At 45.7% G+C, this 230,686-nt stretch carries 220 protein-coding genes, 4 pseudogenes and 1 other annotated feature (1 of these 225 only partly in view); of the genes and pseudogenes, 200 read left to right on the forward strand and 24 right to left on the reverse strand.

What is annotated here, in order from left to right; genetic code table 11:
• Positions 1-53 precede the first annotated feature (53 nt).
• From FKV70_RS11745 to FKV70_RS11775, 7 genes are all read left to right on the forward strand, one after another.
• On the forward strand, positions 54-740 hold the full coding sequence (locus FKV70_RS11745) for a ribonuclease HII (RefSeq protein WP_081276881.1): 687 nt from the start codon (positions 54-56) through the stop codon (positions 738-740).
• Between the two features lie 92 nt (positions 741-832).
• Entirely contained in the window at positions 833-2,950 is a 2,118-nt protein-coding gene (locus FKV70_RS11750) for a DNA ligase (RefSeq protein WP_142612952.1), read from the forward strand.
• Positions 2,947-3,246, forward strand: coding sequence for an EscU/YscU/HrcU family type III secretion system export apparatus switch protein (locus tag FKV70_RS11755; RefSeq protein ID WP_017427916.1), 300 nt, complete (start codon positions 2,947-2,949; stop codon positions 3,244-3,246). Before FKV70_RS11750 ends, FKV70_RS11755 begins: the two co-directional genes overlap by 4 nt.
• Positions 3,246-3,629, forward strand: a complete 384-nt coding sequence (locus FKV70_RS11760; protein WP_064798115.1) for a YraN family protein — start codon at positions 3,246-3,248, stop codon at positions 3,627-3,629. The genes FKV70_RS11755 and FKV70_RS11760 overlap by 1 nt, the downstream gene beginning before the upstream one ends.
• Positions 3,630-3,785: 156 nt before the next feature.
• Complete coding sequence (locus FKV70_RS11765; RefSeq protein ID WP_063208983.1) at positions 3,786-4,337, forward strand: nitroreductase family protein; 552 nt, start codon at positions 3,786-3,788, stop codon at positions 4,335-4,337.
• A 161-nt stretch (positions 4,338-4,498) separates the two neighbouring features.
• Positions 4,499-6,118, forward strand: coding sequence for a YifB family Mg chelatase-like AAA ATPase (locus FKV70_RS11770; protein WP_142612953.1), 1,620 nt, complete (start codon positions 4,499-4,501; stop codon positions 6,116-6,118).
• 80 nt (positions 6,119-6,198) lie between these two features.
• On the forward strand, positions 6,199-6,582 hold the full coding sequence (locus tag FKV70_RS11775) for a nuclear transport factor 2 family protein (RefSeq protein WP_142612954.1): 384 nt from the start codon (positions 6,199-6,201) through the stop codon (positions 6,580-6,582).
• A gap of 370 nt (positions 6,583-6,952) precedes the next feature.
• Here the strand turns inward: FKV70_RS11775 and FKV70_RS11780 are convergent, their stop codons facing one another.
• Positions 6,953-7,381 (reverse strand): organic hydroperoxide resistance protein, encoded by a 429-nt coding sequence (locus tag FKV70_RS11780; protein WP_013309874.1) that lies wholly within the window; start codon positions 7,379-7,381, stop codon positions 6,953-6,955.
• 147 nt (positions 7,382-7,528) lie between these two features.
• Here FKV70_RS11780 and FKV70_RS11785 point away from each other — a divergent pair, with 147 nt between their 5' ends.
• The 104 genes and pseudogenes from FKV70_RS11785 (at position 7,529) to FKV70_RS12295 (ending at position 116,188) form a co-directional block, all read left to right on the forward strand.
• Positions 7,529-7,999, forward strand: coding sequence for a MarR family winged helix-turn-helix transcriptional regulator (locus FKV70_RS11785; protein WP_142612955.1), 471 nt, complete (start codon positions 7,529-7,531; stop codon positions 7,997-7,999).
• A 338-nt stretch (positions 8,000-8,337) separates the two neighbouring features.
• On the forward strand, positions 8,338-9,498 hold the full coding sequence (gene sucC / locus FKV70_RS11790; protein WP_063208976.1) for an ADP-forming succinate--CoA ligase subunit beta: 1,161 nt from the start codon (positions 8,338-8,340) through the stop codon (positions 9,496-9,498).
• 49 nt (positions 9,499-9,547) lie between these two features.
• Positions 9,548-10,477 (forward strand): succinate--CoA ligase subunit alpha, encoded by a 930-nt coding sequence (sucD, locus tag FKV70_RS11795; RefSeq protein ID WP_063208974.1) that lies wholly within the window; start codon positions 9,548-9,550, stop codon positions 10,475-10,477.
• Positions 10,478-10,704: 227 nt separating this feature from the next.
• Positions 10,705-11,823, forward strand: coding sequence for a DNA-processing protein DprA (gene dprA, locus FKV70_RS11800; protein ID WP_167669724.1), 1,119 nt, complete (start codon positions 10,705-10,707; stop codon positions 11,821-11,823).
• A gap of 215 nt (positions 11,824-12,038) precedes the next feature.
• Positions 12,039-14,141 (forward strand): type I DNA topoisomerase, encoded by a 2,103-nt coding sequence (gene topA / locus FKV70_RS11805; protein WP_142612956.1) that lies wholly within the window; start codon positions 12,039-12,041, stop codon positions 14,139-14,141.
• A gap of 28 nt (positions 14,142-14,169) precedes the next feature.
• A complete protein-coding gene (gene trmFO, locus FKV70_RS11810) occupies positions 14,170-15,510 on the forward strand; it encodes an FADH(2)-oxidizing methylenetetrahydrofolate--tRNA-(uracil(54)-C(5))-methyltransferase TrmFO (RefSeq protein WP_142612957.1) in 1,341 nt (446 codons plus the stop codon).
• A 26-nt stretch (positions 15,511-15,536) separates the two neighbouring features.
• Entirely contained in the window at positions 15,537-16,079 is a 543-nt protein-coding gene (hslV, locus tag FKV70_RS11815; RefSeq protein ID WP_063208966.1) for an ATP-dependent protease subunit HslV, read from the forward strand.
• A 36-nt stretch (positions 16,080-16,115) separates the two neighbouring features.
• Positions 16,116-17,516 (forward strand): ATP-dependent protease ATPase subunit HslU, encoded by a 1,401-nt coding sequence (hslU, locus tag FKV70_RS11820; RefSeq protein ID WP_064798109.1) that lies wholly within the window; start codon positions 16,116-16,118, stop codon positions 17,514-17,516.
• A gap of 407 nt (positions 17,517-17,923) precedes the next feature.
• A complete protein-coding gene (gene flgB, locus FKV70_RS11825) occupies positions 17,924-18,331 on the forward strand; it encodes a flagellar basal body rod protein FlgB (protein WP_063208962.1) in 408 nt (135 codons plus the stop codon).
• A gap of 6 nt (positions 18,332-18,337) precedes the next feature.
• Positions 18,338-18,790 carry a flagellar basal body rod protein FlgC gene (flgC, locus tag FKV70_RS11830; protein WP_063208960.1) on the forward strand — a complete coding sequence of 151 codons (453 nt, stop codon included), beginning with the start codon at positions 18,338-18,340 and terminating at the stop codon, positions 18,788-18,790.
• A gap of 39 nt (positions 18,791-18,829) precedes the next feature.
• Positions 18,830-19,144: a flagellar hook-basal body complex protein FliE gene (fliE, locus tag FKV70_RS11835; protein WP_007430020.1), complete on the forward strand. Its 315-nt coding sequence runs from the start codon at positions 18,830-18,832 to the stop codon at positions 19,142-19,144.
• Between the two features lie 37 nt (positions 19,145-19,181).
• Complete coding sequence (gene fliF / locus FKV70_RS11840; protein WP_063208958.1) at positions 19,182-20,765, forward strand: flagellar basal-body MS-ring/collar protein FliF; 1,584 nt, start codon at positions 19,182-19,184, stop codon at positions 20,763-20,765.
• An 11-nt stretch (positions 20,766-20,776) separates the two neighbouring features.
• Positions 20,777-21,793 (forward strand): flagellar motor switch protein FliG, encoded by a 1,017-nt coding sequence (gene fliG, locus FKV70_RS11845; protein ID WP_013370674.1) that lies wholly within the window; start codon positions 20,777-20,779, stop codon positions 21,791-21,793.
• The gene (locus FKV70_RS11850) at positions 21,786-22,622 is read left to right on the forward strand and encodes a FliH/SctL family protein (protein ID WP_063208948.1); all 837 of its coding nucleotides are present in this window, start codon (positions 21,786-21,788) and stop codon (positions 22,620-22,622) included. Before fliG ends, FKV70_RS11850 begins: the two co-directional genes overlap by 8 nt.
• Positions 22,609-23,928, forward strand: coding sequence for a flagellar protein export ATPase FliI (gene fliI / locus FKV70_RS11855; protein ID WP_142612958.1), 1,320 nt, complete (start codon positions 22,609-22,611; stop codon positions 23,926-23,928). Before FKV70_RS11850 ends, fliI begins: the two co-directional genes overlap by 14 nt.
• Before the next feature lie 10 nt (positions 23,929-23,938).
• Positions 23,939-24,382 (forward strand): flagellar export protein FliJ, encoded by a 444-nt coding sequence (gene fliJ, locus FKV70_RS11860; protein WP_063208944.1) that lies wholly within the window; start codon positions 23,939-23,941, stop codon positions 24,380-24,382.
• Between the two features lie 47 nt (positions 24,383-24,429).
• Positions 24,430-25,431, forward strand: a complete 1,002-nt coding sequence (locus tag FKV70_RS11865; protein ID WP_142612959.1) for a magnesium transporter MgtE N-terminal domain-containing protein — start codon at positions 24,430-24,432, stop codon at positions 25,429-25,431.
• Positions 25,432-25,458: 27 nt separating this feature from the next.
• Complete coding sequence (locus FKV70_RS11870; RefSeq protein WP_142612960.1) at positions 25,459-26,913, forward strand: flagellar hook-length control protein FliK; 1,455 nt, start codon at positions 25,459-25,461, stop codon at positions 26,911-26,913.
• A 19-nt stretch (positions 26,914-26,932) separates the two neighbouring features.
• Entirely contained in the window at positions 26,933-27,475 is a 543-nt protein-coding gene (locus tag FKV70_RS11875; protein ID WP_064798105.1) for a flagellar hook capping FlgD N-terminal domain-containing protein, read from the forward strand.
• A complete protein-coding gene (locus tag FKV70_RS11880) occupies positions 27,472-27,852 on the forward strand; it encodes a TIGR02530 family flagellar biosynthesis protein (protein WP_064798104.1) in 381 nt (126 codons plus the stop codon). The genes FKV70_RS11875 and FKV70_RS11880 overlap by 4 nt, the downstream gene beginning before the upstream one ends.
• 104 nt (positions 27,853-27,956) lie before the next feature.
• The gene (gene flgG, locus FKV70_RS11885) at positions 27,957-28,766 is read left to right on the forward strand and encodes a flagellar basal body rod protein FlgG (protein WP_142612961.1); all 810 of its coding nucleotides are present in this window, start codon (positions 27,957-27,959) and stop codon (positions 28,764-28,766) included.
• Positions 28,767-28,826: 60 nt separating this feature from the next.
• Positions 28,827-29,051, forward strand: a complete 225-nt coding sequence (locus tag FKV70_RS11890) for a flagellar FlbD family protein (protein ID WP_007430031.1) — start codon at positions 28,827-28,829, stop codon at positions 29,049-29,051.
• Positions 29,048-29,521, forward strand: a complete 474-nt coding sequence (locus tag FKV70_RS11895; protein ID WP_013370684.1) for a flagellar basal body-associated FliL family protein — start codon at positions 29,048-29,050, stop codon at positions 29,519-29,521. Before FKV70_RS11890 ends, FKV70_RS11895 begins: the two co-directional genes overlap by 4 nt.
• Positions 29,522-29,564: 43 nt before the next feature.
• Positions 29,565-30,563, forward strand: coding sequence for a flagellar motor switch protein FliM (gene fliM, locus FKV70_RS11900; protein ID WP_013370685.1), 999 nt, complete (start codon positions 29,565-29,567; stop codon positions 30,561-30,563).
• The gene (gene fliY, locus FKV70_RS11905; RefSeq protein ID WP_142612962.1) at positions 30,553-31,866 is read left to right on the forward strand and encodes a flagellar motor switch phosphatase FliY; all 1,314 of its coding nucleotides are present in this window, start codon (positions 30,553-30,555) and stop codon (positions 31,864-31,866) included. The genes fliM and fliY overlap by 11 nt, the downstream gene beginning before the upstream one ends.
• 29 nt (positions 31,867-31,895) lie before the next feature.
• On the forward strand, positions 31,896-32,261 hold the full coding sequence (locus FKV70_RS11910; protein WP_013370687.1) for a response regulator: 366 nt from the start codon (positions 31,896-31,898) through the stop codon (positions 32,259-32,261).
• A 12-nt stretch (positions 32,262-32,273) separates the two neighbouring features.
• Positions 32,274-32,810 (forward strand): flagellar biosynthetic protein FliO, encoded by a 537-nt coding sequence (locus FKV70_RS11915; protein WP_013370688.1) that lies wholly within the window; start codon positions 32,274-32,276, stop codon positions 32,808-32,810.
• Positions 32,807-33,562: a flagellar type III secretion system pore protein FliP gene (gene fliP, locus FKV70_RS11920; protein ID WP_063208929.1), complete on the forward strand. Its 756-nt coding sequence runs from the start codon at positions 32,807-32,809 to the stop codon at positions 33,560-33,562. The genes FKV70_RS11915 and fliP overlap by 4 nt, the downstream gene beginning before the upstream one ends.
• Before the next feature lie 37 nt (positions 33,563-33,599).
• Positions 33,600-33,869, forward strand: a complete 270-nt coding sequence (fliQ, locus tag FKV70_RS11925; RefSeq protein WP_142612963.1) for a flagellar biosynthesis protein FliQ — start codon at positions 33,600-33,602, stop codon at positions 33,867-33,869.
• A 10-nt stretch (positions 33,870-33,879) separates the two neighbouring features.
• Positions 33,880-34,665: a flagellar biosynthetic protein FliR gene (fliR, locus tag FKV70_RS11930; protein ID WP_063208927.1), complete on the forward strand. Its 786-nt coding sequence runs from the start codon at positions 33,880-33,882 to the stop codon at positions 34,663-34,665.
• Complete coding sequence (gene flhB, locus FKV70_RS11935; protein WP_064798101.1) at positions 34,665-35,777, forward strand: flagellar biosynthesis protein FlhB; 1,113 nt, start codon at positions 34,665-34,667, stop codon at positions 35,775-35,777. Before fliR ends, flhB begins: the two co-directional genes overlap by 1 nt.
• A gap of 23 nt (positions 35,778-35,800) precedes the next feature.
• Complete coding sequence (flhA, locus tag FKV70_RS11940) at positions 35,801-37,834, forward strand: flagellar biosynthesis protein FlhA (RefSeq protein ID WP_063208923.1); 2,034 nt, start codon at positions 35,801-35,803, stop codon at positions 37,832-37,834.
• The gene (flhF, locus tag FKV70_RS11945) at positions 37,831-39,276 is read left to right on the forward strand and encodes a flagellar biosynthesis GTPase FlhF (protein WP_142612964.1); all 1,446 of its coding nucleotides are present in this window, start codon (positions 37,831-37,833) and stop codon (positions 39,274-39,276) included. The genes flhA and flhF overlap by 4 nt, the downstream gene beginning before the upstream one ends.
• The gene (locus FKV70_RS11950; RefSeq protein WP_064798099.1) at positions 39,273-40,160 is read left to right on the forward strand and encodes a MinD/ParA family protein; all 888 of its coding nucleotides are present in this window, start codon (positions 39,273-39,275) and stop codon (positions 40,158-40,160) included. The genes flhF and FKV70_RS11950 overlap by 4 nt, the downstream gene beginning before the upstream one ends.
• 31 nt (positions 40,161-40,191) lie before the next feature.
• On the forward strand, positions 40,192-41,736 hold the full coding sequence (locus FKV70_RS11955) for a chemotaxis protein CheB (RefSeq protein WP_142612965.1): 1,545 nt from the start codon (positions 40,192-40,194) through the stop codon (positions 41,734-41,736).
• A gap of 33 nt (positions 41,737-41,769) precedes the next feature.
• Positions 41,770-43,866 (forward strand): chemotaxis protein CheA, encoded by a 2,097-nt coding sequence (locus FKV70_RS11960; RefSeq protein ID WP_063208915.1) that lies wholly within the window; start codon positions 41,770-41,772, stop codon positions 43,864-43,866.
• Between the two features lie 62 nt (positions 43,867-43,928).
• Entirely contained in the window at positions 43,929-44,390 is a 462-nt protein-coding gene (locus tag FKV70_RS11965; protein ID WP_142612966.1) for a chemotaxis protein CheW, read from the forward strand.
• 3 nt (positions 44,391-44,393) lie between these two features.
• Positions 44,394-45,020, forward strand: coding sequence for a chemotaxis protein CheC (locus FKV70_RS11970; RefSeq protein ID WP_040101562.1), 627 nt, complete (start codon positions 44,394-44,396; stop codon positions 45,018-45,020).
• On the forward strand, positions 45,013-45,510 hold the full coding sequence (locus FKV70_RS11975) for a chemotaxis protein CheD (RefSeq protein ID WP_040101561.1): 498 nt from the start codon (positions 45,013-45,015) through the stop codon (positions 45,508-45,510). The genes FKV70_RS11970 and FKV70_RS11975 overlap by 8 nt, the downstream gene beginning before the upstream one ends.
• Positions 45,511-45,512: 2 nt before the next feature.
• Positions 45,513-45,926 carry a hypothetical protein gene (locus tag FKV70_RS11980; protein WP_142612967.1) on the forward strand — a complete coding sequence of 138 codons (414 nt, stop codon included), beginning with the start codon at positions 45,513-45,515 and terminating at the stop codon, positions 45,924-45,926.
• 14 nt (positions 45,927-45,940) lie between these two features.
• Positions 45,941-46,729: a FliA/WhiG family RNA polymerase sigma factor gene (locus FKV70_RS11985; protein WP_016820968.1), complete on the forward strand. Its 789-nt coding sequence runs from the start codon at positions 45,941-45,943 to the stop codon at positions 46,727-46,729.
• A gap of 44 nt (positions 46,730-46,773) precedes the next feature.
• Positions 46,774-48,183 (forward strand): DUF342 domain-containing protein, encoded by a 1,410-nt coding sequence (locus FKV70_RS11990; RefSeq protein ID WP_142612968.1) that lies wholly within the window; start codon positions 46,774-46,776, stop codon positions 48,181-48,183.
• Positions 48,184-48,263: 80 nt separating this feature from the next.
• On the forward strand, positions 48,264-48,584 hold the full coding sequence (locus FKV70_RS11995) for a hypothetical protein (protein WP_142612969.1): 321 nt from the start codon (positions 48,264-48,266) through the stop codon (positions 48,582-48,584).
• A 41-nt stretch (positions 48,585-48,625) separates the two neighbouring features.
• On the forward strand, positions 48,626-49,153 hold the full coding sequence (locus tag FKV70_RS12000; protein ID WP_064798095.1) for a DUF6115 domain-containing protein: 528 nt from the start codon (positions 48,626-48,628) through the stop codon (positions 49,151-49,153).
• Positions 49,150-49,797 (forward strand): endolytic transglycosylase MltG, encoded by a 648-nt coding sequence (locus FKV70_RS12005; RefSeq protein WP_142612970.1) that lies wholly within the window; start codon positions 49,150-49,152, stop codon positions 49,795-49,797. The genes FKV70_RS12000 and FKV70_RS12005 overlap by 4 nt, the downstream gene beginning before the upstream one ends.
• 281 nt (positions 49,798-50,078) lie before the next feature.
• Positions 50,079-52,492 (forward strand): annotated as a pseudogene (helD, locus tag FKV70_RS12010) (RNA polymerase recycling motor HelD).
• 351 nt (positions 52,493-52,843) lie between these two features.
• Entirely contained in the window at positions 52,844-53,542 is a 699-nt protein-coding gene (gene rpsB / locus FKV70_RS12015; RefSeq protein WP_013309916.1) for a 30S ribosomal protein S2, read from the forward strand.
• A 132-nt stretch (positions 53,543-53,674) separates the two neighbouring features.
• Entirely contained in the window at positions 53,675-54,325 is a 651-nt protein-coding gene (gene tsf / locus FKV70_RS12020) for a translation elongation factor Ts (RefSeq protein WP_013370709.1), read from the forward strand.
• 120 nt (positions 54,326-54,445) lie between these two features.
• Positions 54,446-55,174: a UMP kinase gene (gene pyrH, locus FKV70_RS12025; RefSeq protein ID WP_063208903.1), complete on the forward strand. Its 729-nt coding sequence runs from the start codon at positions 54,446-54,448 to the stop codon at positions 55,172-55,174.
• Positions 55,174-55,728, forward strand: coding sequence for a ribosome recycling factor (gene frr, locus FKV70_RS12030; RefSeq protein WP_014599669.1), 555 nt, complete (start codon positions 55,174-55,176; stop codon positions 55,726-55,728). The genes pyrH and frr overlap by 1 nt, the downstream gene beginning before the upstream one ends.
• Before the next feature lie 85 nt (positions 55,729-55,813).
• Positions 55,814-56,581, forward strand: a complete 768-nt coding sequence (locus FKV70_RS12035; protein ID WP_063208901.1) for an isoprenyl transferase — start codon at positions 55,814-55,816, stop codon at positions 56,579-56,581.
• Positions 56,582-56,598: 17 nt separating this feature from the next.
• Positions 56,599-57,390, forward strand: a complete 792-nt coding sequence (locus tag FKV70_RS12040) for a phosphatidate cytidylyltransferase (protein ID WP_142612971.1) — start codon at positions 56,599-56,601, stop codon at positions 57,388-57,390.
• A 145-nt stretch (positions 57,391-57,535) separates the two neighbouring features.
• Positions 57,536-58,675 (forward strand): 1-deoxy-D-xylulose-5-phosphate reductoisomerase, encoded by a 1,140-nt coding sequence (locus FKV70_RS12045; RefSeq protein WP_063208893.1) that lies wholly within the window; start codon positions 57,536-57,538, stop codon positions 58,673-58,675.
• 107 nt (positions 58,676-58,782) lie between these two features.
• Complete coding sequence (gene rseP / locus FKV70_RS12050) at positions 58,783-60,054, forward strand: RIP metalloprotease RseP (RefSeq protein ID WP_063208891.1); 1,272 nt, start codon at positions 58,783-58,785, stop codon at positions 60,052-60,054.
• 50 nt (positions 60,055-60,104) lie between these two features.
• Complete coding sequence (proS, locus tag FKV70_RS12055) at positions 60,105-61,553, forward strand: proline--tRNA ligase (RefSeq protein ID WP_142612972.1); 1,449 nt, start codon at positions 60,105-60,107, stop codon at positions 61,551-61,553.
• 196 nt (positions 61,554-61,749) lie between these two features.
• On the forward strand, positions 61,750-66,066 hold the full coding sequence (locus tag FKV70_RS12060) for a PolC-type DNA polymerase III (protein WP_142612973.1): 4,317 nt from the start codon (positions 61,750-61,752) through the stop codon (positions 66,064-66,066).
• A 310-nt stretch (positions 66,067-66,376) separates the two neighbouring features.
• Complete coding sequence (rimP, locus tag FKV70_RS12065; RefSeq protein WP_013370719.1) at positions 66,377-66,838, forward strand: ribosome maturation factor RimP; 462 nt, start codon at positions 66,377-66,379, stop codon at positions 66,836-66,838.
• 102 nt (positions 66,839-66,940) lie between these two features.
• Positions 66,941-68,038 carry a transcription termination factor NusA gene (gene nusA / locus FKV70_RS12070; protein WP_063208885.1) on the forward strand — a complete coding sequence of 366 codons (1,098 nt, stop codon included), beginning with the start codon at positions 66,941-66,943 and terminating at the stop codon, positions 68,036-68,038.
• A gap of 23 nt (positions 68,039-68,061) precedes the next feature.
• Positions 68,062-68,370, forward strand: coding sequence for an RNase P modulator RnpM (gene rnpM / locus FKV70_RS12075; protein WP_007430067.1), 309 nt, complete (start codon positions 68,062-68,064; stop codon positions 68,368-68,370).
• A complete protein-coding gene (locus tag FKV70_RS12080; RefSeq protein WP_007430068.1) occupies positions 68,363-68,686 on the forward strand; it encodes a L7Ae/L30e/S12e/Gadd45 family ribosomal protein in 324 nt (107 codons plus the stop codon). Before rnpM ends, FKV70_RS12080 begins: the two co-directional genes overlap by 8 nt.
• Positions 68,679-71,207 (forward strand): translation initiation factor IF-2, encoded by a 2,529-nt coding sequence (infB, locus tag FKV70_RS12085; protein ID WP_142612974.1) that lies wholly within the window; start codon positions 68,679-68,681, stop codon positions 71,205-71,207. Before FKV70_RS12080 ends, infB begins: the two co-directional genes overlap by 8 nt.
• 20 nt (positions 71,208-71,227) lie before the next feature.
• Positions 71,228-71,578, forward strand: coding sequence for a 30S ribosome-binding factor RbfA (rbfA, locus tag FKV70_RS12090; RefSeq protein WP_013370723.1), 351 nt, complete (start codon positions 71,228-71,230; stop codon positions 71,576-71,578).
• A 55-nt stretch (positions 71,579-71,633) separates the two neighbouring features.
• Complete coding sequence (locus FKV70_RS12095) at positions 71,634-72,611, forward strand: DHH family phosphoesterase (RefSeq protein ID WP_142613106.1); 978 nt, start codon at positions 71,634-71,636, stop codon at positions 72,609-72,611.
• A complete protein-coding gene (gene truB / locus FKV70_RS12100) occupies positions 72,608-73,546 on the forward strand; it encodes a tRNA pseudouridine(55) synthase TruB (protein ID WP_142612975.1) in 939 nt (312 codons plus the stop codon). The genes FKV70_RS12095 and truB overlap by 4 nt, the downstream gene beginning before the upstream one ends.
• A gap of 167 nt (positions 73,547-73,713) precedes the next feature.
• Positions 73,714-74,652, forward strand: coding sequence for a bifunctional riboflavin kinase/FAD synthetase (locus tag FKV70_RS12105; protein WP_142612976.1), 939 nt, complete (start codon positions 73,714-73,716; stop codon positions 74,650-74,652).
• 132 nt (positions 74,653-74,784) lie between these two features.
• Positions 74,785-75,054, forward strand: coding sequence for a 30S ribosomal protein S15 (gene rpsO, locus FKV70_RS12110; RefSeq protein WP_007430074.1), 270 nt, complete (start codon positions 74,785-74,787; stop codon positions 75,052-75,054).
• Positions 75,055-75,268: 214 nt separating this feature from the next.
• On the forward strand, positions 75,269-77,371 hold the full coding sequence (gene pnp, locus FKV70_RS12115) for a polyribonucleotide nucleotidyltransferase (protein ID WP_063208875.1): 2,103 nt from the start codon (positions 75,269-75,271) through the stop codon (positions 77,369-77,371).
• 222 nt (positions 77,372-77,593) lie between these two features.
• Positions 77,594-78,601, forward strand: a complete 1,008-nt coding sequence (locus FKV70_RS12120) for a polysaccharide deacetylase family protein (RefSeq protein WP_142612977.1) — start codon at positions 77,594-77,596, stop codon at positions 78,599-78,601.
• A 66-nt stretch (positions 78,602-78,667) separates the two neighbouring features.
• Positions 78,668-79,927 (forward strand): M16 family metallopeptidase, encoded by a 1,260-nt coding sequence (locus FKV70_RS12125; protein ID WP_063208871.1) that lies wholly within the window; start codon positions 78,668-78,670, stop codon positions 79,925-79,927.
• Positions 79,911-80,357 carry a dUTP diphosphatase gene (gene dut / locus FKV70_RS12130; protein WP_142612978.1) on the forward strand — a complete coding sequence of 149 codons (447 nt, stop codon included), beginning with the start codon at positions 79,911-79,913 and terminating at the stop codon, positions 80,355-80,357. The genes FKV70_RS12125 and dut overlap by 17 nt, the downstream gene beginning before the upstream one ends.
• A 207-nt stretch (positions 80,358-80,564) precedes the next feature.
• Positions 80,565-81,464 carry a dipicolinate synthase subunit DpsA gene (gene dpsA, locus FKV70_RS12135; protein WP_142612979.1) on the forward strand — a complete coding sequence of 300 codons (900 nt, stop codon included), beginning with the start codon at positions 80,565-80,567 and terminating at the stop codon, positions 81,462-81,464.
• The gene (locus tag FKV70_RS12140) at positions 81,461-82,054 is read left to right on the forward strand and encodes a dipicolinate synthase subunit B (RefSeq protein WP_063208865.1); all 594 of its coding nucleotides are present in this window, start codon (positions 81,461-81,463) and stop codon (positions 82,052-82,054) included. The genes dpsA and FKV70_RS12140 overlap by 4 nt, the downstream gene beginning before the upstream one ends.
• 134 nt (positions 82,055-82,188) lie before the next feature.
• Entirely contained in the window at positions 82,189-83,226 is a 1,038-nt protein-coding gene (locus FKV70_RS12145) for an aspartate-semialdehyde dehydrogenase (RefSeq protein WP_063208863.1), read from the forward strand.
• 36 nt (positions 83,227-83,262) lie between these two features.
• A complete protein-coding gene (gene dapG, locus FKV70_RS12150; RefSeq protein ID WP_064798084.1) occupies positions 83,263-84,480 on the forward strand; it encodes an aspartate kinase in 1,218 nt (405 codons plus the stop codon).
• A gap of 41 nt (positions 84,481-84,521) precedes the next feature.
• Entirely contained in the window at positions 84,522-85,403 is an 882-nt protein-coding gene (dapA, locus tag FKV70_RS12155) for a 4-hydroxy-tetrahydrodipicolinate synthase (protein ID WP_142612980.1), read from the forward strand.
• A 345-nt stretch (positions 85,404-85,748) separates the two neighbouring features.
• Complete coding sequence (locus tag FKV70_RS12160; RefSeq protein WP_013370737.1) at positions 85,749-87,428, forward strand: ribonuclease J; 1,680 nt, start codon at positions 85,749-85,751, stop codon at positions 87,426-87,428.
• A 228-nt stretch (positions 87,429-87,656) separates the two neighbouring features.
• Positions 87,657-88,505, forward strand: a complete 849-nt coding sequence (locus tag FKV70_RS12165) for a ClpP family protease (protein ID WP_063208857.1) — start codon at positions 87,657-87,659, stop codon at positions 88,503-88,505.
• Positions 88,502-88,714 (forward strand): YlzJ-like family protein, encoded by a 213-nt coding sequence (locus FKV70_RS12170; protein ID WP_063208855.1) that lies wholly within the window; start codon positions 88,502-88,504, stop codon positions 88,712-88,714. Before FKV70_RS12165 ends, FKV70_RS12170 begins: the two co-directional genes overlap by 4 nt.
• Before the next feature lie 103 nt (positions 88,715-88,817).
• Positions 88,818-91,496: an FtsK/SpoIIIE family DNA translocase gene (locus tag FKV70_RS12175; RefSeq protein WP_142612981.1), complete on the forward strand. Its 2,679-nt coding sequence runs from the start codon at positions 88,818-88,820 to the stop codon at positions 91,494-91,496.
• 225 nt (positions 91,497-91,721) lie between these two features.
• A complete protein-coding gene (gene sleB / locus FKV70_RS12180) occupies positions 91,722-92,558 on the forward strand; it encodes a spore cortex-lytic enzyme (RefSeq protein WP_142612982.1) in 837 nt (278 codons plus the stop codon).
• 161 nt (positions 92,559-92,719) lie between these two features.
• Positions 92,720-94,000 (forward strand): EF-P 5-aminopentanol modification-associated protein YfmF, encoded by a 1,281-nt coding sequence (yfmF, locus tag FKV70_RS12185; RefSeq protein ID WP_142612983.1) that lies wholly within the window; start codon positions 92,720-92,722, stop codon positions 93,998-94,000.
• Between the two features lie 2 nt (positions 94,001-94,002).
• Positions 94,003-95,283, forward strand: a complete 1,281-nt coding sequence (gene yfmH, locus FKV70_RS12190; protein WP_142612984.1) for an EF-P 5-aminopentanol modification-associated protein YfmH — start codon at positions 94,003-94,005, stop codon at positions 95,281-95,283.
• Positions 95,283-96,071 carry an elongation factor P 5-aminopentanone reductase gene (ymfI, locus tag FKV70_RS12195; RefSeq protein ID WP_142612985.1) on the forward strand — a complete coding sequence of 263 codons (789 nt, stop codon included), beginning with the start codon at positions 95,283-95,285 and terminating at the stop codon, positions 96,069-96,071. Before yfmH ends, ymfI begins: the two co-directional genes overlap by 1 nt.
• A 102-nt stretch (positions 96,072-96,173) precedes the next feature.
• Positions 96,174-96,428: a DUF3243 domain-containing protein gene (locus FKV70_RS12200; protein WP_016821001.1), complete on the forward strand. Its 255-nt coding sequence runs from the start codon at positions 96,174-96,176 to the stop codon at positions 96,426-96,428.
• A 240-nt stretch (positions 96,429-96,668) separates the two neighbouring features.
• A complete protein-coding gene (locus FKV70_RS12205; protein ID WP_142612986.1) occupies positions 96,669-97,430 on the forward strand; it encodes a DUF3388 domain-containing protein in 762 nt (253 codons plus the stop codon).
• Between the two features lie 30 nt (positions 97,431-97,460).
• Entirely contained in the window at positions 97,461-98,564 is a 1,104-nt protein-coding gene (locus FKV70_RS12210) for a RodZ domain-containing protein (protein ID WP_142612987.1), read from the forward strand.
• An 84-nt stretch (positions 98,565-98,648) separates the two neighbouring features.
• The gene (locus FKV70_RS26125) at positions 98,649-98,813 is read left to right on the forward strand and encodes a hypothetical protein (protein WP_013370749.1); all 165 of its coding nucleotides are present in this window, start codon (positions 98,649-98,651) and stop codon (positions 98,811-98,813) included.
• A gap of 144 nt (positions 98,814-98,957) precedes the next feature.
• Complete coding sequence (locus tag FKV70_RS12215) at positions 98,958-99,449, forward strand: YajQ family cyclic di-GMP-binding protein (protein ID WP_063208839.1); 492 nt, start codon at positions 98,958-98,960, stop codon at positions 99,447-99,449.
• 210 nt (positions 99,450-99,659) lie between these two features.
• Complete coding sequence (pgsA, locus tag FKV70_RS12220) at positions 99,660-100,247, forward strand: CDP-diacylglycerol--glycerol-3-phosphate 3-phosphatidyltransferase (RefSeq protein WP_063208837.1); 588 nt, start codon at positions 99,660-99,662, stop codon at positions 100,245-100,247.
• An 86-nt stretch (positions 100,248-100,333) separates the two neighbouring features.
• Positions 100,334-101,602: a competence/damage-inducible protein A gene (locus tag FKV70_RS12225; protein ID WP_064798076.1), complete on the forward strand. Its 1,269-nt coding sequence runs from the start codon at positions 100,334-100,336 to the stop codon at positions 101,600-101,602.
• Between the two features lie 225 nt (positions 101,603-101,827).
• Complete coding sequence (gene recA / locus FKV70_RS12230) at positions 101,828-102,889, forward strand: recombinase RecA (RefSeq protein WP_025679773.1); 1,062 nt, start codon at positions 101,828-101,830, stop codon at positions 102,887-102,889.
• 210 nt (positions 102,890-103,099) lie between these two features.
• A complete protein-coding gene (locus FKV70_RS12235; RefSeq protein WP_063208833.1) occupies positions 103,100-103,849 on the forward strand; it encodes a regulatory protein RecX in 750 nt (249 codons plus the stop codon).
• 355 nt (positions 103,850-104,204) lie between these two features.
• Positions 104,205-105,749 carry a ribonuclease Y gene (gene rny / locus FKV70_RS12240; RefSeq protein WP_013309958.1) on the forward strand — a complete coding sequence of 515 codons (1,545 nt, stop codon included), beginning with the start codon at positions 104,205-104,207 and terminating at the stop codon, positions 105,747-105,749.
• A gap of 76 nt (positions 105,750-105,825) precedes the next feature.
• Positions 105,826-106,620, forward strand: a complete 795-nt coding sequence (locus FKV70_RS12245) for a TIGR00282 family metallophosphoesterase (RefSeq protein WP_064798075.1) — start codon at positions 105,826-105,828, stop codon at positions 106,618-106,620.
• A 129-nt stretch (positions 106,621-106,749) separates the two neighbouring features.
• Positions 106,750-107,010: a stage V sporulation protein S gene (locus FKV70_RS12250; protein WP_007430104.1), complete on the forward strand. Its 261-nt coding sequence runs from the start codon at positions 106,750-106,752 to the stop codon at positions 107,008-107,010.
• Between the two features lie 118 nt (positions 107,011-107,128).
• Positions 107,129-108,196, forward strand: coding sequence for a dipeptidase (locus FKV70_RS12255; protein WP_142612988.1), 1,068 nt, complete (start codon positions 107,129-107,131; stop codon positions 108,194-108,196).
• Positions 108,197-108,382: 186 nt separating this feature from the next.
• Entirely contained in the window at positions 108,383-109,468 is a 1,086-nt protein-coding gene (locus FKV70_RS12260) for a low temperature requirement protein A (RefSeq protein WP_142612989.1), read from the forward strand.
• Positions 109,469-109,610: 142 nt separating this feature from the next.
• Positions 109,611-110,183: a phosphate propanoyltransferase gene (pduL, locus tag FKV70_RS12265; RefSeq protein WP_063208825.1), complete on the forward strand. Its 573-nt coding sequence runs from the start codon at positions 109,611-109,613 to the stop codon at positions 110,181-110,183.
• Positions 110,184-110,479: 296 nt separating this feature from the next.
• Positions 110,480-112,033, forward strand: a complete 1,554-nt coding sequence (gene miaB, locus FKV70_RS12270) for a tRNA (N6-isopentenyl adenosine(37)-C2)-methylthiotransferase MiaB (RefSeq protein WP_063208823.1) — start codon at positions 110,480-110,482, stop codon at positions 112,031-112,033.
• 88 nt (positions 112,034-112,121) lie between these two features.
• Positions 112,122-112,574 (forward strand): YlbF/YmcA family competence regulator, encoded by a 453-nt coding sequence (locus FKV70_RS12275; protein WP_063208821.1) that lies wholly within the window; start codon positions 112,122-112,124, stop codon positions 112,572-112,574.
• A gap of 139 nt (positions 112,575-112,713) precedes the next feature.
• Positions 112,714-113,118, forward strand: coding sequence for a PaaI family thioesterase (locus tag FKV70_RS12280; protein WP_142613107.1), 405 nt, complete (start codon positions 112,714-112,716; stop codon positions 113,116-113,118).
• A 65-nt stretch (positions 113,119-113,183) separates the two neighbouring features.
• Positions 113,184-113,972, forward strand: a complete 789-nt coding sequence (locus FKV70_RS12285; protein ID WP_013370763.1) for an NUDIX domain-containing protein — start codon at positions 113,184-113,186, stop codon at positions 113,970-113,972.
• A 67-nt stretch (positions 113,973-114,039) separates the two neighbouring features.
• Positions 114,040-114,606, forward strand: a complete 567-nt coding sequence (locus FKV70_RS12290; RefSeq protein WP_142612990.1) for a cysteine hydrolase family protein — start codon at positions 114,040-114,042, stop codon at positions 114,604-114,606.
• Positions 114,607-114,724: 118 nt separating this feature from the next.
• A complete protein-coding gene (locus FKV70_RS12295) occupies positions 114,725-116,188 on the forward strand; it encodes a nicotinate phosphoribosyltransferase (RefSeq protein ID WP_142612991.1) in 1,464 nt (487 codons plus the stop codon).
• A gap of 69 nt (positions 116,189-116,257) precedes the next feature.
• Here the strand turns inward: FKV70_RS12295 and FKV70_RS12300 are convergent, their stop codons facing one another.
• Positions 116,258-116,773, reverse strand: a complete 516-nt coding sequence (locus FKV70_RS12300) for a MogA/MoaB family molybdenum cofactor biosynthesis protein (protein ID WP_142612992.1) — start codon at positions 116,771-116,773, stop codon at positions 116,258-116,260.
• 260 nt (positions 116,774-117,033) lie between these two features.
• Between FKV70_RS12300 and FKV70_RS12305 the strand changes: the two genes are divergently transcribed.
• The 3 genes from FKV70_RS12305 to FKV70_RS12315 all read left to right on the forward strand — a co-directional run bounded on the left by FKV70_RS12305 (position 117,034) and on the right by FKV70_RS12315 (position 120,598).
• Positions 117,034-117,363 carry a four-helix bundle copper-binding protein gene (locus FKV70_RS12305; protein ID WP_063208814.1) on the forward strand — a complete coding sequence of 110 codons (330 nt, stop codon included), beginning with the start codon at positions 117,034-117,036 and terminating at the stop codon, positions 117,361-117,363.
• Between the two features lie 77 nt (positions 117,364-117,440).
• Positions 117,441-117,700 (forward strand) — a binding site (T-box leader).
• 67 nt (positions 117,701-117,767) lie between these two features.
• Complete coding sequence (gene argS, locus FKV70_RS12310; protein ID WP_142612993.1) at positions 117,768-119,492, forward strand: arginine--tRNA ligase; 1,725 nt, start codon at positions 117,768-117,770, stop codon at positions 119,490-119,492.
• 137 nt (positions 119,493-119,629) lie between these two features.
• The gene (locus FKV70_RS12315) at positions 119,630-120,598 is read left to right on the forward strand and encodes an S-layer homology domain-containing protein (RefSeq protein WP_142612994.1); all 969 of its coding nucleotides are present in this window, start codon (positions 119,630-119,632) and stop codon (positions 120,596-120,598) included.
• 119 nt (positions 120,599-120,717) lie between these two features.
• Here FKV70_RS12315 and FKV70_RS12320 read toward each other — a convergent pair whose 3' ends face one another.
• The gene (locus FKV70_RS12320) at positions 120,718-122,808 is read right to left on the reverse strand and encodes an ABC transporter ATP-binding protein (protein ID WP_142612995.1); all 2,091 of its coding nucleotides are present in this window, start codon (positions 122,806-122,808) and stop codon (positions 120,718-120,720) included.
• Positions 122,808-124,565: an ABC transporter ATP-binding protein gene (locus FKV70_RS12325; RefSeq protein ID WP_142612996.1), complete on the reverse strand. Its 1,758-nt coding sequence runs from the start codon at positions 124,563-124,565 to the stop codon at positions 122,808-122,810. Before FKV70_RS12325 ends, FKV70_RS12320 begins: the two co-directional genes overlap by 1 nt.
• Positions 124,566-124,615: 50 nt before the next feature.
• Between FKV70_RS12325 and FKV70_RS12330 the strand changes: the two genes are divergently transcribed.
• Both FKV70_RS12330 and FKV70_RS12335 read left to right on the forward strand, forming a co-directional pair.
• The gene (locus FKV70_RS12330) at positions 124,616-124,816 is read left to right on the forward strand and encodes a hypothetical protein (RefSeq protein WP_244310716.1); all 201 of its coding nucleotides are present in this window, start codon (positions 124,616-124,618) and stop codon (positions 124,814-124,816) included.
• Between the two features lie 334 nt (positions 124,817-125,150).
• On the forward strand, positions 125,151-125,453 hold the full coding sequence (locus FKV70_RS12335; protein ID WP_063208796.1) for a HesB/YadR/YfhF family protein: 303 nt from the start codon (positions 125,151-125,153) through the stop codon (positions 125,451-125,453).
• A 134-nt stretch (positions 125,454-125,587) separates the two neighbouring features.
• Here FKV70_RS12335 and FKV70_RS12340 read toward each other — a convergent pair whose 3' ends face one another.
• The 3 genes from FKV70_RS12340 to FKV70_RS12350 all read right to left on the reverse strand — a co-directional run bounded on the left by FKV70_RS12340 (position 125,588) and on the right by FKV70_RS12350 (position 127,659).
• Complete coding sequence (locus tag FKV70_RS12340; protein ID WP_063208793.1) at positions 125,588-126,100, reverse strand: hypothetical protein; 513 nt, start codon at positions 126,098-126,100, stop codon at positions 125,588-125,590.
• A gap of 121 nt (positions 126,101-126,221) precedes the next feature.
• On the reverse strand, positions 126,222-126,665 hold the full coding sequence (locus FKV70_RS12345) for a DUF441 domain-containing protein (RefSeq protein ID WP_142612998.1): 444 nt from the start codon (positions 126,663-126,665) through the stop codon (positions 126,222-126,224).
• Positions 126,666-126,687: 22 nt separating this feature from the next.
• The gene (locus tag FKV70_RS12350) at positions 126,688-127,659 is read right to left on the reverse strand and encodes a YpdA family putative bacillithiol disulfide reductase (protein ID WP_063208789.1); all 972 of its coding nucleotides are present in this window, start codon (positions 127,657-127,659) and stop codon (positions 126,688-126,690) included.
• 294 nt (positions 127,660-127,953) lie between these two features.
• Here FKV70_RS12350 and FKV70_RS12355 point away from each other — a divergent pair, with 294 nt between their 5' ends.
• The 3 genes from FKV70_RS12355 to FKV70_RS12365 all read left to right on the forward strand — a co-directional run bounded on the left by FKV70_RS12355 (position 127,954) and on the right by FKV70_RS12365 (position 130,544).
• Positions 127,954-128,550: a DUF2087 domain-containing protein gene (locus FKV70_RS12355; protein WP_063208787.1), complete on the forward strand. Its 597-nt coding sequence runs from the start codon at positions 127,954-127,956 to the stop codon at positions 128,548-128,550.
• 475 nt (positions 128,551-129,025) lie between these two features.
• The gene (gene rsgA, locus FKV70_RS12360) at positions 129,026-130,123 is read left to right on the forward strand and encodes a ribosome small subunit-dependent GTPase A (RefSeq protein ID WP_142612999.1); all 1,098 of its coding nucleotides are present in this window, start codon (positions 129,026-129,028) and stop codon (positions 130,121-130,123) included.
• Positions 130,124-130,205: 82 nt separating this feature from the next.
• Positions 130,206-130,544 carry a L,D-transpeptidase gene (locus FKV70_RS12365; RefSeq protein WP_063208783.1) on the forward strand — a complete coding sequence of 113 codons (339 nt, stop codon included), beginning with the start codon at positions 130,206-130,208 and terminating at the stop codon, positions 130,542-130,544.
• A 117-nt stretch (positions 130,545-130,661) separates the two neighbouring features.
• Here the strand turns inward: FKV70_RS12365 and FKV70_RS12370 are convergent, their stop codons facing one another.
• A complete protein-coding gene (locus FKV70_RS12370) occupies positions 130,662-131,681 on the reverse strand; it encodes a flagellar motor protein MotB (protein WP_244310717.1) in 1,020 nt (339 codons plus the stop codon).
• Between the two features lie 212 nt (positions 131,682-131,893).
• On the opposite strand from FKV70_RS12370, the gene FKV70_RS26130 reads away from it, so the two are divergent.
• Complete coding sequence (locus FKV70_RS26130; protein WP_023988262.1) at positions 131,894-132,043, forward strand: hypothetical protein; 150 nt, start codon at positions 131,894-131,896, stop codon at positions 132,041-132,043.
• A gap of 127 nt (positions 132,044-132,170) precedes the next feature.
• On the opposite strand, the gene FKV70_RS12375 is transcribed toward FKV70_RS26130, so the two are convergent.
• Positions 132,171-132,410, reverse strand: coding sequence for a hypothetical protein (locus FKV70_RS12375; protein ID WP_013370782.1), 240 nt, complete (start codon positions 132,408-132,410; stop codon positions 132,171-132,173).
• 390 nt (positions 132,411-132,800) lie between these two features.
• On the opposite strand from FKV70_RS12375, the gene FKV70_RS12380 reads away from it, so the two are divergent.
• The 14 genes and pseudogenes from FKV70_RS12380 (at position 132,801) to FKV70_RS12445 (ending at position 147,830) form a co-directional block, all read left to right on the forward strand.
• A complete protein-coding gene (locus FKV70_RS12380) occupies positions 132,801-133,121 on the forward strand; it encodes a hypothetical protein (RefSeq protein ID WP_142613000.1) in 321 nt (106 codons plus the stop codon).
• 67 nt (positions 133,122-133,188) lie between these two features.
• The gene (essC, locus tag FKV70_RS12385) at positions 133,189-137,184 is read left to right on the forward strand and encodes a type VII secretion protein EssC (RefSeq protein ID WP_142613001.1); all 3,996 of its coding nucleotides are present in this window, start codon (positions 133,189-133,191) and stop codon (positions 137,182-137,184) included.
• 16 nt (positions 137,185-137,200) lie between these two features.
• Positions 137,201-138,043 carry a hypothetical protein gene (locus FKV70_RS12390; protein ID WP_142613002.1) on the forward strand — a complete coding sequence of 281 codons (843 nt, stop codon included), beginning with the start codon at positions 137,201-137,203 and terminating at the stop codon, positions 138,041-138,043.
• Positions 138,044-138,048: 5 nt separating this feature from the next.
• Entirely contained in the window at positions 138,049-138,585 is a 537-nt protein-coding gene (locus tag FKV70_RS12395) for a WXG100 family type VII secretion target (protein WP_064798160.1), read from the forward strand.
• A gap of 258 nt (positions 138,586-138,843) precedes the next feature.
• Positions 138,844-139,119 carry a WXG100 family type VII secretion target gene (locus FKV70_RS12400; protein WP_007430133.1) on the forward strand — a complete coding sequence of 92 codons (276 nt, stop codon included), beginning with the start codon at positions 138,844-138,846 and terminating at the stop codon, positions 139,117-139,119.
• 202 nt (positions 139,120-139,321) lie between these two features.
• Complete coding sequence (locus tag FKV70_RS12405; protein WP_142613003.1) at positions 139,322-141,367, forward strand: serine/threonine-protein kinase; 2,046 nt, start codon at positions 139,322-139,324, stop codon at positions 141,365-141,367.
• An 84-nt stretch (positions 141,368-141,451) separates the two neighbouring features.
• A complete protein-coding gene (locus tag FKV70_RS12410; RefSeq protein WP_013370788.1) occupies positions 141,452-142,204 on the forward strand; it encodes a vWA domain-containing protein in 753 nt (250 codons plus the stop codon).
• Between the two features lie 17 nt (positions 142,205-142,221).
• Positions 142,222-143,058 (forward strand): protein phosphatase 2C domain-containing protein, encoded by an 837-nt coding sequence (locus tag FKV70_RS12415; protein ID WP_142613004.1) that lies wholly within the window; start codon positions 142,222-142,224, stop codon positions 143,056-143,058.
• Between the two features lie 262 nt (positions 143,059-143,320).
• Positions 143,321-144,130, forward strand: a complete 810-nt coding sequence (locus FKV70_RS12420; protein ID WP_142613005.1) for an SDR family oxidoreductase — start codon at positions 143,321-143,323, stop codon at positions 144,128-144,130.
• Positions 144,131-144,625: 495 nt separating this feature from the next.
• The gene (locus FKV70_RS12425; protein WP_142613006.1) at positions 144,626-144,808 is read left to right on the forward strand and encodes a hypothetical protein; all 183 of its coding nucleotides are present in this window, start codon (positions 144,626-144,628) and stop codon (positions 144,806-144,808) included.
• A 319-nt stretch (positions 144,809-145,127) separates the two neighbouring features.
• Positions 145,128-146,521 (forward strand): annotated as a pseudogene (locus FKV70_RS12430) (helix-turn-helix domain-containing protein).
• Positions 146,522-146,877: 356 nt separating this feature from the next.
• A complete protein-coding gene (locus tag FKV70_RS12435; protein ID WP_142613007.1) occupies positions 146,878-147,045 on the forward strand; it encodes an aspartyl-phosphate phosphatase Spo0E family protein in 168 nt (55 codons plus the stop codon).
• Between the two features lie 100 nt (positions 147,046-147,145).
• Entirely contained in the window at positions 147,146-147,340 is a 195-nt protein-coding gene (locus FKV70_RS12440) for a Rha family transcriptional regulator (RefSeq protein WP_040101527.1), read from the forward strand.
• A gap of 115 nt (positions 147,341-147,455) precedes the next feature.
• Positions 147,456-147,830 (forward strand): DnaJ family domain-containing protein, encoded by a 375-nt coding sequence (locus tag FKV70_RS12445; RefSeq protein WP_142613008.1) that lies wholly within the window; start codon positions 147,456-147,458, stop codon positions 147,828-147,830.
• A 64-nt stretch (positions 147,831-147,894) separates the two neighbouring features.
• Here the strand turns inward: FKV70_RS12445 and gluQRS are convergent, their stop codons facing one another.
• Positions 147,895-148,890 carry a tRNA glutamyl-Q(34) synthetase GluQRS gene (gene gluQRS, locus FKV70_RS12450; protein ID WP_142613009.1) on the reverse strand — a complete coding sequence of 332 codons (996 nt, stop codon included), beginning with the start codon at positions 148,888-148,890 and terminating at the stop codon, positions 147,895-147,897.
• A 327-nt stretch (positions 148,891-149,217) separates the two neighbouring features.
• On the opposite strand from gluQRS, the gene hrpB reads away from it, so the two are divergent.
• From hrpB to FKV70_RS12465, 3 genes are all read left to right on the forward strand, one after another.
• Positions 149,218-151,746 (forward strand): ATP-dependent helicase HrpB, encoded by a 2,529-nt coding sequence (gene hrpB, locus FKV70_RS12455; RefSeq protein WP_142613010.1) that lies wholly within the window; start codon positions 149,218-149,220, stop codon positions 151,744-151,746.
• A 118-nt stretch (positions 151,747-151,864) separates the two neighbouring features.
• A complete protein-coding gene (locus FKV70_RS12460) occupies positions 151,865-152,449 on the forward strand; it encodes a general stress protein (RefSeq protein WP_063208742.1) in 585 nt (194 codons plus the stop codon).
• Between the two features lie 241 nt (positions 152,450-152,690).
• On the forward strand, positions 152,691-153,863 hold the full coding sequence (locus FKV70_RS12465; RefSeq protein WP_142613011.1) for an acyltransferase: 1,173 nt from the start codon (positions 152,691-152,693) through the stop codon (positions 153,861-153,863).
• Between the two features lie 275 nt (positions 153,864-154,138).
• On the opposite strand, the gene map is transcribed toward FKV70_RS12465, so the two are convergent.
• Positions 154,139-154,885 (reverse strand): type I methionyl aminopeptidase, encoded by a 747-nt coding sequence (gene map / locus FKV70_RS12470; RefSeq protein ID WP_142613012.1) that lies wholly within the window; start codon positions 154,883-154,885, stop codon positions 154,139-154,141.
• Between the two features lie 26 nt (positions 154,886-154,911).
• Complete coding sequence (locus FKV70_RS12475) at positions 154,912-155,646, reverse strand: TetR/AcrR family transcriptional regulator (protein WP_142613013.1); 735 nt, start codon at positions 155,644-155,646, stop codon at positions 154,912-154,914.
• Positions 155,647-156,027: 381 nt separating this feature from the next.
• Here FKV70_RS12475 and FKV70_RS12480 point away from each other — a divergent pair, with 381 nt between their 5' ends.
• Positions 156,028-156,390 carry a replication termination protein gene (locus FKV70_RS12480; protein ID WP_063208734.1) on the forward strand — a complete coding sequence of 121 codons (363 nt, stop codon included), beginning with the start codon at positions 156,028-156,030 and terminating at the stop codon, positions 156,388-156,390.
• Positions 156,391-156,409: 19 nt separating this feature from the next.
• The gene (locus tag FKV70_RS12485) at positions 156,410-157,414 is read left to right on the forward strand and encodes a Gfo/Idh/MocA family protein (protein ID WP_142613014.1); all 1,005 of its coding nucleotides are present in this window, start codon (positions 156,410-156,412) and stop codon (positions 157,412-157,414) included.
• A gap of 114 nt (positions 157,415-157,528) precedes the next feature.
• Here the strand turns inward: FKV70_RS12485 and FKV70_RS12490 are convergent, their stop codons facing one another.
• Positions 157,529-158,098 carry a TraR/DksA C4-type zinc finger protein gene (locus tag FKV70_RS12490; RefSeq protein WP_142613015.1) on the reverse strand — a complete coding sequence of 190 codons (570 nt, stop codon included), beginning with the start codon at positions 158,096-158,098 and terminating at the stop codon, positions 157,529-157,531.
• 143 nt (positions 158,099-158,241) lie between these two features.
• Between FKV70_RS12490 and FKV70_RS12495 the strand changes: the two genes are divergently transcribed.
• The 7 genes from FKV70_RS12495 to FKV70_RS12525 all read left to right on the forward strand — a co-directional run bounded on the left by FKV70_RS12495 (position 158,242) and on the right by FKV70_RS12525 (position 162,314).
• On the forward strand, positions 158,242-158,619 hold the full coding sequence (locus FKV70_RS12495; RefSeq protein WP_064797970.1) for a DivIVA domain-containing protein: 378 nt from the start codon (positions 158,242-158,244) through the stop codon (positions 158,617-158,619).
• 97 nt (positions 158,620-158,716) lie between these two features.
• Positions 158,717-159,151, forward strand: a complete 435-nt coding sequence (locus tag FKV70_RS12500; RefSeq protein WP_058710495.1) for an Rrf2 family transcriptional regulator — start codon at positions 158,717-158,719, stop codon at positions 159,149-159,151.
• 24 nt (positions 159,152-159,175) lie between these two features.
• Positions 159,176-159,676 carry a metallophosphoesterase family protein gene (locus FKV70_RS12505; RefSeq protein ID WP_142613016.1) on the forward strand — a complete coding sequence of 167 codons (501 nt, stop codon included), beginning with the start codon at positions 159,176-159,178 and terminating at the stop codon, positions 159,674-159,676.
• A gap of 36 nt (positions 159,677-159,712) precedes the next feature.
• Positions 159,713-160,039, forward strand: coding sequence for a (2Fe-2S) ferredoxin domain-containing protein (locus FKV70_RS12510; protein WP_063208724.1), 327 nt, complete (start codon positions 159,713-159,715; stop codon positions 160,037-160,039).
• Positions 160,040-160,168: 129 nt separating this feature from the next.
• Positions 160,169-160,447, forward strand: a complete 279-nt coding sequence (locus tag FKV70_RS12515) for a hypothetical protein (protein WP_063208722.1) — start codon at positions 160,169-160,171, stop codon at positions 160,445-160,447.
• Between the two features lie 106 nt (positions 160,448-160,553).
• Positions 160,554-161,156 carry a nitroreductase family protein gene (locus tag FKV70_RS12520; RefSeq protein ID WP_040101518.1) on the forward strand — a complete coding sequence of 201 codons (603 nt, stop codon included), beginning with the start codon at positions 160,554-160,556 and terminating at the stop codon, positions 161,154-161,156.
• A 234-nt stretch (positions 161,157-161,390) separates the two neighbouring features.
• A complete protein-coding gene (locus tag FKV70_RS12525) occupies positions 161,391-162,314 on the forward strand; it encodes an NAD(P)/FAD-dependent oxidoreductase (protein ID WP_142613017.1) in 924 nt (307 codons plus the stop codon).
• A 10-nt stretch (positions 162,315-162,324) separates the two neighbouring features.
• Here the strand turns inward: FKV70_RS12525 and FKV70_RS12530 are convergent, their stop codons facing one another.
• Together FKV70_RS12530 and FKV70_RS12535 are read right to left on the reverse strand one after the other, a co-directional pair.
• A complete protein-coding gene (locus FKV70_RS12530) occupies positions 162,325-162,654 on the reverse strand; it encodes a hypothetical protein (RefSeq protein ID WP_142613018.1) in 330 nt (109 codons plus the stop codon).
• Between the two features lie 143 nt (positions 162,655-162,797).
• On the reverse strand, positions 162,798-163,118 hold the full coding sequence (locus tag FKV70_RS12535) for a winged helix-turn-helix transcriptional regulator (RefSeq protein ID WP_014599691.1): 321 nt from the start codon (positions 163,116-163,118) through the stop codon (positions 162,798-162,800).
• A gap of 291 nt (positions 163,119-163,409) precedes the next feature.
• Between FKV70_RS12535 and zwf the strand changes: the two genes are divergently transcribed.
• The 8 genes from zwf (at position 163,410) to FKV70_RS12570 (ending at position 171,106) form a co-directional block, all read left to right on the forward strand.
• Complete coding sequence (gene zwf, locus FKV70_RS12540) at positions 163,410-164,912, forward strand: glucose-6-phosphate dehydrogenase (RefSeq protein WP_142613019.1); 1,503 nt, start codon at positions 163,410-163,412, stop codon at positions 164,910-164,912.
• 55 nt (positions 164,913-164,967) lie between these two features.
• A complete protein-coding gene (gene gnd, locus FKV70_RS12545; protein WP_142613020.1) occupies positions 164,968-165,861 on the forward strand; it encodes a phosphogluconate dehydrogenase (NAD(+)-dependent, decarboxylating) in 894 nt (297 codons plus the stop codon).
• Positions 165,862-166,021: 160 nt separating this feature from the next.
• A complete protein-coding gene (locus FKV70_RS12550; RefSeq protein ID WP_142613021.1) occupies positions 166,022-166,696 on the forward strand; it encodes an SOS response-associated peptidase in 675 nt (224 codons plus the stop codon).
• A 378-nt stretch (positions 166,697-167,074) separates the two neighbouring features.
• Positions 167,075-168,283, forward strand: a complete 1,209-nt coding sequence (locus FKV70_RS12555; RefSeq protein WP_142613022.1) for an MFS transporter — start codon at positions 167,075-167,077, stop codon at positions 168,281-168,283.
• Between the two features lie 55 nt (positions 168,284-168,338).
• A complete protein-coding gene (locus FKV70_RS12560) occupies positions 168,339-168,785 on the forward strand; it encodes an OsmC family protein (protein WP_142613023.1) in 447 nt (148 codons plus the stop codon).
• A gap of 72 nt (positions 168,786-168,857) precedes the next feature.
• On the forward strand, positions 168,858-169,943 hold the full coding sequence (locus FKV70_RS12565; protein WP_142613024.1) for a lactonase family protein: 1,086 nt from the start codon (positions 168,858-168,860) through the stop codon (positions 169,941-169,943).
• A 323-nt stretch (positions 169,944-170,266) separates the two neighbouring features.
• Positions 170,267-170,422 (forward strand): hypothetical protein, encoded by a 156-nt coding sequence (locus FKV70_RS26135; protein WP_167669725.1) that lies wholly within the window; start codon positions 170,267-170,269, stop codon positions 170,420-170,422.
• A gap of 174 nt (positions 170,423-170,596) precedes the next feature.
• Complete coding sequence (locus FKV70_RS12570; protein ID WP_063208703.1) at positions 170,597-171,106, forward strand: hypothetical protein; 510 nt, start codon at positions 170,597-170,599, stop codon at positions 171,104-171,106.
• Between the two features lie 143 nt (positions 171,107-171,249).
• Here the strand turns inward: FKV70_RS12570 and FKV70_RS12575 are convergent, their stop codons facing one another.
• Positions 171,250-171,876, reverse strand: coding sequence for an FMN-dependent NADH-azoreductase (locus FKV70_RS12575; RefSeq protein ID WP_142613025.1), 627 nt, complete (start codon positions 171,874-171,876; stop codon positions 171,250-171,252).
• A gap of 239 nt (positions 171,877-172,115) precedes the next feature.
• Between FKV70_RS12575 and murI the strand changes: the two genes are divergently transcribed.
• The 7 genes and pseudogenes from murI to FKV70_RS12605 all read left to right on the forward strand — a co-directional run bounded on the left by murI (position 172,116) and on the right by FKV70_RS12605 (position 177,437).
• Positions 172,116-172,970, forward strand: coding sequence for a glutamate racemase (murI, locus tag FKV70_RS12580; RefSeq protein WP_142613026.1), 855 nt, complete (start codon positions 172,116-172,118; stop codon positions 172,968-172,970).
• Positions 172,971-173,061: 91 nt separating this feature from the next.
• Positions 173,062-173,568 carry a hypothetical protein gene (locus tag FKV70_RS12585; protein WP_244310718.1) on the forward strand — a complete coding sequence of 169 codons (507 nt, stop codon included), beginning with the start codon at positions 173,062-173,064 and terminating at the stop codon, positions 173,566-173,568.
• Positions 173,544-173,834 (forward strand): hypothetical protein, encoded by a 291-nt coding sequence (locus FKV70_RS26565; protein ID WP_244310719.1) that lies wholly within the window; start codon positions 173,544-173,546, stop codon positions 173,832-173,834. Before FKV70_RS12585 ends, FKV70_RS26565 begins: the two co-directional genes overlap by 25 nt.
• A gap of 15 nt (positions 173,835-173,849) precedes the next feature.
• Positions 173,850-174,160, forward strand: a pseudogene (locus FKV70_RS12590) (VOC family protein).
• Between the two features lie 69 nt (positions 174,161-174,229).
• The gene (locus tag FKV70_RS12595; RefSeq protein WP_142613027.1) at positions 174,230-175,624 is read left to right on the forward strand and encodes an MATE family efflux transporter; all 1,395 of its coding nucleotides are present in this window, start codon (positions 174,230-174,232) and stop codon (positions 175,622-175,624) included.
• A 195-nt stretch (positions 175,625-175,819) separates the two neighbouring features.
• Positions 175,820-176,800, forward strand: coding sequence for a S8 family peptidase (locus FKV70_RS12600; RefSeq protein ID WP_142613028.1), 981 nt, complete (start codon positions 175,820-175,822; stop codon positions 176,798-176,800).
• Positions 176,801-176,951: 151 nt separating this feature from the next.
• Positions 176,952-177,437, forward strand: a complete 486-nt coding sequence (locus tag FKV70_RS12605; protein ID WP_142613029.1) for a tetratricopeptide repeat protein — start codon at positions 176,952-176,954, stop codon at positions 177,435-177,437.
• Between the two features lie 153 nt (positions 177,438-177,590).
• Here FKV70_RS12605 and budA read toward each other — a convergent pair whose 3' ends face one another.
• Together budA and alsS are read right to left on the reverse strand one after the other, a co-directional pair.
• Positions 177,591-178,337 carry an acetolactate decarboxylase gene (gene budA / locus FKV70_RS12610; protein ID WP_142613030.1) on the reverse strand — a complete coding sequence of 249 codons (747 nt, stop codon included), beginning with the start codon at positions 178,335-178,337 and terminating at the stop codon, positions 177,591-177,593.
• A gap of 163 nt (positions 178,338-178,500) precedes the next feature.
• Entirely contained in the window at positions 178,501-180,204 is a 1,704-nt protein-coding gene (gene alsS / locus FKV70_RS12615) for an acetolactate synthase AlsS (RefSeq protein ID WP_208738402.1), read from the reverse strand.
• A 517-nt stretch (positions 180,205-180,721) separates the two neighbouring features.
• On the opposite strand from alsS, the gene uxaC reads away from it, so the two are divergent.
• The 3 genes from uxaC (at position 180,722) to FKV70_RS12630 (ending at position 184,791) form a co-directional block, all read left to right on the forward strand.
• Positions 180,722-182,146: a glucuronate isomerase gene (uxaC, locus tag FKV70_RS12620; RefSeq protein WP_142613032.1), complete on the forward strand. Its 1,425-nt coding sequence runs from the start codon at positions 180,722-180,724 to the stop codon at positions 182,144-182,146.
• 152 nt (positions 182,147-182,298) lie between these two features.
• Positions 182,299-183,699, forward strand: coding sequence for an MFS transporter (locus FKV70_RS12625; RefSeq protein ID WP_142613033.1), 1,401 nt, complete (start codon positions 182,299-182,301; stop codon positions 183,697-183,699).
• 87 nt (positions 183,700-183,786) lie between these two features.
• Positions 183,787-184,791, forward strand: a complete 1,005-nt coding sequence (locus FKV70_RS12630) for a LacI family DNA-binding transcriptional regulator (protein ID WP_142613034.1) — start codon at positions 183,787-183,789, stop codon at positions 184,789-184,791.
• A 104-nt stretch (positions 184,792-184,895) separates the two neighbouring features.
• Here FKV70_RS12630 and poxB read toward each other — a convergent pair whose 3' ends face one another.
• The gene (poxB, locus tag FKV70_RS12635; protein WP_064797955.1) at positions 184,896-186,620 is read right to left on the reverse strand and encodes a ubiquinone-dependent pyruvate dehydrogenase; all 1,725 of its coding nucleotides are present in this window, start codon (positions 186,618-186,620) and stop codon (positions 184,896-184,898) included.
• Between the two features lie 313 nt (positions 186,621-186,933).
• On the opposite strand from poxB, the gene FKV70_RS12640 reads away from it, so the two are divergent.
• From FKV70_RS12640 to FKV70_RS12655, 4 genes are all read left to right on the forward strand, one after another.
• Positions 186,934-188,427 (forward strand): tagaturonate reductase, encoded by a 1,494-nt coding sequence (locus FKV70_RS12640; RefSeq protein WP_142613035.1) that lies wholly within the window; start codon positions 186,934-186,936, stop codon positions 188,425-188,427.
• Positions 188,428-188,444: 17 nt separating this feature from the next.
• Positions 188,445-189,944 (forward strand): UxaA family hydrolase, encoded by a 1,500-nt coding sequence (locus FKV70_RS12645; RefSeq protein WP_142613036.1) that lies wholly within the window; start codon positions 188,445-188,447, stop codon positions 189,942-189,944.
• Between the two features lie 123 nt (positions 189,945-190,067).
• Positions 190,068-190,514, forward strand: a complete 447-nt coding sequence (locus FKV70_RS12650) for an acetyltransferase (protein WP_064797952.1) — start codon at positions 190,068-190,070, stop codon at positions 190,512-190,514.
• A gap of 179 nt (positions 190,515-190,693) precedes the next feature.
• Entirely contained in the window at positions 190,694-191,551 is an 858-nt protein-coding gene (locus tag FKV70_RS12655; RefSeq protein WP_142613037.1) for a DNA-binding protein, read from the forward strand.
• Positions 191,552-191,718: 167 nt separating this feature from the next.
• Here FKV70_RS12655 and FKV70_RS12660 read toward each other — a convergent pair whose 3' ends face one another.
• Positions 191,719-192,609 (reverse strand): hypothetical protein, encoded by an 891-nt coding sequence (locus tag FKV70_RS12660; protein ID WP_142613038.1) that lies wholly within the window; start codon positions 192,607-192,609, stop codon positions 191,719-191,721.
• 252 nt (positions 192,610-192,861) lie between these two features.
• Here FKV70_RS12660 and FKV70_RS12665 point away from each other — a divergent pair, with 252 nt between their 5' ends.
• The 6 genes from FKV70_RS12665 (at position 192,862) to FKV70_RS12690 (ending at position 200,126) form a co-directional block, all read left to right on the forward strand.
• Positions 192,862-193,824: an ABC transporter permease gene (locus tag FKV70_RS12665; protein ID WP_142613039.1), complete on the forward strand. Its 963-nt coding sequence runs from the start codon at positions 192,862-192,864 to the stop codon at positions 193,822-193,824.
• A 15-nt stretch (positions 193,825-193,839) separates the two neighbouring features.
• On the forward strand, positions 193,840-194,727 hold the full coding sequence (locus tag FKV70_RS12670; RefSeq protein WP_063208658.1) for a carbohydrate ABC transporter permease: 888 nt from the start codon (positions 193,840-193,842) through the stop codon (positions 194,725-194,727).
• Between the two features lie 26 nt (positions 194,728-194,753).
• Positions 194,754-196,400, forward strand: coding sequence for a type 2 periplasmic-binding domain-containing protein (locus FKV70_RS12675; protein ID WP_142613040.1), 1,647 nt, complete (start codon positions 194,754-194,756; stop codon positions 196,398-196,400).
• 44 nt (positions 196,401-196,444) lie between these two features.
• Positions 196,445-198,406 carry a sensor histidine kinase gene (locus tag FKV70_RS12680; protein ID WP_142613041.1) on the forward strand — a complete coding sequence of 654 codons (1,962 nt, stop codon included), beginning with the start codon at positions 196,445-196,447 and terminating at the stop codon, positions 198,404-198,406.
• Positions 198,378-199,178, forward strand: a complete 801-nt coding sequence (locus FKV70_RS12685) for a response regulator transcription factor (RefSeq protein ID WP_142613042.1) — start codon at positions 198,378-198,380, stop codon at positions 199,176-199,178. The genes FKV70_RS12680 and FKV70_RS12685 overlap by 29 nt, the downstream gene beginning before the upstream one ends.
• A 135-nt stretch (positions 199,179-199,313) precedes the next feature.
• A complete protein-coding gene (locus FKV70_RS12690) occupies positions 199,314-200,126 on the forward strand; it encodes a DUF3891 family protein (RefSeq protein ID WP_142613043.1) in 813 nt (270 codons plus the stop codon).
• A 127-nt stretch (positions 200,127-200,253) separates the two neighbouring features.
• On the opposite strand, the gene FKV70_RS26140 is transcribed toward FKV70_RS12690, so the two are convergent.
• Positions 200,254-200,391: a hypothetical protein gene (locus tag FKV70_RS26140; RefSeq protein WP_167669726.1), complete on the reverse strand. Its 138-nt coding sequence runs from the start codon at positions 200,389-200,391 to the stop codon at positions 200,254-200,256.
• Positions 200,392-200,645: 254 nt separating this feature from the next.
• On the opposite strand from FKV70_RS26140, the gene FKV70_RS12695 reads away from it, so the two are divergent.
• The 15 genes from FKV70_RS12695 to FKV70_RS12770 all read left to right on the forward strand — a co-directional run bounded on the left by FKV70_RS12695 (position 200,646) and on the right by FKV70_RS12770 (position 218,833).
• Positions 200,646-201,791 carry a glucose-1-phosphate adenylyltransferase gene (locus tag FKV70_RS12695; RefSeq protein ID WP_142613044.1) on the forward strand — a complete coding sequence of 382 codons (1,146 nt, stop codon included), beginning with the start codon at positions 200,646-200,648 and terminating at the stop codon, positions 201,789-201,791.
• 23 nt (positions 201,792-201,814) lie between these two features.
• Positions 201,815-202,918: a glucose-1-phosphate adenylyltransferase subunit GlgD gene (gene glgD / locus FKV70_RS12700; RefSeq protein ID WP_064797942.1), complete on the forward strand. Its 1,104-nt coding sequence runs from the start codon at positions 201,815-201,817 to the stop codon at positions 202,916-202,918.
• A 46-nt stretch (positions 202,919-202,964) separates the two neighbouring features.
• The gene (locus FKV70_RS12705; RefSeq protein ID WP_142613045.1) at positions 202,965-205,418 is read left to right on the forward strand and encodes a glycogen/starch/alpha-glucan phosphorylase; all 2,454 of its coding nucleotides are present in this window, start codon (positions 202,965-202,967) and stop codon (positions 205,416-205,418) included.
• A gap of 133 nt (positions 205,419-205,551) precedes the next feature.
• Positions 205,552-206,160, forward strand: a complete 609-nt coding sequence (locus FKV70_RS12710; protein ID WP_063208643.1) for a DUF2062 domain-containing protein — start codon at positions 205,552-205,554, stop codon at positions 206,158-206,160.
• Positions 206,161-206,311: 151 nt separating this feature from the next.
• Entirely contained in the window at positions 206,312-207,328 is a 1,017-nt protein-coding gene (locus FKV70_RS12715; protein WP_142613046.1) for a hypothetical protein, read from the forward strand.
• A 100-nt stretch (positions 207,329-207,428) separates the two neighbouring features.
• Positions 207,429-210,104, forward strand: coding sequence for a YhgE/Pip domain-containing protein (locus FKV70_RS12720; protein ID WP_142613047.1), 2,676 nt, complete (start codon positions 207,429-207,431; stop codon positions 210,102-210,104).
• A gap of 401 nt (positions 210,105-210,505) precedes the next feature.
• Positions 210,506-211,480, forward strand: coding sequence for an aldo/keto reductase (locus FKV70_RS12730; protein WP_142613048.1), 975 nt, complete (start codon positions 210,506-210,508; stop codon positions 211,478-211,480).
• 536 nt (positions 211,481-212,016) lie between these two features.
• Positions 212,017-212,658, forward strand: a complete 642-nt coding sequence (locus FKV70_RS12735) for a universal stress protein (protein ID WP_142613049.1) — start codon at positions 212,017-212,019, stop codon at positions 212,656-212,658.
• Between the two features lie 45 nt (positions 212,659-212,703).
• A complete protein-coding gene (locus FKV70_RS12740) occupies positions 212,704-215,562 on the forward strand; it encodes a Na+/H+ antiporter subunit A (protein WP_142613050.1) in 2,859 nt (952 codons plus the stop codon).
• 1 nt (position 215,563) lies between these two features.
• Positions 215,564-215,899 (forward strand): Na(+)/H(+) antiporter subunit C, encoded by a 336-nt coding sequence (locus tag FKV70_RS12745; RefSeq protein ID WP_040101484.1) that lies wholly within the window; start codon positions 215,564-215,566, stop codon positions 215,897-215,899.
• Complete coding sequence (locus FKV70_RS12750; protein ID WP_063208631.1) at positions 215,896-217,371, forward strand: Na+/H+ antiporter subunit D; 1,476 nt, start codon at positions 215,896-215,898, stop codon at positions 217,369-217,371. The genes FKV70_RS12745 and FKV70_RS12750 overlap by 4 nt, the downstream gene beginning before the upstream one ends.
• Positions 217,372-217,377: 6 nt before the next feature.
• Positions 217,378-217,854 carry a Na+/H+ antiporter subunit E gene (locus FKV70_RS12755; RefSeq protein ID WP_142613051.1) on the forward strand — a complete coding sequence of 159 codons (477 nt, stop codon included), beginning with the start codon at positions 217,378-217,380 and terminating at the stop codon, positions 217,852-217,854.
• Positions 217,854-218,147, forward strand: a complete 294-nt coding sequence (locus FKV70_RS12760; RefSeq protein WP_040103739.1) for a Na(+)/H(+) antiporter subunit F1 — start codon at positions 217,854-217,856, stop codon at positions 218,145-218,147. Before FKV70_RS12755 ends, FKV70_RS12760 begins: the two co-directional genes overlap by 1 nt.
• On the forward strand, positions 218,131-218,493 hold the full coding sequence (gene mnhG, locus FKV70_RS12765; RefSeq protein ID WP_063208627.1) for a monovalent cation/H(+) antiporter subunit G: 363 nt from the start codon (positions 218,131-218,133) through the stop codon (positions 218,491-218,493). The genes FKV70_RS12760 and mnhG overlap by 17 nt, the downstream gene beginning before the upstream one ends.
• Positions 218,494-218,545: 52 nt before the next feature.
• Positions 218,546-218,833 carry a hypothetical protein gene (locus tag FKV70_RS12770; RefSeq protein WP_244310720.1) on the forward strand — a complete coding sequence of 96 codons (288 nt, stop codon included), beginning with the start codon at positions 218,546-218,548 and terminating at the stop codon, positions 218,831-218,833.
• Positions 218,834-219,047: 214 nt separating this feature from the next.
• Here FKV70_RS12770 and FKV70_RS12775 read toward each other — a convergent pair whose 3' ends face one another.
• On the reverse strand, positions 219,048-219,623 hold the full coding sequence (locus FKV70_RS12775) for a multidrug resistance efflux transporter family protein (RefSeq protein WP_142613053.1): 576 nt from the start codon (positions 219,621-219,623) through the stop codon (positions 219,048-219,050).
• A 249-nt stretch (positions 219,624-219,872) separates the two neighbouring features.
• On the opposite strand from FKV70_RS12775, the gene FKV70_RS12780 reads away from it, so the two are divergent.
• The gene (locus FKV70_RS12780; protein ID WP_142613054.1) at positions 219,873-221,069 is read left to right on the forward strand and encodes a GTP-binding protein; all 1,197 of its coding nucleotides are present in this window, start codon (positions 219,873-219,875) and stop codon (positions 221,067-221,069) included.
• Here FKV70_RS12780 and FKV70_RS12785 read toward each other — a convergent pair.
• The gene (locus FKV70_RS12785; RefSeq protein ID WP_063213188.1) at positions 221,066-221,932 is read right to left on the reverse strand and encodes a LysR family transcriptional regulator; all 867 of its coding nucleotides are present in this window, start codon (positions 221,930-221,932) and stop codon (positions 221,066-221,068) included. The two genes, FKV70_RS12780 and FKV70_RS12785, sit on opposite strands and share 4 nt — an antisense overlap.
• A 131-nt stretch (positions 221,933-222,063) precedes the next feature.
• On the opposite strand from FKV70_RS12785, the gene FKV70_RS12790 reads away from it, so the two are divergent.
• The 5 genes from FKV70_RS12790 (at position 222,064) to FKV70_RS12810 (ending at position 226,181) form a co-directional block, all read left to right on the forward strand.
• Positions 222,064-222,393 (forward strand): antibiotic biosynthesis monooxygenase family protein, encoded by a 330-nt coding sequence (locus FKV70_RS12790; protein WP_142613055.1) that lies wholly within the window; start codon positions 222,064-222,066, stop codon positions 222,391-222,393.
• Between the two features lie 80 nt (positions 222,394-222,473).
• The gene (locus FKV70_RS12795; RefSeq protein WP_142613056.1) at positions 222,474-223,493 is read left to right on the forward strand and encodes an ATP-binding cassette domain-containing protein; all 1,020 of its coding nucleotides are present in this window, start codon (positions 222,474-222,476) and stop codon (positions 223,491-223,493) included.
• On the forward strand, positions 223,490-224,305 hold the full coding sequence (locus FKV70_RS12800) for an ABC transporter permease (RefSeq protein ID WP_142613057.1): 816 nt from the start codon (positions 223,490-223,492) through the stop codon (positions 224,303-224,305). Before FKV70_RS12795 ends, FKV70_RS12800 begins: the two co-directional genes overlap by 4 nt.
• A gap of 59 nt (positions 224,306-224,364) precedes the next feature.
• Positions 224,365-225,039, forward strand: a complete 675-nt coding sequence (locus FKV70_RS12805; protein ID WP_142613058.1) for a response regulator transcription factor — start codon at positions 224,365-224,367, stop codon at positions 225,037-225,039.
• Complete coding sequence (locus tag FKV70_RS12810; RefSeq protein WP_142613059.1) at positions 225,036-226,181, forward strand: sensor histidine kinase; 1,146 nt, start codon at positions 225,036-225,038, stop codon at positions 226,179-226,181. The genes FKV70_RS12805 and FKV70_RS12810 overlap by 4 nt, the downstream gene beginning before the upstream one ends.
• 62 nt (positions 226,182-226,243) lie before the next feature.
• Here FKV70_RS12810 and FKV70_RS12815 read toward each other — a convergent pair whose 3' ends face one another.
• Entirely contained in the window at positions 226,244-227,113 is an 870-nt protein-coding gene (locus FKV70_RS12815; protein WP_063212391.1) for a DUF421 domain-containing protein, read from the reverse strand.
• Between the two features lie 272 nt (positions 227,114-227,385).
• On the opposite strand from FKV70_RS12815, the gene FKV70_RS12820 reads away from it, so the two are divergent.
• The 5 genes and pseudogenes from FKV70_RS12820 to FKV70_RS12840 form a co-directional block, all read left to right on the forward strand.
• Positions 227,386-227,655 (forward strand): glutaredoxin family protein, encoded by a 270-nt coding sequence (locus tag FKV70_RS12820; protein ID WP_064797930.1) that lies wholly within the window; start codon positions 227,386-227,388, stop codon positions 227,653-227,655.
• 76 nt (positions 227,656-227,731) lie between these two features.
• Positions 227,732-229,072, forward strand: coding sequence for an LLM class flavin-dependent oxidoreductase (locus tag FKV70_RS12825; RefSeq protein WP_142613060.1), 1,341 nt, complete (start codon positions 227,732-227,734; stop codon positions 229,070-229,072).
• A gap of 3 nt (positions 229,073-229,075) precedes the next feature.
• Positions 229,076-229,324: pseudogene (locus tag FKV70_RS12830) on the forward strand (NADPH-dependent FMN reductase family protein); the annotation flags it as partial.
• A 108-nt stretch (positions 229,325-229,432) separates the two neighbouring features.
• Positions 229,433-230,323 carry a LysR family transcriptional regulator gene (locus tag FKV70_RS12835; RefSeq protein ID WP_142613061.1) on the forward strand — a complete coding sequence of 297 codons (891 nt, stop codon included), beginning with the start codon at positions 229,433-229,435 and terminating at the stop codon, positions 230,321-230,323.
• A gap of 85 nt (positions 230,324-230,408) precedes the next feature.
• A protein-coding gene (locus FKV70_RS12840; protein ID WP_064797926.1) for a transporter substrate-binding domain-containing protein crosses the window boundary here: on the forward strand, positions 230,409-230,686 show its 5' portion. It continues 574 nt past the right edge of the window; 278 of the gene's 852 nt are visible here — the first part of the coding sequence; the start codon lies at positions 230,409-230,411; its stop codon lies off the right edge, out of view.

The following is a 230,686-nucleotide window of genomic DNA, read 5'->3' on the forward strand; positions in this document are numbered from 1 at the left end:
GAACGGTAGAGGTCTGTGGTAAGCTGAATTCAATCATTAGAGCTACGGCAAGAATGAAGCTTAAACTACGTAAAGATGGGCAGGTTTTGAATATGGAAGCTAAAGAGAACACAGTAAAGGACATGCTACATTATGAAAAAAAATGCTGGGAACAATCTTGTGAGCGGATTGCAGGTATTGACGAGGTAGGTCGTGGATGTCTGTTTGGAGATGTTGTGGCAGCAGCAGTCATTTTACCAGTAGGTGAGTTATTGGAAGGGGTAGATGATTCCAAAAAATTGACGGACAAGAAAAGAGAAGCCTACTACGAGCTGATTATGGAGAAGGCGATTGCTGTAGGAGTTGGTTATGTAGACGCGCGGACGATTGATGATATCAATATTAAACAAGCGGCTCGTTTAGCTATGAAAAAGGCTGTAGAGGCTTTACATATATCTCCTGATTATTTACTTGTAGATGCAGAAAAGGTAGATGTGCCTATTCCTCAGCTATCCATCATCAAGGGAGATGCGAACAGTCAGTCTATTGCGGCGGCTTCTATCATCGCTAAGGTGACCCGTGATCGGCTATGCAAAGGCGAATGGGATGCGAGATATCCGGAATATGGGATCGGTATACATAAAGGTTACGCTACCAAGTTGCATAGAGAACAAATTTTGGCGCTAGGACCTACAGAAATGCATAGACGCAGCTTTCTAGGTAATTTGTTGACAGAGCAACCGACGTTGTTTGATCTGTAGACTACTTATTATGAATCGGCACAATACCGATATAAAGTATATCTAATATTACAGACCCCTTTGAATCGGGGGAGAGTGAGAGGAGGGGCGATATGAACATCGGATCTGTATTCCGTGGATTACTTGGAGATGTGAAGGCAGGAGAGGCTAAAAAACTTGATATGCAGCCAGGCCAGGTCGTAAGGGGAGTCGTATTAAAGGTATCCGAGGACGGCGATGAGGCTGTGTTGCAAATACAGGGTTCTCAGGTCAGGGCAAAGCTGGAGACCCCTCTTCAACCTGGACAGACTGCAACGTTTCAGGTACAACCGGCTTCTCCCAGCGGAATGACTGTGCTTAAGCCTCTGAACGACGCTGGCAATATGCCACAGCAAACCGTAGCGCTGGCAGACGTATTGGAATCGGTGGGACTGCCGGATACAGCTCAGAACAGAGAGCTTATACAGGCGATGCAAAAGAATAGTGTGCCGTTGACATCGGAAAATGCAGCTTCTTTGCGAGACGCCTTGTCGAAGCAAGGCGGCAATGTGCAATTAGGAACGTTTGTGCAGGCAGCGGCCGTCGCCTTTCAGCGTGGACTTCCATTAACGGCCGAAAGTATAAATGGATTGCGCCAAACGATGTTTGGACCTCCACTAAATGATCTCTTGTCATCGCTGGAGCAAGAACTTGAAACGGTGTTAAAGCAGCAAGGACAGGGAACGCCCACTGACCGTTCATTAGGGGAAGCAACTGCGATAAAAAGCGCTGACCGAACGTTAGCTAGTCCAACGGGCACTTCTGTAGTGATTGCAGATAGACAGGAAGGTCAGGCTCTTACATTGTCCAAAGATGCCTCTGCCGCTACAAAGCAGGCAGAAACGGGACAACAAGCCACCGTCGGCAAGGAATTGTTTAAAGGGACTCAAGCAGCCAATCTTGCAGCTACAGTAAGTGAAGTGAGTGTCTTGACTACAGATTCAGATAGTCCGGCAGGATCTACAGCAGCTGTAGCCAACGGGACTGCTTCAGGAGAACCAAAGGTAGTTAGTGGGCGTGGAGCGACAGTGGTATTAGATGCTGGTGCAAATACGCCTGAATCGAGTGCTGCTGATGCATTAAACGGCTCGCGCGTTAAAGCGGAGCAATCACAGCAAGCTACTGCGGCAGGTATGCAACTTAAGGATGCTGATGGTGTTCCAGCATCGGCCACGGCAGAGCCAACGGGGACAAAGCCTGCCTTAAGCGCAGTCACGGCAGACCGTCCCTCTGCACAGCCAGCGACCGGCTCTACGCCGCCATCTGCGGCGGGCAACGCTGCTGCGCCGGAGGCGCCGCTCCAGCGGCTGCGGCTCCTGCTGCAAGAGCTGCGTGCAGCAGTGCCGCCTGAGCTAAGCACGGCTACGCCAGAGCAGTCAGCCGCAGAGGTAGCGCAGCCAGCGGCTGGCGCTTCGCGCACGGCAGACGCTGCGGCTTCACAGTCTGCGGCGCCAAACACGCAGCTCACCCCCACGGAGGACCCGTGGGTGGGCCGTGTGCTGAAGCTGCTCGGTGCAGAACACGAGCAGCAGGTACATCGCTCAGCTGCGCAGCTCGCGCATGGCGCGGCGGCACGTACGGAGCCGCCCGAGGGAGTACCGCAACCGCTGACGGGGTTAGCGGCTGCGGCTGACGATTCCGTGTCAGCGGCCGCGGACACCGTGAAGGGGGCGCTGCTCCAGCTCATGAGCAACGACGACCTGCCACCCGCTTTGAAAGAAGCGGCTCAGCAGGTTGTACAGCATCTGACAGGTCAGCAGCTGCTGTTAAATACAGACCGAACGGCGCCTTTTGCACAAGTGCACATGTTTATACCATTCATTGGACCGGATGGTCGTGAAACAGCTACAATCCAGATTCAGTCCCGCCGCGGCAAACGGGGAGAACTGGATGCCTCCAACTGTCGTCTTTGGTTTGATTTGGACATGAAGGGGCTTGGTCCGACGTTGGTGGATGTACAGGTAGTAGATCGGGTTGTAAGCCTCAAGCTTCATAATGATCAGGAATGGGCGGCTTCGCTGTTAACCAGTGGACGTGAGTCCATTCGTACCGCGCTGGAGTCGCTAGGCTACCAACTTCTAACACTGCGAACCGAGCCTATGCCCATAAGGACTGAACAGAGCAGCTCCGCCTCTTCAGAGGTACAAAGCTATGTACCTCAGCCATATAAAGGAGTCGATCTTAAAATATGAAAGAGCCCTTGGACCCTCCCTCTCCTTCCATGAAGAAGGCGGTCGCCCTTAAATATACACCCGGTGAGAGCGAAGCGCCGATTGTTGTTGCCAAGGGAAGCGGCCGCATTGCGGACAGTATTTTAGAAAAAGCCAAGGAGCATGGTGTGCCTGTTCAAGAGGATGCCGCGTTGGTTGAAGTACTGTCCAAACTTGATTTGGACGAACAAATCCCGGCTGAGCTCTATCAGTTGGTAGCAGAGGTGTTAACCTATATATACCAAATGGATCGGCTTGCTCCAAGGGACGACTGGTGATGGAGGATGAAATGAAGACTAGAAGCAAGGATCAGCGGAAAGCCAAAGGAGCGATGGGTGAAGAAGCTGCGGCCTTGTTTTTAGAAAACCTGGGTTATCGTATCTTGGAGCGCAATTGGCGATGCCGTAGTGGAGAAATAGATCTGATTGCCAAGCAGGAGCACATACTCGTGTTTATTGAAGTACGTAGCCGGAGCAGTTCCAGATACGGGACACCGGCCGAATCAGTTACTGCACGTAAAATAACCCAGGTTCGCCAAACAGCCGCAGTATACTTGCATATGAACGGAATGGGAGAAGCTCCGATCCGTTTTGATATGATTTCTGTACGATTATCTGCTGAAACGGCTGTTGTTACAGACCATTTTATAAATGCCTTTTAAAAGAGTAAGGACTTTTTTTGGAGGCTGAAGCACAGGACTGAATTCATATGTACAGGTTGACAGAAGGGAAAGCTGCAGGTATATTCTATTGATAATAGTTATCATTTTCATTCTATAATGAATATCTGGTCGTTGTACCTGTGAAGGAGGATTTATGTGACAAAGCATACCTTTAGTGAACATGTCATAGATGTAATTCAGGAACGCCGGACGATTAAAAAATTCAAACCTGACTCTATCCCGGTAGATACGATTAAAGAACTGCTGGACGTCGCTGTATGGGCTCCTAACCATAAAATGCGTGAGCCGTGGCGTTTTCTGTTGTTTGCTGGTGAGGGACGGAAAAAGCTTGCAAAAGCAATTGCAGCCGATATCGGTAAAGACAACAAGTTTGAGAGTGGGATTTTGCACAACCCGATTCAGCTTTTAGTGGTGATGGAAGAAGATCCGCGACAAGCGGTTTGGGATGAGGATTTTGCAGCAGTCAGCGCGCTTGTACAAAACTTTATGCTTGCGGCATGGAGCAAAGGGATCGGAACATTCTGGGTGACAAAACCATTTCTGTATTCGCCTAAGTTCCGTGATTGCTTGGGTATTAAACCAGGTGAGAAGGTAATTGGCATGATCTATGCAGGCTATCCAGATGTTATCCCGGAACCAAGACCACGTACTCCAGCGGCCGACAAGCTAACCTTGATTGACAATTGATCTTTTGTCAGATACCCTTGATAAAGGATTTGAAAACAGGGTTGAGTAGTTAAAATTTAGATCATATATTTGCAGTAAATGAAAATTTGGAAGCACCTTTTTTCATATAGTCAATGATTCCCGGGAGGGACATTTCATATGAGGAGAGGTGCATTTTTGATATGTATGGAAAATTACATGGGGCTTGTCTGTATGGGATAGACGGCGTACTGATCGAAGTTGAGACTGATCTGTCTAATGGTTTGCCTCAAACCGCGATTATCGGATTGCCGGATTCAGCGATTCGAGAGGCAGTAGAGCGTGTGAGAGCAGCAATCAAAAACTGTGGTTTCAAATATCCATCCCAGCGTGTCACGATTAATTTAGCTCCTGCTGATTTGCGTAAAGAAGGCTCATCTTTTGATCTTGCGATCGCTTTAGGCTTGCTGACAACCAGTGAGCAGATTGTATTACCAGTGGAGGAACGAACCCTGTTTATTGGCGAGCTGGCGCTGGATGGCAGCATTCGTCCTGTAAATGGAGTGTTATCTATGGTAGATCTGGCCAAGCGGGAAGGATTCGATTCTGTACTGCTTCCTCAAGAAAACGCAAGCGAAGCCCGTCTAATTACAGATATACGTATTTACGCTATACGTCATCTGACGGATCTTATCCCGGTTAATGATTATGCACAAGGTACCTCAGAGGGTCAAATGACCAATGAGAATTGTGCTGCCAGTAAACAAGTGATGATCCATTCGTATGACCATTTACCTCAAGCAGAGCATATACCGTTGCGCGAGCAAGAAGTGCTAGCTAGTAATATGGAAGATTACAGTGATGTGCTGGGTCAGCTACACGCCAAACGTGCGTTAGTCATCGCTGCAGCGGGGATGCATAATATCCTTCTTATGGGGCCACCGGGCGCTGGAAAAACGATGCTCATCCGCAGGTTGCCGTCTATTTTGCCGCCTTTGACGGAAAAGGAGTCGCTAGAAGTGACTAAGGTCTACAGCGCAGCGGGGAAGTGGAAGGAGTCCTCGCCGCATCTCATGCATATTCGTCCCTTCCGTGCGCCTCATCATACAATCTCTGCTGCTGGTTTGGTGGGTGGAGGAGGTATACCCAATCCAGGAGAAATCAGTCTCGCACACCGAGGAATTTTGTTTCTGGATGAGTTGCCTGAGTTTAGTCGTCATGTGCTAGAAGTGTTGCGGCAGCCTCTGGAAGACCATCAGGTTACAATCAGTCGTTCACGTGCAGTGTTTAAGTATCCAGCGCATTTTTTACTTGCAGCTTCTTTAAATCCGTGTCACTGTGGCTTTTTTGGAACTGACACGGAACATCAGCGCTGTACCTGTTCACCTGCAGCCGTAGCTCGTTACCGTTCACGTATTTCCGGTCCATTGCTAGATCGAATTGATCTTCAGCTTGAAGTATCACAACCAAAGGATTGGCGGGAGGAAAGAGAATCCCTATCGTCTGCTGACATGAGAAAGCAGGTGTTGGCTGCTCGAGCAATACAAATCCACAGATACAGCAAGCTTCCTTTTTCGTGGAATAGTGAGCTATCCGGTCAGATGCTGCGTAAATATGCGGTATTGGAACAAAATGCAGCAGAGCTGCTTGACCAGACGATGGATGCACTTGGTTTAAGCATGCGTGCGTATGATCGAATTCTTAAGCTGTCCCGCACTATTGCAGACTTACATGAGTCAGAGAAAATTAAGACTTCACATGTGGCTGAAGCCATCCAATACCGTCATATGGATAGAGCAAATTCCAATTTTCTCGAAATGTAGAATATGGCAATAATATATTGAGCATAAGTTGTCTAGGTAAACAAGGGTATCATCTTTTATGTAAAGAGAGGAGTATGGCTATGGTTGGTAAAGAAATAAGGGACATAATTAAAAATTATCTTGAAGCATACAATTCATTTGAAATTGAAAGAATGGTTGAACTATTGCATAAGGACATCATATTCAGGAATATTTCCAATGGAGAAACCACAACGGAGACCAGAGGAATACAAGCATTTAGGGAGCTGGCCGAACAGTCGTCAATGATGTTCTCCAGCCGTTTCCAGACAATTACCAATTACAGGATTATAAATGACAAAGTAGAGGTCGGAATCGATTATGAAGGTATTCTTGCCGTGGATTTTCCTAATGGATTAAAGAGTGGAGATAAGCTGCAATTAAAAGGAAAGTCAACATTCGAGATTAAGGAAGGAAAAATCTCATTGATTGAAGATTACAGTTGAGTACACCATGCATATTTTAGCTAACAGAGAACGTTAGTTCATTAAAACAGCGACAGTCTAGGACTTTATTTTCTCGTCCTTGGCTGTCGCTGTTTCAATTTGTAGGTCAGTCTAATACACTATTTTCTGTTGACATTTCTAAGAAAAGTATGCGAGAGAAAATGGAAAAACAGAAAAACGGGCAAAAAAAGCTCCAGGCTAAAAGACCTGGAGAAGAAAAAAAGCTTATGACAATAGTGATTATACTATGAGTATATCACTTTCGTATATACGATTATGCATTATCTACCATGTTACTTGATGGAAATACAAAAAGCCCCTCGACAAATACGGTTGAGGAGCTTGTTATGGAAATCATTCTAACGCTAAGTTACAAAACATTCAGTTTCACTTCAATATTACCGCGGGTAGCGCGGGAGTATGGACATTGCTCATGTGCGCCTTCCACCAGTTTTACTGCCGTTTCATGATCAACGCCTTTAACCAGTACGTCGAGGTTAACTCCAATACCGAAGCCACCGTCTTCGACTTTGCCAAAATGAACAGTAGCTGTGACTTCTGTACCTTCATGTTTGACACGTTGCATGCGAGCAACCATATTTAGAGCACTGTCAAAGCAAGCAGAATAGCCTGCTGCGAACAGTTGCTCTGGGTTTGTACCTGCACCGCCGGCGCCACCCATTTCTTTTGGAGTATCAATATCTAAACGAAGTTCAGGGGAAGAAGACTCGATATATCCGTTACGTCCGCCAACCGCTTTTACTGTTGTTTCATACATTTTTTGTTGAATGGTCATCATAATTAAATCACTGCCTCTCGCTCAATTTATATTTTACACAATTTAATTTAACAAAATAATTATTGTTTGTAAAGTATTTTAGGCAATTAGAATGTACTTTGTTATATAATATGCTAAAATAATGATGAAAGTAGGTGACTAGACAGCATGGAAAACAACTCTGATAAAGATGCAGCGTTGAAACTTGATAATCAGCTATGCTTTGCCATATATGCATGCTCCAGAGAGATTACAAAGTTGTACCAGCCCCATCTGGAAAAGCTGGGCGTAACGTACTCGCAGTATTTGGTGCTTATCGTGCTCTGGGAGCGTGAGGAATGTACAGTGAAGGAATTGGGTGAGGCGTTATATTTGGATTCCGGTACACTAACCCCCCTATTAAAGAGATTGCAGAATGCCGGGCTGATTGATCGAAAGAGATCTACTCAAGATGAGCGTAAGGTGCTGATTTCTTTGACGACAGAGGGGAGAGCGTTGCGAGATAAAGCCCTGCCTGTTCCAGGATGTATAAAGGAAAAAACAAGTATGACTCAAGATCAATTTGGGTCACTTCTGCTTCAGTTCAATGATCTGCTCGATCGTGTTCATCAAGCGAATGTACAAATTGAAAAATCATAGTGTGTACTTTCAACTGCTCTTGCGAATTTTATGGCATGAAGTTGTTGTTCACTGAAAGAAAAAAGTTTGAAGTCTAATAAAATAAAGTGCCTCTCGTTGCGGATTAGGTAATCCCATGTTGCAGAGGTGCTTTTTTTGTGTGAATTTGTATTAAAAATAAATACCCAGTAATATCCAAACATTCGATTTTGGGAATGATAATGATATCAAAATACTGTAATTCATGAGGTTAAATTATAAGGAAAGCGTTTTAAAAACATGTTACAATGATGTAGGTTTAGTATAGATTTCCTTGTGAACCGCCCTTGTTGCAGTCATGTTGATAGGAGGATTCCAGAATGAATATCCATGAATATCAGGGTAAAGAAGTATTAAAGCAGTACGGAGTGGCTGTACCGAACGGTAAGGTTGCCTATACGGTGGAAGAAGCCGTTGCGGCGGCAGAATCGCTTGGAAGCGCTGTTACGGTCGTAAAAGCACAAATTCATGCGGGTGGACGCGGTAAAGCGGGTGGCGTAAAAGTGGCCAAAGGCTTGGATGAGGTGCGGACTTTTGCTTCAGAGATTTTGGGTAAGGTGCTAGTGACGCATCAGACCGGACCTGAAGGTAAAGAGGTCAAACGCCTTTTGATTGAGGAAGGCTGTGATATTCGCAAAGAATATTACGTAGGCGTTGTCGTGGACCGCGCGACTGGACGCATCGTAATGATGGCCTCCGAAGAAGGCGGTACAGAAATCGAAGAAGTGGCTGCAGCTACTCCGGAGAAGATTTTTAAAGCAGTTGTTGATCCAGCAATTGGGCTGCAGGTGTATCAAGCTCGTAAGCTGGCGTATGAGATTAATATTCCCAATGAGCTGGTAAATAAAGCGGTCAAGTTTATGCTGGCGCTTTACGAAGCTTTTGTGGACAAGGACTGTTCAATTGCAGAAATTAATCCCCTAGTCGTTACGGGTGATGGGAATGTACTGGCGCTGGATGCCAAATTGAATTTTGATTCGAATGCGTTGTTCCGTCACAAGGATATTTTGGAACTGCGTGATTTGGATGAAGAGGATGAGAAGGAAATTGAGGCATCTAAATACGATCTAAGCTACATCGCTCTGGACGGCAATATTGGCTGTATGGTCAATGGGGCTGGGTTGGCGATGGCGACGATGGATATTATCAAATATTATGGTGGAGATCCGGCCAATTTCCTGGACGTTGGTGGCGGTGCAACGACGGAAAAGGTAACCGAAGCGTTCAAAATCATTTTGTCCGATCCGAAGGTAGAAGGTATCTTTGTCAACATTTTCGGCGGAATTATGCAGTGTGATATCATTGCGAACGGCGTCGTGGAGGCTGCCAAGCAGTTGGGGCTGACTCGCCCGCTGGTTGTCCGTCTTGAAGGAACGAATGTTGAGCTCGGCAAGCAGATTTTAGCGGAATCCGGTTTGAATATTGTGGCAGCTGATTCCATGGCGGATGGTGCCCAAAAAATCGTTGAACTTGTTCAATAGCTTGTTTGCATTCCGATATGCCGAATAAACGATAGGGGATGTGAAGATCGTGAGTATTTTGGTCGATAAGCATACAAAGGTGATTACACAGGGGATTACGGGAAAAACGGCGTTATTCCATGCCAAAGGTGCACTTGATTACGGTACACAGATGGTAGGCGGCACCTCTCCGGGTAAGGGAGGCACCGAGGTAGAAATTACACTGGAGAACGGACAACAGGTCAAGCTGCCAGTGTTTAACACAGTAAGCGAAGCCAAGGAAGCTACGGGCGCAACTGCTAGCGTCATTTATGTACCGCCAGCTTTCGCAGCGGATTCTATTTTGGAAGCTGTGGACGCGGAACTGGACCTCGTGATTTGTATCACAGAAGGGATTCCGGTTCTTGATATGATCAAGGTCAAACGTTTTATGGAAGGTAAAAAGACCGTTCTGATTGGCCCTAACTGTCCGGGTGTTATTACGCCAGGAGAGTGTAAAATTGGTATCATGCCAGGTTACATTCATCTCCCAGGTCATGTAGGTGTTGTGTCACGTAGTGGTACTTTGACCTATGAGGCAGTACATCAGCTAACCACTCGAGGTATCGGGCAATCTTCCGCGGTGGGTATTGGTGGTGACCCCGTTAAAGGTTCGGAATTCATTGATATTTTACATCGCTTCAATGAGGACCCCAACACTCACGCTGTCATTATGATCGGAGAAATCGGTGGCACAGCCGAGGAAGAGGCGGCAGAGTGGATCAGAGACAATATGACGAAGCCGGTCGTTGGCTTTATCGGGGGTGTGACTGCGCCTCCAGGCAAGCGGATGGGGCATGCAGGCGCCATTATTTCTGGTGGAAAAGGAACGGCAAAAGAAAAGATTGCTACGCTTGAAGCATGCGGAATCAAGGTGGCACCTACTCCTTCCGAAATGGGCTCGACACTGGTAAGTGTGTTGGAGGAACGTGGTATTTTGAATTTATGTACGACACATTAAATCGTGTTTCTTCATTAATATACAGGCTGTAAAACAGCATCGAAATTTGCTGCAGGCTAGTGTATAATGAAGGAAAGGTAAGCAACCTTTTTATCTTCTGTAACAGGGGATGAAAAGGTTGCTTTTTTTGCGTTGTGACAGGCTTATCAGGGAAACGCTTGCAAAATGATTCGTTGTGCCACAAAATAAGGAAGGGTTCACTCTTCCATGAATGGGGGAACCACAGTTTGGAAGAAAGATGGCTTTTATTAGGTCTACATGAGTTAGAGGGAATCGGAAGGAGAACAATTCAGCGTATTTGGTCGAGTGATTATCGATTGCATGAGTTACTGCATTTTAGCGAACGAAAGTGGATTGAGATAGGCTTAAGCCCTGCCCAGGCACGCATTGCGGCACAGTGTTACGATGAAGAATGGGTACATGAACGATATCAGCGAATTCAATCCAGTGAGATTGACGTGGTAACTTATGTGGACGAAGGTTACCCTTCATTAATGAAGGAAACAGTTGACCCACCTTGGGTAATGTATACAAAAGGGGATAAATCACTTTTGCACACATGTTCTGTAGCCATGGTAGGAACTCGCGTTCCTACTGCGTATGGTCGTAGAGCAGCGGAGATACTAACCGAAGAATTGTGTAGTGCAGGGGTAACAGTGGTTAGTGGATTGGCGAAGGGGATTGATAGTATTTGTCACGAAACGGCCCTGCGCCGGGGAGGCAACACGATTGGTGTACTTGGTACAGCGATTGATCAAATTTATCCTCCCCAAAATGCCTCTTTATTTGCTGAGATGGTTAGTAAAGGTCTGATCGTATCGGAGTATCCTCCAGGTACGAAGTCCCATCCAGGGATGTTTCCACAACGTAATCGCATTATTGCCGGTTTGACGAAGGGGACGCTCGTCGTCGAAGCAGATGCTAGAAGTGGTTCCTTGATAACAGCTGATGCTGCGTTGGAGGCAAATCGAGATGTATTTGCGGTTCCTGGACCCATCACGTCACCTAAGAGTAAAGGCACGCTGAACTTGATTAAGCAAGGGGCCAAAACGGTCACCGAAGCTTCGGATATTATTGAGGAGTACGAAGCAGATTTGCGTTCAAGGCAGGTTTCTTCATACAATAGAGGACAGAGTCTTAATCTTAAGAAGGTCTCCAAAACATCAGAAAGCGAAACTTCTGAGGAAAAACATGTGGTGCTACTGCTGGAACAAGGAACCATGACACTGGATGAACTGCTGGATGCTACGGCATGGGATTTTGGACTTTTACACGCAGTTCTGTTATCGTTAATCATAAAAAAAAGGATCGCTCAGCTAGCGGGCACAAAATACAAGCTTATATAGTAGTTGTTTTTGCCAGGTCCTTAGTTAGTCATTGCGCAAAATTCAATTTTAAACATAGGTGGAGGGAAATATGGCGTTTGTCCGCATCGCGGATTCCTACTCCTTCCCCACTTCCTGAAATGTGTTGAATTTATAGCTCGTACTAACGAACTAAGCTCACCACATTTCAGGAAGACTATCATATTCATGTGTGTAATTGAGAGGAGGAAGAGCCTATGGCGGACTCACTCGTCATCGTGGAATCGCCTTCCAAGGCGAAGACGATCGGCAAATACTTAGGCAGCAAATATATCGTCAAGGCTTCCATGGGTCATATCAGGGATTTACCTAAGAGTCAAATTGGCGTAGAGGTCGAAAATGATTTTAATCCCAAATACATTACCATTCGAGGTAAAGGCTCAATTCTAAAAGAGTTAAAGGATGCCCGAAAAAAAGTAAAAAAAGTATATCTGGCGGCTGACCCGGATCGCGAAGGTGAGGCTATTGCCTGGCATCTAGCGCATGCGCTGGAACTGGACGATACGGCGGACTGTCGTGTTGTGTTTAATGAAATTACGAAGCAGGCTGTCAAAGATGCTTTTAAAACACCGCGCAAGATCAATATGGATTTGGTTAATGCCCAGCAGGCACGCCGGATATTGGATCGACTTGTCGGTTACAAAATTAGCCCATTGCTCTGGAAAAAGGTAAAGAAGGGTCTCTCAGCTGGGCGTGTGCAGTCCGTGGCAGTGAAAATTATTCTGGACCGGGAAAACGAAATTAATGAGTTTGTACCGGAAGAATACTGGACGATCACAGCTAAGCTAGCCATTAAAGACAGCACCTTTGAAGCGAAGTTCCATAAGCTGCGCGGCGAAAAGAAAGAGCTTTCCAGCGAAGCGGATGTACAAGAAGTGCTGGAAGCTATCGGAAAATCGTCTTACAAAGTGCGCGATGTGAAAGAGAAGGAGCGTTTACGCAATCCGTCTCCTCCATTCACAACAAGTTCCTTGCAGCAAGAGGCGGCTCGAAAGCTCAACTTCCGGGCATCTAAAACGATGTCGGTAGCGCAGCAACTGTATGAAGGTGTGGATTTAGGTAAAGAAGGGACTGTGGGTCTGATCACGTATATGCGTACGGATTCCACACGGATCGCCACTTCGGCTCAAGAGGAAGCGAAAGAGGTCATCATTCAAAAATATGGCGAAGATTTTGTACCTGAAAGTCCTCGTCAGTATTCAAAAAAAACGGCCAATGCTCAGGATGCGCATGAAGCGATTCGTCCAACCTCCGCCTTGCGTGATCCGGAAACCGTTAAGCCATTTATGAGTAGAGACCAGTTCCGGTTGTACAAACTGATATGGGAACGTTTTATGGCGAGTCAGATGTCTTCCGCTATTATGGATACTATGTCCGTAGATATTGAAGCAGGCGAGACGATATTCCGGGCAGCTGGTTCGAAGGTTCGCTTTCCAGGCTTCATGAAGGTGTATGTGGAGGGGAATGACGACGGTAAAACCGAAGAAGATAAGCTGTTGCCGCCACTTCAACCAGGCGATAAGCTGAAAAAGGAAGCGGTTGAACCCAAGCAGCACTTTACACAACCGCCTCCTCGCTATACGGAAGCACGTCTGGTAAAGACACTGGAGGAATTGGGTATTGGACGTCCGAGTACGTATGCACCGACTCTGGAAACCATTCAAAAGCGTGGATACGTTGCTATTGAGGAGAAGAAATTCTTCCCTACAGAGCTGGGAGAATTGGTCATCGAGCAGATGGAGGAATTTTTTCCAGAGATTCTAAATGTAGAATTTACAGCCAATATGGAAGATGATCTTGACCACGTCGAAGAGGGCGAAGGTGATTGGGTTAAGGTGTTGAGTGACTTTTACGAGTCATTCGAGAAGCGTCTGGAAGTGGCTGAGGAAGAAATGAAAGAAATTGAAATCAAGGATGAAGTATCCGACGTGATCTGTGACAAGTGTGGTAGTCCAATGGTCTATAAGCTGGGCCGTTTTGGTAAATTCCTTGCTTGTTCTGCCTTCCCGGATTGCCGCAACACCAAGCCAATTGTCAAGGATATCGGGATGAATTGTCCTACATGCGGTGAGGGACATGTCGTCGAACGACGAAGTAAAAAAGGACGTGTCTTTTACGGATGTGACCGCTATCCAGAATGTGATTTTGTATCCTGGGATAAACCGTCCATCAAGCCTTGTCCAAGTTGCAGTGGCCTAATGGCCGAAAAACGTACTAAGCAGGGAACGAAGCTCAACTGTACCGTTTGCGATCACAGTGAAATGCTGGAAGAGAGCGATGAGAGTGTGGAGACTTCTTAAGAACAAAGATAGCAGGGGGATTTAAAAAGTGAGTGAACTACAGAAGGTAACGGTCATCGGAGCAGGTTTGGCGGGTAGCGAAGCTGCCTGGCAAATTGCAAGCAGTGGAGTGCCAGTTAAGTTATATGAAATGAGACCGGTTGTAAAAACACCCGCACATCATACAGATAAATTTGCCGAATTAGTATGCAGTAATTCCTTACGAGCGAACGGTCTGACAAATGCAGTAGGCGTACTGAAGGAAGAGATGAGAATGCTAAACTCTTTGGTTCTGAGTGCGGCAGATCGTCATGCTGTTCCGGCGGGTGGAGCATTGGCAGTGGATCGTGATGGATTTTCCGGTCATATTACAGATACGCTTCATCAACATCCTTTGATCGAGGTCGTTAATGAAGAACTGCAGGAACTCCCGCAGGATGGTATCGTGGTCGTTGCAACGGGACCCTTAACTTCTCCTGCTTTGTCAGAACAGATCAAAACGCTGATGGGAGAGGAGTATTTTTATTTCTACGACGCGGCTGCTCCGATTGTAGAAAAGGACTCCATCGATATGAGCAAGGTGTATCTGGCTTCCCGTTATGATAAAGGAGAAGCAGCTTACTTGAATTGTCCGATGAGCGAAGCAGAATTTGATGCTTTTTATGAGGCTTTGATTACTGCTGAGGTGGCACAAGTCAAGGAGTTCGAAAAAGAAATTTACTTCGAAGGATGTATGCCGATCGAAGTGATGATGCAGCGTGGGAAACAAACGGCATTGTTCGGACCGATGAAACCTGTTGGTTTGGTAAATCCACATACAGGAGAACTACCCTATGCAGTTGTTCAGCTTCGACAAGATAATGCTGCAGGTACGCTATATAATCTGGTTGGTTTCCAGACTCACCTCAAATGGGGAGAGCAAAAGCGTGTGTTTTCAATGATTCCGGGTCTCGAAGAGGCAGAGTTTGTACGTTACGGCGTGATGCATCGCAATACCTTTATTAATTCTCCACAACAGCTTCACCCAACCTATCAGTTCAAGGGAAGAAGTAATCTGTTCTTTGCCGGACAAATGACTGGTGTTGAGGGTTATGTAGAGTCGGCGGCTTCGGGACTACTGGCTGGTATAAATGCGGCACGAGCAGCACGTGGTCAGGAAATGTTTGTATTTCCTGCGGAAACGACACTAGGCAGTATGGCACGCTATATTACAACGGCTGATTTCAAACATTTCCAACCGATGAATGCAAACTTTGGTCTGCTTCCGAAGCTGGAGACACGCATCCGTAACAAAAAGGAAAAGAATGAAGCTCTTGCTAATCGTGCGTTGGAAAGTTTGCGTGCTTATATCAACCAAACGGGAGTTATGTCAACAGAAGTACAGGCATAAGGATGAAGGAAAAGGAGGAGCGCGTTATGGATATGTCCTTTCATGCTACCACCATCTGTGCTGTACGCCATAATGGCAAAGGAGCTATTGCGGGTGATGGGCAGGTAACGTTTGGCAACAGTGTTGTGATGAAGCAAACGGCTAAAAAAGTACGTAGATTGTATCGTGGTCAGGTCGTGGCGGGATTTGCGGGTTCGGTGGCCGATGCTATCACATTGTTTGAAAAGTTTGAAAATAAGCTGGAGGAACATCATGGAAATCTTCAACGGGCTGCTGTAGAACTGGCCAAGGACTGGCGGCAGGATCGTGTCTTACGCAAGTTGGAAGCGTTGATGATTGTGATGGATACAACCGGGATGCTGCTCATTTCTGGAGGCGGAGAAATTATTGAACCAGACGATGATGTGCTGGCCATTGGCTCAGGTGGTAACTTTGCATTGGCAGCTGCCCGTGCTTTCAAACGTCATGGCGATGGTATGGAAGCAAAGGACATGGCACGGGAAGCGCTAGAGGTTGCTTCAGAAATATGTGTGTATACGAACAGTCAGATTATCGTAGAAGAATTGTAAGTCGGCTCTGAGTATTCAAGGGTGGAGGAATGCAAAATGAATAATCAATCGTTGACGCCCAGACAAGTGGTATCCGAGCTGGATAAGTATATTGTCGGACAAAAGGAAGCTAAAAAATCTGTGGCTGTTGCCTTGCGCAACCGCTATCGTCGTAGTAAGCTACCGGATGATATTCGGGATGAAATTGTGCCTAAAAATATTTTGATGATCGGACCGACAGGTGTAGGTAAAACTGAAATTGCCCGCAGACTTGCGCGGCTTGTAGGGGCTCCTTTTGTCAAGGTGGAGGCGACCAAATTTACAGAAGTGGGTTACGTCGGTCGTGATGTGGAATCCATGGTGCGTGATCTGATGGAAACCTCTATCCGTATCGTCAAGTCGGAACGAACAGAGAATGTAAAAGACAAAGCGGAGGATATGGCCAATGAACGGATTGTCAACATCCTTGTACCTGCAGAAAAGTCGAATAAATCACAACGCAATCCCTTTGAAATGCTGTTTGGCAATAACACAGGCCCTTCGGTAGAAGAAGAACCAACACAACAGGACGGAACGTTGGCAGAGAAGCGACGCAAGGTTAAATTTGATCTGTTGTCCGGTAAGCTTGAGGATGATGTTATAGAGATTGATGTGGAGGATACCGCACCCAATATGCTCGATATGTTTGCCGGGCAAGGGAATGAACAAATGGGTATGAATATGCAGGAGATGTTCGGAAGTTTTCTGCCCAAGCGGACGAAGAAGCGCAAGCTACCCATCAAGGAGGCTCGCAAGGTACTGATTCAAGATGAAGCAGCCAAGTTGATCGATATGGATGATGTGATTCAGGAGTCTGTAAAGCGTGCTGAGCAATCCGGTATTATCTTTATTGATGAAATAGATAAGATTGCCAGCCAAGGCAAGGGAAGCGGGCCAGATGTGTCGAGAGAAGGAGTCCAGCGAGATATTTTACCTATTGTCGAGGGCTCTACCATTATGACTAAATACGGCCCAGTAAGAACAGACTACATTCTGTTTATTGCTGCAGGGGCTTTTCATGTAGCTAAACCATCAGATCTGATCCCCGAGCTTCAAGGCCGTTTCCCCATCCGGGTGGAACTAAGTAGTTTGACCTTGGATGAGTTTGTGTCGATATTGACGGAACCTAAAAATGCGCTGACCAAGCAATACACCGAATTGCTCCGTACCGAGGAAATAGAAGTCGAATTTTCTGCGGAAGCGATCCGTGAGATTGCCAGTATTGCCGAGTCTGTTAACCGCAACACTGAAAATATTGGTGCCCGGCGTTTGCATACCATCTTAGAGAAGCTGCTGGAGGACCTGTCATTTGAGGCCCCGGAGCTTACATTGGATCGTATGATCATTACACCGGAGTATGTGCGTGAGAAGCTGGGAGATATTGCCCAAAACAGGGACCTTAGTCAGTATATTTTATGAACTGAGTGTCTAAAAATAGGGTGTGAGGTCCAGAATAACACTATCTTGCACCGTCGTTTAGTCCTAGATACAGGTTAAGTTGATGATTTTTCTGTCTATTCCAAAAGTAGGACGTATAATCTATTACAGGTGTAAAGTGCTAAGAAAACATTCATTTTCTTGAAAAAAACCTGAAAAATTTAACAATTTATGCATCTAAAGCCCTCTTTTTTAAAAAAGATAGGGCTTTTTTCTTATTGTAATTAGGTCCCAACTCTACGAAACTTAGAATATATGACAGAAAGTTAAGATTTTCTACTTAAGACCTAAAAGAAATGTATAATTATGAAATTTTATTGTCGAAAAAAAGTGAAAAATCTTGTTTTATTGAATCTTACTTTGTAGTAGACGCTGGAGGGAGGAGCTAAATGAATCTGCTGGGTGATCTAAGCTTTCAAAAGCTTCAAGCAGGTGTACAAGCAGCCAATACTAGACAACGTGTAATGGCTGATAATATTTCCAATGCGGACACTCCGTATTTTAAGCGTTCGGAGGTTTCATTTGAAGAACTGCTTCAGCAGCAAATGGACGGTGATGTCACACCACTGCGTGGAAAGGTAACCAATTCAAGACATTTTCAAATAGGACCTGTGAACTCCATTCCTGATGCCACGGTCATCAAAGATGGGTACTCGGTCATGAATAACAACATGAATAACGTAGATATAGACAGAGAAATGAGTCTTATGGCTGAAAATCAACTAAGATATAATACCTACATCCAAGAAATTAATGATCGAATCAAAATGATGAGAACAGCGGTAGAAGGGAGATAGGACCAGGTGAAGATCAACAACGGTTTTGATATAAGTGCGTCTGCTCTTACGGCCCAACGGTTGCGGATGGACGTTATATCGAGCAACATCGCCAACGCAGAGACAACTCGGGCGAAGGTGGAGAATGGACAAGCAATTCCATATCGAAGAAAAACGGTTGTTCTGGAGCCGAACCAATCTGGCTTTGCCGATGTTTTGAAGGCTCAAATGGAAGGAAGCAGTACAAGCGCCGCTGGCGTTAAGGTTGCTCAAATTCAGGAAGATCAGTCACCTTTGAAGCCAGTGTACAATCCGGGTCACCCGGACGCTGATAAAGATGGCTATGTATATATGCCTAATGTAGACATTATGAAAGAAATGGTCGACATGATTTCCGCAACACGCTCATACGAAGCCAATGTAACAGCCCTGAATGCTTCAAAGGCGATGGTTTCCAAAGCGCTTGAAATCGGTCGCTAAGTTTTAGGACTACTAACTACTTAATAGGGAGAGTAAAACATGATTCAGAACGCCATGTTTAATGTACAGACACCGGTAATACAGCAGATTCAATCGCCTAACAATGAGTTGACGAAAGCGACGCCTTCCGAATCCTTGAAGGATTTTGGTTCCTTCCTAAAGGATGCTCTCAATGAAGTAGGGCAGCAGGAAGCCGCTACACACCAGATGTCCGACCAATTCATGGCAGGCAAAGTTGATGTGGATCAGGTCATGATCACTTCACAACAAGCGCTGCTTTCCCTGCAGCTTACTACACAGGTCCGAAACAAAGCGATCGAAGCCTATCAGGAGATCATGCGTACACAGATGTAAAGTGAGGGTTTAGCAAAGTTTCGGATGGGGTGACGGAGTGAACGAGAGAATCGCCCAATATCGGGATAAGATTTCCGGTTATTGGAATAATTTCAGCAAAAAACAGAAGATATTACTTGTTTCGACATTAGCATTCATCATAATCGCCATTGTAGTGCTAACGATGCAGTTTACCAAAACCGAGTATGAAGTGGCCTTCCGGGATTTAAATGCAAATGATGCTGCCGGAGTCATTAAATATCTCGATTCTGCGGGTATACCGTATCAGCTTAACGCTGGTGGAACACAAATTTCAGTCCCAACTGCAAACGCGGACAAGGCGAAAGTAGATGTTGGGTCTCAAGGCCTGATTCAGAAGGGGTCAATTGGCATGAGTGCCTTTGATCAGTCCTCATCGGCCATTGGCATGACGGAGAACGAGTTCAATGTGAAGTACAACAACGCATTGAACGGCGAAGTACAGCAACTGTTGGAACGGATGGATGGTGTCCAAAGCTCCAAGGTTGTCATTAATATGCCAAAGGAAAACATTTTTGCCGGACTTGAAGAAAAGGACAAAGCCTCTGCTTCGATTCAAATGGAATTCGAACCTGGCTTTACTCCCAATCAGCAGGCAATCGACGGATATTTTAACCTGGTAAAAACGGCTGTGCCGAATTTGCCAGTAGAAAACATTACGATCACCAATAAGGAATATGAGTTGATTCCAACGGCCAAGGGCGGCCAAGGTGGACTCACGAGTGGTGTTCAGGAAAACATGGCTCTACAGAAGAAGTTTGAGAGCGATGTAAGGAACAATGTTCAACAATTTTTGTCGAAAATTGTTGGAGACGACAAGGTAAACGTGCTGGTTATGTCCCAACTGAATTTCGACAAAGTAACATCCAAGGAACAAATGGTCACACCTGTTGACCAAACGAAAATGAAGGGTATTGAAATCAGTGCCCAACAAATTCAGGAAAGTTATACGGGTAGTAGTGGACAAACCGGAGGAGTTGCAGGGACAGGAACGCAGGATGTCCCGGGTTACCCTGGGGGAGCCAATTCCGGCAATACCAGCTCGGATAAGAGCTCAAGTACGATTAACTACGAAGTTAACCGGATTGCAAGGGATATAATCCAAAGTCCGTACACTGTAAAAGATTTAACCATTAATGTAGCAGTTGAACCACCAACAGGTCAGCAAACGTTGGATACTGCAACTCAGACAGCAATTCAAAATATTTTGGTTAATATTGTAAGAGCATCGCTGGCGAATTCCGGTACTACTTTTACAGACGCAGATTTGGCTAAAAAGGTTTCAGTATTCTCGCAAGCTGCTCCGGCGCCTACGAGTACCAATACATTCTTCTCAGCTTCCAACCCGTGGATGTGGGGCATCGGAGCTGCAGTTCTGGCACTGTTGGCGGGTGTAATCTTCTTCATCGTACGCAGTCGTCGTAATCAGGAAGAAGAGTTGGATGAAGAATTGCAACTGATGCCAACGCCGACGGAATTCCCGTCCATTACGATGGAAAGTGTGACAAATGAAAGTCAAGTGCGTAAACAGCTTGAAAGTCTGGCGAAAAAGAAACCCGACGAATTCGTCAATCTGCTTCGTACATGGCTGGCTGACGAATAGAGGTGAGTTCATTGGCAAAGGCAAGCAGTCAAGGTTTAACGGGAAGACAGAAAGCAGCTATTCTTCTGATCACAATGGGGCCAGAAGTATCTGCTCAAATATTCAAGCATTTGCGTGATGAAGAGATCGAGCAACTTACATTGGAAATTGCTAATGTACGGAAGGTCGATGCCATTGAAAAAGACTCCATTATGGCCGAGTTTCATCAAATTTGTCTGGCTCAGGAGTACATTTCCCAAGGCGGTATTAATTACGCCAAAGAAATATTGGAGAAAGCGCTCGGATCGCAAAAAGCAGTTGAGGTCATTAACCGTTTGACGGCGACATTACAGGTGAGACCTTTCGATTTTGCTCGTAAGGCTGATCCGAACCAAATATTGAATTTTATACAGAATGAGAATCCGCAAACTATTGCTCTCGTGCTTTCATACTTGCAGTTTGAGCAAGCAGCGGCAATTCTATCGTCCCTGCCACAGGAAAAGCAGGCGGATGTGGCCCGGCGCGTTGCTGTCATGGACAGTACATCTCCGGAAGTCATCTCTCAAGTGGAACGAGTATTGGAGCAAAAGCTCTCGGCAACTGCGACGCAGGATTACACGAATGCAGGCGGGATCGAGTCTATCGTTCAGATTTTGAACGGTGTAGACCGTGGAACCGAGCGTACAATTCTCGACTCGCTTGAAATTCAAGATCCTGAACTGGCTGAGGAAATCAAGAAAAGAATGTTCGTATTCGAGGATATCGTCAATGTGGACAACCGGTCCATTCAACGCATTATCCGCGACATCGACAATGCAGACTTGCAATTGGCGCTTAAAGTGTCCAGTGAAGAAGTTCGCGATGTAATTTTCCGAAATATGTCGAAACGTATGGCAGAAACCTTCAAAGAGGAAATGGAGTACATGGGACCGGTGCGGCTGCGTGATGTGGAAGAAGCACAAACACGTATCGTATCAACGATCCGCAGATTGGAAGAGGCCGGTGAGATTATAATCGCACGCGGCGGAGGAGATGACATCATTGTCTAACTTGATTAAATCTTTCCAATATGTGCCTGTAGAGGCTTTGAAAACGATTGATGTGGCACATACATATGTGCCAGAAACGACAGATGAAGAAATTTCAACCGAATATACGGAGCCAGAACCCAAGCGAGATTATGAGGCAGAACGGCTCCGAGATGAAATGCTGAATGATGCTAAGGACTTTGCCGAACGTCAGGTACGCGAGGCGGCTGAAGAAGCGGAACGAATGCTTCAGGAAGCACAACAGCAGATTGAAGATTGGTGGCAGGAACGACGCGAGCATGACGATCAGTTGATTCAGTCGATAAAAGCAGATGGATTTCAACAAGGATATGAAGAAGGCCAGAAGTTGGCCGAAGCCGAGCTTCAGACGAAATCGGAGCAGATGATGGAAGAAGCACAAGATATTCTGCGTCAGGCCTATGAGATTAAGGAACAACTGATTCAGGAAGCCGAGCCCTTTCTGGTTGAACTGAGCAGTGCAATTGCCGAGAAGGTTATTGAAAAACAGCTCAGTCTTGAGCCGGAATATACGATTGAGTTAATTCGTAAAAATTTGGCTCGTAAGCGAGAAAAAGGAATCATTACACTGTGTGTATCGCCTCAGCATTTCGCATTTGTGCAAGGTGCACGGGAAGAATTGTCGTTATCTGTCGATTCGCAGGCAGAACTGCAAATTATTCCGGATGGCACCGTAAAAGATCGCGGTTGCGTTATCCGTTCTTCCTTTGGAAGCGTGGATGCGCGAATCGATACGCAATTAGCTGAGATTAAAAAAGAACTGCTGCGTCTAGCACATGAAAATGAGGAGCGAAGACATGAAGGGGCTTAACGCGCAGCGCTACATGGATCATTTGCGACAGCTGGACCCGGTTCGGGTGAATGGCAAGGTTACACAGGTTATCGGCTTGATGGTTGAATCGGAAGGTCCTGACGCCAGTATCGGGGATGTTTGTTATATTTATCCCGGCAAAGTGGCAAAGCCATTGCAGGCAGAGGTTGTTGGCTTCAGAGACAATAAAGTGCTTCTGATGCCACTTGGGGAACTACAATCCATTGGTCCTGGTTGTGATGTTGTAGGAACAGGGAAGCCGCTGAATGTACAGGTTGGATCGGAGCTGTTAGGCAAAGTGCTGGATGGTTTGGGTCAGCCTTTGGACGGTTCACTGATTCCCTCGCGAATGGCGAGATATTCAACTTTCAATATCCCGTCTAATCCACTGAATCGTCCGCGTGTGCAGGAACCCATTAGTATCGGAGTACGTGCAATTGACGGATTGCTTACGATTGGTAAAGGACAACGGGTTGGTATTTTTGCAGGCTCAGGTGTAGGTAAGAGTACTTTAATGGGTATGATTGCCCGTAATACGGAAGCAGATGTGAACGTAATTGCCTTGATCGGAGAACGTGGGCGCGAGGTGCTGGATTTTATTGAACGTGATTTGGGCCCAGAGGGACTAGAACGCTCTGTAGTTATTGTGGCCACTTCCGACCAACCGGCGTTGATCCGCATTAAGGGTGCACTTATTGCAACGACGATAGCGGAATATTTCCGGGATCGCGGGTTGAATGTCATGCTGATGATGGATTCAGTTACCCGGTATGCGATGGCCCAGCGTGAAGTTGGTTTAGCGGTAGGGGAGCCGCCAGCGATGAGAGGATACACACCTTCTGTGTTTGCTAGTCTGCCTAAGCTGCTGGAACGTGCAGGGACAGGTCCTACTGGCTCCATAACCGCATTTTATACAGTGCTGGTTGATGGTGACGACATGAACGAGCCGATCGCGGATGCGGTGCGTGGGATATTGGATGGACACATTGTCTTGAACCGTGGGATTGCAAACAAAGGACATTTTCCCGCAATTGATGTGTTAGCAAGTATTAGTCGGGTCATGAAGGACATTGCACCCAGAGATCAGATAGAAGCGGCCGAAAATATTAAGCGCTTGATGGCCATTTACAAAGATTCAGAGGACCTCATTAATATTGGGGCTTATCAACAGGGCTCGAATGCAGAAATTGACGAATCTATGGAGCGCATACGGGATATATGGGATTTTACAAGACAAAGAACAGATGAAAAGGCCGAGCTGGACGAGGTACGGGAACGTTTGATTTCTGAATTTACGAGGAGATGAAGGTTGAACGATGAGATTTCAGTATTCCTTTCAAAAAGTTGTAGACTTGAAAACGAACGAAAAGTCACAGGCTGAATGGATGCTTTCCAGTGCAGTTGGACAATTGCAGGCTGAGGAGCAGACATTAACACAGCTTATAGGCGAAAGGAATCGGGTCATATCAGCCATTCAAAAGGCTGCCGAAGATTGCGCGCCACTCTCTAGCATTCAGGAATTACAGGCTTATGTCAATCATCTGGATCAATGTATTACACGCAAGCATAGGGATGTTCAATATGCGCAGCAAAATGTGCAAAGCAAACAAACCGTTTTGACCGATAAAATGCTGGATGAACAAGTTTGGCTGAAAGCAAGAGAGAAGGCCAACGTGAAATTCCAACAGGAAATGCTCCTGCGCGAGCAGAATGAGCTGGATGAAATGGCTTCCGTGCGATTTGCCATGAAAGCCCGGTAAGCGGAACGTCATAGGATACGCATATCAGCTGCCTGAGGAGGAAGACGATGGCACAGAAGTTAGCAGATAATGAACTGGATATGGATTTAGAAAAAGAATCAGGCGGTGGATTTGAACGGTTTTTGTTTTTCCTGATTCCGATTGTTTTCACAATTGTTCTGGTCGGGGTCCTGCTTACATTGTTCAATATGGACTTCAGAAGTGAAATGATTTCGTTAGGGAGTAAAATTCCAGTTGTTAAAAATTGGATACCTGAACCAAAGGACAAAGCGAGCCAAACAAAAGAGGCTGATCAGAAGGCACAGTCTGAAAGTTCTGAAGCAACCATTCAGCAGTTAAAAGCAGATTTGGCCAAGCAGACGGAAGAACTCAAAAAGGCTACCACAGCTAAGACGACACAGGATAAGAAGGTTACTGAACTTCAGAATCAGGTCAACACGCTGCAAACGCAACAGGGACAACAGTCGCAGACGGGTCAACAGGGACAGATCAGCCAGCAAGGGCAAGCAGGTACGCAAACTACAGGTGGAACAACAAATGAAGATCCTTATGTAAAACAGACCAGAGAACTTGCCAGCATGTATGAAGGAATGACGGCAAGTAAAGCGGCACCGATCATGGAGAACCTGACTACGGAAGAGACTGTGCAGCTATTGAGCTACATGGACCCTGCTAACAGTGCGAAGATTTTGCAAAAGATGGATGCTAAAAAAGCAGCGGATATTACGATGGCTCTGAAAAACGTAACGCCGTCTACGGATTTATCGGTAGCTGCGTTGCAGTCCCGTCTGAAAAAGGATCAAGGAGCTACCGCCGGAACGAAGAGTAAAAGTCTGCAAAGCACTCAAATCAGCAGTACATTTGCGTCGATGGACAAGAAAAGTGGTGCCGAACTTATTTTACAAACATACAAAATCAGTCCGGATAAGGCATTAAACATATTAAATACAGTAGATGATTCGACACGTGCTTCTTTACTGCAAAACATGTCTGCCAAGGATGCAGGCCAGACCGCGAAAATCTTGAATAAACTGATGGGCAGTAAGTAGTTCGAATTGAAGGGAGGTGAAAAAAATATGACCCTGATTTCTCAAAGTGTATCTCTTAGCTCTAGTCAAACAGCTAGCGGTACGACAGCATCAACAGCGAGTACAACCACGGCTGCTGGAGCAACCACAGGTGCTTTTAATCAAACACTGACACAAATGATGACAGGCGGGCAAACGGGCTCAGCAGGAACAGATTCAAATGGTTCTTCATTAGTTATGGTGCTGCCGCTTATTGCAAACGGAGAATCTACGGAAGCTCCAACCGAGCCGCTGGTTGAAACCTTGGCTCCTCTGCTGCAAAATCTCGAAAAGCTGGATGATCAGGTAGTTGCTGATCCTGCTCTGCTTGCAACTTTGCAATCGTGGATTCAGCAAGTGCAACAGTTTTTGCAAGGCAATGGAACAAATCAACAAGCAGGCGGCGTGGAAACAACTGAGGCTACAGGCTTAACAGCCTTGGCAGCTAATCCTGCAACTCTTCGGTTTGCACTACAGGACGCTTTATCACAACTTGCAAATGTAGCAGAGCAGGCTTCGGGCGACCAAAAGGCTAAGGTGACACAGTTACTACAATCGCTTCAAAGCGCAACGGCTGGGATGGGGGCTATTCCCGATGAACAGTGGAATGGGGTAATGAAAGCTGTGGAACTTGCTGATCGTGGGAATTCTCGAGCGGTTCAGCCTTCTGCACAACGGGCAAATGGTGCTCAGACATTAACTGTAACTTCTACAAATAAACAGGTTGCTCCTCAGCAGCAAGCAAGTCAGGGTGAAACGAGTCAGCAAGGCGCAGAAGGACAACGTTCATCAACGAATCTTCTCGTTCAGTCCGCAGTTAAAACGACTGCAGCGGATGAAGCAGGTACATTTGTAGATGCAGCTGAGCAAGCGGATCCGGCGACAACTGATAATCAGACTCCGGTGATCACAACTGCAGGGCAGCTTTCGGTGCAAACACAAGGAACTACACCTTCGGCTCCAGCTCAACCCGTCGTACATGTACGGCAATTTGCCAAGGAAATGACTGAGTTTGTAGTGCAGAAGCTTGATATTGTAAAGCACACGGGTTTGACAGAAGCGACCATCATGCTTCGTCCAGATCATCTGGGCCAGCTGGAGGTTAAGCTGACGATGCAAAATGGGCATTTGGTTGCACAGTTCATGACTGAACACAGCGGGGCGAAGGATTTGCTGGAACAGCAAATGTCGCAGTTGCGTGCAAGCCTTCAAAACCAAGGCATCCAGGTAGATAAAGTAGAAGTAACGCACAATGAGTCGCTATCCTCTCATATGTATCAGGATGGCCGCGGTTCTGGAGCTAATCAGCAGCAGCAATCTAACCAACGTTCTAAAGCTCGAGGCAGAGAAGAGAGCGAGGATGCTCTGAAGGTAGCTGAAATGACAGAAGAGCTTCGTAACTGGACAGCAGAACAACGTGCAGATGACTTGAATCGGACAGGCTCCTTTACAGCACAAGCGTAATGATGGAGGTGAGAACACAATGACGACTACAGACAACAATGTATCCACCAGTAACGTCTGGCCGAACTACAATGTAAATAATGTTAAAACAGCAAGTGCCAAGGATACGAAAACGATGGGGAAAGATCAATTTCTAAAAATTTTGATCACTCAGTTACAAAATCAGGATCCCATGCAGCCTTTGGAGGATAAAGAATTTGTCGCCCAAATGGCACAGTTTTCCTCGGTGGAACAACTGATGAACATTTCTACGCAGTTGACTGCTTTGGGACAGTCTTTGGGGACAGCTTCCGGTTTGATCGGAAAAGAAGTCAGCTGGATTGAGCCAGGTAAAAAGGATCCCCTTACAGGTGAAGCAGGCGCAGGTACTGTAAAAAGTGGAATCGTAGATTCCATCGTTGTTCGCGACGGTGTGCAGTATGCCAAAATGGGGGCGGCTGAGGTGGCATTAAAAGATGTAACATCGGTAAGCCAGGCCAGCACAACGGCTCCCGCTACAGAGACGTCAGGTACTTCAGATACTCCATCTTCTTCCTCCACTGGAAGCGGTGAGAATTCATGAATGACAGGATAACGGTCGGACGCCTTTTTCCTACCAACGTTCCTCCGGCAGCGGTCACTCAAAACCGAGTAAATTCGGTAACAAAGGATACCAAACCGTTCGGTCAGGTGTTGCAGGAACAGGTGCTCAAGCTCAGCAATCATGCTGCCAAGCGGCTGGAACAGCGGGGAATAGAATTGAAAAGTGACCAAATGGAAAAAATCAACTCTGCTGTGGATAAGGCTGCTGCCAAAGGTGCCAAAGAATCTTTAATTTTAATGCAAGATATGGCCTTGATTGTTAGTGTGCCTAATCGAACAGTTGTTACTGCGATGGACAAGCAGTCCATGGAGGATAACGTATTTACGCAGATAGATAGTGCTGTAATTATTTCATAAAAATAATACGAAATGGCTGGCCCGAATCAGGAAAGCCATCATAAAAGCCGCGGATCGACTGATGCGGTCAACTAAGCAACCAATCAGAGGAGGATTTATACTCAATGTTGAGATCAATGTATTCAGGTGTATCGGGCATGAAGGGCTTTCAAACAAAGCTGGACGTTATCGGTAACAACATTGCAAACGTAAATACTACAGGCTTTAAGTCCAGCCGAGTGATGTTCAAGGATATTTTGAGCCAAACCAGCTCGGGCGCAAGTGCACCTGATGCTACGACAACTGCAGGTCAAAATGCCAAGCAGGTTGGTCTAGGGGTGTCCGTCAGCTCAATTGATACGATGCATCTTCCAGGTAGTGCAATGACTACGAACAATCCAACGGATTTGCGGATTAACGGTGACGGCTTCTTCCTGGTGAAAATGAGCGATGCACAGGATGTTCCTTATCTGACTCGTGCGGGTGATTTTCACGTAGACGCAAACCGGAATCTGGTTACTTCCGATGGATTTTTCGTAACAAGTTTAGGTGGCGATCCAATCACACTTGCTGACAATGTGACATCATTCTCCATTCAACAGAATGGCACAATTGTACAACAATTGGATGACGGAACAGTTGACAACGGCACGCAAATTGCATTAGCAAAAGTCACAAACCCAGAAGGATTGGAAAAAATCGGTGGAAGCTTGTACCGTACTACGGTCAACTCAAATATCGATGCAATTGAGCCTGGAGTAGCGAATGAAAATGGTCTTGGAGCTATTATCTCTGGTCAGCTGGAAATGTCCAACGTTGATCTGACTGGGGAATTTACCGAAATGATCGTAGCTCAGCGTGGATTCCAAGCGAACTCACGTATCATTACGACTTCGGATGAAGTGCTTCAGGAAGTTGTAAACTTGAAACGATAATCTCATTTAAACGCGGAGGAGTAGAGGCTCCTCCGCACCTATCAGGAGGTTGGTGTTACGATGATCCCGTTAACGCGGCTGAACGGCTCGCCTATGTGGCTTAATGCGCTGCTCATTGAGACTGTGGAGGAAACACCGGATACATACGTCACTTTGGTGACGGGGAAACGGTTGATTGTATTGGAAAAAGCGGCAGATGTCGTCTCCTTGATCAAGGATTACAGCCGTGAAATCGGCATCCATGCCGCCACGATAAAAGTGCAACAAATGGAGGAAGACGAATGAAGAAGATGCTGCCATGGCTCATTACAATTTTACTCGCGATTACTTTGATTGCAGGCGCGGCCTTTGTACTTATACCAGCGCTTAGCGGGAAGAAGTCGGAAGTCATACCGAATGCGCAAGCCGCTCAAGCAGAACAACTTCCAAGATTGTCAGCAGATGAATTGGTGGAAGTAAGCTCTGAAATTACCGGTATCAAAACGAATTTGGCAGATGCAGATTACATTGTGCAGATGAATCTTGCTTTTCAATTGAACGATGCCAAAGCAAAAGAAGCGTTTGAAAAAATCAAGGACATTAGTATTAAACCGATCGTTATTCAATTACTCGCAGACACCAAACCTGATGAGCTCAGAACGGCTAAAGGCCGGGATCAGTTCAGTGACAAGCTGACGGATCTCATCAATAAGTCGCTCCCTGAAGGTCACCTGGGGAACGCCAAAATTACAGACTTTTTGCTGGCAGCCATTTGATTCCAGGTGATTTTGTCAGGAACACGTAAGGGGGTGAATAACATTGGTGGATGTACTGTCACAAGGGGAAATTGATGCCCTTTTAGCAGCTCTCTCGTCCGGTGAAATGGATGCGGAAGAACTCAAAAAGGAAGAGACCCAAAAGAAAGTTCGCGCATATGATTTTAAAAGAGCGCTTAGGTTTTCCAAGGACCATATACGAAGTCTGACGCGGATACACGAGAACTTTGCACGGTATCTGACCACTTATTTTTCAGCACAGCTTCGTACTTTTGTCCAGATTAATGTCGTTCAGGTGGAGCAGCTTCCATATGATGAATTCATTCGCTCCATTCCGAAAATGACCATACTAAACATTTTTGAAGCTGAACCACTGGAAGGCCGAATGGTGCTTGAGGTTCACCCGAACGTAGCTTATGCCATGCTGGACAGGCTTCTCGGAGGAACAGGTTCGGCACCAACCAAGGTTACCGCATTGACCGAAATCGAGACGACGATCATGGAGCGAATTTTCAGCCGTACCTTTGATAGCCTGCAAGAGGCTTGGAAAACGGTACTGGATATTGAACCACGCCTAGAGGCTATGGAAACGAATCCGCAGTTCATGCAGATTGTTTCGCCGAATGAGACGATTGCTCTGATTTCGCTTAGCACCAAAATTGGTGATACCACGGGGATGATTAACCTCTGTATTCCGCACGTGGTATTGGAACCTATTATGGCCAGACTGTCCACGCACCAGTGGTTTACATCCGAAAAGAAATCAAGGGCGCCTGAAGAGATTGACGCCTTGAGATTACGGGTCACCAAAGCAGAACTCCCTATTATTGCGGAGTTGGGTGAATCCCGGATAAATGTAGCCGAGTTTTTGGGCCTTTCGGTAGGAGATGTCATTTCATTGAACAAGCCTGTCAAAGAAGGACTATCCATCCGGGTAGGCGAGAAATTGAAGTTTATGGGAAGTCCCGGCATGGTAAGAGATCGTGTTGCCGTACAAATTGATGAAATTGTCAACGAAGGAGTTGAAGAAATTGACGAGTAAAGACTATTTGTCCCAGGAGGAAATTGATGCCTTGCTGAAACAGTCTGAAGCGGGGACGGATTCTACTCCCGCAGGCAAGACCGTTGACGATTTTCTGACTTCTCTGGAGCAGGATGCTCTCGGAGAAATCGGTAATATAACGTTCGGCAGCGCAGCTACGGCTCTTTCCACACTGCTCGGTCAAAAGGTGGATATTACGACACCTAAGGTTTCAATTATTACACGTTCTGAATTTGAAACTGCATTTCCAAAGCCGCACGTAGCCGTGCATGTGAATTACGTCGATGGATTTGAAGGCATTAACTCGCTTGTAATTAAAAAGCGTGATGCGCAGGTTATAGCAGATTTAATGCTTGGTGGTGGAGGAAACCCGGCAGATGAAGAATTGAATGAAATTCACATCAGTGCTGTGCAGGAAGCGATGAACCAAATGATGGGATCATCTGCGACCTCCATGTCTACCATGTTTAATCGTTTTGTTAATATCTCTCCACCGGGAATTGATATATTGGACCCTCTGCACGGTGATGGAGTATCCAGCCTGCCAGATGAAGAAACGCTGATTACCGTATCCTTCCGGTTATTGATTGGAGATCTGATCGATTCTACATTGATGCAACTGTTACCTGTTAATTTCGCCAAAAAAATGGTGAGCATCTTAATGAATGGCGGAGAGGATGACGAGCAACCGCAATCGTCCGCACAGCAGGCAGCTGCAACGTCTGCTCCCGAAGCGCCGAAACAGGCTAGCACTCCGCAGCCGCCGTCTGCACCAGCCTACCAACAGCCGCCTGCAGCCGCGCAGGCGCCGCAAGATGCAGGCTATGGACAACAACCGCCAATGTATCCTCAAGACCCGGGATACGGGCAGCAGGGCGCTCCAGGGTATGGAACGCCGGGTTATGGAATGCCAGCAGGTGTACCGCCGCAAGCGCCTTATGGAACGCCTCATCATTACGGGGCTGTACCGCCGGGACGTAATGTAAATGTGCAGCCTGTACAATTCTCTAACTTGCAGTCCGGTGGATTTCCGCAGGTGGATGAAAACAATTTAAATTTATTGATGGACATTCCCCTTAGAGTCACCGTAGAATTAGGAAGGACCCAAAAGCAAATTAAAGATATTCTGGAGCTCTCACAAGGTTCAATTATTGAATTGGACAAGCTTGCCGGGGAGCCGGTAGACATTATGGTTAACAACAAACTGATTGCCAAGGGCGAGGTTGTCGTAATTGACGAGAACTTTGGCGTGCGTGTAACGGATATTGTAAGCCAATGGGACCGAATTCAAAAAATACAATAAAAGGATAATTTAGGGAGGATTTATTTCAGATGGCAAACCGTATTTTGATCGTGGACGATGCTGCATTTATGAGAATGATGATTCGGGACATCCTGTCCAAAAATGGATTTGAAGTAGTAGGAGAGGCCCAGGATGGATCACAGGCCATTGAAAAATTCAAGGAGCTTCGTCCGGACCTGATTACGATGGATATCACGATGCCTGAAATGGACGGCATTGCCGCTCTGAAGGAAATCAAACAAATTGACCCGAATGCCAAGGTTATCATGTGTTCCGCGATGGGTCAGCAAGCTATGGTTATTGATGCCATTCAAGCTGGAGCAAAAGATTTTATCGTTAAGCCATTCCAATCGGATCGGGTTATCGAAGCCATCAACAAAACACTGGGTGTGTAAGGCGCATTCAGTATGGATACACAACAGGGTGCCTCTGACGCTTTGAGTACATCCAGCAATATAGGAAACATTGCCTGGGTCCTTTTCGTGCTAATCTTTATCATCGTACTGATCGTGTACTTGATACGGTTTTTGAGTAAAAGAAATCAGAGCTGGTTCAGCAACCGCTCCGTTCGCATACTGGGAGGCGTGGGGCTTGGCCCCAATAAATCCCTTCAGCTTGTTGAAGTTGGTAGCAGTGTGTACCTCATTGGTGTGGGAGAAGATATCCGGCTTGTTGACAAAGTGTCCGATCCTGAAGAAGTGGAGCAAATTTTGGCCGCACTGGAGCAGGAAGCTTCCCTGCAGCGCGGCCCGATTGCCCCGCTATTCGCTAAAATTGCGGATAAGCTTCGCCGGAACAACGCGGCACAGCAGCAGCAACCTGAAGAGGAGACGTCTTTTCATGAGATGTTTGAATCCAAGCTTCGGCAGATGCCGAACCGCAAGGACAAACTTGAAAAGCTGCGCAATGAGGAGAATACTACAGATCGGTCGGGAGATTCATGAGAAAAAAGATTATACTAGCATGTTTGCTGCTTGTCTTGTTCAGCTTCATTTCGGTGACGGCGGCCTCTGCGGAACCGATTCCGAACATTGATATTCAAGTCGGCAATTCGGACAAAGGACAGCCCGGTGCCACCTCGCTGTCTATTATTTTACTTATTACTGTCATTAGTGTAGCGCCTGCATTGCTGGTACTGATGACAAGTTTTACGCGTATCGTGATTGTACTTGGCTTTGTGAGAACTTCACTGGGAACTCAGCAGATGCCGCCCAATCAGGTGCTTGTTGGACTGGCCTTGTTTCTCACCTTATTTATTATGGCACCGACCTTCTCAGCTATGAACGAAACTGCGCTTCAGCCGTATCTCAAGGGGGATATAACACAATCTCAGGCACTGGATAAGGCATCGGTACCAATGAAAACTTTTATGTTCTCTCATACACGTGAGAAGGATCTACTGCTTTTTATGAAATACACCAAGATGGAAAAACCAAAGAATTATCAAGATATTCCTTTAACGGTGATGGTTCCGGCTTATGCAATCAGCGAGTTGAAAACGGCATTTCAGATGGGCTTTATGGTTTTCATACCCTTTTTAGTTATAGACATAGTAGTGTCCAGTACACTTATGGCTATGGGGATGATGATGCTACCGCCGGTAATGATTTCGCTTCCTTTCAAAATACTGCTTTTCGTACTTGTAGATGGTTGGTATTTGGTCGTCAAATCATTACTACTAAGTTTTAATACATGAATACTTTCTGCAAGGACAGCAATCAAGGAGGACGGCAATGACTTCGGAGTTTATTATATCCCTGGCTGGGCAAGCGGTGTACATTGTACTCAAGGTGAGTGCTCCGATGCTGATTTTGGGGCTAGTCGTGGGTTTGATCATCAGTATTTTTCAAGCGACAACTCAGATTCAGGAGCAGACACTGGCCTTTGTTCCGAAGATTGTCGCCGTATTGCTGGCATTGCTATTGTTTGGGCCTTGGATATTGGCCACATTAGTAGACTTTACGTATAACATTCTGGACAATTTGTACAAATATATAGGTTAGGCTGAAAGTTATGAACATATTGTTGCAGAGTTTTCCTGTTTTTTTGCTGATTTTTTGTCGGATTACCTCGTTTTTTGTAGTAGCGCCTATTTTTTCAACCCGAGGGGTACCTAATATCTTTAAGGTCGGGATTTCAGGTTTTCTAGCTTTGGTCGTGTACCTTACTTATGGTACGCATCAACAGGTGCCGACGGATGTAGCGTATGTGCTGTTAGTAGGCCGTGAGGTGCTGATTGGGTTGTTGCTGGGGTTTACTGCATATCTGTTCATGACAGCGATTCAAACCGCAGGTTCATTTATAGACCTACAGGTGGGGTTCGGAATGGCCAGTGTATTTGATCCAATGACAGGGGCCTCAACGCCTCTAACGGGTAATTTCAAATTCGCTATAGCTGTTTTGTTCTTTTTGAGCATCAACGGGCACCATCATCTGCTAAATGCTATCTTATACAGTTATGATTGGATACCGCTGACAAATGATTTTTTTATAAAGCTGTATGGTGGCAGTGTAACTGAATTCCTGGTACGTTCCTTTGCGGAATCTTTTATGCTGGCCTTTCAAATTGCTGCTCCCATTGTAGTAGCTACCTTTTTAACGGATGTGGGACTTGGATTTTTAGCTAAAACAGCACCGCAATTTAATATTTTTGTCATTGGTGTGCCGCTTAAAATTATTGTGGGATTATTCATGTTAATGCTTCTCATGCCAGGTTTTGCTTTTATATTCGAAAGATTGTTTTCTGTGATGTTCGAATCCATGCGCAACTTGTTGGATATTATGGGTAATCGTCCTTAATGTCTGGTCTGGAGGAACGTAGTTTGTCATTTAAATATGCTATGAACCTGCAGTTGTTCTCAGGGGAAAAAACGGAAAAAGCTACACCCAAAAAGAAACAGGATGCAAGACAAAAAGGGCAGGTTGCCAAGAGCATGGAGTTGCCCGCTGCTGGTGTCCTGCTGGTTACGTTTTTTTGCCTCATGATTTTCGGCGGGTATTTTAAGGATCATGCGGTCCGCTTGTTTCGGGATATTTTTATGAATCGCCTTTCTATGGAAGTAACACCGAATACAACGCTACTGATGATGGGTGAGTATGGTGTACAAATCTTGATTATGCTGGCTCCCATTTTTGTGGGTGCTATTGTCATCGGGATCGCAGCGAATTACATGCAAATCGGTTTTTTATTAACCGGTGAGGGCATTACACCCAAGTTTAGCAAGATTGACCCGATTAAAGGCTTTAAAAACATTTTTTCCATGAGGTCATTGGTTGAATTCCTAAAATCTGTTTTAAAAATGACCGTAATTGGCTATCTGGTGTACAGCGTACTTTGGAAAACAAAGGCTGACCTCCCCAAACTAGCTGAGATGTCCGGCGACCAGATGTTGAGTTTTACAGCTTCATTAACAATGGAACTAGGACTCAAAATTGGTGTGGTGCTGTTCATTTTAGCGATATTGGATTATATGTATCAACGTTTTGAGCACGAGAAAAATCTGAAAATGTCCAAACAGGACATTAAGGATGAATACAAAAAAATGGAGGGTGACCCGCTGATCAAAGGGAAAATCCGCGAGCGCCAGCGCCGTATGGCTATGCAGCGTATGATGCAGGAGGTTCCTAATGCAGATGTCATCATCACCAACCCTACGCACTTTGCTGTGGCTTTGAAATATGATGGTTCGGAGATGGAAGCGCCGCAGATTATTGCGAAAGGACAAGACTATGTCGCGCTCCGAATTAAGGAAATTGCCAAGCAAAACGGCGTTATTACGATGGAAAACAAGCCGCTAGCGCGGGCGCTGTTTCAAAGAGCCGAAATCGGGGATGCGATACCAGCTGATCTTTTTCAGGCTGTTGCCGAAGTGCTGGCGTATGTATATAAATTAAAAGGTAAAGTGAAATAAAGGGATCGGAGGCCAAGAGACCCGTGAAAATAAAAGAAATAACCGTCCTTGCAGGCGTCATCGGTATCGTTCTTATGATGATTCTCCCGATCCCTTCATGGCTGCTGGATGTTCTACTCGTCATTAATATTTCTATTGCTTTAATGATTTTGCTCGTATCAATGAATACGAAGGAAGCTTTACAATTCTCTATCTTTCCTTCATTGCTGCTCATTACAACGTTATTTCGTTTGGCGCTCAACATATCTACGACCAAACTTATTTTAGGTGAGGGCCATGCCGGCGAAGTAGTTGCCACGTTTGGTAGCTGGATTGCAGGCGGTCAAATTGCCGTCGGCTTTGTTGTCTTTCTCATTCTAGTGGTCGTACAGTTCATTGTGATCACCAAGGGATCTGAGCGGGTAGCTGAGGTGGGCGCCCGGTTTACATTGGATGCGATGCCAGGTAAACAAATGAGTATTGATGCTGATTTGAATGCAGGTCTGATTAATGAGCAGCAAGCCCGTGAACGACGCAGTAAAATCGAACGAGAAGCGGATTTTTACGGAGCTATGGATGGTGCGAGTAAATTCGTTAAAGGTGATGCGATCGCCAGTATTATCATTTTGATCATTAACCTGGTGGGCGGCTTTATTATTGGTATGGCCGTTCAGGGAAAAGGATTTCAAGAAGCACTGTCTACGTATTCTGTTCTCACAATCGGTGATGGATTGGTCAGCCAGATTCCTGCGTTGCTCATATCCACGGCATCAGGTTTGATTGTTACGCGGGCTACATCGGATGGCAACTTGGCAGAGGATTTAACCGGACAGCTCTTTTCTTATCCAAAATTGATATACATTGTAGCTGCCACCATTGCATTATTGGGCCTTTTCACGCCTATTCATATCATTACAACTCTTCCACTGGCGATTCTATTGTTTTTCGCAGCCCGAAGAATGCAGGGCAATATGGAACGCAAGCAAATAGCTGAAGAACAGTTAGAGGAGGAGCAACAAATCGAAGAGGTGCGTAGTCCGGAAAGTGTTATTAATTTGCTTCAAGTAGATCCGATTGAATTTGAGTTTGGGTACGGGTTGATTCCGTTAGCGGATACACAGCAAGGCGGTGATCTACTGGATCGGATCATTATGATTCGCCGTCAATGCGCCTTAGAGCTCGGGTTGGTTGTGCCAGTCATTCGTATTCGGGACAACATTCAGCTCAAGCCTAACGAATATGTAATTAAAATTAAAGGCAATACGGTAGGCGGCGGAGAGCTGTTGTTGAATCATTATCTGGCTATGAGCCCGGGATACGACGACGATTCTATTACAGGGATTGAAACGACAGAACCTGCCTTCGGCTTGCCTGCGCTCTGGATAGACGAGAACACCAAGGATGTTGCCGAACTGTCAGGTTATACGGTAGTTGACCCACCTTCAGTTGTAGCTACTCATCTAACAGAGACGATCAAGAAACATGCTCATGAGTTGCTTGGCAGACAGGAGACACGGTCGCTGGTTGATAATCTCAAGGAGAATTATCCAGTGCTGGTGGACGACCTTATTCCGTCTGTGCTGGCGATTGGGGATGTACAAAAAGTGCTGGCCAAGCTATTGAAAGAAAAAATTTCTATTCGCGATATGGTGACTATATTCGAGACACTGGCTGACTATGGTACTTATACAAAAGATCCAGACGTGCTGACAGAATATGTTCGTCAAGCGTTATCACGTCAGATTACGCAGCAATTTGCACAGCAAGGAGAAACGTTGCGCGTTATTACCGTGGGACCAGGATTGGAGAAGAAAATTGCTGAGAGCGTGCAGCAGTCGGAGCAAGGCAGCTATTTGGCTCTTGATCCGGTGTCAACGCAAACGGTGTATCAAAAAATGATGGAACAAATCAACCGTCTTATTCAATCTGGACAACAGCCTATTGTGTTAACGTCACCGACAATACGTATGTATTTGCGGCAAGTGATGGAGCGGACGATGCAGGATGTCCCGGTGCTGTCGTACAGTGAACTGGAGCCGAACGTTGAAATTCAAAGTGTCGGGGTGGTGAACTTATGAGAGTGAAACGATATGTAGTGGATACCATGCCAGAGGCCATGCTGCAAATCAGGGGTGACTTAGGAACAGATGCCGTCATTTTAAGTACAAAGGAAGTAAAGGTCGGCGGTTTTATGGGGATGTTCAGTAAAAAGAAAATTGAAGTGGTTGCTGCAGTTGAGGAGCAGCAACCACCAAAGCCTCGGCGGGCTGAACGATCGTCACAGCAGCTTGCCCAGGCTGCTTTTCCTCTCATGGACACCCCTGAGCAACCGGAAAAGTCATCAGTCCCTGTAGTCCCAAGACAGGCAGCTCCAGAAGCTTATCGACGGGTTACACAACAGATAAATGGTAACTCCAAAGAAGGACAAGTTGAATTAAAGGTTAATACAGAACAAGCTGCATCAGCGACTGAGCCTTTGCCATCTAAGCCTGCTAATAACCTGGAGACTACATCTCAGGCACTTGATCACGAAGTAGTGCCTTCGAACATGAAATCATCCAGTGAACTTTATAAACGGCCAATCGAAGCAAGTGTTTCAGACAAGAGCGGAGCAGAGGAAAATCAGGCATTGCTTAATGAATTGCGAGAAATGAAGGCGATGATGACTCGATTTTCCAGAAACGCTTCAATGGAAAGTACTTGGCCGGAGGCGCTGCAAGAGATTTGTGAGCATGTGCTGGAACAGGAAGTAGAACGTGATTTATTGGAATATTGGATCGAACAGGTATATGTGCGTCGAAGTGAGCACCCTTTTGCGCCTGAAACTTTTGATTGGGAACAAGCCTTTCGCAAGGAAGTCACCGGTTTTATACAGACAAAACTGGATAAAGGGATCTCCCAAGATACCAAAATTGTATATGTTGCAGGCCCGACCGGGGTAGGAAAAACGACAACCATTGCTAAATTGGCAGCGGAACAATTGTTCAAGCATCATCGCAAAGTTGGATTTATCACTTCAGACACGTACCGGATTTCAGCCGTCGAGCAACTGCGTACATATGCTACGATTTTGAATGTACCGCTTGAAGTTGTGCAATCTCCCGGCGACGTCCAAAGAGCTATCCAACGTTTGGAGCATTGTGACTTGATCCTCATGGATACTGCGGGAAGAAATTATCGTAATGAGTTGCTTGTATCAGAACTGCAAAGCCTGCTTTCACCTATTAATGAAAGTGAGACGTATCTGGTACTCAGCCTGACATCCAAAAGCAGGGATATGCTCAATATAACTGGACATTTTAGTAAGTTTGGTCTTAGTAAGGTTGTATTTACCAAGATGGATGAGACAGGCAGTTGTGGTGGGATGTTTAATCTTTTGCACCAGTTTCCGATGCAGTTGGCCTATATTACCAATGGGCAAAATGTTCCTGACGACCTGCTTCATCCCGATGCAGAAATGGTGACGAGTATGCTGCTTGGAGGCAAAGGAACGCTGGGAGTTAATGGAGATTCCATATGAGTGATCAAGCCCAATCACTTCGACAAATGGCTTCATCCTTGGATAAGTATCGATTGCCTCCACGTAATCGTCACGCAAAAATTATAACGATTACCAGTGGCAAAGGCGGGGTAGGCAAATCTAATTTTACGCTGAACTTTGCTCTGGCCCTGCAATCTCTTGGCCGAAAGGTACTTGTGTTTGATGCAGATATCGGTATGGCCAATATCGATGTGTTGATGGGGGCCCATTCCCAATACAATCTTCTTCACCTATTAAAACGTGAAAAGTCAATTGATGAGATTATTCAAAAGGGTATAGGTGGTTTGCCTTATATTGCCGGAGGATCAGGCTTGAGCGAACTGTTTGCGTTATCGGATGAGAATCTGAATTATTTTGCCGAAGAAGTAGAAAAAATGGCAGCAGACATGGATTATATTCTTTTTGATACAGGTGCAGGTTTATCCAAGGAGAACCTTAAGTTCATCACTTCAGCTGACGAATGTATGGTAGTAACCACCCCAGAACCGACGTCCTTAACAGATGCATATGCACTAATTAAAGTCGTCAACGGGTTGCAAAAGGATACGGTATTCAAAATTATAGTCAATCGTGCCGATAACGATAATGAGGCCCGTCAAGTTGCCGATAAAATCGCACTTGTTGCGAAACGCTTTTTGGAGATCGAAATCCCGCTGCTTGGACATATCAGTGATGATACTCACGTCATGCAGGCAGTCAAAAGACAAGTACCTTTTATGGTTGCTTTTCCGGGATGTGCGGCTTCAAGAGATGTACTGAATCTGGCACACCGTTTTGCAGCAATGCCACAGGTTCCACAATCAGGTGCACTGAGTGGAATTAAAGGATTTATGCAAAAATGGTTGCGGCGTTCTATGCATTGATTTTTGATGAGAGGAAACAGGGGTGTTAAACATGTGTGCTTACCGGGTGCTGGTTGTAGATGATTCAGCCTTTATGCGCAAAATTATTACAGACTTAATTGTAAGGGATGAGTCGTTCAACATCGTAGGTACAGCCGCCAATGGCAGAGAGGCTGTAGAGAAAGTGAAAGAGTTGCAGCCTGATTTGGTCACCATGGATGTCGAAATGCCTGAAATGAATGGTCTTGAAGCGCTGCCACTGATTATGGCAGCCCATCCGCTACCTGTCATTATGTTGTCAGGCATTAATGAACAAGGCATGAAGGAGACCATTATGGCTCTGGAGGCAGGGGCTTTCGATTTTATAAGAAAGCCTTCCATCGCTCATGCACAAGATATTGAGCAGGTGAGCAAGGCGCTGCTTGAACAGATGCATACTGCTATGCAAGCAGTACGAAGCCGCTTGGAGCGTAAAGAAGCTAATGAGCGCAAAGCTGCATTGGAACAAGCGAAAAAAACGACAATGGAAAAGCCGCCTGGACAGGCTATGACTGAGAAACGGGCTGGAAGTCAAGCTTCGGTAGACAAGCCTCCTGTTGTTCCGCTGGCTCCTCCACCAACTGCATCGGTTCAGCCAAAGCGAGATACTGGAAAGTCCGTCGCGCCAGTTGCTAAACAGGAAAGCAAAAAACAGCTGTCTGGCACATCTGCCACGGGTGGCCGCGTTGACCAGCCAGCAGTTCAGCCAAGGAAACCAGTGCAAGCACCGAGTGCGCAGAAGAAGGAAGACTTATCCAAGGAGACGGGAAGAACGCCAGGACAACTGAAGAGTTCTAATCCAACTGCTGGCAAAACGATGCAGAGTAAGGACAAAGCAGGACTGGTTAAGCCGGAGTCACGGAAGACGGTAACTTCATCAGCTTCTTCCACTCCTGCGGCTGCAACGCCTTCAGTAACGGCACCTACAGCGCCAGCGGCACCAAATGGATTTTCACTTAAAAAAGGTGTGCATTCGTCCAGCTTTCGAAAACTGGTGGCGGTCGGATGTTCTACAGGCGGACCGCGCGCGCTCAAGACGCTGTTGGAGCGCATTCCTGGAGATTTCCCAGCTCCCATCGTTATTGTTCAGCATATGCCGCCAAACTTCACTCGTTCGCTAGCACAACGTTTGAATACGTTGAGTCCACTACGAGTAGTGGAGGCTGAGCAGGGAATGACACTGGAGACGGGAACAGCCTACATTGCTCCAGGGGGATATCAGCTCAGAATTGTGTCTGGAGCTGGTGGTAAATACACGGTGTCACTGAAGATGGAGGAGGCACGCAATGGTCACCGACCTTCCGTAGATACGATGTTCGAATCACTGCTCTCGTTAACCTCGCTGGAAAGACATCTAGTATTGCTCACTGGAATGGGGAGCGATGGGGCTAAAATGATGAAAAAGCTTTATGATGCTGGGGTTCAATCCACATTTGCTGAAAATGAGGAGACTTGTGTAGTGTACGGAATGCCCCGCTCAGCAGTTGAATTAAAATGTGTGCGCCACCTTCTGCCTATGCAGGAGATCGCCCCTAAGCTTGTACAAGTTGTGAAATAATCGGAGTGTAACTCATGGAGGAGGTGTCTCACAATGGACATGAACCAATATTTAAACATGTTTATTGATGAGTCGAATGATCATCTGCAATCTCTTAACGAAAATATGCTTCAACTGGAAAGCAACCCAACCGATCTAGGCATCGTTCAGGTGATTTTCCGTTCTGCCCATACCCTCAAGGGGATGGCTGCTACAATGGGGTTTGAAGACCTGGCATCGCTAACTCACCAAATGGAAAACGTTCTTGATCTGGTACGTAACAACAAGCTGGCGATGCACGAATTTATATTCGATACCTTATTTAAGGGATTGGATGCTCTGGAGTCCATGGTGCAGCACATTACAGAGGGAGGCGATGGAAAAGCGGATGTCTCCTCTATTGTATCCTCACTGCAATCCATCGTAAGCGGAGATTTCCTAAAGTCCGGCTCAAACGCCGCCACCCAGGAGTCTCCTGCTCCAAAAGCGGGCACTAACGATAGTGCTGGACTTGTCTTGGACCAGTTCCAATATTCTGTACTGGAGCAGTCGATTTCAGAAGGACATCGTGTTCACTATATACAGGTAACCATCAGTTCAGAGAGCCAGCTGAAGGCTGCGCGTGCCTTTATGGTATTCAACACACTGGAAAACTCCGGTGAAATCGTCAAGGCCTATCCGTCCGTACAGGATATAGAGCAGGAAAAATTCGAACAAAGCTTCTCGTTATATTACATAACGCAGAAAGAAGTTGGGGAGCTGGAAAAGGAAATCGCGGGTATCTCTGAAATCGACACGGTCTCAGTGGTACAACTGGATCAGGAATCGCTTAAACAAATGAGCGAAGTTACTGCTGGGCTCGCTGAGACAGCGGCGGTACAGGAAGCACCTGTTGCCGTGCAGCCACCCGCTCCATCCCAGCCGCAGTCTCCAGCTGCGGCCTCTGTCGCCAAGCCAGCCGCTGGTAAAGCCCCAGCAGCCAAGGCAGCTGCCCCTACACACAATCGTACGATTCGTGTAGATATTGAACGTCTGGACGTACTTATGAATTTATTCAGCGAGTTGCTCATTGACCGTGTGCGGTTAGAACAGTTAGCCAGTGAGGCTTCTAATCCAGCACTGACAGAAACGGTTGAGCATATGAGTCGTGTGAGCAGTGATTTGCAAAACGTTGTTCTTAAATTGCGGATGGTACCTGTAGATACTGTTTTCAATCGTTTCCCGCGTATGGTTCGCGATCTGGCCAAGTCGCTGGATAAAAAACTGGAATTGGTTATTACTGGAGCAGAGACTGAAATGGATCGGACTGTGATCGACGAGATTGGCGATCCTTTGGTGCATTTGCTTCGTAACTCCGTGGATCATGGCATTGAGTCGGTAGCCGACCGGATTGCAGCTGGCAAACCAGAGACTGGAACGGTTCAACTGCGTGCTTTTCATAGCGGTAATAACGTATTTATCGAAATTGAGGATGATGGGAACGGAATTAACCGTGAGAAAGTACTGAACAGTGCTATTTCCAAAGGAATTTTGACAGCAGAACAAGCCGCTTCCATGACTGACGAAGAAGCCTATCAGGTATTGTTTGCTCCGGGCTTTAGTACAGCTGCGGTCATTTCAGACGTATCGGGACGCGGTGTCGGTCTGGATGTTGTTAAATCGAAAATTACCGCTTTGGGTGGTAATGTTACGGTTCACTCCACATTGGGACAGGGCACGAATTTCTCTGTACAATTGCCGCTGACCCTATCCATTATTGCAGCCATGATGATACAGATCGGTTCTGAAAAATATGCGATTCCTTTGTCTTCGATTGTGGAAACTGCGATCGTCAAACGTACGCAAATCCGTTCTGTGCATGGCAATAAAATGATTGCTTTCCGAGATTCTCATATCCCGCTTATCTCCTTGAGTCAGCTGTTTGAGGTACCGGACTTCAACGAAGATGAAGAAGAAGAGACAGAGGTCGTGGTCATCCGTAAGGGAGACCGTCTGGCAGCCCTTTCTGTACAGGACTTTTTGGGACAAAGTGAAATCGTCCTTAAAAATTTGGGCAAGTATCTTCCAAACATCCAAGGGATTTCGGGTGCCACGATTCTGGGTGACGGTCAGGTTGCCTTGATCATTGACCCAAATGTTTTCATTAAATAATGTTTTCATTAAAAATGAAAGAAATGTGAGATTGCTGACATCAATAAGGAGGGTTTTTAGACATGGGAGAAGAAATTAAAGTTATCGTATTTAAGCTAGGTGAAGAGGAATACGGTGTTGAAGTAGAAAAAGTCCAATCTATTGAACGTATGGTGCCGATTACACGAGTTCCAAGAACTTACGATTTTGTTAAAGGCGTATTCAACATGAGAGGCGTAGTTATTCCGGTTATTGATCTTCGTGGTCGTTTTGGATTACCTGAAGCTGAGTATACCGATCAAACCCGTATTATTATCGTTGCTGTGGGCGAGATGCAAGTCGGCTTTATCGTGGATTCAGCGAATGACGTGATTGACCTGAATACTGACAACATTGAGACACCACCGGAAGTAGTTGGCGGCGTTAGGGCTAAATACCTTCGCGGAGTTGCTAAAATTGGTGAAGAACGTCTGCTGATCATGCTCAACTTGTCCGAAGTTTTGAACCGTAGCGAGATGAACCAATTAGAAGGCTTAGAGGATTAATATATGGAAAATCTGGGGAATCTCGAAGACTTCAAGTTGGATGTATTGAAAGAAGTCGGCAACATTGGCTCGGGGAACGCTGCTACAGCGCTCTCCCGGCTTCTCAATAAACCGATCGACATGGGTGTGCCCAAAGTGCAAATGCTGCCTTTTGAGGAAATTGCGGACAAAGTCGGCGGAAATGAACAGCTTGTTGTTGCAATATTTTTTAGGGTCGAAGGGGAAGCACCTGGTAATCTATTCTTCATATTGCAACCTCAGGCGGCAAAAAGCTTACTATCCCGTTTGGCGAATATTCCTTCGGATGACGAAGATAGCTTTAACGAGATGGAGCATTCAGCCCTGTCGGAGATCGGTAATATTTTAGCAGGCTCTTATCTTTCTTCGTTGGCGGATTTCACACGTTTATCCATGTACCCGACAGTACCTGCGCTGGCACTGGATATGGCAGGAGCTATTCTCAGCTATGGACTGCTGCAGTTTGGGCAAATGGGGGATGCTGCTTTATTGATTGACACATCGTTTCTGGAAGGGCAGAATCAGATTGAGGGTCAATTTTTCCTGATTCCTGATCCAGAATCGTTCGGGAAAATCTTTAGGTCGTTAGGAGTCCCGATGAACGATGATTGAGGATAAAAGCATCATTAAAGTCGGCATGGCAGATTTAAATGTTACTAGCAACCCGAACTCGATTCGCACGACAGGACTTGGCTCCTGCGTCGGATTGACCCTCTATGATCCTCATTTGAAGCTGGCAGGCATGGCACATGTGATGTTACCGTCCTCGGATATTGCCCGTGAAGGGCAGCTGAATATTGCCAAATATGCGGATACCGCATTGCCAGAGTTGTTGGAGCGAATGTTGAAACTGGGTGCTGAGCGGCGCAGACTGATTGCCAAAATGGCAGGAGGAGCGCAGATGTTTGCCTTTGCCGGTAGTGGAGACACCATGCGGATTGGCCCGCGCAATGTAGAATCCTGTAAGGAAATGCTTGTAGATCTGGGCATTCCTTTGATTGCGGAAGATACAGGTGGCAATTATGGACGAACGATTGAGTTGGACTCTGAAACTGGCGTTTTGAATATTCGAAGCGTACAAAAAGGTGTAAAGGAATTATAAACATGTTATTTGGTAGCTTACGCATTAATCTTTGGTCTGGAGTAGTCGGATTTATTCTGACTTTTGTGTTGTCCGTTGGCAGCAATCTGCTGACCACGAGCTTAATTCGTGGCTTAATCGCCTTCGTTTTTTGGTTCCTACTTGCATTTGTGCTGCGCTGGACACTGGGTGTAGTGGCGCGGCCAGATCTGGGGAATGCCCAAGACCGGGCAAGCTCTCAGGTAGACGGCGTAGGGGGAAATCTGGACCTGACGACACCAGACGAAAATGAAAACCTGAATGAATTGCTAAAACCGAAACCAGAGCAGACGGACGAGGGGAATAATGGTTTCGCACCTTTAAAACCACCTAAGCTGGTTTCCAACAAGGACCCTGAAGAATTGGCCAAGGCCGTTCGTCACCTGACAGACAAATAAGGAGGGTGAAGCCGATGAACGAGCGAAAAGCCGCTCATTTGAACCATTCCGAGCTGTGGGAGCAATGGAAAGAACACGGTGACAAGGAAGCGAAAAAGCAGTTAATTGAGAAGTATCTCCATATTGTGGAATATGTGTCGGGTCGTCTTGCAGTAGGCCTACCTAAAAATGTATCCAAGGATGATCTGGCGAGCAACGGCGTTATGGGTTTGATTGATGCTTTAGAGAAATTTGATTATGAGCGTGGTTTGCAGTTTGAGACTTATGCTTCTTGGCGTGTTCGTGGAGCAATTTTGGATGGTCTTCGTCAAGGAGATTGGGTTCCTCGTTCAGTCAGGGAAAAAGCGAAAAAAATCGAAGACGCCTACCAGCATTTAGAACAGAGATATTTACGCACAGTAAGCGATGAAGAGATGAGTCATTATTTGGACGTCTCCGAAAAAGAATTTCAAAGTATGATCCAGGAGGTCGCCGTGATGTCGATTGTCTCACTGGAAGACCCGATCCGTGAAGAAGAGTCGGAAACAAGACTTTCCCTGTTGGTGGACGAAAAGGCGAAAAATCCGGATCATAAGGTTAATGAATTCACACTTCGTGACGCCTTGGCACAAGGCATCGATAAATTAACTGAAAAAGAGCGTATCGTTGTTTCTTTATTGTATTACGAGGATTTGTCACTCAGCGAAATTGCTGAGGTCATGTCACTTTCTCCTTCGCGAATTTCTCAGTTGCATTCCAAAGCAATATTACGTCTGAGAGCGACACTGGACAAACAACGGGATTTGCTAATGCGTAAAGATTAACGTACGGGAGGTTACAGTAACAGTTAGACGGAAGGAGCACCCATGTGGAGAAGCAGTATGCTTTGGATCAGTTTTTAAAAGTGGTTGTCTCACCTGACAAACAATCCGCCTACTTGGAGTTTGCCAAACGTGAAGAAGGCTTTGCCTGTTCTGTAGAAGAAATAGAACGTTTTCTAAGCAACCAAAAAATAACCTACGGTCTAATTACCGATGCAATTCGCACATTTGCGGCAAATCCGGAAGGTCATTTCTTCGGAAAATTACTGATTGCTCAGGGAAAGCCGCCGATCCACGGTACAAACGGAAAAATTAATCTGGCCGATATTGTCACCGGTGAAGATGCACATAAGCCACTTGAAACGGTAGATGGACGGGTGGATTATAAGGAATTAACTCGTTTAAGAAATGTGAAACGTGGACAACTGATTGCCGAACGGGTGGACCCTCTGCCAGGTGTACCGGGAATTGCTGTAACCGGAGAGGAAATCCCTTTTCTTCCAGGCAAAGAGGCGCGTTTTAAAGTTGGAAAAAATGTAGTGATCCATCCAGAAGGCGTTGCGATGTACGCAGCTATTGATGGCTTAGTGACTACAACTGAAAAAGGCAAGCTTAATGTGTTCCCGGTGTATGAAGTGAACGGAGACGTTGATTACAGCGTCGGTAACATTGATTTTGTTGGAACCGTCGTCATTCGTGGGAATGTTTTGACAGGTTTTCGTGTTCGAGCGGCTGGCGATATTCGTGTCATTGGCGGTGTAGAAGGCGCTGAAATAGAGGCGGATGGTTCAGTGGAAATTAGCGGTGGTATTATTGGATACCATAAAGGATTCGTAAAAGCTGCACAAAATGTGAAATGCTCGTTTATACAAGATGGTAACGTGATTGCGGGAGGCGATGTACTTGTATCCCAAAGCATCATGCACTCCCAGATCAAAGCGAGTAATAATGTAATCTGCGAAGGGACAAAAGGACTTATCGTAGGTGGCAGTGTACAAGCTGGTAAAAAAGTAGTGGCACGTACCATCGGTAATACGATGTCTACAGCTACTAATATCGAAGTGGGCGTGCTTCCCGAACTGCGTGATGAACTGACAGAACTCCGCGCACGGTTGAAGCAGCAGACAGACAGCCAGGATAAAACGAATAAGGCTCTTACAATATTGGATCAGCTCGCGGCTGCCGGACAACTCGCACCTGACAGAATGGCTATGCGAATCAAGCTGACATCTACGAAAAAATCGAATGAACAGGAACTTTTGGAAACAAAGTCCAGAATGCTTGAAATTGAACGAACATTAGAAGATACGAGCCGCGCCCGGGTAGAAGTAAAAAATGTGATTTACGGTGGCTCTAAAATAGTTATCGGCAGATATACAAAATTTATTAAAGATTCTTTGGAAAGAATGGCGTTTTATTATCATGAGGGAGATATCAGCATGTCCTCCTACATGTAATCAATATACTGATAATAATTCAATTTATTATATTTCTCGGTAGTCTGATACGGATGCCCAATCGGAAAGGGTGTGGTCCAATGAGCTTGAAGGCTGTTGAATTGCAAATTGCTGTACCTCGTACCAGTGAAGTGGGGAAATACCATAGCGAGTCCCAGCAGCGGCCGATGAATGACCAGGCATTACTTGGACAAAAGGCTGCGCTGGAGACGGAGAACATGCGTCAGCGAAGCAGTGCCATAGATCAATCTGCGGAAACATTCGTTGGTGAGAGGCAAACAGGTGAGCAGAGCAGAGATTCTTCCCAGCAGAGCCGCTCCCGCTCAGGTGAAGCCGAGCTGCCTAAGGAGCATCCGGCAGAGCATCCGTATAAGGGACATCATATTGATTTTTCGCTCTGATCCGATGGGCGGAGAAGCGTAATTAAAGGAGACGATGGGCAGTGGATCAACCATGGATTTATATTGTTCTGCTGGGAGCCGCAGCTGTTGTCTACGCCTGGCTTCTGCCAAAGCGCCAGCCAAGCCGGGGAACAGAAGAGGCCGTCGTTCAAAAGGTTGAGGCTACATTGGAGCAATACATGGCCGATATTGAAAACGATAATGACGAGCTGATTGAGCTTGTATCTGGTATGAAGCAGGAGCATGCGGTTAAGCAGGCAGCGTTACAGGAGCAAGTAGCTGAGCTTCGGAGCCGTATTGTGGAGCTGGAGCGTCAGGCAATGCTTGGCGCCGTATCTGTGCCAGTTTTAGATTCAGAAGAAGCTCCTTTTGTGACTATGGAGGAGCAGACGGCATTGCAGGAGCCTCAAACTGAGCAGGAACCAGAGTCCATCCGGGATCGTTATCAAGAGTTGTTCGCAATGCATGAGCAAGGCAAGTCGGTGGATTATATAGCCAAGCAATCAGGCATCCAGCGGGGCGAAGTGCAGCTCATATTACAACTCGCAGAACGGGAGGATGTGACGTGATCAAAAATCGCTCATTTATGTTAGGCATGGGTACGGGTCTTATCATGGGGGCATTGTTGTTGCAGCTGGCGATAATTGGGCAAGGACAGTCGCCCCAGTCTTCAGTAGACCCGAAAGACATGACGCGAGAACAACTAGAAAAGGCAGCAGCAGAGTTAAATCTTCAGATCAGTGACAGTTCTGATCCAAAAATGACAGAAGAGGAATGGCGGAATAAGCTGATCAAAGAAGGCAACAAAACTCCTGTTACACCTCAAAAGGCTAAACCAGCTCAAACACCATCAACACCAAAGGTACCTGCAAACAGTACATCTTCGGCTGCTTCTAAGCCTTCGACCAGCATGTCGGTACCACAAAGTCCAAACAAACCGCAAACTCAAAGGGCTGACACTACAACCACTCCCAATATTCCCAAGCAGCCAGTCACCCCACAAGTGCAATATAGCATTGCATCGGGTAGCAATTTGAGGAGTGTAGCGTCGGGATTGGAACGGGCAGGAGTTGTATCGGATGCCAATGCGTTTGAGGCGGCCGCTAAGGCTCAAAAAATTAATACTAAAATTCGTACAGGCACCTATCAGTTTGCTAAAGGTGAGGACTTCAGTTCTATTATTACTAAAATAACGAAGAAGCCGTCCAACTGACCTAATCGGGCAGAGGACGGCTTTTATTTTGCGTACAGGGCGAATATGTATCTTGTTAAAACTTCCTCAATCCGAATCAGTGTCTTAGTACTACCAAAGGATAATAAAAAATAAATTGAATGCAAAGATCCGCTATGATAAAATCAATAGCGGTATTGACATATTAAATCAATAAATATATCCGACATAATTCCTAATATAATTGTACATCTGGAGATATGATTTGTCAATGCTCTTTTTTACCCCCTAAAAAAACGGAAAAAGGAGTGTGTTCAAAAAGCGTGGAAGCGAAAGATTGGCGACAAGAACAGGAGCGGTTGGAACGAGTCAGGCACAAGCTGCAGGAGAGAATCGCCGAACTGGAGCCGAAGGTTGCCGGACTGTGGGAGCAAGCTACGGACATCCGTAAGCGATTCTGGGAAGAAGTTACGGTTAACACAAGCACATACGAAGATTTCGAAGAAACCTTCTACACGATAAACCAGCAGTCTGCGGTATTGGCCGAACGGGAGCGTGGTCATAAGCTGTTGACACAGCAATGGAAAAGTATGAATCGTCTACTCCCGTCTCCTTATTTTGGGCGTCTCGACTTTCAAGAGGATGGTCTGGGTTTCAGCGAGCAGATCTATATCGGTGTATCTTCCTTCATCGACGAAGATGGATTGAGCTTTCTGATCTATGACTGGCGTACGCCAATCGCGAGCCTGTACTACGATTGCACCCCAGGCCTGGCGTCTTATGTTGCGCCGGTCGGACGAATCGAAGGGACGATGGAGCTCAAACGACAGTTCCAAATTCAAAACGGGCAAATCCGCAACATGTTTGACGCCAGCGAAACGATCGGAGACAAAGTCCTGCAGCAAGTGCTTGGCAAAGGTGCGGACTCGCAAATGAAGAGTATCGTGGCCACGATCCAGAAGGAACAAAACGCCATTATCCGCAATGACAAAAGCCGGATGCTTATCGTGCAGGGGGCGGCTGGCAGCGGTAAGACTTCCGTAGCATTGCAGCGGGTGGCGTATTTGCTATACAAACACCGCCAGACGATCAAGGCCGATCAGGTCGTTCTTTTCTCACCGAATCCGATGTTTTCCAGCTATATCTCCACCGTGCTTCCGGAGCTCGGTGAAGAGAACATGCAGCAGACGACTTTTCAAGAATATCTCGACTATTGGTTAGGTTCCTCTTTACAGTCAGAGGACCCCTTTGATCAGTTTGAATATGTATTAACCGTACAAGGAACACCGGGATATGAGGCCCGCCTTCAGGGGATCAAGTATAAAGCTTCCGCTGCTTTCCTGAAAGCTCTGCAGAACTATGGAATATGGTTGGGACAGGAAGGGATGCAATTCAACGATATTCGGTTTCGGAACCGTGATTTAATTACCGCTGAGCGAATGAGAAGTTTTACGATTATGACCGTTCGTTGCCATTGTACAATCGCGTTGTCCTCTTGCAAGAATGGCTGTTGAATGAACTGACCTCGCTGGAACACATGGAACGTGATGCGCTTTGGGTAGAGGAAGAGTTGAATTATCTCGACGCCGAGCAGTACGCCGAAGTCTTCAGAATGCTGCATAAAGAGAGGGAAGTATTTGACGTTGCGGAACAATACGCTGCAATTCGTGAGAAAATGAACAGCAAGCGTCGGGAAGATGAAGGCGACTTTGACTTCGCCCAGAGGGAGGAAGAATTGCTCCGTCGTAGGATCGTGAAAGAAAGCTTTAAACCACTAAGGAAAATCGTGAAAAAACTTTTGTTTGTAGATATCAAAGGCATATATAGCCAATTGTTTGTTGACGAAGCCACATATTTGGAGAGAACAGATGGGGTCGGCATCCCTTCACTATGGCCTGAAATATGCAGGCAAACCAAGGAAATGCTGCACCGGAACGAGTTATTCTATGAGGATGCGACTCCGTATTTGTACGTAAAAGAACTGATCGAAGGTGTGCGTACGAACACGGAAATACGGTATGTTTTCGTTGATGAGGGACAGGATTATTCGCCGTTTCAATATGAATATCTAAAAAAGCTGTTCCCTCGTGCCCGGATGACGGTGCTCGGCGATTTTGGGCAAGCAATCTTTATGCAGGCCACCAGTCTGGATGCATCCGATTCGCCGCTTGTTCGCCTTTTCGGCGAAGCTGAAACAACCCTTTTCCGCTTGGTACGAAGTTATCGTTCAACGAAGGAAATCGTTGAATTTACGAGATTGATGCTCCCAGGCGGAGAAGAAATTGCACCGTTTGAAAGGGGAGGCCTAAAACCACTTCTCACGAGACTGGGCGGTAGGGAGAAACGTAATGTGCAGATCCTGGCAGACATTGCAGCACTCAAAGCCGAGGGCTTCGATTCCATTGCTGTCATTACGAAGACCGCAGTCGAAAGTCGTGAGGCCTATGAATCGTTACGGATTCATGGAGGTGAAGCTCTGCAGCTCATAACGAAGGAGACGTTAGAATTTGAAAAAGGAGTAATGGTTATTCCGGTGTATCTTGCCAAAGGTGTCGAGTTCGATGCAGTTTTGGTCTACGATGCATCGTCCGAAGCTTACAGCCGGGTCAACGAACGCAAGCTTCTTTATACAGCATGTACGCGAGCCATGCACCGACTTCATCTTTACACGACGGGGAATTGGACGCCGTTCGTGCAGGCGTTGCCTGCGCATTTGTACAAGGAAGCGACATATTGAACGAGTCGGAGGTGATGTGGAGCGCGATAAGCTACAGCTTATGACTCAGCAAGTCTTTGATGCCATCCGGTCTTCCCTCATTAAGACCGATTGTGAGCAACAATTTCGTGTGACTCCCAAATTCCGCATGTCCAGAGTCAGGCAGATGAAAGTGTATGGGGCCTTTTTATACGGTTTCAACTATTGTCGAAAAGCTGGTTGCAACGCTGCAAGTGTTATGGTATATTAATTGACGGTGTTAAAAACGCACGTCGGTTAATTTTATAAAGGGTGCTTTCAATTAGAGAGTCTTTATAAAAAATGATATCGGCGGAGGACACACAAAAAACCAAACTTAGGAGGTGCGTGAAGATGGCAGTAATCTCCATGAAACAGCTTTTGGAAGCTGGGGTTCACTTTGGTCACCAAACACGTCGCTGGAACCCGAAAATGGATCGTTATATCTTCACTGAAAGAAACGGTATTTACATCATTGACTTGCAAAAGACAGTGAAAAAGGTTGAGGAAGCTTACAACTTCGTAAAAAGCATTGCAGCTGAGAATGGTACAATTCTGTTCGTAGGCACGAAGAAACAAGCACAAGATTCCGTTAAAGAAGAAGCAGCACGCGCTGGTCAATTCTACATCAACCAACGTTGGTTGGGTGGTACACTGACTAACTTCCAAACTATTCAAAAACGTATTGATCGTTTAAAACAATTGGAAGCTTGGGAAGAAGATGGTACATTTGCTGTTCTTCCTAAAAAAGAAGTTATCATTCTTCGCAAAGAAAAAGATCGTCTTGAAAAATTCTTGGGCGGTATCAAAAACATGAAGGGCCTTCCAAGTGCTCTGTTCATCATTGATCCACGCAAAGAACGTATCGCGGTTGCTGAAGCTCGCAAATTGGGTATCCCAATCGTGGGTATCGTTGATACAAACTGTGATCCAGACGAAATCGACTATGTTATCCCAGGTAATGATGACGCGATCCGCGCTGTTAAATTGCTGACAGGTAAAATGGCTGATGCAGTTATGGAAGCTAACCAAGGCGAAGAAACTACAGCATAATATTTCCGATTGGAAATACCTATACGAATTAAATGAAAAGGGTGGTTGGTAGGTGGAAAACCTCTCACTACCCTTTTTTTAAGGAATAAATCTCGTATATACCACTGAAAATTAAATTTGGAGGGAAATAATATGGCAGTTAATGCTAGCGCAGTAAAAGAGCTTCGTGAAAAAACAGGCGCAGGAATGCTGGATTGCAAAAAAGCGCTTGAAGAAGCAAATGGTGATTTGACAAAAGCGGTTGAAGTTCTGCGTGAAAAAGGACTTGCAGCTGCAGCCAACAAAGCAGGCCGTATCGCTACTGAAGGCGTTGTTGAATCTTACATCCATGCTGGCGGCCGTATCGGCGTACTGGTAGAAGTAAACTGCGAAACAGACTTCGTGGCAAAAACTGACCAGTTCAAAGATTTTGTTCGTGACATTGCAATGCATATCGCTGCATCGAACCCTCGTTATGTTCGTCGTGAAGAAGTGCCACAGGAAGAGATCGAAAAAGAAAAAGAAATCCTGAAAGCACAAGCTCTGAACGAAGGCAAACCAGAAAAAATCGTTGAAAAAATGGTTGAAGGCCGCATCGGTAAATTCTACGAAGAATTCTGCTTGCTGGAGCAATCTTTCATTAAAGATCCAGACAAAACAATCTCCACACTGATCAACGAGAAAATCAGTACGATTGGTGAAAATATCTCCGTACGTCGCTTTGTTCGTTTCGAACTGGGTGAAGGCCTGGAGAAAAAAGAAGACAACTTCTACGAAGAAGTTATGTCTCAAGTGAAACAATAATTACCAGCTATCGGTAATTGCATATGAAAAAACAGAAATGGAACACATCAGTGTTCCTTTTCTTGCAACAGGACACCTATCCTGTTACATAAAAAATATATGAAATTGGAGGGTGATCATTTGGAAAAACCTGTGTTTAAGCGTGTTGTTCTGAAAGTTAGTGGAGAATCGCTGTCAGGTCCTAACGGTTATGGTATTGATGCGGATACAATTGCGTCGATTGCCCAGCAAGTCAAAGACGTAGTGGAACTGGGAGTAGAAGTTGCTATTGTGTGCGGAGGCGGTAATATCTGGCGTGGTATTGCTGGAAGTGCCAATGGGATCGACCGGGCAACGGCAGACTACATGGGTATGCTTGCGACCGTGATGAACTCACTGGCTTTACAGGATGCTTTGGAACAAATTGAGGTGCCTACGCGTGTACAAACATCCATCGCGATGCAACAGATTGCAGAACCATATATTCGTCGTAGAGCTATCCGTCATCTGGAAAAAGGTCGTGTCGTTATTTTTGCCGCAGGCACGGGTAATCCGTTCTTCTCGACTGATACTACAGCTGCTTTGCGTGCCGCTGAGATCGAAGCTGAAGTCATTCTGATGGCTAAAAATAAAGTGGATGGTGTATACTCCGCCGATCCGTTTAAAGATAGCACAGCTGAAAAATATGAGCAGCTTACGTATTTGGATGTGCTTAACAAAAATCTCGGTGTCATGGATTCTACAGCTTCCTCGCTGTGCATGGATAACAATATTCCGTTGATTGTCTTTGCTATTACAGAGCAAGGTAACATTAAACGTGTCGTACTGGGTGAAAAAATTGGTACGATCGTCAAAGGGAGTGTAAATTAATGCCACAATCTGTGAAAAAGAGCGCTGAAGAGCGCATGCAAAAAGCAATCCAGGCATTGCAACGTGATCTGGCATCTTTGCGTGCAGGACGGGCAACACCAGCATTACTGGACCGTGTACAGGTTGAATATTACGGCGCAATGACTCCAGTTAATCAGCTGGCGAATATCAACACACCTGATAGTCGGACTTTGATGATTCAGCCTTGGGACAAATCTTCTTTGGCTGATATCGAACGCGCTATCCAAAAATCCGATTTAGGTTTGACACCCTCAAATGACGGCAACACCATTCGTCTGAGTATCCCTGCTTTAACGGAAGAGCGTAGAACTGACTTGGTAAAGCTGACGAAAAAAAGCGGTGAAGAAGCAAAAATCGCTATCCGTAACATTCGTCGTGATGCAAATGATGATATCAAAAAAATGGAAAAAAGTGATATTTCCGAGGACGAATCTCGTAAGCATCAGGAAGATATCCAGAAGACGACGGATAAGTTTATCGCTGAAGTGGATAAAGTTTTAGCTGCAAAAGAAAAAGAAATCATGGAAGTTTAAAAAGATTGGCAGCCCCTCCCTTACGGTGGGGTTTGTCTCTTTTCAAGCCTGAGGCACATTTTCAGAGAATGCTGGAGGAACTGGAATGATCAAACGGGTTCGGTCTTGGTGGAACGGGGAACAAAAACAGCAAACACCGGCCATTTCAAAGGACAATATTCCGCAGCATGTTGCTGTCATCATGGATGGGAACGGCAGATGGGCCAAACGGATTGGAATGCCGCGGATTGTAGGGCATCAAAATGGAATGAAAGCAGTGAAGCGCACAGCAATTGCAGCGGATGAACTGGGTATTAAATATTTAACAATGTTTGCTTTTTCAACTGAGAATTGGACGCGTCCCAAGGACGAAGTTGATTTTCTAATGAAACTACCTCAAGAATTTTTGGCAATTGAGTTGGATGAGTTAATCGAAAAAAATGTGCAAGTACGTATGATGGGAAACAAGGAACATTTACCTTCCCATACCGTTGAAGCGTTGACTGAAGCGACTCGACGTACTGAAAATAATACTGGACTTGTACTTAATTTTGCATTAAATTATGGCAGTCGGCTGGAAATCACAGAATGCATGCAAGCATTGGGCCGCCAAATTGAGGCTGGGGAGCTTAAGCCGGAAGATATAACATCTGATCTAATTGGCAACACATTGCTCTCTGCGGGTATGCCGGATCCTGATTTGTTAATTCGAACGAGCGGGGAACTTAGACTCAGTAATTTTATGCTTTGGCAGCTTGCATATAGTGAGTTGTGGTTTACTGATATTTATTGGCCCGAGTTTAAGAAAGAGCACTTATACGAAGCAGTGATTGAATATCAGAAAAGATCACGGCGGTATGGCGGACTGAAGTAAATGGAGGATGAAAGCCGTTGAGACAGAGATTAATTACCGGTATTCTGGCAGGCATATTCTTTTTGGCAATGGTCCTGTGGGGCGGCTTGGCCTACCATTTGCTTATATTGGTGATGGCCCTAATCGGATTTTATGAGTTCGCACGAATGGCGCAGGTATCTCCTTTTGGAGGTACAGCATTGCTTGGCTATGTAAGCATATTAGCATTTGTATTCCCGTATCAACTTCTGGGGTTGCACTCACCATTATCCCTTGCCAGTTTGCTATGGCTGGTAATGATCGTGTTTATGATGATTACGGTAGGAACGAAAAATAAAATCCCGATTCAAACGGTAGCTATTTTATTTCTGGGTACTGTATATATAGGTTTTGGATTTTCGTATATTGCGGAATCACGTCATATGGAACATGGCCTGTTATGGACTTTTTTGCTATTGGCTTGTATTTGGGCAAGTGATGCAGGAGCTTATTTTGTAGGCAAATTGGCAGGGAAAACGAAGCTATGGCCTGCAATTAGTCCAAACAAAACGGTTGAAGGGTCCGTTGGCGGAGTTATTTTAGCGCTGGTTATAGCTCTGGTATTCGCTGGATTATCAGGTGGTCTGCTGCCATGGGGTAAAGCCTTGGGCATCGGCTTGTCATGCGCTGTTGTGGGACAACTGGGTGATTTGGTACAATCTGCATACAAACGAGTGTACGGCATTAAAGATTCTGGTAATCTACTGCCAGGACACGGTGGTATACTAGACCGCTGCGACAGCTGGATTGTCGTTTTTCCATTTGTACATATGCTGATGCTGCTTCCATGAGCCTGGTGATTATAACTTATGCTCAGGATCAACCTCTATGATGTTCACCCTGCGTTATTAGCAGGATGGAACCAGTTGCATAGTTGTCTGGATAACTAACAATGAGCTCCTGATAAGCGTGATTTTCAGGATAGGAAGGTGCATCATGAAAAGAATTACGGTACTTGGTTCAACCGGATCTATTGGAACTCAAACGCTGGATGTGGTGTCTATGCACCCAGATCAGTTCACTGTTGAGGCTTTAGCGGGCGGCTCCAATATCAAGTTACTTGCTGAGCAAGCACATCTCTATCATCCCAAAAAGGTGTCTGTCGGTACTCGGCAGTTAGCGGATGAAATTCGTCCTTTACTGCCTTCTGGAATCGAACTACACTATGGAAATGAAGGGCTCGTTGAGCTGGCTGCAAACACAGAGGCAGATATGGTTGTGACGGCTGTAATGGGCAGTGTCGGATTGCACTCCACGCTGGCCGCGATTGAGGCTGGAAAACAGATCGGTTTGGCCAATAAGGAAACACTGGTTACGGCCGGTCATCTGGTCACAGCGCGGGCTCGGGCGAAAGGAGTGCCGTTGCTGCCGATTGACAGTGAGCATTCAGCTATTTTCCAATGCTTGAATGGTGAGCATATGAAAGATGTGGCACATATTACCCTCACAGCATCAGGCGGTTCTTTTCGAGATTTGACAAGAGAACAGCTGCGTGAAGTCACCGTGGAAGATGCACTTAAGCATCCTAATTGGTCAATGGGGGCCAAAATTACAATTGATTCAGCAACGATGGTGAACAAAGGGCTGGAAGTCATTGAGGCACATTGGCTGTTTGGACTTGGCTATGAGCAGATTCATGTGCTGCTTCATCCGGAAAGCATTATTCACTCCTACGTCGAGTTTCAGGATACAAGTATTGTTGCCCAACTTGGGAACCCGGACATGAGAGTACCCATTCAATATGCTTTAACTTACCCTGAGCGGATGAAGTCTCCGGCGAAACCTCTGTCACTGGCTGAAGTGGGAAAACTCCATTTTAAGGAAATGGATTTTAATCGTTTTCCATGTTTAAGGCTTGCCTTCGAATGTGGTAAAATGGGTGGTACAGCACCAACCGCATTTAATGCTGCTAATGAGATTGCTGTTGCCCGTTTCTTGCGTGGAGAAATTTCTTTTCTGCATATTGAAGCTATTATTGAACAGGTGCTCGAACAACATGTCAATATAACGGATCCTGATTTGTCTACGATTGAAATCTGTGACCGCGAGGCTCGTATCATAGCTGCGAAATTGTAGGCTAATGTTGGGTTAAGAAAGGAATTGTGATTCTCTTGTGCGAGTTCGGAGAATAATGATAATCTAGGAAGACAAACTCGATCTCATTGAAAGGGGAACGGAAACGATTGGAAACGATTCAAATAGTGTTGATGACGGTGCTCATGTTTTTCGTCATAGTGACGGTGCATGAATGGGGGCATTATTATTTCGCCAAACGCGCCGGGATTCTGGTACGGGAGTTTGCGATCGGTTTCGGTCCGAAACTGTTCTCTTATAAAAGAAACGAGACACGATTTACGCTGCGACTGCTGCCGTTTGGTGGTTTTGCCCGCATGGCGGGAGAGGATCCGGAGGTCAACGAAATTGAAACCGGACAAACGATTGCTGTACGCGTAACAGATGGCATCGTTAAGACCATTTATCTGGACCAACTGGATAACCGCAAGAATGTAGTGCGTGGTGAAGTGCTGGATATTGATCTGGAACAAGCGCTAACTATAAAATTGGATGTGGATGGCGAAGATCAGCAATATACTGTACACCCACAAGCCATGATGGTAACCAAAGGACAATCCATCCAAATTGCACCGAAGGATAGACAGTATGGGAGCAAAACAGTAGGACAGCGTGCGATGGCTATATTTGCTGGACCACTAATGAATTTTATTCTTGCCTTTATTTTGTTTGGTCTGCATATTCAGATGGTCGGCATACAGGTGGACAACCCGACGTATGTCCAAATTAGTGAAATTACAGCAGGTATGCCTGCTGCGGAAGCTGATTTGCATAAGGGAGATATTATTGAATCGGTGAACGGAATTGCAATTGGTGCGAATGTTGAAAACATGATCAAACTGATTGCGGATTCTCAAGACAAGCCGATGAAGTGGACAGTTCGCCGTGGTGATAAGACCTTTGATCTTACTATCACTCCGCGTGCAATGGAAGGACAAAAGGGTGGTAAGGTGGGCATTGTGCCTGAGCTTCCAAAACGTCAAGCAGGTGTTGGGGAAACGTTCAAATTTGCCGGACAATCCATGGTGAGAACGACAGACCTTATTTTCCAAGGGTTTAGCCAGCTTATTCAACGTTTTTCTATCAATGACCTAGGAGGCCCTGTACGTACTTTTGAAGTGACGGGACAAATTGCTAAGCAAGGTATTGAACAGTTGACATATTGGACTGCGATCATGAGTCTTTATCTGGGGATATTCAATCTGTTGCCTATTCCGGCGTTGGATGGAAGTAGACTTGTTTTCCTTGGTGTTGAGGCGGTAAGAGGACGTCCTGTTGATCCGAGCAGGGAAGGAATGGTTCATTTCGTTGGTTTTGCTATGCTATTCCTGCTTATGATTGCGGTCACGTATAATGATATTTTACGCTTAATTAATGGTTAATTAGAGACGGACATTATAAAAATGGTCTGTATGGGAGGACATGCATTTCTATGTCGAACGATAAACAGTTTGTCGAGGAAATCACGCCACAAAGCGAAGATTTTTCCCGATGGTATATTGATGTTATTAAAAAAGCAGAACTGATGGATTACTCGCCGGTTCGCGGATGTATTGTATTCCGTCCCGATGGTTTTGAGATTTGGGAACATATTAAGGAAGCTATGGATGTTCGTTTCAGAGAAACAGGTCACCGCAATGCGTATTTTCCGATGTTTATCCCAGAGAGCTTTTTCCAAAAAGAAAAAGAGCATGTGGAGGGATTTAATCCTGAACTGCCATGGGTGACTGAGGCTGGTGGAGAAAAGCTGGAAGAACGCCTTGCAATCCGTCCAACATCAGAAACCATGATCGGTCATATGTACTCGAAATGGATTCAATCCTATCGTGATCTGCCTGTGCTTATTAACCAATGGGCTAACGTGGTACGTTGGGAAAAACGGACGCTGCCTTTCTTGCGTACAAGTGAGTTTTTGTGGCAAGAGGGTCACACAGCCCATGAAACAGAAGAAGAAGCACGGGAAGAAACGATGAAAATGCTGGAAGTTTATCGTGAGGTCATCGAGGAAATTCTAGCTATTCCGGTTATTACTGGACAGAAAACACCTTCTGAAAAGTTCGCAGGTGCGAAGGATACATTTTCACTGGAAGCGATGATGAGAGATGGACGTGCGGTACAAGCTGGAACATCCCACTATATGGGAACTAACTTTGCCGTAGCATTTGACATTAAATATTTGAGTCGTGAAAACAACCTGGAATTCGCGCATACGACATCTTGGGGAACAAGTACACGTTTGATCGGTGCATTGATTATGGTCCATGGAGATGACCGTGGTCTCGCACTGCCTCCTAAAGTGGCACCTACACAGGTGATTATGGTCCCTATTGGACCACCTAAGAAACGCGATGCAGTTATCGCGCGTGCAGATGAATTATTCGCTGAGTTGAAACAAGCAGGTGTCCGTGTTAAAATGGACGACCGCAGCGATGTAAGTCCAGGCTGGAAATTTAATGAATACGAAATGCGCGGTGTTCCGGTTCGTCTGGAAATTGGACCTCGTGATATGGAAAACGGTGTCTGTGTGCTCGTATCCCGTATCAGCGGTGAGAAAAAAATTGTACAACAGGATCAACTGGTTGAAGAAGTACACGCGATGCTCGCACAGGTACAGCAGGAGATGTATAACCGTGCAAAGAATTTCATGGAAGAAAACTTCTATTCCGTCGACACGTTGGATGAAATGAAGACTCTCATGGAAGAAAAACGTGGCTTTACTTTGGCTGGATGGTGCGGATCTGAAGAATGTGAAGACAAAGTTAAAGAAGTGACAGGCGCTACAAGCCGTAACATACCGTTTAAAACAACCGAGCAAAAAACCACATGTTTGTGCTGTGGCAAACCAGCCAAGCATACAGTAGTGTTCGCACGGGCGTACTAATAAAGAAGGGCAATACCCTATACTCACTTCATTCTCTTCGCCAACAGGATAGCTGTTCCGGGATAATGTTCAGGGCTATCTATGTTGTTGTGATGAGATTGAAGAAGGCTACGAAAAGCTTTTGCGGTCGGAGATGTTTTAGACGCAGAAGCTTTTCATGTTTTCAGAATGGTAATTGGAAATTGGGGGGAGAGCCATGGGCGGAGCTGAAGAAAAGAGAAAGCGGCTAGAGCTGCTAATGAAGCAGGTTGTAATGCCGGCGGGAGTGGTTGATCCTTATTTTTTGGACGGTTGGATCGATCAGGTTGAGATAAGCCGTGCTAATAAAGATTGGAAGATCACCATTGCCAAGGAGACGCTGGTCCCCGCTCAGGTGTATCGTACGTTCTGTATTCAAGTACAGGAAAAAATGAGTCATATCGCTAAAATTACATTCCGCTTTCAGTACGGTGAGCAGGTTCAACCTGGTGATATTATCGGTGAATACTGGAAGCTTTTTTTAGAGTGGGTGCATCGTGAAATTCCATCTGTTAACGGTTGGATGAACCGGGCCGTGCATGAATGGGAAGACGGTTTATTACTACTAACCATGAGCGATAGTATGTCATTGGAGCTGGCACGTAAAAAGCAGATAGATCAAGCTATTATTAAATTTTATGATAAATATTTTGGGCTCTCTATGCGTATTAAGGTCCAGGTGGGTGAAAGTAACCAAGAGGCACTACAGGAATTCCAGGAAAAGAAGATGCAGGAAGAACGCGAAGTTATCCAGCAGATGATGGAAAGTATGGAAGCTGAAATGCCGCCTTTGGAAGAAGAAGAAGGAGATGTACGGCTTCAATTTGGCTATGACATCAAAGAACCAGCTATCCCAATGCAAGAGATTCAAGATGAAGAGAAGAAAGTCACCCTACAAGGAACAATCTTCGGTTTGGACAGTAAAGAATTGCGCAATGGCAGTACGTTATTTACGTATTATTTGACAGACTTTAGTGATTCACTGCAAATGAAAATGTTTGCTAAAACGAAAGAAGATCTAAAAATTCTCAGCCTGTTGGCTAACGGTAAATGGGTTAAAGTGCGGGGGCGAGTTGAATACGATCGTTTTATGCAAATTCCCGAGCTGGTAATGATTCCTTCCGATCTAGTTGAAGTACAAGCTCCACCTGGACGCAAGGATAATGCAGAGGAAAAACGGGTTGAGTTCCACCTGCACACAAAGATGAGTGCAATGGATGCAGTGGCCTCGATTGATCAATATGTCAAAACAGCCGCCAAATGGGGACACAAAGCGATTGCGGTCACCGATCATGGTGGGGTGCAATGCTATCCTGATGCTGCTAAAGCTGCAAAGAAAAACGGTATTAAAATGATCTACGGCATTGAGGCCAATGTGGTTAATGATGCAGTTGAGGTTGTAATGCAGGCACAGCCTTTAAATCTGAAAACAGCGACTTATGTCGTTTTTGATATTGAAACCACCGGTTTGTCGGTTACACAGAATAAAATTATTGAGATTGCCGCTGTGAAAATGCATGAGGGCAAGGAAATTGATCGTTATGCAACCTTTGTCAATCCACATGAACGTATACCATACAACATACAGCAACTGACCAACATCAACGATGAAATGGTCAAGGATGCGCCAGATGTCGAACCTGTTATGAAGGAGTTCGTAGCTTTTGCTGGCGATGCTGTATTGGTTGCCCATAATGCGCGGTTTGATGTCGGCTTTATCCAGGCCACTCTTCGAAAGATGGGTTTGCCTGAAATGACCAATCCGGTGCTGGATACGCTGGAACTGGCTCGTTTGCTGTTTCCTACTTTAAAAAATCATCGTCTGAATACACTGACCGCTAAATATAAAGTCGCATTGGAAAGCCATCACCGCGCTATTGATGATACAGTTGCATTGGCAGAAGTGCTGAACGGACTACTCCATGATGCTGAACAAATTAAGGGTTTTAAAATGCTCGACCGTTTAAATGATTATGTTGGAAAAGACTTATCGACGGTTCGTCCTTTCCATTGCTGCATTTATGCTCTTAATCCGGTTGGTAAAAAAAATCTGTATAAACTGGTTTCTATGTCTCATACCGAATATTTCAAGCGTGTACCATGTATTCCTAAATCGAAATTGTCCACGATGAGAGACGGATTGCTTATTATTTCTGGTTGTGAAAAAGGTGAATTCTTTGAGGCTGTATTGAACAAGTCCGAGGAAGAAGCCGAGGAGATTGCACAGTTTTATGATGTGCTAGAAATTCAACCTTTGACGATGTATATGCATTTGGTGGAAAAGCAATTAGTAAGTGGGCCTGATGCGATAAAAACGGCTATACGCAAAGTATGTGAAATAGGAAAGCGACTTGATAAGCCTGTAATTGCTACTGGCAATGTCCACTATTTGGAAACTCGTGATAAGCTATACCGCGATATTACCATTCACGGCATTACTGGATTTAGCCCACTAAAGGATATTCGAAAGCCAGATGCCCATTTGCGGACAACGGATGAAATGCTGGCAGAGTTCGAGTTTTTGGGTGAGGAAAAAGCATATGAAGTCGTTGTGACAAACACCAGCGAGCTGGCGGACCGTTTTGAAGAATTGGAACTGTTTCCGGATAAGCTTTTTACACCATTGCTGGATGGAGCAGACGAGGAAATTCGTAATACATGCTATGAGACGGCTCAATCCATTTATGGCGAACCCTTGCCTGAGGTCGTTGTAGCGCGTCTTGAAAAGGAATTGGAACCAATTATTAAATATGGATTCTCGGCTAACTATCTCATTTCTGAACGTCTGGTTAAAAAGTCTAACCAGGATGGATACTTGGTAGGTTCACGGGGATCTGTTGGTTCTTCTGTAGTAGCTACGTTTCTCGGTATTTCTGAGGTAAATCCGCTGCCTGCTCATTATATTTGCCGTAATCCTGAATGCAGACACAGCGAATGGTTTCTGGACGGTAGTGTGCCGAGTGGTTTTGACTTACCAGATAAAAACTGCCCGAATTGCGGTGGCAAGCTTAAGGGAGAGGGACAGGATATACCTTTTGAAACGTTCCTCGGTTTTAAGGGAGATAAAGTTCCCGATATTGACTTGAACTTCTCTGGTGAATATCAACCTGTTGCCCATAACTATACGAAAGTACTGTTTGGTGAAAAAAGTGTTTTCCGTGCAGGAACTATTGGTACAGTTGCTGAAAAAACGGCGTTTGGTTTTGCCAAAAAATATGAAGAAGCACATCATAAAAAATGGCGCGGAGCTGAGCTGAACAGGCTGGCTTCTGGTTGCACGGGTGTAAAACGCAGCACCGGACAGCATCCGGGCGGGATCGTGGTTGTTCCCGATTATATTGAGGTCGAGGACATTACACCGGTGCAGTACCCGGCTGATGATACGAGCTCGGAATGGAAAACGACGCATTTTGATTATCACGCCTTTGATGCGAACTTACTCAAGCTCGATATTCTGGGCCATGATGATCCGACCATGATGAGAATGCTCCAGGATTTGACCGGGGTCGATCCTACGACCATTCCGATGAATGATCCCAAGGTGATGAGCATGTTCAACTCGACGGAGGCGCTCGGTGTAACACCACAGCAAATCCGCACGCCTGTCGCCACCTATGGTGTACCAGAGATGGGGACAAAATTTGTACGCCAGATGCTGGTAGAATCGCAGCCGAGTTCTTTTGCCGATTTACTGCAAATTTCCGGTTTGTCTCACGGTACGGGGGTATGGCTGGGGAACGCACAAGAGTTGATTAAAAATAATACATGCAACATCAAGACCGTAATTGGTTGTCGGGATGATATCATGCTGTTTTTGATTTATAAGGCAGGGATGGATGCAGGTCTGGCCTTTAAAATTACGGAGAGCGTGCGTAAAGGTAAAGGGCTTAGTGCCGAATGGATTGAAGAAATGAAAAAATGCAAGGTACCGCAGTGGTACATTGATTCTTGTCTGAAAATCCAATACATGTTCCCGAAGGCGCATGCCGCAGCCTATGTTATTTCAGCGGTGCGTACGGCGTACTTTAAGCTATATCATCCGATTGAGTACTATGCAACTTACTTCTCCGTACGTGCAGCCGATTTTGATATTGATCTGTGCTGTCAGGGGTATGATGCGATCGCACGGAAAATTGTCGAAATTGAGCAGCTTGGTTTTCAGGCCCCACCTAAAGAAAAGGGAATGCTTCCGATCCTGGAGATGGCTCTGGAAATGACGGCTCGCGGGTTTAGTTTTAAATCCATTGACTTGTACCGTTCCGAAGCGACTCGTTTCAAAGTGGACGGGGACTCGCTCATTCCTCCATTCGGAGCCCTGCAGGGTATTGGAGAGAATGCGGCACGTAACATCGCAGCTGCCCGTGAGCAGGGTGAATTTTTGTCTGTTGAGGATTTTCAACAGAAATCGAAGGCTAGTAAAACCATTGTCGAAATGCTGTCCCAAATGGGTTGCTTTCGAGGTCTGCCAGAGAGTAATCAGCTGTCTCTCTTTTAAGCAGAACCACAGTAGTCAAGCTCTGGCACTTGTCACATAACTACGGTTATGTTATAATTTTTTTGGTAATCATGGAGATAAAACCGTTGCTAAAAAGAGTGGGGAAACCCACTCTTTACTGTTTGATATACAGTTACAACGTGAATAAAAGGGTATTTTTGGGCAGGAAGCTGGTACGCCGGTTTATTTGCAGTGAGCCCAAAATGAACATTACATCAAATGGAAATGCCGGTGATGGAGAAGCATTGCCCAAGGCAATAGGGTATCTCTTTTTCACCACAGGAAAGTTCACTTTTGGAGGTTATAATCTTTGAGCACACCAAAGATCAAATCAGTAGTAGAAGAAATGGCCCAACCTTACCTCGATGAGCATGGTTTTGAACTGGTCGATGTCGAGTATGTCAAAGAGGGCAGCAATTGGTTTCTTCGCGTTTTTGTAGATAAAGACGGAGGAATTGATCTGGACGACTGTAGTATGATCAGTGAATATTTGGGTCAAAAGCTGGATGAAAATGACCCTGTTTCTACAGCGTATTTTCTGGAGGTGTCTTCACCAGGCGCCGAGAGACCGCTGAAAAAAGCGGAGGATGTTACTAAAGCGGTAGGCAAAAACGTATTCGTTACTACATACGAGCCGATTAACGGTCTGAAGGAATTCGAAGGCCGTTTGCTTTCTTTTGAAGATGGGGAACTCACCGTCCAAAGCGGACAAAAGAAGCATACCATTCCTTATGACAAGGTAGCTGGTGCGAGGCTCGCGATCATATTTTAATTCAGATTTGATTGTTGCTGTTTGATATGTACTACATGTATTTTTGCCTCGTGTGCCGACCAGCACGCAGGTGCCATCATTTGAAAGGGGGAGCAGGAATCCATGAGTATGGATTTTATTGAAGCAATGAACGAGTTGGAAAGAGAAAAGGGGATCAGTAAGGACGTGCTGTTTGAGGCCATTGAAGCAGCCCTGATTTCCAGCTACAAACGGAATTTCAATACTGCACAAAACGTGCGTGTTGATATGAACCGCAACTCGGGAGTCATTAAGGTATATGCCCGCAAGCTGATTGTTGAGGAGGTATTGGATCCTCGCACCGAGATTTCGTTGCCGGCTGCCCGTGAGATTAACCCGCATTTTCAGTTGGAGGATATCGCTGAAATTGAAGTCACACCACGTGATTTTGGACGGATTGCTGCACAAACAGCGAAGCAGGTCGTGACCCAACGTATTCGCGAAGCGGAACGGGGACTGATCTACAACAAGTTTGTGGACAAGGAAGAGGACATTGTAACAGGAACTGTACAGCGTCAAGACCCACGTAATATTTATATTGATCTTGGCAAGGTGGAAGCGGTTCTCCCGTTGAGTGAGCTGATGCCTAATGAGAAGTTTAACCATCTGGATCGGATTAAGGCTTATATTACCAAGGTGGAGAACACAACTAAAGGACCGCAAATTATGCTGTCCCGATCACATCCGGGTCTGCTTAAGCGTTTGTTCGAACTCGAAGTGCCTGAAATTTTTGACGGTGTTGTAGAGATTCGTTCCGTAGCGCGTGAAGCAGGCTTCCGTTCTAAAATCGCAGTTCATTCTCGTAACGCCGAGGTTGATCCGGTAGGTTCTTGTGTGGGACCAAGAGGAACGCGCGTACAGACCATTGTAAACGAGCTGCGTGGCGAAAAAATCGACATTGTACGCTATTCTGATAATGTTGATGAATACGTGGCTAATGCTTTGAGTCCGTCCAAGGTGCTTGAAGTACAGGTATTTGAAGAAGAAAAAATGGCGCGTGTCATAGTGCCTGATTATCAGCTTTCGCTGGCGATTGGTATCAAAGGGCAAAATGCTCGCCTTGCTGCCAAGCTGACTGGGTGGAAAATTGATATTAAGAGTGAAACACAGGCGGAGGAAGAGTTCGGCAGACCGAGAACATCCACCGATGAAATGCATCAGGATTCCGTTTCTGTAGATTAAGCGGAGTGTAGGGGGGTTAATGCATGAAACAGAGAAAGATACCTTTGCGTAAATGTGTCGCCTGTCATGAAATGATGCCAAAGAAGCAGTTAATCCGTGTCGTCAAAACCCCTGAGGACGAAGTGTTGATTGACTTGACTGGCAAAAAGTCGGGACGCGGCGCTTACTTGTGCGGCAAAGCCGCCTGCTTCAAGCTGGCTCAAAAGAGCAAGGCACTGGATCGAGCATTGAAGCACTCGGTCCATCCTGATATTTATGAGCAGCTGAGTCGTGATTTTGCTGCCGTCGAGGAAGAATTCCTGGCGGCACAAGGCAGCGTGCAGGATGAATAAGGCGCTGTCTGGATTGGGGCTTGCCATGAGAGCCGGCAAGCTGCTAACAGGTGATGAGATCGTTTATAAAGCGATCAGGTCTTCAGAAGCCAAGCTGGTCATTCTTGCTAAAGATGCTTCAATGAATACTCAAAAGAAATTCCGCGACAAATGCGGAACGTACAAAATCCCCTTATTGATAGGATTTGACCGGGAAAGCTTGGGAAGCAGCATCGGCAAACCTGAACGGGTCGTGCTGGCTGTGACGGATCAAGGATTCGCGAAATTGATCATGAAACATGCGGGGATAATGTCGGAGGTGGAGTATATTGAGTAAACAAGAAAGCAAAGACAAAGTGCGGGTATACGAATACGCCAAATCGTTAAACATGAGCAGCAAAGAAATTATCACCATTCTTAAACGGCTGGATATTCCCGTAAACAACCATATGAGCGTCATGGAACATGATGCCGTAGGTAAAGTGGAAAATTTTTTTAAAAATATTAAATCCAATGCTGCGGTCAAGCAAGGCGAAGCAGGCACGGCGCAAGTAAGCTCGAATCAGACCGGTTCAAGCCAGAATAGTAATCAGTCAACGGAGCAAACCAAAAATCAACAGGAAAAGCAGGTAAGTATGAATAGGACAAACAACAACCAAAACAGTAACCGAAGTAGCGCTCCAAAAGCGCAAAGCAGTCAGCAGGGCGGTCAAAACCGCAGTCAACAAAGTTCTAGTAGACCAGGCGGCCAGCAAGGCGCTCAGAACCGTAGCAACGGTCAACAGCAGGGAGGACAACAGCGTACTGGTAGCAATAACACAGGTTCACGTCCTCAGGGAAGCAGCCAGGGTGGTTCGGCAGTAAGAACTTCCTCTTCTGCAGGAAGCAACAATTCGAACCGCAGTGGTGGCAACCGTACAGGTGGCAATTCCAACAACAGCGGTAACCGTTCCGGCCAAGGACGTTTTGACGATAATCGTCAAGGCGGAGGACGCGGTGGTAACGGTGGCCGTGGAGGCAACAACCGCGGGGGCAGCAATCGTGGTGGTAAATTCAACAACCGTGGTAAAGGTCAACAACAGGAGCGCCGCGAGAAAATCGACAACACGCCTAAGAAAATTATTGTGCGTGGTGAGATGACTGTAGGTGAAACAGCCAAGCTTCTTCATAAGGATGCTTCCGAAGTCATCAAAAAGCTGATTATGCTCGGAACCATGGCGACCATCAACCAAGAACTAGATATGGACACTATTCTCTTGCTTGCTGGTGATTTCGGCGTTGAGGTAGAAGTGAAAATCCCAGTCGAAGAAGATCGTTTTGAAACTGTGGAAGAAAATGACGATCCAGCAGATCTGAGAACACGTCCACCCGTTGTAACGATTATGGGGCACGTCGATCATGGTAAAACAACTTTGCTGGATGCCATTCGTTCAACAAATGTAACCGGTGGCGAAGCTGGTGGTATTACACAGCATATTGGTGCCTACCAAGTTGAAATTAACGGCAAAAAAATCACTTTCTTGGATACACCGGGTCACGAAGCCTTTACCGCTATGCGTGCACGTGGTGCGCAAGTAACAGATATGACGATTATTGTGGTTGCAGCTGATGACGGTGTTATGCCACAAACCGTTGAAGCTATTAGCCATGCTAAAGCAGCGGGTCTACCAATCATCGTAGCTGTAAACAAGATCGACAAACCGGATGCCAACCCGGACAAAGTAAAGCAAGAACTCACAGAATATGAATTGGTACCTGAAGAGTGGGGCGGCGATACAATTTTCGTCAACGTTTCCGCTAAACAAAGAATGGGTCTGGAAGATCTGCTTGAAATGATTCTGCTCGTAGCTGAAGTGAACGAGTACAAAGCGAATCCAGATAAACGGGCACGTGGTACCATTATTGAGGCTGAGCTGGATAAAGGTCGCGGTTCTGTAGCCCGTATTCTCGTCCAAAACGGTACACTGAAAGTCGGCGATGCTTTCGTAGCAGGTAACTGCTTCGGACGTGTACGTGCTATGGTCAACGATAAAGGCCGTCGTCTTAAGGAAGCAGGTCCTTCCACTCCAGTTGAAATTACTGGTTTGACAGAAGTTCCACTTGCTGGCGATCCGTTCATGGTGTTTGAGGATGAGCGCAAAGCTCGTGCTATCGCTGACAAACGTGCGATTACACAACGTCAATCTGATCTGGGCAGCAATACCCGCGTAACGCTGGATGACCTGTTCCAACACATCAAGGATGGCGAGATGAAGGATCTGAACGTCATTATTAAAGGTGACGTACAAGGTTCTGTCGAAGCGTTGAAAGGCTCCTTGAACAAGATTGAAGTTGAAGGTGTACGCGTTAAAATTCTTCACAGTGGTGCAGGTGCAATCACCGAATCCGATATTATTTTGGCTGCGGCATCCAATGCCATTGTCATTGGCTTTAACGTTCGCCCTGATAATCAGGCGAAATCTACAGCGGAAGCTGAAAAAGTGGACATTCGTCTGCATCGCGTTATTTATAATGTTATTGAAGAGATCGAGCAGGCTATGAAAGGCATGCTGGACCCTGAATATAAGGAAAATGTGATCGGTCACGCTGAAGTTCGTAACGTGTTCAAAGTTACTAAAGTCGGTACGATTGCTGGTTGTATGGTAACGTCTGGTAAAATTACCCGTACAGCAGAAGCACGTCTGATCCGTGACGGTATCGTGATTTTTGAAGGTAAAATTGACTCACTGAAACGCTTCAAGGACGACGCAAAAGAAGTTGCCCAAGGTTACGAATGTGGTATTACCCTTGATGGTTATAATGATGTTAAGGAATCCGACATTATTGAAGCGTTCGTCATGGAAACAGTGGAGCGCTAACGGCAGAGGGGTGAGCATCCATGGCTAAAATACGTACAGGTCGAGTTGGCGAGCAGATTAAGAAGGAGCTAAGCCTACTTATACAGACCGAATTAAAAGACCCACGTATCGGTTTTATTACGGTAACGGGTGTCGATGTGACAAACGATTTGTCCCAAGCGAAAGTATACTTGAGCGTACTTGGAGATGAAGAACAAAAAACTTCCTCCCTGAAGGCACTGGACAAAGCGAACGGTTATCTTCGTTCTGAACTTGGCAAACGGATACGACTTCGTCATATTCCTGAGCTGATTTTCAAAATTGACGAATCTATTGCTTACGGCAGCCGCATTGAAAAGCTGTTGAGTGATATCGACAAGGACGAGAAATGAGAAAGAAATTTCTGTCAGTATGAAGAACCATGAACTGAATGTAAAGGAGACGGCAATGCATACCTATGAACAGGCGCTTCAACAAGCGAAGGAATTTATTCTGGAGCATGATGATTACCTGATCGTATCGCATGTACAGCCGGACGGAGACGCAGTCAGCTCCACCGTAACGGTGGGCTGGCTTCTCTCATGTCTGGGGAAGAAATTTACCATGTTGAATGAGGGACCTATTCCTAAACGCATGGATTTTTTGTGGCATGCCGATAAGATTATGGATATGAGTCAACAACCGCCAGAACGGAAATACAACCGGATCATTTGTGTAGATTGTGCCGATTACCGTCGTGTTGGTTTGACAGAGCAGTTTTTTACGGAAGATGCCATTATTCTGAATATTGATCACCATCCAACGAATGATGCTTATGGTACGGTTAATGTAATTAAGTCGGACGCTGCGGCAACAGCGGAGATACTGTTTGATTTATTGGAAAAGTTTGCAGTAACCTGGGACGTTGATGTGGCAACGGCTGTATATACCGGTTTGCTAACGGATACAGGAGGTTTCCGCTACTCTAACACTTCACCGAAAGTGATGTCTACGGTATCACAGCTTCTTGCTTACGGTGTGGATGGTCCATTTTTGTCCGAGAAATTACTTGAGGAAATGACATTTCCCCAAATGAAAGTGCTGACCAAGGCATTGCAAACGCTCACGATGTCGGAGGATGGGAAAGTTGCTTGGGTCGTTGTAACACCTGATGATATGGTGGAATGTGGTGCTGTAAATGAGGATTTGGAAGGCATTGTGAATTATCCAAGAAATATCCGTGGGGTTGAAGTAGGCATTTTCTTTAAAGTTATTAATGATCAAGCGGCCAAGGCAAGTTTGAGATCGGCAGGGAATGTTGATGTAGCTGCGCTGGCTCAATCCTTTGGGGGCGGTGGACATGTACGTGCGGCCGGCTGTCGGGTAGAGGGGAAGCTGGAAGATATCATCGAGACCGTTGTAGGGCGGGTGAAGTCTGAGCTATGAATCCAATAAATAAGGGGCAGGCAGTATGGGAAGGTGTTCTTCCTGTGTATAAGCCTGCTGGATTTACCTCTCATGATGTAGTGGCCAAGGTTCGCCGTTTGTTGGGAATGAAGCGAATTGGACATACCGGAACGCTAGATCCACAGGTAACCGGTGTACTGCCGTTGTGTCTGGGACGTACTACTCGAGTGGTGGAATATATGCAAGAGCGGCCCAAGGAGTACCAAGCTACACTGCGCTTAGGTATTGCTACGGATACCGAAGACCTGACTGGGACAATTACAGAAGAGAGCGAACGTCCGGTTGAGGTGACCGAAATGGAAGCCAAAGCGGTTTTGGAACGTTTTGTTGGTGCGATTTCCCAAGTCCCGCCAATGTACTCTGCACTCAAAGTAGATGGAAAACGTTTATACGAGCTGGCTCGAGAAGGCAAAACTGTGGAGCGTAAAAGTCGTGAAGTGAGTATTTACGAGCTTGAAATGACAAGTTTTGCGAAGGTGGGACCGCATGTGGATATTTCTTTTCGTGCTTTATGCTCCAAAGGGACTTATATCCGTACACTATGTGTTGATATTGGCCGTGAATTGGGATATCCTTCTACGATGGTTAAGCTGGAGCGAACTATGTCTGCGGGAATTTCTGCGGAACATTGTTTAACATTCGAAGAAATTGAACGCTATGTAGCGGATGGAAGCCTGAGTGAGCGGCTTATTGCTACTGATAAAGCAATTGATTATATGCCAGAGCATACAGTGGCTGAAGCCAAGGTAGCTGCGGCTTTGCAAGGTCAACGCTTGTCGCTTAGTATGATTTCACCACCGGTAACGGACAGCCAACCATTCCGGCTATATAAAGAGGATAAAACCTTTTTAGGCATATATGGACGGGATGAATCAGGCGCAATCGCCCCAATTAAAGTTTTTTTAAGCGTATAGAATTTACAAATTCTCAGCGGAGCTGAACCATTCTATAATCGTCAGAAAACTTCCCCTAGGCACGGTTAGGCTTCCGTGAAATTATGCCTAAAGACGTTTTTCACCATGAATTGTGCTATAATTTTTGACGAAGTTAGTCAAATGATGTGAAATGCAGGTGAATGAATATGATTACCGTATCGTTATCTTATCCATTGAGTGATGAGCTATTGCAGCAATGGGGACGTCCACAAGTCACGGCGATCGGCCAGTTCGACGGCCTTCATCTGGGACATGCAAGCGTGATACGCAAGGCCGTCGCGCTCGCTCGTGAGCAGAAAGTGCCAGTATCTGTCATGACATTTCACCCTCATCCGAAGGAAGTCATGAAAAAAGGTGATTATGAAGGTTATTTAACACCGCTTGCAGACAAGCAGACCATTTTGGCCGATATGGGTGTGGATGTACTTTATATTTTAAGTTTTAACGAACAATTTTCCAAGGTCAGCCCAGAGGATTTTATAACTGATGTGTTGCTTCCATTACAAATTCGAACGGCTGTAGTAGGTTTTGATTTTAGGTTTGGCCACCGGGGAGCCGGGCACGAAAATACGCTTCGGAAGCTGGGAGGAGACCTGATGTCTGTCTACACTGTACCACCATTCGAACTGGATGGGGATAAGGTAAGCAGTTCAGGCATTCGCCGTGCTTTACAGACGGGGGATTTGGCACATGCTTCGCGCTGGTTGGGACGCCCTTATCGTATCCAGGGCACTGTGATGGATGGTGAAAAGCGCGGACGCACAATCGGTTTTCCGACAGCTAATCTTAAGCTGGATGATTCTTATGTTATTCCGGTTAAGGGTGTATACGCTGTACGGGCGCTCGTAGGTGATCATTGGATAAATGGTGTAATGAATGTAGGGGTTAAGCCTACTTTTCATGAGGGTGTGCTGAATCCGTCGTTTGAGGTACATCTTTTTGATTTTAATCAACAAATTTATGGGGAGTCTGTGCTCGTTGAACTTCATCATTACATCCGCCCTGAACGCAAATTCTCTTCGGTGGATGAGTTGATTAATCAAATTGGCAATGACGCACAAACGGCTAAAAAGCTGTTGGGCTAATTTATTTACATAAGACAGGCGCTGTGGTATACTGACTTATGTTGTGTAAACAACGATGAACCTTAGCTTGGTTGTTCGCTTTCACCGGCGGTTACGAGGCTAATGGCGATTATAATGAAGGAGGTGAACAGGATGGCATTGACTCAAGAGCGTAAACAGCAATTGATCGAGGAGTACAAAACTCATGAATCCGATACAGGATCACCTGAGGTACAAATCGCTATCCTTACTGAAAACATCGTCAACTTGCAAAGTCACTTTCGTTCGCACAAGAAAGACCATCACTCCCGCCGCGGGTTGTTGAAAATGGTCGGTCAGCGTCGTAAACTTTTGGCTTACCTGAAGAAGACTGATGTTAAACGTTACAGTGCGTTGATCGAGCGTCTCGGACTGCGTCGTTAATTTTCAGACATGTAATGAGAAAAGAAGCCTGGTTGTTCACCGCTTGTCCCTGCTAAGGCGACGGCGGACAGCAGCCGGGTTCTTTTTTGAAATGAGGAATCTTTTTTTGAATACATTTCCTAATTTGTCTGTTGGGCTTCTTATGAATAAGACCTGCGCAGGAAATACTGGATATGTATAGAACTTTTACAATGAAATGAAATGGAGGGATACCATGGAGCAACGCGTAGAAATGCAACTCGGCGGAAGAAAGCTGGTGCTTGAAACAGGACGTCTTGCAAAACAAGCCAATGCGGCAGTTAAAGTAAGTTACGGAGAAACAGTTGTGCTATGTACTGTGACCGCTTCCCGTGAACCAAAAGATTTGGACTTTTTTCCGCTGACCGTGAACTATGAGGAAAGATTGTATGCTGTAGGGAAAATTCCTGGCGGATTTATTAAGCGTGAAGGACGCCCGAGTCAAAAGGCGATTTTATCCAGTCGCTTGACAGACCGTCCAATTCGCCCATTGTTCCCTGAAGGTTTCCGAAATGATGTACAGGTGTTGAACCTAGTTATGAGTGTTGATCAGGATTGCGAACCTGAAATTGCAGCCATGATTGGAACCTCGGCAGCACTCAGTATTTCGGATGTACCTTTTAATGGACCAATTGGCGGTGTTGCTGTAGGTCGTGTAGACGGACAATTTGTAATTAATCCAGATATTGCACAGCAGAGCGCAAGCGATCTGTACCTCGTTGTAGCCGGAACGAAAGATGCCATTATGATGGTAGAAGCAGAAGGCGATGAAATTCCAGAGGAAGTTATGCTCGAAGCTATTATGTTCGGACATGATGAGATTAAGAACATTGTGGCAGTTATTGAACAATTGGTGCAAGTAGCAGGTAAAGAGAAAATGCAGGTTAAGCTGCATGCTGTTGATGAAAAAGTGAACAGTGAAGTACGTGCTTATGCAGCTGAGCGTTTGGTGAAAGCTGTTAAAATTGCAGAAAAACATGCCCGTCAAGAGGCGATTGATGCAGTTAATGAAGAGACCGTTGCTCATTTTGAAGCACAATACATAGAGACACCTGAGCTGTTAAGCGATGTGAGTGAAGTTCTCTATGATATCGTAAAGGAAGAAGTCCGACGTCTGATTACGCATGATAAAGTGCGTCCTGATGGTCGTAAGCTTGACGAAATTCGTCCGATTGAAAGTGATACTAGCATTTTGCCGCGTACGCACGGTTCAGGCTTATTTACACGTGGACAAACACAGGCGCTTAGCGTTTGTACTCTTGGTGCATTAGGAGACGTACAAATTCTGGACGGTATCGATCTGGAAGAAACTAAACGCTTCATGCATCATTACAATTTCCCTCCATTCAGCGTAGGTGAGGCTCGTCCTTTGCGTGCGCCGGGTCGTCGTGAAATCGGACATGGTGCTCTGGGTGAGCGCGCACTTTCCAAAGTAATTCCTTCTGAAACTGAATTCCCGTACACGATCCGTCTAGTTTCCGAAGTGCTGGAATCGAATGGGTCTACCTCACAAGCTAGTATTTGTGCAAGCACACTGGCTATGATGGATGCAGGTGTACCGATTAAAGCTCCAGTTGCAGGTGTGGCTATGGGATTGATCAAGGACGGAGATCATGTTTCCGTATTGACCGATATCCAGGGCATGGAAGATCATCTGGGCGATATGGACTTTAAAGTTGCCGGTACAGCGGAAGGCGTAACTGCCATTCAAATGGATATTAAAATTGACGGCATTGACCGCAAAATTTTACAGGATGCGCTCAAGCAAGCTAGAGAAGGGCGTTTGTTCATTCTTAGCAAAATGATGGAAGCGATCCAGAAACCCCGTGAGCAGTTGTCTCCGTATGCTCCGAAAATTATGACAATGAACATTAACCCGGACAAAATCCGTGATGTTATTGGAGCTGGTGGTAAAATCATCAACAAGATCATCGAAGAAACCGGCGTGAAGATCGATATTGAACAAGATGGTCGTGTGTTCATCGCCTCTACAAATCAAGAGATGAATGAGAAGGCGCGTTCCATTATTGAAGGTATCGTAAAAGAAGTCGTGGTCGGCGAGATTTACATCGGTACAGTCAAACGGATTGAAAAATTCGGCGCATTTGTTGAAATTTTACCGGGTAAAGATGGTCTGGTTCATATTTCTCAACTGTCTACTGAGCGTGTAGCCAAAGTTGAAGATGTCGTTGCTATTGGCGATACGATTACGGTGAAAGTAACTGAAATCGATCAGCAAGGTCGTGTCAATTTGTCGCGTAAGGCAGTATTGACGGCTGAAGCTCCTGCAAAGTCCTAAGTTATGCTTTGCGAGCCACAGTAACAGCAGTCAATACGTATGTGCAGGATAAGGGATTTGAATAGCATTAATTAAGCTTTTGGAAAGAGGCAGAGCTACGTTTCTGGCTCTTTTTTCATACATATGCATATGCTGCGTCTAAACAAGCTTCTATAGTTTGCTACGTCATAGATCTTGTCCTCCTCGCATACAATGTGGACAAACGAGCGGGAGGATGAAGGAATGATGAGTAGGGTGAAACGTGCAGTGTGGGTGGTAGCCAGTTTAGCCATCACACTGGTAATTGGGCAGTTTAGCGGGGTTCGTGACTATGCTAGTCAATTACGTAATGGAGATGTTACAGGAGTTGAAGAGCCTGAAGCTGTACCCACGATGGCGGTAGCACCTTTACCTGATAATGCGCTTATGCAGCGATTAAAGACAGAAGCAGCGCGTCAGCGGAGGGAGCCAGTTGATGCCAAGGTCGACAGGGTGTGGAAGGCTATCCCAGGTTATAACGGACTAGAGGTCGATGTGGATGCTACCTATCGCAAAGCCATTGCAGCACCAGATCGGCCTATTCAATATGTATATCGCCAACTGGCACCCAAAATACATTTAAATCAATTGGGCAATGTCCCAATTTACAGGGGCAATCCTGAAAAACCAATGGTATCCTTCATGATCAATGTAGCATGGGGGAATGAGTTTATTGAGCCTATACTGAATACATTGGATCAGGAGAAGGTGAAGGCCACGTTTTTTCTTGATGGAAGCTGGCTGAAGAAAAATCCTGAACTCGCCAAGGAAATTCAAAAAAGAGGACATGAGCTTTCTAATCATGCCTACTCTCATCCGGATATGAGTCGCCTGAGCCGGGCTAGAGCCGTACAAGAAATCGAAAAAACGGAAGAGCTTCTGCAACAAACTTTAGGTGTCAAAAATAATTGGTTTGCCCCTCCATCGGGCGATTTTAATCAACAAACGGTGGATATCGCGGCAGAGCATGGGCTCAAAACAGTACTGTGGACTTTAGACACCGTAGACTGGAGACATCCATCGCCGGAATCGGTGATTCATAAAATCAGCAGTAAGGTGGAGTCCGGCTCCCTGATATTGATGCACCCAACAGATTCCTCCGCTGCTGCTCTCAAGGGTATGATTCATGCCATTCGCAGTAAAGGACTTGTGCCTGGAACAGTCAGTCAGACGCTTTCCCCTGATCGGCAGCTACCAGCTCCGGTTGAGTGAACGTCTTTTTTCTGTTAGGATTGAACATTATGGCTAAGTATGCAATTTAGTTTAGGAGGGCCAAGCGTGGAAAGAATTCAACTCAAAAACGGCCTAAGAGTGGTCATTGAAAAAATTCCAACCGTGCGTTCTGTTTCTTTCGGCATCTGGGTTAAAACCGGTTCCCGAAATGAGACACCGGACAATAGCGGTATTTCTCATTTTATTGAACACATGCTTTTCAAAGGAACCGAGCGTTTTAGTGCTAAGGAAATCGCTGAGCAATTTGACGCCATCGGAGGAAATGTTAATGCTTTCACTTCGAAGGAATATACGTGTTATTATGCGAAAGTGCTAGATGAGCATCTACCGATCGCGGTCGATGTACTGTCTGATATGTTCTTTCATTCCAAATTGGATGGGGAAGAGCTGGCAAGAGAGAAAAATGTGATTTTGGAGGAAATCTCCATGTACGAGGACACACCTGATGATATGGTGCATGATCTTGTTTCTCTGGCGGCCTATGGTGAACATCCACTGGCTTATCCGATTCTCGGAACCGAAAATCATCTGCTAGCTCTGGATAGCTCACATCTCAGCCAATATATGAAGGAGCACTATACAATCGACAATACAGTTATCAGTGTGGCTGGTAATGTTGACGATCGGCTTGTAGAATTGCTGGAGCAACATTTTGGGCATTTCGATAATCACGGAATCATTTCGCCACTGACAGTACCCGCATTTAACGGTAATCTGTTGTATCACGAGAAAGCAACAGAGCAGAATCATATTTGTCTGTCCCTGCCTGGATTTGCAATAGGCGACGATCTTCAGTATGCTATGGTTTTGCTGAATAACGCGATCGGCGGGGGCATGAGCTCACGTTTATTCCAAGAAATTCGTGAAAAACGTGGACTGGCTTATTCGGTTTATTCCTATCATAGCTCCCATGCAGATAGTGGAATGTTCACGATTTATGCAGGTACGGCTCCTAAGCAAACAAAGGACGTGCTCGATTTGACGCTGGAGCTGTTGCGAGATGTGGCTGTCAACGGCTTGGACGCTACTGAGCTTCGGAAAGGCAAGGAGCAGCTAAAAGGAAGTCTGATCTTAAGCCTTGAGAGTACAGGTAGTCGAATGAATCGTCTTGGAAAGAATGAGTTAATGTTAGGTCAGCATTATACGCTGGATCAAATGATCGAACACATCGATCAAGTGACGGCTGATGATGTGAACAAAGTGCTGGATCGGATGTTTTCGGAGCCGTTTGCTCTGTCCATGGTCGGAGCGAGTGATTCAGCGGTTAAGGATATGAGGAGGGACTATTTTGTTAACTTACGTTGAAATTAACAGACTCGGGGGCAATGAAGATATAGAGCTACCCCGCAAAATGTCAGAGCTTGCATCCGGGTTTGACTTGTATGCAGCAGTACAGGAGGATTTGGTTCTGGAACCCGGCAAACGTTGTCTCGTTCCAACTGGATTTGCAATAGCTATGCCAGCAGGATTAGAAGCACAAATCCGTCCTCGTAGTGGACTGGCTCTCAAGCATGGTATTACTTGTCTTAACACACCTGGAACGATTGATGCAGATTATCGTGGGGAAATTAAGGTGCTTCTTATCAATTTAGGCGAAGAACCGTTCACCATTACGCGCAATGAACGAATTGCACAAATGGTATTTCAGATTGTGCCTGAGGTCGAGCTGAAGCAAGTAGACCATTTGTCTGAAACCGTGCGTGGGGCTGGAGGCTTTGGTCATACAGGGCGCTGAATTTGCGGCTCACTTGCAAGACTTGCAATGTAACGTAATGCAATGCAATTGTCCATTTTATAAAAGTCTCAATATTACTCGCTTTAGAGTAAGCATACACATAAAAGTCGTTCCGTAGAGGGGCGGCTTTTTTTTGTGTTTTTTCACCCCTTCCCGGGCATCTGCATAGACTAAAAGCATATCGTGTCTCGGAAAGGAGTGATCCGGATGCTAACAGGAATGCGCATCGTTGTTTTGGGTGGGGATGCGAGACAGCTTGAGGTAATCCGCAAATGTGTGGACATGGATGCTACCGTCACTGTGATTGGCTTTGACAAGCTCGAAGTACCACTCAAAGGAGTCACATTAGAGTCAATGTCTGTCAAGCTGCTAGAATCGTCAGACGCACTGATTCTGCCGGTGGTGGGATGCGATGAGGAAGGCAACGTGAGTGCACTCTTCGGAACACAAAAGCTTCAGTTTCTGAATGAGCATGCTGCTGCTCTTCCACCGCATTGCGTTGTATATACAGGGATGGCACGAGCGTACTTAAAAGAAATTTGTACCAGACATGAATTGAAGCTGGTTGAGCTGCTGGACAGAGATGATGTGGCCATATACAATTCTATACCTACGGCTGAAGGCGCACTGATGATGGCAATTCAGCATACTGATTTTACGATTCATGGTGCAGAGTGTATGGTTCTAGGCATGGGACGGACTGGATTTACCATGGCAAGGGCACTACAGGGGTTGGGAGCCAAAGTGAGAGTTGGAGTACGACGGGCAGAGGATGCAGCGAGAGCTGTGGAGATGGGTTGGAAGCCTTTTATGACAAGGGATTTAGCGAATGAGACAAAGGGGGTTGACTTGATTTTTAATACGATACCCTCTATGATTATCACAGCGCAAATCCTGTCTAAATTGCCACTGAGCACCGTGATTATAGATCTTGCTTCCGCCCCAGGCGGTTGTGATTTCCGATATGCGGAAAAGCGTGGAATTACGGCTATGCTTGCCCCCGGTCTTCCTGGTATTGTTGCTCCCAAAACTGCTGGTACTATTATAGCGAATACGCTGGTGCAGTTGTTAATGGAAGATAATCCTGATCGGGGGGATGCACAATGAGTTGGCAAGGGAAAACGGTAGGTTATGCAATTACAGGCTCACATTGCACATTTGAAGAGGTAATGCCTGTTATACAGCGCTTTGTTGATGAGGGTGCGAAGGTCGTTCCGATTATATCCAATACCGTACTAACAACGGATACTCGCTTTGGTACTTCGCAAAGTTGGCAAAAACAGTTGAAAGATATAACAGGGAATGATATCATTTCTACAATTGTGGAGGCAGAACCACTGGGACCCTCCCAAATGCTCGATGTGCTGGTGATTGCACCTTTGACGGGGAATTCGATGAGCAAGTTAGCGAATGCGATGACAGACAGTCCGGTTTTAATGGCTGCCAAGGCGCATTTACGCAATGGTCGTCCACTTCTTTTAGCCATATCTACTAATGATGGACTTGGTCTAAATGCTGCCAATATCGCCAAGTTACTAATAGCCAAGAACATCTTTTTTGTGCCGTTCGGACAGGATAATCCAGTCAAGAAGCCGAACTCGCTTGTAGCCCATATGGAGTTGATTCCAGAGGCTGCCTATGAAGCATTGCAGGGCAGACAGATTCAGCCGATGATTGTGGAACGCAAGACCCTATGAAGTACTATAGTTAACTGCTGAGCATCCCTCGCCTAGAAGACGATTCGATAATCCATCGGGTCTAATTTCTTGTTGGCGGTGGATGCTTTCAGAATAAAAAATGGTTTTTTAGTCGAGAAGGGGAGATACACCAGATGAGCAATAGAAAGTTTAATGTAGCTGTCGTTGGAGCGACAGGCGCTGTAGGAGAACAGATCGTAAATCTGCTGGAAAAACGAGATTTTCCGGTGGACAAAATCAAATTTCTTTCTTCGCCTCGTTCTGCCGGCACGTTAATTAGCTTTAAAGGTCAGCAGATTCCAGTAGAAATTGCTACCCCCGACAGCTTTGAAGGAATCGACATTGCTTTGTTTAGTGCAGGCGGAGATGTAAGTAAGGAACTGGCGCCGCATGCTGTTCGTCATGGAGCGGTTTGCATTGACAATACCAACGCATTTCGAATGGAACCGACTGCTCCTCTTGTAGTACCTGAGGTGAACAGCGACAAGATTGCCGAGCATCAGGGAATTATCGCTAACCCGAACTGCTCTACCATTCAGATGGTAGCTGCTTTGAAACCATTATATGATCAGTATGGCATTTCTCGTATCATAGTATCCACCTACCAAGCCGTATCCGGTGCTGGAAGCCGTGCTATTGATGAATTGAATCGTCAAAGCGCAGCAATTCTTAACGGTGATGACGTTCAGCCAGATCTGCTGCCGGTAGGTTCGTTGCCAGTAAAGCATCAGATTGCTTTCAATGCTATTCCGCAAATCGATAAATTCCAGGATAATGGTTATACACTGGAAGAAATGAAAATGGTACGCGAAACGAAAAAAATACTGGGTGACGATTCTGTAGACGTAACAGCTACATGTGTGCGTATTCCTGTTGTATACGGTCACTCGGAATCTGTCTATGTTGAGCTTAAAAAAGATTATGATCTAGAAGAAGTCCGTAATCTGCTGGCTTCCGCACCTGGAGTAACGCTGGTAGATGATCCTGCTGCCCAGCTTTATCCGCTGGCATCCGAAGCGGCAGGTAAACCTGACGTATTCGTAGGGCGTGTACGTCGTGATTTGGGCAATAGCCGTGGTTTGAATTTGTGGGTCGTATCCGACAATCTGCTCAAGGGAGCGGCATGGAACGCGGTGCAAATCGCGGAAATTATTGCTGCAAATGCGGAGTAACGTTCCTAAAGCAGGGAGTAATATGGGGGAAGAATAATGGGTATTTTGGTGCAAAAATTTGGGGGGACCTCGCTATCCACGCCTGAAGCGCGTCAACTTGTGCTGGCACATGTGAAGCGGGAACTGAAGCAAAATTTTCAATTGGTTGTTGTTGTGTCGGCCATGGGGAGGAAAGGGGAGCCTTATGCCACAGATACGCTGCTGGATTGGGCGGCGTCAAACGGCGACAGTCTTCCAAAGCGCGAACGCGATTTACTGCTGTGCTGTGGTGAAATCATTTCCGCCGCTACATTATGTAGCCTGATGGAGAAGGAAGGTATCCCTGCTACGGTGCTGACTGGAGCACAGGCAGGCTTTATTACGGATGATCAATATGGCAATGCTCGTATTTTAGATATAAAGCCAGACCGCATTGTGGAAGAGCTGAACCAAGGCAGAGTTGTCATTGTGACAGGTTTTCAGGGACAAACTGCGGACGGTGATATGACAACCCTTGGTCGGGGAGGCAGCGATACATCAGCTACTGCTCTTGGTGCTGCCCTGCATGCGGATATGGTTGATATTTATACGGATGTGAACGGTATATTAACCGCAGACCCACGTATTGTGGAAAATGCGAAGCCGCTTGCACATGTTAGCTATACGGAAATTTGTAATATGGCTCATCAGGGAGCAAAAGTGATCCATCCTCGTGCTGTTGAAATCGCCATGCAGGCTAATATTCCGGTCCGGGTTCGCTCTACCTTCTCCGAAGGAGAAGGGACGCTGGTTACCCATCCGGAAGGCTTTAAGGACGTGCAGGCAGATATCGTAGACCGTTTCGTGACCGGTATTGCGTATGTCGGCAATGTTACTCAAATTAATGTTGAATTAAAGTCGGGTTTTGAGCACTTGCAATTACAAGTATTCAAATCTATGGCCGAACATGGAATCAGCGTCGATTTCATTAATGTAACTCCATCAGGCGCGGTTTACACCGTATTTGACAATGATGGAAGCAAAGCAGTTGAAGTACTTAACGGTTTAGGTCTTGAGCCTAAGATACTGGCAGGGTGTGCTAAAGTTTCGGTCATAGGCGGTGGTATCAACGGGGTACCAGGTATTATGGCGACAATTGTGGAGGCGTTGACAGAATCAGACGTACAGATCCTTCAATCGGCAGATTCCAACACCACGATCTGGGTACTTGTTAAAAAAGAAGATATGGTGCAGGCTGTACGTGCATTGCATAATAAATTTGAACTCCATCAATAGGCGCATTGTTCGTGCTCGGACTTGCAAAAAAAGGAGGCAGCATGGTGAACTTCGGCAGATTGATTACCGCAATGGTGACACCTTTTGATCAGCAAGGAGAGATTGACTGGACTGCATTGTCCTCGTTGATTGATTACTTAATAGAAGAACAGCATTCAGAGTCACTTGTTGTATCTGGAACAACAGGGGAGTCTCCTACCCTGAGCGATGATGAAAAAATAAAGTTGTTTGCATTTGTTGTAGAAAAAGCAGCTGGGCGGTGTAAAATTATTGCCGGAACGGGAAGCAATAATACACGTCATTCCATCCATCTCACCCGTGCTGCGGAGCAGGCGGGAGCAGACGGTGTGCTGCTGGTAGTGCCATATTATAATAAACCGAATCAGGAAGGGATGTACCAGCATTTCCAAAGTATTGCAAACTCCACATCCCTTCCAGCTATACTGTATAATGTTCCTAGCCGTACCGGTGCGAGCCTAACAGTGGAAACGACACTGCGACTTGCACAAATTCCGAACATTGTAGGAACCAAAGAATGTGCATCACTTGCACAGGTTACACAGATTGCAGCGGCAGCACCAGAAGGTTTTCTGGTTTACTCCGGGGATGATGCATCCGGACTGCCTGCCATGGCTGTAGGTGCTTATGGCATTATCAGCGTAGCGAGTCACGTGATAGGTGCAGAAATGAAGCGGATGATGGATTCATTTGTGGGGGGACACGCACAGGAGGCAGCAAAACTGCATCAGCAGTTGTTCCCGATTTTTAAGGGCATGTTCAACTGTCCGCATCCTTTACCTAATCCGGTGGCTGTAAAGTATGCACTAGAACTACGGGGGATTAAGGTAGGTTCTGTTCGGTTGCCGCTTATTCCTCCTACTGAGGATGAAGCGGAGTTTATCAAGAATTTATTTACCCGCTAAAATGAAATAGAGGTAACATGTTGATGAATATAAGGAGTAACCTTGTTAAAGACAACTGGTAGGTATAACACCGACTGGCTTATCATCTGACAAGGTCCTCGGTCATGAAGGGCGTTCTTTTAGAACGTCCTTTTTGCTGTGCTGTTAACCAGGTATGTAGATAAAATGACATATACTTATGGTTTGAGAAGTCAATGGGAAACCTAGCGTAACGAACAGGATGACTTGTTTTTTCGTATTTTAATCATGTATAATGGGGTCAAGTGACTGGGTGCGGTATTTTTTTGAAAATTAAATAACAAATCAAGGTACGACGTCCAACTACCATAGGAGGTTTAGATTCATTTGTCTAAAAAAACAAACAACGATAAATTGATGATTTTCGCTTTGGGCGGCGTCGGTGAAATCGGGAAAAATATGTATGTCGTTCAATACGGCAATGACATTGTCGTGGTGGATTCCGGTTTGAAATTTCCGGAAGAGGACATGCTTGGCATTGATATCGTTATTCCTGATATTTCCTACCTTACAGAGAACCGCGACAAAGTAAGAGGCATTGTGCTGACACATGGTCACGAGGACCATATCGGCGGTTTGCCTTACGTGCTGAAACATTTGAATGTACCTGTATATGGTACCAAATTGACGCTGGGATTGGTGGAAAACAAGCTGAAGGAAGCGAATTTGCTTGGTGAAACCAAACGTATTTTGATCAATGCTGATTCTGAAATCAAGCTGGGCTCGACATTGAAAGTAACTTTCTTCAAAACCAACCATAGTATTCCTGATTCCGTAGGTGTTTGCATTGATACTCCTGAAGGCGCTGTTGTTCATACAGGAGACTTCAAATTTGATCATACTCCGGTGAACGGACAATATGCAGATTTGCAGCGTATGGCTGAAATTGGCACACGTGGCGTACTGGCTCTTTTGTCAGACAGTACCAATGCCGAAAAACCGGGCTTTACACCTTCAGAAAAGAGCGTTGGCATTGTGCTGGAAGATATTTTCCGCAAGTCGAGACAGCGTGTGGTCGTAGCCACTTTTGCTTCGAACGTACATCGCATTCAGCAAGTCATTAATGCTGCTGAAGCAACCGGACGTAAAGTAACAGTTATTGGTCGCAGTATGGTTAATGTTGTAGGTATTGCTTCTGATTTGGGCTATTTGGAAATTCCAGATGGAATGCTGATTGAGCCTGAAGAAGTTGGCAAAATGTCAGCGGATCGCGTAGTTATTCTCTGCACAGGTAGTCAAGGTGAACCGATGTCGGCTTTGACAAGAATGGCTCGTTCGACACATCGTAAGGTAGATATTCTTCCAGGGGACTCCGTAATCATCGCAGCTACTCCGGTTCCAGGTAATGAAAAATATGTTGGACGTACTATCGATGAGCTGTTCCGTCTAGGTGCTAATGTCTACTACAGCGCAGCTAATCCTGGTATCCACGTTTCTGGACACGGCAGCCAGGAAGAACTCAAGCTGATGCTGAATCTGATGAAACCAAAATTCTTCTTGCCAATTCACGGTGAGTTCAGAATGCAGCGTCGTCACGCTCTTCTTGCAGAAGGGGTAGGTATCGAGCCTGAAAATATCTTTATCACGGATATCGGTGAAGTTATTGAAATTCAGAATGGCGGAGCACGCAGAGCTGGTAAAGTTACAGCAGGTAACGTACTGATCGATGGACTAGGCGTAGGCGATGTAGGAAATATCGTATTGCGCGACCGCAAATTGTTGTCACAGGACGGTATTTTGGTAGTGGTTGTCACACTGAGCAAGCAAGATGGCACCATTAAGTCGGGTCCAGATATCATTTCCCGTGGTTTCGTGTATGTTCGTGAATCAGAAGGTTTGCTGGATGAAGCAAATCGTATTGTTTCAAGTACACTGCATAAGCTCATGAGTGAAAATGTAAATGAATGGGCTTCCCTCAAGACAAATGTCAAGGATGCACTGGGTCGCTTCTTGTATGAGCAAACCCGTCGCAGACCGATGATTCTGCCAATTATAATGGAAGTGTGATTCAATTGAAATATGTTCGAAAACTGGAATTAAAAACTTAAGTCACAGGCACACAGTCGCCTCTCTCCCCGCAGGAAATATTGGACGGTTTCCGCGGGGAGAGAGGCTTTTTTTGATTTTCGGGTTGAGGAAAGGCACGGGGGGAGTATAAAATATTCCATTTCCATCCCATACTATAGGGTGAATACGGGACACATAGATGCGTAAACCGAAAGGAAGATCACCCACATGGAACATTACAGCAATATATTTTCTAGCAACGAGGAAACGGAAGCGCCAGAACAACCAGAAGTTGGACAAAGACCAGCCTTACCTGCGATGGAGGCTTTACAGCAGCTGGGTCAAACCTCCATGCCCGGAAGCGAGTCCAATATTTTTTGCATGACGATTATCGGTCAGATTGAAGGACATCTCATCTTACCGCCTCAAAACAAAACAACAAAATATGAACACATTATTCCGCAGTTGGTAGCGGCCGAGCAAAACCCACGTATCGAAGGATTAATGATTTTGCTGAATACAGTTGGTGGTGATGTAGAGGCAGGACTGGCTATTGCTGAGATGATCGCATCCATGAGTAAACCAACAGTGACCATTGTCATAGGTGGAGGACATAGCATCGGTGTGCCGATTGCCGTATCATCTACTTATTCTTACATTGCCGAGAGTGCGACGATGACCATTCATCCGATTCGTATGAGCGGCCTGGTCATTGGAGTCCCACAAACTTTTGAATATATGGAAAAAATGCAGGAGCGTGTCGTCCGATTTGTCGTTTCTCATTCCCGTATTACAGAAGAGCGGTTCAAGGAACTGATGTTCAAAACCGGAGAGTTAAATCGTGATATTGGTACAGCAGTTGGGGGGGCTGATGCTGTAAAATACGGTTTGATGGATGCGGTTGGTGGTATAGGAGAGGCGCTAAAACAGTTGAATACCATCATTGAGGCGCGCCGTCAGCAAAACGGGATGACAGGGACTCCGCAGCAGACTCCGTATGCCTCTTTTTCACCCAATCCAACTGGCAACCCTACAGGAACTCCTTCAAGTGAGCACAGCAAGGAGCTTCCCCAATGACATTGTATACTGTAATGCCGATGGAATTGGTATGGGAGGGAATGTGGAAGGAGGCAGAGGAGCTTGTAGAGGTGCGGGTAAACGGTCTGCTCATGCAGGTACAGCCGCTTGAAAGTCGGCGAGGGATTATTGTAAGGCTGTTGGACTGTCCATTGGAAGCCTACCTCAATCCTCGTTATGGACCAGGTCAGGTTATCGAGTGGTCATAGAAGCTGTCGAATCGTACAGGAATAGGTCATTTACTGCTGAAAAAGAACATATGTGCGGATAGCGAGTGACGTGGTATAATATTCTTCTGGGGGGTGACCTTGTATGTCCAGAAGAAGAAAAAGAAAAAAGAAAGCCATATTTGGTGGAGTTTTAAAATATGAAATTTACGGCATTGTGCTGATTACATTGGCGGTCATTGCGTTGTCGGGTGAAGCGGCAGTCGGTCGGTCGCTATCCAAGATGTTTGGGCTTGTATTGGGGAAATTCTATTTTGTGATCCCCCTGATTGGCATTTATTATGGTCTGATGGTGATGATTCACCGCAAGTGGCCGAACCAGTGGAACTCGCGAAAGACGGGTTTGCTGTTGTTGGTATTTGCCTTTACACTTATGAGTTCTATTTCATCCATGGAGCAGCGTTTAGGTCCGATCAACGCGCTTCAGCCGGGCGGAGTGATGAGCCAGATACATATAGATATGCGTGAGCAGTTACTGTCGCCTGATCAGCAAGGACATACCTCTATGCTGAATAAGGATATTAGCGGGGGCTACGTTGGCGCATTGCAACTTACCGTGCTGTTGTGGCTGTTTGGTCTAACAGGAGCTAAGCTGATCATGATTGTCATGTTCGTCATTTGTTTTATGCTAATGACCCAACTGTCCTATGTGGATTTAGTGCGGATTGTAAAGACCAAGCTGCTGACAGCCGGCGGAAGTGTGCGAAAAAAATGGGCTGGAAAAGCAACTCCACTTTCTGCATCTAGCAAAGGCAGTGGAAGTAGAAAACCCAAAGCCGAGCCTATTCCTGCCTATGAGGAAGATATGGATGACGATTTTGATGAGATGCAGCCTCCAGCACGCAAACAGCCAATTTTCTTCCAGTTGTTTGGTCTTAAAAATACAGATAAGGCGGACAAGGAAGAGCAACCTGCCCATGCGGATGAGGATGAACAAGATCTTTTATATCAAGCGGACGATGTGCAGCCCCAGTGGAGAAACGGTAACGAGGATGAAGAGATGCCTGACTTGGTCGAGCACACTGAGCAGGAAGCTTCAATGCCAGTAAAAAGATCACCCATTATTAGGGATTTCTTCGAGCAAGTGAAAAATGAGGAAAGAAGATCAGGGGCTGAACCTGGAGAGTCCCTGACAGCGGGAGAACTGAACGACTCCATTATTGATGAACCACTGGATCGTAATTTTGAGAATGCTGATGCGGATAAGGGTATGAACGATTCGGCAACAGTCCAGGGGATATCAGAAGAAGCCCAGGAACAGGCACAGATGATTGCTAGCGGGGGAACAGAAGGGAAAGGCGAAGGCAACAATGTATCTACTCCGGCTCCACCGCCGCCTAAGCCGTACAAGCTCCCATCGTTCCGTTTGCTTGCCAAACCACAAAATGCAGGCAAAGGTATGGGGCAAAAGGATTACATGCAGACAGCACGCAAGCTGGAAGCGACGCTGGAAAGCTTCGGGGTTCGGGCGAAAGTGCTGGAGGTTGTACGTGGTCCAGCCGTCACACGCTATGAAATACAGCCAGACATTGGTGTGAAGGTCAGCCGCATTGTGAGTCTAACGGATGACATTGCGCTTGCGCTTGCTGCAAAGGATATCCGTATGGAGGCACCTATTCCTGGTAAATCCGCTATAGGGATAGAAGTTCCGAATAATGAAGTTTCTATCGTAACTATGCGTGAGGTCATGGAGACGGCTGTTTTCCAAGAATCGGTTTCCAATTTGTCAATTGCATTCGGGCGTGATATTGCAGGACAAACGATTGTTGGCAATTTAGCCAAGATGCCCCATCTGCTTGTGGCTGGAGCTACGGGTTCAGGTAAATCGGTGTGTATTAATGGCATCATCACGAGTATTTTGTACAAAGCAAAGCCGGATGAGGTAAAATTTCTGATGGTCGATCCCAAAATGGTGGAGTTGAACGTGTATAATGGAATCCCCCATTTATTGGCTCCAGTCGTGACTGATCCAAAGCGTGCCTCACTGGCATTGAAGAAAATTGTAGTGGAAATGGAAAAAAGGTACGAGTTGTTTTCCAAATCAGGCACCCGTAATATTGAGGGCTACAACAATCTGATGAAAGATAACCCGGATGCATTTCTACCTTACATCGTCGTTATTGTGGACGAGCTGGCAGATTTGATGATGGTTGCTGCAGGAGATGTAGAGGATGCGATTGCGCGACTTGCCCAAATGGCGCGTGCAGCAGGCATCCATCTGATTATTGCAACACAAAGACCTTCGGTTGACGTAATTACAGGGGTTATTAAGGCTAATATTCCTTCACGCATTGCCTTCGGCGTTTCCTCGCAGGTGGATTCCCGTACCATACTGGATATGGGCGGAGCTGAGAAGCTGCTAGGACGTGGTGACATGCTGTTCATGCCGATGGGAGCCTCCAAGCCAGTCCGTGTTCAGGGAGCGTTTATGAGTGATCAGGAAGTGGAGAACATCGTTAACTATGTACGTGAACAGGGTGAAGCGCAGTATGATGAAACGCTAGTGCCGGAGGTGGAAGAGGTATCCACTGATGCGGATGAAATGTTGGATGAGTTGTATGATCAAGCTGTCAACATCATTTTAGAGGCTAAACAAGCATCCGTTTCACTCCTCCAGCGCCGTATGCGGATCGGTTATACACGTGCTGCCCGACTGATTGACTCCATGGAAGCTCGCGGGGTCATCGGTCCTTACGAGGGAAGTAAGCCTCGTGAGGTACTTATCTCAATGGAGCAATATCAGCAGAATAAGGTTAGCTCCTGAGCATTATCTTTATCAGCATTTCATTTAAACGCTGTTTGTACGCATGATGGGTTGTTTAAATTTGACAACTCCATGTACGCAAATAGCGTTTTTTTCTGTTGTTTTTTTGAGGTGCGGGCCTGCCTGCTGAAAGAAGATTAAAAGGGTGAATAGCTTCTAGCGGAGCTTGTCATAATAAACGTAGCCATCCTGTTAATCCCACAAAAGAAAGGTAGAGCACAGCATATGAAAAAGACAATGGTCTGGATTTGCACGGGTATCCTCGCAGCTTCGGCTATTACGTACACAGGACTTTTTAAACATGACTCTGTACAGCAACAAGCAGAGTCGCTGAGCACACAGCAAAAAGTACAAGCAGCACAGCCTGTTCAGCCGACATTCAGTTCAGAAGCGGTTGATTTTGGCTCTTATGGACAGGATGTATATGAGCTGCAATCACGATTGAAGTTGCTGGGTTTTTTTGGCGGGACAGTGGACAGCAATTTTGGTAGCAGTACGCTAACGGCTGTCAAGGGTTTTCAAAAGGAATTTGGTATCAAACCCGATGGAGTAGTTGGTGCGAAAACCAAATTAAAGCTGGTGAACGCTACTCCTCACTGGAAGCCAACAGAAACGCCGATGCATCGTAAAAACCAAGGTTCTGATCAGGGTCAGGCAGCCAATAATAATAATGATGAAACGATGGGATCGGCCAATACCATGGGACTATCCGAAAACGATCTTAAAATCATGGCCAATGCGGTCTATGGTGAATCGCGCGGCGAGCCATTTGAAGGACAAGTGGCCGTAGCGGCTGTAATTTTGAACAGGGTCAAGTCGCCCAGTTTTCCAAATACACCGTCTGGAGTGATTTTTCAGCCGGGTGCTTTCACTGCTGTAGCAGACGGCCAAATTTGGCTCACGCCGAATGAGACTGCGCAAAAGGCAGTGCGCCAAGCTCTTAACGGCTGGGACCCAAGTGGAGGATGCCTCTATTATTTTAACCCTAAGACAGCCACCTCCAAATGGATTTGGAGCCGTCCGCAGGTAAAAACCATTGGGGAACATATTTTCTGCATGTAAAAACGCCGAAGCAGCCGGGAGCTTGTCTCCGGTTGCTTCTTGGCTTTTGCATGGTTAGAATAAAGATTGGTACACTTTACCTCTTTACAGGGAAAAGACGTACAGCAGCTAATGCTAATCAAAGGCTAGACGCAAATTGACGTCACAAAGGAGTTTTGGACTTGAACAAAACAGGTTTCGAGCGTGGCACACGCAGACAACTGAGAATTCATGTACTGCCGACCAAGCGCTTTAAGACGTTCGCTATATCGTTGTATGTAGGTACTCCGCTACGTGAGGAAACTGTAACTCGTGTGGGATTGGTACCTTTCGTTCTGCGACGGGGTACAGCATCGTATCCGCAGACTACACAATTCAGAGAACAGCTAGAGCAATTGTATGGTGCGGGTTTTGGATTCGATGTATACAAACGTGGGGATTATCAGATCGTACAATTTCGCATGGATACGATTAATGACAGTTTTGTAAGCAGCTCAGATAGTTTACTGGATCGTTCTTTTGCTTTCCTGGGAGAAGTTCTGACGAAGCCTGCAGTGGAAAACGGCGTATTTCAGTCAGGATATGTACAGCAGGAGCGAGAAAATGTTCGTAAGAAGCTGGAATCTATAGTTAACGATAAAATACGTTATGCTGGGGAGCGTTGTTTGGAGGAGATGTGCAAGGATGAGCCTTATCGTCTGCATCCTCTTGGTCAACGATCTGATCTGGACAGCATAAATGCACAAAATCTGTACGAGGCTTATGGAGAATGGTTGAATAATGCCAGTATGGATTTATACGTTGTGGGAGATACCACGCTGGAAGAAGTTGAAAAGTTTGTTGATCGCTATTTTGAATTAAACCGCGTGGCGGAAACGGGATATGTACCTGAGCAGCCCAAATCAGTAGAACGTGATGTTCAAACCATAGTAGAGCGTCTGGATGTGAACCAAGGCAAGCTCAACATGGGACTACGTACTCCGATTACGTATGGTGATGAACGTTATGCTTCTGCCCTGATGTACAATGGCATTCTGGGTGGGTATCCGCATTCAAAACTGTTTGTCAATGTAAGGGAGAAGGAGAGTTTGGCGTATTATGCTTCGTCGCGGTATGACGGGCATAAAGGCATTGGCACAATACAATCCGGTATCGAAATTCCTAATTATGAAAAGGCGGTAACTATCATCCGCAAGCAACTGGAAGATACGCAAAATGGAACGATTACCGAGCTGGAAATGACCCAAACGCAGGCGATGATACGCAACTTGCTTAAGGAAATGCAGGACTCCGCTTTTGAAATGATTGCCTATGATTTTAACAGACAGCTTTCCGGCAAAGAGCGGACGGTAGAGGAGCTGCTGAGCCAGGTGGAGGCGGTCAAGGTGCACGATGTTCAGGATGCCGCCCGGACGTTCCGACTGGACACTATATATTTCTTGAGAGACCAGAAGGGGGAATAGCGTTGGAGCATATATCGTATGAGCACCTGCAGGAGACGCTGTACTATGAAGTAATGGATAATGGTCTACACGTGTATGTGTTGCCCAAACCGGGATTTCAGAAGACGTATGCCACATTTGCGACTAAATACGGCTCGGTTGATAATCATTTCCGGGTGGAAGGTCAACAGCCCGTTAAAGTGCCGGATGGCATAGCCCATTTCTTGGAGCATAAAATGTTTGAAGAGCCTGAAGGAGATATTTTTGCTACCTTTTCCTCTAATGGAGCATCGGCGAATGCATTTACGAGCTTTGATCAGACCGTATATCTGTTTTCGGCAACCGAACGAATCCAAGAAAATTTGACGACACTAGTCAATTTTGTTCAGCATCCTTACTTTACAGATGAAAATGTGGAGAAGGAAAAAGGCATTATCGGTCAGGAAATCAATATGTATGAAGATAACCCCGACTGGCGGAGTTACTTTGGTCTGATTGAGGCATTGTACAAGGTTCATCCGGTGCATATTGATATCGCAGGTACTGTTCAATCCATCAGTACGATTACGAAGGAAACACTATATAGTTGCTATGAAGCTTTTTACCATCCGAGCAATATGATTCTTTTTGTAGTGGGTGGAGTGGACCCAGCCGAAGTCATCGAATTGGTGCGTAATAATCAGGCGAAAAAGGACTATAAGCCGCAGGGAGAGATCGAGCGGATTTTCGATGAAGAACCCACGACAGTTGCAGAACCGCGTCGTGAGGTAAAGCTGGCTGTTTCTTTGCCAAAGCTACTTTTTGGATTCAAGGAGGCTGAAGTAGGTCTAACAGGAGAAGCGTTGCTCCGTCATGATCTGGAATCCAAGCTGATGCTTGATCTCTTGTTTGGCTCCAGCACACAGCTATATCAGAAGCTCTACGATGAAGATCTGATTTCGGATAGTTTTGGCCACGAGTACAACAGCACGCAACAGTATGCATTTTCTGCGATCGGCGGGGATACCAAAGATCCTGATCGGCTGTTGGCTAGGATACGAGAAGAGGTAGAATCTATTCAGAAACAGGGTTTTACAGCAGAACATTTTGAACGAGCACGCAAAAAGAAGATCGGCGGTTATTTACGAACCCTCAATTCTCCTGAAAATATTGCGCATGAGTTTACAAGACATCGCTTCCGCGGCAGTGACTTTTTCCAGCTGCTTCCGGTTTATGAAAGTATCACGCTTGAGGATGTAAACCGCCGTCTGAGAGATCATATACAGTGGGATCAAATGGCAATATCGCTGGTGGTGAGTCCGTAATGTCTAGGGAGAGGAAACCGTTGACCACCGAGGGCGGAGAATTAAAGGCTATTGGCGATACGACTGTGCTGATTACAGGAGCAAGTGGTGGAATTGGTGCGGCTATTGCCGAGCGTTTTGCAGCAGTAGGGATGAATGTGGTCATTCACTACATGAAGTCCCATGAAAAAGCAAATGAAGTTGCCCGTCGTTGCATGGCTTATTCGGGCAAGGTAATGACTGTGTCTGCCGATCTGCGGAGTAAGGAGCAGATTGAACGCATGCGGGAAAAACTGGAAAATCACGGAATGAAGCCGGATATTCTTGTGAATAATGCTGGAGTGTCCCATTATGGGCTACTTACAGATGTTTCGGAAGAGGAATGGGACGCAGTGATGGCCGTGAATGTTAAGGGAACTTTTTTGTGTACACAGGTCTTTATGCCGCATATGATTTCCCAACGCTATGGTCGTATTGTAAATGTTTCATCCGTATGGGGCATATGTGGAGCTTCGTGCGAGGTATTGTACTCCACGACCAAGGGAGGCATTAACGCTTTCACCAAGGCGCTGGCTCAAGAGGTCGCTCCTTCTGGCGTAACAGTGAATGCTGTGGCTCCAGGGGCGGTAGACACGTCGATGTTAGATCATTTGGATGCAGGCGAAATTAACAGTTTGGAAGAAGACATCCCTGCCGGACGATTGGCACGACCTGATGAAATATCATCTCTGGTTTATTTTCTTGCGCTTCCTGAGTCAGGTTATATTAATGGGCAGGTCATAAGTCCTAATGGAGGATGGGTGACTTAAGAGAGGTAGCGTTTGGAGGAATCCACCAGTATAGTAAGCGTCTGTGAAGAGCATATTACAACTGTTGATTTTAAATCTGAATCATCTAAGGAGGATTTAAGCATGTCAACAGTTGTTCAGAATTTTGATGTTTGGAAAAAGTTTCTTGGTCAGCGTGTAGAGCAAGCAGAGAAGCTGGGAATCAGTCAAGATACCATTGCGGAGCTTGCTTACGAAATCGGTGATTTTCTGGATGAGAAGGTCGATCCAGCCAACCACTCCAACCGCGCACTGAAAGAACTGTGGGGAGTTGCCGATGAGGACGAGCGTCACACCATCGCCCGGCTAATGGTTAAATTGGCCAAGAGCAACGCATAAGCAGGAACCAACATGAAAAGCTCCCTTTTTGGGGGCTTTTCTGTAATGGTTACAGAGCTGTTCTTGTAATTCCATTCTAATTTATATATCATAAACGTGATTGAGGCTTACAACACAATGCAGCCTATCAAATTTCAATATTTGGTTTTGTCGAATGATGCTATCTTATGATACAATAATGCTTTGATTTGGCATTGTTGACGGTTTGAATGTGAATGAGGTGCTAAGGTGACGGAAGAGATGAAACAGTGGTACATGGAATACAAGATACATAAAAATCGACCCGGACTGCTGGGGGACATTGCTTCCATGCTTGGTATTCTGGGGGTTAATATACTGACGATTAACGGTGTTGAAGGCGAGAGACGTGGGATGCTCCTCGAAACAGATGATGACGAGAAAATACGCATTCTTGGCGATACGTTAAAAAAAGCCAGCAACATTACAGTCACGGCCTTACGTGCTCCGAGACTGGTCGATATATTGGCAGTAAGACACGGCCGTTATATCGATCGCGATTCGGATGATCGTAAAACTTTTCGCTTTACACGCGATGAGCTTGGGTTGCTGGTCGATTTTTTGGGTGAAGTATTAAAGAGGGATGGCAATCAAGTCATTGGCCTTCGCGGAATGCCGCGCGTTGGTAAAACGGAATCCATTATTGCCAGTAGCGTATGTGCAATGAAGCGATGGACTTTTGTGTCGTCAACGTTATTACGACAGACGGTACGCAGTCAGCTTTCTGAGGAAGAAATGAATCCTAATAATGTGTTTATTATTGACGGCATTGTGAGTACAATTCGCTCAAATGAGAGACATTATCACCTGCTTCAAGAAATCATGAGCATGCCAAGTACCAAAGTGATTGAGCATCCTGATGTATTTGTGCGTGAATCAGGATACAGCTTTGACGACTTCAATATCATTATTGAACTTCGTAATAATCCGGCTGAGGAAATTATTTATGATACCTTTACAGCCAGTTATACAGAAGATCTTTAAATAAGTGTAATTACACAAGGAGATGATGACATGTCAGAACTGGGTCAGCAATTAAAGGAGGCCCGGCTGCAAAAAGGATTGAGCCTTGACGATGTTCAGGAAATGACGAAGATACGCAAACGTTATTTGGAAGCCATTGAGACGGGCGATTACAAAGTGCTGCCGGGAAGCTTTTATGTCAGAGCTTTTATTAAAACATACGCCGAAACGGTCGGGTTGGATCCCGATGAGATTCTGGAAGGGCATCAAAGCAATGTGCCTGAACCTGAACCGGAAGCAGTCATGGAGCCTGTTACACAGAAACGCTCCAGTCGTCCCGCGACGATTGGTAATCTTAAATGGTTGCCTACAGCGTTAATGTGGCTTTTTCTAGTTCTCATTGTTGGGGTTATTTATGCTTATTGGGTGAGTAACAACCACTCCACTCCAAAAACAGCAGAAAACACAACGCCGATTACAACACCAAGTACAACACCAAGTACAACACCAAGTACAACACCAAATACAACACCAAATACGTCTACTCCAAATACAACTACGGCACAGCCGAATAATGGCCAGACGACGGCTCCAAATGGTGCTGGCGGGCAGACCCCTAGTACGGGGCAACCCGGGGAAACGCAGCCAGGGGGTACGGGAACTACGGATGCAACGACCCCAAATTCTGGTCAGCAGCCGAATACAACCACGCCAGCGCAGGGAGTAACTGTGGCCCAGGACGGTAAGCAAGGCAAAACGACGATCTTTAAAGTCTCCAGCGCAACAGGGGGCACCGTCAAGGTTGATATTAAAGCAACGGGCGAAAGCTGGCTTGAGGTGTATAAGGGACAAAATTCTCGTGGAGAAAAGCTGAGCTACGGTATGACCAAAAGCGGAGATGCCATGTCTTTCGATATTGGCCCGGAAGGTTTATATATCAAATCAGGGCGGTCTTCTGCCACGGATATTTCCGTTGCTGGTCAACCGATAACAGATAATAAATCGACGACTCGCGTGTTGATCCAGCAAGGAGAAGCTTCTTCGACTGGAGCGAGTGCCGGAATGACAGGCTCATCGACGGATTCTACAACAAATAGTAATACGGGTACTACACAAAGTGAGACAAATTCTAGTACAACTACTGTTGGGGAATAAATGCCTTAGTGCGAGGAGATACTAATGACTGTAATTTTTGGAAAGTCAGTCATTTCATTTTCCGCAAAGTGAGGTGTATACGTTATGACCGTCAGCTGGATTGTGACTGGGCTCGGGATAATTGTCAGTTTACTGGGCTATTATCTAACTCCGAATGCTTGGGGCTATGGCATATTGGGCTTTGGTCTTGCTCACATTGTGCTTGGAATTTTAGATATGTTTAGAAATCCAACGCGAAGCCACTATTAGAAATGTTAAACTTCAATTGTATGAAAGGCGTTTTTGTCGGGGAACTGACAAGGACGCCTTTTTAGTGAACGGATTATTGGATTTTTGTAAATGACTAGCCTATAATTAGATATTGAACTTTGTTGCGGAAAGGAAAGTGAAACGATGGCTTCAGAAAATTCATTTGATATCGTCTCCAAAATGGATATGCAGGAGTTAACAAATGCGGTTCATCAGACGGAGCGTGAAATTGAAACGCGATTTGATTTCAAGGGGAGCAAAAGCAGCCTCAAGCTTGAGAAAGATGCCCTTACCATTGCATCTGAAGATGAATACAAGCTGAATGCGGTGATTGATATTTTGCAATCAAAGATGGTCAAACGAGGTCTATCCCTAAAAAATGTGGAATTTGGAAAATTGGAACCAGCTTCTTTAGGTTCAGTGCGTCAGCGTCTTTCGCTTAAGCAAGGGATTGATCAGGATAACGCCAAAAAAATTAATATCCTTATTCGGGATTCCAAGCTAAAAGTAAAAAGTCAGATTCAAGGTGATCAAATTCGAGTGACTGGAAAAAGCAGGGATGATTTACAGGCCATTATTCAATTACTGCGGAAAGCTGACCTGCCGTTGGAGCTTCAATTTACAAACATGAAATAAAGCTGTTTTTCTCTCATAGATTTTGTAGGAATAAACGTTGCTTGATGTGCAGCAGGTTATTTTGACATGCGTTTTGCACCATATTATACTTGTAACGAAAATGCAGACACTTTAGGTGTATAACGCTCGTCGAAAGCGATTTACATAGGATTGAATTCAATCCGAAAGCTGCCATTTGAATCAAGTACGATAATCAGGGGAGAGTGTGTTGTGAATTTACCCAACAGAATTACAATAACGCGGATTTGCCTTATCCCGGTGATGATGCTGGCTTTGCTGGTGGACTTTGATTTTTATCCGCCGCCGATTGAGATTGGCGCTTTCAAGCTGCCTTATAATCAGCTGATTGCGGCTATCATTTTCCTTGTAGCAGCCAGCACAGATGGCCTTGACGGATATTTGGCTCGTAAAAATAATATGGTCACCAATTTGGGCAAGCTGTTGGACCCCCTTGCTGATAAGCTGTTGGTAACTGCTATTTTGGTTTCTCTGGTAGAAATGGGAAAAGTTGATTCCTGGGTTGTCGTTGTGATTGTCAGTCGTGAGTTTGCAGTTACGGGCTTAAGACAGATCGCCTTATTGGATGGCTCTGTGGTTGCTGCAAGCAATTGGGGAAAATTAAAGACGATCATCCAGATTGTTGCTATTGTAGCACTGCTTATCAATAATTTCCCGTTTGTTTTTCTGGGTATTCCGTTTGATTTAATAGCGATATGGGCAGCTGTGTTAATCACCATTTATTCGGGTATTGATTACTTTGTAAAGAATATCCATTTGCTGAGCTCCTCTAAAGTTTAACAGGATAAATCTTATGGAAACAGCAATAGAGGCTTAACTTATTGCTGTTTCTTTGTATCATTCCCACATCATAGGAGGACGAATTGATGAAAGCTGAAATCATTGCAGTAGGAACAGAGTTATTACTTGGACAAATAGTAAATACAAATGCCCAATATTTATCACAAGAGCTGGCTGCCATCGGAATTGATGTATATTTTCAGACTGTAGTTGGCGATAACATGGATCGACTTCAGGAAGCGATACGACTTGCTCAGAAGCGTGCGGATATTATTTTGTTTTCTGGTGGGCTGGGACCAACTCAGGACGATTTGACAAAAGATGCGATAGCGGCTGTACTAGGCCGAAAATTGCAAATAGACCGTCTTGCCATGGACAAGCTGGATCAGTTTTTCCGTAACCGCGGGGTAGAAATGACTGAGAATAACCGTCGGCAGGCGCTTTCTATTGAAGGAGCCACTCCGCTTGAAAATGAGACAGGTTTGGCAATAGGGGATGCCATTGCACAGGACGGTAAATTTTATGTAGTTTTGCCCGGACCGCCTAAGGAACTTAAACCTATGTTTGCAAATCATGCCAAACCATGGTTGCTTCAGCAGGCATTGAGCGGTGAGGAGATGTCGATTTATTCGAAAATGCTAAAATTCGCAGGGATTGGTGAGTCAGCTCTTGAAACGCGCTTGTTAGATCTGATTCAATCCCAGACGGACCCCACGATTGCTCCTTATGCCAAGGAAGGGGAAGTCACGATCCGTATTTCCACCAAGGCGGCCAGTGAAAGTGAAGCTTTAATTAAGCTGACGGCCACGGAAGTACAAATTCAGCAACGTCTTTCCGAATATATGTATGCAAGTGAGGATGTTACGCTAGAGAAGGTTATTGTAGATTTAATGGCCAAACGCGGACTCACTGTGAGTGCGGCAGAAAGCTGCACAGGCGGTATGCTGATGGAACACATCACCTCTATACCTGGCAGTGCTGTTATGTTTCAAGGCGGAATCGTGTGTTATTCCAATGAAATGAAGATGAAGTTGCTTAATGTGCCTTATGATTATTTGGAAGGGGATCATGCGCCAGGCGCAGTGAGCAAGGAAGTAGCTCTTGTGCTTGCAGAGCAGGCAAGAATGATCATGGACAGCGATTTTGGACTTTCAGTTACTGGTGTAGCTGGACCTGGATATTCTGAGCGGAAGCCAGTCGGCCTCGTGTATATTGGTATTGCTGAGCGCGACAAGGAAACAGAGGTATATGAGCTGAATTTGAGTGGTAACCGTGAGACTATCCGTTTGCGATCCGTCAAAGCGATCCTGTATAGATTGTGGCGCCGATTGGTAGAGAACGAGAAACTCTCTTAATTATCGATGAGTTGTTTTAAAGAGATATTCATGATATAATCTTCTTATCGGAAGAACCGTTGCAAAGCCTTTTGCCAGCGGTTCTTTTTTCGTTTTAAGAGACAGTTGCAATTATAGAAGAGAGTTATAGGAAATAAAAAAACGAATGTATGTTCGAAAAAGTGCTTGGCAAGCGTGTCAAAACAAGGTATTATTAAAGTACAAACAATGAAGGATGTGAGTTTATTGTCAGATCGTCGTGCTGCGCTGGATATGGCGCTCCGTCAAATAGAAAAGCAATTTGGTAAAGGTTCCATTATGAAGTTGGGTGAGTCTACTCACATGCAAGTGGAAACTATCCCCAGTGGTTCGATTGCTTTGGATATTGCGTTAGGAACGGGCGGCTTTCCAAGAGGCCGGATTATTGAAGTATATGGACCGGAATCTTCCGGTAAAACGACAGTAGCTCTTCATGCTATCGCAGAGGTGCAAAAAACAGGCGGACAAGCCGCCTTTATCGATGCCGAGCATGCGCTTGATCCGTCGTATGCGAGCAAGCTGGGCGTCAATATTGATGAGTTGTTACTATCGCAACCAGATACAGGTGAGCAGGCGCTGGAGATTGCCGAAGCTCTTGTGCGTAGTGGGGCAGTGGACATTATCGTCGTTGACTCTGTAGCGGCACTTGTACCGAAGGCAGAGATTGAAGGCGAAATGGGAGATTCCCATGTCGGTCTTCAAGCGCGCTTGATGTCACAGGCATTACGTAAGCTGTCTGGAGCTATTAATAAATCGAAAACTATTGCTATCTTTATCAATCAGCTCCGTGAAAAAGTAGGTGTTATGTTCGGTAACCCTGAAACTACACCGGGTGGACGTGCCTTGAAGTTTTACTCTACGGTACGTTTGGATGTTCGGCGTATCGAAAGCTTGAAAATGGGCAACGACATCGTGGGTAACCGTACACGTATTAAAGTCGTGAAGAATAAAGTCGCACCTCCTTTCCGTCAGGCTGAAGTGGATATTATGTACGGTGAGGGTATTTCCAAAGAAGGAAGCTTGATCGATATCGGTACGGAGCACGACATTGTCGACAAGAGCGGAGCTTGGTATTCCTACGAAGGCGAGCGCCTGGGTCAGGGACGTGAGAATGCAAAGCAATTCTTGAAGGAAAATCCGAACATTGCTAGTACGATCGAGCAAAAAATCCGCGTAGCTAGTAATTTGATTACAACCATTGCTCCACCGACAGAGGAAGAGTTGGCGCAGGAGGCCAAGGAAGAACAGGAATTGCTGGAGCTTGAATAAGCTTGCCTGAGACTTCGCTTCTGATCTGTCATGTGAACTGTAGCCTAGGGATTATGGTACAGTCCGTTTAAATAGCATGATTCTGATGCCCTGCACAGTTGTGCAGGGCATTTTTGCATCAAATAAAGTCTGCTTTGTCAGCAGATTCTAACTTTTGCGCAGCAACTGATTGTAGGTTGCTTTCGTGAATTTCAAAGTGAGGGAAGCATATTGCAGTTGGACGATAAGGATGAATACACTTCGGAAGAAAACAAAGAGCAAGGAATTTCTCTTTTTCCGGATCATGAGGAATTGATGATTACTAGAGTGGAGCAGGGACAGGGACGCAAGCGTGGGAGATACGTCATCCATTTTGGTCCATACTCACTGTCTGTGCTGGAAGATGTAATGATTAAGTACAACATGTTCAAGGGCACGTCATTCGTCAAAAAAGAACTAGAAGATATCGTTTTGGCAGATGAAAAGCAACAGGCTTATGTATATGCGCTGCGCTATTTGGGACAAAAGCCCCGTACATGTCAGGAAATTGCCCGGCGTTTAGCACAAAAGGATGTGGCTCAGATTGTTGTTGATGAAATACTGGTCCGCCTGCAAAGGGAGAAGCTTGTTGATGATGATTTATACGCCCGTCAGTGGGCAAGACAGCGGATAACGAGCCAACGTAAGGGTAAGATGTGGATCAGGCAGGAACTTCGTCAGAAAGGCATCTCTAAAGCCTCTATCGGGGAAGCGTTAGGTGAAATCACCGACAATGAGGAGTGGGAGAGTGCATTAACGGTCGGACGTAAGAAATGGAACCAGGTACGTGGTGATATAATGGATAAAAAAAGGAAGACATTCCCGTTTCTAATGAGACGCGGATATTCGGGAGATATAACACGCCGCGTAATCAATCATCTCTCTGCGGACGAGCAAGATGAAGCTTACGATGACGGGGAGTTATTGCATTGGGAGGAATAGTTTACGGTAGCTGAAGCTTTGGTTAAATGAGCCAGTTATTATATGAACAGTTGCACGGAGTCTACTAATGTTTGCATTCCCTTGACAATGCCATTTGTCAAATAATAAAATATATATGAAACGATATTTGTGGAGTGCCCTTTTTCCTTCCAAAAAAGTGGAGTCCACGGTAAAGTTCTCATCGCCAAATAACAAGTGATGCCGCTATGCCAGGCGGAATTGTACGTGTGAAAGCATGTGCATATGAAATGAAGCGACCTTGTGTCGTTATCTTAGTTTGACGATCAAAGTAAATGTGACAATTGCAAAAAGTCCCAAGGAATGCCTTGGAGGAACCAACGGGGAGGTGAACAGTATGATGACTGCGATCTGGTTCGTTCTCGTTGCTGTAGCCGCGTTATTCTTTGGGTTCGGGATTGGTTATTTTATTCGCAAATCTATTGCAGAAGCTAAGATCTCCAGTGCGGAAGAAGCTGCCGCGCAAATCGTGGAGAACGCGAAAAAAGAGGCAGAAGCACTGAAGAAGGAAACGGTACTGGAAGCGAAAGATGAGATCCACCGCATTCGTGCCGAAGCTGAAAAAGAAACTCGTGAACGTCGTAATGAAATTCAACGACAGGAACGAAGATTGCTGCAAAAAGAAGAATCGCTGGATAAAAAATTGGAATCGCTGGAACGTAAAGAAGAACAAGTGGCCAACAAAGAGAAACGAATCGATGAAACCCAGCAGCAAATTGATTTGATTTACAAGAGCCAGGTAACTGAGCTGGAACGTATTTCCAATCTTACGATGGAGGATGCAAGAAGTATTATTCTGACCAACGTAGAGCAGGAAGTTCGTCATGAAACAGCTCAGATGATTAAGGAAATCGAACAGCAGGCCAAAGAAGAAGCGGACAAAAAGTCTCGTGAAATCATCACACTGGCCATCCAACGCTGTGCGGCAGATCATGTAGCAGAAACGACGGTTTCTGTTGTAACATTGCCGAACGAAGAAATGAAAGGCCGGATTATCGGGCGCGAAGGCCGTAACATCCGTGCACTTGAAACCCTTACAGGGATCGACCTCATTATTGATGATACGCCGGAAGCTGTTATATTGTCCGGATTTGATCCGATTCGTAGAGAGATTGCACGTACAGCTCTTGAGAAGCTCGTAGCGGACGGACGGATACATCCGGCTCGTATTGAAGAGATGGTGGAAAAATCCCGTAAAGAGGTGGACGAACGAATTCGTGAGTATGGTGAACAGGCCACTTTTGAAGTGGGTGTGCATAGCCTGCATCCGGATTTGATCAAGATCTTGGGACGACTCAAGTTCCGTACGAGCTACGGACAGAACGTATTGAAGCACTCGATGGAAGTTGCATACTTGACAGGTCTGATGGCCGGGGAACTGGGCGAGGACGTTGTACTGGCAAGACGGGCAGGTTTGCTGCATGACATCGGGAAGGCGCTGGATCACGAAGTGGAAGGATCACACGTTGAAATTGGCGTGGAACTGGCGAAGAAGTACAAGGAACATCCGGTCGTTATCAACAGCATTGCTTCACATCACGGCGACTGCGAAGCGACTTCAGTAATCGCCATGCTGGTCGGAGCAGCAGATGCTCTGTCAGCTGCAAGACCGGGAGCGCGTCGTGAAACGCTAGAGACGTATATCCGTCGTCTTGAGAAGCTGGAACGCATCTCCGAGTCTTTTGAAGGCGTTGAAAAATCATACGCAATTCAAGCTGGACGCGAAGTTCGTGTTATGGTACAGCCAGAGAAAATTGATGATGCGGAAGCATTCCGACTGGCTCGCGATATTACGAAAACGATTGAGAATGAACTGGATTATCCAGGACATATCAAGGTTACCGTTATTCGTGAGACCCGTGCGGTAGAATACGCAAAATAAAAGCATTTCAATGAAAAGTGGCCGCTGCTTGTAGGGCCACTTTTCATTATGTAAGGCAGACTAGGGAGGGTTTTCTATTAACGTATTATTTATTGGAGACATCGTCGGCAGTGTAGGCAGAAAGGCACTGAGGGAGAATCTGCCTTCGCTTAAATCAAAATACAACCCGCATGTTATTATCGTGAACGGAGAAAACGCAGCTTCGGGAAGAGGGATCACTCAAGCCATCGCCAGAGAGTTTTTTGATTGGGGCGTTCATGGGATAACAATGGGGAATCATACCTGGGACAATAAGGAAATATTTGATTTTATAGATGATGAGCCGCGGATTATCCGTCCGGCTAACTTTCCACCAGGGACACCAGGTCGGGGTTATACTGTGGTAAAAGGTGGTGGGAAGGAACTAGCCATTGTTAATCTGCAAGGTAGAACCTTCTTGCCGGCTATTGACTGTCCATTTCGTGCAGCGGATGATATTGTAGACGAGCTGCGCAAAAAGCATAAACATATTCTAGTAGACTTTCACGCTGAAGCCACCTCCGAAAAAATTGCTATGGGTTGGCATCTGGATGGACGTGCATCCATCGTGGTAGGGACACATACACACGTACAGAGTAATGACGATACGATTTTGCCACACGGAACTGCGTATCAGACAGATGCGGGGATGGTAGGCCCTTATGAGGGTGTGCTCGGTATGCAGAAAGAGGCTGTACTACAGAAATTCCAGACCCAGCTTCCAGTACGCTTCCAGGTGGACATGGGCAAATGGCACTTTCACGCCATTAGCGTAGAACTCAATGATCACGATGGGAAAGCTCGCAAAATTGAGAAAATCAGACTTAAAGAAGATGAATGGCGGATGGATTAAGTTTTTTGCGAGCTGCTTAAGGAAAGAATAAGGAAAACTGTCACCAAAAAGCAGGAATTTTTTGCTGACCCTCGAATAACATCTAATAGTGGAATCAAACCATCATCATTCCCAGGGGAGGTACTTACTATGGATGTATTAAAAGTATCAGCAAAATCCAATCCCAATTCAGTTGCAGGCGCACTCGCAGGGGTACTGCGTGAACGTGGAAATGCAGAATTGCAGGCGATTGGAGCGGGTGCACTAAACCAAGCCATTAAAGCGGTAGCCATTGCCCGGGGATTTGTCGCACCAAGCGGAGTGGATTTGATTTGTATTCCTGCTTTTACAGACATTGTTATTGATGGAGAAGACCGGACTGCGATCAAGTTGATTGTAGAGCCAAGATAATAAATGGAAGTTGCCTGAGCCTGTTTACGTTTTGTAAACGGGCTTTTTTGCTTTGTGATTTAGTTGTTATGGTTTTCAAAATAAATTTATGGACTTTAATCTAATGGGGGTAGGGTGCATGAATGATAAGTATGAAGCGAATTGGCCAGTAGTAGACTTACACTGTGATGTGTTATGTAAAATGCAGCTTGATTCGCAGGTGGATTTTAGTCATTCATCGCTTGATGTCACAAAAGAGCGTTTGCTAGAAGGCAATATAAGGTTGCAAACGTTCGCTATATATATTTCGCAGGTATTGGGCACGCCAAAATTTGAGCATGTCGTTCGTCAAATTGAGCTGTTCAGACAGCATGTAACTTCTACCTCTGGCGGATTAAAACCTTTGCTGTGGAGAGAAGACTTGGCAGCATTTAAAAATACGTCCGCTGTACGTCAAGTAGAGCAAGCACAGCAGACAGGAGTAGAGAAGCAGACGGGAAAGATAACGAACGGACTTGGAAGTGGGACGAATCATATAGGATCACCTTGGGCGTTGCTCTCGCTTGAAGGGGTAGATGCACTGGAAGGAAATCCATTTTATGCGGATGTGTGCTATGCCATGGGTATACGTTTGATCGGGCTGACATGGAATTATGCAAATTGGGCTGCTGACGGCATCATGGAGCTAAGAGGTGGCGGACTAACCCGCAAGGGACATGATCTGGTTAATCGCTGCAATAGTCTGGGACTACTGCTAGATGTATCACACTTGTCCGTACAAGGATTCTGGGAAGTGATGGAGGAGGCGGCCTTACCGCCCATCGCCTCGCACTCCAACGCCTTTGCGAAATGTGCTCATCCCCGTAACTTGCGAGACGAACAGATTCGGGCACTGATCGCCCGTAACGGACGAATTGGATTGACCTTTGTCACGATGTTTCTGAAGGAGCAGGGTACAGTGTATGCTGAGGACCTGCTACCGCACATTGAGCACATCTGTTCATTAGGTGGCGAGAGACATTTGATGTTTGGCTCTGATTTTGACGGTATCGAGACCCATGTACGGGGATTGGAGCACTCGGGGAAATATCCGGTTTTTGCAGAACTATTGTTGAAATATTATCCTGAGGAACTGGTTAAAGGATGGCTGGGAGAACATGCGCTGGACTATTTGCGAACGAATCTGCCGTCTAAAATATCTTCTTAATTAGCTGATATAGCAGTTGTTTTCGCCTGTACAATTCCTTGACAAAGCGAGAACGGTTACGAAATAATTGGAGCATCCGCGGACTGCATGGTGCTAAATAACGCTTGCCGAAATTTTACATAGGTAGAAGCGAACCTAACAGTCACCATGCTGTACCGCCATACTAGAGGGGAGCTCCGTTACATCATGTTGATAAAAAAGGTTACCTGGCTTGAACTTTTCTATGATTTATTGTTTGTAGCAGCTGTCTCCAAGGCGACCCATGTGTTGGTTCATGCAGAGCATGGCAGTATTGATTGGCATAATTTAGGGAAGTTTATTTTGATTTTTATTCCAATCTGGTGGGCATGGGTGGGGCAAACTGTCTATAACAATCGTTTTGGTCAAGACAGTATAAAGCATCGAATTTTTATGATTTTGCAATTATTTTTTGTGTTAATCATGACTGCCAGCCTTAATGTAGATTTTGATGCGTATTATGTATCTTTTTTTGTTGGCTATATTGGCTTAAGAGGTTTGACTGTCGTTCAATATTTGCTTTCGGTCTCCAAAGAAAAAGCTCATAAACAGGAAACTGCTCGTTTTTTTGGAACTTATCTTTGGGTCGGGATAGTCATCTCTAGCTGCTCCCTTTTCTTCGACTCGTGGGTTCGATATTTGATTTTATATACCGGAATTGCTGTTGATATCCTCGTTCCTTTGATCGGTCGTAAAAAGCTGGTGATCACACCTATCCATACAGAGCATCTTTTGGAGCGGTTTGCACAGTTTACCTTAATCCTGCTTGGAGAATCAGTGATAAGTATACTTTCTGTTTTACAAACCGATCATTTCACAGTTTCCTCCATTATATTTGCTGCTTTGACATTTGTACTGGTCATCGCAATCTGGTGGCAATATTTTGAGAATATAGAGAAGCGCGTAGACAAATCAAAACAAACAGCAGGTCAGACTATTATTTATGGTCATTTGTTTATTTATCTTTCTCTTAGCATGCTTGCGGCTTCCATACAGCTCTTATTTTTGGGGCAAGTTTCCTATACTTTTGTACTTTGCTTTACTTTTGCTTCTGTTTTTATTTATTTTATGTCAGTTTTATTGGTATTCCATCGGTACAGATTAAGTCATCTTAGACCTCGTCTCAGAGTCATTTTTTTCTTAACTGGAATCCTCGGTGCCCTGTTTATTCTGAATATATTTATTATTGCTCCTCATCTCATCGTTGCTGAGATCATGCTTTTTTTTCTTCTGTTTGCAAAAATAACGGTTTGATCAAGTTTTATAGGGACAATATGTACGCAGGTTAGGGCGAAAAAGGGAACTTTATGCGCTATCCTTTTCTTTCTTGTCGAAATAGGAGTATAATAGCATAGATGTGTAAAGTATTGTATAGAGAAAAAGGAGTGACCACACGATGACTAAAATCGTACCTGTCGGCGTTTCCGCCCGTCATATTCACCTGACTCAAGAGCATATTGAAATTTTGTTCGGAGCAGGCTATCAATTGACTGAATTTAAACCTTTGTCCCAACCAGGACAATTTGCCGCAAATGAAACGGTAGCTGTAATTGGTCCTAAAGGCCAATTTGATAAGGTTCGTATTTTGGGACCTGCTCGCCCCGCTTCCCAACTGGAAATCTCTCGCACAGATTCCTTTGCTATTGGTGTAAAGGCACCTGTACGCGAATCCGGTAACATTGATGGTACACCAGGAATTACAGTAAAAGGACCAGCTGGAGAAGTGGAACTGCAAGAAGGCGTTATTGTAGCAGCCCGCCATATTCATTTCCATACATCCGATGCAGCTAAATGGGACATTAAGGATAAGCAGCTGCTGAAAGTACGTGTTGGCGGCGAACGTGGTCTTGTATTTGAAAATGTTATTGCACGTGTGTCCGATTCTTTTGCATTGGATATGCATATTGACACGGATGAAGCAAACGGAGCTGGTGTGAAAAACGGTGACAACGCTGAAATCGTTGACTAATATACGTATTTGATCTGGAATATGTAAAAGTCCGACTCTTGCAAAAAGAGTCGGACTATTTTTATATGCAGTAGAATAAACAAATATTTACCTATATACATAAAAACCTCAGCATCACATGGCATCCGATTGGTATCCGGGGATGATCTATGGCTATGACCTATAAATCATGCTATAATTTAGTGTAATGCCTTTTTCAAAGGTTTTTAGGGCTTAAATAAAATAAGCAATGTCTACAGATACAGTAAAAGCATAAATGAGCTCGTGAAATAGATGGTGTAAGGAGTGACCAAGGAATGGCTAAGGAGACAAAAGACTACTCCAAATATTTTGATTTCTCGGATGCGAAGATTATTTCTGAAGATGAGCATAGCAAAAAGATTCGTATTCGCGGACGCGAAATCAACATAATGGCGGAGCCGAACCATAGAAAAGAGAAGCAGCGCGGTAAAGAGGACGTGCAGGTATTATATGATAACGCAGTTCCAGATGAGCTAAAGCATATCGGTGAGGGTAAGCATTATATCGTATATACATTCGGTTGTCAGATGAATGAGCATGATTCCGAAACAATCAAGGGCTTGCTGGAGCAAATGGGCTACCAGGCAACCGAGGATCGGAAGCAAGCAGATATCATTTTACTGAACACTTGCGCTATCCGTGAAAATGCAGAAGATAAAGTGTTTGGGGAGCTGGGTCACCTCAAGCATCTCAAAACAGAAAAGCCGGGACTGTTGCTCGGTGTGTGTGGCTGTATGTCGCAGGAAGAGAACGTCGTGAACCGGATTATGCAAAAGCACGGTTTTGTCGATATGATTTTTGGAACCCATAATATTCACCGTTTGCCTCAACTCGTCAAGGAAGCCCTCTTTAGCAAAGAAATGGTGGTCGAAGTGTGGTCCAAGGAAGGCGACATTATTGAAAACCTGCCGAAGAAGCGCGAGGGTATGCGGGCTTGGGTAAACATCATGTACGGCTGTGATAAGTTTTGCACCTATTGCATCGTTCCCTTCACACGTGGTAAGGAAAGAAGCCGTCGACCAGAGGATGTTATTGCTGAGGTACGGGATTTGGCCCGTCAAGGATTTAAAGAGATCACCCTGTTGGGCCAGAATGTCAATGCCTATGGCAAGGACTTGAAGGATATGAATTACAGATTCGGGGATCTGATGGATGATATGCGCAAAATCAATATTCCACGTGTGCGTTTTACGACCTCACATCCGCGTGATTTTGACGACCATTTGGTTGAAGTGCTGGGTAAGGGTGGCAATCTGGTGGAGCATATTCATCTGCCTGTACAATCCGGTAATACGGATATATTGAAGAAAATGAACCGAAAATATACTCGTGAGCGTGTTTTGGAACTGGCAGCGAAGATAAAAGCAGCTGTTCCGCATGTCTCTCTCACAACAGATATTATCGTAGGTTTCCCGGGTGAAACAGACGAGCAATTTGAAGATACTCTATCTTTGGTGCGTGAAGTGGGCTATGATTTTGCCTACACATTTATTTATTCACCACGTGAAGGTACGCCAGCGGCTTCGATGGAAGATAATGTGCCTATGTCGGTTAAAAAAGAGCGTCTCCGGCGTCTGAACATTGCTGTGAATCAAAACAGCCTGCGCTTTAACAGTCGATTGCGTGGCGAAGTGGTGGAAGTACTGGTGGAAGGCGAGAGCAAAAATGACAGCAAAGTGCTTGCTGGTCGGACTCGTTCCAATAAGCTGGTTCATTTTGAAGGATCTAAGGACCTGATCGGTTCCTTTGTCCAAGTGAAAATTACAGAGCCTATGACTTTCTACATTAAAGGTGACTTGGTTCAAACGCCAGTAGCGGTTAACGAATAAGAAGAATAATCTAACGAGCGTGTCTGCATGCGGTTTGAATAAAGGGCTGCGTGCAAGACTATTTAAGCGAGATAAGGAGCGATGGACAATGTCAGAGGAGCGGTTGCAACATACAGAACTTCAAACGGCGGCGCGCCAGCATGATCATTTGGTCAATCGCGATATGATATTGGCAAAGGCCAAAGAGTTGGCGGGAATTCTGGGCAGCAGTGAGGAAGTGCAGGTATTCCGAAAAGCAGAAGAAAAGATTCAGGATCATGAGCGCATCCAGCAGCTGATTGCAACCATGAAGAAGAAGCAAAAGGAAATTGTAGCATTTGAATCTCTAAAGAATCAAAAAATGATTGCCAAAATAGAGGCTGAACTTCAAGAGCTACAGGAAGAGCTTGACGGTATTCCAATTGTAACGGAGTTTCAGCAGAGTCAGGTAGAAATTAATGAGCTGCTGCAAATGGTGATCACGGCCATCCGTGATACGGTTGCTGAAAAGGTGAACGTAGAAGAGGGCAAGACTACTTCCTCCTCGAATTGCAGTGACTAGAATAAGATTTATGGTGTGGAGGCTTAGCTTCCACGCCTTTTTTTCGAAAGCAATTACTCATTGTAAATGTTCATGAGATACCAAGAGAATTGCGACATCATAGATGGGATGAAAGCGAGGGAATGGTAAGTTGCGTAAGATGCTAGAGGGTGAAGAAAATACTTTTTGGGAGTACTTAGGATGTGAGCTGATTACAGCTGATGCTAACGAGGCACATATCGCTTTGGAGGCCAAACAACACCATACCAATGTGATGGGGATTGTACATGGGGGGGTGCTCACAACATTGATGGATCAGGCGATGGGGATGGTCAGTATGGCTTCACGAAATATGGATTCATGTGTAACAACGAATCTTAACGTTCATTTCTTGTCAGCCATGAGACAAGGACGGCTGGAGGTTAAGGCACGTATTGTTCATCAGGCAGGCCGCACCATAACCACTCAGGCAGAAGTGAGGGATAGTGAAGGTACACTCGGTTGTACAGCTACAGCAACCTTCCGAGTATTGCGTCAACAAGCAAGCGATTCAGGCATGGCCTGACGCTTGACAAAAATTTTTATTATGTCATAATGAATTTATCAAAACGATATAATATGGTGATGCCAATGGATAGCAATCGTATAAACGAAGAGGCGCAGAAGGCGTCGTACAACATTAAAAAATACCGTACCCCGGACGGTGCTCCGGCGGATATCGTAATGTTTACTTTAACGAAGCGTGAGCGCAAGACGGTAACCAAAACATTGCCGATTCGTGAGCTGAAAGTAATGCTCATCAAGCGCCGTAGTTGGCCGTTTGCGGGACGCTGGGCGTTGCCTGGAGGGTTTTGTCAAGAAGATGAATCCATATATGGAGCGGCCAAGCGGGAACTGTTAGAAGAAACCGGTGTAGACGGCGGGCATCTGGAGTATTTGGGCGTATATAGTGGACCAGGCCGTGATCCGCGCGGGTGGATCATATCGCATGCGTTTTTTGCGCTGGTAGAGGAATGGATGCTGGAGCAACGTCAGGCAGCTGATGATGCTTCGGAGGTCGGTTTATTTACGATCCGAGAAGCGTTGGAGGAATTGGAACTGGCGTTTGATCACCGGGATATCATAGTTGATGCTTATCGCAAAATTCAGTTGCAGATGCTTCAGACAACGATAGCCAAGCAATTTTTACCGCCACATTTTACACTGGGTGAATTGTATCAGGTAATACAGAGCGTCGTACCGGATTTCGAAGAGCCGAATTTTATTCGCAAAATAACATCGACTCGTAGTAGACAGGGAATACTGGAAGAGGTTCGGGATGAGAATGGCAAACCGCTCAGTTCCAATCAGTATTCACAAAGACCAGCCCAGTTGTACCGCTTTAGTGATAGAGTACCGCGTTTATCTATTTATACGTAACTTTTATTGGAATAGATTACGCATAGAGCGTACAATCTCACTTTGATGATAAGGAGCTGACTGTACGATGAAGGCACTGATTGTTATTGATTACACGAATGATTTTGTGGACGGTAGTCTGCCTGTGGGGCAACCTGCGATTGAGCTGGATGAACGGATCACAGCAATTACGCAGGCCTACGTGGATCAAGGGGACTTTGTTGTCATGGCTGTCGATTTACATGAGGAGAACGACCTTTACCACCCGGAGAGTAAGCTGTTTCCTCCACATAATATACGTGGAACCGATGGACGACAATTGTATGGTAAGCTTCATAGCCTATATGAGCAGCAAAGTGATCATATCTACTGGTTGGACAAAACACGGTACAGTGCTTTTGCTGGTACAGACCTAGAACTCAGGCTGCGCGAGCGCGGGATCTTGGAAGTTCATCTGATTGGTGTGTGTACAGATATATGTGTGCTACATACGGCTGTAGATGCCTATAACAAAGATTTTGCTATTACTGTCTACAAGGACGCTGTGGCAAGCTTTAATCAGGCGGGACATGATTGGGCTTTGGGTCATTTTGAGGGAAGTCTTGGAGCCACGGTACAGTCGGCTGAAGATACGATTTTATGCCAGAAGAAGTAAAATAACTGAACGATTGTACACCAATGTCCGATAACAAATTAGAGCCGGATATTGCTGAATCTGGGCAGATGAACGGTACACCGTCACCAAGCCAGGGACAGTCAGAGAGGATGATACGATGAAGTCAACGAGCCTCGCATTACATACAGATAAATATCAGATTAATATGATGTACGCCCATTGGGTGAACGGAAGTCACCAACGAAAAGCTGTGTTCGAGGCGTATTTTCGTAAGCTCCCTTTTGGCAATGGATATGCCGTGTTTGCTGGTCTGGAACGCATTGTGAATTACATTTCAAACTTGCGGTTTACAGAAGAGGACATTCGCTATCTGTCAGAGCAGGAGGAAAAGTACGATCCGATGTTCATGGAGGCATTGCGCCAGTTTAAGTTTGGCGGAACGATCCATTCGATGAAAGAAGGAGCACTTGTTTTTCCGAATGAGCCTCTGGTTCGAGTTGAAGGAACAATTATGGAAACACAGCTTGTCGAGACGGCGTTGTTGAATTTTATGAACTACCAGACCCTTATTGCGACAAAAGCATCGCGGATCAAGCAGGTGGCTAGCGACGATACACTGCTCGAATTTGGCACACGGCGCGCACAGGAGGCAGATGCAGCGATTTGGGGAGCGCGTGCAGCTTATGTGGCAGGTTTCGATGCGACTTCTAATATGCTGGCAGGCGAACATTTCGGGATTCCGACAAAAGGGACACATGCCCATTCATGGGTGCAGACCTTTATGACGGAGCAAGAGGCGTTTGACGTGTATGCGAAGGTTTTGCCAGATCAGGTCACGCTGCTGGTAGATACCTTTGACACGCTGGAAAGCGGTGTTCCCCATGCGATTCGGACAGCAAAGATGCTGGAGAGTCAAGGCAAGCGCATGAACGCCATCCGTTTGGATAGCGGTGATTTGGCTTATCTATCTATTCAGGCACGGGAAATGCTGGATGCTGAAGGTTTGGATTACGTACAAATTGTAGCTTCCAACGATCTGGATGAAAATACGATCTTCAATCTTAAAGCCCAAGGGGCACGTATTGATGTATGGGGTGTAGGGACACAGCTGATTACAGCTTCAGATCAACCTTCACTGGGTGGAGTGTACAAGCTGGTAGAGCGGGAAGTAAACGGTGAAATGCTGCCGACGATTAAGATCTCCGGTAACCCGGAAAAAGTATCTACACCAGGCAAAAAGGATGTATACCGCATTGTGGATAAAAAGAAAGGGAGAGCTGTGGCTGATTATATTTCTTTCCCGGATGAAGAACGTCCGCGTAATGGTAAGCGCCTGAAGCTGTTTAACCCTTTACATCCATATATGAAGAAGTATGTTGAAAACTACGAAGCTGTACCGATGCTTGAACCTATTTTTATAAATGGACAGAAGGTATACGAGCTTCCTGAGCTAGATGAAATTCGTGCCTATCATGCTTCACAGCTGAAACTGTTTTGGCCAGAATATTTGCGGAAACTGAACCCTGAAATTTATCGTGTAAATCTTAGCGAGAAGGTATGGGAGCTGAAGCAAAAGCTGATTGACAGCTACATGCAGCCCGAAGTTGAAGAAAAGGAATAATGTAAAAAAGGCACCTCATCCACGTATGGGGTGCCTTTTTTTGTGTCGGCGCATGTGTGAAATAAGAGCTTATTTATAAATTTCTCTCATCACATGTCGCAGCTCAGGGACGATAATACGTTCCATTGCCAAATGAACGGCTCCGCGGGAGCCAGGCATAGAAAACACAGCTGTTTGGCCCACAGTGCCCGCTACAGCCCGGCTTAATATAGCTGCTGATCCAATGTCCTCAGCAAAGCTTAAATAGCGGAAAATTTCTCCAAAGCCAGGTAGTTCCTTATCCAGTAGAGAGGAGACGGCTTCATATGTAGTATCACGCGGAGAAATGCCAGTACCACCTGTTAAAAGTACAGCCTCGATCTCCTCATGTGCCGCAGCTTCGGTTATCAACTGTCGGATACCTTCATATTCGTCCTTGACGATAACGTATCGAATAACCTTGTACCCATTCGTTTCTAGTAGTTCCTTGAGCAGTCGTCCCCCAGTATCTGTCTCCATGGTACGTGTATCAGAGACGGTCACGACCATGCAGTTAACCTGCTGCGGAGATTCCCGCCGGTGCTCCTCTACCGATGTTATATTCATTACAATGTTCACTCCTTGATCAGTGGTTAGCAGCTCTTTTTTTACAATAGAGGAATGATTGACTGTATGCAAGTCAGAAACGGAAGCAAAGAGTTATGTGATTAATATCCTTGCGCAAGCACCTTGGAATATAGTACACTTCCTTACATAAGTCGGGATTTTTTGGGTTTATTTTGTTGAAAGCGCGAACATCGAATGATTAATTTCAAGGTGTAGCGGGTAATAGTACAGCAGGATCAACAACTGGGAGGTAATCTAATATGAATCATTCATACCAAAAATGCGTGGATGCTTGCCTGGAATGTATGAACGCTTGCAATGTATGTTATGTAGCAAGTTTGAAGGAATATGATTTAGCTATGCTGCGTGAATGCATTCGAGTGAGCAGAGAATGCGCAGAGATATGTGGGTTTGCTGCTCAAATGTTGCAGCGCGGAACGGATTTTGCTGAGCAGATCTGTGAGCTATGCGCTAAAGCCTGTGAGGTATGTGCTGCTGAATGCAGTAAGCATTCCCATAATCATTGCAAACATTGTGCAGAAGCCTGCCGTCATTGTGTTGAGGCTTGTCGCCAATTGGTGGCAGTGTAATTACATATACAGAACCAGTACCTGAAGAGGAAATAAAAGGTTGCTTTCTGCTAAATAGGTTTGTATAATGGTGGGAATTAACGTCAGGGAACGGGAGAGTAGCAACGGAACCGTGTCATTACAGCGAGCCGGAAGAGGTGGAAGCCGGTATGAGATCCGATGTGAAGCGCACCCGGGAGATGGTTGGTCCAACGATAAAAAAATTCTAGTAGATCAGCCCGGCAGACACCGTTATTCGTCATTGGAGTGAAATCGCGATTGGTGTAAGCTAATTTTAACTACACCACCGATTTACGAAGAGTGGTACCGCGGGGATATCGAAGTTCTCGTCTCTTGATTATATCAAGAGGCGAGGACTTTTTTTGTTTTTTTGTTAGATCCTATAAAAAGAAGGAGAGAGGAACATGTTGTTGATGATTGCTGCCCAAGCTATATTGGCTCATACGGACTTGGAGGAGAAAGAAGTTTTATCTTTATTTGAGGTGCCTCCGCAGCCTGAATGGGGAGATATGGCGTTTCCCTGTTTCGTGCTGGCTAAAAAGTTTCGAAAGTCTCCACAGCAAATTGCAATGGAATTAGCAGAGCTTGTAAACCATGAAGCAGGTCTAACCGCTTCAGCTTCGGGTGCCTATGTAAATATTATATTGGATCGATCTGTTCATATTCCGACGATGCTTGCTGAATTGAGCAAGCCTGAATTTCTCAAACCCAATATCGGAAATGGACAACGAGTCGTGATTGATATGTCCTCGCCCAATATTGCCAAACCCTTTGGTATCGGTCACCTTCGTTCTACTGTGATCGGTGCTGCCTTGTATCGCATACTTGGTGAAACCGGATATGTGCCGATTAGTGTCAATCATCTGGGGGATTGGGGAACACAATTTGGCAAGCAAATCGCAGCCTATAAGAGATGGGGAAATGAGGAGCAGCTGCAACATGATCCGATTGGGGAATCGTTGAAGCTATATGTGCGTTTTCATCAGGAGGCCGAGCATGACCCGTCATTGGAGGATGAAGGCCGCGAGTGGTTCCGACGCTTGGAGCATGGGGATACTGAGGCTCAACAGCTCTGGGAGTTTTTTGTTGAAGTCAGTCTAGGTGAGTTTGACCGTATGTACCAACGTCTGAACATTTCGTTTGACCATGTGTTGGGGGAAAGTTTTTACAATGATAAGATGCAGGCAGTGGTTGCCCGATTAAGGGCCAAAGGCTTGCTGGAGGAAAGCGATGGGGCGCTTGTAGTTCGTCTGGATGACGAACAGCTGCCGCCGTGTCTTATTTTGAAAAAGGACGGGACTACCATCTATCCCACCCGGGATCTGGCGACAGCGATTTATCGTCATGAAGTGATGAAGGCTGATCGGCTGTTGTATGTCGTTGGCGGGGAACAAAAGTTACATTTCCAACAGGTATTTGCGGTGCTGAAGCAGGCGGGAGAGACATGGGCCGAGCAATGTGAACATGTACCGTTTGGTTTAATGCGATTTGCGGGTAAAAAAATGTCCACAAGACGCGGCAAGGTGGTAAAACTGGAGGAAGTGCTGGATGAAGCTGTAGCGCGTGCTCAAGCCATCATTGCAGAGAAGAATCCCAATTTGCTGGAACAAGAGGCAACTGCTGAAGACGTTGGTATCGGAGCGATTATTTTTGGTGATTTAAAAAATAACCGTCTGAATGAAGTGGATTTTTCGTTGGAAGAGGCACTGACCTTTGAAGGTGAGACTGGACCTTATGTGCAGTATACCCATGCGCGCATACGCAGCCTTCTGGAGAAAGCTCGTGCTCGCGCGGATGTCGATTCTAACTCTAGTCATAACACCCTTGCCCAAGACGGTCATTCTCCTGATTTACATATCGTTTCGGATGAAATGCTGGGTGACGCAGGCTGGGCATTGCTTAAACAGTTGGATCGCTATCACGGACAACTGATACGTACTGTTCAGCAACTGGAACCTTCGGTTATTGCAAGATTTGCAATAGATACAGCACAGGCGTTTAACCGTTTTTACGCTAAGGAAAGAATTGTCGATGGCGGACAATGGCGCCTTCAGTTAGCGGAACAGACTGCGGATATGCTGGCAGGTACACTGAGACTTCTTGGGCTAAAAGCCCCTAACCGGATGTAAGCAGAAAGAAGCTGAACGGGTTACACTAATCGCAGGGTATTCCGTTGTTTTGCAAGCAATTTGTGCATATTTGAAACATTTGGTGATTTTATTGCGTCCGTAAGTATAGAAGCATAGTAAACATGGAGGTGTATCTCATGATCAAAAATAAAAGCGTGGCAGCTGCGCTGCTTGTCGTCTGCTCCTTGGCTGTGGCTACGTCGGCTTCTGCTTTTCGTGATATAAAGGGAGCTGAGCAGGAGAAGATTGTAAGTTCACTTCAGGATAAAGGAATCATTCAAGGGATAACCAAGGATAAGTTTGCACCAGATCAAACACTCACGTATGCACAAGGGGTACACATGGTTGTTCGTGCGATGGATCTTCAGGTTATGCCTGATTTCACCACAGGTTCCTTTGCAAACATTCCGGCTTCTGCATGGTATGCCGATTCTTACCGGATTGCAGTCCAGCACCAAATCCCTCTGTCACCGGATATTGATCCGAGCACTCGTATGACAAGGGTACAATTTGCGAATATTTTGTACAAAGCTGTGAGTGCAACGGGTGAATATCCAACGGTCCGCATGTTGATTAATGTAGCAGATGGCAAAAAATTAGACCAAGAGTCAAACGAAGCAGTTCAATTTCTCCTGTTGACCAAAATTGCAAAATTGGACGAAAAGAGCAACTTTAACCCGGATCGTAAAGTAACCCGGATCGAGGCAGCAGAAATGGTCTATCATGCATCCGAGTTTGTACAAAGTCATAAACCGGTGCAAGCCATTCCTGAAAATCCAGCTGAGTCTGTAAATCCGGATCAACAAACTAATATTAGTATGAGCATAGAGAAGGCGAATGACCAGCAGAATAAAGTGACCATTACCCGCCTGCAGGCACCTAATCCAGGTTACGGCATTGAAGTGGATCATATTGACTACGTAGATGATACGAATGCTATCATTTACTATAAGCTGACGAGTCCAAAACCGGGGGAAATGAATATTCAAGTTATTACGGATACCCACACCAGTACATTGGTAGACAGTAAGTATAAGGTTACGCTCAAAGCAGTCGATGGAACAGTGCTTCCGCCCACTGGAACAGGCACGTCTGTAACAAAATAAAGCGACAAGCCATATGTCATATAAAAAATAAAGCCAGTGAGTCCCCAATATGAATGGAGACCGCTGGCTTTTTCATGCTAAATGTTAATTGTAGGCCCAAGCTCAAGCTCTAGTATCATTTAAGCTTTAAATGCGACTTTGCCTGTAAGCAAGTCATTTTGCTTAGAAGGTGCAGCTGAGGAAGACGCAGCTTCTGCTGCAACCGTTCCTGACTGGAGCTGGTACATTTGGAAGTAACGGCCACCTTGGGCCATAAGCTCGTCATGGCTACCCCGTTCAACAATTTCACCGCGATGCAGCACTAAGATTTGGTCCGCACTACGAATGGTGGACAGACGGTGGGCAATGATAAAGGTCGTACGTCCCTTCTTGAGCACCTCAAGAGCAGATTGGATGAGCGCTTCCGTTTCGGTATCAATGTTGGCGGTGGCTTCATCCAGAATCAAAATGGCAGGATCAAAGGCTAACGCGCGAGCGAACGAAATAAGCTGGCGTTGCCCGGCAGATAAGGTGCTGCCTTTTTCAATAACAGGCTCATCAAATCCTTGGGGCAGATGGGCTAACAGTTTGTCGGCTCCAACATCATGCAGCGCTTTATTCACCTGTTCTCTCGTGATTCTACTGTCTCCGAGACTGACATTAGAGGCTACCGTACCTGTGAACAAATATGGATCTTGAAGAACAATACCCATATGATGGCGAAGCCATTGCTTAGGAATATTTTTGACAGGCGTTCCGTCAATGGTGATCGTTCCTTTTTGCGGATCATAAAACCGGAATAGCAGGTTGATAATCGAGCTCTTACCTGATCCAGTATGCCCGACAAGGGCAACCGTTTGGCCGGGCTGCGCTGTAAAGGAAATATGCTTAAGCACATCATCCTTTTTGTAGGCAAATGAAACGTCGTTAAATTCTACCTGACCTTTGTAACGCGGCATCGTACCGTCTGTCACGGGCTCTCCCGTTTCGTCCATCAATTCAAATACGCGTCCTGAGGATACGATGGAAGTATCCAGTACGGCGAGCTGGTTGACCATACCTGTCATAGGTTGGAATAATCGGCCCAATACATCGACGAAGGCATACAATACGCCTAATGATATTGCACTACCTGTAGTGCCAAGCGCCGCAGAGCCAAAATACCACAACACAACAGCGAAGGCGAGGTTTCTTAACACGTTGACCAAATTGTGCGATGTAAAAGCATTCAAATTCAGCATTTTATTTTGATGCTTCATATAGTCATCATTTAGTTCTTCAAACTCTTGCTGTGTTTGTTTCTGATGCCGGAACACACGAATAATGGACATCCCCTGAATGGATTCATTAATAATCGCATTAATCTCACTGAGTCTGGACCGAATGATCGTATTATAGCGGGTTGCGACCTTGCGGTACAATATAATCCATAAGATCAGCAACGGTACAATAAATAGAGAGATAAGGCCGAGTCTGAAGTCCAGTAAAAAGAGTGCGACATATACCCCTGTCATCGTTACAATCCCTGAGGTGAAGTTGGAGAGTACAGCCACAAACAAATCTTTGACTGCCTCGGTGTCATTCGTAACACGGGATACAACTTTGCCCGCAGGTAAGTTATCAAAAAAGTATACTGGCAGGCGCTGAATGTGTGCGTAGAGATCAAGCCGAAGCTTTTGAATGACCTTGTTCGCCGAGGATTGCAGCCAGTATGTTTTGCCGAACTCGGCAAAAATCGAAACAACTAAAAAGAAGCAATACCACCCAATCAGCTGAAAGATGCCAGGCATTTCCGGTTTGTAAAAGCTATACAGCTCATCAGCGGTCAGAGCCTTGGCTTTGTAATGAAAGGTGTCGGAGCCGCGTGTCACGGTCAGCGTACCGTTCGTAAAGGATCGGTTACCATCCGCTACTTGGACAGAGCCATCGACAAATACAAAAGATTTGCCAACTTGTAAAATCCTCGCTTCGCGTCCTTTGGTCTCCCCGGCTTCAAAGCGGTCTTCACGTTTAAAATGAGTTCCAGCATAACTTACAGTCCCGTCCACACTAGTCGTCTCATAAAATGGTTTTTCAATAGCGAGCATATGGTCGTCAATCATCGTTTTGGCGATGAAGGGACCGGCCAGCTCGGCAGCTACTCCAATAGCCAAGGCGATGAGAGCGGCAATAAAACCCGCTTTGCTCGTCAGTGCGTACTGGAACAGCCTTTTGCCGATATTAGGTTTCATTAGGATACCTCCCCTGAGGTCAGATCAGATTCCACTTGCTGCCGTTCATATTGTCGTCGATACCATCCGTCAGCCTGAAGCAGCTCATTGTGGGTTCCTTCCTCAATAATGCGCCCTTGCTCCAGTACGACGATCCGGTCGGCATGCTCTACAGCCGATAGACGGTGGGTGGAGATCAAGGTTGTTTTACCCGAGCGCTTACGCCGGATATTGTCAATAATACGTGCTTCCGTCCGGGCATCTACTGCTGACAGTGCATCGTCGAGCACTAGAATATCCGGATCACCGATAAAGGCGCGCGCAAGCGATACACGCTGCTTCTGACCGCCGGACAGAGCGATGCCTTTTTCCCCGACCAGTGTATCCAGCCCATCGGACAGGGTTCCTAAATCCTGGTCAAAGGCAGCCGTACGGATCGCTTCCATGATGTCGCCATCATCTGCTCCAGGCTTCCCGAACTGAATGTTCTCACGCACCGATTTGGAGAACAAAATTTGTTCTTGCGGCACGTAGCCAATCCAGCTGTGTAATTGTTCCACTGCAATGTCCTCCAGCCGCGTGCCGGAGATTAAAATATCACCACTGCCAGTCGGATATTCATGCAATAGCTGTTTGAGTAAAGTAGATTTCCCACTGCCTGTTCGACCAACCACACCTAGTGTTTCTCCGCGTTTGAGCTCTAAGTTCACATGCGACAGATTGTCAACTGTGGAGGTAGGATATCGGAAAGTCACGTCTTTCATGGTGATGGATTCGGGATGATCTACTCGAACAGGTTGAGCTACATCCTGAACATCCGGCGGGACATCAAGAGTCTCATTGACCCGATCCAGGGAAGCGCTACCGCGCTGCATAATGTTAATCAACTCGCCAATGGCAAACATCGGCCAAATCATCATTCCTAGATACATGTTAAAGGATACCAGTTCGCCTAGCGTGATATCGTTATGAAATACCAGATAAATACCATACCCGAGTCCGATCACGTAGCTAAGTCCTACACATAAACGGATCGTCGGTTCAAAGAGAGCATCCATCCGGGCCACTGCCAAATTTTTACGAAACACATCCTCAGTAATATCGGCAAAACGTTTTTCGTCCATTCGTTCTTGCACATAAGCCCGAATGACACGGATACCAGCTACCGACTCCAACACCTGATCATTCATATCGCCAAATGCATCTTGTGCCAGTGTGTAACGTTCATGTACGGCTTTACCGTAAATACTCATGGCCAGTGCAATAAAGGGAAGGGGAAGAATGGCCGCCAATGTTAGCTTCCAGCTAATCAGGGTGCCCATGGCAACCAATACAACGGTCAGGTAGACCGTGGAGTCCGTTAAGGTCAACATACCGAAGCCTGCTGTACTTGCGACAGAGCGAAGATCGTTCGTAGCACGAGCCATCAGATCGCCTGTGCGATTACGCTCAAAAAATGGAGGGGTCATCCGCAGCAGATGATTCATAAAGCGTGTGCGCAATAAACGCTCAACCAGATTAGCACCACCGAACAGCTTGTGCATCCATATGTACGTAATGTAGTAGATGATGGAAAGAATGCCTATGATGTACAAAATATAACGCCAAAGTGAGGACCAGGAAATCGAACCTCGTACAATCTCGTCAATGGCACTGCCTAGCAGCCGAGGTGGAGCAAGCTCCAACACGCCAACGGCAATCAGCAAAAACAATCCAATCGAGTATCGGCTTCGTTCTCTTTTAAAAAACCAGCCTAAATTTTTGAGTACTGAAAACAAGAGGGATCCCATCCTTTCATGTCAAGTTCATTCGAGAGTTGTGTACCATTTTGAAGAAACAACAGCTGCTTGCTGCCACAAGTACAATTCGGCAACAGGCGCAAAAAAGGCATACCGTCCGCAGACGATATGCCTTGAATCTCAATATCATATGGCGCGCAGGTATTCTCAGCACACTCACCACTGAAAAACTGCTTAAACGCAGGCAGCCACTCGTATTAAACCATACAACAGGAATGGCCCAATTCTGAAGGGTGCGACAGGGGAGATGCTCCGGTATGAAGTTGTTGTGTTTGTAGATGTGGGTGAAATACAATCATAAATTTTAGCACCGGGAACACTCCTTTCTTCCTCAAAATGGATTCATTCTTACATGAGTTATCGTTCAAATTGGTAATAAATTTCAAAATGGATCTCGTATGGTTGAATCTTAACACCCTTTTTTGCGAATTGTCAAACCTTTTTCAAAAAAATGTATATGACTTGTCCAAGAAGCCGCATGGGGAGAGACGGTTGGTCGTTATTCTAAAAGATGCTATGATATAGTTAACAGGATGTCATTGTACAAGGAGATGAACATAACGCATGAGCATACAGGTAACTGAGCCTGCGGCACAGTGGTATATTAAGGAGCTTGGATTGAATCGTGGAGATTCCGTCCGTTTTTTTGTTCGCTATAGTTCCGGCGGTGGGCTGCATCCAGGCTTTTCTCTGGGAATTGCCGTAGAGCCTCCGCAGCACCCCGTATTACAGCATGAAGCGGCTGGCATTACGTTTTATATGGAGGATCAGGATTATTGGTATCTGAAAGGGCATCATCTGGAAGTGAAGTATTTGGAGGAACATGACGACATTATTTACACTTACGTTAAGGATGAACAAGCTTAATGCCTCCACGTTCAAAATAGCATGCCAGTATATTGGTTTGTGAACATGAAAAGCGGCGGAGTATCGTGTGACAGGAGATGAACCTGCGCATGATACTCCGCCGCTTTATTGTGGTTAGGGCATGATGCCGTATGCTAAGGGTTGTTAAACATCGGACCATCGACGGCAAAATCAAAATCATCAATATCGTACACATGTACAGGTACGGAAGCTTCGATAATGCGGTGGATCCAGTCCAATTGATCAGTCAGAATGGGTAATGCCTCACGCTGAGCTGTCAGCACCAGTTCGGTTTCAATCGGATCAAAATATTCTCCGTAATGCGCCGTATCAACAGCATTAATGACAATGAGTGATGTATTGGCGTCGAATAGGATAGGCAAGCTTTTCGCCCAAGGCATCTGAAGGGCGCGCCGAATTTTTTTCTGATTCAACGGCTCTTCAAAATAACTGATCAACGCACTTACCTTTCGCTTCACATGTTGATCGTCCATAGGGTTATCCATGAGAGGCTCTGTACTGTCCTGAAATTCGTACAGCTCTAGCAGTGATGTGTAAGGCACTATATATTCCACAGGGGCGGGAGATGTAAGCAGCTGGCCGTAGATAGCCACCATTACAGCTTCCGTTACAAATTGTCGAGACATCAGTCAAGCCTCCTGCATTTACCAAATTATGCGATAAGAGTATAACACAAAGCGGGGCTGAATTCAGCCAGATATGCAGATTGCTATCATTGTTGGCGTTTCTAAAGAGCAGCCCAGAAATTTAGGAGCGGCCGATTAATAAGGAGAGCAGTCCGGCTGCAATCAGAGGACCAACAGGAACTCCTTTAAAGAAGGCAACGCCAATGACAGTCCCGATCAGTAAACCTGTCACAATCATGGGCTGTCCGGACATCAGAGTTACTCCGCGGCCGCCCAGGTAGGCTACCAGAATTCCGATACCAATCGCAAGCAGGGATTTCCAGTGCAGGAAGGACTCTGTCACCTGATTGATGCTGATTTTACCGCTGGCTAGCGGGGTCATGACCCCGATCGTCAAAATAATAATCCCGATTGTCAGGCCATACTTCTCAAGCCAGGGAAAAGCAGTATAAAAGCTGGTTACCCGCAGCAGCAGTAGTACAACCATAGCAATCGTCACGGTTGAGTTGCCGCTGATAATTCCAAGACCAGCCAGTACCAGTAAGATAAGGGAGCTGTAATCCATTCAGTTGTTCTCCTTCAGTCGTTTAACTTTGGATATGTTCGGCGATCTGACGTCCGTGCCAGCGACCTGTTTCAATAAACACTTCATTGGCATTGCTGCCTGAAGCGATGACCCCGGCGACATATATGCCTGGGATATTAGTCTCCATCGTGGCAGGATTAAATTCAGGTTTGTCCAGATCTTCAGCCATGTGGACACCGACTGATTCCAATAATTTTCGTTCCGGGTGGAAACCGGTCAGTGCCAGTACAAAATCGTTTTCGAGTTGGAACGCTTCCGCGTTCAGCGGAGTAACGATGACGTGGTCTGGATGAATTTCGGTAATGCGTGCGCCTAAATGCAGCGTGATTTTCCCTTTTTGTACCATACTGTCAAACAATGGACGAACCCACGGTTTGATATGTGGAGACAACTCGTTTCGGCGGTAAACCATATCAATTGTGGCACCAACACGCACCAATTCCATCGCAGCATCTACCGCAGAGTTACTGCCGCCGATGACTGCGACCCGGGTTCCTGTATAGGGATGGGCTTCGCTGAAATAGTGAGTGACTTTATCTAATTGTTCCCCAGGGATGCCCAAATAGTTTGGATGATCAAAATATCCCGTAGCCACTACGACATAGCGTGCTGAATAGCTCTTGGTTATTTCCCGTTTGCTTAGGGTATGTACGGTAAATGTACCGTCTTCTTGGCGCTGAATGGATTGAGCCTCCTCATAATGCTGAATGTCCAGGTTATAATGTGAGGCTACTTTACGATAATAAGCTAGTGCTTCATGTCGGAAAGGCTTGTCGTTGGGAGTGCTGAACGGAATATCACCGATTTCCAAGAGTTCGGCGGTGCTAAAAAACTGCATATTTGTCGGATACAGAAAAATGGAGTGAACGATATTGCTTTTTTCAATAATGATCGTTCGCAAACCTCTGCGGCTGCATTCGATTGCAGCGGATAGTCCGCAAGGACCACCACCGATAATGATTACGTCGTGCATTTGGATGAACCTCCAGTGTATTGGTTTATTTCGTCAGTTTTGTAGGGTTAGATTAGTTTGACGATTAAAAACAAATCTCAGGAATTGACGCAAATAGCTCAGTATGTGAGAAGTTTTCAAATAATAATCCTACCGCAATGTGTGCACAATATCCAGCCGTTTTCAGAAAGAGATGATGAGAGGGGAGAATTGACAGACAATTTTAACAAACATATAATTAGATAAACTTCTATTTAGGTAAGATGAATTTGTTTGCATAGCAAATCTGTATTAGTGAAGAGAGGTGCAGTCACGGTGCAACTAGATAAAATGGTCAATTATCATAAAGCACTTGCGGACCCGACGCGTATGCGAATATTACTTCTTTTATCCCGTGGGGAGATGCATGGCCAAGCTTTGGCGAAAAAGCTGAATCTGTCGCAGCCTACAGTTACGCATCATGCTTCCAAACTCCGTGAGGTTGGGTTGATTAAGGAACGACGTGATAAAAATACAGTGTATTTTACATTGAACCCAGAACTGATTCGGCAGCATGCCGAGGCGACGGTGCGTTTTATTTTTGAAAAAGGAGAGGAAGAGGAACAGATGTCGGAACTGAATGAAACACTGGAAGCAACGGTCTTACGCAATTTTTTTGCCAAGGACGGTAAGTTGCGTCAAATCCCTGCCCAATATAAGAAGAAATTGATCGTACTTCAGATGCTTGCGGAAAAGCTGGAGCCAGGCCGCATCTACCCTGAACGTGAACTAAACGAGTGGATCAAGCAATACCATGAGGATTTTGCGACAATTCGGCGTGAACTGATCATGCATCAGTTTATGTACAGAGAGCGGGAAATGTACGAATTAAACCCGCGTGAAATGTGGACACGATGGGATCAGGTCCGTTAAACGAAACTCAAGATAGTTTAAAATGTTTGGAATTGGCCTTGACAGACAATTCATGGACTTGTATGATAAAGGAAATTTTAGGAGGAGGCGATGTTATATGCGTACGAACATGAGTGAATGGGTTCAGCAGCAGAATGACTTGTCTCCCGCACGGACGATGCACAGCTAAAGACTGTTTAGATCTATAGTCTTAGCGTAGCAGTTGGTTGGACAGTAGAACCAACGAAATCCGCAGGGAGTGATTCCCTGCGGATTTTTTTATGGTCAAGTGTTTTGTTATCCAGTTGTTGCTATTGAGAGTAGTCCGAGTAAGACTGCTTGCATAAGTGAACGAACGGATCACATTGCCTGAGCTGTATACCCTCCGCAGGGGTTTCCCTGCGGATTTTTTGCGTTGTTTGCTTGCGGAGAGAAAATGTACGCCTATTGAGTAACGCTACATCAAAAAATCAAACATGATTTCAGGAGGAAAACAATGAGTATACATGAATACGGTTGGTCTGATTACTGGAACGGTTTTTGGAATCAATGGAAGCAAAGCAATGAGGAACGCGCAGGAGACACACAGCTACGTCCTGCCCGTTTGATTGCTGATTATGGACAAAAGGTGAAGCTTATCACGATGGATGGGGAACGTTGGGGAGCCGCTTCAGGTAAGCTGCGACATACTATGGTTGACCCAGCAGAAATGCCGGCGGTAGGAGATTGGGTGGTCATCACTACATCGGATGAAGTATCAGATGCAGTAATTCATGCTGTCCTGCCACGCAAAAGTCAAATATCTAGACAGGCTGCGGGTTTTGAGACAAAGGAGCAATTGATCGCGACCAATGTGGATACCCTTTTCCTTGTAAATGCGCTGAATCATGATTTTAATATGCGCAGATTAGAACGATATTTAATTATGGCTTGGAATAGTGGCGTAAACCCGGTTGTCGTGTTGAGTAAGAGCGATCTTTGCGATGATGTCCAACAGCGGGTTGCAGAGGCAGAGGGGGTTGCTCCTGGAGTACCTGTTATCGTGATTTCTGCTTTGCAGAACGAAGGCAGAGAGCAGCTGGAGGCGTTTCTTCAACCAGGCGCTACGGTTGCTTTGACCGGCTCTTCCGGTAGTGGCAAATCCACAATCGTGAACTGGCTCTCTGGGGCTGATGTGCAACTGACACAAGATGTGAGGGAGGAAGACAGCCGGGGCAGGCATACAACTACGCACCGACAGCTTTTTCCCATTGCAAAGCAAGCGGTCCTGTTGGATACCCCCGGTATGCGCGAGCTTAATCTATGGGATGATTCCACAGGCGTAGCTCATACTTTTGCCGATATTATAGAAATAGCGCAGCAATGTCGTTTTGCCGACTGCAAGCATAAGGGAGAAGCTGGCTGTGCGGTGGAGGAAGCGATCCAAAGAGGAGAATTGTCGGAGTCCAGAGTGAACAATTATCGCAAGATGCAGCGGGAATTGGAATATCAGGCGCGCAAGGAAGCAGATCGACGAAGAAAGGATAGCCGTTCAAGTACAACCTCAGGCCGAAGGGATCAGCGAAGCGGTTGGCGACGTGATGTAGAGTGGTAAGCTGAGCTGTTATGAAACATCGTTTGTAGAATGATAAGAAAATCTATGTTGTAGTCGGCATATAGTGTAAAGGGGTGAATATATGCCGAACTACAGCATTGTGGTGGATTTATCGGATCGTCGTCTATATTTAAAAGATGGAAATCAGACCGTTCTTAGTTATCCAGTCGGTATTGGAAAAGTGGCTACACAGACACCAAATGGGCAATTTACGATTATTAACAAACAGCCCAATCCGGGCGGGCCTTTCGGAGCATTTTGGATGGGGCTGTCCAAGCCGCATTATGGCATTCATGGTACCAATGAGCCATGGTCCATTGGCAAGTTGGTGTCACATGGCTGCATTCGAATGCACAATAAGGATGTGCTGGAGCTTCAGGAGAAGGTAAGCATAGGTACGCCGGTCACGATACAGTCATAGCAGCTAGACATGATAGATCCTTTCGTCTGCTGTAAACGTTGGCATCCTTTCATATGGCTGTATCTGATACGTGCATTTCATGCGACCGACCGTAACTTAAAGTTAGATACTGTCTAGTTACGATTTGGGTTGGACTTGGACACGGGCTTCAATCCGTCTGGAGCCCTTTTTGTCATCTGCGGATTTAACTAATGATCCTGCAAGATGTTCTCCTTGTGTACCGTAAGCTTGTTTGGCGTTGCTCCACATGTCTTCATTCGGCTCGAAAGTTATAACCAATGCGTAGCGGTTGGCCAGGCTCGGCTTTTTGACTCTCATACTAAAAGAACCGTCAGGCATGACTTTGGTTTGATCATCGTAGCCAAATTGCCATCGTCCCGGAAAATCAATGGTCAGCTTGACGTCCGACCCTTCCAGCAAATTGCTGCGTGCATATACATGATAATAATTACCTTTTTGTTTCACATCAGGTTTAATCCACACTTGAGGACTACCATAGTCCTTTGGTTTGTTCCAGACAGGTTTAATTAAAGAGACATGTCGGTCTTGCTCAGGATCAAATTCAGCACCAATCCGAATTTCTTGCAAAAGATGTTCGTTTTCTTCGTATTGATATACATAAGGACCTTCCAATTTGTTTCCACCATTACCATACAAATTTCGTATTTCTTGGTCTTGGTCATCTGGTCGGAACAGGACCGTCAGATCCATACTGCCCTGAATACCAGGTCGGTGTACTTGGAGTACAAAACTTCCGTCCTTTTGAATAGTTGCCTCGTCCGTGTATCCAGTTAACAGAGTGTTTTTGACCGCAAGATTCCCTTTAATCCGTGCTCCAGCCGGCAGGTTGGAATGTCCTGTCACTCTCACGGTATTTTTATCTATATTTACGTCACCTGATATTTCGACATAGCTGCTCCCTTGCTGATGTACTATCGTATCATTGGCAGCTCGTTCATCAAGGGTTGATGCGGCTTGGCTTGGATTACCCGTTACGGTGTAGGCACGTGCTTCCGCTTCATGTTGGGCCATACTCCGAGTCGAGGCTTTTTCCCTGCTGCATGCAGCTAGTATGATTAGAATTAAGGACGTACATAAAAGCTTCCAGCCTATTTTCATCATCTTGTACTTACTCATGATTTTTGCTCGCTCCTTGTCCGTAGCTTTCAGGTTTAACTAAAAAAATTCGAAACTTTATGTATTTACCCTATTTAAAGGGTTTGTAATCCAGCTTGCTTTATCTACTAAAAGCGTACGTGTTTAAACAACAGGTGGAATGGTTAAAAATGGATAGCCTGATTATCCCCTTGATAAGCAAGGGTAGCTTGCTGTAAAGGAGCCTGAGTCATATGTCCATTGACCGTTTTATCTTAAAAAAGTTGGACAACTGCCGGGAAGAACATACACGCGCTAATTTACTAGAGCTGTTTAGAATACGAATCGAGAAGGCGCAGAATAAAGAACGAGGCGGTAAAAAAGGTTATCGCAGAATACTATAAAATAGAGTTTGATCAAATGATAGGCTGCGGTAAGTCACATGTAGTAATGTTTTAAAACCGCTGATCTGGAGAGGGTGCTGAAATGCCCCTCTCTTTTTTATGTTATTTCAAACAAAAAAAGTCCCTCTTAATAGAGGGACAATGCTAGTGAATCATTTTCACTAACGCTATGCAGGATGGCTTCACAACCGACAATCTCTATACTGATCAAAGAGTTAAGACATTTTTGAAGGGCGCGCTTGCCGCTAGAGATTTTATTCTCCAAAGTATTACTTAGAAGTTTTAAGGTTTTTTGTACCGGTTGCTTATTTTCTTGATTGAAGTATACGGGAATACGTTTGTTTTGAAATGTAATTAATGTTCTCACAAAAATCACCTCACCTGAGTTATTTCATGGCTTTATTGTAGTGTCCGTTTCTTAAAATTACCTTAAAAACACCTTATAAAAACATAAAGGTCTGAAAAATTTACAAAGTGTTCACAACAATTTGGGTAACAATCGAATTTAGTTCTAACTAATCGATAAAATGACGTAAGTATTCAAATTAAACTTTTTAAATATATATTTTTAATCCATATGACTCTACCCTTACTTTGTAACATGACTAAAGTCACTGTTTTATTTTAAGTGTAGGCATTTTGTAACAAATTGACAGTCTAATAGGTGGATGCTACAGTTACGATAGCCATATTTCCGTAGAAATTGGCTTTTTGCGTGAATATTGTTATATAGATTAAGGATCGGGAGGGATGGCAGATGATCCTGACCGTGCTTTCAGGACGACAGGAAACAGAGTGGTTTGATATTGAGGTAGCCGATGAATACTCGGTGGAACATTTAAAATTGATGCTGGGTGTGCGCATTTTTGGTGAGCCTCCGGCTGAAGGCATGCAATATATTATGGAAGCAAAGTTTCCAGAAGGACTTTGGTTCAGAGTGGAGGATAACCAGCTACTCATAGGAGCAGGTTTGCGAGAAGGCTGTACTGTGCGCATTCAACGAGCTTTTTCGACAACTCAGGACGAGGCGCCTGTATACGGAAGGCGTTCCTTGTTTCAAACTGAAAAAAATGGGTAAATACACACATGAAATAATATGAAACCTTGGTAAAATGAAATAGTAAGCGAAAAGGGGGACTTTTGTCTTGAATGTATTATACCAGCGATCCCCGAGATTAAGACCGGCTCTCCGAGAAGAAAAACTGGAGATTTTACGGCCTCCGGCTGAGCCGAGCAAGCCATCTTTTTCTATTATATCTATACTTATTCCGTTAATGATGACGTTGGTGACTATAGGCTTTTACGTATATATGAGTAGAACAGGCAAGATGGGCAACAGTAACTATTTGATGTTCCAGATGGTTACTGTGGTCATGATGCTTACATCTTATACGATTCCTTTTTTCGTTTATTTAAATAATAAGAAGGAATACAAACGTAAGTTGGAGGAGCGGGACCGTATGTATCGGGAACAGCTCCAAAAGCATCGTGAAGAACTTGAAATGAAACGCGAAGAACAAATTCGCACACTATATGAAATTCACGGTGATCCGCAAATATGTACGCAAATCGTAAAAAACCGCAACAGTTCTCTTTGGGAACGGTCCCCGGAGGATGAAGATTTTTTGCAGGTACGTATCGGGACTGGACAAGTTCCGTTTCATATTAAATTGCAAATCCCACGGCCTGACGGTTATGACCGAGATCCCTTGCTGGGGGCTGCTGATGAACTGGAGGAAGAATTTCGTTTGGTGGACGATGCTTCCATCACATTACCTCTGTTTCAATCCAAAGTGGTTGGATTGGTTGGCGAGCGAGAGCACACCCTTGCTGCGTTAAGAGTGATCTTGGCACAAGTGACGGTTCGTCACTCGCCAGATGAAGTGAAAATTGCCTCCTTCTATGATGAACGAGAGGAAAGTGAATGGACTTGGATGCGCTGGCTCCCGCATGTGTGGGACGATGACCGAATCCAGAGAATGATGTCAGACCGCAGTAGCAGCGCCCATCAATTAGCTGACTTTCTGTTTGCCAGATTGAACCGCCGAAAAAATAATCGCAATGAACGTCAAGGCACAGGTATGGAAGTCCCGTGCTATGTAGTTGTTTTATCTGACACCCAACTGATTGAGGAAGAGCCTTTGCTGCCGTTGTTGCTGGAAGACGGAAGAGCGATAGATGCATGTACGATTGTACTGGCTTCTCGTAAAGAGGCTTTGCCGATGCAGTGTCAGCTGATTGTGGAAGCTTCCAAGGAGCAGGGGGTATATGCTCTTAAATCAGAATCGGCAGAGGTTGAACAGCAAAGTTTCAAACCGGATCGTTTGTCAAAAGAGGAAGCCGATGCACTGGCGCGGTACATGGCGCCTATTCGCTTGAAGCGTTCCTCGGCTTCAGATATTCCCGCTGTTCTGCCTCTTTTTGATATGATGAGTGTAGAAAGTGTGGAAGAACTGGACGTGGCAGACCGGTGGCGACGTAACCGCCATCCTGATACTTTACCTGTGCCAATGGGTGTGCGGGCAGGCGGTAAAAAGATTATGATTAACCTGCATGATAAAATAGAGCGTCAAGGGCATGGTCCCCATGGCTTGATCGCTGGTACGACCGGTTCGGGCAAGAGTGAAGTTATTCAGTCCATTGTAGCCTCGCTCGCTGCTGAGTTTCATCCGCATGATCTTGCTTTTATGCTGATCGATTACAAGGGTGGAGGCATGTCCAATACGTTCGTTAACTTGCCGCATGTGGTGGGTACAATCACGAACTTGGACAACAATTTGATTGAACGTGCTAAAATATCCCTTAAAGCAGAACTGGTTCGTCGACAAAAGATATTGAACGATGCAGGCAATTTACAGCATATTGATGAATATTACAGACTACTCCGACAGCGGCAGGAACAACCGCTGCCTCATCTGGTTATTATTATTGATGAATTTGCACAATTAAAGCGGGATCAGCCAGAGTTTATGGACGAGCTAATCAGTATTGCCGCGATTGGACGGACATTAGGTGTCCATCTGATTTTGGCGACTCAAAAGCCGGCAGGTGTTGTCGATGACAAGATTTGGAGTAACTCCAGGTTCCGTATCTGCTTGCGGGTGCAAAGCGAAGGTGATAGCCGTGATATGTTGAAAATACCGAATGCCGCGTGGATAACGAAGCCGGGACGAGGGTATTTTCAAGTGGGTAGCGACGAAGTGTTTGAAGAAATGCAATTTGCTTGGAGCGGTGCGCCGTATATAGGCAACAGAGACGTTTCTTCTGCCTTACCTGTTCATGAAGTAAGACTGAATGGGAAACGTGAAGCACTATTAACTGGTGGCGAACGGGCAAGCTCAGGCTTAAAAGGAGAAGAAGCTCCCAAACAGCTTCAAGTATTTATTGATTATATTGCAAAAGAAGCAGCTAAGGCAGGGATCGAACGTCTTCAGGGACCGTGGCTTCCGCCACTGCCAGAAATGCTGGACTTAACTAATTTGCCGCAATGTACCGAAATAGATAGTACAGCCTCATCTTTGGAGCTGAAAGCCCTGATCGGGTTGGTCGATGATTTACCGAACCAACGACAGGAGCCGATATATGCGTCGCTGGATCATGGTCACTGGGCGGTGTATGGTATGCCAGGTATGGGAAAAACGACCTTTTTGCATACATTGCTGATGTCCACAGCCCAGCGTTATGCTGCGAATCATTGGAACGGTTATATCATTGACATGGGGCGAACCATGCGCGACTTTGGAGAGCTTCCACAAATCGGTGCTGTTATGATGGCCGAGGAGGATGACCGGATTAAACGCTTGTTCCGCTATCTGTTCAAGATGGTGACTGTACGCAAGGAAATACTTTCTGAGGCTGGCGTCAAAACAATAAGTTCTTTTCGGCGTTCTGCCGTCGAGGATGTACCGCAAATTGTCGTCGTTATTGATGGATATCTTAATTTTCGTAATTCGTATCCGGATGAAAATGAACTGCTGGAATCACTTTTACGTGAAGGCGGTAGTCTAGGTATCACCTTCATCATTACAGCGAACCGGATTACCGATGTGTTTGAGAAGTTCCGCAGTAACATACCTAATGCTGTTTCTTTCGAATTGGCCGATCCTAGTGACTACTATTATGCGGTAGGACGACCAGCCAAAACACCAGGACCATTAATTCCGGGTCGGGCCCTGGTTAAAGGGCATGTTCCACCGCTGGAGTTCCAGACAGCACTGCCTTCCCCAGGAGAAGATGAGGCGGAACGTTCAGCACAACTACGTCGCAATATCGCTGGCATTGTGCAGGGTTGGAAGGGCAAACACGCACCGGCCATTCTCCCATTACCTGAGCGGATTCCATTGCTGGAACTGCTTCAGCAGTGGGATCGGACGAGTGGACCATCGGGCGCGCTTCCTTATGAAGTACCTGTAGGCCTACAGAGTGACGATCTTGAGCCTTTTCTCCTGAATCTGAAAGAAGGGCCTAATTTTATCGTAGGTAGTCCGATGGAGGGAGGGAAAACCTCCTTTCTAATGAGTTGGATTATATCACTTGCTTATTACACGTCACCGGATCAAATGCAAGTCTATACGATCGATACACGCTATGGAGGCGGAGGATTATCCCGATTACGGCATCTTCCCCATGTTAAGGCTGCTGCCGAAAGCGAGGAAGAAATGGGACCTCTGGTACAACAGGTGCATGATATCGTTCAACAACGGAGCAAGGATGGGGATGATCCTGAACTGCTCCTAGTCATTGATGATGCGGATATGTTAAGCAAGCAACTGAACGATTTTATGATAAAGGATCAGCTTTCCGCCATTGTACGGTTGGGACGTGATCGCAATGTGCATGTCGTGCTGTCGGGTGTGCCATCTGATTTCCCTACCTTTGGTGTGGACTGGTTTAATGATGTCAAGGCAAGTCAAAGCGGTATGCTTTTTGGTACACTGGATTCGAATGATTTATCGTTCTTTCGTATCCCTTATTCGGAAGCAAATGCTGCTGCTGGTGGCCTAAAAGTCCTGCCTCCCGGGCAGGGATACTACGTACGACGCAAATTTACCAGGATAAAAGCGGCGATTCCCTTCTCAGAGCAAATGAGCTGTGAGGATTGGATAACGAAAATTCGCGACCGATGGCATGTTGTAGTTTGAAGGGAGGTGGCTCATAATGTTAACGTTTCAAGCTTCCAAGCAGAAGTTAATAACCCTCAAGGCAAAGGAACTGTTTTTTCTGGCAGGCGTATTGGGTTCTGACAGACTGCTTGGGGTGGAAGATCCGTTTAAGGGCTATCTAGCAGAGGAATTGGCGGAAGAGTGGGAGCAGGTCAAAGCTGCTCTTCTAGAAAAGGGTTATCTAAAGCAGGCGGATAAGGGTAAAGATCTGGCTATGCCTCCTACCGTTTTTTCAAGAGTTGCTATCGCGGGATTATCCAACAGGGCCTGCCGTATACGCTATGTAAGGAGAGGTAAGCAGTTTGAAGGCTATCTCCATTGCACGAATGAGCGTGTGGTGGAGCTTGTAAAATCTGCTGATGAACCCGATGAATATCGTCTGTACGATCTCGGTAATGTGGAAAAGGCTTGCGAAACATTGATTGATAAAATGGGCTGGGTTGATCGGCTTGTACCTGAATCTCCTGCGCTTATGTTTTCCAAGCAGGCTTTTAATAAAATTTACGAGCAATCTGCTGGAGAAAGTATGTCTCAAATCAGCAGTAGGCTGACCGAGGCTAGCGGCGATGAAGAAGGGGCAATGAGACTGGCTCAGTCTTTGAGTTCCCGTGTAGCCGAGGGAGAATTGCAATTACTGGTCTGGAACGGCAGGGAGTGGGAATCACAACGGGCAGCTTTTGTCTTGTGTCCTGCAATGAACTGGATATTTCGGATGAGCTCTGCTGGTAACGGAGATTGGTTGATTGCAGCCATGGCTTCAAGAGATCAGTTTGTAGACTTATTATTGAATTGGTTGAAACAGTCGGCAGTGACTGAAGAAGTGACAGAAGAAGGGTGATGGATATGCGCATTCGAGTTGAACCGGATGTGCTTCGGGGGCTTAGCGGGCAGCTACAGCATGCGGCGGAGCAAATTCAACAGATAACAGCAAGTTTGGAGCAGGCGTTACAATCGCTGGATTGGGATGTATCTGCACGTGAGGCGATCTTGAATCATTGGATGCAAGCCAAGCGGATGTCAGAGCAGGTTCATGCTTACCTCCATACATCAGGTACACAACTGAACCGAAAGGCAGAGCAGTTTCAGTCTGTTGACCACAACTATCAAACGATTCTGCCATTTGCCAGCCAACCATTGGGACGACCCGTCACGATGCTCGATTGGTCGAATCAACAATCACCGTCTATTCTGCCTGGGCAAGCCTCGGAAGGAAGCAGTCTAATTTCTAACCCGCAGTCTGTCGTACATGCCATTGCAGGTGTTCAGTCTTTGGATGCAGACACGCAGCATCAGGATATTCTGAAGCAGGCGTCTTCTAGCAGTCCACAGGATTGGTATTTTACTGATCCGTCTATAGCAAGAGATCAGCCTGTTGCTTAGTTCGGATCGTTCCGGGATGATCAGGAACAGCTTGTAATTCCATATGAATTCGTTATACTATTCCCGGTTTTATAGGACTTATATGGGACTTATTAGGTGGTTGTTTTATTAAGATTGTACTGTTAGATGCTGTTTTATAGTTAAAAAGTGGGATTGTTGCAATTAGGTCCTTTGCCTTTTGTAGGGAATTAAATAGCCATAGTACAATTTGAACCAGCTAAACAAAAACATTTTTTATCATCAAGGAGGACGCAAAAAATGGCAGGACGCATTTTAATTACCCCAGAACAGGTTGATCAGGTAGCTAACCAATTTAAACAAAGTGGTGAGCAAAGTCAGCAGATCGTTTCCAGCTTGACTCAATCCATCTCTGGTATGGAAGGTCAATGGGAAGGTATGACTAAACAACGCTTTTTCCAAGAGTTCCAGGAAGCTAGCAAACAAATGCAAGCTTTCGTAACGACTTTGAATAGCATTAGCCAAGAGTTGACAGCTATCGCTAACAAATTCCGTACAGTTGACCAAGCGAAATAAGTTGTTTTGCCTGATTGGCATGAACTTATCATATATCACTCTACAAAGAAGCAATATGTGAACCCATTCCTCACGGTTTGGCACAGATTGTACAGGAAAAACCGGGCGATCTTCGGATACCCGGTTTTCTTGCCATCCATAGATGTATATAATAAGGTGAGGAAAACTAGCATACTGAACGATATAAGGAGAGGGATGTTTCATGTCTTTTCAACCGAATCCGGGAGACGAATTGATCATAAACGGCACAGCTTATGTGGTTGGACGACACCCCGCTGCACCCGGTTTAGCCTATGCTCAAGCAGGGAGGCAGGGAATCGTATACCAGCTGAATGCCAAAAACGGAGCGCCACATGAGGCAAAAGCCCTCAAAGTGTTTTTTTCGAAGTTCCGCATCCCGGCTATGGTTTATCAATCGGAGCATATGGAAACATACGGGGATATTCCCGGTTTGCAGGTATGCAAGCGTGATGTGCTCACTCCAGAAAGAAACGGAAGTCTGATCGCTGAACAGCCTGATTTGCTGTATGCGGTGCTGATGCCATGGGTTCATGGTATGACATGGTTCGATTGTCTCACAGATCAGCGTCAGCTTGAGGCTTCCGATAGTCTGGCTTTAGCCAGAGCACTGGCAGGGATCGGTTCAGCGATGGAGCAAAAAGGATTGGCGCACTGTGATTTATCGGCACCCAATGTGATGCTTCCGTTTTTTTCTGAAGTGGAACTGCCTGAAGGCACGTCAGCTGTCGAATTGGTAGACGTGGAGCAAATGTATAGTACCAAAATGGATCGTCCAGATGCACTATTGGCAGGATCGCCAGGGTATGCTGCACATCGTACTGTTCATAGCGGGTTATGGAGTGCGTATGCAGACCGTTTTGCAGGGGCTATCATTATTGGGGAAATGCTAGGCTGGTCTGACCGTGTGGTAGTCGATAAAGCGTGGGGCGAAAGTTATTTTGATCAGCATGAAATGCAGACGCCTTGCGAACGTTATTTTATTTTACGAAAATCGCTTGAAGCCCGTTGGGGCAGCAAGGTGGTAGAGTTGTTCAGCCGTGCTTGGGATAGTCAGGATCTAAGCAGTTGTCCTACCTTTGGCGAATGGCTGGTTGTACTTAATGCGGTTACTGAGCAGGAAATTCCTGTTGAGACTATAGAATCTGGGCCAGCTGTGACAGAAACAATAGAACCGGCTGCGACGGGTGGGCCCTCTAGTGAAACGGTATCCTCTTTGGCGACCCCTGCACCACTCAAGGCTGAACAAGTTGCATTGCTTAATCAGGATGTCCTAGAGCAGGGAGAGCGTGGAGTAACGGACAAGCTGTTTCGACAGGCGCGTGAACTGGAGCAACAAAACAAACCGGCTGCGGCGTTGGAAGTATATCGTTCGCTGTATCATTTTGTAGAGGACGGTAGTCCGTTGCATGTGGAGGTGTCGGCTGCGATTACAGGACTAGAGGAGCAGCTGAATCCCAAGCTGCCCGAGCAGCCTGAAAAATCGAAAGCCTGGTATCGCTCCAAAATGTTTATCGTGACAGCATCAGCCGCAGTCGTTCTATTGGCAGCTGGAATCCCTACTGTGAGTATTCTTGCAGATCAGTCTAGCCAGCGACAAATAGAGGCTGCTAAGCAAGAAGAGGCGTTGAAGGCTGCAAAAGCAGCCGAGGAAAAGCTGGCTGCTGAGCAGGAAGCCGCTCAAAAATTGCTGACAGATAAACAACAGCAGGAAGCTGAACAGCAGGCCAAACAACAGGCTCTTGCTGCTCAAAAGCAACAGGAAGAGCAGAAGAAACAACAAGCCCTGATCGATCAACAGGTTAAATACGAGGCTTATCTTGCTCAAAAGGAACAAAACAAACAGGCTGCTGCCAAGCTGGCAAAGCAAAAAGCATATGATCAACAGGCAAAGTATGAGAAATACCTGGCCTTGAAAAAAGAGCAGGAAGCTCGTGCTATCAAGGAAGAGGCAGCTCGTAAAGCAGCAGCGGAGGCGGAACAAAAGCGAAAAGACGCTATAAAAGCACGTAACAAGGAGAATGTTCTCCAGCTTATTTCCTTGTATAACAAGGCTTATGTTTCTCAGGAAGGTGGAAGTATGGCGAAGGCAAAGAGCTTTGCCAAACGTTTTAGAGCACTATATGACAGTAATCCTTCTTATTATCGTAGGGTAGGTGAAGTCGGCTATCGGGCTTCCTCTATTTATAACTTTTTAGGAGATTCGAATTTTAGACTGCCTAAAATTTGACGTTTCGTATGTTTTTATATGGAAGAATGATAGATTAGGAAACAGATATAGATATAAGGTAACTGAGGGGAGCATGTACCAACTATGAATTATACAATACAGGCTTCACAACGTACTCCCGCCCTGATCATTTACCTGATTGACATCAGCGCGTCGATGAACATGCTGATGGAAGGGCGGCGGCGTATTGACGTTGTGTATGAAGCTATATCACTAGCGATTCGACAGATGGTTTTCCGATCAACTAAGGGAAATCGGTTGACTGCGCGGTATCGGATTGCAATTTTGGCTTATAGTGACGACGTGTATGACCTGCTGAATGGTGTCAAGGGAATTGATGAAATTGCAGCTATTGGTTCGTTGCCTGATTTGACACCCAAACGATTCTCAGATTCAGCAAAAGCCTTTTTGCAAGCTGAACGTATTTTGCAGGCGGAATTACCAGGGATGCAGGATTGTCCTGCACCGTTGGTCTGTCATATGACAGATGGTGTTTCTACAGGCGACGATCCAGAACCGATTGCGAAGCGTATTATGAACATGAGTGTGCCAGACGGCAATGTACTGGTGGAAAATATATTTTTATCCGACAGGTTGCTGGAAACGCCTATTCAGGACCCCCGTCGCTGGAAGGGTCTGACGCATAATACGCCGTTGCAGGATGAACATGCTGTGAAATTGCGGAATATGTCTTCTGTACTTCCTGAAAGCTATCGGGAAATGCTGTTTGAGGCAGATTATCAGTTAGGTGAAGGAGCCATCATGATGCTGCCTGGAACCTGTGCGGAACTGGTGTCGATTGGTTTTCAAATGTCTGCCGCGACACCTGTACGGTAAGGTAAGGAGGTTAAAGCATGAATCCACTGCTGTCCCTGCTTCCCACGAGCAAGAAAAAGGGATTGAATGCAAGGCTGACTCAGCAATTTGCTTACATAAGCTCTCAGACAGGCGATCAGCCTTTATCATCTCATCACAGTCGTTTTATGTGTCGTTATGGCTATGGAAGGTCTGCTGAATCTGCCAGTATGGGGGAAAGCGGACAGGATTTTGCCGCTGTACGTATTCATAAATCTGTCTGCTGTTTTGTCTTGTGTGATGGTGTCGGGCTCAGTTACCGAGGAGATTTTGCCGCCCGCTATCTGGGTTCTTCTTTACTGAATTGGTTGGAACAGAGGCAGGATCTGTCTGCTGAGCAATTGAAGAAGTATCTTGAACGTCTGGCAGGTGCAGCTACAGAGGAGCTGGATCGGCAGCCTCTGGATCATGAATCAGGCTTAATGCGTTCAGTATTGGAAGATAAACGTCGTCAGGGAAGCCAATCCATGTATATTTGCGGTAAAATCGAACTACCGAAACGAGGTACCCGAGGGCGTCTCCGACTTGCCTGGCAAGGGGATTCGCGTTTGCGGTTGTGGAACGGTGCGGAAGAAATCAGCGAGCTGTTCGATCATACCTTCTCTACCGCGGAGCGCTGGTCTACTAGCCGTGGACCGATCGGAGGGAAGCCGCATTGGTACGAAAGGAGCATACCCGCCGATATGCCGATGAGATTACAAGTCTATACGGACGGTTTGTCCGATTTAGATCCTATTCGCGAGCCTGTCCCTGATGAGCAGATACAGGTATTGCTGGATGCGTCTCATACCGGAGGACTTGATGACGATGCTGCATTTATTGAACTGCAGTGGTAAATGAATAAGCAAAAGGACGTACGCATCCATATTGATGGTTGTAGGACGTCCTTTTTTGATGAATACACATAAGTCTACGAATAGGTAAGATATTACGGAATGTAATGAGAAGAGAAGAAAAGATGCACGAAGGCATGAAATATTCGATCTTTTCCTGAATTTCGCAAAGGAATAACAAAAAATGCGCAAAAATGGTGATTATAAAGTATACCCTTTTGGGTAATCTTGTGATTATACAGATTATTGAAAGGGAGCGATACATATGAGCTACACATATACAGGAGGCGCGCGCTTTGAAGGCAAAACTGCTCTAATTACGGGGGCTGGTTCTGGCATTGGCAAGGCAACGGCTATTCAAATGGCTAGAGAAGGAGCAAATGTCGCTCTTTTTGACGTAAGTAATGATCGTATTTTGGAGACAGAAAGAGAAATTAATGCCATACGTGAAGGGGCAGCCCGGGCTTTTGATGTGGACATTGCCGATCCGGTACGTGTGGAAAAAGCAGTTCTGGAAGCGGTTGAATTGTTTGGCGGGCTGCATATCATTTTTGCCAATGCGGGGATTAACGGGGTTGTTGCACCGATCGAGGAGTTGAGCATTGAGGATTGGCGGCAAACTTTGTCAACGAATCTGGAGGGCACCTTTCTGACGGTGAAGTATACAATACCGCATTTGAAAAAGAACGGTGGCGGCAGCATTATCATTACCAGCTCGATTAATGGAAATCAGCGCTTTACCAGCTTTGGGATGTCCGCCTACAGCACATCAAAGGCAGGTCAAACCGGTTTTGCTAAAATGGCAGCCCTAGAGCTGGCTAAGTTCCGTATTCGTGTCAATGTTATTTATCCAGGGGCCATTTCGACGAATATTGATGAAACCACAGAGAAATCGGAAGGGTTAAAGCGGATCACCATCCCTGTGCAATTTCCCGAAGGAGATCAGCCTTTAGCAGATGGACCGGGACAACCCGAGCAGGTTGCTGATTTGGTGACATTTTTGGCGTCTGACCATTCGCGTCACATCACTGGCGCACAAATTGTGATTGACGGGGCAGAGTCATTATTGTTTTAGAAAATGGAGCATTCTCTGGGATAGACAGAGGTTTTGTGGTATCTTAAGTGTATTCTTGCTTACGGTGCGAATGTGAAGCTCACATAAAAACCCCAGATCCTTCGCACCTCGAAATTTGTCGAAGTGCATTTATATTCACTTTTATTGTTAGCTGTCAATAGTAGATTCAAGCTTTTTAAGCATCGTTTTTTCGAGAATGTATGGAATTGATACCATTAGGGTATTAGTTCCTTCATTTTCGCTGTCGTCGCACTCTATATGAGTGCGTGAATTTAAAAAATTTCTATTGTTGGTGCCTCCTATCGGATAAGCTGGTTATACTCCATGTGAGTGCATGGATGATATGAAACAGAAGTCTCGTTTCGTGCCCCGCCCAGCAGTAAATAGTGCAAGTTTTTTTTAACGATTTCTTATTCGACAAACTCCCCCTTACTTTTATGCAATAATTAACTAACATTACTATGTTGAAGCATAAAATTAACTGGGGAGTTGCTTATGAGAATTACCATGAGTAAGTTTCTAAAACGCTATGTAACGATTTTATTGAGCTACGCAATAGGTATAGGGTTATTTTACGCTTTAGGATATAAGGTGAGCGCTATAGGAATCTATGCAATTTTGACAGGAATTGTGATTGGAGAAATAATCAATTTCGCATTATCAAAGCGCGAGAAATGAACTTATGTATCCCTTGATTGCATCAATATCAGGGGATTTTTCTTGTAATTAAAAGACCCAACATAGTTGCCTCTAGATCATTTACTGGTGGGAATGCACATGGGATATGAATTAGTCATGTCAACTCATTGAACCTTTTACTTGGATCAATCCAATCATTTCAGGATGTCGCTCGTCTCACATGATTCAATATGTAAGCTATGCTGAATTTTCACTATAAACATTAGTTGCATCATATATTGGAATATGGTTAATTTTGGATAAAAATAGAGAGTGTTTTTTAAAATTATGGAATTTTTATGTGAAGGGTGGTTATGACTTGAAGCATACACCTACGATTTCAGCGGAGTTTGAGGATTTCTAAAACAAAATGATATGACGTTGAGTTAATTTGCCGAATATTCAGGGGTTCATCAAAGAACGCTTAGTAATTGGATTACTCAGCATCGTCCTGTTTCTGTCCAGCAGCTAGACCGGATTACTGCGGCTATGGATTTGCCAGAAGGCTATTTTTACGATCTATACATAGAAAATTATATCATTGAACTTTCTCCGAATTTTAGGCGAATCGAGCCATTATTGTATCGTTGTGCGGAGCTGGACAAGCTGGATGCAATCCGTCGAATGGTTGGTCATATTATGGACAATCCGCTGTATGCATCCAGACTATTTGATATTGCAGAAGCATTATTTGAACAGAGAAGACATGCTGCTGCGCTGCTGCTTTATGAGAATGTCGCAGAAGTGGAGAAATATCAGCATTCTGAACGCTTGGCCATCTATCAATATCGTATATTCACGATTCAAGTTGGAGACGATCAGGGCCTTAATCTCAAGGCAGCCACATTATTTGAACCCGTCGTGGAACGACTGGATGAAATAGATCAGCTTGATGCCTTAAAGGATTTGGCGAATGTGTATCGTTCTTTGCGCTTATGGGACAGGCTTGATGTGATTGCTCACAAAATGAGAGATAAAGCTGAAATCCAATACACATTGGAGCATCAGCAGAAGAAGCGAAACCATGCGCAACTTGAAAAAAAGCTGACTCGTCCCCTGTTTGTGTATATTACCTATGCCGATTTATTGTGTGCCAGTGTATATGAGGCCAAAGGCGATTATGAGCAGGCATTGGAATATACATACGCCTACGCTAATTTAGATTGGGTCAAAGAGACGGACGAGGATACCCTGCATTGGCTTGAACTGTTTCAAAATTGGGCGCTATGTAATACTTGCGTTAATAAACTGCTATCTGGAGATATAAGTGTACTTCCGGATTATGTTGAATATATTAGCATATCATCAAATACTACTAATGAACTGGTTACTCAATTATTGAATATTATGATGACGGCTAACCGATATCAAGTTGATGTGGATGACATACTTGAACAGTTCGAAATGAAGATTGATTCAATTACCCAACAGCAATTATCTGCTGATATGTACACTCATCAAGTGGTTCCAGAACAATCAACACGTTTTAAATATGAGCTGGCCAAATATTATTTAAATAAAGCTAATTACTCACTTGGATTTAAACACTTACTAGACGTGTTATCTAAATCATTAGTCATTAACAAAGAAGCTTTTTTCATTAGTTGCATAAAATTATTTGAGCAGTTCAAACAATTTGCAGACCTTAGATTTTGTACAAAGTATGAGAGTTTAGTTAGAGAAGGGCGGAAAGAAAGATTGTTTTATTATTAGTAGTAATCAATCATTTTTCAATGTTGATTCCAAGCTGAAAAAATAAATGTATATGGAAAATGCAGAGAAGAATATTGCTGTGCAAGTAAAGCGGTCACTTTTGCCACAGATTTTAACCCACGCCTGACTTTATTCTGGAAATACGGAGGGGGTGGCAAAGGGATTAATATCCGACTGTATAGTCAATAATAGTTAGGTTTTTAGTTCAGCTTGTAGGAGTCAGTTGCATTTTAAATAAACATAAAACGTCAAAAAGTGCCTCTGGAATACTCCAGAAGCATTTTTTTGTCGAGCAAATTTTCAAAAAATCCAAAAGTTTACGTTTTACATTAGAATATGACACAGAAGGGGGAATCATGCTGATGAATCCAGGTGTGACTTTACTTCGTGTCGAACGGGCCAGAAATAAACTGTACCAAGTGCAGAAAAAGTATGGGTTTTTAACGCATCCTAAAGTAATTGAACAATCCATGAAACTGGATGAACTATTGAATCAATACCAAACCTGTAAAATGAAATCTTAGCTAATGTGTGTGCATGATGTACTTTAAAGGAAGACGAACTCCAATCTCCAAACTCCAATAAAAATCCTAAATCCTATACTATGAAGAGGTGGTAACGCTGTTGAACAAACGGAATCCTGTAACCCCTTTTGGCTGGAAAATCAAACAAAAGCTAGTTGAAATTCAAATGGATCAGAGAACTTTTTGTGACACCTATCATATTCCTGCTAGCCGCCTGTCCAATCTCATTCATGGAACACGCAAGGCCAAAAAATATAGAGAACAAGTATGTCAGTTGCTTGGGATCGAAGAATAACCATCACTCTCCTACAGGAATACAGGACAACCTCATAATATGTAAGCTACAGTGGCAAAGGACTCCAGGTTTATTTAATATAGATTGTACATAGGATGCTTAATACAAGGAGTGGATGAAAATGTTCTCTAGAATGGCAGAGCAGAAGATTGCCGAAGCGATGGCCAAAGGGGAGTTTGATCATTTGCCGGGAGCGGGCAAGCCACTGGTGATTGAGGATTTGTCACATGTTCCAGAAGAGCTGCGGATGTCGTACAAGCTGTTGAAAAATGCAGGTATTATACCGGAAGAGCTTCAGCTGCAAAAGGAATGTGTCCAGCTACGTGATTTGCTTCACGCTTGTCATGAGGCAGGAGAGCAACAGCGGATCAGTCGCAGGCTGACTGAAAAATCACTTCGTCTTCGTATACTGCTGGAGGAAAGAGGGCTGAATACGTCGTCTGTATTTTATGAATATGAGTCTGCTGTGCGTCAGCGACTAGAGGAATAACAGCGAGAGGAGCCAAGGGCAGAATGCCCTTGCCCGCACATTTTGCTTACCGTGCTTTGTCCCATTACCGTTGCAGTGCAGATAATTTCATGAGGCATTGTTTTGTTAGAATGACGGGTTCTTTGGGCAGTTTGTCCAAATGAAAGCCAGCGATTAAATCCACAGCCTTCACAGGCTCGGGAGTATCCAGTAGCCCGGAAAAGTAGGCGAGCCAGCCAATGACGGCTTCCGGTGTAACTCCTTGCCGACGCATGGCTCGGAGTGCTACGCCACCATGTCGCTTGGCCAGTCTTCGTCCATCCGGGCCCAGGACAAGGGGAACATGTGCAAAACGCGGTGGTTGCAAGCCCAGAGCTTGGTATAACAATAGCTGGCGGGGAGTCGAATCGAGAAGATCATAGCCGCGCAGCACATCGGTCATATGCATATCCGCATCATCGACGACGACAGCAAGCTGATAGGAAAACATGCCGTCTGCCCGTTTGATGATAAAATCGCCCCCCTCCGCCGCAGCGAAAGAAACATGACCAGCTACCTGATCATGAAAAGAAATAATAGCATCTGAATGCTGCGGTACTTTAAAACGAAGTGAAGGGAATTTATGCTGTGCTTTAGCCAGAGCGTCTGAAGAGCTAAGGTTACGACATGCCCCTGAATATGCAGGTCCTTCACCAGACAGTCCGTGCGGAGCATGGGCGGCAGCCATAATGTCTGCCCGACTACAAAAACAAGGATACAGTAAATCTTGCCCCTGAAGTTTCTCCAATGCAGATTGGAAGCGTTCCAGCCGCTGGCTCTGAGTGTAAGGACCGTAGGGACCGCCAATGTCGGGTCCTTCGTCCCAATCCAGTCCGATCCAGCGCAAATCCTCCATAATTCCTTGCGCCAATGCGCTGCGAGCTCGTGTCATATCAATATCTTCCATACGCAAAATATAGGTTCCGCCCAGGGAACGAACATGCAGCCAGGATAATAAGGCGGTGCGAGCGTTTCCTAAGTGTATCCATCCCGATGGTGTTGGGGCGAATCGTCCTCTGATGGGTTGGGTCTGTAATTCCATACGACAGTTACCTCGATTCTATATTCCGTCCTTTAGCCATCCTTATTAACCATATTATAAAACGATCTTGGCGCGAGTGCATCTCGACAGGTATAGAAACCAGCAACAGAAAGTGTGTATACCTGTGATGACCAGACGGGAAATTTAAATATCTGTATAATAGATTTAGAAGAATTAGGCACGACAGGTAAGACGAAATCCTGGTACCGGGATCAACGTAACATTTTTTGTTCTTTTTTCAATAATTACAGGTAGTGAAAAATTCACAATAACAAAAAAATTCAACCTTAAATTCTACGCCACAAGCGTATCATTGGAGAGATTTCATTGACAGATAACAAATTGCCTATTATGCAAGTCATCCCCGAGCTCAAACACGCATTACTATCCCATTCAGCGGCGGTACTGATTGCACAGCCGGGAGCGGGGAAAACAACAGTAACACCATTAGAAATGTTGCATGAACCGTGGTTGGCGGGGCAAAAGATAATTATGCTGGAGCCACGACGTTTGGCAGCACGTGCGGCAGCAGCACAAATGGCGAAAGCAATGGGTGAGTCCACCGGGAAGACCGTGGGTTACCGCGTTCGTATGGATACCAAGATAGGGCCAAGCACGCGGATTGAAGTGGTTACGGAGGGTGTGCTGACCCGGATGCTGCAACATGATCAGGCTTTGGAGGGCGTCGGTCTGATTATTTTTGATGAGTATCACGAGCGCAGCCTGCATGCAGATTTGGGATTGGCACTTGCTCTGCAAAGCCAGGCACTGCTGCGACCGGATTTGAAGATACTAATCATGTCTGCCACTCTGGAGGCAGAGCCTGTATGCAGACTGTTAGGAGATGCCCCCTTACTGGAATGTCCAGGCAGCGTGTTTCCGGTAGAAACCTTGCATATGCCCAAGCCTTCGTCAGCTTCATTAGAGTCTTTTACGGCTGAGACGGTAGAAATGGCGCTTCATGCTCATGAAGGCGATCTATTGGTGTTTTTACCAGGGGCTAGAGAAATTCATAGAACGGAACGAGAGCTGACGTCCAGAAATTTGCCGGCCTACGTCAAAATCATTCCGCTGTACGGCAGCATGAAGCTGGAGCAGCAGGACGAGGCAATACGTCCGTCGGTTCCGGGCAGCCGAAAGGTTGTACTGGCCACCTCAATTGCCGAGTCCAGCTTGACCATCGCCGGGATCACGGTGGTGATCGATAGCGGACTATCACGGGAATCGGTATTTTCCGCGCGAACCGGCATGAGCCGTTTGACCACCGTCAAGGTGTCCAAGGCCTCCGCCGACCAGCGGCGCGGGCGTGCTGGACGTCTCCAGCCGGGCGTGTGCTACCGGCTGTGGAGCGCGCAGGAGCATGCCGCGCTCCCTGATGCCAGCCGCCCGGAAATCGCGGTGGCGGATCTGGCCCCGCTCGCGCTGGAGCTGGCGGCCTGGGGCGTGCGCGAGCCTGCCGAGCTGGCCTGGCTGGATGCCCCGCCTGAGGCGGCGTACCGCCAGGCCACAGGTCTGCTGCGTCAGCTCGGCTGCCTGGAGGCCGCAGCCGATGGCACAGCAGGCGGCATCACCGCGCATGGGCGCGAGGTATCCGCCCTGGGCACGCACCCGCGCCTCGGGCACATGCTGCTGCGCGCAGCAGCCCTTGGCCTGGCTCCGACGGCCAGTCGTCTGGCAGCGCTGCTACAAGAGCGGGACCCGTTCCGTGCTCAGGGCGGAACGGATTTGCGCCCGCGGCTGGATGCCCTGCGCGAGGCGGCCTACGCCCGCAGCGCGCATAGCCTGCTGGGGACGGCAGACGATACGGTGATTCGCCGTATCGTGCAGGAAAGCCGGCAGCTGCTAGCCACGCTGCCGACCACAGCCGCAGCTCAGGATGAGCCTGACGGCTCCGCGGCTTGCGGGCTGCTGCTGGCCTTTGCGTATCCGGATCGGATCGCGCAGGGCCGAGGGGATGGCCGCTTTTTGCTTAGCGGCGGCCGGGGGGCTCGACTCCGACAAGTGGAGTGGATGTCGCGTTCGCCCTATCTCGTCGCCGCCGAAGTGGACGACGAGGGAGCAGATGGCGCCATTCAGTTGGCGGCGCCGCTTGAACTGCAAGAGCTGATCCAGCATTGCAGCGATTTGCTGTTGGAACAAGCTAACGTATACTGGGATAGCTCCGCTTCAGCTGTGAGAGCCCGCAAAGTAATTCGGCTGGGCTCGCTTATCCTAAAGGAAACGTCCTATGAGCGACCTCCGGCTGAGGAAATCGCAGCCGCCTTAATGCAGGGTATCCGGGAACGTGGTCTCAAATTGCTGTCCTGGAATCGGCAAACCCTCCAGTTGCAGGCACGTTTGATTTTTATGCACTTTTCATCACCCGAGGAGTGGCCAGACAGTTCAGAATCCGCGCTGTTGGATTCGCTGGAATCGTGGCTGCTACCTTTTGCGCTTGGAGCCAAAAATATAGCCGATCTGCAACGGCTGGATGGTAGCGAATTGCTGCTGGGCAGGTTGAATTGGGGACAGCGGCAACAGCTCGAACAGGAAGCACCGACGCATATACGTGTACCCAGTGGTTCACGTATTCCTGTTGATTATTCAAATCCTGAGGCTCCTGCACTGGCCGTGAGACTACAAGAACTGTTTGGCATGAAGGATACGCCCCGTATTGGGCGCGGACGTGTGCCGATTGTGCTGCATTTATTGTCACCTGCCCAGCGACCCGTGCAAGTGACTTCCGACTTGTCCAGCTTCTGGAGCGAGGCTTATTTTGAAGTTAAAAAGGATCTGAAAGGCAGATACCCCAAGCATTATTGGCCAGATGATCCATTGGAAGCGGTGGCCACCAACAGAGCAAAGCCGAAGCGTTGATCGGTAGACAAACTTGAAAAAGATTCATTATGATTTTGTAAAATCGTTTAAACGTCAGGATAGTGGGGTAATGAAAAAACGAACCACTCACCAAACAACATATTGGGAGGTAACTATCATGGCTAATAACTTAAACGATTATAACGAAAAGAAAATTGTTGGTGTTTTTGATACCGAACAAGAAGCATCTCGTGCAATTGGACAACTGCAGAGCAAAGGAATCCCAAGCAGTGAGATTTCTGTGATCACACGTGACCGTGAGGACTTGAGAACGATTAGTGAGGAGACGGGGACTAAAGCACCGGAAGGTGTAGCCACAGGTGCGGCTACAGGTGGAGTTGTAGGCGGTGTTGCTGGCTTGCTGGCAGGCATTGGAGCATTGGCAATTCCGGGGATCGGGCCTATTCTTGCTGCTGGACCTATCGCCGCTACCCTTACCGGGGCAGCTGTCGGGGCGGGAGCAGGTGGCTTGGTCGGTGGACTGGTCGGACTTGGCATTCCAGAAGATGATGCCCGTCAATATGAGACATATGTTGATCAAGGCAAGATTTTAGTGCTAGTGGATTCCGCTGATCATCACAGGGATGTATATGATATTTTCCGCACCAACCGCTCTTTGAATGCAGATCGTTACAGAACATATGATGATACTGTGGCAGATACGCGGACAGATGCGTACACAGATACTAGAAGGAATTTGTAATCGTCGTCATGGCTGGTCGAAAACGTAATTTACAGCCGTCTGGCTCCTTCTAAATAATTAGGTTTTCTGCAGCAGCAGTCTCCCCATGAGGAGATTGCTGCTTTTATGTGTTGGCTATTTATTGAATATACCTAAGAAGTTGATGCATGGCTTGGCATTGGCACCTTTATCCCTCTATATATTTTTATAGAATTGTCGTTATAATAGATTTATAAATTGTTAGATGTAACAGGAGAGGGACATGAGTCAAAAAGAGAGAATTTCCGAAGTCGCTTTGCTGAGAGGGCTGGCTTTTGCAGCCGTTGTTCTTCAGCATTCCGTCGCACACTTTGCATTTGCGCCGGGGGCGCGCATCCAGGACGGAGTTTTAATGACACTATTATTGCTGTGTTCCAAATTTGCAGTGCCTGTGTTTGTGTTCATTACTGGGATGGTGCTATTTTACAATTATGATGGGGCCTTAAAGTATGGGACGTTTTTGCGTAAACGATTCATAGACATCATCGTTCCTTATATCATATGGTCTCTTTTATACGAGTTGGGGAATCAGCTTGTCCAAAGTGGAGGATTTATTCACCCATTAGATTTTTTACAAAAGCTGTTGAATGGGAAAAGCAGCTATCATCTGTGGTACATCGTTATGATTATCCAATGTTATGTGTTGTTTCCAGTGTTTCGTTATGCTGTACGTCGTTTATCTGCGCTGTTGCCAACAACATGGCGACCCGCCACATTGGCAGGATTCGGCATCCTTTATATTTTGCTCATGTTCGCGGTGGGACCCGTATATCAAATGATGGATCAGCTCCAGCTTCCCATTATTTCTTCATGGTTTACCATATACGCTGACCGGAATGTGATCTACTTTTTCTTTTATTTTGTATTAGGAGCGGCAGCCGGAATGAACGTCAAACGTTGGAATGCTTGGGTCATGAAGGCGCAGATGGTATATTGGCCTTTGTTTATCGTGATTACAGGATACTTACTGTATGAGATGATTGGTCACTTCCAGACGCCGCGAGGTACGGTTTTTTCCTTTAACTATTTGTCTCTGCTGCGTCCGGTCATGGCAATATATTGCGTCACGTCTATTTTTGCAGCTTATCGGGTAGCAACGTGGATTGCTCATAAGGGAGGACGTGCGGCGCGGATGCTGACCGTCATGGGGACGTTGTCCTATGGGGCCTATCTGATGCATGCCTTTATGCTGCGCGTAACCTACTATTTTGATGAAACGTTATTTGCTGACTGGAGCCATGTTCTTCGTACACTGGTTTCATTCGTTCTCTGTGTAATCTTTTCTCTTGGTGGGACGTGGTTGCTGGCACATCTGCCTTTGGGCAAATGGATTGTAGGGCTGCGGATTCGTTCCCACCCTGTTGGAGGTCCGCCAGCTCTGCAAAAGCAAGCTTGATCAGCAAATCGAGTAGATCGACCCAAAATTTCAAAAAATAATGTAATTGTTTAGGGTATCATAAACTGCATTTAGCGGATGCGGAGCGTGAAATATTTCAGCGTACAAGCAAAATGGGATTAAAAGCTTTTTTGCAAAGATGACGAAACAATTGCTTCGTCATCTTTGATTGAAGTCCAAGGAAGAATGGAAACAACATATTGAATTGTGCCTACAGGAAGTCAACGCCAATCTTGTTCCTAAAATGACGCATTCACGTCCGTGCACTTCTGTGCTTACTGGGCTGTTAAAATCAGTGGTCCGTCTGCCGTAATTGCGATCGTATGCTCAAATTGGGCCGACAGCTTGCCGTCGGCCGTTCTCGCCGTCCACTGATCGTCGTCGATCGTGATACGGAACGTACCTTCGTTGATCATCGGTTCGATCGTAAACACCATGCCTTCCTTTAACCGAATGCCCTTGCCGGCTATGCCGATATGCTCGTAGCTTGGCTCCTCATGCAGGCTCCGCCCGATCCCGTGCGCCAGTAGATCGCGTACGACTGAAAACCCGTTCGCTTCCGCATGCTGTTGAATCGCCGACGTTATGTCGCCGAGCCGGCCCCCAGGGAGTGCCCGGGCGATCCCCAGATCCAAGCATTCCTTTGCCACCTTCATTAATTTTTGCGCCTCCGGCCGGATATTGCCCACCGCATAGCACCAGCACGCATCGCCGAACCATCCGCCATACTCCACGACGATGTCGAGCTTCAGCAAGTCACCATCCATAAGCTTCTGGTTCGAAGGAATGCCGTGCGCCACCACATCGTTGACCGAAATGCAGGTTTCAGCGGGGAACCCGTTGTACCCTTTCGTAAACTGCTTGCCGCCCAGCTTGGTGATATGTCTGGCAACAAAGTCATTTATTTCCCGGGTAGTAATTCCAGGCTCGATCAGCTTGCCTACCTCGCGGTAGCAGTCCGCAACGATTTGGCTCGCTGGCTTCATCTCTTCGATTTCCCTAGGTGATTTTAAAATGATCATCTTTGTTTGTTCGCTCCTTATCCATTCTATAATTTTAAAAACTGGACGATATCCCTAGCCTCCTCGTGCAGCTTTCCGCGGCGAAGCGAAAGCGAGGCGCAGCCGACCAAGGCAGCCAGCAGCATCTCCGCACGTTGTAGCTGATGCGGTGAATTCGCCGCGTTTTCGCCAGAAGCGGCAACCCCGTCGACCGCACGCTCTGTTTCCAGCAGCACGGCCAGCGGCGCGAGCACTTCCCGGCGATAAGCGGCCGAGAGCGGGGCCGAGCGCCCTTCAGGTAGCGCGGCAAAGCCCTCGCCGGCCAGCTTGTGCAGCAGGTACAGGGCGTGGTCCTCTGCCCAAAGCTGCAACAGCCGGACGCCGGCGGCGGCAACAGGGCCGAGCTCTGCGGCAGCGGTTGTTTCGCGGCTTTCGCTTTGGAAATCGGCGGCAGCCATGTTCATGGTGTCCGCCGCCGCAGCTAAGCCGAAATGCCCGCCTGCCAGCGCCTCTCCCGAAACTGAAACGCGAGGGGCCTCCAACGGGGTCTCCGGCCATCCCCCGGCACGCTCTAACGCGTCCCATAGCAGATCATTGAGCAAATCGCCTTTATTGCTGTAATAATGGTAAACCGTGCCATAGCCGAGACCCGCCTGCACGGCCACATCGCGGATTTCAAGTAGAGGACCTTTATTCAAAAATACATCGGCAGCGGCTTTTCGGATTTGCGCCAGACGCCGCAGCCGAATCTCTTCATTTTGTTCTTTCGTGCGTGGAGACATCTTGTCCGTTCACCTCTTTTTTTTGACCTACTCTTATGTCAATATAAAACATCGGGTTGCGAATAACAAGGGATTAGCTAAAAAGATTTCCGGCTAGCCTAGAAGGCCGGGGAATACTTTTTTAAGTATGTATTATTATGTTGTTTCAACATATGAAAAATTCATAAAAGAAAACCCAGAAATCACTCCTCAGCGCTCTACATACTACCCTAGAACGCTTCATTTCACGGCTCTCATCACCTTAAAAGAGGTCACAAGGGACGAAGATTCTCGTAAGCTCTCCTATTTATGAAAGGAAATAGTCTATGGACCCGGAGTGGTTTATAATGGAAGGTAAGCTGCTTAAATAAGGTTTAAATAAGGTATAGAGGAGGCTGTGAAATGGCGTTTATGATATCCCAGCGGGCTTTTATCAAAATTTATCTAATCACAATGGTAGAGAGGCATCGCGGATATGGATATCAGATGCTCGAATCGATGAAAGATGAGTTCAGTAGTTTCGGCTATGTTCCACCTCAAAGTGAGGTATACCGGGCACTGCATGAACTGGTTCAGGAAGGCGTTTTTTACCGTACCAAGAAATTAAAAGGAACAGACCCGCGTGTAGATTTTCAGGAGATTGTGCTCTATCATTTCACAGACGATGGGGAAGAGAAAGCACGGCTGTACAAAAAGCAGGTTAAAGCCGATCTGGACCGTTGCTTAGGTATGCTGCATAAAGCGGAACAAGACAACTATTCCTAACGACGAAAGGATGAGAATGATGGGTAGAAAGCTGAAATGGGGCATTTTAGGCACGGCGGAGATCGCTAGAATTGCTGTAATTCCGGCGATTCAGCAGTCCGAACGTGGAGAAGTGCTAGGCATTGCCAGTCGTGATGCGGATAAAGCCGCCGAGGCTGCCCGAGAGTTCGATATTCCGAGAAGTTATGGAAGCTATGACGAGCTGTTGGCAGATCCCGATATCGGAGCGGTGTATATCCCGTTACCGAACCATTTGCATGAAGAGTGGACCATTAAGGCCGCGGAGGCCGGGAAGCATGTTTTGTGTGAAAAACCGTCTTCTCTTAGCTCGGCCGGGACAAGCCGTATGATTGAAGCGTGTCGCCGGGCAGGAGTGACGTTTGCGGAAGCTTTTATGTATCGCTATCATCCCAAACATCGAAGAATTAAGGAAATCATCAATAGTGGGGAAATTGGTGACATTCGCGGCATTCACTGTACGTTTACATTTAACAATACCGATCAGGCAGATAATGTACGCTTTAATAAAAGCATGGGCGGCGGCTCGTTATATGATGTGGGCGTGTATCCAATCTCAGCCGCTCGTATGTATTTGGATCGGGAACCGGAGGCAGTGACAGTACATGCTTTATTTTCCCCCGAGCATGACAACGTTGATATGATGGCTTCCGGCCTGCTGGAATTTCCGGGTGGAGTCAACCTTACCTTCGATTGTGGTATGTGGGCAGCCAACCGTTCCAATATGGAAATTCTCGGTAGCAAGGGTACGATTGCGATGCCCAAAATGTTCGGTTGGGAAAGAACGTCTGTCGTACCGCAGATTTTCGTTCATGTCGGCTCGGTTACGCGTGAGGAACGTTTGAAAGGTTTTAATTCTTTTGAATTGCAAGCAGATGCTTTTGCCGAAGCGGTGCTTGACGGTATTCCGTTGCCATATGAGCCAGAAGATGCGGTGAGCAATATGAAGGTAATCGACGCTTGTATTGAGTCAGCTCGCAGTCGAAAGCGGATAGAAATTGGGTAAGCGAGATCATCGTATTTTCGGAAGACATAGAAAAGCAGCCTGTCTATGGACAAGCTGCTTTTTTAGATGAACCAATACATAGATATCTTCAATGAACTTTTGCACATGCTAGCATCACATATTTTCATCATAATCTGTGACATCACGCTTGGCGGCTGTCGCAGGCGAGTTTGATGTGCCGTATTTTTCCACCGCGTCCCATGCGCCCGCATCGTCAAATCGCCCTGCATTCCGTTGGCGAACCTCACCTGCACCTTTGGGTGGCGAAGTCATAACCTGTTCCTCGATTGGGCGGTCATTTGATAATTCTCGATTTGGAGTGTGCTTGACGGTATAGGCGGTATATGGAATGGCCTGCAACCGTTCAAAAGGAATTTCTTCGCCGCTCTCCACACATATTCCATACGTTCCGTCCTGCATCCGTTGCAAGGCTGCATTGACCTGCTCCAGCTCGTTCTCCAGCGACTCATTAATCGCCAGATCACGGGATCGTTCAAAGGTTTCCGTCCCTATATCAGCGGGGTGGTTATCGTAGGACGAGAGCTCACCTGTGGAATCTGTCAGTGCTTCTCCCAATTGCGTATTTTCCTGATCGTTTTGCTTAAAATGCTTTTCTAAATCCTTTTTCTGCTCCAGCAACATATGTTTCAGCTCTGCAAGCTGCGAATCGTTCAAATGTTTCATGATCATCTCTCCCCTTCATGGTCTGTATGAGTGGCGCGTATGCTTTTTTATACCCGTTCATAGGGCAGCGCAATCAGCAGAGACTTTTATTCCCAGCCTAGAATGTGATATAAAAAGAATAGTGTGTTAAGGAGGGAAAACCGATGGATGAACATATGAAGCGTCGTCTGGATAAGCAAAAGCAGTTGTTTAAACAACTGGGCATTCAGCTGGACGCGCTCTCCATTCATGAGAAACAGTTTAAAAATAAAATGCGTGGCTATGATCCAGACGAGGTAGATGCCTTTCTGGATGAAGTGATCAAGGATTACGAACGCTTTTATGCGAATATAGCCGACCTGATGGACAAGTGGCAGGAGCAGCAGGCAACCATACGTGATTTGAAAAATGCACCCAAGCCTGCCGCCGACTTTAATGCACTTGACCGTCGTCAACTGGAAGATATCATCAAGCAGCTAGAATATAGTGTGCGCCAATTAAAAGTGCGAGTACGCCCTGAAAATGACTTTTTTCCCGAGTAAGGAGTAGTAAGCACTGTGTCGCTGACCCTAATGTGGTATGATGTAAACATGCATTTTACCAAATATTTAATGAGGCACACATATAAAGGTGGTTAACATGAGTACCCATTTTTCCGTTAGTATCCATTGTCTGCTTCTTCTGGCTGAAGGAGCACCCGAGCGAATGACTTCGTCACTTATTGCTTCCAGCATTAATACCAATCCGGTAGTTGTGAGAAGAATTATGAGCCGGCTCAAGCAAGCGGGTCTGGTGGATTCGTCGCCAGGAGCGCGCGGCTTTCGTCTAAGCATGTCAAGTTCCAACATCAATCTGAAAATGATCTATGAAGCAACCAAGGATGAAGGTCCGCTGTTCGCCATTCATACCGACAGCAACTGTAATTGCGAGGTTGGCAGGAACATAGACGCTTTGTTGGATGGTTTATACACCGTGGCAGAGCAGAAAATACAGGCGTTTTTCGAGACCGTTACGTTGCGTGATCTGGAGCAGGCTCTCAAGCAGCGGGTTGGGCAACAAAGTTCATCCGTGTAATGACGTCGCTAAGGAGAAATTGATATGAAAATCATCGTACTTTCAGACACTCATATGCCGCATAGAAGCAAAACGCTGCCTAGTCGGCTTGTACAGGAGCTAAAGGGCAGTGACCTTATTCTCCACGCCGGAGATTGGACGGATTGGTTCGTCTATGAATGTCTAGCTGAATTTGCGCCTGTGCAAGGCATAGTTGGAAACAATGATGGAACCGACATCGTGGAGCGTCTAGGTTATCAACGAATCGTTGAAGCCCAAGGCAAGCGAATCGGCATGGTTCATGGTCATGGCTGGCGCGGCTCGACAGAAAATATCGCGTTAAACACGTTTAAGGGAGAAACACTGGATTGCCTGATTTATGGACATTCCCATATTCCTGTGGTCAAAAAGATAGATCATCTGCTTGTCCTTAACCCCGGGTCTCCGACGGACAAACGCGGTGAAGACGAATATTCATTTATCGTGCTGACGATTGAAGGCGGGCGGATGGAAGCACAGCTTGTTCTTTATCCAGATAAACGTTAATTTAAAAACCAACAACTGTTGATTAAAGGGGAAGCTATGGCTATTTTTGATTTAGAACCGATGAAGCATCATGTACTGATCTGCAATGGAGGCACATGTATGCGACATGAGGGTGAAGAAGTTACCCAAGCAATTCGGGATGAAATTCGTAAACAACAAGCAGAAGCCTATATTCACACAACCAGAACTCGTTGTAATGGGCGCTGCCATGATGCGGCCGTTGTAATCGTATATCCGCAAGGGGACTGGTATGGTCAAATGACTCCGGCCTCAGGTACAGAGTTGGTGCAGAAGCTCGTAGCGGGAGAGAAGCTGGAGCCTCATCTTTTTCATGAGTGTACACGTAAATCCAGCTCGCAATAATCCAGTCAACTATTAATAAAGAACATGAGTAGAGAAAATCTTTCGGAGATTTTCTCTTTTTTGCGTTTAATCCCCGATTTGAAAGGTAAAAGTATACTGTGAACACAATCCGATAGGGAGGGAAGAAAGATGACCCCATTTGAAGATAATCTACACGGTAAGAATGAGCAAAAAGACCAGACGGGGAGAGAAACGACGGAGTCTAAACATCAGAATCAGCCGATTAATCGTGATCATGCGGAGCAGTATCCAACAGATCAGGAAAGCTTATTCGACAGGTTTGAAATTGAGCAGACAGTAGATGCCATTCCCGTAGAGGATTTAAAGATGGAAAGACAGGAGGAGAGAGACAAGGATGTAACCAAGCACACCTCTTCCAGTGAGAAAAAATATAATGGCAACGTATAATTTTCAACTAACTGGTAATATTTAAAAAGAAATCTCTTGACTTTAAGATATGTGCGATGTATATTAAGTTACGAAAAGTAATTAATTTTTCTCAGGAGGTAACAAAATGACTAAAGACTTCTTCACAGCGCTAAAAGACAGACGCTCCTATTATGGCATTAGCAAAGAACAAGTAATTTCTGACCAACGAATTCAAGAGATTGTAGAGGAAGCTGTGAAGTATACACCTACTTCTTTCAACTCCCAAACTTCACGCGCTGTAGTGTTACTCGGAGAGCATCATGACAAACTGTGGAATATTACAGAAGATATTCTGCGGGAAGTGGTAGGCAATGAAGAACAATTCAAATCTACTGCTGAGAAAATGAATGGTTTCCGCAGCGGTTACGGAACAGTGTTGTTTTTTGAAGACAACAACGTGATCGCTGGTCTGCAACAACAATTTGAAGCATATGCGGACAATTTCCCAATCTGGGCCAATCAATCTAACGGCATGCTGCAATTGGTGGTATGGACGGCTCTGGAGCAAGAAGGACTCGGTGCGTCCCTTCAGCATTACAACCCACTGATCGATGAAAAAGTGAAAAACGAATGGAACATTCCTGAGCATTGGAAACTGATTGCTGAAATGCCATTTGGTAAACCGACCTTCCAACCAGGCGACAAGGAATTCCAACCTATTGAAGAACGCGTAAAAACATTTAAATAATGATTACCATAGTATAATGAGTCAGATTCCATCTGAGAACAGCACTGCGGATAATCCACAGTGCTGTTTGCCATTCCATTTTTTAAGGAATGTGACCTTTTTGACCATGGGGAACAAGGTTAATTCATCTGTAAATGGGTGATATTATGTTTGAAATTGGATGAGAAGTTTACATAAGTGTGATTGCTTTTTTGTAGATGTTTATTTGCGCGCATTTGAAGGAGGAATTATGGCATGAACTACGATTGCATTATTGTCGGTGGGGGGATCGCCGGACTGCAAGCAGCGATTCAATTGGGCAGATACAGCAGTCATCGGGTACTTGTGATAGATTCGGGCTATGGTCGATCAACGCTGTGCCAGCAGTATCATAATATTTTGGGCTTTCCAGACGGGATTTCTGGTGACGAGCTACGACGACTCGGACGTAGTGAAGCCACGAAGCTAGGCGCAGAATTTATTGATGGCAAGGCGGTAAAAGCGATCAAGCGAGATGAGCTTTTTAACATTGAAGTGGAGACAGGTTTAGTATATACGTCAAAAACGCTATTATTAGCCACAGGGCTAACGGACCGTTTTCCAAAACTGGAAGGGTTACAAGCCTGCTTGGGCAACAGTGTGTATGTATGCCCGGACTGTGACGGATACGAGGTCCAGGATCGCAGGACGGTCGTGATGGGGGCGGGCAAAGAGGGAGCTTCCATGGCTTTAATTTTGTCAGCACGTACCGATCAACTGGTTTATGTCAATCATGAGCGTTCAGAAGTACCGAACGAGCTGATCGTCAAGCTGCGGGAAAAAGGGATCGAATATAAGGAGTCAGCCATTATTGAGATTATCACCGGACAACCGGGCTGTTTTGAGGGAGTGCAGTTGGCTGATGGACAAGTCGTTCGAGCAGAACGGGGCTTCTTAGCTTTTGGAAGCAACCATGTTCATTCAGAGCTGGCGGAGCAACTAGGTGTCCGTCTGCTGCACAACAAGCATATTGAGACTCATCCCCGCAGCAAAATGACCAACGTGGAGAATGTGTGGGTTGCCGGAGACTTAGGGGCTCATGCCGAGCAAGCGACTGTAGCGATGGGAGAAGGAGCGATGTCAGCAATCTGGATACACAAGGTATTATCCGGGATGAAAACAAAAGTACCGCAACTCTGAGAGCTGCGGTTTAGAACGATGGGCGTGTACTTGGTTGAAGATGAGGCTCGAAGCGTCTTAATTGATCGCTCATGCCATACTTGCGTAAAATTTCCGTCTGTTTGGTACCGATGAGATCAAAATGAGGATAGGGCTGACGCTGATGTATATATTGAGGGTCCAATCCGTTATGGTTGCACCATAAGCGCAGCTTATCCAAGTTAGAACAGCCCACCTTGGTGACCGTTGTAATGCCTGGAAAACGGTCATCCAGCCAGTAATGCGTCAGAAAAGCAATCTCGCCACGGCTGACTTCTCTTTTCCAGCTCAGCAGTTCCTGCCGGGTAATGCCAAATGCCATCGGTCTCATCCTTTCCTGGCTCATTCCTGAAATCATGTGCTATTGCTGCGATTGTCCCATTATTTACGTTTTACTGCTTGTATTATGATCCACATGGAGTAACACAATAACAGGAGAGCGAGTGGCGATCTCCTGTTATTGGTTTAGAGCCATCTTTCGGCCCAGCTCTCCACACCATTCAATGCATCACCTAGCTCTTTACCTTTACGTGTCAGCGAATATTCGGTACGTACAGGCCGCTCTGTGATGACATTGCGAAGGATTAGGCCCGAAAGCTCTAGTTCCTTGATGCGCTCGTTCAGCATGCGTTTGCTAAGGTCAGGTATGGAAACTTGAATTTCACTAAATCGTTTGGGATGTTCCATCAAAGTATGAATGATGAGAGCGGTCCATTTTTTGCTGATGATCTGAAAGGACTGTTCTACCTTACCGCACAAAAGCTTGGGCTGCCTGTCGTCGCTCATCTGAATCCCCTCAATTTCATTGTTGTTTTAAACAGTATACTAAAAGTAACTCTGTATACCAATAGTAACTATAATGCTTTGTATCAACTGTGACAATTTTAACAGTTTTTTCTCTTTCATATCATCAATCATACCACAGAAAACGTTATCATTACAGGATATATCGAATGTTCACGATTTCGCTAAAATTTGATTGACTTGCCCCTTATTTTGGGTGTATTATGGGTTACGTTAATTCCTCAGGTAACTTTTAATAACCTCATCTTTTATAATGGGAAGAAGGAATATTTCATGGATTCAATGACATTTGTCTTATTTGGAGCGACAGGGGATTTGGCCAAACGCAAAATTTACCCTGCCTTGTATAATTTGTTTGTAGAAGGTAAAATTCCGGCTTCCTTTTCTGTAATTGGGATGGGGCGTCGTGAAGTGGCTAACGAGCAATTTCAAAATAATGTAGAGCAATCCATTAAGGATTTTTCCAGACATGTGAACGATGACCGTGCACAGATGGATCAGTTCTTAAGTGCTTTCCGTTACTGTGCATTGAACGTTAACCACCCGGAAGATTATAAAAAGCTGCTACAGCTTGCTGAGCAACGTGAAAATGACTTGGGAATTCCGGGGAACCGCATGTTTTACTTATCGGTGGCACCGGAATTTTTTGATGTGATTGCCCACAACATTCGCGAAAGCGGTTTGGCAGAAACAAAGGGTTGGAAACGACTCATTATTGAAAAACCATTTGGGCATGATTTGGAATCGGCTCGTGAGCTGAATGATCGCCTGAGCAGAACCTTTGCTGAGGATGAGATTTATCGTATTGACCATTACTTAGGTAAGCCGATGGTTCAAAACCTCGAAGCCTTGAAATTTGCTAATCCATTGCTTCAAGGGGTATGGAACAATCAATACATTGCTAATATACAAATTACCGCTTCTGAGACTGTAGGCGTAGAGGAGCGAGCAGGGTACTACGATCACTCCGGCGCTATTCGTGATATGGTACAAAATCACATGCTGCAGGTGCTGATGATGACGGCTATGAACAAGCCGGGACATATCACGGCAGATCAAGTGCGGGACGAAAAAAGTAAGGTAATGGACGCGCTTCGTGCCCTTGATCCTTCCGATATTGCTTCCAACGTAGTTAGAGGACAATATACCGCAGGTGAGATCAACGGAAAAGCAGTTCCTTCCTATAAAGAGGAGCCGGACATCGGACCTGATTCGCAAAATGATACGTTCATTTCAGCCCGCCTTTGGATTGACAATGAACAATGGTCGGGTGTGCCGTTCTATATTCGTACTGGTAAACGAATGAAAGAAAAATCCACTCGTATCGTCGTGGAATTTAAAAAGGATATTACAGACCCTTATGCTGCTCAAGGGCAACCGACAGACCCGAACTTGCTGATCATCCATGTTAACCCGGATGAAAAGGTAACGCTTCGTCTCAACAGTAGAGATCCGCTAAACAACGGCCAGTTAGAGACGGTTCTGATGAATTATCATTCCGAGGCTAAGGATGTTCCAGAAGCCTATGAACGTCTCATCTTTGATGCGCTGCGCGGCGATTCCACCTTTTTTGCTCATTGGAACGAAGTGGAGCTTTCATGGGTGTGGGTTGAACCCGTACTCGAAGCCTTTGCCCGTGGCGAAGTTCCGCTTCACACGTATGCGGCAGGCTCTTACGGCCCAGCAGCTTCTGATAAATTGTTGGAAGAGCAAGGCTTTACATGGTGGTTGGACGAAAAGTCCGAAAGTGCTGAAAAAGCAGTCGTTCGTTCTTAATCCAACCCAAAAGTAGGTACAAAAATATATTTTGCTACGGCAGGAGGCCTTTATAATGCAAGTAGGATTAATTGGTTTGGGAAAAATGGGTTTGAATCTTGGTAAAAACTTGATCGATCATAAGCACGAAGTTGTAGCTTACGACGTCAATGCAGCTGCAATCCAAGAAATGAAGGACTATGGAGCTACAGGTGCTTCTACTTTGGAAGAGCTTGTGCAAGCAACTCAATCCCCGAGAGTACTGTGGATCATGGTTCCTCACCAAATCGTGGATTCTGTGCTGGATCAGCTTCAACCCATGTTGTCCAAAGGGGACATCATTATTGAAGGCGGAAATTCTCATTACAAAGAATCCATTGCTCGCCATGCTCGTCTGAAAGAATACGGTATCAGCTTCATGGATGCAGGAACTTCCGGCGGGATGGAAGGTGCACGCAATGGTGCTTGTTACATGATCGGTGGCGATCCAGAAGCCTGGGCAGTTGTTGAGCCGATTTTCCGCGATACAGCGGTGGAAAATGGTTATTTGTATGCAGGTAAATCCGGTAGCGGACATTTTCTGAAAATGGTTCACAATGGTGTGGAATACGGTATGATGGCTTCCATTGGTGAAGGCTTTGAAGTACTTGAGAAAAGTAACTTTGACTTTGATTATGAACAAGTAGCGCGCGTGTGGAACAATGGTTCTGTTATCCGCTCTTGGCTAATGGGCTTGACTGAACGCGCATTTTCCAAAGATGCAAACCTGGACGAAATCCGCGGGGTTATGCACTCTTCCGGTGAAGGTAAATGGACGGTTGAGGAAGCGCTGGACCTTCAAGCAGCAACTCCGGTCATTGCCTTGTCCTTGCTGATGCGCTACCGTTCGCTGGATGTCGATACATTCAACGGAAAAGTAGTTGCAGCGCTGCGTAATGAATTTGGCGGCCATGCTGTAGAAAAGAAGTAATAATAACGTTATAAGTTAGCATCTATCCCCGTAGCTTTATGACTGCGGGGATATTGCTATATATTTTGAGCATCAGGTTTTTTGTAAAATCCTCACTTATGCATATTTTTCCTTGTATATCCGCACAATAGGTAAAAAAAGGCGGAAGGATGACTTGCATATGTGCAAAAGATTTTCGTTATCGGCTGATTTAGATGAGGTAAGGGACCATTTTGGTATACAACGGGTGATGTATTATTATAAAACACGTTATAATATGAGTCCCACTCAGCATGTTCCAATTGTGCTGCATCAGGATGGAGAACGAGTGCTTGATGAATTTCGCTGGGGGTTTATTCCCTATTGGGGCAAGGATTGTGTCAATGCAGACCTGAATACCGTTCGGGTAAATCCTAGCTATCGCAAGATGGCGGAAACCCGTCGCTGCATTATTCCTTGCAATGGATTTTATTATTGGCGGAAATTAGGCAAACGCATGTGTGCCGTCCGAGTGGTACTGCCGGAGCAGAAGATGTTTGCGGTCGCGGGGCTGTATGAAATATGGCAGGATAGTCGAAAGGAACCGTTACGCACCTGTACGATGATGACGGTTCAGGCCAATACGGATATACGTGAATTTGACAGTCGTATGCCAGCTATTTTGGAAGCAGATCAAATAGATTCATGGCTAGATCCGTCGATTCAGAACATTGATGAGCTGCTGCCTTTATTGCGCACGTATGAGCAGGGTGATATGAGCATCTATCCGGTGACCCCGCTGGTGGCTAATGATGGACTTGATAGCCGTGAATGCATTCAGGAAATGGATTTGCAGTGGTCCTGGATTAAACCTTAAACGTATGAAGATTTATATGCATTATTGATCATAAGCTTCCCGCCGCCTGCATAGGTATGTATTGGGGAACAAGCGTCATAATCCGGGGAGAGGGGAAACGGCCGAAGGAGTATCTCATATGGGATGGAGGCGATTGGAATGAGTAACGATACACTCATCCAGCTGCTGGTGCTCATGGTGACAATCATCGGTCTGGTCCAAAACCGGTAACTGACAGTTCCAGAAGGCGGGAGAATTGCCGTAGGCAATCTTCCGTTTTTTTTGCGTAAAAAAGCTCGCAGATTCGGGAAGTTTACGGTACAATAAATGCTGGACTACAGGTGACAAGACACCTGAATATACGTCTACATACGATGCATTGCTAAGGGAGAGCGAATCATGAGCGAATTAACTTCATTACCCCCAGCTAAAAAAAGGAAATTGTTGTTCAGCGCAGGGCTTAGTTGGCTGTTTGACGCTATGGATGTCGGGCTGCTTTCATTTATAGTGGCAGCGTTGGCTAAGGAGTGGCATCTTGGATCAGAGCAGATTGGTCTGCTGACTGCGATGAATTCAATAGGAATGGTATTTGGAGCCGCCTTGGCGGGGATTTTGGCAGATCGTTACGGCAGACGCGCTATATTAGTGTGGACCCTGTTGATCTTTTCCATTGCCAGTGGCTTGTCTGCTTTGGCTACAGGTCTCGGTATGCTGCTGGTGTTGCGCTTTATTGCCGGTGCAGGCTTAGGTGGAGAATTACCTGTTGCTTCGACACTGGTGTCAGAGTCAGTGCCTGTCAAAGAACGGGGAAGAGCAGTGGTGCTGCTGGAAAGCTTCTGGGCGGCAGGCTGGATTCTCTCGGCTCTTATTGCTTATTTTGTTATTCCAAAATACGGTTGGCAGCTGGCTTTTGTTCTCGGCGCAGTGCCTGCCCTGTACGCTCTTTATTTGCGCAGAGCTATTGAGGATTCACCTCGGTACAAGCAGCAGAGCGTCAAACTTCCGTTACGTGCACGATTGGCTGCGATTTGGTCAGGACCTCATCGCAAATCTACACTAATGCTGTGGATTTTATGGTTTACAGTGGTATTTTCATACTACGGCATGTTCCTGTGGCTGCCGAGCATAATGTTTATGAAAGGATTTGAGCTGGTTAAAAGCTTTGAGTATGTCCTGATCATGACACTTGCACAATTGCCTGGTTATTTTACCGCTGCCTATCTGATTGAAAAGCTGGGCCGCAAATTTGTACTGATTATCTACTTGCTGCTCACGGCAGTGTCCGCAATTTGGTTTGGTACCTCGGAAACGGCAGGGATGCTGCTGGCTGCCGGTATCTGCTTGTCCTTTTTTAATCTCGGTGCATGGGGAGCCATGTATGCTTATACTCCGGAACTGTACCCGACTGCTACCCGTTCTACCGGTGTGGGTATGGCAGCTGCATTCGGCCGAATCGGGGGCGTGATTGGACCTTTTGTGGTCGGAATACTCGTAGGACAAGGCGTAACGTTATCATCCATCTTTGCGATTTTCTTCATAGCCATCCTGATCGGAGCAGCTGCTGTATGGCTGCTGGGTACTGAGACGAAAAATCAGGAGATTGCCTAACCTTTACATTCACCTATGTTAAGATTCATAATACAAGAGAGAGGAGTGACCTGAAATGGAACATACCTTTCTGCTCAAGGCAGACTGGAACGGGGGACGCAACAGCGACGGGCGTATTGAGACCGGACAGTTGCGGACTGCGATTTCAATTCCGGCTGAGATGGGAGGCCCTGGTGTGGGCACCAATCCGGATGAAATGTTGCTCGGCGCAGCTGCTACTTGCTATCTGATTACCTTGGCGGCGATGATGGAGCGTGCCGGTCTCCCGGTGGTTTCACTGACACTGGAATCCGAAGGGATTGTCGATGTAACGAACAACATTTTTACATATCGCCGAATTGTGCATCGTCCGCGAGTTCTATTGTCCGTTGAAGCAACAGACGGGCAAATCGAACAAGCATTGCGCCTTGCAGAGCAAGCCGAGTCCTCATGCATGATCTCGCGTGCGGTAGCAGGAAATGTAGCATTGTCTACAGAACCTGTGGTGGAGCGCACTGCTTAAAGCACCAATATTTGTACCAGGTGCAATCATTCCAATTGCCCATCATTTTTTTAATCTAAGGAGGACACAACCATGACAGCACAACAAAAATTGCTCGTATTCGCAGGCTCTTACGCCGAATTGGAAGGTAGCGGAGTTTATTCGTACACTTTTAATGAAGAAACAGGAGCCCTGACTTTACAGGACGAGTTCTCCGGCTTGAAAAATCCTACATTCCTGAATGTGGACGTTAAAAATCGGAAGCTGTATTCCATTGGAGAGACGACTTCCGCCGCAGGAGCGAAGGTAGGCGAAGCTTCCGCTTTTGAAATCGACCCGGTTAAAGGCACATTTACATTGCTGAATCGTGCGGAAAACGTAGGGTCCACAACTTGCCACATTCAGCGTGATCCATCCGATCGTTACCTGATTGTAGTCAGCTACCACGGAGGTATGGTCGGACTGGTGTCTCTGACTGAGGACGGACGTATTGGTGAGTTGCTGGATGTTAAACAACACGAGGGCAAAGGAGCGCATCCTGAACGTCAGGATCGTCCGCATCCACATTCCAGTTTCTTTAGCCCGGACGGCCGCTTCCTGTTCGTACAAGATCTCGGTCTGGATCTGATCCGTGTTTATACTATTGATGATAGCAAAGGACAACTGGTGCTGCACGGTGAAACGAAAACCCATGCTGGTGCAGGCCCACGTCACTTGACGTTCCACCCGAATGGTAAGTTTGCTTTTGTTATTAACGAAGTAGACTCTACCATTACTTCTTTTGCATATGATGCAGAAGCTGGCAAGCTCACTGAGCTGGAGAGCGTACCGACATTGCCGGCTGACTTTACTGGCGAAAACACAACTGCAGAAATTTCAATTTCCCAGGATGGCGCTTATCTGTACGGTTCTAATCGTGGACATGATAGTATCGTGGTGTATGCTGTAGACGCAGCGACTGGCAAGCTGAGTCTGGTAGAGCATGTATCTGCTGAAGGCGAGCATCCGCGTCATTTTGCTTTGACACCTAATGGTGACTATATGCTCGTGGCTAACCGCGACACCAACAATATTGTTACTTTCAAAGTGGACAAGGCAAGCGGTCGCTTGACTTACACCGGACAACAAGTAACTGTGTCCAAGCCAGTATGCGTACAGCCTTTCTACTTTTCTGTGTAAAATAGGACAACATCTATATCATGCGGATTGATGAAGTAACATGAAAATTTATTATTAGTAGAAACGGCTTGCAGGATAACCTGCAGCCGTTTTTACTTTAACGCTCAGTCATTTCTAAATAGGTCATTGCCAACAATAATATTCAGAAGTTTTAAGATCACAAATAGGATACGAATAATTACGGTAAGAAAAGGGTACATATGTTATAAGCAGAATAGCTATCCCATATGTAAATTTAGGACAGGCACTGTGACTTCATATAGAAGTTGGAGATTTTATATGAGGATGACAAGGATAAACTCTAAAAAGAGGGAGGGATTCGCATGAAGATAATCATTACACAAAAGGAAGCCGTCGACAAAGGCATTTGGACAGAGATTATGGGGATGTTTGCTGTAACCAAAGAGGACGAGGTATGGCAAAATGAAGAGTTTATTCTCACCGAGGAACAGGCCCGGCAGGTAGGATTACTAAAATAACAAAGATAAAATAGGACATGTCATCAAGTTTTAAGACCAAGTCTTAAAAAATCGTAACTTATTTTTTATGTATCTGATACACTTTTTAACCGTTGAAAGTTTATGATAGGTACACAAGGGTAATGAAGCTTACAGACACCGTGTACATACCCAAACGGCAAGGAGAGATCAGACATGATGAAATTAGCTTCGAAATGGACCGTATTGACTTTGATGATGATGCTGATTACGACGGCAGGGGCAACAGCGCAAGGCTACACACCTGTAGCAGCAGCTGAAAATCAGGAGACCGTATATATAAATCAAATGGACATTCGCAATGGACAAATGTATCTGTCAGCAGATCCGATTGAATGGTACGAAGGCGCAGCAGCGAACAAGGCATTTTTGGAGCATGAAGGAAATACAGGATTGGATGGAGCGCCGGACGGCTATTACATCGTAAACAATACTGTGCAAAATGACGTGTATCAGATTGCGCCAGATGCTTCGGTAGAGGTGCAGATTTATGATCACACGGGGAATATAGAAGACACAGATGTGCAATGGAACGAATCTATTCCGTTGGCGCAGTTTGAGAAGGATTTTGCAAAAAAGGATGTGCTGGACCTCAGCCAATTTCCATACCATATTACGCTTCGTGACGGCAAGGTTGTAAAAATCGTGCAGCAGTTCATTCCTTAAACAGAAATAAGCTCATATAGGCACGTGCTTCTCTTACTTGATCACAGATCAGGGAAGCACGTGTTTTTTATATTTTGTAACAAAAAAAGGAGGATATCCACTCCCTAAAGGGTGCGGACATCCTCTTTTCTTCATATATATGATTAGAACGATTTTGCTGCGTCTACTGCACGTTGTACGGCAGAAGCAACGATTTCTTGTGCTTGGTCTGGAGCTTGGTTATGTCCTTCCAGTACAACCTTCACGATGTCTTTTACGCCGAAGAAGGTTAAGATGTTGCTCATGAAGTTCAAAGACATTTCAGCAGCAGCAGCTGGTCCTTCGGAATAAACGCCGCCTCTTGCATTCAACAAGGCTACTTTAGTGTCAGTTACAAGACCTACCGGACCTTCTGGAGTGTATTTGAATGTTTTACCAGCTTGGTTCAAGTAGTCAATGTATGTGTGCAGTACAGCTGGAATAGTCATATTCCAGAGCGGGAAAGCAAATACAACTTTGTCTGCTGCCAGGAATTGATCCAGGTAACCATTGGCGATGTTTGCCAGGCGAGCTTCTTCTGCATTCAATTCCATACCTCTAGCAGATTTGAACGTGCCGTTGATCATGTTAGCGTTCAGATAAGGCAGCTCAACGGAGAACAGGTCCAGCTCAGTGATTTCATCAGATGGGTGGGAAGCCTTGTAGCTTTCCACGAATGCGTTATACAATTTAACTGTTGCAGATTCTTCAGCTGTACGATCATTAGCTTTGACAAATAATACTTTAGACATGATTTATTTCCCCCTAAGTAAGTTGAATAAGTAAGTTTAGTTAGTAAGTTACCACGTAATATTACAATATAAAGATAATATCTGTCAACACTTCTATATTAAATTTACTTTGGACAGCTACTTTATTTTTTACACTGTAAAATTTGCGTGTTTCTTTTGCAAAATATCATTTTTGCGGTAAAATTTAAATGTAAAGTCTAGTGAAGAGAATGGCTTGAATAGGCGAAGAAGGAAATAACATGGTGCCGGGAAGATTCAACACCATAGTTGAACGAAAAAAGGTGAGTAGCTTGAAGATAGGTTTTTTTGATTCGGGATTGGGTGGAATTACAGTATTGTCTGAGGCGCTAAGACGTTTGCCAAATGAAAATTTTGTTTACATGGCGGATACGCTTCATGTTCCTTATGGGACGAAAACACCCCAAGAGGTGCTTGGTTATGTCAAGGCTTCGGTACAAATGATCCTCAAAGAGGATATAAAAGCATTGGTAATTGCCTGCAATACGGCTACAAGTATCGCGGCAGCGGAGCTAAGGAAGGAATATAAATTTCCGATTATCGGCATGGAGCCAGCTGTGAAGCCAGCGGTCGAAATGAATCGAACCAATGGTAAAAGAGTGCTGGTGCTGGCGACACCATTGACTTTAAAACAATCCGGTTATGCAGCGCTGGTATCGAGAGTTGATGATCACGGGAGTGTGGACTCACTGCCTTTGCCAGAGTTAGTACAATATTGCGAACAGTTGAATTTTGACCGTACAGAATTGTGCAACTATTTTAGCCATAAGCTGTCTTCGTTTAACCTAGACATTTATGGTACGGTCGTGTTGGGATGTACACATTATCCATTCTATAAGGAAATTTTGAGAGAACTGCTGCCTTCTCATATTCAGTTGATTGACGGGAGCCAGGGAACGGTTAGACGCTTGAAACAGGTGCTGTCTGAGCGTAATTTGCTGGCATCTCCGATAAAAACAGGCCAAACGCAGGAGGGACACGTCACGTTTCGATGTACCAGTCAGGATAAGGCCTATGTCCATAAGATGGAGCGGGCGCTTGAAATCTATGCGGAGCATGAAAAAATATATTTTTAAGAAAAGAACGGCTGGCGAACAGGTAGGCTAGACCAACAATCCGAAGCGCCAGCCTCATTATTTATAGCTTAGATGTAAAGGGAGGTTTTACATGGACATTCAATTTATCTTGAATGAGCTTTATGAAGCAGGCGTGCTTGAAAGCGATATGAAAAATCTCAAACCCCTGACAGGCGGAACTTCGAGTGAAGTGGTTGTTGTCATGGACGGTACCAGGCCGCGATATGTGATCAAGCAAAATGATCCTGCGATTGTAAAAGCCGAGGCGGAGTTTCTGTATACCTATGCACAGATTGAGAAATTATCTCGTTTGGTCTATGTTGACCCCCTTCATCGTTATGTGGTCTACACGTTCAAACCAGGGTTCGCAGGGCAATATTGTGAAGGAAACAAAGGGGAGTTGCTGCTCTGTCTGGTGACCGAGGTTATTGCACAGTACAAATCTCTTGGAGAAGAACGTAACTATGGTTATCCGGATCATCGGTTCGTCCATACCCTTGTGGCCGGAACGCCGCAACGCCGCAACGCAATCTTAAATATTTGCTTCATGGCGATTTCGGAGTACATAATTTTGTGTTTGCCGAAAATGGTACATTAACAGGTATTATTGATCCTGACCCAGTAGTGGGAGAACCTCTGTATGATTTGATATGCGCCTTTTGTTCATCACCCGATGAGCTGATCGTCGAAACCATTTTGCCTGCGGTTGAAAAACTTGGACCCGAGATGACAGGGGTATATGTGCTGAACAGGGAAGTGCTACAGGGATTATACTTTCGTATCGCTACCTGCATTCGCCATCACCCAGAAGATTTAGATCAATATACAAAAGCATGGAATTACTGGCTGAACAGGGTTCGATGAAAGGGAATAGGAAGCATGAGCATACAAGGATGGAATCACATTTTCTTTTCGGTATCTAATTTAGAAAAGTCTATACAGTTCTATCAGAATGTACTAGACGGAAAACTGCTGGTTAAAGGACGTAAGCTGGCTTATCTGGATTGCCTGGGAATGTGGTTGGCTCTTAATGTCGCCATTTTACCCGGTCGAGAGCGGAATGAACAGGATAAAAGATCGGTCTATTTTACAGATCCAGACGGACATACGTTCGAATTCACACAGGACAATTACAGGACCGCTTGGAATATTATAAAAACGATAAAAAACATATGATTTTTTACGAATGAGTAAGCGTTATCACAAAAAGTATGGGCAAGTTTTGGATTTACATACGGAAGCGGGAGGAATACAGAAGGATGTCATTGTCGCAGGAAAGTGGCTCTAAGCAAGCGCAGGCCGTTAAAACGATGACGGTTTTCGCGATTACTTGGCCGATCTTCATAGAAATGCTTTTTCATATTTTGATGGGTAGCGTGGATACGTTCATGCTCAGCCATCTCTCTGATGAGGTTGTATCGGCTGTTGGTGTATCGAGACAGTTAATTGAATTTACGGTTATACTCTTCAATTTGCTCGGTCTTGGAGTAGGAGTGATCATTGCTCAGCTTTTGGGTGCGCATAAACATGTGGACGCAAGTCGTGTTACCGCCTCTGCACTAACTTTTAATCTAGTATTTGGACTGGCGCTGAGTTTGATGTTTATCGTGAGTCGGGATTTTTTACTATCTTTCTACCAAATTACACCGACAATTAAGGAAAATGCAGAAATCTATATGATGCTGGCAGGGGGTTCGCTGTTTCTGGAAGCCCTTATGCTAACCGCAGGACCGGTGATTCGCTCGCATGGTTTTACCAAAGATACGATGATCGTGGGCATCGGCATGAATATATTACATATTGTGGGGAATGCATTGCTCATATATGGCTGGTTTGGTCTGCCGCAAATGGGGGTAGCGGGAGCAGCGATTTCAACGGTGATTAGCCGCGTTGTAGCATGTGTGTGGATTTTTATACTGTTGTACAAACGTATAAGTGCGCCGATTCGCATCCGGTATTATGTGCAGCTTCAGTGGAGCAAGCTGGTGGCGATTCTGAAGATTGGTATTCCTGCCGGGCTGGAATGGCTGTCTTATCAGCTTAGCCAAATGATGGTGACCCGATTTGTCAGCTTTATGGGTACAACGGCGATTGCCACTCATTTTTATACGAATACGATTGTGTACTTTTTCATGGTATTTGGAATGGCCGTAGGTGAGGGGACCGAAATTATTGTGGCTCGCCTGATTGGAGCTGGAGACAAGGAAAAAGCATATCATCAACTTTTACGGAGCCTGAAATGGTCTCTAGTTATTACGATTGCTGTGATCGTGGTAGTATCCTTTTTCCGATATGAAGTGATGGCAATCTTCACGGATGAGCCAGCAATCATTCAATTGGGGGCAGCGATTTTGTTGTTCTGTATATTGCTGGAGCCAGGCCGTGTGTTCAACCACGTGGTCATTAGCTCCTTGCGAGCAGCAGGAGATGTTCAGTTCCCGTTAATGATGGCCATGATTTCAATGTGGGGGATTAAAATCCCGCTGGCATATGTGCTGGGTATTCATATGGGTTATGGTGTGCTGGGTGTGTGGATTGCACATGCATGCGATGAATGGGTACGAGGTATTTTCCACTATCTGCGCTGGAAAGGCCGGAAATGGCAGCACAAATCGCTGTTATCTAAGGCTGAGCTACAAGCGGAATCGATGTAAGATTCATAGAGATACTAGAGCAGACATTTCCAATTGGATTGGTTGATGTCTGTCTTTTTTTTGCAAAAATAAGCAAAATGGGATGTTCAAACTTTTCAAAAATTGCTAGAATATAGTAACCTCAGATGCTGTAGAGGTTTTTCAAAGTTTCAAAGACGGATGGTTTCCGATTGAATCCATGAAGGAGGGAATAGGATGGAACGTAAAGTGCATATCATTCCTTACCAAGTGATCAAGCAGGAGCAACAAGTGAATGAAATACCGCGAGGTGTGGAGCTGATCCAGGCTCCTGCGGTATGGAACCAGACTCGAGGCCGAGGCATAAAGGTGGCGGTGCTGGACACGGGCTGTGATTCGGACCATCCAGATCTGAAGGCACGCATTATTGGCGGCCGCAATTTTACGGATGATGATGAAGGTGATCCGGAAATTTTCAAGGATTACAACGGTCACGGTACACATGTAGCAGGAACCATTGCGGCAGCTGAAAATGAAGCTGGTGTTGTAGGTGTCGCCCCGGAGGCGGATCTGCTTATCATCAAAGTGCTAAACAAGCAGGGCTCCGGTAAATATGACTGGATTATCCAAGGCATCTATTATGCAATTGAGCAAAAGGCAGATATTATTTCGATGTCGCTGGGCGGTCCCGAGGATGTGCCTGAGCTTCATGAAGCAGTAAAAAAGGCTGTAGCCAGCCAAATCCTGGTCGTCTGTGCAGCCGGAAATGAGGGAGACGGTGACGACAGAACGGACGAGCTCGGCTACCCTGGCTGCTATAATGAAGTGATCGGCGTAGGTGCTGTCAACTTTGACAGACATGCCTCAGAATTCAGTAATTCTAATAATGAGGTGGATTTGGTCGCACCAGGAGAAGATATTTTGTCCACGGTTCCAGACGGTAAATATGCGACCTTTAGCGGAACTTCGATGGCTACTCCGCACGTAGCAGGTGCTTTGGCGTTGATTAAGCAGCTGGCCAATGCGAGCTTTGAGCGTGATCTCACCGAAGCAGAATTATACGCCCAACTCATCAAACGCACGATTCCACTCGGCAATTCTCCTAAGCTGGAGGGCAACGGCCTGCTGTACTTGACGGCAGTGGAGGAGCTATCCCGTATTTTCGACACGCAACGTATAGCGGGCATTCTAAGCACAGGATCGTTGAAGGTTAAATAACTTGTGACAACTAAGCTATAGCGGCTCTTCTAAACGGAGAGTCGTTTTTTTGTGCTTCATATTTTTGGCGAACTTCCATTTACATCGTATTCAAATGTCAGGTAACATGTATCTCAAGGAAATCATGGAGAATAAAAAGTGGAGGATTAGCATGGATCATTTGATTGCAAAAGCCAGTGAGCTAAGACGTACAGGTCAAGCAAAGGAAGCACGTAAGCTTCTGTTAGAGGCACTGAAGCAGGAGCCAAAAGATGCGGAGTTATGGTATCAAACAGCCTGCACGCATGACGTATTGGGCTTAGAAAAGGATGCGGTTCCCTTTTATGAAAAAAGCCTAGGTATGGCACTATCCGCAGAATCAAGGAGAGGAGCCATCCTGGGATTAAGCAGTACATATCGTGTATTGGGAGATTACGCCAAGGCGAAAGCATGGTTGGACACAGGAATAAACGAATTTCCAGATTACAGACCGTTTCGGATATTTTACGCTATGGCGTTATACAATCTGGGGGAATACGGGAAAGCCATGCAAGGGCTGCTTATGGAAATTGCTGAGACGAGCTCGGATGTATCTACACAGGAATATTCACGTGCCATTCAATATTATGCAGATAAACTGGATCAGGTTGAGGTATAGGGAGAACCGAGTGAGAACATAAGCAGTATCATGTATATACATTCGTATATAAAAAGATCACAGTCAGAAAAAGAGGCTACTGCTCTCTGACTGTGATCTTTTGCCTTTTATTGTCTAGCTATAGGGGCGTATCTTGACGATCTATATGCCGTGTTATTGCGCACCTTCGGTGACAGCAATTTCTTTCTCCAGGTCTACTCTGGACAAGTTAGCCTTCAAGTAATCTGGTGTTTCGGGCAGCACAAGATGCAGATTAGATTTTTGACAAATACGAATTGTGCACTTGTCGACAACCAAATCAAAAACATGTCCGCCACCAGTGCGTTCATCATTGATAAAATGGAGGTGAAATCCGGCTACTCCAATCCCTTGAGCATAGGCAGGTGTCCAAAAGCCTGTGACTACGCCGGAAGTTTCATTGAAAGTAAAGGTAGGCTGCGTTTTGGTCGCTTCAATAAAAGGTCTGTAAGGCTTCACCTGGTGAGGCACGGTACGTGTCTTTACTTCACGAAAAGTGCCATCCATACGGAAGGCATAGAACAGATTACGGCTTGGAAACAACTTTAGCAGCAAAGCTTCCAGCTCTTCACGGTGCATGGGATGGTCAATCGTATATGTGAAATCTTCACGAAAAAAGGTGACGGTGGAAAACGGAGTAGTTTCTTCTGGTTTTACGCGATGGGCCGTACCATCTGGAAGCAAGTGATAAAATTCACCATCGAACGCGATCATCTCGCCATTCAGTTGATCAAAGGTACCGAGTCCAAAATCTCCGTGCTTTTGCAGCTCCTCAAAGGCAACAACGCCGTCATAAAGACCATCTAATAAAGCAAGCATGGTGGACGTTTGGTAAATATCATGATCAGTTTCTTGCTTGGTTTCCAGTTCTGCAACGGTCATGGCAATACACTTCCTTTTGTAATTGTATACAATTATTTTCGTTCTGTTTCAATAATAAACGTAAAATTTCAGTAAATAACATAAACAACTTAAAAAAATCATTAAAAAAGTGACAAACTCCCTAAATTGTCACAAAGCCGTCACGAGTGAGCTATAGTCGAGATTAGTTTAATTGGTTTGGCAGCAGCTTGCGTCCTAATTGAACATTATCCTGATAGTCAATTGGAATATCAACGACCACAGGACCATCTGTATGAAGTGCCTGCTGCAATACGCTTTCCAGTTCTTCAGGGGAGTGCACGCGTAACCCGGTGGCCCCGAAACTTTCCGCATATTTTACGACATCGACATCTCCAAATTTCACGCCAGACGTTCTGCCGTATTTAATCTGTTGTTGGAAAGCGACCATGTCATACGTACCATCTCTCCATACAATATGCACGAGCGGTGAGTTAAGGCGTACAGCGGTTTCCAGCTCCATGGATGAAAAAAGAAATCCCCCGTCTCCAGAAATAGAAACGACTTTTTGACCTGGATTGACGAGTGTGGCAGCAATCCCCCAAGGCAGCGCTACGCCCAGCGTCTGCATTCCGTTGCTGAACAGAAGGCGCCGCGGTTCATACGAACGGAAATAACGTGCCATCCAAATGTAGTGTGAACCGACATCACAGGTGACTGTGACGCTATCATCAATCAGGCTGCGCAGTGTGCGAATAAATTGCAATGGATGAATCAGAAAATCGTGCTTGTGTGCTGGAACAGCTGCTTGCTCGTTCAGATCATGGCGCAGACGATCCAATTGGTCGCAGGAGGATTTAGGTAGCTTTAAGGTAGGCAATTCTTCTGCAAGGCCACTTACAATCAGGCCTATATTCCCGATTAACTCGTAGTCCGGTTGATAATCATGATCAATATCTGCTTGACGGTCATCCAGATGAATGAGTGTTCGGTTTGCTGGAACGTTCCAGTTTTTTGGATCGTATTCGATAGGATCATAGCCAATCGTCAGTACCAGATCTGCGGCTCCAAGAAGCATATCACCCGGTTGATTTTGGAACAGACCCACTCTTCCAAAATAGTGGTCTTCCAGTTCACGGGAGATGGCTCCGGCGGCCTGGAAGGTTTCGACAACGGGCAGATCTGTATCTCGAATGAGAGCACGGATAGCGGCGGTGGCTTCAGGCGTGCTGGCTTTCATACCGAGAAGAAGTACGGGCAGCTTGGCTTTTCTGATTTGGCCTGCGACTTGTTTGATAAGTCCGGCGGGTGCGGTTCCGAGTTGGGGAAGAGAAACCTTCTCAATGGCTGTTACTTCAGATGACGAAGTCAACACGTCCTGCGGCAGGCTGACGAATGTGGCTCCAGGCTGGGCTGAGGTCGCAATCCGAAATGCATTAGCTATGGCTTCCGGTACATTATCGGGGTGTTCTACTTCTACACTGTATTTGGTGATAGGTTCGAATAGTCCGGCATTATCCATAGATTGATGTGTGCGCTTCAAGCGTTCGGATCTTGGGACTGCCCCCGCAATGGCGACGACAGGATCACTTTCTGCATTCGCGGTGACAAGTCCTGTCGCCAAGTTAGACGCGCCTGGACCTGAGGTAACAATGCATACGCCCGGTTTACCGGTTAAGCGACCGACCGCTGCTGCCATAAAGGCGGCATTTTGTTCATGACGGCATACGATCAATTCCGGCCCCCGATCTTGAAGAACATCAAAAACAGAATCGATCTTGGCACCTGGAATGCCAAAAATATGGGTAACCCCTTGGTTGATCAAACAATCGACAACAAGGTCGGCTCCTTTTGTATCGGATTTGGTTTTAGTTTCAACAGCTTTCACTTTTGTACTCAATGCTACCACCTCTTCTTCTTCGTCTGTGAAATAAATTAATGAAATACTTTCAATGTAAATCAATGGATGTATATTGCAATTATAATACAATAACTGGTATTTTCAAGAAAGAAATTTTCAGAAAAAAAGAGAAAATCGTATAAAACGTTTTCAAAGTTTGATTTATCGCGGAAATTAAAATTTGTGGAATTTTCTTGTGGTGTCGGCCATCGAGAAGGTTTAGAACAGATCTGTCCCAAATGGGGGCAGATCATTTTTATCTGCTCACATGATAAAAATCACTTTCCTCTACAAAGGATAGCGGTTACAATGTAATTGTTGTTAACGTAAACATTAAATTTAAGGTGAACCAAACTAGTATGGCATGATGTACAGGCATCATATTATAGCTGTATATTCCTGTACAGCCATAGGGATTATTACGTTATGGAGAATGTAATTGTTAAAAGGAAAGTAGTGTCTCGGACATTTTTGTTAACGTTAACAAATCGCTAAGAAACACGATTATAGAAGGGATGAGAAAGTAATGACCAAAACGTTTCTAGACGAAAACTTTTTGTTGAGCAATCCAACGGCTGAGGCCTTATATCATCAGTATGCCAAGGATATGCCGATTATCGACTATCATTGCCATTTAAGCCCGCAAGAAATTTATGAAAATAAAAAGTTCAAGAATATTACGGAAGCCTGGTTGTACGGGGATCATTACAAGTGGAGACTTATGCGGGCCAATGGGGTAGAGGAGCGTTTAATCACAGGTGATGGTGAAGATTATGACAAGTTTCTGGCCTGGGCCAAAACTGTACCTACGCTGATCGGCAACCCGCTGTACCATTGGACGCATTTGGAGCTTCAACGCTTTTTTGGTGTTTATGAGCTGCTAAATGAACAGAATGCACCTGTGATCTGGGAAAAGGTAAACCAAAAGCTGCAGGGACCCGGCTTTGGGGCGCGTGATCTGATTGTGAACTCGAAGGTAACTGTCGTGTGCACCACGGATGATCCAACCGACCATCTTGAGTATCACAAGCAAATCAGCAGGCTGACCGATTTCCCAGTTGCTGTGCTGCCAAGCTTCCGTCCCGACAAAGCTTTGGAAATTAATCGTGAAACCTTCCAGCCTTGGGTGGCTCGATTGGGAGAAGTCAGCGGATTGGACGTTTCCGGGCTTGAAGGATTTTTGAACGCGCTGGCAAGTCGGGTACGCCATTTTCATGCTGCTGGGGGCCGGGTATCTGATCATGCGCTGGATACTGTAGTTTATGAAGAAGCAACACTTGAGGAAGCGGCAGCCATCTTTAGCAAGGCGCTGAAGGAAGGCCATGTGACTCCTTTGGAAGAGGCGAAATACAAGTCGTACGTACTGGTCTTCCTTGGCAAACAGTATGCAGAACACGGCTGGGCGATGCAGTACCATATTCACGCATTGCGTAACAACAATACGGCGATGTTCCGTCGTTTGGGACCAGATACAGGCTACGATGCTGTAAATGATGGTTCGATCGCTCATTCACTGGCAGCATTGCTGGACGCACAGGAACTGGCAGGTGGGCTGCCGAGAACCATTTTGTATTCGCTTAATTCGGTCGACTATCCAGTACTGGCGAGTCTCGCAGGCAGTTTCCAATCTGGCGGTACAGTGGGAAAAATTCAGTTTGGTACTGCATGGTGGTTTAACGACCATATCGAAGGCATGCAGGAGCAGATGAAGCTGCTGGCTAATTACGGAGTGCTGTCCCGCTTTATTGGTATGCTCACGGACTCCCGCAGTTTTCTATCCTACACACGTCATGAATATTTCCGCCGTATCCTTTGCGATTTAATCGGAACATGGGTTCAGGAAGGCAAGGCTCCTAAGGATCTGGAACTGGTCGGAGCCATGGTACAAAATATTTGCTACAATAACGCCGAGCAATATTTTAACTTCCCAACGGTTGTTCATAGTCAATGATGTCGCTCTCTAAACTGAGAACTCATTAATTTTAGTAAAAAAGATGCTCTTGCTAGGAGCTTGTACCAAACTCCCGGCAAGAGCAATCTGTAAGCAAAATAGATTTCAATAAGTATGTGAAAATAATTACGAGAATAGAGGAGTGTGTAGGTATGGGAGTGCCTATCGTACAGGAGAGCGTCCAAACTGACAACAAGACAGGTGAGCATATTAGCCTGAAAGAAAAGATTTCGTATGGTATGGGCGACTTTGGAAACGGATTCATGTTTGATTTGGGGCAGTTGTATTTGCTGAAGTTTTTTACGGATGTTGCAGGAGTTTCTGCAGGAGCCGCAGCAGGCATTTTCTTGGTCAGCAAGCTGTTTGCCGCCGTCTGTGATCCCGTTGTTGGGTCCTTTGTTGATTATCGCAAACATATCGGTACACGTGGGAAATTTAGACCTTTTCTTGTCTTTGGAAGCGTTATCCTTGCAATTCTTACGATTCTTACTTTTATTTCGCCGAATATTTCACCCACAGGCAAGCTCATTTACGCCTATGCGTCCTATATGATCTGGGGAATCGGCTACTCGATTGTAAACATTCCTTACGGTTCGCTGGGTGCAGCCATTACGCAGGATACTCAGCAGCGTGCTTCGTTGTCATCTTTCCGTCAGGCGGGATCACTGGGCGCATTATTCGTAACCAGCGTCGTGGTTATGCCGCTTATTTTATTGTTTCCTAACCATCATGTTGGCTATCCCGTGGTCATGGGAATCATGTCGTTCATTGGTGTGATCGCTTTCATCATATGTTACCGAGGAACGAAAGAACGTATTATTAGCCAGTCTGGACCAAAAGAGAAGCTATCTTTAGGTGTGATCGTGCATACTTTTACGAATAACAAACCCTTGCTGGTACTCGTTTTAATGACGATTTTCACCATTTCCGCCTACAATATCAAGTCCGCACTGTTGATCTATTTTGCCGAATATAATTTAGGGCATGTAGAATTAATGGCGTATATGAATTTTATTATTATTGGTTCGTCGCTGCTGGGTGTGTTGTTCCTGCCCAAACTGGTACGGCGCTTTGGTAAACGAAAAACAGCTATCCTGGGGATGCTGGTTAGCGTCATTGCCGATTCCGTCAACTTTTTGATGCCTTCCAATGTATATATTTTCACCGTTTTGGCCAGTATTTCGTTCATCGGCATTAGTATTCCCAACGGGGTCACCTGGGCATTTGTATCCGATATCATTGATTACGGCGAATGGTCATCCGGGGAGCGCAAGGAAGGGATTACTTACTCCTTATTTAACTTTTCACGTAAATTGGCTCAATCCTTGTCTGGTTTTCTATCGGGTATTGGACTGGCGCTCGTCGGTTATGTTCCGAATGTGGTTCAATCCTCTGGAACGCTGCTTGGAATCAAAGCTTTGCTTTGTCTTTATCCGGCTGTTGCCCTGGCTTTGGCCATGCTGGTGATCGGTAAAATGTACAAGCTGACAGACAGCAGACATGCAGAAATGGTTCAAGAATTACAGCGTCGACATGCGGACAATCGCGTATAATTTGTGAAAGTCTTCTTTTCTGGGCGGCTCCTGTGGTATGGTGGGTATATAATTTTTTTAGAGCCTCACTAAGGAAAGGATACGTATATGGCAGCTACCATCAAAGACATTGCCAAACTGGCTAATGTTTCCCATACAACCGTCTCCCGGGCGCTGAATAACAGCCCGCTGATTAAAGAAGATACGAAACGCAAAATTATGGAGTTGGCAGAGCAACTCAATTACATTCCAAATTACAATGCCAAAAGCCTCGTTCTCCAGCGCTCGCATACAATTGGTTTATTTTTCACCAGTATTTCAGAAGGCACCAGCTCCAGTTTTTTTGCGGATACCATCCGTGGAGTTAATAACGTCATTGGGGTGGATTACAATCTGTTTGTGCGAGGAATTGACGATTACGCTGATTTTTCTGCTATTCATCGCAAGCGTTTTGACGGCATCATTCTGATGAGCCAGAGTGAGGCGGACAACCCTTTTATTTACCATGTGCTTGGTCAAGGCATTCCGCTTGTTGTACTGAACCGGCAGGTGCCTGGGGCTGGAATTGTAAATGTGATTTCTAATGATAAGGAAGGCTCCTATGAAGCGGTTTCCTTTCTCATTGAAAGCGGGCATGAACGCATTGCGATCATTGAAGGGGTGGAAGGCTTCAAATCTACCCAGCAGCGCCGTGAGGGTTTCATGAATGCATTGATAGATCATGGTAAGCCGATCCGACATGAATATATCGTGCAGGGCCACTATGACACGGAAAGCGGAAGTCTAGCAATGAAGCAGCTGCTTGCCTTGGAAGAACCGCCGACAGCGGTGTTTTGCTCTAACGATGATATGGCTATTGGTGCGATGAATGCGGTATTTGAAAACGGCTTGAAGGTACCAGAGGATATGTCTGTCATTGGCTTTGACGATATCGGTTTCTCGATGTATACGACTCCACCGTTGACGACGGTCAAAAGACCGATTGAGCAGATTAGTGAGCGCGGTGCCGCTTGCATTCTGGAACGAATTCAGTCACCGTCCACTGAGGGCGAGCTTATATTTATGGAAACCGTGCTGATGAAGCGGAGATCGACGGCCCAGAGAACACGCTGAGTTTTGTTATGTAATAGAGGCAGGCCCCAAAGGGGCAGGTACAATGCTCAAGCACTGTTCCTGTCCCTTTTTTTGGTTGAAATGAGCACTGCTTCATCATGGATTTAACGAAAGAGATTGGTTTTAGCCAGTTCAACAATCTCGTCTCCGCGTCCGTTGAGCACGGCTTTCATCATCCATAGGGTAAAACCTTCTGCTTGCTTAAGATTAATTTTAGGTGGCATGGACAGCTCCTGACGGTTCACCACCACATCTACCACAACAGGGCCGTCATGAGCCAATGCTTGCTGAATGGCATCCTCCAGCATGGTCGGGTCTTCAACCCGGATGCCCTTGAGCCCCATGGCTTGTGCTACAGCACCAAAATCGGGGTTAACCAGTTCGGTTCCGCTTTCCAGAAATCCGGCCGCTTTCATTTCCAACTCGACAAAACCGAGCGCACCGTTGTTGAAAACAATAACTTTTACAGGCAGTTGATGCTGCTTTAGGGTGAGCAGGTCGCCCATTAGCATCGTAAGTCCGCCATCGCCTGAGAGGGCAATCACTTGTCGGTCAGGCTCAGTGGCCTGCGCACCGATTGCCTGTGGCAGTGCATTTGCCATTGAACCATGATTGAAGGAACCGAGAAGCCGGCGCTGACCGTTCATTTGCAAATAACGCGCCGCCCATACAGTGGGAGTACCGACATCGCAAGTGAAAATAGCATTTTCTTGGGCAGTATCACTGATGATCTTGGCGAGATATTGCGGATGGATCGGCATATGGCCTGGTTTACCAACTGCCAGATCGTCCAGCTCCTGACGTACCTTGGCATAATGGGAAACGGTTTTTTCCAGATGCCTGGAATCATGCTCTGATGTTAGATGGGGAAGCAGCATTTCCAACGTTGTCCTTACATCTCCGCATACACCATATGTCAATGGAGTGCGTCTGCCGAGATGGGATGGCTCTATGTCGACCTGTAGGACAATCGCATCTTCAGGATAGAATTGTCTATAAGGAAAGTCTGTTCCGAGCATGAGCAGAACGTCACAATCCATCATTGCATGGTACCCGGAGGAATACCCGATCAATCCTGTCAATCCAGCATAATAGGGATTGTCATATTCCAGATATTCCTTGCCTCGCAGAGCGGATACCATGGGAGACTTTAGTTTGTCGCACAGCTGCATAAGCAAGTCGTGAGATTGAGCACAGCCTGCACCGCATAGCAGCGTAATTCGTTTACCGTTATTCAAATATTCTGCCAACCGGGAAATTTCAGAAGCGGACGGATGGACGACTGGCGTTGTAGGGTGATAGACATGTTCAGGGGTGGGGACCTTTTCGGCTTCTAAAGCTGCCACATCCCCGGGAAGCACAATGACGGAGACGCCTGAACGTGAAATGGCCTCCTGAATAGCCATAGTCACCATTCTTGGAATTTGACGTGGCGTCGTAATCATCTCGCAAAAGTGGCTGCATTCTCCAAAAAGATGCTCGGGGTGCGTAGCCTGAAAATACTCACTTCCGATTTCACCACTTGGAATATGAGCCGCAATCGCAAGTACAGGCACCCGATTGCGGTGGCAATCATATAAACCGTTAATCAAATGCAGATTCCCGGGACCGCTACTACCGGCACATACGGCAATGCTGCCGCTAAGGTCAGCATCTGCTCCGGCTGCGAAGGCAGCCACTTCTTCGTGCCTTACATGAATCCATTCAATTTGACCATTGCTGCGAATGGAATCCACCATATTATTTAATGAATCGCCAACGATGCCATAGATTCGCTTGACCCCTGCATTGACCAAAACTTGTACAATAGTATCTGCGATTGTCTTCATAGATGCTCCTCCTGCTCAGTAAGTAGTTTTATCCTGCCCGTGCTATCTTGCGGCTATTCTCCTGAATGTATATATAAACAAGATCTCGGGATAGGGTGATAGTTAGCCTTAACCGTCTTGGCTCAGGTGCGAAACAACAGAAAAAAGACGAGATATTAGCAGTTTTTTATATAAATGTACATGTTAACGTGTTCATATTTTTGCCATTATTATTTTTTAAAACTAAAAATATTGATAAAACTATTTTGTTAACGTGTGCATTATGTTAAAATAACGGTGAAATCATTATGGTACTAGTGGGAGGTTACTCCGGATGAAACAAGTAGATGAATTAGACCATTTAAACCGAAAAAGCTTTATTGTTGCAGAACCGTTTCCTGAAAGGGTGTTGCAATTCGGGGAAGGGAACTTCCTGCGTGCTTTTGTAGACTGGCAATTTGACAAAATGAATAAGCTGACAGAATGGAATACAGGGGTTGTGATTGTACAACCGCAACCAGGAGGCCTGGTGGAGAAGCTTAACGTGCAGGATAGTCTCTATACGGTTATCCTTGAAGGAATTAAGGAAGGGCGGGCCATGAAGGAGCATACCGTTGTGGAGTGTGTTACTCGTGGAATTAATCCTTACGGCCCGGAATTTTTGGAGTATGAAGCATTATCCCAAAAGCCGGAGCTGCGCTTTGTTGTTTCGAACACGACGGAGGCAGGGATCGCTTATGCGCCTGAGGATCAATTGGAAGATCGTCCGCAAAAGAGCTTTCCAGGCAAACTGACTGCCTTTCTGTACAAGCGCTTTCAATTTTTTGGGGGCGATCCAACCAAGGGACTGGTAATCATTCCGTGCGAACTCATCGACCGTAATGGCGACGCTCTCAAGGAAATCGTGCTGAAATATGCGGACCAATGGGAGCTTGGGGCTGAGTTCATTGCATGGTTGGAGGAATCGAATACGTTCTGCAACAGTTTGGTGGATCGAATTGTACCTGGCTATCCCAAAGACCGGATTCATGAGATTCAAGCAGAATTAGGTTACAAGGACGATTTGGTCGTTGTGGGTGAACAATATCATTTATGGGTTATTGAAGGGCCACAATGGCTTAAAGAGGAATTACCTGCTCATTTGGCCGGATTGAATGTACTGATTGTCGACGATATGGCGCCATATCGTACACGGAAGGTGCGCATTTTGAATGGGGCACATACGGCGCTAACACCTGTAGCCTACTTATATGGCCTGGATACGGTAGGGCAAGCGGTCGAGCATGATGTTATGGGGGGATTTATCCAGTCGTTGATTCGAGAAGAAATTATTCCAACACTGGACTCGCCAGAAGCGGAATTGAATGTATATGCGGACGATGTGATGGAACGTTTCCGTAATCCCTATGTAAGTCATTATGTCATGAGCATCTCCTTAAATTCGGTGTCCAAGTTCAAGACGCGGAACTTGCCATCCTTGCTCCAGTATGTGGCACAGCATAAGGCGCTGCCTGCCAAAATCGTATTTTCACTGGCCTCCCTACTCGTATTTTACCGGGGAGACAGGGATGGGGAGTCGATTGCATTGGCAGACGAAGCGGAAGTGTTAAGCACGTTTGGCGAACTGTGGAGCACGTATGACGGAACTCTCGCTGGAGCGAAACAATTAACTGAGCAGGTACTCGGCAAGCAAACATGGTGGGGTCAAGACCTGAATCAGATCGAAGGGCTGGCTGAACAAACGGCGCAGCACGTGTATGAAATTACAAGCAGAGGAATGAAGGAGACGCTCGATTCTCTAACTGGGAACAGCGTACCCGGAGCATAAGCAAGGAGGAGACTGGAATGCTGGAATTCATTCAAATTCATGATCAAGATAACGTGGCTGTCGCTTTGCGTGATTACAAGCAGGGAGAGACGCTGACATGGGGAGCACAACAAAAACAACGCGTGGAGCTGGCCGAGGATGTAGCGCGCGGGCACAAAATTGCGCTACAGGACATACCTGAAGGCGGGCATGTTCTGAAATACGGCTATCCCATCGGTCATGCCATTCAGCCCATTCAGGCAGGACAGCATGTGCACACGCATAATACAAAAACAAATCTGACCGGTGTGGAGGAATACACTTACACTCCTAAGCCAGCTCCGTGTATATATGAACAGGAAAATCGGACATTTCAAGGATTTCGACGGAAGGATGGTCGTGTAGGGATTCGCAATGAGTTGTGGATTGTGCCGACAGTTGGCTGTGTGAATGGAATTGCCGAACTCATTTTAAATCGCTTCAAGCAGGAAGTGGGAGATCTCTCGCCTTTTGAAAACGCACTTGTGCTCAAGCATAACTATGGGTGTTCTCAGTTGGGCGACGACCATGCACATACACGCACGATTTTGATTGATGCTGTGAAACACGCGAATGCAGGTGGCGTACTGGTACTTGGTTTGGGCTGTGAGAACAATGAAATGAAAGAATTCAAAGAAACCATCGGTGAATACGACTCGGAGCGGGTAAAGTTTTTGCTTTCCCAGGAGGTGTCGGATGAAGTGGAGGAAGGAGTAAAGCTGCTTCATGAAATTTTTGCGGCCGTGCAAGAAGATCGGCGGCAGCCTGTACCTTTGTCTGAGCTGAACATCGGTTTAAAGTGCGGCGGGTCTGACGGCCTCTCGGGCATTACAGCCAATCCACTGCTTGGGCGTCTGTCGGATTATATGGCTGCACAGGGTGGAACGACCGTACTGACAGAGGTGCCCGAGATGTTCGGCGCGGAGACGATTTTAATGGAGCGCGCTGCCGATGAGCAAGTATTTGATAAGATCGTACATTTGATCAACGATTTCAAACAATATTTTCTGGATTATAAGCAGCCAGTGTACGAGAATCCGTCACCGGGCAATAAAGCAGGGGGCATCACGACACTGGAGGACAAATCACTAGGCTGTACGCAAAAATCCGGGTCTTCTACGGTCACTGATGTTATTCAGTATGGTGAGCGTCTCAAGACTAAGGGGCTTAATTTGCTTAGCGCGCCTGGGAACGATCTGGTTGCTTCTTCAGCTCTTGCTGCGGCGGGCTGTCAGCTCGTCATATTCACAACCGGACGCGGCACGCCTTTTGGCTCCTTCGTTCCGACGATGAAGGTATCGACCAACTCGCCGCTATATAAGGCCAAACCTCACTGGATCGACTATAACGCCGGTTCACTGGTGGAGGATGTAAGTATGGAAGATGCGCTCCGCCACTTTGTCGATTACATTATCGATGTAGCCAGCGGAACCTGGGTAAATAATGAGAAAAACAATTTCAGGGAGCTTGCTATTTTCAAAAATGGTGTAACGTTGTAAAGGGCTTTAGTCTCAAGGAGGCGGATAGATCCGCTTCCTTTTTTGTGTTTGAAAGCCTCTAAATACGCTGTTAAACTTACTGCAATACATACGATATGGATATTCGAATAAGGGGGAACTACAGTGCAACATAAAATTATTGCTTATCGGGAAGAAAATCATGATCAACTCGTAGATATTTGGCATCGGGCAGTACGCCAAACGCACACATTTTTGTCTGAAGAGGACATTCAATTTTACCATCATATCGTACGCAACGGCGCTTTAAGAGAAATTGAAGTTTGGATGGAATGTACTGAACTTCAAGAGCCGACAGGTTTTATCGGGCTGGACGGTCAGAAAATAGAAATGCTATTTGTCGACCCCAAACGGCATGGACAGGGCACAGGCAGCCGACTCATCCAGCATGCTGAACAAATAAAAGGGTCCCACCTCAAAGTGGATGTGAATGAGCAAAACGAGAAGGCGCATGCTTTCTATAGACATTATGGCTTTAAACAAACAGGACGATCTGCGCTGGATGGATCAGGCCGGGCATTTCCGTTGCTTCATATGGAACTGAACCAATGAATACTCTATAGGCATCTGCATTTTGGAAACTGGAATATATTATAAATTCCTTGCCACATGTTTGATTTTATGATATAACTTAATTACGTAATAAATACGTAATTAAGTTATTATTTTTTTAGATAGGATATAGATATTTTTGTTGATGAGTACAAAAGTCGGACAAGGAGGTGGGGAGGGTGGATGATCTCGTTCACTCTGACATCACAGATCTAGACACACTTGTTAACATGATTAAGCTGTCCTTTTCATTTATGGATGGTACCCATATGATCGCTTTATGCGACCAGCTGTATACCCATGTCAGCCAGAAGTATCAGGAATTGCAGCTTTACAAAGCGTGCAAGAAACCTATACAACCCATACATACCAAACGGCCGTTAGTCTATTATTACGGCTACAGTCATCTTATGAGAGGCATGGCCTTTCAAAAACAGGGCAAATATGAGGCCGCCCGGGATTGCATCGAAAAATATGCTGAGCTGGGCTGGTTCAATGGTCTTGATCCATCTGGAGAAGCTGAGGTGGAATATTATCGCCATGCTGCGAGAGCCAATTTATATGCTCTTGATATTTTGTCAGGTCGTTCCGAAGTGCTGCAGGAATATATTCAATTTCTTCGTGACAATCCAGAAGAGTTGTTACCAGGACTTCTTTCCATTGTTGAGGGAGCAGCCAGACATGACTATCCTTTAGAACGTGTGCTTGAGTCATTTGCCGAACAAATTGAAGATTTCAAATATTTTGAAGAGCCTGTGAATGTGTCCTATTATTTTCGCTTCTGTTATCAGCTGGCTCTTTATTATATAAAGCTGCGACAGTATACGGTTGCGTTAGGCTATATTCTGCAATCTCTCAAGCTGTCCGATACCCTGGGTATGGAACATGAGCATGAGTTTAGAAAATGTACCGCCATATTTGAGATTTTTAGATCCCAAGCTACGGCAACACAGCAAGACCAATATATAACTATTCTAAAAGGAGTGTTGAAGGATGAAAAAATTGATTTCACGGTCGCTGTCGCTCAGTCTGTTTAGTTTGCTGGTGTTTGTTACTAGTCATGATCTTATCACCGTGTTTTATCATGGAGCCAATCATTAATAAGTGGGAATGGTAAAAAATAGGATTCCTTAATTAACCAAATAGCAAGTAAGCTCATTAAGATCAGGGCTTGCTTGCTATTTGGCGTTTTTATGAAGAATATTTAAGCGGTTGTAGGCTTGTGCAACAAACCTTGTTCTAATGGATGCAATGAAATCCTTGTCTGTTGGTAAGCGGGGAATGTTTCTTCCTTACTGTATGATCCAATTTTTAAAGCTGCGTCCAGTGCCCGTAGTAAGGAGCCCACGAATTGCTCTGGAGAAAAGTAAATGCTTTTCCCGACCATATGAATGTGAAGCTCGTTATGGTCACGGTTGCTTACAGACAGCAATAAACCTTGACCCTGAAAACCGGTACCGATTGCACGTATTTTGTTTATACTTGATAGCAGCATTTCCGTTTTCAGCGCACGTCCTTGTTCCTCTACAAACACAGATATTAGTCGTTTGTCTGTAACGATAACAATTTGGTTACCCTGAAACGTATGGCTAAGGTGCAGGAAATCTTTATACACTCCAATAGTCTGCTCATGCGGGGAAACAATCCCCATCCGTACAAACTCATCCAACTCCGCGACATCGGGCTCCTGATGATTTTTGATTCGTTTTTTGATATTGAACTGAAGGGTCAAGATTCCTAGGATAGCTATTAGAAAAGCACTAAGACGGACGTGATATATAAAGAACATCAGAACGATAAAACCGCCCAGTAACCATTGTCCCCAAGTCAAATAACGTAGCTTTTGCTGAACTGTACGGCGATAATAACCGTAGCCCTTTCCCGGTTGATACTCTTTACTAAACTTCGTCATACCACGCATCATGGTTAATCCATAGATCGATAAGACTGTCATTGCGAGCCCCAGGAGCGCCATAAACCATTCCTCAGCCGCAACGCCAACTAAAGTACACAGGCCAAACATGATGAGCCCTGCCCAGCAGGCAAACCTTTTTATCCGAACCTGCTTCTGAATCGAACGAACCAATTCTTCCATTCTTAATCCTCCTGATCTAGTACATAGGTAATGATTGGAATTTCATGTAGTCCTATCGTACCATCTGATAGCCTTTTTCGTAAATTGATAGATATAGAAAATCCAAAGACAGAAAGAAATTTGCGCATGGATCTTACCTCCACCTGAACTTTAGACACCAAAATCAAAAAAAACGGGCCTACTCATGAGTAGCAGAAGCCTCTAAAATAACAAATGTAAGTGCTTACACGAAAAAGAAGGGAGGTCTTCTGTATGAGTACAGGATGGAAAAATCCACAGCCACAGCCGCCCATCCGATCGGGGAGATGGACATCACTAGCCCGCAGATGGGGTGGGCAAAAACATTTGCAGACCATGGCACTGCTTGGAGTGGTATGGATGATTATTTTCCATTACATTCCGATGTACGGCATTTTGATTGCTTTCAAACATTTTGACATTATTGGTACTATATCAAGCGCGCCATGGGCGGGGTTAGAACATTTTCGCGCCTTCTTGGCGGATGATAACTTCTGGTATATTGTCAAAAATACTCTGGGCATTAGCCTGCTCAAGCTGGCGATCGGGTTCCCGTTACCTATTGTATTTGCTCTGTTTCTGAATGAGATTCGGTCTACACGGTTCAAAAAATCCATTCAGACTATTTCGTACCTTCCTCACTTTTTATCATGGGTCATTCTTGGCGGGATTTTAACGACATGGCTGGCGGATACAGGGATGATTAATCAATTGTTGCTGGCTTGGGGCTGGATCGACCAACCGATTAGTTATCTTGCAGAGCCGGGCTATTTTTGGGCTATCGTCGTTAGCTCGGACATTTGGAAGGAGCTTGGATGGTCAGCCATTATCTATTTGGCGGCAATGGCGGGCGTATCAACGGACATGTACGAGGCGGCCACCATTGATGGTGCAGGACGGTTTCAGAAAATGTGGTATGTCACACTTCCCGCCATCAAGGGTACAATTTCCATTTTGTTTATTTTAGCGGTCAGCGGCATATTGAACTCCAACTTTGATCAAATTCTTGTCCTGCGTAACTCGTTGAATGAAAGTGCAAGTAATGTAGTTGATATTTATGTATATCAGGTGGGCATTCAGCAGGGACGTTTTTCATATTCTACTGCGGTCGGATTACTGAAATCGGTTCTTGCTCTCATATTGCTGCTGATAGCCAATTCTGTAACCAAACGAATGAATAACACCTCTCTATTTTAGAAGGAGGACGGATGCATGCAGCTATTGCGACGCAGAACAGCAGGCGAAGCGATATTCGATTTTTTTAACAACGTTTTTATGTTGGTCATTTGTTTTGTGACGTTATATCCCGTGTGGTATGTGCTGGTGAACTCCTTTAACGAAGGAGCAGACGCAATGCGAGGCGGCATTTACTGGTGGCCGAGACTCTTTAGTCTCAGCAGCTATCAGGCTGTATTTGCCAATAGCGGCATTATGACTGCGATGGGAGTGACGGTCGCCAAGACGCTAATCGGCACGATCGTTCATGTGTTTTTTACCGCCATGATTGCATATGCATATTCCCGTAGAGAGCTGATCGGGCGTAAGCTGTATATGCTGATCGGCACCATTACCCTGTTTTTTGGCGGGGGGCTGATTCCAACGTATTTGCTGATTCGTGATCTCGGGCTGCTGGACAGCTTTTGGGTGTACATTATTCCTGCGATGTTCAGCTTTTTTGACCTTATTATTTTTATGGCTTTTTTTCGGGAGCTGCCGGATGCACTGGAGGAAGCGGCGAAAATAGATGGAGCGAACGACTTCAGCATCTTTTGCCGGATTGTGCTTCCTGTTTCCATGCCAGTAGTAGCGACAATTGCCTTGTTTCATGGGGTGTACCAGTGGAACGATTATTTTACAGGAATGATCTATATTAATAATACAGATCTTCAGCCGATTCAGACGTATTTGTACCGGGTTGTTGCCCAATCCAGCTCAAATCAAATGATGTCTGCCGCACCCGGGATTGTCGCCCAGTCTGTTACTTCGCAGTCCATCAAACTGGCGACGATGGTTATAACGACTTTACCGATTGTACTTGTATATCCATTTTTGCAAAAATATTTTGTCAAAGGGCTAATGATCGGCTCGATCAAGGGATAGCACATCATTCAAAGGGGAGATTTATGATGAACATTCGCAAATGGCAGAAGGGGTTGCTAGCCGTGATGCTGCTGATAGGTCCGCTCGCGGGATGTACGTCGGGTGGAAATGGCGCTGCCACGGAATTGAAGGACGAGAAAACCAAGGCTACGGCAGATGCGCCAGGCTGGAAGGCGGATACAGAGCCGATTACGTTTGACTGGTATTTGAATTTTTCCTGGTTTCCAAACAAGTGGGGGACGGATATGACTTCGAAGTATGTGACACAAAAGACCGGGGTCAGTGTTAATTTTATCGTACCCGCAGGAAATGAAAATGAAAAGCTGAATACCATGCTCGCCTCCGGCAAGCTGCCTGATTTTGTCACGCTCAGTTGGGGAGAAGATGCGGTCAAGAAAATGATTGAGGGCAAGATGGTCCTTCCACTTAATAAGCTGGCTGAGAAATACGATCCGTATCTGCTTAAAGTGGCTGATCCTGCGAAAATGTCCTGGTATCGTCAAACAGACGGAAATGTATATGGGTATCCTAACGCATCCTCTTCACCGCAGGATTACCAAAAATACGGCCAAAATTTTGTCTCCAATCAAACGTTTATGGTTCGTAAGGATATGTACGAGGCGATTGGCAAGCCGGATATGAGAACACCGGAAGGATTTTTGAAAGCGCTTCAAAAGGCGAAAGAGAAATTTCCGGAGGTGAACGGTCAGCCGCTGATTCCGATAGGGTTTCACGAATTTACGGATAACGGAAATTATTCTTTTGAAGACTATTTACTCAATTTTCTAGCTATTCCTCATGAGAAGGACGGAAAGCTGTATGACCGTCGGTCGGACGAAGAGTACATTCGCTGGCTCAAAACATTCCGCCAAGCCAATGAGCAGGGCCTGATCGCCAAGGATGTATTTATCGACAAACGTCCGCAAATGGAAGAAAAGGTGGCACAGGGACGTTATTTTGCCATGCTATATCAGCGCTCTGATTTTGCTACACAACAGGTGACATTGCATGCGAAAGATCCCAACTCCGTCTACATTGCAGTGGATGGACCTTCCAACAGTAAGCTGGAGCCGCCAACGCTGGCTGGGCCGGGCATTTCCGGATGGACAGTGACACTTATTTCGAAGGATGTGAAAGACAAGGAGCGGGCTATTGAATTTCTGACTTATCTGATTAGTGAGGAAGGGAACCGTGATCTGTATCTGGGGGAGCAGGGAAAGCTGTGGGACCCAGTTAACGGTAAGCCAGCCTTCAAGCCAGAGGTACTGGAGCTGCTGAACAAGGATCGCTCTGCTTTTGACAAAAAGTATGGCGCTTCCTCCACCTTCTGGATGCTGATGGATACAAATATGAGTTTGCAGTGGGCGCCGCCCAGCGTCGAACCGTATAAGCAGCCGGAAGATTGGACGAAAGGCAAGACTCACAGCTTCTCCCAATATGAAAATATCAAACCGACCGGAACTTCAGCAGAAGGCATTGCGTCAGGCCAAATAGACAAAATTTGGGGTAAGGCATTACCGAAGCTGTTGCTGGCTTCCTCGGATGAGGAATTTGACCAGTTGTTTGCTCGTTTTTTGGAAGACCGTAGAAAAGCAGGCTATGACAAGGTATTGGCTTATCAGCAAAAAGCTTATGAGGAAAACCTTAAGAAAATAGAAGAGTTCACGAAATGATTTTGTTTAATACTTTATCTATTGAATGCTGAGGATGTGATTTCATGTCAGGCCGTGTACGTTTTCAGATGAAGAGCCTGCTGCGCCGTCACATATGGCAGTGGCTGACGGATACGGCCGTTCAGCTAGGCGGTTGCTCTCTTCAAGTCAAGCCCATTGTCGCTTATATCGGAGTCATTTTAATCCCGGTTGTAGTGTTCTCGCTTTATACCTTTCATCAATTGTACGAGAACACCATACACGACATTACCGTACAAAATCAGTATGTACTCGATACAGAACTGGCCCAGATTCACAGTAATATGGAAATTATGGAGCGGACCGCCCAGCTTGCGATTTCAGATCGCAACGTACTTCATTATCTAACCGAGGAACGTGAAATAAGCAGCGATGAGCTGGTTCAATTTAACTTAAATGTGTTTCCCAATTTACAGCACTTGCTCTACAGCAATCCCAACATTGAGAATATCCGGCTGTATACGAGTAATCCCCAGGCACATGAAATATGGCCTATGATTTTCAATGAATCACGCCTGCCTAAAACTTCCTGGCTGACAACAGCTCAACATCAGCAAGGAAGAATATGGTGGGATATATATAAGGGACCTAAGAGCTTATTGCAGGGGCAAGCAGGGCAGGAAAGTGAAGCGGTACGCTATATGGCATTGCTGCGTGAAATTCAGGCTAGCGGGGGAAAACACGCAGGCTTGGTAGAAACAAGCATGAGGCTGGAGCTCTTTTCACCTAAAGTATTCGGTACCCCGCAACGTGAATATGCATGGCAAATGTTCATTCTGAACGGCAAGAATTCTATCTCAAACGGTGGAAAATCAGTGTCTTCTACTAACATTACTGCCGATTCCTTTCAATCCGGTCCCATTCCTATCCCTCTGTCCGATGTGCACCATCTGTTACAGTCCCGCGTTCAGGGACAGGGTGGTGTTTTTGACTTTACCTATGGGAATAAGTCTTATCTTGGTTTGTACCGTTATATAGAAGGGCTGGATGCGTATCTGCTAAATGTAGTGGCGCTGGACGGTCCGCTGGGTGATCTCCGTCAAAAGCGCAATGCCATGCTGCTCATTATTAGTATGTTGATTTTGTTGATGTCCGTCATTTCGTATACCTTGCACGCTCTTATTCTCAAACAACTGCATACACTGCGTGAATCTATGAAAAAAGTTCAGCAGGAGGGCGACTTCCAGCTTAGAATTCCAGTATATGGGCGGGGAGAAGTCGCCGAGCTGGCACTATATTTTCGCAGTTTGCTAGGTCGGATTAACGTGCTGATTGCTGAGGCTGTACACAAGCAGGCTGCTGCTCAGGAGGCAGAGCTACAAGGGCTCAAGCATCAGATTGATTCCCATTTTCTCTATAATACATTGGAAAATCTGAAAATGATGGCGGAAATCGAGCGGCAGTATCCACTGTCAGATGCTCTCACTTCCCTAGGTTCAATGATGCGTTATAATCTCCAATGGTCCGGGCCGTGTGTCGCGTTGCGGGATGAAATCCGTCACATTCAGCATTATGTGGCCATTATGAACATTCGCCATGACAACCAGATTGAGTTGGACATTCGCCTGTCGTCGACGTTTATGGAATTGGAAATGCTGAAAATGTCGCTGCAGCCTGTAGTCGAAAATGCGATAAAACACGGTTGGAGTGCTTTACAAGGCCCATTGCGCATCACCATTGAAGCATACGCCAAGGAGGATATCGTGGAGCTGCGTATACAGGATAACGGAGTGGGGATATCCGCAGAAAGAAAAAACGCCATCATGGCTGGGCTGGTGCAGACGGAAATACATTCCCGCGAGCATGGGATGAGTGGAGGGATCGGCTTGTTTAATGTGCATCGCCGTTTGAGTATGCAGTATGGTGTAGGTTATGGTATAAAACTGGACAGCATCCCAGGACAATCGACTACAGTAACCCTGATTTTGCCTAGACGTCATATCACAGGGGGGACGAAGCATGACAACCAAGCTGCTGATTGCGGATGACGAAAAGAACATTCGAATGGGGCTTCAAGCCATGATCGAACGGGAATATTCCGGTCTATATGAATGTATGCTGGTCAAGGACGGAAAGGAAGCCTGGCAGCAGGTAACACAGTTTTTACCCGAGTTGGTGATAACGGATATCCGTATGCCGATAATGGATGGAATTATGCTGATGCAGCATATTCGCAAGCTGGAGCCGCGACGCAGGCCTTTGGTAATCATTCTTAGTGGATATGACGAATTTCAATACGCGCGCGAAGCGATTCGTTGCGGAGCACGGGAATATTTGCTGAAGCCGATTGTGAGAGAGGAACTGTTCGGTGCGCTAGCAGTTTTGAACGAAGAATTGCAGCAAAGGAACGCTCTATTAAACGATGGTGTTGATAACGGGCAGATAGATAGAGTGACTGGGAGAACGGGCGTTGCCAGTGCAATTGCTGATAGAAGCGGCAGTATGACGCGAGCCATCCAGTACATCCATGCTCATTACAGCGATGATTTGAATATGGCGGTAGTATCCAATTCAGTATCCTTGAATTATACGTATTTTAGTCAGGCATTCAAAGCCTATACAGGTCTTAGTTTTGTCCAATATTTAAAGAAGCTGCGCATTGCAGAAGCCAAAAAGCTGCTGGAGTGTCGAGAGGGCAGGATTTATGAAATTGCGGCTACCGTGGGCTTTGACAATACCAAGCATTTTAACAAGGTGTTCCGTGAGCTGGAGGGGATGACTCCGCAGCAGTTTCGATTAAAGAGTTTAAAGGGTAATTGAGGATAAGGCAGGAGAAAACTTCACTGCCTTTTTACCCTTATCCTGATATAATAGATGAAGATACACATAACCATGGCCTTCGATCAGAAAGTTTGTACACATATCAGATAGACGCCAAACGGAAGGGGATAGCATATGGTTATTTATGAAACGGATCAAGCTTATATCATGACGACCCAGCATGACCATGCCCGCATTTCAGGTGAGTTGGCATCACACTGGGAAGACAGTGCCTTTAAAAATAGACGTCATAAACAGGATTTTATATATGCAGCAAGGGAGCATGACCGGGGATGGATTAGGCTCGACGCTGCTCCTTTTTGGAATGATTATGTGTCTGCCCCCTATACGTTTATTGATTTTCCGCTCAGTCCACGTTTTGTTTTCTACCGCCTCGGAATTGATGAAGTCGAGCAAGAGAATACGTATGCGGCGTTGCTGTGCAGCTTGATGTACAAGGAGCTCGTCGGACGGACCGAGCATGAAAAAGCTCAGGACAAGCAGGTTACGCATGCTTATCAAGAAGCGGAGGAACAGCGCCGCCAAAGGCTCAGACAGGAGCTGACATGCGGTGTAACCTTCGACCATCAAGTGCGGACAGATGTACGGAGAATGTTGTTTTGCGACGAATTAAGTCTGTTTCTATGCAGCCGAGAGCCGGGTACCCCTACAGCGGATTATGAGTGGTTTGCTGAAGGTTTGAGCTTCCCGGCTGTTCGTCATGAAAGCGGGCGGGTTCGGGCTGAGTGGCTATCGGATCAGACGGTAGGTTTGTCCTTTTTTCCTTTTAAGGGCAAGGTAGAGATTACTCATACTTTCAAGAAGGTGAATAAAGAGAACATTCGCTCCTTGGGTCTTCTGGAAGCATACCGTGCCTCCGAATGCACGCATCGAACCTTTACCATTAAACATAACATGGAAGTGGGAGAACAGAAGGAGAATGCCTGACTGTCTAATGATACAGCCTTGAACCGATATCTTATGTGTTGTTCGGATGTATAGTGGCGTCAGAGTAAAGCCTCCCTGAACTATAATTCAGAGAGGCTCGCTTGTTTATTATTTTAAAATTGTACAATTACGATTTTGCAGATGTTTTTGTACGGTTGACCATCGTCTGTACTTTATCCAATAGCTTATCGCGTGCTCCTTTATTTTTCATCAGATACGTAACACCCATTCCCAATGCCGCTACAATCCATTTTTTATTCTTCATCAATACGCCTCCTTATGATCATGCTGTCATACACTAATGCCTAAAAAGCATCCAAAATGTGAAATGATGAACAGGATTTTACGATTTAGTGATTCCTTGCACTCGTTCCGCATAACTATCATTTACCCTTTCCATCACATCTTACCCGTTCCTTCGGTAATGAAACGATTACGACTGTCTTTTCACGTTTAATGGGTATTATTAAATATCCTGCCACAATGGCTTCAGACGCACATGACAGGGAGGTCTTTGTTATGAGAAAGAAGGAAGTGGTTGCCATGCTGCTGGCCGGCGGACAAGGCAAAAGACTCAAAGGACTGACCCGTACATTAGCCAAACCAGCAGTGTTTTTTGGAGGAACTTACCGTATTATTGATTTCCCTCTCAGTAACTGTTCTCATTCGGGAATAGACACCGTTGGGGTGTTGACCCAATATGAACCGTTGGTGCTTCATTCCTATATCGGCGTAGGCAGCGATTGGGATTTGGACCGCCTGGATGGAGGAGTTTTCGTTTTACCACCACACGAGAAAGAAAATGGAAATAACTGGTACCGGGGTACAGCGGATGCGATTTATCGAAACCTGCATTTCTTGGATCAGTATGACCCGGAGCATGTGCTCATTCTGTCAGGGGATCACATTTATAAAATGGACTATAGTCGAATGCTCGACTACCACAAGGAAAAGGAAGCCGATTGCACCATTTCGGTCATCAATGTTCCCATTCAAGAGGCCCAACGGTTTGGGATCCTGAACGCCGATGAGGACCTGAGAATATATGACTTTGAGGAAAAGCCTGAACAGCCGAAAAGTACATTGGCTTCTATGGGTATTTATTTATTCAAATGGGATATATTGCGTCATTACTTACTGGAAAGCGCAAGCGATTCTGAATCTTCACATGATTTTGGCAAGGATATCATTCCGCTACTGCTTCAGCATGGTCGGTCGCTGTATGCGTATCCGTTTGCCGGGTACTGGAAAGATGTGGGCACCGTTCAGAGCTTGTGGGAGTCGAATATGGATCTGCTGGTTCAGGACCCGCCGCTAGATCTGAATGACCCTTTCTGGCGCATCTATACCCGCAGTCCCAATCAACCTGCCCAGTATATAACCCATCGGGCAATCCTGAAAAACAGCATTGTAAATGAAGGCTGCATGGTGGATGGAGAGGTAAGACACTCTGTACTGTTTTATGGAGTTGAAGTCGGTGAAGGGAGTGTTATTACCGATTCTGTCATTATGCCGAATGTAAAAATCGGACGCAATGTACGTATTCATCGGGCGATCGTGAATGAGAACATGGTTATTGAAGACAACGCAGTCATTGGACCTGAAGATCATCTGAATGAAATTATTTTGTTCGATCAGGAAAGCCAGCTTCATGCACGAATATAACTCGGATAAGGACGGTGTCCGCTATGAGCCGACTCATTGGAGTGATCAACCTGGATCACGAATTGGATCAATTGAAGGAGTTGACTTATTTCCGGTGCGGGGCTGCAGTACCCTTTGCTAGTCGGTATCGGCTCATTGATTTTACCTTATCTAATATGATGCATGCAGGGGTGCATGATATTGCACTGTTTATCCGCCGCAAATACCGTTCGCTGCTGGATCATTTGGGTGAAGGTCGGCCATGGGATCTAGACCGCAGAAGAGGCGGGTTGTTTATATTACCACCGGACTGGAACGATCCGACGGATGCTTCACGTGGGGATTTGCAGCATGTGCACAACAATCTGGACTTTTTCCATCGCTCATCAGGGCAAACCATTGTTCATGCAGGAACTCAGCATATCAACAAGGTTGATATAGAGGATGTATATCGGTATCATCTGGAAAAGAAAGCAGATGTCACCCTAGTTTATAAACCTATCCACCAACTCGAAACGGAGCATGCCCCTTGTGTACGGCTGGAGATTGATGAGAGCGGACGAGTGACCGGTATTCATCAGGAGCAGGATCATCATAATATTTATCTGGAAATGTTTGTGATGGACAAAAGCTTGTATCTGGATCAAGTGAGGCATTGCATTGCCCATCAGGATAATCATTTCTTTCGCGATGCGATTCAGAAAAATCCAAGTGGACTGCGCATCTATGCGTATCGCTATGAAGGTTATCATGCAGTTATCAATTCCATCGAGAGCTATTATAAAAATAGCATGAAACTGCTGGATCAGGAGCAATATCAAGCCCTGTTCCAGAATCAGCCGGTGCATACCAAAATCAAGTATGAAGCCCCGACTCGCTATACGTACAGCGCCGAGGTAGATCATTCCCTTGTTGCCAACGGCTGCACTATTGGGGGCAAGGTCGAGAACAGCATTCTTTTTCGTGGTGTACAGGTAGAGGAGGGTGCGTGCGTAAGCAACTCGATTATTATGCAAAAATGTGTGATTGGCAAAGGCGCAGTTGTGCAGAATGTGGTTTTGGATAAAGACGTGCAGCTTTCAGCAGATCGAACTCTGATTGGAGACAGTAGAGTTCCCTATGTGATTGCTAAGAATAGCGTGATTTAAAAGATCATACTTAGCCATAAAAACGGAATTAACAGGAGGTACAACTTTGTTCAGCAATAAAGAAGCATTTAAGCAGACTTTTCGAGAGCAACTGGTCGGAAGGCTGGGTAAACCGATGCAGGAGGCTCAGTCGGAAGACGTATATAAGGTATTAGGTGGCATGATTCGTGAACAAGTTGGCAAGAATTGGGCCGAAACAAATCAAGCCTACAAAGAAGGTCAAGAGAAACAGGTTTATTATTTTTCACTGGAATTTTTAATAGGTCGTCTATTGGGCAATAATCTGCTGAATTTGGGCGTATTGGATATGGTTCGAGAGGCATTAGGGGAATTGGGCTGGGATCTGGAGGAAATCGAAGCACAGGAAGCGGATGCTGGGCTAGGCAATGGTGGTCTTGGCCGTCTGGCGGCTTGTTTCATGGACTCATTAGCATCCCTTGGCTATGCAGGACATGGCTGCGGGATTCGATATAAATATGGTCTGTTTGAGCAGCGTATTGTGGACGGAAATCAGGTTGAATTGCCGGATTACTGGCTACAAAAAGGGAATGTATGGGAGGAACGCCGTCCTGACAAAAAGGTCGAGGTTCATTTTTGGGGACGCGTGGAAACCCGTGAACAAGATGGGCGCCTTGTGTTCGAGACACGGGATGCCGAAACGGTCTGGGCTGTCCCTTACGATATTCCGCTGGTCGGCTATGGTCATGCGCAGGTAAATACGCTGCGGATTTGGAGTGCTGAATCGGCACTTGATCCCGTGCGGGGACCGATTCGAGGCGAGGGCGGCTATTACCGTTTTCTCGACTACAATCGATCAGTAGAATCCATCTCGGCCTTTCTCTATCCGGATGATTCAAATTATGAGGGCAAGCTGCTTCGCTTGAAGCAGCAGTATTTCCTCTGCTCTGCTGGCTTACAGAGTATTTTGCGTACGTTTGAGAAGCTTCGTTTACCTTACAGCCAGTTGCCCGATAAAATAGCACTGCACATTAACGATACCCATCCGACGCTGGTTATACCGGAGCTGATGCGTATTTTGATAGACGTAAAGGGCTTGGGCTGGGATGAAGCGTGGGATATTACAACACGGACCGTTTCATATACGAATCATACGATATTAAGTGAGGCGCTGGAACAATGGCCTGTCAACATGGTGAGGGAACTGCTGCCTCGAATTTACTTGATCATTGAAGAAATGAACAAACGTTATTGCGCTATGTTATTAGAGCGTTATCCGGGTCAGGATATCAAAATTGGTGAAATGGCGATTATTCATAATGAACAAATTCGCATGGCTCATTTGGCTATCGTCGGCAGTTATAGCGTTAACGGAGTGGCTGCATTGCATACGAAAATTTTGAAGGAACGAGAAATGAAATCATTTCATGAACTGTATCCTGACCGGTTTAATAATAAAACAAATGGGATTGCCCATCGCCGTTGGCTGATGCACGCCAACCCGGAGCTGGCAAGCTTGTATGATGAGACGCTCGGTGTACGCTGGAGAACCCATCCACGTGAGCTCATCGACCTGCTTCGTTACAGTGAGGATGAGGCGTTCCAAAAACGGATTCAGGCGATTAAGCAAAATAATAAGATCAGGCTTGCTGAGCATGTGTTTGCAAAACAGGGTGTACGACTGGATACATCCTCCATTTTTGATGTGCAGGTCAAACGTTTGCACGGATATAAGCGACAACTGCTCAATATTTTGCATGTAATGCATCTATATAACCAGCTCAAAACTAATCCTGCACTGGATGTGACGCCACGCACGTTTATTTTTGGTGCGAAAGCAGCCCCCGGTTATTTTCTTGCCAAACAGACAATTAAGCTCATTAACAATGTGGCGGACACCATTAACCGGGATGTAGATGTCAAGGACAAGCTGAAAGTCGTTTTCCTTGAAAATTATTCGGTCTCGTTGGCGGAGCTGATCATTCCTGCGGCGGATGTGAGTGAACAGATTTCTACAGCAGGCAAGGAAGCATCAGGTACAGGCAACATGAAATTTATGATGAACGGCGCACTGACTTTGGGCACGTTGGACGGTGCTAATGTTGAAATGCACGAAATGGTAGGCGATGCCAACATGTTTATTTTTGGATTGAAGGTCGATCAGATTGAGGAATATTACCGGAACGGCCAGTATTCGGCACGCAAAATAGCCAACAGTGATGAAAGGCTGCGTGAAGTGCTGGATCAACTGGTAAACGATGCTCCTTTTACACGGCATGAACGGGAATTTGAGGCCATTTATCAATCCCTGATTGACCATAATGATGAATACTTTGTGCTTAAAGACTTTGCAGCCTATGTAGATACGCAGGCTCATATTGAGCAGGTGTACCGAAATCCCTCGGAGTGGACACGACGTGTTATTGTAAATATGGCCCATTCCGGAAAATTCTCCAGTGATTGCACAATTCAGCAATACGCGGCTGAGATTTGGGACCTTGTACCTCTATCGAGCGATGTCAATAAGCGAATTCTGTTTTAAAATAGCGAAACAGGCGGAATAGCATTGCTTTTCAAACGCTGAGGGTTATAATGACAGTATAGACTAAGTAAGGATGGGGGATGTTTGACCTCATTTCTGAACTTGAATTTGTACTGTTGAAGGAGTCCTCCTATTGATAAAGTTCAATCCGAAAAGGCTCAAATCTCATAAATCAAAGAAGAAGTACAACGTGTTTCAAAATATATGGCGGGCAATTCGTCTGAATTTTATCAAGTTGTTGCGCGCCCCTGGAGGAGTTAAAAAGATCTCTTTGGGCTTCGCCATTGGCTTTGGTCTGGAAATGATCGTAATTTCCACGGCCTCTCTGGTATACCTCGTGTTTTATCCGATTGTTCGGTTGTCTGGTGGTTCGCTGCCTGCGGCCATTGTGGGTAACGTTGTAGGCAAGCTGACCTTTTTGCCGATTGTACTGATGCCATTCGCCAAGCAACTGGGAGCTTGGATCTATCCATCACATTATCCGGTACATGTCAGGGGCGGTCGACTTCACGAGCATTCTTTTATGGAGCTTTTTCACGGCAACTGGTCTGTATTCAGAGACTTGCTGCACGGAGGTCTCCACATCCTGATCGGCATGTCTATTTTCGGGATCGTGCTGGGTATAATCTCGTATTTTGTCATTCAGGTTTTGTATAACCGTTCGCTCCACAAACGGTTGGAAAAACGTAAGCTGCGTCATGGCGCAGGATTTTCGCCTACCCGATTGCTGAAGAATGGCTAATTTAATGCAAAAGAAGAAGCTCCTTAAGCCTATCTTTAGGCCTAAGGAGCTTCTGTTGGATTTATGCAACTTTTTACTTTTGTGTCACGTCTAAGGATTATGTGTACTTCATCCTATGAGTATTTATATAGACACAGGAGGAATCGACGAAATGAACAAATGGAATTCTATCACAGCTACAGTCGCAGCACTCTCAATCCTGTTGGGAACGGCTCCAGTGGCAATGGCACAGCAACCCGCTGCTGCCACAACCCCAGCTTCAAATGCACAAACTTCTGTTAACTTGGACCCAACTGCCACTAAGCGTCTAACGGATGTCCTAAACACATTAGCAGGGAAACAAACAATAGAGTTTACAAGTGCGTACACTGACGCATGGGCGGTTTACGGTACCTTGAAAGGGACAGCAAATGCAGATTTCATCCAAAATTATGATTCCAAGAAAGGAATCGTGCAGTCCACCAGCATCATTTATAAGGCAGCTGATATGGATAAGGTGATGCCCCCTGATTTGCGCAGTAAAGTTGCGTCATTCCTGAAAACATTCGATACTGATAAAGTTTTCAAAACGGAGGCCTTCTGGCGTGTATATTCCCCGATTGACGAAGGAGGATTCAAAAATTACTGGGTGCTATGGGGGAAAAACCAAAGCATTTATATTCACCTTGATCAAGGAAATAAAATAATGGCCAGTTTTTTGTATTCACTCAATGACGTTAAAGCTGCCCTGACCAACAAAGCGAACCGTTCGCTAAAAACACTGGGCATTCCTACAACCCAACCGTTTGAATATACGCTTCGTCAGCAGGAGAACAACGATACCGTCTGGCACTTCAGGAATGAGGATGATATTAACATTGTGCTGATCGGCGTGAAAACCGGTAAAGTATGGGCTGTAAAAAACGGGTATGGCATGGACTGGGACGGAGATAAGGATTTTGCCAAAGCATTTGCTAAGCCCAAGCTCAGTAAAAATCAGGCACTTTCAGCTGCCAAGTCGAAAGTACAATCTCTTTTTGGAATTAATCTGAAGGGATATACTGTGCAAATAAAGAAAAACGAATATACATTCTTGAAAAAAGGTGCAGCTACGGTTGTGGGAAAAATCAATAAAAAGGGCGTATTTTACTCACTAGAAGCTATGCCTGCAAATGGAATTCGGAATTAAGTAAAGGGTCCTACATTCGCTTCTGCCGCTCAAATCGTATACAATACGTGTGCATACAACACTGGACGAAAGGTTAATGTACATATGAGGAGTGGTGAAGTTGCGGAAGATATGGCAAATCTACTTAACAGACTGGAGAAATGTATTCAAAGTATCGACCGGGACTTTATTAGTCATTGGCATCATTCTTTTGCCTTCCGTCTATGCATGGGTGAATTTGAAAGCAATGTGGGACCCATATGCAAATACATCTGGTATTAAAATTGCAGTAACCAGCCAAGATCAGGGTGCTGAGGTGAATGGTAAAAAGATTAATATCGGTGACGAGGTTATACATAGCCTTCAAAATAACAAGAAGCTGGGTTGGACTTTTGTCAATGAAGCAGAAGCACGAAAAGGGGTGCTGAACGGTGATTATTATGCCAGCCTGCTGATTCCGAAGGATTTTTCAGAGAAAATTACAAGTGTGTTGACGGAAAATCCGCAAAAGCCGGAAATTGATTATGCTGTGAATGAAAAAATCAATGCAGTAGCTCCGAAAATCACCTCCTCAGGGGCAACCTCTCTGACAAACCAAATTAGTCAAAACTTTATTGAAACGGCCAGTCAGGCGGTTTTGACGAAATTAAAGGAAGCCGGAGTCAAGCTGGAAGAGGAGCTTCCGACGATTCGCAACATTGAAAATCGGGTGCTAGAGCTGAACAATCGATTGCCTGATATTGATCGGTTGGGTAAGCAGGCATTGGAGCTGGAGCAGAATTTACCCAAAATTAAGGCCCAAGGACAAAAGATCATTGCCTTGAAGGAAAAAATACCTGAAATTAACCGCGCTGGCGACTTGGTGCTTAAAATAGATAAAAACCTGCCTGAGCTGGATAAGGTGGGCGCAGTTATTTTGGATATTCAAAAAAGACTGCCTGATATTCAAAAAGCCGGTGATCGAATTGTTGAACTGGATCAGAATTTCAGTAAGGTAGAAAGCGCACTGGCCACCGCCTTGGAGGACACGCAAACAGCCCTTAAGGTCATTAATGCTGCCCAAACAGCCCTGCCGGAAGTACAAAAAATAGCCAGTACAGGCAAGGATTTTACAACCGGTATAATCGACTTTCTGGATAAAAACGAGGATGCGCTTGATTCGATCGGAACTGTAGTTAAAGAAGACTTACAGTTGGTGCAACAAATTGCGAATGAAGTTTCACAAATTACAGGCATCATTCGTGGTGTGGATTTTGATCCTAAAGCCGCACAAGCCGCGGCGAATCGGATTAGCGGCAGGCTAACGACTGCCATAGGTGTGCTGGATCATATTTCTCAATTGCTGAACCGTGTAAACGGATATTTGCCTAGCCAACCTCTGAATTCACTTATTTCCCGGGTAAACTCGGTAGAGGACCGTTTTCGCCGATTGAACAGCACGGTCACTAGTATCAGGGATGCTATTCAGCGTGGCGAGAAACCTGCCCAAAATCTGCTGGATGACGCTGATCGCCTTGCAGGCGAAATCAGTAGCGGAATTGACGGCATTTTGAACAATTATGATACGGAATATGCACCTGCTATTCAAAAGGCGCTGGATCAAATCAAATCGGTCGCCCGCAATTCAGCCAATGTGCTGGCCACAGCTCAAGAGCAGCTCCCGAATATTGAAAAGCTATTAAATGACGCACAAGCAATCACGGAATTCGGGCAGCAAGAGCTAACACGTCTCCAGCAGGACTTGCCACAATATCGTCAAAAGCTGCATGAAGCAGCGACGACGATACAGGGACGCATGGGTGAGTTTACGAATGCTGTGAACAAAGCGGCAGACTTTGTGAAGCACGATTTGCCCACGGTCAAAAGTAAAATTCATCAGGCGGCAGACTTTGTCCGCAATGATTTGCCGAAGGCGGAACAACAGTTTGTTAAAATGGCAGACTTAATTGAAAACAAGTTTCCAGAGGCTGAAAAAGCGGTACACCAGGTAGCCAATTTTGTCAGAACTGATCTTCCGGCTGCCGAGGATTCCATACGCCAGGCTGCAGACACCATCCGCAAGCTTAAGGGTGAAAATGCGCTTGGAAGAGCGATCGCGTTGCTTAAAGGGGATGTAAAAAAAGAAAGTGATTTTCTCGGTAGTCCAGTATCGCTGAAGCAGGAGCGGATATACCCGATTCCTAACTACGGGTCTGCGATGTCGCCTTTTTACACTACATTGTCGATTTGGGTAGGCGCGATGCTCCTGGTCTCCATGTTCAGGGTAGATGTGGATGACCCGGAAGGACAATATAAAAGCTACCAAGTATATTTCGGACGGCTCATGACGTTTTCCACAATTGGTATTTTTCAGGCGCTGAGCGTATCTCTCGGTGATTTGTTCCTGCTGGGAACATACGTGGATGCCAAAGTAGCATTTGTACTGTCCTCTATGCTGATCAGTCTGGTGTTTACCGCCATGACCTATACCTTGGTTTCGGTGTTCGGCAATATCGGGAAAGGTCTGGCAGTCATTCTGCTGGTGCTTCAATTCTCCAGCTCAGGAGGGACATTTCCCATTGCGACGAGTACAACATTTTTTCAGACCTTGAATCCGATCGTACCGTTTACTTATGCAGTTAGTCTGCTGCGGGAAACGGTAGGAGGAATGTTGCCATCAACGGTCACACGAGATGTAGTGATGCTGTTTGTGTTTATCGGAATTTGCTTCCTGTTTGGATTAGTGCTTAAGAAGCCGCTCAGCAAAACTACGAAGAAAATGGCTGAGCGAGCGAAAGAAACCAAATTGATTCCTTGATTGTTGAAAAAGTGAGTTACAGTGGTTAGTTGGCGGCTCCGAGAAGGATTTGATCTTACGATCGCTGTTGCCACGGGATTCTTTGGGTTGAATAAGACATGAAGTGGCTAGAATCCCGTGGCAAAGGCGAACGCTCCGCTTCTCCAGATTCAAATCCTCCACTTCGCTGGCATCCGCCGTAAAGTCACTTTTTTTAACATTCGGCGGGTTTTATGGGGATTTGGCCTTCGCATGTAATGCTTCGGCATGGTGCGGAGGCTTTTTTGCATGCGCCGTCCAACCCTAAAAATGTATTTTTGGGTGTTTCAAAGGGGAATGTTCTGGTGAATAAACTGGGTATGGTCTTTTTTGTGCAATTTTTGCGGCATTAAAAAAATCCTTAAGCAAAGGCGGGAGACGGTATGGAGTATTCATACTTAGGAAAGTCGGGCTTGAAGGTTAGTCGGTTATGTTTGGGCACAATGAATTTCGGACCGGAAACAGAAGAAAAGGATGCTTTCAAAATTATGGATGCCGCGCTGGATGCGGGCATTAACTTCTTTGATACGGCTAATGTATATGGCCATGACCGTAAAGGCTGGACAGAAGAAATTATCGGACGGTGGTTCCAGCAAGGCGGCGGAAGACGCGAGAAGGTCGTATTGGCGACCAAGGTATACGGGGACATGAAAAATGAAAATGACGGACCCAATGCAGGATCAGGCTTGTCTGCTTACAAAATTCGCCGTCATTTGGATGCATCGCTGAAACGTCTGCAAACAGACCATGTTGAGCTATATCAAATGCATCACATTGACCGCAACGTGTCATGGGATGAGCTGTGGGGCGCATTCGAGTCCGTAGTGGATCGGGGACAAGTTGGTTATATCGGTTCTAGTAATTTTGCAGGCTGGCATATTGCGGTGGCTCAGGCTGAAGCGAAGGCACGGCGTTTTCTGGGATTGGTATCGGAGCAGCATTTGTACAATCTGAACGAGCGTTCCGCTGAACTTGAAGTATTACCGGCAGCTCAAGGGTTGGGTCTGGGTGTAATTCCATGGAGCCCGTTGGCGGGCGGACTGCTGGGACGCAATGCTTTAGCAGGTACAGGTTCCCGTAGCGCACGTGCCAAGGAAAAGGTAGAGCAGAATCGTACGAAGCTGGAGCAATTTGCAGTGTTGTGCCGCGAACTGTGCGAAAAGGAAGATGTGATTGCGTTGGCTTGGGTGCTATCCCATCCAGCCGTGACGGCTCCAATTATCGGACCACGGACATTAGAACAGCTAGAGGATGCTCTACGGGTACCTGAGGTTAAATTAAGTGAAGATGTGCTTGCCAAGCTAAATGAGATTTTCCCAGGTCCAGGAAAACCTGCGCCAGAAGCCTACGCTTGGTAATCATATTTCTTACTTATGATTAAGCAACATTCTTTTTGAGAATAATTCCCAAAAAAAACAGCAGATCTGGAGTAGTCTCCTTGAGCTGCTGTTTTTATACTAATCGGAAAAACTAACAACTATTCGTTAATCTTTCGTACTATCCGTACATACTCCCTGGGGAGAAAGGGAATGCTTATTAGGACAGGTTCAGTGAAATGAGCTGATTGGAATTTGTAACTTTTATTTGCTGGTAACATCTGGTTGCTCATCGCTGTTTTTGTGTGAATATTACGTTCAAGTCTCCAGCCCACGATAAGCAATAGGATAAAGAGACTGGTGCAGATCATCATTTTGCGCATCAACACATGAACCACTCCTCTGTATGAATATTCTCCATTTATACAGGGTGCTATACGCAAAAAAATTTACCTTTACTATCTCCCCGGTAAACTATATAATTAAAACTAATTGTATATTGCTTTACCCGGAGGAGCCTGCCAACAGCGGGCTCTTTTTGTGTTTTTTCGTTAAGTTGGAAACAGGAGGCACAGAAAATGATGGCGGAGATGAACAATGAGAGCATTATGGTGTGTGTCCATTATGGTCCGCACGGACAACGGTTAATTCAAAGAGGCAGCGAATTATCCCGGTTACTCGGGGCTCCTTTATATGTGTTAACAGTGGATGCAACAACAGATCATGAATACAACCAAAACAAGGAACAATTCCTCTCAGGATGGGAAAGGCAGACAAAAGATGCTGGAGGATCGTTTCTAATTCGTAAATGCAATGGGAAAAAGACAGCTGAGGTGATCGTGGAGACAGCTCAGGAAAAAAAGGTTACCCAAATTATCATTGGCCAGTCTAGTCAGACGCTATGGCAAGAGATTACCCGTGGTAATTTTGTCAACGATTTAATTGAACAGCTGGGGCCTATTGATCTTCATATTGTGGCTGTGCAGCGTTATCCCGAGCTTTTAGAGCACTCGCATGAGAAGGGATTTTCCGCTTATTTGGTAAAGCGGGATGGAAAATATGTACTGAGCGAAGAGCCTGGTGGAGAAGATACGATAAAAGGAATATTTTTTCGTGAGCTGGATACTGATTTCAACAGCGGTCTATTCAAAATCGTTAGAAATGGGGAAGCCCAGTACTTGAGAATTCTACAAAGTGAATGGGTAAAGCCGCATTCCTAGGGGTCATATAAAAAAAGTAAACTTATATAGGGGGAGTGCTCGATTGTGTTGCATGCTGCAATTTTGATTCCATTCATGCTGGCTGTCCTAATCCCGTTGACCAAGGGCGTTTCGCGCTTTCATACAGGTTGGATAGTCTTGCCCGTACCCATAGCTCTTTTTCTGTACTTCCTTACAAGGATATCGGACATTCAGGCTGGAAATGATACGATATCAACTATATCATGGATGCCTTCACTTGGGATTAATATTACGTTGCATCTGGATGGACTGAGCCTGCTATTTGCTCTGCTGATTACGGGAATGGGTGCTTTGGTGATCTTGTATTCCATTTATTATCTTAATAAGCAAACGGAAGCGATTCGCCATTTCTACATCTATTTGCTCATGTTTATGGGAGCAATGCTTGGTGTCGTTTTGTCTGACAATTTGATGGTTCTATATGGATTCTGGGAGTTAACCAGTATTACATCATTTCTGCTGATTGCCTTTTGGCACCGACGGGAGAGATCCCGTTATGGAGCTTTGAAGTCGATGCTAATTACTGTCTTTGGCGGGTTGGCGATGTTGGCGGGGTTCAATCTACTCTACGTAATGAGTGGAACATACAGCATTCGAGAGATTATAGCCCAAGTCGGCTTATTGACTGAGTCCCCGTTGTTTATTCCGGCGATGCTGCTGATTCTACTGGGGGCGTTTACTAAGTCCGCACAATTTCCTTTTCACATCTGGTTGCCCGATGCCATGGAGGCGCCGACACCTGTCAGTGCTTATTTGCATTCAGCTACAATGGTTAAGGCGGGGTTATACCTTGTGGCACGTCTTAGCCCCGTATTCGCTGGACAGTCCGAATGGTTCTGGTTGGTTTCACTTTCAGGTCTGGTCACGCTTTTTTATGGATCATTTAAAGCGATTAAACAAACAGATCTTAAAGCTCTGCTTGCCTATTCCACTATTAGTCAGCTTGGTCTGATTATGTGTTTGCTCGGACTGGGATCGGCTTCTGCCTTTTTTTCCGATACACAGGAGTCGTTATTCTATACGACGGCTACTGCGGCGGCCATCTTTCACCTGATCAACCATGCCGTCTTTAAAGGCTCTCTATTTATGGTGGTTGGTATTGTCGACCACGAGGTGAACACTCGGGATCTGCGCAAGCTCGGCGGTTTAATGTCCTTAATGCCAGTCACCTTTTCTGTGGCGTTGATGGGGGCTTTCTCGATGGCAGGGTTACCACCATTCAGCGGTTTTCTGAGTAAAGAAATGTTCTTTACCGCTGTGTTGAATATTCGGGAGTTGGATGTTCTGAATACACAGTCGTGGATGATTCTAATTCCGGTGATTGCATGGATTGCCAGTGTATTTACCTTTGTTTACAGTATGATTTTTGTATTTAAAACTTTTACTGGTAATATCCAGCCGGAGAAGCTCGATAAAATACCGCATGAAGCACCGCTGGGCCTGTTAATTTCCCCCGTCCTGCTGGTTTCACTCGCTGTGGTATTCGGCTTATTTCCTGATCTCTTGTCTTATTCTCTGATTGAGCCGGCTATGGGCTCGATCTATAACGAGCTATTGTCGCCAATGGAAACCTTCGGTGTCTCCATTCATTTCTGGCATGGTTGGACACCTGAGATATTCATGACACTGGGCGTTATCGCTGCCGGGACACTTCTCTATAGAAGACACAGCCGACTGCGGATTCTGGATCGAGAACGGAACGGAAGCAATTTTCTTAATCTCATGTACGATGGATCTCTTCAAGTACTGGAACGTGGATCGAACCGCTTCACAAATCTCTACATGACGGGATCAAACAGACATTATTTGCTTTATATATTTGGCTTTTTCGTCACTGCCTTAGGAAGTACGATGATTGGCACCCAAGGAATGTCGCTGGGTATGAGCCACTATGCTCCGTTAGGTTTTTATGAGGCTGTCATTGTTGTTGTAATGCTTCTAGCAGCGGTAGCCGTACCCTTTGCTAAGTCGCGGGTCAACGCGATTTTGTTTACTGGTGCAGTCGGGTACATGGTGACTCTGCTGTTTGTTATCTTCCGCGCACCTGATCTTGCATTAACACAAATGATTGTGGAGACAGTATCTGTCATTCTGTTCCTTCTGTGCTTTAAGTACCTTCCGAAGTTAAAAAAGGAGAAGGAGCGTCTGAGCTTTAGATTGCCGAATTTGATTATCGCCGCAGGTGTAGGAATTACGATGACATTCATTGGTTTGGCAGCAATGGGCAGTAGTCCATTCGCTCCCATTTCGGAGTTTTTCCTAAAAGAAAGCTATTCCTTGGCCGGAGGGAAAAACGTAGTCAATGTCATTCTCGTTGACTTCCGGGGATTCGACACTCTATTTGAAATTATGGTTCTCGCTATTGCATCCCTTAGCATTTATGCTTTGATTAACTTGCAAGTGGAGCCTGGCATTACACCCGCCAACAAAAATAAGAAGGAAGGAAGAATGGCTTTTCCGCTCCGCAGTAATGATGTGATCTTGCGAACTATGTCCAAGGTTATCATAATCGTGATTCTCACTTTCTCGATGTATTTGTTCTTTGCCGGACACAATAATCCGGGAGGTGGCTTCATCGGAGCCCTGATGACTTCAGCAGCGCTTATTTTGATGGCGATCTCCTTCGGGATGGACAAGGTTCGTAAAGTCCTTCCAGTGAATTACCGCATGATCACAGCGGTAGGGCTGCTCATTGCTATTCTGACTGCGGCTGGCTCGTTTGTTTTCGAAGCCCCTTTTCTCAGCCACGCCTTTGGGCACTTTGATCTGCCTATTATGGGTGATACCGAGCTGGCTACAGCAGTCCTCTTTGATCTGGGGGTATACCTAGCTGTAGTAGGTGTGACCATGAGTATTATTTTTACCATAGGGGGGGATGAGTGAAATGGAACTGATTATGGCTGTAGCTGTAGGTATTTTATTTACAATTGGGGTGTACCTGATTTTATCTAAGAGCCTTCTGCGCATTGTTTTGGGGACTTCCTTGCTAACTCATGGCGTTCATTTGCTGCTCTTGACGATGGCCGGACTAAAGACGGGAGCTGCTCCAGTATTAGGAGGTAAAGCAGAGACTTATGTGGACCCTTTACCGCAGGCGTTAATTCTGACCTCTATCGTCATCAGTTTTGGAGTTACTGCCTTTTTCTTCGTGCTTGCTTACCGTTCGTACCAGACGTTGGGCACCGATGAAATCGACAGTGTTAAGGGGGAAGAACGATGAGCAATCTCTTGGCACTACCGATTTTAATTCCCTTGTGTACCGCTGTTATATTGATTTTTATGAAGGAGAGGATTCTGCTTCAGCGGTTCATTAGTACAGTTAGCGCCATTTTGAATATTATGATTGCTCTTGTGCTGATTTACCGCATTCATAGCGGAGGTATACAAACTTTGCAAATGGGGGGATGGGCGCCGCCGTATGGCATTGTGTTCGTGGGGGACATGTTTGCGGCGCTGCTTGTGCTAACTGCTTCAGTGGTAAGCTTGGGTATTCTTATCTACTCCTTCCGTAGTATTGAGGCAGAACGGGAGCGTTTTTATTACTACACCTTTTTTCATTTCTTGCTTGTAGGTGTCTACGGATCTTTTCTTACAGGAGATATGTTCAATTTGTTCGTTTTCTTCGAGGTTATGCTGATTTCCTCCTATGCCTTGATTTCACTGGGGGGAACGAAGCTCCAGCTTCGAGAAACATCCAAATATTTGCTTATTAACATTGTGTCATCCACACTTTTTGTAGCAGCAGTTGCTTATCTATATGCGGCTGTCGGCACCCTGAATATGGCTCATTTGTCCCAACGGATTGCTGAAGCGGGGCAGGGCGGCGTACTCAATGTGATCGCTGTTCTGTTCCTGATTGTGTTCTCATTGAAAGCGGGATTATTTCTCTTTTTCTGGCTGCCGGGTTCTTACAGTGCGCCACCGTCTGCTATAAGGGCCTTGTTCGGTGCGTTACTGACAAAAGTGGGACTGTATGCAATCATTCGGACCTTTACTCTTATTTTTATGAATGATCCCGGACTCACGCATACGTGGGTCGCTTGGATGGCAGCGGCTACGATGATTCTGGGAGGACTGGGAGCGGTGGCTTATAACGATATTCCTCGTATCTTTAATTACAACGTAATTATCAGTGTAGGCTTTGTGGCTTTCGGTCTGGCTGCAGCGACACCAGATGCATTGAATGGGGCGGTCTTCTATTTGCTCCACGATATGTTGGCAAAAGGATTAATGTTTGTTCTTGGGGGCATCATTATCACTGCAGCGGGAACGGATCAATTAAAAGATATGGGGGGCCTTATCAAACGATATCCTTTAATCGGCTGGATGTTCTTTACACTCGCCCTTGCACTTGTAGGTATTCCGCCGCTTAGCGGTTTTGCCGGTAAAGTGTTGATCACTCGGGGCGGATTGGATGCTGGAATGCTGACATTATCCTTGATTGGGCTAGGATCAAGTTTCCTTGTGTTGTACTCGCTGATCAAAGTATTCAGGCTTGCATTTTGGGGGAATGAACCCGAAGGCAACTTGCCGAAGGTAAAGCTAAAAAGTGTGAGTACTGTTGCGGCCGGTTTGCTCGTCCTGGTTATATTGATGGGCATCAGGGCGGATTGGGTCTATTCCTATGTTGCACAAGCCGGTGATGTGCTGGCTCATCCCGCGCTATACATCGAAGCTGTAATAAAGGAGTAGATGAAGATGGTCTTTCAAATATTATTAAATCTGATGATTGCATTGCTGTGGATGCTGCTTAACAACGACTGGTCAGGGTCGCGGTTCACCATGGGCATTCTGTTAGGGATAGCCATCTTGCTTGTTTTGCGTAAGTTCCGTCCAGAACCTTTCTACTTGAAGCGCATATGGGCCATCCTGAAGCTGCTACTTCTGTTTATGCGGGAGCTGATCGTTTCTAGTTTTGCGGTTATCCATCATATTCTCCGCCCGAAGCTGACGATCCGCCCTGGCATTTTTGCCTATGAGACTGCTTTAAAATCAAATTGGGAGGTCACTATTTTATCGTGCCTCATTTGTCTGACACCAGGAACGCTCACTCTGGAAGTATCCGGAGAAGGTCAAATGCTGTATATTCATGCCATGGACATACAGGACGCGACACTGCTTTCTGAGCAAATTAGAGGGACCTTTGAAAAAGCGATCATGGAGGTGACACAGTGATAGTTCCGGCACTTATGACTGCATCACTGGCTATTCTCTCCTTAGCCATATTAGGTTGCTTGTACCGTTTGATTAAAGGACCAACCCGTCCAGATAGGGTGGCCGCGCTGGACACGATAGGTATAAATCTGCTAGCTATGATTGCTGTGATTTGTATGCAACTGAGGACACAAGATTTTATTGAAATTGTTCTTGTTATAGGAATCCTGACATTTATAGGAACAACGGCGTTGGCGAGATATATAGAAAGAGATGCCGTCATAGACACTGGGGGTGATGAACTTGATCGGTGAGTTGTTTGCTGCAATCCTTGTTTTGTTCGGCGCTCTGTTCTGCGGATTGAGCGCATTTGGGTTGATTCGACTACCAGATGTTTATTTACGTTCTCACGCCGCAACCAAAAGTGCAACGCTTGGCGTGCTTTGCGTATTAACAGGAGCCTTTCTTTATTTTTTGTTTTATGTAGAAGTGGTCAGCATCAAATTACTGCTTGCCATTGTGTTTGTCTTTATCACTTCTCCCGTAGCCGGGCATCTAAATGGAAGAGCTGCCTACCGTTCAGGAGTCCCTTTATGGGAGAACAGTGTTCAGGATGATCTAGCGTCGGTATTGGAACAAAATACATCTTCAAAACCATAGTGCAGGATTTGGTCATGTCTTTCTGGATTGATGCTAAATGTGGAGGGATCATGTGCACAATATCATTTCCGTCCAGCCGTATTACAAGGTGGAAAGAATCGTAACTCCGTTAAAACAGGAAACAGTTATCCATCGGCGAGTTTTACATTTGTATACAACTAAAATTATATCAGCGTACCGGGAATTTACTCTCAAAGAGGTATATGATACATCGTTTAAAAGTATCGGGAAGGATTATGGTGTTCTTTATTTGCATACGAAACAAGGTGTATTCCCTTATAATGTAGAATCAGATCCAAAAGACTTTATGATAGAATTCAAAAAAATTGTAGAGAAATAATTGTTCAATTCAAAAGATTTAAAAAGACCGTATCTATTTTTTGCGGTCTTTTTCTAGTGCCTGCAGTTACCCCTAAAGCTTTTTAGCATGTGTAACATGCTGTGTAAACCCATGCCCAGAATGACGATGTACATTCTCATTCATGACCAAGCAGACGGGATAGGAACGATAAAAAGAACAATTCCCCCATGAGTGCAAAAAGCACTTCCAACGATTATGTTGCTTCTACTGTGGCCAGCTTTGCATATTTGCACGTACCTGATTTGTAGCTTTGCAAAAATAAGACAGTAGCAATTACCCCTGAGAATACGGCCACAGAGCAGACTGTATGGTCTGATTCTTCTTGGCATTCCTGCGCTGAACATCTCATATAACGAAAGCAATAACCAAAAAAACAAGCTGCTAAAGTCATTCCGACCACACGTTGGTAGCCATCTAACCGTCCCGCACAGACTTCCATCATTTTGCTATTACCTAATGGATAGGCAATAGAGACCAGTATTACAGGCAATATACCGAATAAAAAATCTTGAGTAGAAATAGATTGCGACTGTTTGACCTGCATCACAATAATTCCGATTAAAATAACAAGAGACATGAACAGTTCTTGGACGAGGATTTTTCCTCGTACTTTGACAGGGCCATTTTCCGTTTGGACAATCTTGTTAAATAAAGGGACAAGCAATGAACCGGAAATAATGGTTATTTGCCAGGTCCTCGCGACAAACCAACTCGGTGAATATGCCGACGCGAAGCATAACGTAGCATAAAATAAGAGAAGCAGCACCATAGACCGATTGAGAACGATGTAAAAGCAAAAAAGAATGCCGCTAACACACCTAACCAGATTGAGCGCACCGCATTCTCCTAATTCTTGAAGGATCGTTATTTCTCATATTAATAACTTTAGATCATTGACTTCAAGAGTTTCTTTACAGTTGACAAGGTAATAGGAATACTGTATATTTCTGAATACTGATTAATAGTAATTATTACGATTAATGATTGGTAAGCCAATATTAAGGAGAGTGCACCAGCAATGAATAAGAAACCAATCCCAGTAACCGTGTTAAGTGGATATTTGGGTGCAGGAAAAACGACGATCTTGAATCATGTATTAAACAATCGAGACAAAATGAAAGTAGCAGTTATCGTCAATGATATGAGTGAAGTGAATATAGATGCCGAACTGGTTAAAAAAGAGGGCGGCTTGTCCAGAATAGAAGAAAAACTGGTCGAGTTGTCTAATGGCTGTATTTGTTGCACATTGCGCGAAGATTTATTGCTTGAGGTCAAGAAGCTAGCGGAACAAGGCGAGTTTGATTATATATTAATCGAATCTACAGGCATCAGTGAACCCGTACCCATTGCTCAAACCTTTACATACGCCGATGAAGGAACCGGCATTGATCTCGCTTCGCTGGCAAAACTGGATTGTTTGGTGACTGTAGTCGATGCAAACCGTTTCTGGCATGACTTCGAATCAGGAGAAACGCTGCTGGATCGCAAGCAGGCTACTGATGAAGATGACACACGTGATATCTCGGACTTGTTGATTGACCAGATTGAAACTTGTGATGTGTTGATTCTGAATAAATGCGATCTGGTTCAGCCCGCAGAGCTGGACAAGCTGGAGGGTGTGCTGCGGAGATTGCAGCCTGAAGCCCGAATCATTCGCACTTCCAAGGGGAAGGTCGCACCTTCGGACATTTTAAATACAGGGTTGTTCAATTTTGACAAAGCTAGTCAATCCGCTGGCTGGATTCGCGAGCTGGAGCTGGAAAGCCACACACCCGAGACGGACGAATATGGAATCGACTCCTTTGTTTATCGCCGAAGAAGACCGTTTCATCCGGCAAGATTGGCAGCATTTATGAGTTACTGGCCAGAGGAAGTCGTTCGTGCCAAAGGGTTGGTCTGGATCGCAGCCCCGCAGGATTGGGCAGCGAGTATCAGCCAGGCAGGACCGTCTATTCAATTTGGTCCAGCGGGAAGCTGGCTTGCGGCGTTGTCAGCAGAAGAACGGCAGGAAATCGTCGCAGCCAACCTCGAAGTTTTGAATCATTGGGATGAGCAATGGGGCGATCGCATGAACGAAATTGTAATGATCGGTATCGGGATGAATCGGCTGAACCTGGAAGAAGAGCTAAATGAATGTCTGCTGAACGATCGTGAAATGGATATGGACTGGTCCAGCTTTGAGAATCCGCTGCCTTGGCCAACAGGAAGAACCTAATTGATCCATTCAATAATAAAGTCCATACACTTCTTGGCGGCTGGAGCCATGTTCTTTAAAGAGGTCGTAGCAATACCAACGGCACGGAAATATGGCCCATCCAAAGGCCGAATACAAATTTCATAAGGGTTTTGAACTAACATCATTTCCGGCAGGATACTTACGCCAAGACCATTTTGCACCATAGCCATAATGGCATGATCATCTTCTAATTCATATTTGATTTTCGGAACAAGGTTGTGCTGGGAAAAAATGCTCCGTACATCTGTGTCACAGCCTGAAGCAGGCATAATGAAGGATTCATTGCGAAGCTGATCTACACGTATAGTTGCTTGCTCCCGTAGCACATGATTAGATGGAAGCACGCACAGCATCCTTTCTTTTTTTAACGGCAATACTTCCAGTACTTCTAGAGTAGGGAGATTAACGAAGCCAAAATCAGCTTCTCCGCTGGCTATCCAATTCTCAATGTCACGGTAGTTTCCGTCGAGCAATTTCAGTTCAATAAGTGGGAACTTCTCGTTAAACTTTTGGATGATCCCAGGCAACCAATGGATGGATACACTTGAGAATGTACCTATCTTTACAGTTCCGATTTCCAGTCCTTTGATTAGAGCGACCTCTTGATATAGTCTTTCATTCATTTGTATGATTTCTTTGAAATGCTTCATCAGACGTTCTCCGTTACTGGTCATTTGGATACCTGAGCGTCCTCTAATCAAAAGAGTTAGGCCCAATTCATGTTCCAAAGCAGAAACCGCATGGCTAATAGCGGATTGTGTAAGATTGAGAAGTTCTCCCGCTTTGGTAAAGCTTCCTGCTTCTATTACGCTAAGAAAGACCTTATATTTAAACAAATTCATGTATCCTCCAATATAGAATGAAATATATTCATACATAGTATCATATATATTCATTTTTTTTATCTCAGTTAAGTGGTTATAATCGAACTTGAGAAAAATACTGATTAACCATTCATTTCTGGGAGGTACCTATGAGTTCAATTGCAAAAACACCACAGCCCCCTTATTATGCAGCTATTTTCACTTCTGAACGTACGGAAGGGGATGGCGGATACGGAGAGATGGGGGACAAAATGGTGGAACTGGCTGCCAAGCAGCCTGGCTTTTTAGGTGTGGAAAGTGTTCGTGACCAAAATGGAGTAGGTATCACCGTGTCTTATTGGGAGTCCTTGGACGCTATAAAACATTGGAAGCATAACGAGCTGCACAAGGTAGCACAGGAAAAAGGGAAATCCGAGTGGTATAAAGCATTCGGTTTAAGAGTGTGCAAGGTAGAACGAGATTATTTTTTTACAGTGTAAATTATTAAGTAAATGGTCCTGTTCATATTCAGTTCATAAAAGTGGATTATTCTCTCTATAGAAATCGTTGTAGGGAGGAAATGAAAGTGGATTATACAGACAAAAAAGAAACCCTGGCCATTGAAGCAAGGGGGCTCGTTAAAACTTTTGGTGATAAGTATGCGGTACATGGTGTCGATCTGAATGTGCGTGCTGGTACGATCTATGGAGTGCTTGGTCCCAATGGGGCAGGTAAGACGACGACCATCCGAATGTTGTCAACGTTATTGCGGCCTGATGGGGGATCGGCGCGCATTTTTGGACACGATGCAGTAAAGGAACCGCAGGTTGTTCGTCAATTAATTGGCGTAACCGGTCAGTACGCATCAGTCGATGAGTCGCTTAGTGGTACCGAGAATCTGATTATTTTCTCCAGGCTGCTCGGACTGGGACGTGCCGAGGCACGTGACAAGGCAGCGGAGTTGCTAGAGGAATTTGGCTTGTCTGAAGCAGCCAAGCGACCGTTAAAGCATTTCTCCGGAGGCATGCGCCGCCGACTGGATTTGGCCGCAAGTCTTATTGCCAAACCGCCATTAATCTTTCTGGATGAGCCGACTACCGGACTGGACCCGCGTACGCGTGTTCAGATGTGGGACACGATCCGGCGTCTGGTCAAGTCGGGTTCTACCGTGCTGCTTACGACCCAGTATCTTGATGAGGCGGACCAGCTTGCTGACCGAATCGCGGTGATTGACCATGGACGAGTAGTCGCTGAAGGAACGGTAGATGAACTGAAAGCGGCTGTGGGGGCGTCAACTCTACAACTCAGAGTGCAAAATCAACAGGATATCGAGCGGGCTGTTCGAATTATAGAACAAGTGCTTTCAGTCAAGTCCAGCGTGTCGGTAGAGGCTGGAAAAATTATTTCTCCGATGGCTAATGCCGATCGGGTGACAGACCTGCTGATTGCTCTCCGTACCGGAGAAATTCAGCTGGCAGAGATGAGTGTGCAAAAGCCAACGCTTGACGAGGTGTTCCTGTCCATCACTGGCCAAGGCGTACAAGTAAATGAGCAGCAGACGGCCGATGAAGCACCTGCCGTAGAGGGGGTGAGAGCATGAAGAACGCTACTGCTATGACAGCTTCTGATCGCACATTGAAAAAGTCTGTGAGTTTCAAACAGGCGTTCGCCAACTCTATGACGATGGCTTACCGGGGCATTCTGAAGATCAGGCATACTCCTGAGCAGTTGTTTGATGTCACGCTCCAGCCGATTATTTTTACTCTTATGTTTACCTATATCTTTGGCGGGGCTATCTCAGGAGATGTACAGCATTATCTGCCGGTCATCATTCCAGGCATCCTCGTACAAACTGTCATCTCGACCTCTGTCGTGACCGGTGTGCAACTGCGTGAGGATATGGACAAGGGAGTGTTCGACAGGTTTAAGTCACTCCCGATCGCACGTATTGCCCCTTTGGCTGGAGCTCTGCTGGCCGACAGTCTACGTTATACTATTGCGACTGCACTTACCTTTGCTATGGGATACATTTTGGGATATCAACCAGGGGGAGGTTTGCTGAGTGTTGTGATCGCAGCACTTCTGGTCATCGTGTGTTCCTGGGCAGTTAGCTGGATATTCGCCTTCTTTGGCGTGATTGCTCGCACGGCTTCAAGTGTACAAGGTATTTCCATGATTGTTCTGTTTCCACTCACCTTTATTTCCAACGCATTTGTACCTGTGGACACCATGCCGGGCTGGTTGCAGTGGTTTGTGAATATCAACCCGATTACACATCTTGTGAACGCGGTTAGAGAGCTTGCGAATACAGGAGTCATAGGCGGGGAACTGGCAATCTCCCTGCTTGGGGCTGCAGTGATTGTAGCGATCTTCGCACCGCTTACGGTGCGTGCTTATATGCGTAAAGCATAGGAGGGCGACCTCTTGACGAGGATGAGAAGAGTTAGCTTGTAGTTATTAGGGGGTTAAAAATGACACGTGTATTGGTCGTTGATGATGACCCGCATATTCGTGAACTGGTCGGACACTTTCTGAGACTGGAAGGTCTGGAGGTCGTCGAGGCGGTGGATGGTTTGGACGCGATGCGCTTGTTTGATGAAACAAAGGTCGATTTGCTTGTTCTCGATATCATGATGCCAGGAATGGATGGCTGGGAGCTGTGCCGTAAGCTGCGTGAGCAGACCGACCTGCCGCTGCTGATGCTTACAGCCAAAGGCGAGACGTCACAGATTGTAAAAGGCTTTGCGCTCGGAACGGACGACTATCTTGTTAAGCCCTTCGATCCTCTGGTGCTTGTTGCACGCGTAAAGGCTTTACTAAAACGCTATCGGATCATGGCTTCAAATTCGGTGACTGTCGGCGAGCTTGTCCTGCGCAGCGATACATTTGAGTGTCGGGCTGGAGAGCAGGAAATTACCCTGCCACGCAAGGAATTTGAGCTGCTCTTCAAGCTGGTCAGCTATCCTGGCAAAACCTTTACCCGCGACCATCTGATTGAGCAGATCTGGGGCTATGATTACGAGGGAGACGAAAGAACGGTTGATGTCCATATCAAGCGCCTTCGGGAACGGTTTCCGGAGGCAACCCATTCCTTTGCGATCCGTACGATCCGGGGATTGGGGTATCGGCTGGAGGTAAGGCAATGAACCGGGAACCGGGATTCCTCCGTATCCTGGCAAGATTCATGCTCGTGTTATTGGTGCTGTATCTTAGCTGGACTGCTGCGTACTTTATTACAGCAGCGATCTATTCACGCATGTCATGGACACCGCATGAATTGTTCGTCTATCTTGTTGATGCGACACTTGGCTCTTTCTTCTTCGGTATAATCAGTATGACTGTAAAACGCTTTATCCAGCCTAGAGAACAGCATTTTTTTACTGAAATGATCGATGCTTTAAAACGGATTTCAGAAGGGGATTTTCACATCAATCTGGGTTGGAACTTTGGCAGGAGAAACGGAAACCATGATAGGACACATCCTTATGTACAACTGGTGGACAGCATTAATGATATGGCGGCAAATCTGAAGGCCATGGAAGAACTGCGGGAGGCGTTTATTTCAAATGTATCCCATGAAATAGGTTCGCCCCTGACCTCGATCATTGGTTTTGCGAAGGCGCTCAAGGACGATAATCTGGATCGGGAGCAGCGGGACCGATATTTGACGATTATTGAGACAGAGTGTATTCGTCTGTCCAAACTAAGCGATAATCTGATGAAGCTGGCGGTGCTGGATTCGGAGAGGCATCCGTTTCATCCGTCCTCTTATCGGCTGGACAAGCAACTGATATCGCTTATCCTTGCCTGCGAACCGCAATGGGAGGCTAAACAAATTGACATGATTGTGGACACCGATATCGTTGAGATCAACGCGGACGAGGACCTAATGGGCCAGGTGTGGGTGAATCTCCTTCACAATGCCATTAAATTCACCCCACAGGGTGGAAGCATATCTGTTTCTCTTTCAACTAACAGTGATCAGGCGCTTGTCTGCATTACTGATACAGGGCCGGGTATCGACGAACAGGATCAGCAGCGTATTTTCGAACGATTTTATAAAGCAGACAAGTCACGGAACCGAACCGCAGGAGGCAGCGGCTTGGGACTTTCCATCGCTCATAAAATAACAGAGATGCATAGCGGCTCTATCTCTGTGTCCAGCAAGGTGGGAGAAGGAACGGCGTTTACCGTATTGCTGCCACTGCAAGAGGAAGCAATAAAGGGGAACAGCAATCATGAAATGAGCGGCTCTGTCATCAAAAAAGGAGCGTCTTACAAGCCATAAACGGCTGGCAGGACGCTCCTTTTAGTTCACATGAATTTGTCTTACGGGCTATACTTATGTGGTCAGGAATTGGATGTATTTACCGGTTCCATTTCTTGTATAGCTTCCTTCAAGCTTTGAGAGCAATGTTCATATAGCTGTTTTTTTTGCTGCTCACTGGAACCCGTTGCGAGCTTTTGCAGTTCTGTAGTGCATTGCTGCAATAGAGTCAGTAAAGCTTGATTAGAGTCTTGTACCTTGGATTGTTGTACATTATCGCTATATTGGTCAATATATAGTTCTCCTTGTGTGTCCACCTGAGCAAAAAACACATCTTTGACCGTTAGACTCTTTTCCTTTAGCTTGGCATCCAGCCATTGCTGAGTAAGCCCCATATATGCCATTTGCTGCTCCATGAGTTGTCCATCCATTATGACTACTGTGGGTTCCTTCTCCGGTAATTGCAGCATATTCAGATCCTTAAGCGTCACAGGCTGCTTGTCTTTGGTTAACAGCACATTGACTTCACCACTAGTTTCCATGAGGGCAAATTCTACGTCAGATACTTTAAATACATTCTTGCTTCGAAGCTGCTCCATGAGTTCATCCAGGGTGAGCCGTTCTTTTCTCAGATTATCCTCTAAAATTTTGCCGTCTTTGATTAGGATTGTTGTTCTTCCATCTGATATATCTCTGATTTTCTTGCTTTTAATTTGCAAATATTCAATGCCAAGTGTTGTCAGTACCCATACTGACAAGGCTATAAGGCCAAGATACCAAGTGGCTTCACGCTCCATAGGAATGGTAGCGGCCAGGTTACCTATCGTAATTCCTGTTATATACTCGAACAAGGAAAGCTGGGATACCTGACGTTTTCCGAGAATTTTGGTGATTAAAAATAATATAGCGACAGCCATTAATGTGCGTATAGCAACCTCTGCCCAATCCTGCATTTGCTCAACCTCATTTCATTCCGCCGCAAGGGCGCTACTAGTTCAAGGATATCCGCGTCAAGGTCAATTTAAACTCCAATTCCCCTAAATTTTTAGTAACCACGTTGCCAATAAGCGATGAAAAACAATCTATCATTAAAATTTTCTATTGATGAATTATCCTTATCTATTGCACAAGCGATTGACGGAAAGGAGGGGGAAGGATACATTATACATATAATTCTCATTTGATTTATCGGGATTATAAACATTAAACTCACGGAGGTATGTATATGTCGTCCAAACCTAAAGTTGTAGTGTGGAGTAAAACCGGTTGTCATTTTTGTGGTGAGATCAAATCGTACTTGGAATCCCAAAATCAGCCGTATGAAAATATTCAGGTGGACGGGAATGATGCACTGCGTGATGTGTTAGAGACCAAATATGGTATTCGTTACGTTCCTGTCGTAGAGATCGGTGGAGATAACAAATATGAAGCACTCTTTAACCCGGATCTGGAAAAGTTGGGTAAAGTGCTGGAAAGCTATAATCAAGCGGTATAAAACATTAGGAAAAGATTAGTGCGAAAACATCATTAGCCGTAGAATAACAATTATGTTCAGGAAAGGTGGAGAAGGCATGACTAAGAAGAGACAAATTAAATTGGGTGCAATTATTCACGGTGTGGGGGGGAGCATGACGACTTGGCGTCATCCTGATGTACCTGCGGATGCCAGTGTTAACTTTGAATTTTATAAAACGCAGGCGCAAAAGGCAGAGGAAGGAAAGTTTGATCTCGTATTTATCGCAGACGGTCTGTTTATTAACGAAAAATCGATTCCTCACTTTTTAAACCGTTTTGAACCCATTACGATTTTGTCTGCTTTAGCTGGGGTGACAAAGCAGATCGGACTGGTCGGCACATTGTCGACTTCCTATAGCGAACCGTTCACAGTAGCACGCCAGTTTTCTTCCATTGATCATATTAGTGGAGGCCGTGCTGGCTGGAATGTGGTGACTTCCCCGCTGGAAGGCTCTGCTCTCAACTTTAACAAAGGGGAGCATCCATCGCATCCACAGCGCTATAAAATTGCCAACGAGTATTTGCAGGTCACCAAAGGACTGTGGGACTCATGGGAAGAGGATGCGTTCGTTCGTGATAAAGAAACCGGCGTATTCTTTGATCCTGAAAAGCTGCATACGCTAAACCACAAAGGTGAGTTTTTCTCTGTGCAGGGACCGCTGAATATTGGACGATCCAAGCAGGGACAGCCGGTTATTTTCCAGGCAGGTTCCTCAGAAGATGGCAAAAATCTGGCTGCCAAGGAAGCGGATGCTGTATTTACTGGACATGAAACCTTGGAGGAAGCACAGCAGTTTTACCGTGATGTCAAGGAACGTGCGGTGCGCTATGGTAGATCGGAAGAGGATATTGTCATTTTGCCGGGCATTTCGCCGATTATTGGCAGTACGCCAGAGGAAGCAGAACGCAAGTATGAGGAGATTACCAATCTAGTGACGATCGAGGCTGCATTAAAATATTTGGGACGTTTCTTCGATCATCACGATTTCTCACAATATCCGCTGGATGAGCCATTCCCTGAGCTTGATGGTATAGGTAGTAATTCATTCCGCAGCGGTACAGATAAAATCAAACGAACAGCCAAAGAGCAGAATTTGACCTTGCGTGAGGTTGCATTGCGTTCAGCAACGCCGAGGACCTCTTTTATTGGAACTGCGGAGCAGGTGGCCGATCGAGTGCAAGAGTGGTTTGAAGGAAAAGGCGCAGACGGATTCATTATCGGTTCCGATGTGCCAACGGGTCTGCATGATTTCGTAAATCTGGTTGTGCCTATTCTGCAGGAGCGCGGTATTTACCGTCAGGATTATGAATTTAGTACCCTGCGTGAAAACCTGGGCGTACCTATTCCAGAGAACCGCTATACAGCAGCCAGATCCAAAATAAAGGTTGACGCATAACAGAAGGAGGGACTGAGAGGGAAGCTTGTCTTGCCTTTATTTATGGGCGGTACACTGGCCCATCTGTTGGTCATTGACTATGCCCTAAAGCCGGTTCTGGGCGCACTGGGGGGGAGACATATTCTTGGAGGTGTGTATGCGGTAGACCAATGGGTCGAACGCCTGCCGGGTGAAGCATATGGATTGTCCGAAGAGTTGGTTGCACGATTACAACGCTCGGTTAAAGAGCTAAATGAGTTATTGAAGTTATAAATATTTTCAATATTTCCATTGACAGGTCGTTCAGTGAGTTTTATGATACAAAAAAACCAAGTTAACTCATTGGATAAATGTATATAAAACTTACTGGGTGACTTGCGTATGAATATCGAGAATATGGAAGCCTTTGTATACGTGAATCATTATGGAAGTTTTAACAAGGCAGCAGAAGCGTTGTTCTTATCACAACCCTCTGTCACAGCCCGGATTCAGACGCTGGAACGCGAGCTTGAGTGCAAATTATTCGACCGCCAAAGCAAACAAACGATTCTGACCGAGGATGGACGGAAGTTCCTTCCTTATGCGGAGCAAATGCTTCAAGTGCTGCAAAAAGGGAAGCAAAAGCTTCAACAGCGCAAGAAAGCCCCTCAACAAATTCGAATTGGCTGCACGATATCGGTGTCGAACTACATCATTCCTGAAATATTAAAGCAGCTTCGTGCTCATTATCCGGAGATTAACTACAAAATTGTGACCGCTACGACGGATCAACTGCTACAGAAGGTGTTGAACCGTGAGGTAGATATTAGTTTTGTCCGTAAAGTGATGCATCCGGCTATTCGTACGCTTGCCTTTTATGAAGATCCGATTTCCCTGTATGTATATGACGGTCATCCGTTTATGAAGACAGGAAAGGCTAGTATACAAGATATCCAACGTGAAACACTGGTGTTTTTTGAATGCGGATCATTAGATTGGATGAGGATTCATCGATCTTTTGAATCACTGGAGCAGCCACCGGACATCGCTTTTCAGGTAGACAATGTGGTCACGGCCAAAAAGCTGGTATTGCAAGAGGCAGGCATTGCCTTTTTGCCGGATGTCTGTGTGAACCGTGAAGTGAAGGATCAGAAGCTGTTCCGCATTCATGTTCCAGAGGTGGCTGGGGTATCTATGCAGATTAGCATAATCGTGACCAAAGAAGACTGCGCAGTGACCTCGGATTTTGCAGATGCACTGACAGAAGGCTTCCGGGAGGCTGTTTTGTTATAGAAAAAATCGTTATAAAATTTAAAATGTTATAGCTACCATGTATGTCGCAAACTGCTGATAAGCAAAGAGATAAGGGGGAATTTACATGAAAAAGTGGTTTGCAATATTGTCTGTGATGGCAATCATTCTGGTGTTGGCAGGTTGCGGCTCCTCAGATGACACGTCTAGTGCGTCAGGTTCAAGCGGAGATGTGAAGAAAATTATTGTAGGCACAGGCACTCAATTTAAAAATGTATGCTTTATTGACGAAAACGGAAATTTAACAGGCTTTGATGTGGAGCTGATTAAGGAGCTGGACAAGCGCCTACCTCAATATGAGTTTGAATTCAAAACGATGGATTTTGGAAATTTGCTGCTCAGTCT

The sequence above is a fragment of the Paenibacillus ottowii genome (assembly GCF_006874425.1).
GTDB lineage: Bacteria > Bacillota > Bacilli > Paenibacillales > Paenibacillaceae > Paenibacillus > Paenibacillus ottowii.

What these genes read in the sequence shown, in the direction of transcription:
- FKV70_RS11745 (WP_081276881.1), top strand. Translation starts at nt 54, where the DNA reads ATGAAGCTTAAACTACGTAAAGATGGGCAGGTTTTGAATATGGAAGCT.
- FKV70_RS11750 (WP_142612952.1), top strand. Translation starts at nt 833, where the DNA reads ATGAACATCGGATCTGTATTCCGTGGATTACTTGGAGATGTGAAGGCA.
- FKV70_RS11755 (WP_017427916.1), top strand. Translation starts at nt 2,947, where the DNA reads ATGAAAGAGCCCTTGGACCCTCCCTCTCCTTCCATGAAGAAGGCGGTC.
- FKV70_RS11760 (WP_064798115.1), top strand. Translation starts at nt 3,246, where the DNA reads ATGGAGGATGAAATGAAGACTAGAAGCAAGGATCAGCGGAAAGCCAAA.
- FKV70_RS11770 (WP_142612953.1), top strand. Translation starts at nt 4,499, where the DNA reads ATGTATGGAAAATTACATGGGGCTTGTCTGTATGGGATAGACGGCGTA.
- FKV70_RS11775 (WP_142612954.1), top strand. Translation starts at nt 6,199, where the DNA reads ATGGTTGGTAAAGAAATAAGGGACATAATTAAAAATTATCTTGAAGCA.
- FKV70_RS11780 (WP_013309874.1), bottom strand. Translation starts at nt 7,381, where the DNA reads ATGATGACCATTCAACAAAAAATGTATGAAACAACAGTAAAAGCGGTT.
- FKV70_RS11785 (WP_142612955.1), top strand. Translation starts at nt 7,529, where the DNA reads ATGGAAAACAACTCTGATAAAGATGCAGCGTTGAAACTTGATAATCAG.
- sucC (WP_063208976.1), top strand. Translation starts at nt 8,338, where the DNA reads ATGAATATCCATGAATATCAGGGTAAAGAAGTATTAAAGCAGTACGGA.
- topA (WP_142612956.1), top strand. Translation starts at nt 12,039, where the DNA reads ATGGCGGACTCACTCGTCATCGTGGAATCGCCTTCCAAGGCGAAGACG.
- hslV (WP_063208966.1), top strand. Translation starts at nt 15,537, where the DNA reads ATGGATATGTCCTTTCATGCTACCACCATCTGTGCTGTACGCCATAAT.
- hslU (WP_064798109.1), top strand. Translation starts at nt 16,116, where the DNA reads ATGAATAATCAATCGTTGACGCCCAGACAAGTGGTATCCGAGCTGGAT.
- flgB (WP_063208962.1), top strand. Translation starts at nt 17,924, where the DNA reads ATGAATCTGCTGGGTGATCTAAGCTTTCAAAAGCTTCAAGCAGGTGTA.
- fliE (WP_007430020.1), top strand. Translation starts at nt 18,830, where the DNA reads ATGATTCAGAACGCCATGTTTAATGTACAGACACCGGTAATACAGCAG.
- fliI (WP_142612958.1), top strand. Translation starts at nt 22,609, where the DNA reads ATGAAGGGGCTTAACGCGCAGCGCTACATGGATCATTTGCGACAGCTG.
- fliJ (WP_063208944.1), top strand. Translation starts at nt 23,939, where the DNA reads ATGAGATTTCAGTATTCCTTTCAAAAAGTTGTAGACTTGAAAACGAAC.
- FKV70_RS11865 (WP_142612959.1), top strand. Translation starts at nt 24,430, where the DNA reads ATGGCACAGAAGTTAGCAGATAATGAACTGGATATGGATTTAGAAAAA.
- FKV70_RS11870 (WP_142612960.1), top strand. Translation starts at nt 25,459, where the DNA reads ATGACCCTGATTTCTCAAAGTGTATCTCTTAGCTCTAGTCAAACAGCT.
- FKV70_RS11875 (WP_064798105.1), top strand. Translation starts at nt 26,933, where the DNA reads ATGACGACTACAGACAACAATGTATCCACCAGTAACGTCTGGCCGAAC.
- FKV70_RS11880 (WP_064798104.1), top strand. Translation starts at nt 27,472, where the DNA reads ATGAATGACAGGATAACGGTCGGACGCCTTTTTCCTACCAACGTTCCT.
- flgG (WP_142612961.1), top strand. Translation starts at nt 27,957, where the DNA reads ATGTTGAGATCAATGTATTCAGGTGTATCGGGCATGAAGGGCTTTCAA.
- FKV70_RS11890 (WP_007430031.1), top strand. Translation starts at nt 28,827, where the DNA reads ATGATCCCGTTAACGCGGCTGAACGGCTCGCCTATGTGGCTTAATGCG.
- FKV70_RS11895 (WP_013370684.1), top strand. Translation starts at nt 29,048, where the DNA reads ATGAAGAAGATGCTGCCATGGCTCATTACAATTTTACTCGCGATTACT.
- FKV70_RS11910 (WP_013370687.1), top strand. Translation starts at nt 31,896, where the DNA reads ATGGCAAACCGTATTTTGATCGTGGACGATGCTGCATTTATGAGAATG.
- FKV70_RS11915 (WP_013370688.1), top strand. Translation starts at nt 32,274, where the DNA reads ATGGATACACAACAGGGTGCCTCTGACGCTTTGAGTACATCCAGCAAT.
- fliP (WP_063208929.1), top strand. Translation starts at nt 32,807, where the DNA reads ATGAGAAAAAAGATTATACTAGCATGTTTGCTGCTTGTCTTGTTCAGC.
- fliQ (WP_142612963.1), top strand. Translation starts at nt 33,600, where the DNA reads ATGACTTCGGAGTTTATTATATCCCTGGCTGGGCAAGCGGTGTACATT.
- fliR (WP_063208927.1), top strand. Translation starts at nt 33,880, where the DNA reads ATGAACATATTGTTGCAGAGTTTTCCTGTTTTTTTGCTGATTTTTTGT.
- flhB (WP_064798101.1), top strand. Translation starts at nt 34,665, where the DNA reads ATGTCTGGTCTGGAGGAACGTAGTTTGTCATTTAAATATGCTATGAAC.
- flhF (WP_142612964.1), top strand. Translation starts at nt 37,831, where the DNA reads ATGAGAGTGAAACGATATGTAGTGGATACCATGCCAGAGGCCATGCTG.
- FKV70_RS11950 (WP_064798099.1), top strand. Translation starts at nt 39,273, where the DNA reads ATGAGTGATCAAGCCCAATCACTTCGACAAATGGCTTCATCCTTGGAT.
- FKV70_RS11955 (WP_142612965.1), top strand. Translation starts at nt 40,192, where the DNA reads ATGTGTGCTTACCGGGTGCTGGTTGTAGATGATTCAGCCTTTATGCGC.
- FKV70_RS11960 (WP_063208915.1), top strand. Translation starts at nt 41,770, where the DNA reads ATGGACATGAACCAATATTTAAACATGTTTATTGATGAGTCGAATGAT.
- FKV70_RS11965 (WP_142612966.1), top strand. Translation starts at nt 43,929, where the DNA reads ATGGGAGAAGAAATTAAAGTTATCGTATTTAAGCTAGGTGAAGAGGAA.
- FKV70_RS11970 (WP_040101562.1), top strand. Translation starts at nt 44,394, where the DNA reads ATGGAAAATCTGGGGAATCTCGAAGACTTCAAGTTGGATGTATTGAAA.
- FKV70_RS11975 (WP_040101561.1), top strand. Translation starts at nt 45,013, where the DNA reads ATGATTGAGGATAAAAGCATCATTAAAGTCGGCATGGCAGATTTAAAT.
- FKV70_RS11980 (WP_142612967.1), top strand. Translation starts at nt 45,513, where the DNA reads ATGTTATTTGGTAGCTTACGCATTAATCTTTGGTCTGGAGTAGTCGGA.
- FKV70_RS11985 (WP_016820968.1), top strand. Translation starts at nt 45,941, where the DNA reads ATGAACGAGCGAAAAGCCGCTCATTTGAACCATTCCGAGCTGTGGGAG.
- FKV70_RS11995 (WP_142612969.1), top strand. Translation starts at nt 48,264, where the DNA reads ATGAGCTTGAAGGCTGTTGAATTGCAAATTGCTGTACCTCGTACCAGT.
- rpsB (WP_013309916.1), top strand. Translation starts at nt 52,844, where the DNA reads ATGGCAGTAATCTCCATGAAACAGCTTTTGGAAGCTGGGGTTCACTTT.
- tsf (WP_013370709.1), top strand. Translation starts at nt 53,675, where the DNA reads ATGGCAGTTAATGCTAGCGCAGTAAAAGAGCTTCGTGAAAAAACAGGC.
- frr (WP_014599669.1), top strand. Translation starts at nt 55,174, where the DNA reads ATGCCACAATCTGTGAAAAAGAGCGCTGAAGAGCGCATGCAAAAAGCA.
- FKV70_RS12035 (WP_063208901.1), top strand. Translation starts at nt 55,814, where the DNA reads ATGATCAAACGGGTTCGGTCTTGGTGGAACGGGGAACAAAAACAGCAA.
- FKV70_RS12045 (WP_063208893.1), top strand. Translation starts at nt 57,536, where the DNA reads ATGAAAAGAATTACGGTACTTGGTTCAACCGGATCTATTGGAACTCAA.
- proS (WP_142612972.1), top strand. Translation starts at nt 60,105, where the DNA reads ATGTCGAACGATAAACAGTTTGTCGAGGAAATCACGCCACAAAGCGAA.
- FKV70_RS12060 (WP_142612973.1), top strand. Translation starts at nt 61,750, where the DNA reads ATGGGCGGAGCTGAAGAAAAGAGAAAGCGGCTAGAGCTGCTAATGAAG.
- nusA (WP_063208885.1), top strand. Translation starts at nt 66,941, where the DNA reads ATGAGTATGGATTTTATTGAAGCAATGAACGAGTTGGAAAGAGAAAAG.
- rnpM (WP_007430067.1), top strand. Translation starts at nt 68,062, where the DNA reads ATGAAACAGAGAAAGATACCTTTGCGTAAATGTGTCGCCTGTCATGAA.
- FKV70_RS12080 (WP_007430068.1), top strand. Translation starts at nt 68,363, where the DNA reads ATGAATAAGGCGCTGTCTGGATTGGGGCTTGCCATGAGAGCCGGCAAG.
- rbfA (WP_013370723.1), top strand. Translation starts at nt 71,228, where the DNA reads ATGGCTAAAATACGTACAGGTCGAGTTGGCGAGCAGATTAAGAAGGAG.
- FKV70_RS12095 (WP_142613106.1), top strand. Translation starts at nt 71,634, where the DNA reads ATGCATACCTATGAACAGGCGCTTCAACAAGCGAAGGAATTTATTCTG.
- truB (WP_142612975.1), top strand. Translation starts at nt 72,608, where the DNA reads ATGAATCCAATAAATAAGGGGCAGGCAGTATGGGAAGGTGTTCTTCCT.
- FKV70_RS12105 (WP_142612976.1), top strand. Translation starts at nt 73,714, where the DNA reads ATGATTACCGTATCGTTATCTTATCCATTGAGTGATGAGCTATTGCAG.
- rpsO (WP_007430074.1), top strand. Translation starts at nt 74,785, where the DNA reads ATGGCATTGACTCAAGAGCGTAAACAGCAATTGATCGAGGAGTACAAA.
- pnp (WP_063208875.1), top strand. Translation starts at nt 75,269, where the DNA reads ATGGAGCAACGCGTAGAAATGCAACTCGGCGGAAGAAAGCTGGTGCTT.
- FKV70_RS12120 (WP_142612977.1), top strand. Translation starts at nt 77,594, where the DNA reads ATGATGAGTAGGGTGAAACGTGCAGTGTGGGTGGTAGCCAGTTTAGCC.
- dpsA (WP_142612979.1), top strand. Translation starts at nt 80,565, where the DNA reads ATGCTAACAGGAATGCGCATCGTTGTTTTGGGTGGGGATGCGAGACAG.
- FKV70_RS12140 (WP_063208865.1), top strand. Translation starts at nt 81,461, where the DNA reads ATGAGTTGGCAAGGGAAAACGGTAGGTTATGCAATTACAGGCTCACAT.
- FKV70_RS12145 (WP_063208863.1), top strand. Translation starts at nt 82,189, where the DNA reads ATGAGCAATAGAAAGTTTAATGTAGCTGTCGTTGGAGCGACAGGCGCT.
- dapG (WP_064798084.1), top strand. Translation starts at nt 83,263, where the DNA reads ATGGGTATTTTGGTGCAAAAATTTGGGGGGACCTCGCTATCCACGCCT.
- dapA (WP_142612980.1), top strand. Translation starts at nt 84,522, where the DNA reads ATGGTGAACTTCGGCAGATTGATTACCGCAATGGTGACACCTTTTGAT.
- FKV70_RS12165 (WP_063208857.1), top strand. Translation starts at nt 87,657, where the DNA reads ATGGAACATTACAGCAATATATTTTCTAGCAACGAGGAAACGGAAGCG.
- FKV70_RS12170 (WP_063208855.1), top strand. Translation starts at nt 88,502, where the DNA reads ATGACATTGTATACTGTAATGCCGATGGAATTGGTATGGGAGGGAATG.
- FKV70_RS12175 (WP_142612981.1), top strand. Translation starts at nt 88,818, where the DNA reads ATGTCCAGAAGAAGAAAAAGAAAAAAGAAAGCCATATTTGGTGGAGTT.
- sleB (WP_142612982.1), top strand. Translation starts at nt 91,722, where the DNA reads ATGAAAAAGACAATGGTCTGGATTTGCACGGGTATCCTCGCAGCTTCG.
- ymfI (WP_142612985.1), top strand. Translation starts at nt 95,283, where the DNA reads ATGTCTAGGGAGAGGAAACCGTTGACCACCGAGGGCGGAGAATTAAAG.
- FKV70_RS12200 (WP_016821001.1), top strand. Translation starts at nt 96,174, where the DNA reads ATGTCAACAGTTGTTCAGAATTTTGATGTTTGGAAAAAGTTTCTTGGT.
- FKV70_RS12205 (WP_142612986.1), top strand. Translation starts at nt 96,669, where the DNA reads ATGAAACAGTGGTACATGGAATACAAGATACATAAAAATCGACCCGGA.
- FKV70_RS12210 (WP_142612987.1), top strand. Translation starts at nt 97,461, where the DNA reads ATGTCAGAACTGGGTCAGCAATTAAAGGAGGCCCGGCTGCAAAAAGGA.
- FKV70_RS26125 (WP_013370749.1), top strand. Translation starts at nt 98,649, where the DNA reads ATGACCGTCAGCTGGATTGTGACTGGGCTCGGGATAATTGTCAGTTTA.
- FKV70_RS12215 (WP_063208839.1), top strand. Translation starts at nt 98,958, where the DNA reads ATGGCTTCAGAAAATTCATTTGATATCGTCTCCAAAATGGATATGCAG.
- FKV70_RS12225 (WP_064798076.1), top strand. Translation starts at nt 100,334, where the DNA reads ATGAAAGCTGAAATCATTGCAGTAGGAACAGAGTTATTACTTGGACAA.
- rny (WP_013309958.1), top strand. Translation starts at nt 104,205, where the DNA reads ATGATGACTGCGATCTGGTTCGTTCTCGTTGCTGTAGCCGCGTTATTC.
- FKV70_RS12250 (WP_007430104.1), top strand. Translation starts at nt 106,750, where the DNA reads ATGGATGTATTAAAAGTATCAGCAAAATCCAATCCCAATTCAGTTGCA.
- FKV70_RS12255 (WP_142612988.1), top strand. Translation starts at nt 107,129, where the DNA reads ATGAATGATAAGTATGAAGCGAATTGGCCAGTAGTAGACTTACACTGT.
- FKV70_RS12260 (WP_142612989.1), top strand. Translation starts at nt 108,383, where the DNA reads ATGTTGATAAAAAAGGTTACCTGGCTTGAACTTTTCTATGATTTATTG.
- pduL (WP_063208825.1), top strand. Translation starts at nt 109,611, where the DNA reads ATGACTAAAATCGTACCTGTCGGCGTTTCCGCCCGTCATATTCACCTG.
- miaB (WP_063208823.1), top strand. Translation starts at nt 110,480, where the DNA reads ATGGCTAAGGAGACAAAAGACTACTCCAAATATTTTGATTTCTCGGAT.
- FKV70_RS12275 (WP_063208821.1), top strand. Translation starts at nt 112,122, where the DNA reads ATGTCAGAGGAGCGGTTGCAACATACAGAACTTCAAACGGCGGCGCGC.
- FKV70_RS12280 (WP_142613107.1), top strand. Translation starts at nt 112,714, where the DNA reads ATGCTAGAGGGTGAAGAAAATACTTTTTGGGAGTACTTAGGATGTGAG.
- FKV70_RS12285 (WP_013370763.1), top strand. Translation starts at nt 113,184, where the DNA reads ATGGATAGCAATCGTATAAACGAAGAGGCGCAGAAGGCGTCGTACAAC.
- FKV70_RS12290 (WP_142612990.1), top strand. Translation starts at nt 114,040, where the DNA reads ATGAAGGCACTGATTGTTATTGATTACACGAATGATTTTGTGGACGGT.
- FKV70_RS12295 (WP_142612991.1), top strand. Translation starts at nt 114,725, where the DNA reads ATGAAGTCAACGAGCCTCGCATTACATACAGATAAATATCAGATTAAT.
- FKV70_RS12300 (WP_142612992.1), bottom strand. Translation starts at nt 116,773, where the DNA reads ATGAATATAACATCGGTAGAGGAGCACCGGCGGGAATCTCCGCAGCAG.
- FKV70_RS12305 (WP_063208814.1), top strand. Translation starts at nt 117,034, where the DNA reads ATGAATCATTCATACCAAAAATGCGTGGATGCTTGCCTGGAATGTATG.
- argS (WP_142612993.1), top strand. Translation starts at nt 117,768, where the DNA reads ATGTTGTTGATGATTGCTGCCCAAGCTATATTGGCTCATACGGACTTG.
- FKV70_RS12315 (WP_142612994.1), top strand. Translation starts at nt 119,630, where the DNA reads ATGATCAAAAATAAAAGCGTGGCAGCTGCGCTGCTTGTCGTCTGCTCC.
- FKV70_RS12320 (WP_142612995.1), bottom strand. Translation starts at nt 122,808, where the DNA reads ATGAAACCTAATATCGGCAAAAGGCTGTTCCAGTACGCACTGACGAGC.
- FKV70_RS12335 (WP_063208796.1), top strand. Translation starts at nt 125,151, where the DNA reads ATGAGCATACAGGTAACTGAGCCTGCGGCACAGTGGTATATTAAGGAG.
- FKV70_RS12340 (WP_063208793.1), bottom strand. Translation starts at nt 126,100, where the DNA reads ATGTCTCGACAATTTGTAACGGAAGCTGTAATGGTGGCTATCTACGGC.
- FKV70_RS12345 (WP_142612998.1), bottom strand. Translation starts at nt 126,665, where the DNA reads ATGGATTACAGCTCCCTTATCTTACTGGTACTGGCTGGTCTTGGAATT.
- FKV70_RS12350 (WP_063208789.1), bottom strand. Translation starts at nt 127,659, where the DNA reads ATGCACGACGTAATCATTATCGGTGGTGGTCCTTGCGGACTATCCGCT.
- rsgA (WP_142612999.1), top strand. Translation starts at nt 129,026, where the DNA reads ATGAGTATACATGAATACGGTTGGTCTGATTACTGGAACGGTTTTTGG.
- FKV70_RS12365 (WP_063208783.1), top strand. Translation starts at nt 130,206, where the DNA reads ATGCCGAACTACAGCATTGTGGTGGATTTATCGGATCGTCGTCTATAT.
- FKV70_RS12370 (WP_244310717.1), bottom strand. Translation starts at nt 131,681, where the DNA reads ATGAGTAAGTACAAGATGATGAAAATAGGCTGGAAGCTTTTATGTACG.
- FKV70_RS26130 (WP_023988262.1), top strand. Translation starts at nt 131,894, where the DNA reads ATGTCCATTGACCGTTTTATCTTAAAAAAGTTGGACAACTGCCGGGAA.
- FKV70_RS12380 (WP_142613000.1), top strand. Translation starts at nt 132,801, where the DNA reads ATGATCCTGACCGTGCTTTCAGGACGACAGGAAACAGAGTGGTTTGAT.
- FKV70_RS12390 (WP_142613002.1), top strand. Translation starts at nt 137,201, where the DNA reads ATGTTAACGTTTCAAGCTTCCAAGCAGAAGTTAATAACCCTCAAGGCA.
- FKV70_RS12395 (WP_064798160.1), top strand. Translation starts at nt 138,049, where the DNA reads ATGCGCATTCGAGTTGAACCGGATGTGCTTCGGGGGCTTAGCGGGCAG.
- FKV70_RS12400 (WP_007430133.1), top strand. Translation starts at nt 138,844, where the DNA reads ATGGCAGGACGCATTTTAATTACCCCAGAACAGGTTGATCAGGTAGCT.
- FKV70_RS12405 (WP_142613003.1), top strand. Translation starts at nt 139,322, where the DNA reads ATGTCTTTTCAACCGAATCCGGGAGACGAATTGATCATAAACGGCACA.
- FKV70_RS12410 (WP_013370788.1), top strand. Translation starts at nt 141,452, where the DNA reads ATGAATTATACAATACAGGCTTCACAACGTACTCCCGCCCTGATCATT.
- FKV70_RS12415 (WP_142613004.1), top strand. Translation starts at nt 142,222, where the DNA reads ATGAATCCACTGCTGTCCCTGCTTCCCACGAGCAAGAAAAAGGGATTG.
- FKV70_RS12420 (WP_142613005.1), top strand. Translation starts at nt 143,321, where the DNA reads ATGAGCTACACATATACAGGAGGCGCGCGCTTTGAAGGCAAAACTGCT.
- FKV70_RS12425 (WP_142613006.1), top strand. Translation starts at nt 144,626, where the DNA reads ATGAGAATTACCATGAGTAAGTTTCTAAAACGCTATGTAACGATTTTA.
- FKV70_RS12435 (WP_142613007.1), top strand. Translation starts at nt 146,878, where the DNA reads ATGCTGATGAATCCAGGTGTGACTTTACTTCGTGTCGAACGGGCCAGA.
- FKV70_RS12445 (WP_142613008.1), top strand. Translation starts at nt 147,456, where the DNA reads ATGAAAATGTTCTCTAGAATGGCAGAGCAGAAGATTGCCGAAGCGATG.
- gluQRS (WP_142613009.1), bottom strand. Translation starts at nt 148,890, where the DNA reads ATGGAATTACAGACCCAACCCATCAGAGGACGATTCGCCCCAACACCA.
- FKV70_RS12460 (WP_063208742.1), top strand. Translation starts at nt 151,865, where the DNA reads ATGGCTAATAACTTAAACGATTATAACGAAAAGAAAATTGTTGGTGTT.
- FKV70_RS12465 (WP_142613011.1), top strand. Translation starts at nt 152,691, where the DNA reads ATGAGTCAAAAAGAGAGAATTTCCGAAGTCGCTTTGCTGAGAGGGCTG.
- map (WP_142613012.1), bottom strand. Translation starts at nt 154,885, where the DNA reads ATGATCATTTTAAAATCACCTAGGGAAATCGAAGAGATGAAGCCAGCG.
- FKV70_RS12475 (WP_142613013.1), bottom strand. Translation starts at nt 155,646, where the DNA reads ATGTCTCCACGCACGAAAGAACAAAATGAAGAGATTCGGCTGCGGCGT.
- FKV70_RS12480 (WP_063208734.1), top strand. Translation starts at nt 156,028, where the DNA reads ATGGCGTTTATGATATCCCAGCGGGCTTTTATCAAAATTTATCTAATC.
- FKV70_RS12485 (WP_142613014.1), top strand. Translation starts at nt 156,410, where the DNA reads ATGGGTAGAAAGCTGAAATGGGGCATTTTAGGCACGGCGGAGATCGCT.
- FKV70_RS12490 (WP_142613015.1), bottom strand. Translation starts at nt 158,098, where the DNA reads ATGAAACATTTGAACGATTCGCAGCTTGCAGAGCTGAAACATATGTTG.
- FKV70_RS12495 (WP_064797970.1), top strand. Translation starts at nt 158,242, where the DNA reads ATGGATGAACATATGAAGCGTCGTCTGGATAAGCAAAAGCAGTTGTTT.
- FKV70_RS12500 (WP_058710495.1), top strand. Translation starts at nt 158,717, where the DNA reads ATGAGTACCCATTTTTCCGTTAGTATCCATTGTCTGCTTCTTCTGGCT.
- FKV70_RS12505 (WP_142613016.1), top strand. Translation starts at nt 159,176, where the DNA reads ATGAAAATCATCGTACTTTCAGACACTCATATGCCGCATAGAAGCAAA.
- FKV70_RS12510 (WP_063208724.1), top strand. Translation starts at nt 159,713, where the DNA reads ATGGCTATTTTTGATTTAGAACCGATGAAGCATCATGTACTGATCTGC.
- FKV70_RS12515 (WP_063208722.1), top strand. Translation starts at nt 160,169, where the DNA reads ATGACCCCATTTGAAGATAATCTACACGGTAAGAATGAGCAAAAAGAC.
- FKV70_RS12520 (WP_040101518.1), top strand. Translation starts at nt 160,554, where the DNA reads ATGACTAAAGACTTCTTCACAGCGCTAAAAGACAGACGCTCCTATTAT.
- FKV70_RS12525 (WP_142613017.1), top strand. Translation starts at nt 161,391, where the DNA reads ATGAACTACGATTGCATTATTGTCGGTGGGGGGATCGCCGGACTGCAA.
- FKV70_RS12530 (WP_142613018.1), bottom strand. Translation starts at nt 162,654, where the DNA reads ATGGCATTTGGCATTACCCGGCAGGAACTGCTGAGCTGGAAAAGAGAA.
- FKV70_RS12535 (WP_014599691.1), bottom strand. Translation starts at nt 163,118, where the DNA reads ATGAGCGACGACAGGCAGCCCAAGCTTTTGTGCGGTAAGGTAGAACAG.
- zwf (WP_142613019.1), top strand. Translation starts at nt 163,410, where the DNA reads ATGGATTCAATGACATTTGTCTTATTTGGAGCGACAGGGGATTTGGCC.
- gnd (WP_142613020.1), top strand. Translation starts at nt 164,968, where the DNA reads ATGCAAGTAGGATTAATTGGTTTGGGAAAAATGGGTTTGAATCTTGGT.
- FKV70_RS12550 (WP_142613021.1), top strand. Translation starts at nt 166,022, where the DNA reads ATGTGCAAAAGATTTTCGTTATCGGCTGATTTAGATGAGGTAAGGGAC.
- FKV70_RS12555 (WP_142613022.1), top strand. Translation starts at nt 167,075, where the DNA reads ATGAGCGAATTAACTTCATTACCCCCAGCTAAAAAAAGGAAATTGTTG.
- FKV70_RS12560 (WP_142613023.1), top strand. Translation starts at nt 168,339, where the DNA reads ATGGAACATACCTTTCTGCTCAAGGCAGACTGGAACGGGGGACGCAAC.
- FKV70_RS12565 (WP_142613024.1), top strand. Translation starts at nt 168,858, where the DNA reads ATGACAGCACAACAAAAATTGCTCGTATTCGCAGGCTCTTACGCCGAA.
- FKV70_RS26135 (WP_167669725.1), top strand. Translation starts at nt 170,267, where the DNA reads ATGAAGATAATCATTACACAAAAGGAAGCCGTCGACAAAGGCATTTGG.
- FKV70_RS12570 (WP_063208703.1), top strand. Translation starts at nt 170,597, where the DNA reads ATGATGAAATTAGCTTCGAAATGGACCGTATTGACTTTGATGATGATG.
- FKV70_RS12575 (WP_142613025.1), bottom strand. Translation starts at nt 171,876, where the DNA reads ATGTCTAAAGTATTATTTGTCAAAGCTAATGATCGTACAGCTGAAGAA.
- murI (WP_142613026.1), top strand. Translation starts at nt 172,116, where the DNA reads ATGGTGCCGGGAAGATTCAACACCATAGTTGAACGAAAAAAGGTGAGT.
- FKV70_RS12585 (WP_244310718.1), top strand. Translation starts at nt 173,062, where the DNA reads ATGGACATTCAATTTATCTTGAATGAGCTTTATGAAGCAGGCGTGCTT.
- FKV70_RS12595 (WP_142613027.1), top strand. Translation starts at nt 174,230, where the DNA reads ATGTCATTGTCGCAGGAAAGTGGCTCTAAGCAAGCGCAGGCCGTTAAA.
- FKV70_RS12600 (WP_142613028.1), top strand. Translation starts at nt 175,820, where the DNA reads ATGGAACGTAAAGTGCATATCATTCCTTACCAAGTGATCAAGCAGGAG.
- FKV70_RS12605 (WP_142613029.1), top strand. Translation starts at nt 176,952, where the DNA reads ATGGATCATTTGATTGCAAAAGCCAGTGAGCTAAGACGTACAGGTCAA.
- budA (WP_142613030.1), bottom strand. Translation starts at nt 178,337, where the DNA reads ATGACCGTTGCAGAACTGGAAACCAAGCAAGAAACTGATCATGATATT.
- uxaC (WP_142613032.1), top strand. Translation starts at nt 180,722, where the DNA reads ATGACCAAAACGTTTCTAGACGAAAACTTTTTGTTGAGCAATCCAACG.
- FKV70_RS12625 (WP_142613033.1), top strand. Translation starts at nt 182,299, where the DNA reads ATGGGAGTGCCTATCGTACAGGAGAGCGTCCAAACTGACAACAAGACA.
- FKV70_RS12630 (WP_142613034.1), top strand. Translation starts at nt 183,787, where the DNA reads ATGGCAGCTACCATCAAAGACATTGCCAAACTGGCTAATGTTTCCCAT.
- poxB (WP_064797955.1), bottom strand. Translation starts at nt 186,620, where the DNA reads ATGAAGACAATCGCAGATACTATTGTACAAGTTTTGGTCAATGCAGGG.
- FKV70_RS12640 (WP_142613035.1), top strand. Translation starts at nt 186,934, where the DNA reads ATGAAACAAGTAGATGAATTAGACCATTTAAACCGAAAAAGCTTTATT.
- FKV70_RS12645 (WP_142613036.1), top strand. Translation starts at nt 188,445, where the DNA reads ATGCTGGAATTCATTCAAATTCATGATCAAGATAACGTGGCTGTCGCT.
- FKV70_RS12660 (WP_142613038.1), bottom strand. Translation starts at nt 192,609, where the DNA reads ATGGAAGAATTGGTTCGTTCGATTCAGAAGCAGGTTCGGATAAAAAGG.
- FKV70_RS12665 (WP_142613039.1), top strand. Translation starts at nt 192,862, where the DNA reads ATGAGTACAGGATGGAAAAATCCACAGCCACAGCCGCCCATCCGATCG.
- FKV70_RS12670 (WP_063208658.1), top strand. Translation starts at nt 193,840, where the DNA reads ATGCAGCTATTGCGACGCAGAACAGCAGGCGAAGCGATATTCGATTTT.
- FKV70_RS12675 (WP_142613040.1), top strand. Translation starts at nt 194,754, where the DNA reads ATGAACATTCGCAAATGGCAGAAGGGGTTGCTAGCCGTGATGCTGCTG.
- FKV70_RS12680 (WP_142613041.1), top strand. Translation starts at nt 196,445, where the DNA reads ATGTCAGGCCGTGTACGTTTTCAGATGAAGAGCCTGCTGCGCCGTCAC.
- FKV70_RS12685 (WP_142613042.1), top strand. Translation starts at nt 198,378, where the DNA reads ATGACAACCAAGCTGCTGATTGCGGATGACGAAAAGAACATTCGAATG.
- FKV70_RS12690 (WP_142613043.1), top strand. Translation starts at nt 199,314, where the DNA reads ATGGTTATTTATGAAACGGATCAAGCTTATATCATGACGACCCAGCAT.
- FKV70_RS26140 (WP_167669726.1), bottom strand. Translation starts at nt 200,391, where the DNA reads ATGAAGAATAAAAAATGGATTGTAGCGGCATTGGGAATGGGTGTTACG.
- FKV70_RS12695 (WP_142613044.1), top strand. Translation starts at nt 200,646, where the DNA reads ATGAGAAAGAAGGAAGTGGTTGCCATGCTGCTGGCCGGCGGACAAGGC.
- glgD (WP_064797942.1), top strand. Translation starts at nt 201,815, where the DNA reads ATGAGCCGACTCATTGGAGTGATCAACCTGGATCACGAATTGGATCAA.
- FKV70_RS12715 (WP_142613046.1), top strand. Translation starts at nt 206,312, where the DNA reads ATGAACAAATGGAATTCTATCACAGCTACAGTCGCAGCACTCTCAATC.
- FKV70_RS12730 (WP_142613048.1), top strand. Translation starts at nt 210,506, where the DNA reads ATGGAGTATTCATACTTAGGAAAGTCGGGCTTGAAGGTTAGTCGGTTA.
- FKV70_RS12735 (WP_142613049.1), top strand. Translation starts at nt 212,017, where the DNA reads ATGATGGCGGAGATGAACAATGAGAGCATTATGGTGTGTGTCCATTAT.
- FKV70_RS12745 (WP_040101484.1), top strand. Translation starts at nt 215,564, where the DNA reads ATGGAACTGATTATGGCTGTAGCTGTAGGTATTTTATTTACAATTGGG.
- FKV70_RS12750 (WP_063208631.1), top strand. Translation starts at nt 215,896, where the DNA reads ATGAGCAATCTCTTGGCACTACCGATTTTAATTCCCTTGTGTACCGCT.
- FKV70_RS12755 (WP_142613051.1), top strand. Translation starts at nt 217,378, where the DNA reads ATGGTCTTTCAAATATTATTAAATCTGATGATTGCATTGCTGTGGATG.
- mnhG (WP_063208627.1), top strand. Translation starts at nt 218,131, where the DNA reads ATGAACTTGATCGGTGAGTTGTTTGCTGCAATCCTTGTTTTGTTCGGC.
- FKV70_RS12775 (WP_142613053.1), bottom strand. Translation starts at nt 219,623, where the DNA reads ATGGTGCTGCTTCTCTTATTTTATGCTACGTTATGCTTCGCGTCGGCA.
- FKV70_RS12780 (WP_142613054.1), top strand. Translation starts at nt 219,873, where the DNA reads ATGAATAAGAAACCAATCCCAGTAACCGTGTTAAGTGGATATTTGGGT.
- FKV70_RS12785 (WP_063213188.1), bottom strand. Translation starts at nt 221,932, where the DNA reads ATGAATTTGTTTAAATATAAGGTCTTTCTTAGCGTAATAGAAGCAGGA.
- FKV70_RS12790 (WP_142613055.1), top strand. Translation starts at nt 222,064, where the DNA reads ATGAGTTCAATTGCAAAAACACCACAGCCCCCTTATTATGCAGCTATT.
- FKV70_RS12795 (WP_142613056.1), top strand. Translation starts at nt 222,474, where the DNA reads ATGAAAGTGGATTATACAGACAAAAAAGAAACCCTGGCCATTGAAGCA.
- FKV70_RS12800 (WP_142613057.1), top strand. Translation starts at nt 223,490, where the DNA reads ATGAAGAACGCTACTGCTATGACAGCTTCTGATCGCACATTGAAAAAG.
- FKV70_RS12805 (WP_142613058.1), top strand. Translation starts at nt 224,365, where the DNA reads ATGACACGTGTATTGGTCGTTGATGATGACCCGCATATTCGTGAACTG.
- FKV70_RS12810 (WP_142613059.1), top strand. Translation starts at nt 225,036, where the DNA reads ATGAACCGGGAACCGGGATTCCTCCGTATCCTGGCAAGATTCATGCTC.
- FKV70_RS12815 (WP_063212391.1), bottom strand. Translation starts at nt 227,113, where the DNA reads ATGCAGGATTGGGCAGAGGTTGCTATACGCACATTAATGGCTGTCGCT.
- FKV70_RS12820 (WP_064797930.1), top strand. Translation starts at nt 227,386, where the DNA reads ATGTCGTCCAAACCTAAAGTTGTAGTGTGGAGTAAAACCGGTTGTCAT.
- FKV70_RS12825 (WP_142613060.1), top strand. Translation starts at nt 227,732, where the DNA reads ATGACTAAGAAGAGACAAATTAAATTGGGTGCAATTATTCACGGTGTG.
- FKV70_RS12835 (WP_142613061.1), top strand. Translation starts at nt 229,433, where the DNA reads ATGAATATCGAGAATATGGAAGCCTTTGTATACGTGAATCATTATGGA.